152 protein-coding genes, 2 tRNA genes and 1 pseudogene are annotated in these 168,356 nt (G+C 52.6%); 78 read left to right on the forward strand and 77 right to left on the reverse strand.

What is annotated here, in order from left to right:
* A partial coding sequence (locus FHS90_RS14055; RefSeq protein ID WP_182513509.1) for a hypothetical protein occupies positions 1–224 on the reverse strand: 224 nt, incomplete at its 3' end.
* 803 nt (positions 225–1,027) lie between these two features.
* Here FHS90_RS14055 and FHS90_RS14060 point away from each other — a divergent pair.
* Both FHS90_RS14060 and FHS90_RS14065 read left to right on the forward strand, forming a co-directional pair.
* Positions 1,028–3,868, forward strand: a complete 2,841-nt coding sequence (locus FHS90_RS14060; RefSeq protein WP_182513510.1) for a TonB-dependent receptor — start codon at positions 1,028–1,030, stop codon at positions 3,866–3,868.
* A 215-nt stretch (positions 3,869–4,083) separates the two neighbouring features.
* Positions 4,084–6,222 (forward strand): PAS domain-containing sensor histidine kinase, encoded by a 2,139-nt coding sequence (locus FHS90_RS14065; protein ID WP_246387052.1) that lies wholly within the window; start codon positions 4,084–4,086, stop codon positions 6,220–6,222.
* Between the two features lie 52 nt (positions 6,223–6,274).
* On the opposite strand, the pseudogene FHS90_RS14070 reads toward FHS90_RS14065, so the two are convergent.
* The 5 genes and pseudogenes from FHS90_RS14070 to FHS90_RS14090 form a co-directional block, all read right to left on the reverse strand.
* Positions 6,275–7,006, reverse strand: a pseudogene (locus tag FHS90_RS14070) (YqjF family protein).
* 15 nt (positions 7,007–7,021) lie between these two features.
* Entirely contained in the window at positions 7,022–7,789 is a 768-nt protein-coding gene (locus FHS90_RS14075; protein ID WP_182513511.1) for a class I SAM-dependent methyltransferase, read from the reverse strand.
* Positions 7,774–8,757, reverse strand: coding sequence for a hypothetical protein (locus tag FHS90_RS14080; RefSeq protein ID WP_182513512.1), 984 nt, complete (start codon positions 8,755–8,757; stop codon positions 7,774–7,776). Before FHS90_RS14080 ends, FHS90_RS14075 begins: the two co-directional genes overlap by 16 nt.
* A gap of 12 nt (positions 8,758–8,769) precedes the next feature.
* Positions 8,770–9,783, reverse strand: a complete 1,014-nt coding sequence (locus tag FHS90_RS14085; RefSeq protein WP_182513513.1) for a TIGR01777 family oxidoreductase — start codon at positions 9,781–9,783, stop codon at positions 8,770–8,772.
* A 74-nt stretch (positions 9,784–9,857) separates the two neighbouring features.
* Positions 9,858–10,364 (reverse strand): GbsR/MarR family transcriptional regulator, encoded by a 507-nt coding sequence (locus FHS90_RS14090; protein WP_066829229.1) that lies wholly within the window; start codon positions 10,362–10,364, stop codon positions 9,858–9,860.
* Between the two features lie 489 nt (positions 10,365–10,853).
* Between FHS90_RS14090 and FHS90_RS14095 the strand changes: the two genes are divergently transcribed.
* Positions 10,854–11,654, forward strand: a complete 801-nt coding sequence (locus FHS90_RS14095; protein WP_182513514.1) for an SDR family NAD(P)-dependent oxidoreductase — start codon at positions 10,854–10,856, stop codon at positions 11,652–11,654.
* Positions 11,655–12,414: 760 nt separating this feature from the next.
* Here the strand turns inward: FHS90_RS14095 and FHS90_RS14100 are convergent.
* Complete coding sequence (locus FHS90_RS14100; RefSeq protein ID WP_066829233.1) at positions 12,415–12,951, reverse strand: dihydrofolate reductase family protein; 537 nt, start codon at positions 12,949–12,951, stop codon at positions 12,415–12,417.
* A 225-nt stretch (positions 12,952–13,176) separates the two neighbouring features.
* On the opposite strand from FHS90_RS14100, the gene FHS90_RS14105 reads away from it, so the two are divergent.
* The 3 genes from FHS90_RS14105 (at position 13,177) to FHS90_RS14115 (ending at position 15,643) form a co-directional block, all read left to right on the forward strand.
* Positions 13,177–14,097, forward strand: a complete 921-nt coding sequence (locus tag FHS90_RS14105) for a M90 family metallopeptidase (protein WP_182513515.1) — start codon at positions 13,177–13,179, stop codon at positions 14,095–14,097.
* A 370-nt stretch (positions 14,098–14,467) separates the two neighbouring features.
* Complete coding sequence (locus FHS90_RS14110; protein WP_182513516.1) at positions 14,468–14,755, forward strand: hypothetical protein; 288 nt, start codon at positions 14,468–14,470, stop codon at positions 14,753–14,755.
* 78 nt (positions 14,756–14,833) lie between these two features.
* Complete coding sequence (locus FHS90_RS14115) at positions 14,834–15,643, forward strand: T9SS type A sorting domain-containing protein (protein ID WP_182513517.1); 810 nt, start codon at positions 14,834–14,836, stop codon at positions 15,641–15,643.
* Positions 15,644–15,784: 141 nt separating this feature from the next.
* Here FHS90_RS14115 and FHS90_RS14120 read toward each other — a convergent pair whose 3' ends face one another.
* From FHS90_RS14120 to FHS90_RS14130, 3 genes are all read right to left on the reverse strand, one after another.
* Positions 15,785–17,179, reverse strand: a complete 1,395-nt coding sequence (locus FHS90_RS14120; RefSeq protein ID WP_182513518.1) for an MATE family efflux transporter — start codon at positions 17,177–17,179, stop codon at positions 15,785–15,787.
* 425 nt (positions 17,180–17,604) lie between these two features.
* On the reverse strand, positions 17,605–18,096 hold the full coding sequence (locus FHS90_RS14125; RefSeq protein ID WP_182513519.1) for a VOC family protein: 492 nt from the start codon (positions 18,094–18,096) through the stop codon (positions 17,605–17,607).
* 153 nt (positions 18,097–18,249) lie between these two features.
* Positions 18,250–18,654, reverse strand: a complete 405-nt coding sequence (locus FHS90_RS14130) for a DUF1801 domain-containing protein (protein ID WP_182513520.1) — start codon at positions 18,652–18,654, stop codon at positions 18,250–18,252.
* A gap of 77 nt (positions 18,655–18,731) precedes the next feature.
* Between FHS90_RS14130 and FHS90_RS14135 the strand changes: the two genes are divergently transcribed.
* From FHS90_RS14135 to FHS90_RS14145, 3 genes are all read left to right on the forward strand, one after another.
* Positions 18,732–18,962, forward strand: a complete 231-nt coding sequence (locus tag FHS90_RS14135) for a hypothetical protein (RefSeq protein ID WP_182513521.1) — start codon at positions 18,732–18,734, stop codon at positions 18,960–18,962.
* A 202-nt stretch (positions 18,963–19,164) separates the two neighbouring features.
* Positions 19,165–20,988: a glycoside hydrolase family 15 protein gene (locus FHS90_RS14140; RefSeq protein WP_182513522.1), complete on the forward strand. Its 1,824-nt coding sequence runs from the start codon at positions 19,165–19,167 to the stop codon at positions 20,986–20,988.
* 24 nt (positions 20,989–21,012) lie between these two features.
* Positions 21,013–21,816 carry an SDR family oxidoreductase gene (locus FHS90_RS14145; RefSeq protein WP_182513523.1) on the forward strand — a complete coding sequence of 268 codons (804 nt, stop codon included), beginning with the start codon at positions 21,013–21,015 and terminating at the stop codon, positions 21,814–21,816.
* Positions 21,817–21,985: 169 nt separating this feature from the next.
* Here FHS90_RS14145 and FHS90_RS22785 read toward each other — a convergent pair whose 3' ends face one another.
* The 22 genes from FHS90_RS22785 to FHS90_RS14255 form a co-directional block, all read right to left on the reverse strand.
* On the reverse strand, positions 21,986–22,222 hold the full coding sequence (locus FHS90_RS22785; protein WP_066829264.1) for a TM2 domain-containing protein: 237 nt from the start codon (positions 22,220–22,222) through the stop codon (positions 21,986–21,988).
* Positions 22,223–22,535: 313 nt separating this feature from the next.
* Complete coding sequence (locus FHS90_RS14155) at positions 22,536–23,111, reverse strand: YdeI/OmpD-associated family protein (protein WP_182513524.1); 576 nt, start codon at positions 23,109–23,111, stop codon at positions 22,536–22,538.
* Entirely contained in the window at positions 23,112–23,504 is a 393-nt protein-coding gene (locus FHS90_RS14160; protein WP_182513525.1) for a RidA family protein, read from the reverse strand.
* Between the two features lie 77 nt (positions 23,505–23,581).
* Positions 23,582–24,274 carry a helix-turn-helix transcriptional regulator gene (locus FHS90_RS14165; RefSeq protein WP_182513526.1) on the reverse strand — a complete coding sequence of 231 codons (693 nt, stop codon included), beginning with the start codon at positions 24,272–24,274 and terminating at the stop codon, positions 23,582–23,584.
* 133 nt (positions 24,275–24,407) lie between these two features.
* Positions 24,408–27,632, reverse strand: a complete 3,225-nt coding sequence (locus FHS90_RS14170) for a type I restriction endonuclease subunit R (protein ID WP_182513527.1) — start codon at positions 27,630–27,632, stop codon at positions 24,408–24,410.
* A 15-nt stretch (positions 27,633–27,647) separates the two neighbouring features.
* Positions 27,648–28,094 carry a hypothetical protein gene (locus FHS90_RS14175; RefSeq protein WP_182513528.1) on the reverse strand — a complete coding sequence of 149 codons (447 nt, stop codon included), beginning with the start codon at positions 28,092–28,094 and terminating at the stop codon, positions 27,648–27,650.
* Positions 28,066–28,506, reverse strand: coding sequence for a helix-turn-helix domain-containing protein (locus FHS90_RS14180; protein ID WP_182513529.1), 441 nt, complete (start codon positions 28,504–28,506; stop codon positions 28,066–28,068). Before FHS90_RS14180 ends, FHS90_RS14175 begins: the two co-directional genes overlap by 29 nt.
* Positions 28,507–28,520: 14 nt before the next feature.
* Positions 28,521–29,042 carry a hypothetical protein gene (locus tag FHS90_RS14185; RefSeq protein ID WP_182513530.1) on the reverse strand — a complete coding sequence of 174 codons (522 nt, stop codon included), beginning with the start codon at positions 29,040–29,042 and terminating at the stop codon, positions 28,521–28,523.
* Positions 29,043–29,241: 199 nt separating this feature from the next.
* A complete protein-coding gene (locus FHS90_RS14190; protein WP_182513531.1) occupies positions 29,242–29,994 on the reverse strand; it encodes a hypothetical protein in 753 nt (250 codons plus the stop codon).
* A gap of 269 nt (positions 29,995–30,263) precedes the next feature.
* Positions 30,264–31,385, reverse strand: coding sequence for a restriction endonuclease subunit S (locus FHS90_RS14195; RefSeq protein WP_182513532.1), 1,122 nt, complete (start codon positions 31,383–31,385; stop codon positions 30,264–30,266).
* Positions 31,382–33,478: a type I restriction-modification system subunit M gene (locus FHS90_RS14200; protein WP_182513533.1), complete on the reverse strand. Its 2,097-nt coding sequence runs from the start codon at positions 33,476–33,478 to the stop codon at positions 31,382–31,384. The genes FHS90_RS14195 and FHS90_RS14200 overlap by 4 nt, the downstream gene beginning before the upstream one ends.
* 327 nt (positions 33,479–33,805) lie before the next feature.
* Complete coding sequence (locus FHS90_RS14205) at positions 33,806–34,663, reverse strand: oxidoreductase (RefSeq protein WP_182513534.1); 858 nt, start codon at positions 34,661–34,663, stop codon at positions 33,806–33,808.
* Positions 34,664–34,911: 248 nt separating this feature from the next.
* Positions 34,912–35,805 carry a helix-turn-helix domain-containing protein gene (locus FHS90_RS14210; RefSeq protein WP_182513535.1) on the reverse strand — a complete coding sequence of 298 codons (894 nt, stop codon included), beginning with the start codon at positions 35,803–35,805 and terminating at the stop codon, positions 34,912–34,914.
* Positions 35,806–36,478: 673 nt separating this feature from the next.
* Positions 36,479–36,727, reverse strand: a complete 249-nt coding sequence (locus FHS90_RS14215) for an Atu4866 domain-containing protein (RefSeq protein WP_182513536.1) — start codon at positions 36,725–36,727, stop codon at positions 36,479–36,481.
* Positions 36,728–36,998: 271 nt separating this feature from the next.
* Positions 36,999–37,451, reverse strand: a complete 453-nt coding sequence (locus FHS90_RS14220; protein ID WP_182513537.1) for a NanQ anomerase/TabA/YiaL family protein — start codon at positions 37,449–37,451, stop codon at positions 36,999–37,001.
* A gap of 175 nt (positions 37,452–37,626) precedes the next feature.
* On the reverse strand, positions 37,627–38,589 hold the full coding sequence (locus tag FHS90_RS14225; RefSeq protein ID WP_182513538.1) for a hypothetical protein: 963 nt from the start codon (positions 38,587–38,589) through the stop codon (positions 37,627–37,629).
* A gap of 150 nt (positions 38,590–38,739) precedes the next feature.
* Positions 38,740–39,375, reverse strand: a complete 636-nt coding sequence (locus FHS90_RS14230) for a helix-turn-helix domain-containing protein (protein WP_182513539.1) — start codon at positions 39,373–39,375, stop codon at positions 38,740–38,742.
* 238 nt (positions 39,376–39,613) lie between these two features.
* Positions 39,614–40,606, reverse strand: a complete 993-nt coding sequence (locus FHS90_RS14235) for a PDDEXK nuclease domain-containing protein (RefSeq protein WP_066829558.1) — start codon at positions 40,604–40,606, stop codon at positions 39,614–39,616.
* Between the two features lie 308 nt (positions 40,607–40,914).
* Complete coding sequence (locus FHS90_RS14240; protein WP_182513540.1) at positions 40,915–43,590, reverse strand: FG-GAP-like repeat-containing protein; 2,676 nt, start codon at positions 43,588–43,590, stop codon at positions 40,915–40,917.
* 306 nt (positions 43,591–43,896) lie between these two features.
* Positions 43,897–45,300, reverse strand: coding sequence for an NAD(P)(+) transhydrogenase (Re/Si-specific) subunit beta (locus tag FHS90_RS14245; protein WP_182513541.1), 1,404 nt, complete (start codon positions 45,298–45,300; stop codon positions 43,897–43,899).
* Between the two features lie 12 nt (positions 45,301–45,312).
* A complete protein-coding gene (locus tag FHS90_RS14250; RefSeq protein ID WP_066829305.1) occupies positions 45,313–45,600 on the reverse strand; it encodes an NAD(P) transhydrogenase subunit alpha part 2 in 288 nt (95 codons plus the stop codon).
* A gap of 265 nt (positions 45,601–45,865) precedes the next feature.
* Positions 45,866–46,999: a Re/Si-specific NAD(P)(+) transhydrogenase subunit alpha gene (locus FHS90_RS14255; protein WP_182513542.1), complete on the reverse strand. Its 1,134-nt coding sequence runs from the start codon at positions 46,997–46,999 to the stop codon at positions 45,866–45,868.
* Between the two features lie 460 nt (positions 47,000–47,459).
* Here FHS90_RS14255 and FHS90_RS14260 point away from each other — a divergent pair, with 460 nt between their 5' ends.
* Complete coding sequence (locus FHS90_RS14260) at positions 47,460–50,093, forward strand: glycoside hydrolase family 3 C-terminal domain-containing protein (RefSeq protein WP_182513543.1); 2,634 nt, start codon at positions 47,460–47,462, stop codon at positions 50,091–50,093.
* 1,273 nt (positions 50,094–51,366) lie between these two features.
* On the opposite strand, the gene FHS90_RS14265 is transcribed toward FHS90_RS14260, so the two are convergent.
* The gene (locus tag FHS90_RS14265; RefSeq protein ID WP_182513544.1) at positions 51,367–52,008 is read right to left on the reverse strand and encodes a porin family protein; all 642 of its coding nucleotides are present in this window, start codon (positions 52,006–52,008) and stop codon (positions 51,367–51,369) included.
* Between the two features lie 168 nt (positions 52,009–52,176).
* On the opposite strand from FHS90_RS14265, the gene FHS90_RS14270 reads away from it, so the two are divergent.
* A complete protein-coding gene (locus tag FHS90_RS14270; RefSeq protein ID WP_182513545.1) occupies positions 52,177–53,079 on the forward strand; it encodes a histone deacetylase family protein in 903 nt (300 codons plus the stop codon).
* Positions 53,080–53,310: 231 nt separating this feature from the next.
* Here FHS90_RS14270 and FHS90_RS14275 read toward each other — a convergent pair whose 3' ends face one another.
* The 4 genes from FHS90_RS14275 to FHS90_RS14290 form a co-directional block, all read right to left on the reverse strand.
* A complete protein-coding gene (locus FHS90_RS14275; protein ID WP_066839791.1) occupies positions 53,311–53,529 on the reverse strand; it encodes a hypothetical protein in 219 nt (72 codons plus the stop codon).
* 156 nt (positions 53,530–53,685) lie between these two features.
* On the reverse strand, positions 53,686–54,417 hold the full coding sequence (locus tag FHS90_RS14280; protein ID WP_246387056.1) for a methyltransferase domain-containing protein: 732 nt from the start codon (positions 54,415–54,417) through the stop codon (positions 53,686–53,688).
* Positions 54,410–55,519, reverse strand: coding sequence for a type III polyketide synthase (locus tag FHS90_RS14285; RefSeq protein ID WP_182513546.1), 1,110 nt, complete (start codon positions 55,517–55,519; stop codon positions 54,410–54,412). The genes FHS90_RS14280 and FHS90_RS14285 overlap by 8 nt, the downstream gene beginning before the upstream one ends.
* A gap of 534 nt (positions 55,520–56,053) precedes the next feature.
* On the reverse strand, positions 56,054–57,172 hold the full coding sequence (locus FHS90_RS14290; RefSeq protein WP_182513547.1) for an NAD(P)/FAD-dependent oxidoreductase: 1,119 nt from the start codon (positions 57,170–57,172) through the stop codon (positions 56,054–56,056).
* Positions 57,173–57,337: 165 nt separating this feature from the next.
* On the opposite strand from FHS90_RS14290, the gene FHS90_RS14295 reads away from it, so the two are divergent.
* Positions 57,338–57,706, forward strand: coding sequence for a T9SS type A sorting domain-containing protein (locus FHS90_RS14295; RefSeq protein ID WP_066839852.1), 369 nt, complete (start codon positions 57,338–57,340; stop codon positions 57,704–57,706).
* An 893-nt stretch (positions 57,707–58,599) separates the two neighbouring features.
* On the opposite strand, the gene FHS90_RS14300 is transcribed toward FHS90_RS14295, so the two are convergent.
* The 4 genes from FHS90_RS14300 to FHS90_RS14315 form a co-directional block, all read right to left on the reverse strand.
* On the reverse strand, positions 58,600–58,857 hold the full coding sequence (locus FHS90_RS14300; protein ID WP_182513548.1) for a hypothetical protein: 258 nt from the start codon (positions 58,855–58,857) through the stop codon (positions 58,600–58,602).
* Between the two features lie 330 nt (positions 58,858–59,187).
* Complete coding sequence (locus FHS90_RS14305; protein ID WP_182513549.1) at positions 59,188–59,799, reverse strand: hypothetical protein; 612 nt, start codon at positions 59,797–59,799, stop codon at positions 59,188–59,190.
* Positions 59,800–59,933: 134 nt separating this feature from the next.
* Entirely contained in the window at positions 59,934–60,392 is a 459-nt protein-coding gene (locus FHS90_RS14310) for a TerB family tellurite resistance protein (RefSeq protein ID WP_182513550.1), read from the reverse strand.
* Positions 60,393–60,466: 74 nt separating this feature from the next.
* Positions 60,467–61,204 (reverse strand): XRE family transcriptional regulator, encoded by a 738-nt coding sequence (locus tag FHS90_RS14315; protein WP_182513551.1) that lies wholly within the window; start codon positions 61,202–61,204, stop codon positions 60,467–60,469.
* A gap of 106 nt (positions 61,205–61,310) precedes the next feature.
* Between FHS90_RS14315 and FHS90_RS14320 the strand changes: the two genes are divergently transcribed.
* The 38 genes from FHS90_RS14320 (at position 61,311) to FHS90_RS14505 (ending at position 89,468) form a co-directional block, all read left to right on the forward strand.
* Entirely contained in the window at positions 61,311–61,577 is a 267-nt protein-coding gene (locus tag FHS90_RS14320; protein WP_182513552.1) for a hypothetical protein, read from the forward strand.
* A 92-nt stretch (positions 61,578–61,669) separates the two neighbouring features.
* Positions 61,670–62,068 (forward strand): hypothetical protein, encoded by a 399-nt coding sequence (locus FHS90_RS14325; RefSeq protein ID WP_182513553.1) that lies wholly within the window; start codon positions 61,670–61,672, stop codon positions 62,066–62,068.
* Between the two features lie 31 nt (positions 62,069–62,099).
* A complete protein-coding gene (locus tag FHS90_RS14330) occupies positions 62,100–62,477 on the forward strand; it encodes a hypothetical protein (RefSeq protein WP_182513554.1) in 378 nt (125 codons plus the stop codon).
* Between the two features lie 2 nt (positions 62,478–62,479).
* On the forward strand, positions 62,480–62,767 hold the full coding sequence (locus FHS90_RS14335) for a hypothetical protein (protein ID WP_182513555.1): 288 nt from the start codon (positions 62,480–62,482) through the stop codon (positions 62,765–62,767).
* Positions 62,768–62,769: 2 nt separating this feature from the next.
* On the forward strand, positions 62,770–63,417 hold the full coding sequence (locus FHS90_RS14340) for an acyl-ACP--UDP-N- acetylglucosamine O-acyltransferase (protein WP_182513556.1): 648 nt from the start codon (positions 62,770–62,772) through the stop codon (positions 63,415–63,417).
* Between the two features lie 121 nt (positions 63,418–63,538).
* Positions 63,539–64,414, forward strand: coding sequence for a PD-(D/E)XK nuclease-like domain-containing protein (locus tag FHS90_RS14345; RefSeq protein WP_182513557.1), 876 nt, complete (start codon positions 63,539–63,541; stop codon positions 64,412–64,414).
* A 12-nt stretch (positions 64,415–64,426) separates the two neighbouring features.
* Positions 64,427–65,245 (forward strand): phage-derived integrase/recombinase RecT, encoded by an 819-nt coding sequence (locus tag FHS90_RS14350; RefSeq protein ID WP_182513558.1) that lies wholly within the window; start codon positions 64,427–64,429, stop codon positions 65,243–65,245.
* A gap of 51 nt (positions 65,246–65,296) precedes the next feature.
* Entirely contained in the window at positions 65,297–66,160 is an 864-nt protein-coding gene (locus FHS90_RS14355) for a hypothetical protein (RefSeq protein ID WP_182513559.1), read from the forward strand.
* Complete coding sequence (locus FHS90_RS14360) at positions 66,157–66,534, forward strand: hypothetical protein (RefSeq protein WP_182513560.1); 378 nt, start codon at positions 66,157–66,159, stop codon at positions 66,532–66,534. Before FHS90_RS14355 ends, FHS90_RS14360 begins: the two co-directional genes overlap by 4 nt.
* The gene (locus FHS90_RS14365) at positions 66,531–67,574 is read left to right on the forward strand and encodes a DnaB-like helicase C-terminal domain-containing protein (RefSeq protein WP_182513561.1); all 1,044 of its coding nucleotides are present in this window, start codon (positions 66,531–66,533) and stop codon (positions 67,572–67,574) included. Before FHS90_RS14360 ends, FHS90_RS14365 begins: the two co-directional genes overlap by 4 nt.
* A gap of 3 nt (positions 67,575–67,577) precedes the next feature.
* Positions 67,578–67,772, forward strand: coding sequence for a hypothetical protein (locus FHS90_RS14370; protein WP_182513562.1), 195 nt, complete (start codon positions 67,578–67,580; stop codon positions 67,770–67,772).
* The gene (locus FHS90_RS14375; RefSeq protein ID WP_220483075.1) at positions 67,769–70,303 is read left to right on the forward strand and encodes a DNA methyltransferase; all 2,535 of its coding nucleotides are present in this window, start codon (positions 67,769–67,771) and stop codon (positions 70,301–70,303) included. The genes FHS90_RS14370 and FHS90_RS14375 overlap by 4 nt, the downstream gene beginning before the upstream one ends.
* Positions 70,304–70,387: 84 nt before the next feature.
* On the forward strand, positions 70,388–70,612 hold the full coding sequence (locus FHS90_RS14380; protein ID WP_182513563.1) for a hypothetical protein: 225 nt from the start codon (positions 70,388–70,390) through the stop codon (positions 70,610–70,612).
* 34 nt (positions 70,613–70,646) lie between these two features.
* Positions 70,647–70,892, forward strand: coding sequence for a hypothetical protein (locus FHS90_RS14385; RefSeq protein ID WP_182513564.1), 246 nt, complete (start codon positions 70,647–70,649; stop codon positions 70,890–70,892).
* On the forward strand, positions 70,889–71,086 hold the full coding sequence (locus tag FHS90_RS14390; RefSeq protein ID WP_182513565.1) for a hypothetical protein: 198 nt from the start codon (positions 70,889–70,891) through the stop codon (positions 71,084–71,086). The genes FHS90_RS14385 and FHS90_RS14390 overlap by 4 nt, the downstream gene beginning before the upstream one ends.
* Before the next feature lie 11 nt (positions 71,087–71,097).
* Positions 71,098–71,430 (forward strand): hypothetical protein, encoded by a 333-nt coding sequence (locus tag FHS90_RS14395; RefSeq protein WP_182513566.1) that lies wholly within the window; start codon positions 71,098–71,100, stop codon positions 71,428–71,430.
* An 11-nt stretch (positions 71,431–71,441) separates the two neighbouring features.
* Entirely contained in the window at positions 71,442–71,687 is a 246-nt protein-coding gene (locus FHS90_RS14400) for a hypothetical protein (protein WP_182513567.1), read from the forward strand.
* A gap of 11 nt (positions 71,688–71,698) precedes the next feature.
* Positions 71,699–72,349 carry a YopX family protein gene (locus FHS90_RS14405; RefSeq protein WP_182513568.1) on the forward strand — a complete coding sequence of 217 codons (651 nt, stop codon included), beginning with the start codon at positions 71,699–71,701 and terminating at the stop codon, positions 72,347–72,349.
* Between the two features lie 891 nt (positions 72,350–73,240).
* Positions 73,241–73,312, forward strand: a tRNA-Met gene (locus tag FHS90_RS14410).
* Positions 73,313–73,701: 389 nt separating this feature from the next.
* Positions 73,702–74,250, forward strand: coding sequence for an HAD domain-containing protein (locus tag FHS90_RS14415; RefSeq protein WP_182513569.1), 549 nt, complete (start codon positions 73,702–73,704; stop codon positions 74,248–74,250).
* 23 nt (positions 74,251–74,273) lie between these two features.
* Positions 74,274–74,579 carry a hypothetical protein gene (locus FHS90_RS14420; RefSeq protein WP_182513570.1) on the forward strand — a complete coding sequence of 102 codons (306 nt, stop codon included), beginning with the start codon at positions 74,274–74,276 and terminating at the stop codon, positions 74,577–74,579.
* 31 nt (positions 74,580–74,610) lie between these two features.
* On the forward strand, positions 74,611–75,363 hold the full coding sequence (locus FHS90_RS14425) for a terminase small subunit (protein ID WP_182513571.1): 753 nt from the start codon (positions 74,611–74,613) through the stop codon (positions 75,361–75,363).
* Complete coding sequence (locus FHS90_RS14430; protein ID WP_182513572.1) at positions 75,363–76,535, forward strand: PBSX family phage terminase large subunit; 1,173 nt, start codon at positions 75,363–75,365, stop codon at positions 76,533–76,535. The genes FHS90_RS14425 and FHS90_RS14430 overlap by 1 nt, the downstream gene beginning before the upstream one ends.
* Before the next feature lie 96 nt (positions 76,536–76,631).
* Positions 76,632–77,240 carry a hypothetical protein gene (locus FHS90_RS14435; protein ID WP_182513573.1) on the forward strand — a complete coding sequence of 203 codons (609 nt, stop codon included), beginning with the start codon at positions 76,632–76,634 and terminating at the stop codon, positions 77,238–77,240.
* Positions 77,240–77,446, forward strand: a complete 207-nt coding sequence (locus FHS90_RS14440) for a hypothetical protein (RefSeq protein ID WP_182513574.1) — start codon at positions 77,240–77,242, stop codon at positions 77,444–77,446. The genes FHS90_RS14435 and FHS90_RS14440 overlap by 1 nt, the downstream gene beginning before the upstream one ends.
* The gene (locus FHS90_RS14445; RefSeq protein WP_182513575.1) at positions 77,391–79,202 is read left to right on the forward strand and encodes a hypothetical protein; all 1,812 of its coding nucleotides are present in this window, start codon (positions 77,391–77,393) and stop codon (positions 79,200–79,202) included. The genes FHS90_RS14440 and FHS90_RS14445 overlap by 56 nt, the downstream gene beginning before the upstream one ends.
* A 7-nt stretch (positions 79,203–79,209) precedes the next feature.
* Positions 79,210–79,359 (forward strand): hypothetical protein, encoded by a 150-nt coding sequence (locus tag FHS90_RS14450; RefSeq protein WP_182513576.1) that lies wholly within the window; start codon positions 79,210–79,212, stop codon positions 79,357–79,359.
* 34 nt (positions 79,360–79,393) lie between these two features.
* Positions 79,394–80,275 (forward strand): hypothetical protein, encoded by an 882-nt coding sequence (locus FHS90_RS14455; protein WP_182513577.1) that lies wholly within the window; start codon positions 79,394–79,396, stop codon positions 80,273–80,275.
* A 227-nt stretch (positions 80,276–80,502) separates the two neighbouring features.
* Positions 80,503–81,426, forward strand: a complete 924-nt coding sequence (locus FHS90_RS14460) for a phage major capsid protein (protein WP_182513578.1) — start codon at positions 80,503–80,505, stop codon at positions 81,424–81,426.
* Positions 81,427–81,505: 79 nt separating this feature from the next.
* Positions 81,506–82,657, forward strand: coding sequence for a hypothetical protein (locus FHS90_RS14465; protein ID WP_182513579.1), 1,152 nt, complete (start codon positions 81,506–81,508; stop codon positions 82,655–82,657).
* A gap of 53 nt (positions 82,658–82,710) precedes the next feature.
* The gene (locus FHS90_RS14470; RefSeq protein WP_182513580.1) at positions 82,711–83,088 is read left to right on the forward strand and encodes a hypothetical protein; all 378 of its coding nucleotides are present in this window, start codon (positions 82,711–82,713) and stop codon (positions 83,086–83,088) included.
* A 53-nt stretch (positions 83,089–83,141) separates the two neighbouring features.
* Positions 83,142–83,285 carry a hypothetical protein gene (locus tag FHS90_RS14475; protein ID WP_182513581.1) on the forward strand — a complete coding sequence of 48 codons (144 nt, stop codon included), beginning with the start codon at positions 83,142–83,144 and terminating at the stop codon, positions 83,283–83,285.
* Complete coding sequence (locus tag FHS90_RS14480; RefSeq protein ID WP_182513582.1) at positions 83,282–83,848, forward strand: hypothetical protein; 567 nt, start codon at positions 83,282–83,284, stop codon at positions 83,846–83,848. Before FHS90_RS14475 ends, FHS90_RS14480 begins: the two co-directional genes overlap by 4 nt.
* Positions 83,842–84,117, forward strand: coding sequence for a hypothetical protein (locus FHS90_RS14485; protein ID WP_182513583.1), 276 nt, complete (start codon positions 83,842–83,844; stop codon positions 84,115–84,117). The genes FHS90_RS14480 and FHS90_RS14485 overlap by 7 nt, the downstream gene beginning before the upstream one ends.
* Positions 84,114–84,893, forward strand: coding sequence for a hypothetical protein (locus FHS90_RS14490; protein ID WP_182513584.1), 780 nt, complete (start codon positions 84,114–84,116; stop codon positions 84,891–84,893). The genes FHS90_RS14485 and FHS90_RS14490 overlap by 4 nt, the downstream gene beginning before the upstream one ends.
* Positions 84,890–88,819 carry a phage tail tape measure protein gene (locus FHS90_RS14495; protein WP_182513585.1) on the forward strand — a complete coding sequence of 1,310 codons (3,930 nt, stop codon included), beginning with the start codon at positions 84,890–84,892 and terminating at the stop codon, positions 88,817–88,819. The genes FHS90_RS14490 and FHS90_RS14495 overlap by 4 nt, the downstream gene beginning before the upstream one ends.
* 53 nt (positions 88,820–88,872) lie before the next feature.
* Positions 88,873–89,169: a hypothetical protein gene (locus tag FHS90_RS14500; RefSeq protein ID WP_182513586.1), complete on the forward strand. Its 297-nt coding sequence runs from the start codon at positions 88,873–88,875 to the stop codon at positions 89,167–89,169.
* A gap of 89 nt (positions 89,170–89,258) precedes the next feature.
* Positions 89,259–89,468: a hypothetical protein gene (locus FHS90_RS14505; protein WP_182513587.1), complete on the forward strand. Its 210-nt coding sequence runs from the start codon at positions 89,259–89,261 to the stop codon at positions 89,466–89,468.
* 46 nt (positions 89,469–89,514) lie between these two features.
* Here the strand turns inward: FHS90_RS14505 and FHS90_RS14510 are convergent, their stop codons facing one another.
* From FHS90_RS14510 to FHS90_RS14550, 10 genes are all read right to left on the reverse strand, one after another.
* Positions 89,515–90,111 (reverse strand): immunoglobulin domain-containing protein, encoded by a 597-nt coding sequence (locus FHS90_RS14510; protein WP_182513588.1) that lies wholly within the window; start codon positions 90,109–90,111, stop codon positions 89,515–89,517.
* 3 nt (positions 90,112–90,114) lie between these two features.
* Positions 90,115–90,285 (reverse strand): hypothetical protein, encoded by a 171-nt coding sequence (locus FHS90_RS14515; RefSeq protein ID WP_182513589.1) that lies wholly within the window; start codon positions 90,283–90,285, stop codon positions 90,115–90,117.
* A 462-nt stretch (positions 90,286–90,747) separates the two neighbouring features.
* Positions 90,748–91,479 carry a hypothetical protein gene (locus FHS90_RS14520; protein WP_182513590.1) on the reverse strand — a complete coding sequence of 244 codons (732 nt, stop codon included), beginning with the start codon at positions 91,477–91,479 and terminating at the stop codon, positions 90,748–90,750.
* A complete protein-coding gene (locus tag FHS90_RS14525) occupies positions 91,476–92,264 on the reverse strand; it encodes a GIY-YIG nuclease family protein (RefSeq protein ID WP_182513591.1) in 789 nt (262 codons plus the stop codon). The genes FHS90_RS14520 and FHS90_RS14525 overlap by 4 nt, the downstream gene beginning before the upstream one ends.
* 174 nt (positions 92,265–92,438) lie before the next feature.
* The gene (locus tag FHS90_RS14530) at positions 92,439–92,735 is read right to left on the reverse strand and encodes a hypothetical protein (RefSeq protein ID WP_182513592.1); all 297 of its coding nucleotides are present in this window, start codon (positions 92,733–92,735) and stop codon (positions 92,439–92,441) included.
* A 20-nt stretch (positions 92,736–92,755) separates the two neighbouring features.
* Positions 92,756–92,890, reverse strand: coding sequence for a hypothetical protein (locus tag FHS90_RS22630; RefSeq protein WP_281367912.1), 135 nt, complete (start codon positions 92,888–92,890; stop codon positions 92,756–92,758).
* A gap of 24 nt (positions 92,891–92,914) precedes the next feature.
* Positions 92,915–93,262, reverse strand: coding sequence for a hypothetical protein (locus tag FHS90_RS14535; RefSeq protein WP_182513593.1), 348 nt, complete (start codon positions 93,260–93,262; stop codon positions 92,915–92,917).
* Between the two features lie 624 nt (positions 93,263–93,886).
* Positions 93,887–94,243, reverse strand: coding sequence for a hypothetical protein (locus FHS90_RS14540; RefSeq protein WP_182513594.1), 357 nt, complete (start codon positions 94,241–94,243; stop codon positions 93,887–93,889).
* Positions 94,240–94,461 (reverse strand): hypothetical protein, encoded by a 222-nt coding sequence (locus FHS90_RS14545; RefSeq protein WP_182513595.1) that lies wholly within the window; start codon positions 94,459–94,461, stop codon positions 94,240–94,242. Before FHS90_RS14545 ends, FHS90_RS14540 begins: the two co-directional genes overlap by 4 nt.
* Positions 94,462–94,473: 12 nt before the next feature.
* On the reverse strand, positions 94,474–94,845 hold the full coding sequence (locus FHS90_RS14550; protein ID WP_182513596.1) for a hypothetical protein: 372 nt from the start codon (positions 94,843–94,845) through the stop codon (positions 94,474–94,476).
* A 327-nt stretch (positions 94,846–95,172) separates the two neighbouring features.
* On the opposite strand from FHS90_RS14550, the gene FHS90_RS14555 reads away from it, so the two are divergent.
* The 8 genes from FHS90_RS14555 (at position 95,173) to FHS90_RS14590 (ending at position 103,253) form a co-directional block, all read left to right on the forward strand.
* Positions 95,173–97,335 (forward strand): hypothetical protein, encoded by a 2,163-nt coding sequence (locus FHS90_RS14555; protein WP_182513597.1) that lies wholly within the window; start codon positions 95,173–95,175, stop codon positions 97,333–97,335.
* A 2-nt stretch (positions 97,336–97,337) separates the two neighbouring features.
* Entirely contained in the window at positions 97,338–98,927 is a 1,590-nt protein-coding gene (locus FHS90_RS14560) for a hypothetical protein (protein WP_182513598.1), read from the forward strand.
* A 3-nt stretch (positions 98,928–98,930) separates the two neighbouring features.
* Complete coding sequence (locus FHS90_RS14565) at positions 98,931–100,247, forward strand: hypothetical protein (protein WP_182513599.1); 1,317 nt, start codon at positions 98,931–98,933, stop codon at positions 100,245–100,247.
* A gap of 73 nt (positions 100,248–100,320) precedes the next feature.
* On the forward strand, positions 100,321–101,139 hold the full coding sequence (locus FHS90_RS14570; protein ID WP_182513600.1) for a hypothetical protein: 819 nt from the start codon (positions 100,321–100,323) through the stop codon (positions 101,137–101,139).
* An 81-nt stretch (positions 101,140–101,220) separates the two neighbouring features.
* Positions 101,221–101,697, forward strand: a complete 477-nt coding sequence (locus FHS90_RS14575; RefSeq protein WP_182513601.1) for a hypothetical protein — start codon at positions 101,221–101,223, stop codon at positions 101,695–101,697.
* Positions 101,690–102,013 carry a hypothetical protein gene (locus FHS90_RS14580; RefSeq protein ID WP_182513602.1) on the forward strand — a complete coding sequence of 108 codons (324 nt, stop codon included), beginning with the start codon at positions 101,690–101,692 and terminating at the stop codon, positions 102,011–102,013. Before FHS90_RS14575 ends, FHS90_RS14580 begins: the two co-directional genes overlap by 8 nt.
* A 2-nt stretch (positions 102,014–102,015) precedes the next feature.
* Positions 102,016–102,603, forward strand: coding sequence for an N-acetylmuramidase family protein (locus FHS90_RS14585; protein WP_182513603.1), 588 nt, complete (start codon positions 102,016–102,018; stop codon positions 102,601–102,603).
* Positions 102,604–102,605: 2 nt separating this feature from the next.
* Positions 102,606–103,253, forward strand: a complete 648-nt coding sequence (locus FHS90_RS14590) for a hypothetical protein (RefSeq protein WP_182513604.1) — start codon at positions 102,606–102,608, stop codon at positions 103,251–103,253.
* Positions 103,254–103,257: 4 nt separating this feature from the next.
* Here the strand turns inward: FHS90_RS14590 and FHS90_RS14595 are convergent, their stop codons facing one another.
* Together FHS90_RS14595 and FHS90_RS14600 are read right to left on the reverse strand one after the other, a co-directional pair.
* The gene (locus FHS90_RS14595; protein ID WP_182513605.1) at positions 103,258–104,547 is read right to left on the reverse strand and encodes a phage integrase SAM-like domain-containing protein; all 1,290 of its coding nucleotides are present in this window, start codon (positions 104,545–104,547) and stop codon (positions 103,258–103,260) included.
* A 161-nt stretch (positions 104,548–104,708) separates the two neighbouring features.
* Positions 104,709–104,780, reverse strand: a tRNA-Arg gene (locus tag FHS90_RS14600).
* Between the two features lie 360 nt (positions 104,781–105,140).
* Between FHS90_RS14600 and FHS90_RS14605 the strand changes: the two genes are divergently transcribed.
* Both FHS90_RS14605 and FHS90_RS14610 read left to right on the forward strand, forming a co-directional pair.
* Complete coding sequence (locus tag FHS90_RS14605) at positions 105,141–105,341, forward strand: hypothetical protein (RefSeq protein WP_066834894.1); 201 nt, start codon at positions 105,141–105,143, stop codon at positions 105,339–105,341.
* 408 nt (positions 105,342–105,749) lie between these two features.
* On the forward strand, positions 105,750–106,892 hold the full coding sequence (locus FHS90_RS14610; RefSeq protein ID WP_182513606.1) for a DUF2652 domain-containing protein: 1,143 nt from the start codon (positions 105,750–105,752) through the stop codon (positions 106,890–106,892).
* Between the two features lie 77 nt (positions 106,893–106,969).
* On the opposite strand, the gene FHS90_RS14615 is transcribed toward FHS90_RS14610, so the two are convergent.
* A complete protein-coding gene (locus FHS90_RS14615; protein WP_066834890.1) occupies positions 106,970–108,157 on the reverse strand; it encodes a Pycsar system effector family protein in 1,188 nt (395 codons plus the stop codon).
* Positions 108,158–108,616: 459 nt separating this feature from the next.
* On the opposite strand from FHS90_RS14615, the gene FHS90_RS14620 reads away from it, so the two are divergent.
* Positions 108,617–112,366, forward strand: coding sequence for a metallophosphoesterase (locus tag FHS90_RS14620; protein WP_182513607.1), 3,750 nt, complete (start codon positions 108,617–108,619; stop codon positions 112,364–112,366).
* Between the two features lie 36 nt (positions 112,367–112,402).
* Entirely contained in the window at positions 112,403–113,449 is a 1,047-nt protein-coding gene (locus tag FHS90_RS14625; protein WP_182513608.1) for a DUF6268 family outer membrane beta-barrel protein, read from the forward strand.
* A 203-nt stretch (positions 113,450–113,652) separates the two neighbouring features.
* On the opposite strand, the gene ppk1 is transcribed toward FHS90_RS14625, so the two are convergent.
* The 4 genes from ppk1 to FHS90_RS14645 all read right to left on the reverse strand — a co-directional run bounded on the left by ppk1 (position 113,653) and on the right by FHS90_RS14645 (position 118,822).
* The gene (ppk1, locus tag FHS90_RS14630; protein ID WP_182513609.1) at positions 113,653–115,791 is read right to left on the reverse strand and encodes a polyphosphate kinase 1; all 2,139 of its coding nucleotides are present in this window, start codon (positions 115,789–115,791) and stop codon (positions 113,653–113,655) included.
* A 39-nt stretch (positions 115,792–115,830) separates the two neighbouring features.
* Complete coding sequence (locus FHS90_RS14635; protein WP_066834886.1) at positions 115,831–116,328, reverse strand: SixA phosphatase family protein; 498 nt, start codon at positions 116,326–116,328, stop codon at positions 115,831–115,833.
* A gap of 572 nt (positions 116,329–116,900) precedes the next feature.
* On the reverse strand, positions 116,901–118,103 hold the full coding sequence (gene hflX / locus FHS90_RS14640; RefSeq protein ID WP_182513610.1) for a GTPase HflX: 1,203 nt from the start codon (positions 118,101–118,103) through the stop codon (positions 116,901–116,903).
* Positions 118,104–118,111: 8 nt separating this feature from the next.
* Positions 118,112–118,822 (reverse strand): SirB2 family protein, encoded by a 711-nt coding sequence (locus tag FHS90_RS14645; RefSeq protein WP_182513611.1) that lies wholly within the window; start codon positions 118,820–118,822, stop codon positions 118,112–118,114.
* Positions 118,823–118,961: 139 nt separating this feature from the next.
* On the opposite strand from FHS90_RS14645, the gene FHS90_RS14650 reads away from it, so the two are divergent.
* Both FHS90_RS14650 and rfbC read left to right on the forward strand, forming a co-directional pair.
* Positions 118,962–120,086, forward strand: coding sequence for a glycosyltransferase family 4 protein (locus tag FHS90_RS14650; RefSeq protein ID WP_182513612.1), 1,125 nt, complete (start codon positions 118,962–118,964; stop codon positions 120,084–120,086).
* A 66-nt stretch (positions 120,087–120,152) separates the two neighbouring features.
* The gene (gene rfbC / locus FHS90_RS14655) at positions 120,153–120,695 is read left to right on the forward strand and encodes a dTDP-4-dehydrorhamnose 3,5-epimerase (RefSeq protein WP_066834877.1); all 543 of its coding nucleotides are present in this window, start codon (positions 120,153–120,155) and stop codon (positions 120,693–120,695) included.
* A gap of 314 nt (positions 120,696–121,009) precedes the next feature.
* Here rfbC and FHS90_RS14660 read toward each other — a convergent pair whose 3' ends face one another.
* The gene (locus tag FHS90_RS14660) at positions 121,010–122,296 is read right to left on the reverse strand and encodes a UDP-N-acetylmuramoyl-tripeptide--D-alanyl-D-alanine ligase (RefSeq protein WP_343049723.1); all 1,287 of its coding nucleotides are present in this window, start codon (positions 122,294–122,296) and stop codon (positions 121,010–121,012) included.
* A 35-nt stretch (positions 122,297–122,331) separates the two neighbouring features.
* On the opposite strand from FHS90_RS14660, the gene FHS90_RS14665 reads away from it, so the two are divergent.
* On the forward strand, positions 122,332–124,566 hold the full coding sequence (locus tag FHS90_RS14665) for a T9SS type A sorting domain-containing protein (protein WP_182513613.1): 2,235 nt from the start codon (positions 122,332–122,334) through the stop codon (positions 124,564–124,566).
* Positions 124,567–124,632: 66 nt separating this feature from the next.
* On the opposite strand, the gene FHS90_RS14670 is transcribed toward FHS90_RS14665, so the two are convergent.
* Positions 124,633–125,406, reverse strand: a complete 774-nt coding sequence (locus FHS90_RS14670) for an amidohydrolase (protein ID WP_182513614.1) — start codon at positions 125,404–125,406, stop codon at positions 124,633–124,635.
* 121 nt (positions 125,407–125,527) lie between these two features.
* Between FHS90_RS14670 and FHS90_RS14675 the strand changes: the two genes are divergently transcribed.
* The gene (locus tag FHS90_RS14675) at positions 125,528–126,067 is read left to right on the forward strand and encodes a 5' nucleotidase, NT5C type (protein ID WP_066834871.1); all 540 of its coding nucleotides are present in this window, start codon (positions 125,528–125,530) and stop codon (positions 126,065–126,067) included.
* Between the two features lie 299 nt (positions 126,068–126,366).
* Here FHS90_RS14675 and FHS90_RS14680 read toward each other — a convergent pair whose 3' ends face one another.
* The 5 genes from FHS90_RS14680 to mfd form a co-directional block, all read right to left on the reverse strand.
* A complete protein-coding gene (locus FHS90_RS14680; RefSeq protein ID WP_182513615.1) occupies positions 126,367–127,515 on the reverse strand; it encodes a pyridoxal phosphate-dependent aminotransferase in 1,149 nt (382 codons plus the stop codon).
* 54 nt (positions 127,516–127,569) lie between these two features.
* Positions 127,570–128,148, reverse strand: coding sequence for a uracil-DNA glycosylase family protein (locus FHS90_RS14685; RefSeq protein WP_182513616.1), 579 nt, complete (start codon positions 128,146–128,148; stop codon positions 127,570–127,572).
* Between the two features lie 481 nt (positions 128,149–128,629).
* Positions 128,630–129,646 carry a hypothetical protein gene (locus FHS90_RS14690; protein ID WP_182513617.1) on the reverse strand — a complete coding sequence of 339 codons (1,017 nt, stop codon included), beginning with the start codon at positions 129,644–129,646 and terminating at the stop codon, positions 128,630–128,632.
* A 709-nt stretch (positions 129,647–130,355) separates the two neighbouring features.
* Positions 130,356–133,472, reverse strand: coding sequence for a PAS domain-containing sensor histidine kinase (locus FHS90_RS14695; RefSeq protein WP_182513618.1), 3,117 nt, complete (start codon positions 133,470–133,472; stop codon positions 130,356–130,358).
* Between the two features lie 118 nt (positions 133,473–133,590).
* Positions 133,591–136,947, reverse strand: coding sequence for a transcription-repair coupling factor (gene mfd, locus FHS90_RS14700; RefSeq protein ID WP_182513619.1), 3,357 nt, complete (start codon positions 136,945–136,947; stop codon positions 133,591–133,593).
* 410 nt (positions 136,948–137,357) lie between these two features.
* On the opposite strand from mfd, the gene FHS90_RS14705 reads away from it, so the two are divergent.
* Entirely contained in the window at positions 137,358–138,614 is a 1,257-nt protein-coding gene (locus FHS90_RS14705) for a PAS domain-containing protein (RefSeq protein ID WP_182513620.1), read from the forward strand.
* A 54-nt stretch (positions 138,615–138,668) separates the two neighbouring features.
* A complete protein-coding gene (locus FHS90_RS14710; RefSeq protein WP_066836807.1) occupies positions 138,669–139,019 on the forward strand; it encodes a histidine kinase in 351 nt (116 codons plus the stop codon).
* Positions 139,020–139,308: 289 nt separating this feature from the next.
* On the opposite strand, the gene msrA is transcribed toward FHS90_RS14710, so the two are convergent.
* Entirely contained in the window at positions 139,309–139,968 is a 660-nt protein-coding gene (gene msrA / locus FHS90_RS14715; protein WP_066836877.1) for a peptide-methionine (S)-S-oxide reductase MsrA, read from the reverse strand.
* 126 nt (positions 139,969–140,094) lie between these two features.
* On the opposite strand from msrA, the gene FHS90_RS14720 reads away from it, so the two are divergent.
* The 3 genes from FHS90_RS14720 (at position 140,095) to FHS90_RS14730 (ending at position 141,695) form a co-directional block, all read left to right on the forward strand.
* Positions 140,095–140,361, forward strand: coding sequence for a hypothetical protein (locus FHS90_RS14720; RefSeq protein ID WP_066836810.1), 267 nt, complete (start codon positions 140,095–140,097; stop codon positions 140,359–140,361).
* 205 nt (positions 140,362–140,566) lie between these two features.
* Complete coding sequence (locus FHS90_RS14725) at positions 140,567–140,920, forward strand: hypothetical protein (protein ID WP_066836813.1); 354 nt, start codon at positions 140,567–140,569, stop codon at positions 140,918–140,920.
* A 241-nt stretch (positions 140,921–141,161) separates the two neighbouring features.
* Complete coding sequence (locus FHS90_RS14730) at positions 141,162–141,695, forward strand: ferritin (RefSeq protein WP_066836815.1); 534 nt, start codon at positions 141,162–141,164, stop codon at positions 141,693–141,695.
* A gap of 69 nt (positions 141,696–141,764) precedes the next feature.
* On the opposite strand, the gene FHS90_RS14735 is transcribed toward FHS90_RS14730, so the two are convergent.
* The 5 genes from FHS90_RS14735 to FHS90_RS14755 all read right to left on the reverse strand — a co-directional run bounded on the left by FHS90_RS14735 (position 141,765) and on the right by FHS90_RS14755 (position 148,281).
* Positions 141,765–142,037, reverse strand: coding sequence for a (2Fe-2S) ferredoxin domain-containing protein (locus FHS90_RS14735; RefSeq protein ID WP_066836818.1), 273 nt, complete (start codon positions 142,035–142,037; stop codon positions 141,765–141,767).
* Positions 142,038–142,218: 181 nt separating this feature from the next.
* Positions 142,219–142,779 (reverse strand): hypothetical protein, encoded by a 561-nt coding sequence (locus FHS90_RS14740; protein WP_182513621.1) that lies wholly within the window; start codon positions 142,777–142,779, stop codon positions 142,219–142,221.
* Positions 142,780–143,427: 648 nt separating this feature from the next.
* Positions 143,428–144,009: a hypothetical protein gene (locus tag FHS90_RS14745; RefSeq protein WP_066836824.1), complete on the reverse strand. Its 582-nt coding sequence runs from the start codon at positions 144,007–144,009 to the stop codon at positions 143,428–143,430.
* Between the two features lie 78 nt (positions 144,010–144,087).
* The gene (locus FHS90_RS14750) at positions 144,088–147,612 is read right to left on the reverse strand and encodes a DUF7948 domain-containing protein (RefSeq protein WP_182513622.1); all 3,525 of its coding nucleotides are present in this window, start codon (positions 147,610–147,612) and stop codon (positions 144,088–144,090) included.
* 123 nt (positions 147,613–147,735) lie between these two features.
* Positions 147,736–148,281, reverse strand: coding sequence for a YfiT family bacillithiol transferase (locus tag FHS90_RS14755; RefSeq protein ID WP_066836830.1), 546 nt, complete (start codon positions 148,279–148,281; stop codon positions 147,736–147,738).
* A 538-nt stretch (positions 148,282–148,819) separates the two neighbouring features.
* Here FHS90_RS14755 and mutM point away from each other — a divergent pair.
* On the forward strand, positions 148,820–149,635 hold the full coding sequence (mutM, locus tag FHS90_RS14760; protein WP_066836880.1) for a DNA-formamidopyrimidine glycosylase: 816 nt from the start codon (positions 148,820–148,822) through the stop codon (positions 149,633–149,635).
* 76 nt (positions 149,636–149,711) lie between these two features.
* Here the strand turns inward: mutM and tamL are convergent, their stop codons facing one another.
* From tamL to FHS90_RS14785, 5 genes are all read right to left on the reverse strand, one after another.
* Entirely contained in the window at positions 149,712–152,066 is a 2,355-nt protein-coding gene (gene tamL, locus FHS90_RS14765) for a translocation and assembly module lipoprotein TamL (RefSeq protein WP_182513623.1), read from the reverse strand.
* On the reverse strand, positions 152,066–157,069 hold the full coding sequence (locus FHS90_RS14770) for a translocation/assembly module TamB domain-containing protein (protein WP_182513624.1): 5,004 nt from the start codon (positions 157,067–157,069) through the stop codon (positions 152,066–152,068). The genes tamL and FHS90_RS14770 overlap by 1 nt, the downstream gene beginning before the upstream one ends.
* A 1,168-nt stretch (positions 157,070–158,237) precedes the next feature.
* The gene (locus tag FHS90_RS14775; RefSeq protein ID WP_182513625.1) at positions 158,238–159,608 is read right to left on the reverse strand and encodes a GH1 family beta-glucosidase; all 1,371 of its coding nucleotides are present in this window, start codon (positions 159,606–159,608) and stop codon (positions 158,238–158,240) included.
* A gap of 72 nt (positions 159,609–159,680) precedes the next feature.
* Complete coding sequence (locus tag FHS90_RS14780) at positions 159,681–160,688, reverse strand: glycosyltransferase family protein (RefSeq protein ID WP_182513626.1); 1,008 nt, start codon at positions 160,686–160,688, stop codon at positions 159,681–159,683.
* Positions 160,685–161,554, reverse strand: a complete 870-nt coding sequence (locus tag FHS90_RS14785) for a UDP-2,3-diacylglucosamine diphosphatase (RefSeq protein ID WP_182513627.1) — start codon at positions 161,552–161,554, stop codon at positions 160,685–160,687. Before FHS90_RS14785 ends, FHS90_RS14780 begins: the two co-directional genes overlap by 4 nt.
* A gap of 787 nt (positions 161,555–162,341) precedes the next feature.
* Here FHS90_RS14785 and FHS90_RS14790 point away from each other — a divergent pair.
* Complete coding sequence (locus FHS90_RS14790; RefSeq protein ID WP_182513628.1) at positions 162,342–163,214, forward strand: ion transporter; 873 nt, start codon at positions 162,342–162,344, stop codon at positions 163,212–163,214.
* An 81-nt stretch (positions 163,215–163,295) separates the two neighbouring features.
* On the opposite strand, the gene FHS90_RS14795 is transcribed toward FHS90_RS14790, so the two are convergent.
* A complete protein-coding gene (locus FHS90_RS14795; protein ID WP_066836856.1) occupies positions 163,296–163,730 on the reverse strand; it encodes a GNAT family N-acetyltransferase in 435 nt (144 codons plus the stop codon).
* Between the two features lie 109 nt (positions 163,731–163,839).
* Between FHS90_RS14795 and FHS90_RS14800 the strand changes: the two genes are divergently transcribed.
* The 5 genes from FHS90_RS14800 to FHS90_RS14820 all read left to right on the forward strand — a co-directional run bounded on the left by FHS90_RS14800 (position 163,840) and on the right by FHS90_RS14820 (position 168,268).
* Positions 163,840–164,331 carry a YajQ family cyclic di-GMP-binding protein gene (locus tag FHS90_RS14800; protein WP_066836859.1) on the forward strand — a complete coding sequence of 164 codons (492 nt, stop codon included), beginning with the start codon at positions 163,840–163,842 and terminating at the stop codon, positions 164,329–164,331.
* A 124-nt stretch (positions 164,332–164,455) separates the two neighbouring features.
* The gene (locus FHS90_RS14805; protein WP_182513629.1) at positions 164,456–165,250 is read left to right on the forward strand and encodes a TerC family protein; all 795 of its coding nucleotides are present in this window, start codon (positions 164,456–164,458) and stop codon (positions 165,248–165,250) included.
* 130 nt (positions 165,251–165,380) lie between these two features.
* Entirely contained in the window at positions 165,381–166,226 is an 846-nt protein-coding gene (locus tag FHS90_RS14810) for a hypothetical protein (protein ID WP_182513630.1), read from the forward strand.
* Between the two features lie 100 nt (positions 166,227–166,326).
* Positions 166,327–167,568 carry a GmrSD restriction endonuclease domain-containing protein gene (locus FHS90_RS14815; protein WP_182513631.1) on the forward strand — a complete coding sequence of 414 codons (1,242 nt, stop codon included), beginning with the start codon at positions 166,327–166,329 and terminating at the stop codon, positions 167,566–167,568.
* 85 nt (positions 167,569–167,653) lie between these two features.
* Complete coding sequence (locus FHS90_RS14820) at positions 167,654–168,268, forward strand: toxin-antitoxin system YwqK family antitoxin (protein ID WP_182513632.1); 615 nt, start codon at positions 167,654–167,656, stop codon at positions 168,266–168,268.
* Positions 168,269–168,356: the final 88 nt, after the last annotated feature.

Below are 168,356 nucleotides of genomic sequence, written 5' to 3' on the forward strand. Positions count from 1 at the left end.
TGCACGATCACCGTCAGGCCGTTGGGCAGCACGTACTTCTCGTAGGGGATCACCAGCTCGCCGCCCTTCCTGGTGACCTTCTCCACCAGCCGGGGCCCCTGCTGGGACTTGGCTGCGGCGGTGGTCTTCTTCACGGGCGTGGCCGCCTTCTTGGCAGTCTGCGCCTGGGCCTGCGTCAGCAGCGCCGCCGCCAGCAGTACCGCCAGTGTACTCTTCTTTGACATATCTTTTTTGGTTTAGTTAGAGGGTGTGTAGGAGTAAAGTAAGTTAGTTACTTCTTGCTTCATTTTATTACATTTTTTTATAAAAATTTTTCATCCCTTATGGAAACCCGGGCTTAGAGGCATCTAAGCAGAAAATCTGCTTAAGCCGCTGAGGCTTACCCCCCAACCCCTACCCGCAGGAAAAAGTAGTCAGTAGTATATATAGTGATAATTATATTAATTGTTGAAGAATGGTGATAAAAGCCAGAAAAGGGCCCGGCGAAGAAGTATGCCCGCCTGCTGCTGGGCTGGCGTAAGGTAGGCCTATCAGATTGTGTTTCTGAAAGAAGTTGGGCAGGCCAGAATTAACGAAAGAGGGGCGGTAGAGGGATTCCAAAAAGCATTCCTGTTTTGGGGCTGTTTCCTGAAAAACAGCCCCAAAACAGGAATTACAAAACTGAAGGGTCAGGTTCTTCCTTCCGCCGGAGCCCAAGCCGTGCACGTGCCACTTTCCTGGGAGCTAAGAGCGTGTATGCATTTGCCTAATGCGCTGCAAACGGACCTCCAAAGGACCTGATCTTGCGGTTGCCTCGCGCCAGAGTGCCGCTATGGTGCTCTAAAATTGGGATAGAAGTGCTTTTCGCTCCCCGTTTTCGCCTGCAAAACCAAAAGTTAAACAAGCTCTGGTGCCACCTACTGCTGGTGTGTTGGCGGGCAGGCAAACGTTAAACATATGTTAATGGCGCTTCCTTGCCTTTGGTGCAACTGCCTTATACTAGATATTAGATCCTGAAAATAAACCCCCTAAAGAAAATCTCCCCTTTATGAAGCACGTGTTACGCTTTGTCTTTTTAACTTCCTGCTCTTTTCTGCTTACGGTTGTTCTGGCTCAGGCGCAGAAGGGAGAGGTGAAGGGAAAACTCTGGGATACCGCCCACAAAGAGGTAGTGTCATATGCCACGGTGGCCATCTACACCGCCCAGGACACTACGCTGGCCACGTTCAGGGTGAGTGATGAGAAAGGGAATTTCAGAGTGCCTAACCTGGCGCTAGATACCCGGCTGCGAATTGTCATTACCATGACGGGATTAAAAACCTACCGGAAGGAATTTACCCTCAGTGCGGGCCAGCCCGAGCTTGATCTGGGGCAGATTAACCTGGAGCAGGCTGACCATATGCTGGGGGAGGTGGTCATTGCCGCCGAGGCGCCTCCCATTATTGTGCGCAAAGACACGCTGGAATTCAATGCCAACTCCTTCAAAACCCTGCCCATGGCCCTGGTGGAAGACCTGTTGCGCAAGCTGCCGGGTGTGCAGGTAGATGCTGAGGGAAACATCTCTGTGAACGGGCGCTCTGTGCAGAAGATATTGGTAGACGGGAAAGAGTTCTTCGGGAATGATCCCAAGGTGGCTACCCGTAACCTGCCGGCAGACATGATCTCAAAGGTGCAGGTGGTAAATGACCCAGATGCGCTGAGGCGGGACCCAGACATGCCGGTCAGTGAGATTCCGCAGGTGATCAACCTCAAGCTGAAGAAAGGGATTAAACAAGGGGCCTTTGGCAAACTGTACGCCGGCAAGGGAACCAAGCACCTGTTTGAAGGCGGCGGTATTGTGAACCTGTTCCGGGATACTACCCAGCTGAGTGTACTGGGGTATGCCAACAACCTCAACCGGCCGGGGTTTGGGTTTGAGGAGATCAACCGTATTGGGGGCTTTAACCGCAGTGGCTGGAACTCCATGTCTATGTGGAGCGACGGCGGCTTTGCCCTGAACGGGATCTCGTTTGGCGCCACGGGGCAGGGAATCCAGCGTTCCGCCGGGGCGGGCGGCAATTTCAACACCCTGCTCAAGAACGGGATCAAGCTCAACCTGCAGTATTTCTACGGCGGCATTAACGCAGACCTGAACCAGGTGGTGAATTCGCAGCAGTTTCTGAAAGACCGGGTGCAGCAGCCCAGTGACACCCTGAACACCCGCCGCCTCCGGGAACAGGACAGCCGGGACCAGAGCCACCGCATTGGCGGAAAGATTGACTGGAAGATAGACTCACTCACCAGTTTCAGCATTACACCCAGCGTCACGTTTTCTACCAGTACGGCTAACCAATATTCACTGGCCAACACCACCTTTAATTTTCAGGAGCTGGCCAATGACAGCCAGGACACCCTTCGCCGGGAGGGCAGCCGTACGGCCTTTACCACCGCGGTTTCATTTGAGCGCCTGTTCAAGAAGAAAGGCAGAATCTTCACCCTGTTTGGGGACTATAACTACAACCTATCTGACCAGGACCAGGTTAACCGCTCCATCAATCAGTTTTACCGTGAGAACCCGTACACCGTTTTCTTAGACCAGCTGCGGGTCAATGACCGCGAAGGGCTCACCACCTACAGCAACTTTTCTTTTACAGAGCCCCTCAGGAAAGACCTGAGCGCGGTGCTGCGGTTCAACACAGAGTACTTCCAGGATGAGAATGACATCAACACCTACCGGTACAATGAAGACCGGGGGCAGTATGATATCTTAGAGGAAAGCCTCTCTGACCGCGTGAACCGCGACGGCTGGCGCAACTACCTCACCCTGGGTCTGCGCTGGAAAATCAAAGACGTGTCTCTGCAGCCGGGCGTGCGGGCTACCCGCCTTGATATTTATAACCGCTTTGAGCGGGACGCACCCATTGATCAGCATTATTTCTATGTGTACCCGTCTTTGAACATAACCTGGAAACAGCTCAACTTCAGCTACAATGTCAATGTGCGGGAACCCAACGCCGCTGACCTGCAGCCGGTGCCAGACAACACCAACCAGTTGTATGTGCAGTATGGCAACCCCGGTCTTACCCCCACCATCTCCCACAGCCTGAACCTGCACTACCGGTACAATAACACCAACCGCTCCCTGAACTACAGCACCTACCTGTACGGGACCATCAGTGAAGATGCGGTGACCCGGGCAAGAACCGTAGACCTGGAAGACGGGAAGCAGACCTCTACGCCCCTGAACACCGGCGGGAACTGGAACATCAGCAGCAACACCAATGTGATGAAAGACTACAAGTTTGACGGCAACCGCCAGTTCTCAGTAGGAGGCGGCCTCAACATCTGGTACAGCCGCACCCTGATCCTGCTGGACCAGTACCGCAGAGGGGTGCTGGAGAACCAGTTGAGAGGCTTTGGCCACAGTATTAACGTTTCTCCCAGGCTGGAAGGGCGCATGAACCTCAATGACAAGCTGGAGATTATCCAGACCTATTCTGTGAACCGGCAGTGGGGGCGCTATGAGAAAAACCTGGCCAACAACATTGCCATCACCAACCAGACCGCCAAGTCTGAGGTCATTGTGCGGCTGCCTAAAAAGCTGGTGTGGGAGGTGTCTTATGACTATTGGTACAACTCAAACGCGGCCCCAGGGCTGCAGAGAAGCTATGGCCGCCTCAACGCCGGCATCACGTATCTGTTCATGAAGAATGACCGCGGCCAGCTCAAACTCTCTGTCTTTGACGCCCTGGACCAGAACCTGAGCGCCTACCGCAGTGTGCGGGAGAACATGGTAGAAGATTACCAGACGGCCGTACTCAACCGCTACGGGCTTCTCACGTTCACCTACAACATCCGGAATTTTGGGGGCAAAGTGGGCGGCTCCAGCAATTCCTTCTTCCGCTTTTAGCAGAGTAGGGGGAGACGTGTCAGGTACTGCCGGGCGCGGGCTCATTCCTGTTTATGACCTGTTTTTGCCAAAATAGCCCTCAAACACCTGGGGCTATTTTTTTTCTACTGCTTGCTCTTTCCTGATCAGCGTGGGGCAAAGGATAATAAAACCTTATGTCATGGGAAGTTCGTACTTTGGAAGTCTGTACGGCAAGTACAGTATCATTCCCCTATATGCCACAAGAACCTACTCCTCATAAGACCTCTGCCCAGACGCTCACCATCTTTCAGGGGGGCGGTGAAATGGGGGCTTTGATGCGGGATTACCCCTGGGAAAACCATCCGCTGGGGCATCCTGCGCAATGGCCCCAGAGCCTGAAAACCAACATCAGGCTGCTGCTGAATTCTGAGTTCCCCATGTTTATCTGGTGGTCAAAAGACCTGTATGCCTTCCACAATGACGCCTACCTGCCCGCCCTGGGGAAAAAGCACCCCAAAGCCCTGGGCATGGCTGCCCGGGAGCTGTGGGCCGAAATCTGGAGCAATGTGGGCGGAATTGCAGAGGGGATTCTGGCCGGGGGCAAGCCTTACTACGCAGAGGGGCTGCTGCTCTACCTGGAGCGGAAAGGCTTCTCAGAAGAAACGTACTGGACCTTCTCCTACAGCCCCGCCTTTGATGATGACGGGCGCGAGGCCGGGGTTTTCTGCGCCTGCACAGAAGTGACCAGTACAATAGTGGGCCAGCGCCGCCTGAAAAGCCTGAAAGACATCTCTGATGCCATGTCTCAGATCCAGACGCTGGAGCAAGCCTGCCAGATGGCCAGTGAGGTGCTGGCGCAGAACCCCCAGGACGTGCCCTTCAGCCAGATTTACCTGTTGAACGCAGACCATACCAAGGCCACGCTCTTCGGCCATTCGGGCCAGGTTGCCCGGCCGCTGGCGCAGGAAATTGAACTGCAGGGGCAAACGCCAACCCCTGAATGGCCGCTCTGGCAGGTGCTGCAGTCTAAAAGCATGCTCCTCACCGGTGACCAGCCGGGGGAGCCGCAGCGTGTACCAGAAACAGTGGCCGGTTCGCAGCAGCAGCAGCAGCAGCAGGCGGTGATTTTGCCCATCTTCCACCCGGGGCAGGAGCAGCTGTTGGGCTTTTTTGTTTCGGGCGTGAGCCCGAAGCTGGAATATGACCGGGATTACCAGAATTTTCATGAACTGGTAACTGGCCAGATTGCCACCTCTATTGCCAGCGTGCGGGCCCGGCAGGAAGCCCGGCGGCAGCAGGAGGAGCTGGAGAACCTCTTTGAGCAGGCCCCCGTGGCCATCTGCATTCTGCAGGGGCCGGAGCATGTGGTGGAGCTGGCAAACCCTGGTATCTGTGCCCTGTGGGGGAAAAAGCAGGAAGATGTGCTGGGGAAGCCCCTGCTGGCGGCTCTCCCTGAGGTAAAAGACCAGGGCATCAAAGAACTGCTGGACAGGGTGTTTCTCACGGGCGTACCGTATGTGAACAGTGAGATGGAAGTCCTGCTGGAGCACAACGGCAAGCTGGAACCTATTTTCTTCAGTTTTGTGTACCAGCCCATGCGTGACGCAAAAGGCACCATCACGGGGGTGATTGCCGTGGCCATCAGTGTCAACGCGCAGGTAGAGGCCCGGCAGGAGATTGAGGCCATGAACAGTGAGCTCCGGGCCATCAATGTGGATCTGGATAACTTTGTCTACTCCGCTTCGCATGACCTGAAAGCCCCCATCTCTAACATTGAAGGGCTGGTGGATACCCTGGTGGAACAGCTGCCCCCTGAAACGCGGCAACAGGAGGTGATACAGCGGGTGCTCAGCATGATTCAAACGTCTATCACCCGTTTCAAGCGGGCCGTGGCCGACCTGACGGAGGTGACCAAGATTCAGCGGGAGAACAATGAAGATGTGGCCGCCATTGATTTGAAAGACGTGGTGGCAGATGTGCAGCTAGACCTGGAGAACATGATTCAAAGCGTGGGGGCCAAGGTGGTCACCGCGTTTACCCCGGCGTCAACGGTGAAATTCTCGGCCAAGAACGTGCGCAGCATTGTCTATAACCTGTTCAGCAACGCGCTCAAGTACCGCTCGCCAGAGCGGGCTCCGGTGGTCACCATCCAGACCCAGGCCGTGCCCGGGTTCCTGGTCTTCTCTGTGACAGACAACGGGCTGGGCATTGAGCCAGAGGCGCGGGGCAAGATCTTTACCATGTTCAAGCGGCTGCATGACCACGTAGAGGGTACCGGCATTGGGCTCTACATTGTAAAACGCATAGTAGAAAACGCCGGCGGACGTATTGTGGTGGAAAGCGAAGCCGGCAAAGGCTCTACCTTCAAAGTCTACTTTAAACAGGAGGGGTAAAGAGGCACCAGGTACAGCCGGGCGTTTTGGAGCTGTTTTTCTGAAACCAGGCCTAAAACGCCTTGCTGCGCCAGGCAAGCGGAACGCCCTCCCTGACTTGCACAGGAGAGCCTTCGGCCAGAAAGACGGAGTCCGGCGGCCTCTGGGTTAAAAAAGAGAAGGGTGCGCCGTAGACTTCCCCAAAATCAACCTGAACCTCAGCTTCCTGCACCGGATACACTTTCCACTGGGGGTGAACTACCTCATATGAGTTTGTTTTAGCGGCTGTAACCCGGGTGTAGCCCCAGTAATGTTCAGTGATAAACTCTTCTTCGCTGCCGGGGGCAATGGGCACCGGAGTATTGGCGGCAGTGGCTTGCAGGTGGTGCCAGATGTTCTTTTTCCAGCTGTACCGCACGGTGAGAGCATCTTTAGAGGTGTGCCAGGAGTGCCGCATGGGCAGCGCCTCATACGCTTATTTATACACGGCATTGGCCACCAGCGCCAGGGCGGGCTTGGGAACAATTTCCTTAAGGAACACCACCCCGCGTTTACATTGGCCCTGCTCCAGGTACGTCACATAAAACCGCAGGTTGACTTCCTCAAAATTCCGGTGGAACGGCACCGGGATGCCTTTGAGTCTGGTATTCATAAACATGAAGCCCACCAGGCTTACATAGCAGGTGCCGTTCCAGAGGTCAAGCTCCGTACCCGCCGGGAGGTAAGGGAGGAGGAGGTCCGGGGAAACGTCATAGTTGGCAATGAGAAGCTTGCGCCATTCAGCAGTGAGAAAAGTCTTTTTCATAAACGGGGTTGTGGCTTATGGTTTTGTGCCGTAGAAGCCCGTTGCGCAGCCTTTGAACAGTTGCTGGTACGTAACGGCAAGACCCTCAGCCTTAAAGATCTCAGCGGCTTCTTCAGCGTTCCTGAAGGCGTGTGTATAGTAACTCAGCATCTGGTAGTGGTGGTAGTCTTGGGCGAAACAGTAGCCTATGAGGGGAATAAGGTGTTTTAGGTAAAACAGGTACAAAGCCTGTAGCCACCCTGGCGCCGGTTCTGAGATTTCAACAAACGCAAAATGGCCCCCGGGCTTCAGCAGCCGCTTGGTTTCTCTGGCCAGGCAGAGGAGCTGCTCCCTGGAGAGGGTTTTCAATCCGAACGCGCAGGTGACCACATCATAAGACATAGAGGGCAGGGGAGACCGCAAGGCATCTGCCTTGATCAGCTGGACCCGGTTGGCAAACGTGCGCCTGTTCTTCCGGGCCGCGCACTGCAGCATGCCCTCAGAGAAATCCAGCGCCTCTACCTGGGCACGCGGCCACTTGGCAAAAAGGTGGGGCCACATCTCCCCCATGCCGGTCATGAGGTCTGCCACTTTCACGGCACCTTGCAACGGTGGCAGAGGCTGTAGGAACTGCCTGCGCCAGACGTACGAAAAGCCAAACGAGGTGAGGTAGTTCATGCCCTCATACGAGCTCGCCATTCCGTTGAAGAGGCTGACCAAGTATGGCTGCTGGTAATAGCGGGCCTGTTGCTTGTCTGCTGGCCGGGGCAAAGGGACGGCGGGAAACGCTAACCTGCTGCACATAGGCGGCGAGATGAGAGGTGGGGGGCTTTTTCGCTTCGGGCTTTGATTATTTCTAAGATCATCTCGTGCAGGTCATCCATCAGAAAATCTGCCCACCAGATACAGTAGAAATTGAAGGTGGTGGTGACCCGGTAGGTAGAGGTGAGGGTGAGCAGGCTTTTGGCCGGGGACAGGGCTTTGATGCGGTAGCTGCCGCTCACCACGTCAAAAAACGCGCCGCCCACCATCACGTGCTCATCTAAGGTGTTGGGCGGAATAGAATGCCCGTCCAGGTTGACCCGGTAGGTGAAGCCTTCCCCTTCATGCCACTCCTGAATATCAAACCTGAACTGGATGCCTTTGTCCCAGGAGATGGAGCGGGTAGCGTCTGCGCCTTCTTTATCTAAATAGCCGTGCAGGGGTTTGGGCACGTGAATGAGGTGGATAAAATGTGTCTGAATCTCTTCTGGCCGCACGTCTTTCACATGTTTCACGTGCTGCCAGACAGTTGCCTGCGGGGCGTTGACCTCAAGTGTGGTGGTAACGGTATGGAAGGCGTCTGCGGGCGTCATGTTCTGCTCCGCCACCATTATGATCAGGGGAAGCAGCAGGGAGGAATACAGCGGGGTTTTGGGCCCTTTGTAGTGCTGCCGAACCAACTGTACCACAAAGGCGGCCAGCGTGCCCAGCAGGATAAAGGGCGCCACAATAATCACCAGGCAGATGATCCCCTCCAGCTTCAGGGCGAAAGCCAGCAGCACAAACAAAAAAATACTGCCCCACGGAATTAAAATGAGGGACTTGAAGGAGAGCATTTGCTCCCGGGTGCTGAACAGGACCGGAATAGTGCCAATGAGGAGCGGCAGAATGAACACATAGGAAATAGAGACCAGCGTGTGGTGCTCAGAGATGATGCAGAGCGTGACAATGCCATACAGCGCGGCAAGCACAACGGCATAGGTTTTCCGGAGGTTGGGTTTGCTTTCCATGGGGCGGGTGGGCTACGCTTGCTGTTGAAACCGTTGGCCCAGGCCGTGAAAAGAACCAGACTGGGCGTTTCTGGCCTGTTTTTCAGAAAACGGCTCCAAAACAGGCGCGGCTTTGGGCGGAAGGCACAAGGCTACCGCCTCTTCAATGGTGTTCACCTGGAACCGGTAGCCCGCCTGCAACAGCCGGGCGGGGGCCACCCACCGGCTTTTCAGGAGCAGTTCCGTCTCGGTTCGCAGGAGCCAGGCCCCCACCTCCAGCATCCATTTTCTGGCCCGCAACCCAAAGCCCCGCCCCAAAGCGTTCCGGACGGTCTGCATGAAGAGGTGGTTGGGCACCGGCCGCGGGGCGGCGAGGTTGAAATCGCCTTCCAGCTCTTCGTGCTGAATCAGGAACTCCAGGCTGTTGATCAGGTCCTGGGCGTGAATCCAGCTGAAGCACTGCAGGCCGTTGCCCTGCCTTCCGCCTAAACCAAAACGGGCCAGGTTCAGGTAGTACGGCATCACGCCGCCGCCTTGGGCCAGCACTATGGCCAGGCGCAGCCCAATCTTGCGGGTGCCGGGGGTATGCTGGGAGTAGAACGCGTTTTCCCATTTGGTGCAGACCTCCACAGAGAAACCGGTGCCCACTTCCCCGGTCAGTTCGTCTTGCGGACCGTCTAGGGCATGGCGGTAAATGGTGGCAGAGGCTGCGTTGACCCAGAGCGGGGGCGGGCTTTGCAGTTGCCGAACGGCCTCGCCCAGCACCTGCGTGGCATTTACCCGGGAAGAGATGATGGCGCGCCTGTTCTTCTGGGTATAGCGGCAGTTCACGCTCTTGCCGGTGAGGTTGATCAGGACATCTGCCTTCTCCAGATGCTGCACCCAGGGGCCCAGGTGGGTGGCATCCCACTGCACGTGCCGCGCCGGGGTCTGCCGGGCAGAAGGTTTTCTGGTGAGAAGGATGACCTCATCTCCTTTGCCGGTGAAATGCTGGGAGAGCAACTGACCTATAAAGCCGCTGCCGCCCGCTATTATGATCTTGGCCATACGGGTATGAATTAAGTGTTGTAATGTTTTGAACTTTCAGAAAATAATGAAACATAAAAGGCAAAAAAATAGCGCTACTTGAACAGCTTGAAAATAGACCCGAAGAACCAGTTCTCCTCGGCTTTCAGCATGGTCTCCAGGGTTTTGTCCACGTTGGTGGCTAGTTTGTTAATATCGGTCACAGAGGTTTTAAAGGTTTTGTATTCTGGGTCCTGCTCGTCACCCTCTACCGCCTGCAGCTGGTTCAGGAGCTTGAGCACCGGTTCCAGTTCGCGGCGCTTGCGCTCTTTGGCCACCTGGCGGGCAATGTACCACACGTCTTTCTCGGCGTAGAAATATTCCTTGCGCTCGCCGCTGCGGTGCTGCTTCTCCACCAGGCCCCAGTTTATCAGATCACGCAGGGTCATGTTGGCGTTGCCGCGCGAAATCTGCAGCTGCTCCATGACCTGCTCAGTGGTCAAGGCCTCCGGCGAAATCAGGAGCAGGGCGTGCACCTGGGCCATGGTGCGGTTAATACCCCACTCAGACCCCAGCTTGCCCCAGGCTTCAATGAATTTCTGTTTGGCCTCTGCTAATTCCATGCCCCAAAGGTATAGAAGTTTTTAAACTTTCAAAATTTATTGAAATATACTTTTGCAGTAAGTGAAAGGTTGCGGCTGCGCCGAATTTTTCCGGAACTATTTTATAAGCCGTTCCTGGCCTCATGCTTGTGAACGGGCGTTTCTAGGCTGTTTTCCGGAAAACAGCCTAGAAACGCAAAAGCGGTGTTCCTTCTCCCTAGGGAGAAGGGTAGGATGAGGGGGAGAGGCGGTTCAAGTAGTAAGGGTACGGCTACTGGCGCAGACCCTGGCAGGTCTGGGAGACGCTGCGAGGTCTTGTGAGCGCTAGACAGCAGAGGCAAAAGCAACGGGGGCTACCTTCCCCGGAGGGGGATCTCTGTTTTCGGCCTGTTTTTCTGAAAACAGGCAAAAAACGGCGCTAGGCGGTGAAAGCCGGTTTTTTAGAGGGAAAACAGAAAACCGCGCCCACCTCTTTCCGTTAGAAAGAACTCACCGTTAATAATTTACACAATGGCAGCTACTTCAAATTACGCGCTCATTACGGGCGGAACCGTGGGCATTGGCTATGAGTTGGCCAACCTCTTCGCCCAGAACGGGTACCACCTCATCTTGGTGGCCCGCGACCAGACCGAACTGGACCAGCGCGCGGCAGAGTTCCGGCAGAAGCACGGCGTGGAGGTGGTCACCCTGGCCAAGGACCTGTTCCAGCGGCAGGCGCCCTTTGAGGTCTATGACGAGGTAAAGGCGAAAGGTCTGCCGGTAGAGGTGCTGGTGAACAACGCCGGGCAAGGCCAGTACGGCGAGTTTGTAGACACCGACATCAACCGCGAGCTGGACATTGTGCAGCTGAACATTGGTGCCTACATCACCCTCACCAAACTCTACCTCAAAGAAATGGTGGCCCGCAACAGCGGAAAAATCCTGATGGTGTCTTCTATTGGCGGCGAACTGCCGGGGCCGTTGCAGGCGGTGTACCACGCCACCAAAGCCTTTGTCTCTACTTTCACAGAAGCCCTGCAGAACGAAGTGAAAGATACCAACATCACCATCACCAAGCTGCTGCCCGGCCCTACTGAGACAGATTTCTTCCGCAAGGCAGACATGGAGAACGCCAAGATGATCAAAGAAGGCGACCTGGCAGATGCCGCCAAAGTAGCCCAAGATGGCTATGACGCCCTCATGGCGGGTAAGCTGGAAATCATCTCAGGGTTCAAGAACAAAGCCATGGTGGCCGCCAGCAAAGTCATGCCAGACAGCCTGGTAGCCGAAGCCATGCACCAGCAGGCCAAACCCAGCGACGAAGGCAAGTAAGCCTCTTTAGTAACTTAGAAATACCAATCCGTTTTCGGCCTGTTTTCAGAAAAACAGGCCGAAAACGGATTTTCTATTTTCTAAAGTTTCCGGCCAAAAGCTTCCCTGTGTTTTCACCAATGGTGCGGTGCTATGAATTGCAAACGTCACCTCCTTTTCAGTGCCTGCGGGAGCGGGCAACGAAGCAGCCGGAAGGCACGAAGGCGCTTAGCGGGAGCACGGACAGGCGGTTCAAACCTGGAATGGCTACAGATACTATGGAACAGACAGCTTTAGCCTGGAGCGAATTTAATGAAGGGAAGTCTGTTTGAGCGGCAGCGAGTTCTTCCCTTCTTGTTTCTTTTGGTTAGGTTGAGCAGCAAGGAGAAAAGTGACAAACAGGGGCAGATTAAAAATGCAGCCAGAAAGTTGGTTGAAGCAGAGGTAGGAGCAAAAGCTATTATCTCTGATAGGCGTTGATGACCGGCAATGCGTAAGAGACAAGGCGGTGCCTGGTCTCTACAAATGGGAATATCTGAAAACCGAAGATCAGGAATGCGTGACCGGCAGGTGAACATTCCACTTGAGGAGCTGTACTCACTTCCTTAAACCTTGTTTGGCTAATCCTGAAGGGGAAAACTCCCCTCCGCCCCCTTCAAATGGGGAGTATCAAAGAATATAAAAAAAAACACCAGCGAAACCAGCTGGTGTTTTCAATCTGTTTTCTTGAATACAGCTCTAAAACAGAAAGGGGAGCGGCTGTAAACGTCTGGGAAAAAGGCTACCGCACCCGGTCATACCACAGCTGCACCAGGCTGGAGGAGGGGAACGTCAACGTCTTTTTCAGGGAGAGATGCTGCTCCGGCCTGCCGTCCCGGAACAGCCGGATGCCGCTGCCCAGCAAATGCGGAATGATGGAGACAATGAGCCGGTCAATGAGGTCTTCCTGCAAGAGGGCCGCCACAATCTCGCCGCCGCCGTCACAGTAAATGTCTTTGCCGGGCTGCTGTTTGAGAGTAGCTATCAATTCTTTCAGGTTGCCGCCGTAGAACTGCACGTGGCCCTCCCGGCCGGTTTTGCTGCGCGAGAGCACGTACACGTTCTTGTCTTTGTGCAGGTACTGGGTGTCGCCAAAGGTTAACACTTTTTCATAGGTTCTGCGGCCCCAGATCAGGGTGTCAACGGTGTGCTGGAAATCGGCGTAGCCGAAGTCTTCGCCGGGGCGTTCTACCAAAGAAAGGAAATCCAGGTTGTCGTCTTCTTTGGCAATGTAGCCGTCAAGGCTCATGGCAATGTAGAGTACTACTTTTCTGCTCATTGGTTTGGGGATTATGTGTAGGGGACAGATACCGGGCAAAGGTAAAAAGTTGCACCACCTAGCCAAAAAGACAGAACCGCCCTGGCTACCAGGTACCCGTTAGATAGCTGTTTTGGCGGTATTTTCTGAAAAACAGGCCAAAAACGCAGCGGTTGGTGATTGCGCAGTATCTTTACCCATACAGCCGGCACATCTTTTGGCCGGCGCACACGTTAAGGAAGCCCCATGGGAGTTGCAGCGTTTCTTGTATTTGTGGCAGTCATTGCCTTTTCTTTCTACCGCTGGGCCACCCGCAAGGGCAGGCGGCGCAAACAGGTGCTGGCGCAGGAGTTTCCCGCCGCCTGGCGGAAAATATTAGAGGACCGGGTAGGCTTTTACCACACGCTGCAAACGCCATCTGAGAAACAGCGCTTTGAGAAAATGCTGCAGCTGTTCCTGTCAGAGAAACGCATCACGGGCATTGAGGTGGAAATTGACGACACCGTGAAAGTGCTGGTGGCGGCCAGCGCCATTATCCCCATCTTCGGCTTCGCCGACTGGGAGTACCCGCACCTGGGCGAGGTGCTGGTGTTCCCCGGCAGCCTGGAGCGGTTCCAGCATGAAGACTCTGAAGCCGTGTCTGAGGTGCTGGGCCGCGTGAATCCGTTCCAGAACGACCACTACGTGACCCTCTCCAAACCGGCCCTGGAGCGCGGCTTCAACAACATGGCCGACCGCCAGAACGTGGGCATACACGAGTTCGCGCACCTACTGGACCAGGCCGACGGTGAGATTGACGGCAAGCCGCACGCGTATCTGCCCCAGGAATTGTACCAACCCTGGGAAGAGCTCATGTACCGCAAAATAAAGCAGATCAGGCGCGGCGAAAGTGACATCAACCCCTACGGCGCCACCAATGAGGCTGAGTTCTTCGCGGTAGCTACTGAATATTTCTTTGAGAAGCCCGGCCAGTTGGCCGAAAAGCACCCCGGGCTGTACCAGATGCTCACCCAGATTTTCAAGCAGAACCCCAAACGCCGCTTCGGGCTTAATTTTCAGGAACTGCTCAACCCGTTTGGCAAGCGCCTGGGCCGCAACGAGCCCTGCCCCTGCGGGAGCGGCCAAAAGTACAAGCACTGCTGCCTCCCCAAGAAAACCGCCGCCTGATCTGCCCCGCCAGAAACGGCACGGCCTCCTGTTTTGGGCCTGTTTTCCCAAAAACAGGCCCAAAACAGAAAAGATATCACCTGCTTCGCCGGGGGCTACTTGATTAGGTGCCAGATTTTCATGTACTTGAAACCAATAGTGAAGAAGTACCAGGGCAGAAATCCCTTCACCAGTTTTGTCATCCTGGCAAGGTCTTGTGGCCAAACCGGTACAGCGCCTGTTTTCCCGCTCCTGCCGTTCGCAACCAGGGCCCTTCAGGGTGACAATACCAAAGCAGAGCAAAATAATTCTGCCCCCATATTTAGCTGTATACTGATTACATCATCCTCACAAGGAATACCAGATTCTATTATACCAAACCCGCCTTCGCATGAAAGCCACCCTTCTTTTTTGTCTGTGTCTGTTGGTGGCCGTTGCCCCCAAGGTGCAGGCGCAGCCCGGTTCTCCGCAGAAAACGAACGCAGTCCACCGGCTGGCCCAGCTGGTAGACTCTTTTGATAAAATACAGTACCGGCACCTCTTTACCTATGACCGCCAGGGCCGGCCAGCGACCCACCAACTGGACTATTCTAAAGACGGGAAATTAGTCTCTACCGGAATCCTGAACTATGCCTATGACCCTGCCACAGGGAAACTACTCTCCAAAACCAGTGATTAAACCAAATATCTCTGTTTCTACAACAGCCAGGGGGCGTTAGAGAAAATTACGCAGGAAGTCCTGTTCAAAGACAAGTGGGTGCTGTGTGAAGAAACGCTCCTGCAGGAGAAGGCGCACCCCTCTGGTAACGGGAAAATGGTGCTGTTCACGCTGCTCAAAAGCACCCCCTTGCCCGGGAACAGCGGCAAGATGAGTGCCCTTGAACTCTACCTGCAGAAGGAGTATGTGCTTGACAAAAGCAACAATATTCAGCGGGCCAAGACGCTGGTGACCAATTACAAAACTCTGGAGCAACCTTACTGGACTGAGTTCTACCATGATGCTAAACCCAACCCGTTCCAGAACATGTTTGTGGAGCGGTGGTACCAGTTTGATCTGGAAAACGGCGGTCTTACCAACGTAAACCGGAAACGGGTCAATGGCCAGATCATAGAAGACCGGGTCTATGACTACAATGAGCTGGGGTATCCGGTAAAGTGCACCATCAATGACAAGCGCACCAAAGTCTACTCGTATGAACTGGTAGAGGTGCCCGTGACAGAAAAGCCGGCAGAGGTGCTGGCCGCCGAAGAGAAAGCCTCTGCCGCAGTGGCGGGTAAAACCTCTGGGAGCATTGCCAAAACAGAGGGGCCAGACAAGCCTTTTGTGCTGCTGTACCCTAACCCGGCAACGGTCAACTTTACGGTAAAAGCCAACCAGTTAGGCAAAGGAGATGCTGTGCTGCGGGTGTATGACTACTTTAGCATGCGGGTGGTCTATGAAGTGAATTACCAGGTAGACGGTCAGATGGAGGCGCTTATCACCACAGATGCTATGCCGCCCAGTCTGTATATTGTGGAACTGGCTTCCCCCGCGGGCAAGAACAGGCAACGGCTACTGGTGAAGTAAGCAGGCGCTTTCTGGGATACGGCAAACCGCAGAGGCAATGCCGCCGCCTGTCTTAGGGTCTGGCTGGTGATGTTCCCAACAGCTGTTTTGGGGCTGTTTTCCCAAAAACAGGCCCAAAACAGAAAAACCCAGAAGAAGGCCTTACACCTGCAACGTTTTCCATCTCCCTTTCCTGAACAGCCACCAGCTGATGAGGGCGTGCAGGGAGTGGCTGCAGGCAATGGTGGCAAAGATGCCCGTGATGCCATAACCCAGGTGCAGCGCCAACAGGTACGCCAGCGGGATTTCAATGATCCAGAGCACCAGAATGTTGATCAGGGTAGGGGTTCTGGTGTCACCGGCCCCGTTAAAAGCCTGTACCATCACCATGCCCAGGCCAAAGAACACATAGCCCAGGGTTATGATCTTCAGCCCTTCAGAGGCAATGGCAACCACCTGTTGCTCCTGGGAGAAAAAGGCGGCCAGATGCTTGCCAAACAGAAAGAAGGCCACGGTGACCACACCCAGGAAAATCATGTTGTAACGCGCGGTGATCAAGACAGAGAGTTCAGCGCGGCGCGGTTTGCCCGCCCCCAGATTCTGCCCCACCAGGGTGGCTGCCGCCGAAGACAAGCCCCATGCCGGCAGGAGGGTGAACATGATCACCCGGAAGGCAATGGTGTAACCGGCCAGGGCACTGCTTCCAGACTCTGCCACAATCCGGGTCAGGAAGATCCAGCTGGCAGACTCAATCATGAACTGGCCCATGCCGCCCGCAGAAACCTTCAGAATCTTTGCCACCGTCTTGAGGCGTAACACCAGGTTTTCCTGCGTGATTTTGAGCAGGTGCCTGCCGTTGAACAAGTGGTAGAGCTGGTAGAGAACGCCAATGCTTCTGCCGGTGGTGGTGGCCCAGGCGGCCCCCTCCAGCCCCAGGCCGGTAAAATTCCCCACCCCGAAGATCAGGAGCGGGTCCAGTACTAAATTGGCCGCGTTGGAGATCCAGAGCGCCCGCATGGCCAGGTGCGGCTGACCGGCCCCCCTAAAGGCGCCGTTGATCAGGAACAGCAGAATAATCACCAGGTTGCCCGCAAAGATGATGCGCGCGTACCCAACCCCTGTCTGGATAATCTCTGGCGTGGCCCCCATGAGGCGCAGGATTTCCTCTGCAAACAGGAACGTCACCAGCCCCATGAGCAGGGCCAGAACCGTGCCTGTGGCCAGCAGCTGAAAGGTGGTGCTCCCGGCCTGTTTAAACTTCTTTTCGCCCACCCGCCGCGCCACCATGGCGGTACCGGCCATGCTAATGCCCATGCCCACTGAGTACACAATCATGAGCACAGATTCAGTCAAACCCACGGTAGCCAGCGCCGCCGGGCCCAGCCTGCCCACAAAGAAAATGTCTACCACCGCAAAGAGCGACTCCATGAGCATCTCCAGAATCATAGGCGTGGCCAGCAGCACAATAGATCCCTTCAGGCTCAGGCGGGTATAGTCCTGCTCCTGTCCTTTCACAGCAGCCCAGATCAGGCGGAGCAGTTCACGTTGCGAACGCATGGTTTTAAAGGTAAAAGCTGGTGGTTGATGAGGCAAAATATTGAAAAAAACGCAGTAGGTGGTAGCTGTTTTCGCATTAATCTCCTTTGGAGGCCTGCATTTTGAACCGGGGGCGGGGCCAAAGAGACACCCGGCAGGGGCTGCTGTCCCCTTGTTGGGTCAAGGGGCGAGGCCGGGGAGCCAAGGTGGCAAGGGGCCAAACCTGTGAGAGCACAGCGGCAGTTTGCAACCGTAATCTGTTCTGCTTGGCTTGCGGTCCTTCCCCGTTCTGGTGCAGATGCTTTGTTCCTCAGCGGGAAATGCCGGAAGGAGAGACGTTTCATCCCTCCGCAAGAGCAATGTCTGGTTTCGGCCTGTTTTTAGAAAAACAGGTCAAAAACGGCAGGCGCTGAAAATCTTTTGGTGCTACTCCAGTGCAACCGGGGCTATCCCGCATGCGCCCGCTCCAGGGTGGCAATGTCAATCTTTGTCATCTGGAGCATGGCCTGCAGCACGCGGCCTGCTTTATCTGGGTCTGGGGTGTGCAGGAGCTGGGCCAGCTGTCTGGGAATAATCTGCCAGGAAAGGCCATACCGGTCCTGCAACCAGCCGCACCGGTCTTCGCGGCCGCCGGCCGAAAGTTTATCCCACAGCTCATCTACCTCGGCCTGGTCTTCACAGTGCACAAAAAAGGAGACGGCTGGCGTGAAAGAAGGGGCGGGGCTACCGTTCAGGGCCATAAATTTCTGCCCTTCCAGCTCAAAGGTGCAGGACAGGACGGTTCCCGCGGGCATAGTGCCGTTGGCGGGGTAGCGCTGCACGCTGCCTATGCGGGAGTGCTTAAAGATGGATGTGTAGAAGAGCATGGCCTCTTCGGCGGTGCCATTGAACCAGAGAAAGGGCGTGATTTTGGGCTGGGCGTTTGGCGTGATTTCCATAGGTTGAAACTGAACATTGACGTGCCCAAAGGTACCGGAGCCAGCGCAAACCCAGGCGGTGCCGCTCCGACAATAACGGGGGGATTTGCGACGGTGCCTCTCTCCCGTTGCGGCGCGGGCAACTTTTAATGGCCAGCCTGTCTGCTTGAACTGTTACGGAGCGGGCTGGGTGACCGCCAGCCACTGTTGCACCAGTGCCGTAAGCACGGCTTCCCTGGCCCGTACATCTGCCATCTCCCCAAACGTGGCTACTGCCCTGTCATTGGCCGGCCAGGAAAGCCAACCGCTGGGGTCATGCAGTAGAGGTGCCTGCGGAGGGATTGGATTGCCTTTGGCGCCGCAATGGAAGATGAGCCGGAAGCCTTTTTTCCCTGCCAGCTGGAAGGTGATCCGGTCCTGGTGGTGTTGGCAAAAACTGGGGGCGTTCCATTTGATGTGCTCAGTGAGAGAAGGTGCCGCCTGCAGAACCAGGCGGCGTACTTCTTCTATCTCAGGCTTGAACGGGTGGTTCAGTTGCCGTAAGAAATCTTCAACTTGTTGGGTACCGGTAGGTTTCATCTTGGAGAGGGTACAGTGGGTAGAACTGATCCAGCAAAGCAGGAGAACTGCTATAAATGTAAACAACCCTCAGCAGAATGACGGTAAAATTTTCAGTGAAAGGTTTCCACGGGGCCGTAGTGGGGGGGGGAGAAGTTTTACACAAGAAGAAGCTTATTTTTCCTGCTGTTCCGGGTTTATCAGTGGTACATCACTCTGTACAGACTTTTTACGGGCCAGCAGCAGGGGCGGCAAAAGCGGCAGACGTCATCACCTGCCTCTGTTTTTGGGCTGTTTTCAGAAAAACAGGCCGAAAACAGCTTTTGTAGAAGGTCTCCTCTGCCCCGGAGTAAAGCCGGAGCTTACAGGCTGGCGCAGGGGGCTTATCACGAGGGCGGCAGAACACTTCCTGCGGTTTGGCAGTACTATTGAACAGGAAAAGACGGCGCGGGGAACAGGAGAGGATAGCAACGGCTGCCCGTTCAGCTGCCCGCCGCCTGCTTTTCTGAGGTGACTTCTAAACGAGCAGGCATGCGGTATCAGCCCATTGAGAATTACGGAATTGTTGGAGATTTAAACACCGTGGCCTTGATTGGCTTAGACGGGGGCATTGATTTTATGTGTTTCCCCAACTTTGACTCGCCCAGCATCTTTGCGGCCCTGCTGGATAAGGAAAAAGGCGGCAGTTTTCAGCTAAGCCCGGTGTTTGAGGAGCAGAAAACAAAGCAGCTGTACTTGCCAGACACCAATGTGCTGCTCACGCGGTTCCTTTCGCCGGAAGGCGTGGGCGAGATCACTGATTTCATGCCCGTAGAGGAGCTGTACAGCGGCAAAGAGCTGATCAGGCGGGTCACCACCATCAGGGGCGAGGTGCAGTACCAGATGCGGTGCAGCCCCCGCTTCAACTATGGCCAAAGCGCGCACGTGGTGCAGCGGGTGTCAGAGAACGAGGTGCTTTTTGCCTGCAGTGACGCCGCCAGAACGGTGTTGCGCTTTGTGAGTTCAGTGCCGCTGCACATAGAGGGGCCAGATGTGGTGGCAGCCTTCAGCCTGGGGCCCACCCAAACCGCAGATTTCCTGCTGGAGCACGTAGAGAAGGAGCATGACCGGGACCGGGATTTTGCCGCCTTTGTGACGCAGAGCCTGTTTGAAACCGTTAATTACTGGAAGAACTGGATAGGCCAGTCTACCTACACCGGCCGCTGGCTGGACATGGTGAACCGCTCAGCGTTGGTGCTGAAACTGCTCACCTCGCACCAATACGGCTCTATTATTGCCGCCCCCACGTTCAGCCTGCCTGAGAGCATTGGTGCCGGCCGCAATTTTGACTACCGCTTCACCTGGATCAGAGACGCCTCGTTCTCTATGTACGCGTTGATCAGGCTGGGGTATACCAAAGAGGCGGGCGCGTTCATGCACTGGGTGGAACGGCTGTGCCACGGCATTAAAAACGAAGACCGGCTGGGGATCATGTACTCCATCAACGGGCACCGGCAGCTGGAGGAGAAGGTGCTGCCGCATTTTGAAGGCTATAAAGAATCTTCTCCGGTCCGGATTGGGAATGACGCCTACGGGCAGCTGCAGCTGGACATCTACGGCGAGCTGCTGGACTCTGTGTACCTCTATGACAAGTACGGCGAGCCCATCTCGTATGACTTCTGGAAAGACCTGGAGAACCACATAGACTGGCTCGCCGACCACTGGAACCAGCCGGACGAAGGCATCTGGGAGGTGCGCGGCGGCCGGAAGGATTTCCTCTATTCGCGGCTGCTGTGCTGGGTGGCGTTTGACCGTGCCATCAAAATCAGTGAGACCCGTTCTTTCCCATTGAACAACCGCTGGCGCGAAGAGCGGGACAAGATCTTCAACAGCATCTTCACTGATTACTGGGATGCCGAAAAGCAGGCGTTCATGCAGTACCCCGGCGCCCAGACAGTAGACGCCAGTACGCTGCTCATGCCGCTGGTGCGGTTTATCAGCCCCAAAGACCCACGGTGGCTGTCTACCCTCAGCAGAATTGAAGAGGAACTGGTCTCAGACTCGCTGGTGTACCGCTACCGCCAGGACCTGGCCGCCCCAGATGGGTTTGTGAGCCATGAAGGCACCTTCTCTATGTGCTCTTTCTGGTACGTAGAGTGCCTGTCACGGGCGGGGCAGCTGGAGAAGGCGCGGTTTTACTTTGAGAAAATGCTGGGGTACGCCAACCACCTGGGCCTGTATGCCGAGCAGCTGGGGTTTCAGGGCGAGCATCTGGGCAATTTTCCGCAGGCGTTCACGCACCTGGGCCTGATCAGCGCCGCGTATAACCTGAACAAGCAGCTCAATGACAGCCGCAACAAAGACGTCAACCACTAACAAGAACCAACTAACCATACAAATATGTCAACACAGACAGCAAATCAAACGGTACTGGTCACCGGGGCCAGCTCTGGCATTGGGCAGGGCATTGCCATTGCGTTTGGCCAGCAGGGCGCCAACGTCATCATCAACTACCACAGTGATGAAGAGGGTGCCCGGCATACGTTAAGCGAAGTAGAAAAGGGCGGGGGCAAAGGTTTTGTCTGCCAGGCAGATGTAGGGAAAGAGGAAGACGTGACCCGCCTGTTTCAGGCAGCCGTAGACACCTACGGCACCATAGATGTGGTGGTGAGCAACGCCGGCATCCAGAAAGACAGCGCCTTCTCAGACATGACCCTTGACCAATGGAACAAGGTGATGACCACCAACCTCACCGGCTATTTTCTCTGCGCCCGCGAAGCCATCAAAATCTTCAGCCAGAAAGGCGAAGCGGGGCCCGGGGACAAAGCCAAGGGCAACATCATCTTCATGAGCTCGGTGCATGATATTATTCCGTGGGCGGGGCACGTGAATTATGCCTCGTCTAAAGGGGGTATTCTCATGCTCATGAAATCTTTGGCGCTGGAGGTGGCCCCTAAGAAAATAAGGGTGAATGCGATTTCACCGGGCGCCATTGCCACTGATATTAATGACGATGTCTGGAAGGACGAGGAGAAGATGAAGGAGCTGCTGAAGCTGATCCCGTACCAGCGCATAGGGCAGCCCGAGGACGTGGCCAAGGTGGCTACCTGGCTGGCCTCTGAAGACAGCGACTACGTGACCGGCACCACCATCTACGTAGACGGCGGCATGACCCTATACCCCGGCTTCGTAGATAATGGGTGAGAAGGCAGTTAGCCTATCCTGAGAAGCGGGAAAAGAAAAGCGCTCTCTCGGTTTGGCCGGTGGGGCGCTCTTCTTCTTAATTTTTGCTACGAATATGATTCCTGTTTTCGGCCTATTTTCCTGAAAACAGGCCGAAAACAGGAATTGATGTAAAGCCGGGCGCTTGCTGTTACCGCCGGGGCTGGTGACCGCGCACCTCACGGCGCAGGTCCTGTATCTCCACCTTGTTGTTGTAGTTATCTACCATGCTGCTGGTCAGGAACAGATCTACCAGCCAGCCAATGCCCAGCAACTGCCCCGTGAGCAGGTACAGGATGCCAGACCCTATTTTGCCCAGGTAAAACCGGTGCATAGACAACCAGCCCAAAAAGAACCACAAGAGATACGCTGCCAGTTTTGATTTCATACAGAATGGGTTTAATAGTTAAATATAGGTTGTACGGGAAAGCTGCCACAGTGCGTTTTTCTCTTATTGCTGCTTAGACATGGCAGAGTGTGTGCTACCCACCCATATTCCTGAACGGGGAGCGTGCGTTAGGTAAAGTTGAGCGCCTTTCTTAGAGCCTGTTTACCTTTTGATTTTGCAAGCGAAAATGCCAGAGTAGGGTTCTGCAGAAGCGGTTTTTTGAGATGCGTAGTGGAGCTACGGGACAAAAAAGCGTGACCGCAGGTTCTGGCAAGGGTGTTTGGCAGCGCAAAAGATAAATGTAAAGAAGCGCTTAAGGCCGAGGCTTCTGTTTCTGGTCAGCGAGGGCCAATAGTTCCGTAATCCGTTTTTGCCGGGTCTCGGGGCGTTTGGCCAGTACCAGCCCCTGCAACAGTACTTTTCTGGCGGATTTGCTCAGGCGCAGGAAAAAATCTTTCGCCGTGGGGTGGGTGGCAAAGGCCGCCTCCAGATCATCCGGAATGATCAATTCTTCCACGCTATCTAAAATAGTCCAGGAGCCATTTTGTTTCGCAATTTCAATGCTTTGGTAGCCAGCGGCGGTCATGAGGCCTTCTGCTATAAGGCGTTGCACATGCGTTTTGTTGATTTTAGACCAGGTGCTGTAGGGTTTCCGTTTGCTGAAGAACTGGTGCGCTTTTTCTTCGTCTATCTTAACTTTCTTGCTGTCTATCCAGCCAAAGCAGAGTGCTTCCGCCACGGCTTCGGCCCAGGTGAGGGTGCTTTTGCCTGATTTCTTGGTATAGAAAACAAGCCACACCGCCTGGCGGGAAAGATGGTTGGTTTCTAACCACTTCCGCCAGGCGGCACGGGTTGCCGGGTAAAAGATTTCTACTTCCTTTTGCTGCATTTATTTCACTACGGTGGCTTCCAGTTCTACGGTCAAGGCAGCGAAAAGTCCTTTCACCTCCAGCAGGGTAGTGGCCTGCTGAATACTGTGCTTCTGCAGGAACGGCACGTACACATCTAGGCAGGTCATGAAAAATTCCTGGGTAGAGGTGGTGTACACGTTCAGCCGGACTATGTTCTTACAGTCATAACCCGATTCGCTGATGAGGTGCTCCAGGTTGGCAATGGTCTGCAGGAGCTGCGACCGCATGTCGGCCTCGCTCGGGATGCCGTTGGCGTCCAGGGCTACCTGCCCCGAACAGTACAGCGTACCGGTTACGTTTTTTACTTCCACCGCTTGTACCGAGTTGGTGTTCTTGCCCCAGGCCCAGGGGTCTACTGTGTGCTTTTCCATTTCTTTGTGGTTTTAGGTTTACCCTGCAAAGGTGGAGTGGCCTGGTGACAGCGGTATGTCAGGGGTACAACAAGCGCTTAATGATATTGATCGAAATATTCCTGCAGGGTCATGTGGTGGGGATTGAACTTCTCCGGCAGCACCTTCAGTTGCGTGATTCTGTCTAACCGGAAATACCTGAACTGGGTGCGTAACCGGCACCAGGCAATGAGCAGCCAATTCTCAGTGGTGCTTACCAACGCGAAGGGCTCAATGGTGCGGCTGGTGGCGGTGCCTTGCTCGTTCGTGTACTCCAGGTGGGCCAGGTAAAAGTTAGTAAGGGCGTTCTGCAGCTGCGAGAGATGGTGGCTGTTGCGGTCTCGGGTCAGGTTCTGCTCAAAGCGGGTCCGGTCGGACAGCAGGTTGGCTTTGTCTTTTTCGGCGGGCCGGAGCACGGCTTTTATTTTGTCAATGGCCTCAGTGTAATCTTTAATGAAAGAGGTGTCTTTGTTCTTCAGCACCAGTTGCTCGGCCAGAATCAAGGCATTGGCCTGGCTCTCAGAAAACATGACCGGCGGAATCCGGTACCCTTCCAGCAAGGTATAGCCTTTGCCGTCTTCGGTGACAATTGGCACACCTGCCTGCTCCAAGGCCCGCATGTCGCGGTATATAGTCCGGACGCTTACCCTGAACTTCTCTGCCAGATCAGGCGCCGTGGTGAGCCGCTTGGTTTGTAGCTGCGTCAGAATGGCTGTCAGGCGGGAGAGCCGGGTGGTGTCGTTGTTGGTCATTTGTTTGGCTGGCAGTTTGGTATAGCTCTCAATTCTGTACGGCCAGATGCATCCTATGCTTCTCGTATGCTAGATGAGCAGGGTTTTGGTGTAATGAGTGATGTAGGTGAGTAAGATGGAGTGCATGGGTTAATTAATATGAGCCATACATACTTACACCACCTCCAAAATATTGCTGACGCAAATGGGAATAGAGGAGTTGTGTTCTGACTTCTACTTCTTCCTGTTGGTAGGTGGGATAAGGAAGTTCTCTAAACAATGTCTTGTTTACAGCATTGAACACGGCTGCTGCTGTAGATGCTTTGTCTGCCCAATATTCAACCTTTAGCTTTTCAGTTTTGAGGTCTTCTAACAGGTCTATTGCAATCTGTTTTATCTTTTTCTTGTCAGGCTCAGACAAGGTAGGCTTCCGTAATATATCAAAGACAGCTTTTTGCTCCTCTGTAAGTCCTTCCCGTTTAGTCTCCGCTTCTTCCGCTGATAGGGAGTTCACAAATTCAATAAGCTGCTTAAACGTATCTTCTATTGTAATGGCGTCTTTCCCTAAATTATAGGTATCAATGATTTCTTGGTAGCGCTTGTAAAAATCAACCCGTAATGGGTTTTTCTCTACCATGTACTTTAGCTGCTTCTCTATTTTATCTTTCAAAGACTGAACAGCTGCGTTCTTGTTTTTTGTCTTAAGAAAATGCTGTTCCAGCAATTCAAAGTTTAGCCCGCTGAGGTCAATTATTTTACCATGATCATAAGTGGGCTCTGCCACCATGTTTTCAATGGATGCGTCTACCACTGCCTGAATCTTTTTCATAATGTCTGCCACATCAGCGCTTTCTACATTGTCTGCAATGGCAGTATAAATAACATCTATGGCATTCTTTCTTGGAGTGAATTGGTTTAAGACTTTGTCTGGTTGGAGAGCTTTATATTTCTTGAACACCTCACGGGCCAAAACTTGAAATTTTCTTTTAGTCTCATCATTGGTGTACACGGCATTAATGCCTTTTTCCATGGCAGCCAATTTCTCTAAACCATGTGATTTGATGAGTTCTTGTAGGTCAAAGTTGACCTCGTCCTGCAAAAATGCTTCGGTACTAGTCAATGCCTCTTCCAGCAAGATGATAAGTTCAGCTTTGCGCTTTACTGGCGGCTCAGGTTTTTCATCATTCTCTCCAGGTTTCTTGGTACCGGTGCCAAAGACAGCCAAAGCGTCTAACAACGAGGTATAGGTTTCAATGTAATCTACAATAAGACCATTGTTTTTACCTTCACTTATCCGGTTAGCTCGGGCAATTGCCTGCATTAAAGTATGTGCTTTTAAGGGCTTGTCTAAGTACATAGTAGACAAGGTGGGCACGTCAAATCCTGTAATCCACATAGCACAGACAATCACCAGCCTAAACGGGTCGTCTTCATCTTTAAATCTGGTTTCCAGGTCTTGGGTATTCATTTTCTCCCGGTGGGGTTCAATATCTAAATCCCAATTCCTGAATTTCTGTATCTCATTTTGTTCAGAGCTTACCACTACGCAAATTTCGGTTTCCTTAATCCAATGCAACTCACGGCTTTTCTCCAGAAGCTCCTGGTCTCCGTATTTCCCTTTAGCTATGTCTTTTTCTAATTGGGACATGTACAGTTTCCAGTGGTGTTGAATGAGATTATACATGCGTACGGCCGTTACCTTATCTAAAGCAATGAACATGCCTTTGCCTTTGTAGCCCCGGTTGCAGAAATGCCATACTAAGTCTTTGGCAATGGCTTCTAGTCTTGGCTGGGCAGTGAGAATAGGGTATTCGCGCGCAAACAACTGTTCAATACGGCTGCGTTGGTCACTATCTAAATCCTCGGTTTCTGTGTCTAATAGATTTCTTATCTGCTCATTGATTGCTGGATTCTTCAGTCCTAGGTATTCGCCCCTGTTCTCATAATAGAGTGGTACCGTAGCACCGTCATCTACGCTGCGCTTAAAATCATAACGAGACACGTAGTCCCCAAAAATGCGTTTAGTGAGCTCGTCATCTTTAAAGAGGGGTGTACCTGTAAAGCCAATAAAAGAGGCGTTGGGAAGGGCATTTCGCAGGTTCATGGCCAATTGCCCACCTTGAGTGCGGTGGGCCTCGTCTGAAATGACAATTATATTGTCTCGCTGAGTTACTTCTTCAGTAAAATTGAATTTATGGATAAGGGTGAACAGGTAACGGTTCTCTAAGCCCAAAAGCTTTTTAAGGTGAGCGCCATCGCTGGCTTTGAGGGAGTTTTTGGTTCCAGCTTTAATTTGGGGTACTGCTCCAATGCCGCTAAAGGTGCCATAAATTTGCGTCTCTAACTCCTTACGGTCTGTTACTACTAAAAACGTGTAGCTTCCGGTGAAGGTACGGTGAATCTTTTGGCAGAAGAAAACCATGGAATAAGATTTGCCGCTGCCTTGGGTGTGCCAAAATACTCCTAGCTTCTGCTTTTGCTCTAAACTTATCTTACCTAGTTTGTAGAGTTGGTCTTGGAGTTGGACATTGGCTATGGCTTTATTTACGCCAATGAACTGGTGATTGCGGGCAATGAGTTTTATGGTTTTACCAAGGGAGTTATCAAAAAGTATGAAGTTTTCAAACAAGTCTAAAAACCGGCTTTTCTCGCAAACGCCTATTATTATCCTGTCTAGGGCTACTACGCCTTCATCTTCTTCAGTAATGCGTTTCCACTCATGGAAATGTTGGTATTTGCCAGTTATACTGCCAATGCGGCTCTCAATTCCATTACTTAAAAGTACAAAGGCATTGTAGTGGAAAAGCTTAGGAATTACATCTTTGTAGTCAGTAAAATTGTCATTGTAAGCGTTTTCTAGTTTGCGGTGGGCGGCTTTTAGTTCTATAAATAGTAATGGAATACCGTTGACAAACCCAATGATGTCTGGGCGGCGTTCACGGTTGCTTTTGCCTTGCACCCACAATTGACGTACGGCCAGGAAATGATTGCTTTCTGGGAACTCAAAATCAAATACTTTGAGTGTCTTGTTTTTTACCAGTTGACCTTTTTCATTGGTGTAGTCAACTTGTATACCATCACGCAGTAACTGATATTTTTCAAGATTAATGTCAGACAAAGACTTTGAACTACTTTCAACAACCAGTTTTTCATAGGCCTCGTCATAAGCTTTCTGGGGAAGGCCTGGATTGAACTGCCGTAATTTCTCAAAGAAGTTCTTCTTAAGCACTACTTCCTTTTTATTAAGCCTCCCCAGGGTGCTTTCTTCACCAAAACTTTCTTTGTTGAAAGCCAGCAAAGTATCCCAGCCTAACTTGTGGAAGAACAGGTCTATGGCCGTTTGCTCAATGAGGTTGTCTTCTGAATATTCCCAGGTCATTCCAGCTGGTTTCTACTAATGTAAAAGCTTATTTGGGTTAATGACTGGTAAAATAAAGCTTTGGAAAGCGGTGCCTTGCAACCGGGTGAGCAAAATTCCCCTGGAGGTGGAATAGGCAATAGATGCCAAGGCATTTCCTAGAGACGCATCTAATTCAATTACTCCGTTTTCGTCTGGTTTGGCTAGTTCATCTAAGTTAGAGTTCTGGAAGAAATAAACTAACTGAAAATTAGCAGTTGCCTCTGATTTGTTTGCTTTCTTGCTTTGGGTAGTAATCTGCACAGAGTAATCTACTCTAATGAGTTTTTCTTCTAAATTAAAGCCTATTTGCAGGGTGTTGTCAATTTTAAAACTTAGGCTTTTTTCAATTTCAAAATCTTCTGGGGTTTCAATTTGCCCTTTTACAAGTTTGAAATCTATCAAAGAAAGCTTCTCAGGCGAGAACTGGGCTTTGGTTGGCATTTTTTATCTTTTTTTGACTTGTCTCATACGTCCACACAAAATCATTCTGTACTAGCTTTTCTCTCTCACTTTTATGAGGGAGCTTTTCCTGCAAAGTTGTTTGGTGAAAAATACGTAACGAGGTGTTAAACTGCTCTGCCGCTGTTTTTCTGGAAGGCACTTGCAACAAAACTTCTCCTAATTCAGCCTGAAGTTTAGCAACAGAGCGTAGGGTGAAATTGTGCTCTCCGTTTAACCATTTGTTTATTTCTGAAGGTCGTTTTTCTAATTTCTCTGCCAGCGTTTTTTGCGTATAGCCCTTCTCTTCTAATATAGTATTAATGAGAACAACTAAATCGGCGTAAAGACGCGTGAAGATTCTTACATCTTCTGGGGTTTTGGCTAGTATTCTTTCTGCTACCTTGCTTCTCATATCCTTAAAATACTTTATAGTGCTAAATCATTTCCGCCCGTACCATCTGTGAGTTTTCGGTTTCTTTCATCTACCAAAATCTCTTTAGATACAAGCGCCTCCATAATCCTTTTGGCAAATTGGCAGGCTTCTATCCATTTTATATAAAGGCTGCTTTGCTGATTAGTAGGGCCGTCTTTTACCCCGCCGTTAAATAAAACCACTAGTTCATCAGTAATTTTTAAGGCATATAACCTGAGCGGGAAGTTTGGGAAATGCAACATTACTTCACCTATTCTTACTTTGCCCTGGGCTGGTAAGCCTTTTACTTCGTTTTCATTTCTGTTAAACAGAGCGTCTAAAGCACCATGGTCATTGCCTATGCTATCCAGAACAAAGGAGAGTAATATGCCTATTTGTTCTTCAAGGCCTTCTGCTTCTTCATACTTGGCAAAGAATTTATCAGTTTCATTTTCTGGGTCATCTTGCTGCTGTACAGTATAAAAGGTACAACGCGCCCCCTCATCATCCCAGACTTTCAGCTCAAATATATTCACTTATAACTGACTTTTTAAAATTTTGATTCACTTAAAAGTGAATTTATGTTCTTTAATCTTAAACGTTATACTTATTATGAGATTAATTCTACTGTTAGAAGTCGCATAGTACTTCCTTCCAATGTACAAGTTAATGAATTTTGGGAAGGTAGATGCTCAATTAAAGATTTAGCCAAATAAGTGTCGCTTACGCTGCCTGTTATAGCAGATGTTGGTATTTCTTTTGTAGCCTATTTCTTTCTATGTCAACAGCTTTAGAACCTGCAGCCTTTTGATAGCTTGGGAATTCATTGGCAATGTATTCGCTCATGCCCATGGCTAAGGCGTGAAAGAAGTCATGGTTGTGCCCCTTCAGAATTGCCCTTTCATATTCTGCAGCTTCTGCATAGCAGCCTAACTCTGAATATTGGTCTAAAGCCATAAGGTCTGCGTAGCGGTTAGCGAAGAGGTCTGTTTTACCTTGGCTAATTTGCTCTTTATAAAGTTGGGAGTAAACGGCAGCCTGGGCAATAACGGTAGGTTCTGGATTGGCAAAGTCTGTTTTTACCAGAAAATCAAAATGCCGTTGAAAGTGGGCATCTTTACCGTGTAGCTGGCAGTACAGCGTTAAGTCTGCGGTAGCTTGTGCCCGGTGGGTAGCCAAGCTTGCTTCATAGGCGTAGACAACCGCGTTTTTGTGGTTTTCAACTAAAGTGTTCTCAGCATAGGCTCGGGCCCAATTTGCGCTGTACCCTAGTTGCCGCTGGCCCTCAAACAATTGCATGTGTTTCTCTACAAAAGCGAGTACGTTGCTGACTACATCTTCTTCTTCATAAGTGTATTGTTGCTCTTCTTCAACCGTGAGCGCCAGAAACCGAGTAAACTCCTGTAAAGCTTTCTGGTCATATTGTTTCTCTGTTGCAAGTTCTATTATTTTTTCACTGGTGAAGTAGCTAAGTTCTGAGGTAGGCATGGCGTTTCTTTATGAAGATATAAATGATAGATAAATGTTCTGATAATGCGTTTTTAGCCTGTTTTTGCGAAAAGAGGCTAGAAACGTATGGTAAATATAATAGAAAGCTAAAGGGGTTAAAGTTTTAGCGCAGGTATGATGGCTTTGGGTAATTAAAGGTATTTAAGCATACGTTAAGATAGCTTCTGTTTTGGGCTATTTTTGAAAAATAGCTCCAAAACAGAAGCTAAAGGGTAGTAATTGTTTGCCTGTACCAGCAACGGGTTGATTTATACTTCAATTTCTCCGTTCATTAACTGAGGCAGAAGTATGTCTCGAGCCTCTTGAAGCTTAAAGTTTTGGTGAGACAGGTTGATTTTTAAATGTCTCATTTGATTTAGCTCAACTAACATATCACTAGTTGAGTAGTCAGGTATATGTAAATAAATTTGTTCTAAATGTTTTTTTCCCAAATGTGCAACTGTAGCTCCTGAAATGGTAGATTCATAAAATTTGATTGGCTTTATTAATGCTTGCCAAAGAAAACTTTGATAGAATGGGTCTTTAGAGCGTAACCTGCATACTCGCTGTACTAGATAACCTTTTTGGCCTAGCCATTCGTTGATGTGAAATTCTCCATCCATACCAATCAGTAAGTCGCCCTTTTCTATAATGTATTTGGATTCTACTTCTTGTGTGGTAAAAGACTTAGTACTTTGATTAGGAATGTCTCTAATACGTATAATTGGGTTTCCTTCACCAGACTCATTGAATTCTTCTGCTTTGAAAGCATATCCCATTTGTATATCTGCAATTTCATATAGGCTTACTTTTCTGGTTTCTTTGAGATTAACAAGTATTGAATTATACATTAAAGCGGCTTTCTCCTCCAATAGCTTTATCCGCTTCAGGTTATTCTCTATTAAATCATCATAAGCAGATAAAATGGAGGCAATTTTAATTTGAGTAGGAAGGGCAGGGAGCTGTTCAAGTTCCAGATTCCTAATATCCTTCATGTTTAAATGAGCGACTGTTGACCCACCAGAGCCTGAAAGCATTTTATGCTGCATTTTAGGACTAAGCAAATAATAGCATAAAAATGAAGGACTCACTTTCCTTTTATCTGGCCTTGCTAAAACTGTTCTCTGGCCAAGACACAACTGTATGTCTGGAACTAAAGCCACATTCCCAACTGGCGCTTCTCTGGCAATTATCAAATCATCCTTTCTTGGAATCGCTCGTTTTGTCCATTGTACAAAGGTTGGTTCATCAACATATTTAATGTCCTTGTCTAATATCAATCGGCCTTTACCAACATTTGGAGTTCTAATACTCGGAATACCAACTTCAACATTAGGGGCTGTTTTATGCTCAGTATCAATTATCAGTTCACAGACATCATTAAGAATCATACCGCTAACTCCTTGTAATTTTCAGAAATAGTCTTGGCCAAGGCATAAGCCTCTTCGTTCAGGCTTTCCAACTCTAAGTGAATTTCGTTTAGGCGGTCTTCTATGTCAAAGTCTTCGGTGGGCGTGGAATCTACGCCTACGTAGCGGCCGGGGCTCAAGCTCCAGTCTTTGGCTTCAATGTCTGCCTGTGAGACTACTTTGCACAAGCCTTCTACGTTTTGGTACTCGCCCAGCGGGAAGCGGCTTTGCAGCCACTGGGCTTGTTTCCAGAAATATTCGGTGTCATGCAAAAGGCCGGGCTCTTCTTCTGTTGGGTTGCCGCTCAGCTTCAGTTGCAGGGCTTTTAGTTGTTCCAGGGTTTCTTTCAGGTTCAGGGCCTTCCAGTCTTTGTTCTTAGTGAGCTGCAGCTCTTTGGTAGCCGTGGCAATAGCGTCTATGAGTTGTTTTATCAGTTTGTCCTGAGGCTTGCGCAGCTGGTGGCACTGGCGAGCTATGGCCTCTAATACAACGCTGTCTGCAGTGGCTATCTGGGCAGCGGCTATCAGGGTGTCCTGCTGGGCATGTACTTCTTTAGCCTCTTCCAACTGAAGCGCTTGCTCAAAAGTGGTAAACTGTTGCTGACGGGCAAAGGTGAGTGCGGTCTGCTGTACCTCTTTGAATACTTTTTGCAGGTTAGCTAGGGTTTGGGCTGTTTCTCTTGCCAAATTGCTTGCCGTCTCCAGGTAGTGTTGCACGGTATGGGCAAACTTTTGGGTATTGCCTCTGTACAGGTTTACTACGCAGATAAGGTTCTGCATTTGCTCCGGGCTGAAGTCATTGACCTTAGAGGTGACTTTGCGGTAAATCTTGCGGGCATCTAACATAAGCACCTGGTCTTGGCGCACAGGGTCATGCTCTTTGGCGCGGTCATAGAACCACAGCGTACAGGGCAGGGAGCGGGTGTAGAAGAAGTTGTTCCCCACAGCCATCATTACGTCAACGGCGCCAGTTTTCACGAGCTTTTCGCGTATGCCTTTTTCGCTGTGTCCGGCATCGCTCGCCGAGGAGGCCATCACAAAGCCTGCCCGGCCAGTGGGTTTCAGGTAATTGTAGAAGTACTGAATCCAGAGGTAGTTGGCATTGTCGTTTTTGGGTAGGTTCACTTTGCCATCCAGCATCAGGCGTGGGTCCTTCTTCACCGCGTCTTTCCCTTTGTCAACCCCATCTACATTAAAGGGCGGGTTGGCCATTACAAAGTCGGCGGCCCCAACCAAATCATGCTTATCTTCATAGAAAGTATTGCCTTCCTGTATGTTCCCTTCCAACCCATGCACAGCCAGGTTCATTTTGGCCAATTTGGTGTTCAATTCAGCCTTTTCCTGCCCAAAGAAAGTTACCTTCTCGGTTGGGTTAAGGCCTTCGCTTTCAATAAAATACCCTGTCTGTACAAACATACCCGCCGAGCCGCAGGCCGGATCAAAGACAATGCCATGGTCGGGTTCAATCACGTTCACAATGGTTTGTACTAAGCTCATAGGGGTAAAGAACTCTCCACCCTCCTGAGCCCCGCTCATAGCAAATTTGTTCAGGAAGAACTCGTAAATCTTGCCAAACAAATCGCCCTCGGCTTTTTGCAATACCTCTTTGTTGAAAATCCGGAGCAATTCAAACAGCAGGCTTTTCTCAAACGCCGCATAATTCTTGGGCAGTACCCCGTGCAGGGTATCATGTTCAGCCTCAATGCTTTTCATGGCCAGGTCAATAGCCTCGCCAATTTGCAGGTGCTCCGGATGGCCTTCTAAGTTTACCACAGTTTTTCCACCTTCCGGGAAATTTACCAGATAATCAAAGCGAGCGTTCTCTGGCAAAAACAAGGCATTGTGCTCTAGAAAATCATTCTTAGTCAGAGGCTGCTTGCCGCGCTGGGGGTGGGTGGGCAGGTCTTTTTCTAACTCAACTTTTACTTTATCAAAGCGGTTAAAGGCGTGCCGTAAGAATATAAGGCCCAGCACCGGCATAGAGTATTCAGAAGCGGTAAGTTTGCTGTTGGCTCTCAGTTGGTCGGCAGCCCGCCAAAGTTCGGCTTCTAGCTTACGGAGTTGTTTCCCTTGCATTTAGAGGTAAGTAGTCAATCTTGTAAATGCCAAAGATACTACCAATCATATGCCTTGAAAAGGAAAATTTGGCGGCGGAAGCACTAATATTGTGTTGATATTCATTCTTAAACTGCACCGTGAACACTTGCTGCGCGCTAAGACCTTATGCTGAAAAGAAGAAGGAAGAAAACATTTGCGTGAACCTTCTGTTAGCATACCACACCGACAGTTAAAGGAACTGCCTACGTATATGGTCTAAAGACAGAAAAGGTGCTTACCCGCCTCTTCAGACAGATAAACACCTTTCCCAATCCTACCCAAACAGTCAACGCAAACGATCTCCCGCTACACCTCTACCTCAAACCCCACCGACTGACTCACCTCCGCCCACTGCGCAAACTCCTGCCCTAAGTTGTCCAGTTTAGCGGTGGCCATGTCATAGGCATCAGAACCTAAGAGCAAGTGTACGGGTGGGTTTTCAGCTGCGGCGGTTTGGAGGAGGGCGGCGGCTACTTTCTCGGGGTCGCCGGGTTGGTTGCCGTTGATCTGCTCCTGGTGCAGGGTCTGCATTTCGCGGGCGTTGGCGTACTCGGCCATAGGGGCTTGCGGCGTGACCAGGGAGCTGTCGGTTAAGAAGTTGGTGCGTATGTAGCCGGGCATCACCAGCGTCACCTTAATCCCGAAAGGTGCTACCTCCGTGGCCAGGGCCTCGGTGAAACCGTTCACAGCGAACTTGGTGGCGCAGTACACCCCGAAGCCCGGGAAGCTCCCGCTCAGGCCAGCAATAGACGAGATGTTGAAAATATGCCCACTGCCTTGTTGGCGAAGATACGGCAGCGCTTTCCTGATCACGTTCAAAGACCCGAACACGTTCACCTCAAAGTTCTGCCGTGCCTCCTGGTCAGAGAGTTCTTCCAGGCTGCCAATGAGGCCGTACCCGGCATTGTTCACCACCACGTCTACCCGCCCGAAGGTGGCTATGGTTTTGGCCAGGGCCTGCGCCACACTTTCCTCATGGGTCAAGTTCATGGGCAGGGCCAGGAACTGTTCTGAAGAAACCCCCACGGCTTCCTGCAACTGGGCTACGTTTCTGGAGGTGGCCGCTACCGCATGCCCCTGCTGCAACAGCTGGCGGGTGAGAGTAAGGCCAATGCCTTTAGAGGCTCCGGTGATGAACCATACTTTTTTGGTTTGATTTTTCATGGTTTCCAAGGTTTTAAGTTTCGAGCATGTTTGCATTTGTCTTTTGCGCTGCAAAACGGCATATAAAGAACCTGCCTTCGTGCTTTTTTCTCACCATAGCGCTGCTATGCTGCTCAAAAACCACATCGGCAGAACCTTTCTCTGCCATTTTTCGCTAGCAAAATCAAAATGTAAACAAGCTCTTAAAACAAAGGTAGGGCAGGGGCGGGCGGCGGGGTTAGCGCCGTTCAAACCATCACTTGCGAAAATCAAACATGCCGGAACTGCGAGGGCGGCAAGGAGGTGTGTTTTTTGAAGAAGTTGTTGAAATGCGCGGGTTCTTCAAAGCCCAGGCTGTAGCCAATCTCTGAGATGTTCCAGTTCGTGTGCTTGAGCAGGGCCATGGCCTCGCTCACCAGTCGGGAGGAAATAAGTTCGGTGGTGGTTTTTCCGGTGGTTTTCTTGATGGCGCGGTTCAGGTGGTTCACGTGCACGGCCAGCTGCTCGGCAAAATCCTTCGCTGACCGCAGCTGGCACCGCTGGCTGGGTGATTCAATGGGGAACTGGCGCTCCAGCAGCTCACTGAACACGGCGGTGATACGGGCATTGGCGTCTGGGTGCTCGTACAGTGCCTCGGCGGGCTGGGTTTTCAGCGCGAAGTGCGTCATCTCGGTCACGTAGTTGCGCAGCAGGTCGTACTTGTAGAGGTAGTCTGAGGTGATCTCAGCCAGCATTTTCTCAAAAATGGCGCTCACCTGCTGCTCCTGCGCTGGGGTCAAGGCGTAAAACGGCTTTCCGCCCGTGGCGAACATAGGCAGATCCTGTAGGCCGCCCCTGATCTTCTCAGTAAAAAAAGCCTCTTTGAAAATGCAGAAGTACCCGCTGGGTTCGCCTGTGACCGCCTCCCAGGTGTAGGGCACCTTGGGGTTGAAAAACATGAGCGTGGTGCCCGTGACCTCCACGCTTCTGTCAGCGTAATGGTAGCGCAGATGGCCCCTGATCAGGGAGATTTTGTAGAAGTCGCGGCGGCTGTTGTTGGCGGGGGTGAGGGCGCAGTCTTCCAGCCGGAACACGTTGAAGTGGCCAACGTCTTTTTTCAGGTTCTCAGGAAGCCCGTTGAATTTGTGCTGGTAAAACTCTTCTAAGGTCTCAGTGGGTGCCATAATGGAAGATAGGTGATTTCCGGGGGAATTTCATGTTGCGTTTTCGGGCTGTTTTCTGAAAAACAGCCCGAAAACAGGAAGTTCTGTTTTATAACTGCGCGTATCACTGAGATATTTTACGCATTCCGTCCCCCTTTGAAGGGGGAGGGGGATGATGACTCGTGCAGATTAGGTATTCCTAAGAATCGTTTTCTTACTCTTTTAGTGTTTGTTATTGGTTCTACTGCTGCCTTTGTCATTCCCCTACCCCCTTCAAAGGAGGACGATCAGATAACGTGTTTTCCTGTTGCGCAGAAGTTACTTCCGTGGTTTCTCTTCTGTTGATCATAAGCTGCGCTCTTCCGGATTTGCAATCCGGAAGCAGGTAACCCGGGGATTTGTAATCCCCGTTGCGGCCCGCTAGGGTTCTCTCTGGCGCGAGAAAGGTACGTCTGTGACTCACCGTTTTAAGATAAGCCAGTCATGGGCGTAATTTACGCGCCCTAGAGAGCCGCCCTTTTGATCTGAAAGTGCCGCGGCAGATTGCAAATCCGGGGGGTATTCTAGCCCGGGATTACAAATCCCGTACAGCCGGTGAACTGCAAATCCTGAACAGCCGGGATACGAACTGCCGAACAAACGGCTCGTGTTTCCGTTTTGGGCCTGTTTTCTGAAAACAGCCCTAAAACAGAAACTACCGCTCTTGTTGGTACAACACCATACCGGCGTGGTAGAGAATGCCGTCTCTGAAGTCGCCGTCGGCGGTGAAGCCGGTGTCGTCTTGGTAGTCTATATGGTCGCCGATGAGGGTGTAGGAGCCTTGGTAGGCGCTCTGGCGGGAGCCGCGGGCCTCGTCATAGCGGCCGTTGGGCAGGAGTTCGTGCCTGATGTAGCCATCGGCGGTGACCCAAAGGCCCACGTAAGGGTTTGTTTTTGCCTGCATCTGTGCTGTCTGTGATGGGCGAAGTTTGTCTGGTCTTCGCCGTTTTCCTTGGTTAGAATGAACAGGGCAAATGTAGGGGCAGGGGAGGCGGTGCCGTTTGCGTCTTCCAAACCATTGCTTGCAAAATTCAAACAATACGGGGCGTATCAGCAACTGGGGCCAGGCCAGAGGGCGAGCTGGGGGAAATTGTGTTTCTGGCCTGTTTTTCAGAAAACAGGCCAGAAACGCAGCCAAGAGTAAACGTTCAGGAAAAGGTTGGCTGCCGTGGCTGCTACGGTTGCACCGCAATCTTCAAGACCACCTTGCGCACCACCTCCTGCGTGGCCAGGGGGGCGTGCACGTCATTGGGGAAGAAGACGGTGAAGAAGCCGGCGGGCACGTCAAACCAGCTGGTGGGCTTCACGGCAAAGAAAGACACATCGCGCTCCACGGAATAAGGGTCAATAGAAGCTCCGCAGGCCGAAAGGTCCTGCCAGCCCATGTGGTCTACGCCCGAGACAATGTACTGAATGTCAATGTAGCGCTGGTGCGCCTCCATTTTGGCATCGGCCTTGGCCACGCCCGGGCCTTCTGAGAGAATGGCAAACAGGTCTTCCCCCGCCAACTCGTGTTTACCCGTGGGCAGGTTCTGAACGTCTGCCTCCTGCAGAAACTGGAAAGCCTGCTTAAACAACGGGTGCAAAGAATAGTAGCGTTCCGCGTGCTGGAGGGAGTCTAGGATCATGTTTTTCTGGTTGAAGGGATACTTTCAAGGTGACTAACTGAATCTCCCGGTTGAACATCTTCCTTGGGTACGGCTTGTAAGTTGCAAGAATTTATGCCAAGTGTCAACTTAGAAAAGCTGTTTTGGGGCTGTTTTTACAAAAGCAGCCCCAAAACAGGAGTAGCATGAAGTACAGCTACTTCAGTACCGCAAACTTCTGTTGTTTCATGTCTAGCAGCAAGGTGTGGCCCAGGAACAGTTTATTGCCCGTCATGCCGCCCAAGCCTGAGAAACGCATGAGCATGCTGTTCATGAAACCCATTCCTTCCATGTAGGTGGCTGTTTTGAGCGGCAGCTGAACCGCCCCAAAGCGGGCCGTAGCCTTTGTGGTGGTGGTGTAGGCCGTTAAGGTTTTGCCCCAAGAATTTACCCTTGCGGTGTCAATGGTCTGGCCCGGCTGCGCAAACTCTTCCCAGGTGCTTTTGTTTGTGAGCAGTTCATAGGTGCTGGAACCCGTGTCAAACAGCAGGTCGGTTTCTTTCCCGTTTATGCGCGAGGGCAACAGAATGCGGCGGCTGTCAAAGGTAAAGTCCTGAAAAGCGGTGGCGGGAATACTAGCCGGCAACAGGTCAGAGACGGTGAGCCCCATGCGCTGATAATCTAGCGTGATGATTCTGCCTTCCAGGAAATCAGTACCCAGTGAACCGATAATATGAACAGATGAAGCGTCATTCCAGCTGATGACAGAATCACCGTAGGCCAGCACTTTTACCTCTGGCGCAGTCACGGGCAGCCCCCCTACTTGAAAGGCTGTGTTTACCAGATTCATCTGGTTGCCGGCTTGCTTCAATGTGAGGGCATAGCCTTTCTGCTGAATCGCCTCCAGCTTGCCTTTATAGAATACCGTAGAGGGGGTGCCCGTGTCAAACTGGAGGTAGAACGTTTTGGGGCAGCCAGCCAAAGTCACCGGAAGGAGAAGGCCAGCGTACGGGTCATTGCCAGATGTAAACCACGTAAACGGAATGGTAACTGGTTGCGCTGCTACTTTTAACTGGTTGGCGGCAGGTTTAAATTTTGCTTTAAAATAGAAGCCGCCGCCCACAGAGCTAAGCACCAAAAGGAACAAAAAAGAGAGGCCAATGCGTTTTGCTGATTTCATTGCGGTGTTTGTTAAATGACACTGCAAGATTAGGCACCAAACCGGCTGCGGCTTACGCCATTTGCCCGCCAAAAGGCCGCCAATTGCCTGCCAAGGCAGTTGTGACGTAAGAATGGCGGGTTTTTACCGCTGCTAGGAAAGGGGGGCGCGCTAAGAAATAAACAGATTTCCCCACTTGGCAAAGACCTGCCGGTGGCCGCTGCGCAACTGAATAGCCGCCCTTAGAATTGCCGCAATATTGAGGAAATATAGGAAGAAGAAGGTGCCCACAAGGAGGAAAGAAGGCCTGGCCTTAAAGTAATAGGCGCTCACCATCTGCACCAGAAATGCCAGGAGCAACGCCAGGTGCATGCCAATGCACCACATGATCTGGAAGTTGATGATACGGGCGCCCGCCGCGTGGCCGGGTAACCCTTTCTGCTGTTTCCAGAGCCACAGCGGCAGCAGAAACCCCAGGTACGGCAGCAGCAGAAATGCAAAGGCCGCCAAATTGATTTGCTGCAGGTTGGCGGCAGGAACGGCTTCTGGGGCGGTGGGGGGAGGCACGGGCACTACGGCGGCGGGCGGTTCTGCCTGCGCCACATCTGGAGCTGTGCTCGGCGTAAGTTCTTCCAGCGGAATGGCTAACGCCTGAGCCAAAGCTTTCAAGGTATAGCCCCGGGGGAGGCTCTCTTCCCGCTCAATGCGCTGAATAGTCCGGAGGCTGATCTGGGAGAGGTCTGCGAGTTCTTCCTGTGACAAGCCTTTGCGCTTCCGTTCCCCAACAATCTTCTGGGCTAAGGTCATGTTCTGTGGTGCTGGCTTTTTTTCCTCATGGGTCCCGGCCGAAAGAAGGGGCCGTAAACACGAAGGTACTGGTTTTGCCGGAATAGCCGCGTCTTAATGGGGTGCTACCTGCATAGAAAACGGGTGTCAGTGTCTGGGTGTGCAATGCCTGCAGCTCAACCGGGCGCGGGCGGTACAGGAGAGGCACCGTCTGCCGTAGTTGCCGCTGCCAGTTATTTTTCTTTCACCCGCTCATAGCTTACAGCAGTTTTTCCAGTTCAGCAGAAAGTGCCGCCTTGTCTGGGAGGTAGAGCTGGTATTTACTCACGAAAAGCTGGTTGCTGATGTTTTCAGTGGCGTACTCCACCAGAACCTGGTCTTTGTACGCACCCAGCACAATGCCAATGGGCGGATTGTCGCCTTCCACGTTTTCTTCTTTGGCGAAGTAGTTCAGGTACAGGTTCATCTGGCCAATGTCCTGGTGTTCAATTTCGCCGCGCTTCAGGTCTATCAACACAAAGCACTTCAGAATGCGGTGGTAGAAAACCAGGTCCACAAAGAAGTGCCTATTGGCCAGGCTGATTTTATATTGCCGGCCAATAAACGCGAAGCCCTTGCCCAGTTCCAGCAGAAACTGCTCTAAGTTCTGGATCAGTTTTTCTTCCAGTTCGCCTTCTTTGTAGTGGTATTGCTGCGGAATACCTAAAAATTCAAACACGTACGGGTCTTTGAGAATATCAGCGGGCTTTTGAACATCCGCCCCTTGTTCGGCTATCTGCAAAATGCCGGCCTTGTCTTTGCTCAGCGCTAACCGCTGGAACAACAGACTTTTCATCTGGCGCTTCAGCTCCCGAACACTCCAGTCTTCCTTTTCGCACTGTCTGGTGTAGAAGCTGACTTCTAAGTCAGTATCAGCTTTTAGTATTTCATTGTAATGGCTCCAGCTTAATTGTCCAGACTGTGTCTGGATTTTTGGAAACCGGGTGTAGAATTGTCTTATTTGGAACAAGTTAGATCGGCTAAATCCCTTCCCGTAGGCCAAGGTAAGTTCTTTTGAAAGGCGGTCAAGCAAATTAGCGCCATATTCGGCTTTTGCGTTTCCGCCTTGCTCAAATTCTACTATGTGCCGGCCTATCTGCCAGTAGGTTTGCACCAGAATGGTATTGATGGCGCGCCCCGCCTGCGCCCGCCCGGCGTCCAGCAGGGAGCCAATTTGCTGCACCAGCCCATTGTATGGTGGTACTTCTTTCATGCAGTTCCTTTCCCAAGTATTAGAAGCCAGGCTTGGCTTTCTTTCACAAGATACCGAAACTACCTCACCGCCCCAAAACAAAAGGAGCCCTGAAATTTCCATTTCCGGGCTCCTTTTTCAAAAACAGGTCAAAAACGCCAATGCCTCACAGTGCTTTGTCATTCTTAATTCCTAATTGGAGCATAGCTACCCTAACGCCATCTCCTTATCAAAGGAAACAGGGAGAGGTAAGTGTTCTTGGGCTGAGCAATTATTCAAAAAGAATTCAAGGAGCTGGTGCGCCTCAACTCCTTAAAACGGAGCAGATGTTACTCACCGCTCTTTATTAGCTTGAAGGTACTAGTGCCGCTCTCGGTTTCTATTTTCAGCAGGAACAGCTGGTTGGCCTGTTTACCTAAGTCAAAGGTAAAGGTCAGGGTGCCTGCTTTCCGGAAGGTCTTTTTCTGCACTACTTTGCCGCTAGTGGTAACTACGGTGGCGGTAAGTTTGCCCGTGTATGGCCCGTCTACCTGCACCTGCACTTTGCCAGAGGTAGGGTTAGGGAATACCCGCGTGTGTTTTACAATAACCTCATCTTGCGCCGCCGTAAGGGTAAAGGCAAAAGCAGCCGAAGTGGCTTTGCAACCAGCCGCGTTGCTGACTTCTACTTTGTACTGGCCAGAAGCAGTTGGGGTGATAGACCGAGTGGTTTCGGTTAAGGGTACATCATTTCTAAACCACTTGTAAGAAGCCCCTTCTGTAGAAATAAGTTGGTTTCCGTTCTGGGTAATACTGGCTTGTGGAAGGGGGGCTACCACTACATTGGCCACTAAGCTGGTATCGGCGGGGTACTCACCGTTCTTCACTACAACGCGGTATCTGCCAGGAATGGTGACCGTGTAACTGGGGTTTGTGGCATTGCTAATTGCCTCTCCGTCTTTAAGCCAGAGGTAGGTGTTATTGGGCTTAGCAGGGGTGTTCAACTGCAGCCCGTTGGCAGCGTCTTGGCAAAGGGCCTGCTCCCCAATAAGGTTAAGCGGAGCGGTGGAATACGCCAGAAGCTGTACGTTTTCTCCCACGTAAGCGACATTCCCTTTCACAGACACAATGTCCTGGTCACCGTCGCCGTCCACATCGGCGGCGCGCATGGGGCCATCTGAGGGTGGCAAACTCACTGGCGCCTGCTTGAACCGGGCATTGCCCACCCCAATGAAAAGATTGTTGTTGACTGCGCCGTTGCTGCTCAAAAGCAGGTCAAGAATTCCGTCTTTGTTGAAATCTACAGTGTCTACCCACTTAATCCAGCCCTCTGAGGAAAACTCTTGGGTGATGCGGCTAGAGGCGTCTGTGAAGCTAGCGTTACCGTTGTTCAGCAAGAGTTGCAGGAACGCTCCTTTGTAAAACGGCTGCCCTGGGGTGTTGGAGGAGATAACATCCAAGTCGCCGTCTTTATCGAAATCAGCGACGGCAAAAGCCACGGTAATCCAGTTATTGCCCGGCACTTTCCGGTCAATGGCGTTTTCCTTGATGGTGAACACGCCGCTGCCGTTGTTCAGCAGCACCAGGTTACCAGCAGTGTTTTCGTCGCCGCCCAGGAATAGGTCTTGGTCACCGTCGCCGTCAAAATCTGCGAAAGCGCTGGAGGTAAACGCCCCCAGGTGCCTTGCCGCCACAGCCACCGGCAAATTGTTAGTGCCCACAGAGAACACGCCGCTGCCGTTGTTCAGGTAAATGAGCGGTCCATTAGTGCCCCCGCCAATGTTGGCCATGTACAGGTCTACATCGTTGTCGCCGTCAATGTCGGCGGCAGATACGTGGTGGGTAAAGTCAATAGACTGCGGAAAGTGCGTGGAGGTGACGTTGCGGAGCGTGCCATCGGCCTGGCCAAACAAGAGCTGGCTCTGCTCACCCGGAAATGGATGGGTATCGGTACCGTGGCCAATCATCACCAAATCTTTAAAACCGTCTTTGTTGAAGTCGGCTACGGCAATGTGGCGGGGGTGCACCATTTCCAACCCAGCCGGAATGAAAGTGGCGGTTTGATTGGTAACCGTCAGGTTCTGGTGCGTGGCCAATACCTGAATAGGTCTGAACGTGCCCGGAAACGGGGTAGGCGGCCAGGCTATGGAAACACCCAGAAACTCCAGGCGGCCGTCTTGGTTAATATCCATTGGGTAGATGTCTTCCAGGCCATGCGGCAACGCCGGCGAGATGGTGGTGGCCCTTGAGGCAAAAAAAGGTTCTTTCTCAGTATAAAACGTGCTGTGCCAGATAGGATCCTGTGGATCAGCAGTTGCGGTCATGCCCAGCGTGGCATGTAGGTTGTTTCCTGATCTGTCTTGCGCCATTTGGCCAGAACCCTCGTCCAGCATCCAGAAAGCCACCAAGCCATTGGCATTAGCGGCGGGAACGGCTTGCGCCACCGCCTGCACCTCTGCCGCTGAGAGCGCTCTGCTCCACACCCCCACCTGCTTAATGTAGGCATTGGAGCCGCAGCAGTAATTGCCTTTGTTAATGCCGCCGCCAATGCCGAAGGGCACGTTGTTGCTCTGGGGAAGGCCGGGGCTTTGGATAGAACCTGCCAGCTGCCCGTTGATGTACAGCTGCATGGTGCCACCAGACAAGGTAGCGGCCATGTGGGTCCAAGTGTTTAGCGGTATGTCATTTGGTGAGGCAATGCTTCTGTAAGTACCCGCCGCCCCGGTGGTTTGGACAAACTCCACCCGGTTGCCGGTGTTGTTCCAGCCCAGCACGTACGTCATCCAGGGATCGGTGTCACGGTCGGTAGCTGGTTTGCCCACTATAAGGCTGTGGGGGGTGCGGGCGGTGGGGTTTACCCAAGCCGAAAAAGTAAACTCGCCTCCCAATTTAAGACGGTCATCTACTGGCGCAAAGACACCGCTGTTGTTGAATTTAAGTATGTTGCTCTGGCCAGGGGCAGTGATCTGAGCGCTTCCTATTAAAGAAACACAGCACAAGAGGAAGGTGAGTATAGATTTCTGCATATATAACTTTAAATAAAAATACGGTGGTGCTTAACTTAATCAAAGTTAATGGATTACATGTATGGTAGATGCTGAAAGTAAGAAGATTTTTATTAGGAAACAGAGCCAGAAGAGCCTTGGGTTGCACAAGTAAATGAAGTAGACGCTTAAGGCTGCTACTTCATTTACTTGGTTATTTAAACCTAAACCAAAAGGAGCCCGGAAATTTCTATTTCCGGGCTCCTTTTCCAAAAACAGGTCAAAAACAGCTTTGGTCTGCCACGCCTTGTGTTGCACGGCAAGACCCATTCCTACTTCCCCATGAACTCACGCGGTGGCCATCTCCTTCAGTTCGCTCACCACCTTGGTCATTGAGGCTTTGGCATCGCCAAACAGCATGAGGCAGTTGGGGTACCCGAAAAGTTCGTTCTCAATGCCGGCGTACCCGGCGGCCATGCCGCGCTTGCAGACAATGACCGTGCGGGCCTTGTCGGCGTTGAGCACGGGCATGCCGTAGATGGGGCTGCCGGGGTTGGTGCGGGCGGCAGGGTTCACCACATCATTCGCGCCAATGATGAGGCAGATGTCAGTGTTGGCGAACTCGTCGTTGATGTGGTCCATCTCAATGAGCTTGTCATAGGGAATATTGGCCTCGGCCAGGAGCACGTTCATGTGGCCCGGCATACGGCCCGCCACCGGGTGAATGGCAAATTTCACGCTGGTGCCGCGTTTCTCCAGCAGGTCAGTAAGCTCACGCACTACGTGCTGGGCCTGCGCCACCGCCATGCCGTACCCCGGCACAATGATCACGCTGCTAGCCGAGTCAAAGAGCATGGCGCTTTCTTCCACGCCCACCTCTTTCACCACAATTTCTTCGCCGCCCCCGCTAGCTGCCGCGCCGCCCGTCTGCCCGAAGCCGCCCAGCAGCACGTTCACCAGCGACCGGTTCATGGCCTTGCACATAATCTGCGTGAGAATAATGCCTGAGGCGCCCACCAGCGCGCCCGTGATAATGAGTACCTGGTTGTTCAGCACAAAGCCCGTGGCACAGGCAGCAATGCCAGAATACGAGTTCAGGAGCGAAATCACCACCGGCATATCGGCGCCGCCAATAGGAATCACCGTGAGTACGCCCAGCAGCAGCGAAATGGCCAGCACGGCAATCATCCAGAGCTCAAAGTTAGGGTCCAGCACCACCAGCACGCTGAACGCCAGTACCGCCAGAAACAGCAACGCATTCAGCGCGTGCTGCCCCGTGAACGTAATGGCGCGGCCGTTGATGAGGCCCTTCAGCTTCCCAAACGCCACCAACGAGCCCGTGAACGTGACCGCCCCAATAAGGATACTGATCACCACTGTCACCGCTACCACCACCGGCATGGTCAGGCTGGCCTCGTGCGCCTGCCGCCAGTATTCAGAAGCCGCCACCAAAACGCTTGACGCCCCCCCGAACCCGTTGAAAATAGCCACCATCTCGGGCATATTGGTCATCTCCACGCGCTGCGCCGCAAACCAGCCCACCGCCGAGGCGATCAGAATCGTCACAAAAATCTCTGTGAAGCTCAATACCTGGCTGTTCAGCAGCGTAGCCACCACCGCAATAAACATGGCTACCGCCGAAAGTGTGTTCCCTTTTCGGGCCGAACTGGTTTTGCCCAGCATCTTTATGCCCATGATAAACAGCACCGACGCCACCAGATAGGCGATTTGAATCAATAAGTCAGTAGTCATGTCTGCGCCGCGTTATTTCTTCTTCTTAAACATTTTAAGCATGCGGTCAGTGACCACGTAGCCGCCCACCACGTTGAGCGTGGCCAGGAACAAGGCCGCCACCCCCAGCCATTTGCTCACACTGTGGTCCAGCGGACCCGCCGCCACAATGGCCCCCACAATGGTAATCCCAGAGATAGCGTTAGACCCAGACATGAGGGGGGTGTGCAGCGTGGGCGGCACCTTAGAAATCAGCTCAAACCCCACAAAGCTGGCCAACACCAGCACGTAGAGGAGCACAATTAAAGCTTCTGCGTTCATATTTTTAATTGTTGATCGTTCAATAGTTGATTGTTTTTGATACTCCCCCCTTTGCAGGGGGGAGGGGGATGTTTACACCTGCCGGTCCACGCATTTCTGCTGAGGTAGAGACCAGGCACCGCCTTGTCTCTCTGCTCTGCGATGGCCGTTACAGTAAATACCTGCTGACAAACAGTCTTCCGCTATACCTCCCTCCAAAGAGGGGAATAACCAGCAGTGCGGGGGAGACAAGGCGGTGCCTGGTTTCTACATGGTCAAATCCCCCTTACACCGTCTTTGCCAGAATATCTTTGGTGAATTGGTGCACCAGCGCACCTTGGTGCGTGATCAGCGACCCCTTGGTGACTTCCTCGTCCAGCTCCCATTTAAAACCGTCTTTGGTGGCCAGGTGCAACAGCAGCGTGCTGATGTTCTTGGCGTAGAGTTCGCTGGCGTTGATAGAAACCATGGCGGGCAAATTGGCTTCCCCAATAATGGTGACACCGTGCCGTACCACCGTCTGGTTAAATTCGCTGAGGGCGCAGTTCCCGCCTGACTCCACGGCCATGTCTACAATCACCGAGCCCGGTTTCATGCTCTGCACCATCTCCTCCGTGACCAGCAGGGGCGCTTTCTTGCCAATGACCAGGGCGGTCGTGATCACAATATCGGCCTCGGCAATATGTTTGGAGATAAGTTCTTTCTGCTTCTGCAGGTACTCGGCAGAAACTTCTTTGGCGTAACCGCCTTCGGTTTGTACGCCCTCGGCCTGCACTTCCAGGAACCGGCCGCCCAGAGACTCTACCTGTTCTTTGGTTTCTGGCCTCACATCTGTGACCTCTACCACGGCGCCCAGGCGTTTGGCGGTGGCAATGGCCTGCAAACCGGCCACGCCCGCGCCAAAAATGAGCACGCGCGCCGGGGTGATGGTGCCCGCCGCCGTCATCATGAGCGGGAAAATCTTGCCCAGCGCGTTGGCACCCAGCAGCACTGATTTATACCCCGCCAGGTTGGCCTGCGAGCTCAGCGCGTCCATCTTCTGCGCCCGGGAGATACGGGGCACGGCGTCCATGGCGAACGCGGAGATGCGTTTCTGCACCAGCGCCTCTACTATGTCTGGAATGGTGTAGGCGTACAGGAAAGAGAGCACGGCGCTGCCTTCGCGCAGCAGGTGCACCTCTTCAACGGTAGGCGCGTTGACTTTCAGGAGCACATCAGCGTCAGCCAGCAGGGCGGTCCTGTCTGGGAAAATGAGGCCCCCGGCCTGCTCATAGGCGCTGTCATAGAAGCCGGTGGCTTCGCCCGCGCCACTCTCTATGCCACAGCTGAAGCCCGCTTTGGTCAGCGACTTCACCACGTCTGGACTTAGCGCCACCCGCCGTTCAGGTACTTTGGTTTCTTTGAGTACTGCTACTTTCAAGGTTCTTGGGTTAACGTGAGATAGCAAAGTAAGGGGCAGAATTACCCCATAAATGCCACAAAGTCAAGGAAGTTCTTAAATATTAGTATAAGCTAATGTTTGGTAGGGAAAGGCGGCAAGGCAGGTAGTAAGGAGAGTGGGAAAGCTGTTTTGGGGCTGTTTTTCTGAAAACAGCCCCAAAACAGCTCTTGGGGTCAGGGGCTTTAACCAGCCGAAAGCCCGGGAGGGCCAGGTTCCTGTTTTTGGCCTATTTTCCTGAAAACAAGCCGAAAACGGGAAAGCGGCGAAGCTGCCTGATGCCAGGGTTTCTCTGCTCAGGCGCCGGGTTTACCCGCGCGGTCAACGGCTTGCCCGGGGTTCAGGCAGAACCCGCAGAGAGCTGGGTTTATATTTTTGCAACCGATTTCATAAATCCGGAAACATTCCCCAACTTAGGAAGCGCAACCGTTCAGCAGAGCCTATGAAAAGAGTCTTAACGTTTCTCCTGTTAGCTGTGGCGCTGGGGGCCGTCTCATTTACCCCTGCCCAGGAAAATGCCTTCAAGTATCCGTTTCAGAACCCCAACCTGACTATTGAAGCGCGGGTGAATGATCTGGTGTCGCGCCTGACCTTAGAAGAGAAGGTGGCCCAGATGCTGAACGCGGCCCCCGCCATTGACCGTTTGGGCATTCCCAGCTATGATTGGTGGAACGAGGTGCTGCACGGCGTGGCCCGTACGCCGTATAAAGTAACTGTTTATCCGCAGGCCATAGGCATGGCGGCTACGTTTGATACCACCTCGCTTCAGGTCATGGCAGATTATTCGGCGTTAGAAGGGAGGGCAATTTATAACAAGGCTATCGCCGAAGGCAAATCTGGCCAGCGCTACGTGGGCTTAACCTACTGGACACCCAACATCAACATCTTCCGGGACCCGCGCTGGGGACGGGGGCAGGAAACCTACGGCGAAGACCCGTTCCTCACCGCCATGCTGGGCCGGGCGTTTGTGCGCGGCCTGCAGGGCGATGACCCCAAATACCTGAAAGCCGCGGCCTGCGCCAAACACTACGCCGTGCACAGCGGGCCTGAGCCTGAGCGCCACGTGTTCAACGCCCAAGCCACCAACTATGACCTTTGGGATACGTATCTGCCCGCCTTTGAGGAGCTGGTGGTGAACGCCAAGGTGGCGGGCGTGATGTGCGCCTACAACGCGTTCAGGGGCCAGCCCTGCTGCGGCTCAGACGTACTCATGAATGACATTCTGCGCAACCAGTGGCAGTTCACGGGCTATGTGACCTCAGACTGCTGGGCCATTGACGACTTCTTCAAAAACCATAAAACCCACCCAGATGCGGCTTCGGCCTCAGCCGATGCCGTGATGCACGGCACTGATATAGACTGCGGTACTGATGCCTACAAAGCGCTGGTGCAGGCCGTGAAAGACGGTAAAATCACCGAGCGCATGATTGATGTGTCTGTGAAGCGGTTGTTCACCATCCGGTTCCGGTTGGGTATGTTTGATCCCGTGGCGCTGGTGAAATATGCCCAGACCTCGCCTGAGGTTTTAGAAAGTGCGCCGCACAAAGCTCACTCGCTCAAGATGGCGCAGCAGTCTATGGTGCTGTTGAAGAATGACAAAAACACGCTCCCACTCAAGAAAAACCTGAAGAAAATTGCCGTGATTGGCCCTAACGCCAACAACCCCATTGCGGTGCTGGGCAACTACAACGGTACGCCGTCTACCATTGTCACGGCGTTGCAGGGCATCAAAAACAAAGTGGGGTCGGGCACCGAAGTGGTCTACGAGCAGGCCACTACCTTCACCAAAGACACGCTGCTGGTGTACACCAACATCAGCTCCCAGCTGAGCTTTGACGGCAAAGCAGGTGTGCGCGCCGAATATTTTAACAACAGAGACCTGAAAGGCGAGCCCGTGGCCACCCGTCAGGAGCCTGCCATCAACAATGCGTGGCAGGAGGGCGAAACCGTGGTGGGCAGCATGAAAGCTTACAACTTCTCGGCCCGCTATACCACAGACTACACCGCCAGCGCCACCGGCTCCATCACCCTGGAAGTGGAAGGCGACGACGGCTACCGTTTACTGGTAGACGGCAAGGAAATGCTCAACGCCTGGGAGCGCAACCGCTGGGGGGCCAAGAATTTTAAACTGCCTACCAAGCAAGGCCAGAAGTACCGTCTGGTGCTGGAGTATGTGCAGCGCGAAGGCAAGGCGTCTGTGCAGCTGCGCGCGGGCAACTTCGCCAAAACCGGCTTCAAAGCCCTGGCCAACCGGGTGAAAGATGCAGACGTCCTCATCTACGTAGGCGGTATCTCCCCGCAACTGGAGGGCGAGGAAATGCAGGTGAACGAACCCGGCTTCAATGGCGGCGACCGTACCTCTATTCTGCTGCCCCGTGTGCAGACCGAGGTGATGAAGGCGCTCAAAGCCACGGGCAAGCCGGTAGTGTTTGTGATGATGACGGGCACGCCCATTGCCATTCCGTGGGAGGCCCAGAACCTTCCCGCCATTGTGAACGCGTGGTACGCGGGGCAGTCAGCGGGTACGGCTATCGCCGATGTGCTGTTTGGCGACTACAACCCCGCGGGCCGCCTGCCCGTGACCTTCTACAAGAGCGATAGCGACCTTCCGCCGTTTGGCGACTACACCATGGACAACCGCACGTACCGCTATTTCAAAGGGCAACCGCTGTACGGCTTCGGGCACGGTCTGAGCTACACCACCTTTCAATATGACCAGCTGGAGGTGCCAAAGAGCAGCCGCGTGAATTCGCCTGTCCCTGTGCGGGTGCGGGTCACCAACTCGGGCAAACTAGACGGCGAGGAAGTGGTGCAGCTGTACGTGAGCAAGCAGGTGCCCGGCTATAAAACGCCTATCAGGGCCTTGAAAGGTTTCAAACGTATTTCCCTGAAACGCGGCGAGAGCCAGGTAGTCACCTTTGAACTGCGTCCGCAGGATTTGGCGGTTATTTCCCAAGACGGCTCTGCCGAATATGAGGCGGGCACGGTGCAGATCAGCGTGGGCGGCAGTCAGCCAGATGCGCAGAGCAAGAAGAGTAGGAAGACTGTTGAGGGACGTATGGCGTTGGTGAAGTAGGATTGTTAGCATTTTAGGAAACCTGTTTTTGGCTTGTTTTTCAGAAAACAGGTCAGAAATGGGTTTTTATTTTGGGTGCCTCATGGTCATGCTGCTGCAGGGGCCATGCGTAGTTTGCTGTTCCCTTGGCTCTCCCGTTTGCTCCAGTGCCTCACTCACTGAGTTGTTTCATCTTTTCTGGTAAGCGCTCACGGCCGCGGGGCCCCGTCCTGGGGGTGAGCGCCTCTGTTAAAACTAGGCCCTCCGGCCTTGCCGCTGGAGCGGCACCGTATTAACAGAGGCGCTCACCGCCAGGACTGGTTTGGGTTCCCCTCCTGATCAGCTTCTCTGGTTGTTAATTGGTTTGCAGGTAACTATTGCTGATCCGCTAGCCTGAGGCGAGCCCGTGCTGCGCACATCAGCCAGGGGCAGAAGTGTTGATTAACCCAGGTGCCACTAGCAGAAGTGTTGATTGTTTATTGTTGTTTGTTTACTTATTGCTGCTTGCCTGCCGATTTCTCTGGTTCAAGTTTCCAACTTGGACCTGTGGTGGCGGAAGCTTTCAGCTTCCATGGGGCGGCAGCCTCACATTACTTCTGCTTCTTCTGCCCCCTATGGCGCGGAAGTTACTTCCGTGCCTTCTAACTCCGGCTGATACTCACGCGCTGGCACGGGTCCCCAGACGCGTGCCTACTGATGACGGGCCGTCTCTGCCTGCCCTCGCGGCGCGGCGGCGAAACCAGGCATTGCTGCTTCATCCATGCTGAATTGCCTAAGATGAAAAGAAAGGACTCAAAACTCAGGACTCACTTAGATACTCCCCCTTTGAAGGGGGCGAAGGGGGATGTTTACACGTGCAGATCCACGCATGGCAGAGGTACGGCCACCCGTCATTTGCCCTACGCCTTGCAGATACTCCCTCCCGGGAGGGGGAGGGGTGGGTTCTACGCATGGCAAACACCTTACAGACCCTGGCTAATCTGGAGACTCGCCCCATCCCATAGCAAGAGACAAGAGCCTCGTGCGCGTTCTATAAACTAACACAAACAACTAACAGACAATCAGCAAATCATCAGACCCCGTAGCGGCTGCAGGAACTGCGAGCGTTTCTGTGCCAACTGCCTAAATAGACCACATCCTGTGAATCATGCCAATCCTGCATAGCCTGCTTCCGGCATATGCAGGGTGCGCTGCCTTACCACTTCTGCCGCTGCTAATGCGGGCACTTGCCGGTATAAAAAAAGGATGCCCCTAAGAGGAGCATCCTTTTCCCTAAACCCTTTATCTAAATCTTTTAAAAGCCTACGCCAACGTAGATCTGAAAGTTGCCAGCTTTGATATCGTTGAGGGCGCGATTGCCCGCTGCGGCGGTGTTGTCAAACTCTCCAATGTCTGCCAGGCTCAGGTAATAGCGGGCGCCCAGTCTAAGAAAGCTTAATCTGGCCTCCAGGCCGGCTGCGGCACCATAATCAAAGCTGTTGAAGCTGGACTTGTCAATTTCCTTGTCATCTTGTTTGACGGCCATGAGTACGCCTACCTGAGGGCCTACATGAAAACTCACGTTGTCTGTGAAATTCAAGACCGCCAACACGGGCACTTCAATGTAATCAAAGCGCATGCTGCCGCCGTCCGTCTTAGTTTCTTTGCGGGAGTACAGGGCCTCTGGCTGAATGGAAAAGAAACTGCCCAGGCTGAACTGGGAGTAGAAACCGGCGTGCCAGTTGGTGGCAGACTTGAGGCCGGGCAAGTCATCGGTGCCGTCGCCCCGCAGGTTGGTAAACAGGACCCCGCCTTTCACCCCGAAGCCGCTGTTGGTACGGGTAGGGGCAAATTCGCCTTCGCTGTGGTTGATCACGCCGCGGTTTAAAACGCGCTCCTGCGCCTGTGCTGCGTTGAACAGAAGGGCGCATATAGAAAGTAAAAACAGTTTTTTCATAGCAAGTGGTATTTTTGGTAATCAAAAGGCCCGGTTTCCGGTTATGGAATCAGGTTTCTCATTATACTTTCTCTTAGGCAGAATGTTGCGGCGGCATCTGGTTTGTAAACGTGGGCGTAGGCTGGCGGCAAGACCTGGGCGGTAACTTCTCTTATTCTAACCATACCCATGCTAAAAATTGCCTGGTCAGCAGAATACGCCCACCCGTTGCCCCAAGGGCACCGCTTCCCAATGCTCAAATATGAACTGCTGCCGGAGCAGCTGCTGTATGAAGGCACTGTTTCACAGGAGAACTTCTTCCAGCCGCAGCCCCTCCCAGAGGAGCGCATTCTGCGGGTGCATGACGCACGGTACTGGCAACGGCTGAGGCATCTGGAGTTAACCCTATCTGAAATCAGGAAAACCGGGTTTCCGCTGTCAGCGGAACTGGTGGACCGGGAAGTGCGCATCATGGGCGGTACCGTAGAGGCGGCGGTTTTTGCCCTGGAATTCGGCGTAGCCATGAACATAGCGGGCGGCACCCACCACGCCTTCACAGACCGGGGCGAAGGGTTCTGCCTGCTCAATGATATTGGCCTGGCGGCGCAGTATCTGCTGGATGAACAGAAGGCGCAGCAGGTGCTGGTGGTTGACTTAGACGTGCACCAGGGCAACGGCACGGCGCAGATGTTTGAGCACGAGCCGCGGGTGTTCACCTTCAGCATGCACGGGGGCAACAACTACCCGCTGCACAAAGAAACCTCTGACCTGGATGTGCCCTTGCCTGACGGGATTGAGGATGCGGGTTACCTGCAGCTGCTCCGGTACCACCTGCCTAGGCTGTTGGAGCAGGTAGAGCCAGACTTTGTGTTTTTCCAGAGCGGGGTAGATGTGCTGGCAACAGATAAGCTGGGCAAGCTGGGCCTCACCCACGCCGGTTGCAAAGAGCGTGACCGGCTGGTGCTGGAGCTGTGCCACCAGAACAGGGTTCCGGTCTGCGCCAGCATGGGCGGCGGTTACTCCACCCGCATTGCTGATATTGTAGAGGCCCACGCCAACACGTTCAGGCTGGCGCAGCAGATATTCTTTTAGGGTATCTTTCAGTTATTGGGTACCATGAGGGAGTTCCTGCTGCCGTAAAGCTGGTTAGAGCTTCCTGTTTGATACATGGAGCAGGCGTGAGCGTGTGCGGGAAGGGGAGCTAGCTCCCTGTTTTAGGGCTGTTTTCAGAAAAATAGCCCTAAAACGGCGGCACAGGCAGACGCTTTCATCCTGTACACCCTTCTTTCAGGAGTAACGCAAGACTCAAAACAGGTGACAATGCTAATCTCTGGTCTTGAGTTTGGTGCGGGGGCTCTGGAAGTTGCTGAAGGTGCGCTTGAGGGTAAGGTACACTACGGGCACCAGCAGGAGCACCAGCAGCAGGTAGATCATTACTTTCACAATCTTCAGGAACAGACTGATGACCATGGCGGAGAGAAGGATGGAGGCTATCAAGAGAAGCCAGAACTGGAGGGAGCTTTTGGAGGAACTTCGGCCCATGTTGGTAAAATTGGTGGAACATCTTTTCACCCTGCCTCTCTGGAACGGAGAAGAGGTGCGGTAGAAGCAATTGCTTCACAAAGAGAACGTTGGAGGGGCAGGATAAATTCTGCTGCGCCATCTTCTCCTTGATGAAGATACGAAAGTTTTTCTGTTTTAGCCCTGTTTTTCTGAAATGGGGCCCAAAACAAGCTGCCACCTGAACGCCCATCTCCAGCGCAGCCGGTACTGCTGAATGCCCGCCTGGGCCAGAATGCGCTGCCAGTCTGCCTTGGTAAACGCCCGCCGCACAGAGAGCGGCGCATCATTCTTCACCAGATAGGAGCGGGAAAAAAGTTGGGTGAGCGCTTTGATGGAGTAATACGCCAGCGGGTGGCGGTGAAGGTCATTGATGAGCACGGCCACCCGTACCTGCCGGCGCAGCTGCGCCAGCAGCGTGGCCAGCGCGGCATCTGTGAAGTGGTGCAGGAACAGGCTGCAGATGATTACGTCAAACTGTTCCCGCGCGAAGCCCTCTGAGAAAACATCGGCTTGCCGGTAACTAATCTCCCCATACTCCTGGCTGAGGTGGGCGCTGTAGCTGAGCATGAAAGGGTTGGCGTCTATGCCCACCAGCTCCACCGGCTGTCTGCGCTGGCGGGCCCAGCGCGCCACCATTCTGAGGGTGTCACCGCCGCCGCTGCCCAGGTCAGCTACTTTCAGGCTGTTTTCAGGAAAAGAGGCCAGAAACGGGTGCGCCAGAATCTCATCTAAGCCGTTGCGCACCACCTCATGCCCGCCCAGCCACTGGTTGATGATCTCCAGCTCCCTGAGGTTCTGGCGCAGGTCATCACTGGCCAGCGTGAGGTCATCCATGAGTTCTGGCTGGGTAGAACGCTCCCTAAACATGGTGCACGGTGAGTAACATAGATTCTAAGGTAAGGCCGGGGCCGAAGGCAAAACTGAGAATGGGCTCGTTCTGCTGCTGGGGCTGCAGCTCCAGCCAGAGGCTCTTGAGCACAAACAGCACCGTGGCCGAAGACATGTTGCCGAACTGGCGGAGTACGGCATAGGCGTGGCGGTTGTCTTCTCTGGTCAGGTGGAGCGCGTGCTCTATCACTTCCAGAATCTTCCTTCCGCCGGGGTGAATGGCAAAATGGGGCACCTCCTCCAGGCTGAGGTTGAGTTTCTGCAGCAGCTTTTGCGTGAGCTGCCCAATGCCCTGTTTGATCAGGGCGGGCACATACGAAGAGAGCGTCATCTCAAACCCGAAATCATTGATATGCCATGCCATCTCTTTCTGGCCAGAGGGGGCCAGGTCACAGTGAAACGCCTCTACCCGGAGCGTGAGGTCAGACAGCGGCTGCGCGCTCACCAGCACGGCGGCAGAGCCATCAGCAAACAGGGCGTTGGAGACCAGATGGTCACTTTCAGGGTGTTTCTGAAAGTGCAGGGTGCAGAGTTCAGTGCAGACAATGAGCACGCGGGCGTGGGCATCTGCGCGGCAAATGGCATCGGCGGCTTTTAGGGCGTTGAAGGCGGCGTAGCAGCCCATGAAATAGACGCACGTGCGCTGTACCTGCGCAGACAGCCCCAGCGCCTGCACCAGTTCAATGTCCAGCCCCGGGGCGTACATGCCGGTGCAGCTTACGGTGATCAAATGGGTGATACTGTCAACAGGGACCTGGGGCAGTTGGCGCAGGCAGTCCTGCGCCGCGGCCACTGAGAGCGGAAGCGCCGTCTCCTGAAACACCTGCATGCGCTGCCCCACCGTGGGGAAAGGCTCCAGCCCCGGGGTATTGGGGTAGAAGTCATAGTTGCCGTTCTCTCTGCCGTAGTCTGGCAGCACGGTGTGGCGCTGTTCAATGCCAGAGACGCGGTAAAGGGCTTTCAGTTTTCTGGTCTCCTGCTCCTCCAGCTGGAGCGCCTGCGCCATGAAATCAGCAATCTGTAGCTGAGGGTAAGCATGCGGGGGGTTGGCCGTGCCAATGGCGCAGAGGTAACTCTTCATATTCTAAGTATAAGCAAAAAGCGGCCAAGATGTTTAGGCTGTTGTGAGAAAGCTGTTGCAAGGGCATACTTAGAACCGCCGGTGCAGGTTGTGTCTGGGTTGATTTTGTCTTTAGGTGAGGGTGGAAGGGGTTGTGGTGCAATATGGTTGATGCCAAAGGAGATGTACTGGGTGAGGCGTGTAGTCCTACATGTATGCTTTTTCTATTGAAGCCCCACATCTAGTTGCGCGGGTTTTGTTTCCCCGTTTGAGTGGCAGGGCCATGATGATGCCAGCTTTGATGGGTTTGCAATCCTCAATTCTGGCACCTGCAGATCTGGAAACCGCCGCCCTGCCGCCAGAGTTGCAGAGCCCTAGGGTTGCCAATCCCCCCTTTCATATTTGCTCCGGAATTGCCAATCTGGAAGTGCGCCCTTTTTAATAGAACTTCAAAGGATGACGGGCACGGGTAAGCGGCATGGTCTGAGCGAAGGCTACTCTTACTGCTAGAGAAAAGACAGACGCCGTTTTAGGCCTGTTTTTCTGAAAACAGGCCTAAAACGGCTGGCCGTGCGTGCGTTGCATGATGGCTTTTACCGCAGCGGGTGCATGTTTCAGGCCGGCCACCGCCACCTCAGACAGGAACGGGTGCCCAAACAGCCGCTGCACCAGCCTTCCCGTCTTCAGCCTAAGGCCAAACTGCTGCTGCCACAGGCGGGTGTAATTGCCTTCCAGCTGGGCGCGGGTCTGGGTGCCGTGCAGGAAAAGGAGCACCTGCTCAGAGAGGATCTTGGCCGAGTGAATGGCCATGGCCATGCCGTTTCCGCAGAGCGGCGTGATCAGGCCGGCGGCGTCTCCGCTCATGAGCACGTGGTTCTCCACACAGGCTTTGGGGGCGAACGAGATTTCATTGATCACCTCGGGCTGGGCGTACAGGAACTGGCTGTTGGTGAAAATCTCCCGCAGGTGCGGATTCTTGCTTAACTCCTGTGCCTCCAGCTCTGCAAGGGTGCCGTAGTGCCTGAGGTTCTGCCGGGTGGTGAGGTAGCAGAAGCAGTACTTGTCTTCCTCAATGGCTGAGATTCCGGCGTAGCCGTCTTTGAAATTATGCAAAGAGATGACGTGTTTGGGCAGCTGGGTGCGCACGTGGTATTTCACCCCCAGGTACGGCGACCGCTCCTCAAAGAACTTCCGCTGCAGGCGGCGGTCCAGGGTGCTGCGTTTCCCGTAGGCGCCAAGCACCACCGGTGCCTGCAGCTGCTCTCCCGTTGACAAGGTTACCGTGAAGGCCTCTTCCTGAAAGGTGATGTTGGTAACGCTGGTTTTCAGCCTGAACTCTACCCCGCGGGCTTTGGCCAATTCATATAAATAGTGGTCCAGCGTAAACCGGCTCACCCCAAAACCGCCCAGATCCAGGGTGGTCTGCAGGGTGTTCCCTTTAGGGGACGACAGCTGAAACCGGGTCAGCTCAGCGGGTTGCAGCGCTGCCAGGTCAACCCCCAGCTGCTCTAAGAAAGGGCGCACCTCATTAGAGATGTATTCGCCGCAGACTTTATGAAACGGGTAGGTTTTCTTCTCCACCACCGTGACCTCTGCGCCCTGGCCTGATAGTTGCAGCGCACTTACCAGGCCAGCCAGGCCTCCGCCTACAATTACAGCTTTGCGGTGCTTCATGCGGTTGCTATGATGTTGTTGTTATAGTTCAATTTACAGGGTGTTTTTTTGCTTTTATTGCCTGTTTAATGTTTAAAAATGCAAAACTAAACAGATGAAAAATGCGTTATTGCTATGTACAGGCGCTGCCGCTCCTGTGATCATCTAAAGATTAACAAAAGACTTATGAAACAAACTATACTACTTTTTTTTGTTTGTCTCACCTTTTATCAGCTTCCGGCGCAGGTTAAAACCAGGCCGCTCCCCGCTGAACAGAAGGTAGAGGCAAAAGCAGAGGACGACGAGCGTTCTCTGTCTGTTTTCCCCAACCCCTCCAACGGTATCATCACGGTTTCGTTGGAAGGCTTTGAAAACAAGAAGACCGAGCTCCGCATTATGAATGTGATTGGCAATGTGGTGTACCAGGAGGTGGTGCAAGACCCTTCTGAGCGCTACACCAGAACCATTGATTTAAACAAATTAGCCAAAGGATTGTATTACGTAAAACTGGAAACGCCCACGTACAGCGAGGTCAGGAAAGTAGTTATTCGTTAGCTCTAAGCACACCATATATCTTAAGGCAAAACCCGCTGTGGTTTTGCCTTTTTCTTTTTATACCTACTGTGACCTGACCGCCTTGTTGGGGGAGGTAGGTTTCAGTTCGTGCTTTCTGTTCTTGGCCTGTTTTCTGAAAAACAGGCCAAGAACAGAAAGCAGGCTAGGGACCAAAGATATAACCGGGAGGCGAAATGGAGGTGCTTTTGAGAAAGCTTCTAATTAGCCCTGGTGTGGCAGGCGGGAGGGCTGGCTTGGTGTACCGGTACTGCTATGACGAACAAAAAAATTGGCTGGGGAGAAACAGCTTTTTGCTTACCCTGCTTTTGAATTTACAGGCTAGTAGGCCTTCACTGGTGAAGCAGTAGACCGGTCATGGCCGCTTCAAAAGGCGAGAAGCACCGGAGATCTTGTGCTAGTAGCTAAGAGCATGTTTAAATTTGTCTTTTGCGCTGCAAACGGGTATCAAAAGAACCTGACTTCGCGGTTGACTCGCACCATAGCGGGGCGTATGCTGCTCAAAAAACGCTTCGCCAGAACCTTTCGCTCCCCGGTTTCGCTTGCAAAATCAAAATAAAACAAGCTCTAAGAAGGTGTCAGGAGATGACTGGGAATGTAAACCTAAATAAATCGCTGCCGGTGGGTTGGAAAGGGCAGGGAGTACACGGTTGGCGTACTCCCTGTCCGTTTTGTGGCCCCGACGGGGGCTGAAACAGCATTGATTTACAGTTACTTGTAAAACGCATGTAAAAAGGGGAAGGATGGGGGAGCGCTTTTAAACGGAAAACCCCAGCCGCTGGGGCCGGGGTTTATGTTCCTTCCGAGAACATGCGCCGCCGGAACATGGCCGGGGCACATGACAAATATACGCATAAATACTGAAAAGGGAAAAGCTAGTTCAGGCTGCAGGTAATCGGGTGCGGGTGCAGCAGCGCATGCAGGTGCCAATAGGTGCTGATGCCTTCCTCGGCGCTGGCGAACCGGGAGGTGATCAGGTCAATGGCTTTGGGCGTGTTGACCCAGACCCGGAGCAGGATCTCCCGCCCGCCCTTCTCTGGCCCGTTGAAGAAATCCACCTTGTAGATGTTGTCGATGTTCAAAAGTATGGGCAAGGCGCTGCCCTGCTGCGGGAGCTGAATGAATTTTGGCATGGCTTGGAAATTAGGGGTTATGTGATTGACCTTTAACTTTTTATTTCGTACTTTGTGGTATGTTATTGAAGCGGTTAAACTTACTATTTACCGGTTTCTCCTTAATAGGCAGCCTAATGTCAATGGTTTGGGGAGGCGTTATGATTGTTCTGGGTGTTTCACTCAGTTACGGCTATGAATTAAACCTAAGCGTGCCGCCTGTTTTTTCAAGAATAGCGCTGCCAGTATTAGAGGTTAATTCCTTTTGGCTTCCCACAGCTGCGATAGTGGCAGGTTTATATACTATTTTATACAGCATTCGCTCCCTTCATGCACTATATGTGAAACACATCAAGGCTTCCCGTTCTCCTTTCTTTTACTAAGCTGTATCGCTGGCCTCAAGTTGATCTCTCCTTTCGCAGTAGGATTGGTGATATAATAGTTGTTGATAATATTGGTCGTGTTGCCCGCGGGCTCCTTTGAAGACATTTGACCAAGCGCCTGAAGTATTAAGCCTATTATGGTCAGAATCAGCGTGCTTCTTTCAAAAGAAGACATACTGCTGAATGCCTTCTTAATATCCGATTGCAGCTTGGGGTTTTCGAGAACCTTCTTTATTTCCGGGCTAATCTTGCCAGCTTCTTTAATAAAGTTTTCGCTGCTCATTGCTAGGTTAAGGCTCCAGAGTTCTTGCAATTTTGAAACAACCCTTATTTCAGACAAAGCCTCATATGTTGATTGAGGCCCACTCCTTAATACTACAAGGTTGTCTTCTACAAAATCATATGTGCCTTCCAGCACCCTCACCGCTGCCCCACAATCAACACAGGGATTGTCAAGGAAATAGTTGTAAAGTTCCTGGTCAGGCAAAGGGCCGCTGCTCAATTCAAAATTCACCCCAGTAACCGTATTGCAGGTTGGGTTTATGCACATTGCCCAAAGCTTTTCTCTTAGCTCATTCATGTTAAAATATAATATTGTTTAGATATACCCTCGGCAAAACACCCGGAAACGTTGCACTATTCTAACTCTGTTAAATTGCACGGAGTTGTTGTTTCCGGCCTGTTTTCAGAAAAGCAGGCCGGAAACACTGGTAACTAAAATTGAATAGCGTTGCCTTTATTTTTGATTAGAATAACCTCAACAATTTTCATTGCTGTTTCTGGAGCTAGTTCAAGGGCGGGAGACAAATAATCAATAATTTCTTTTTCCTTGTCTTCTAATATCCCGTCTGCTAAAAGCAACTCTAGTGTTAGGGCGAATAGGGTCGGTCTATTTTCAGCTGGCACTTTAGAAACGCAGCTATCAATCAATTCTTTGCTGCCTGCCTTTTTATGAAACAAGGCAACATTTCTATAATAGTCTACGATTTTATGACCCTTAAACATAGACTTGTAAACAACCGTCCTAGAAAGGGTTTCAATCTCAGATTCAGAAACATCTCCATCAACGGCAATGCAGCCATACATAACACCCACCCAAGCCTCTTGCTCATTCTTAGGTGAAAAATTTACTTTTTCCTGTACTGTGCTGAATAGTTTGTCAAATAGACCCATGATTAAATAGTTTAAGTGAATAATAATTAAGACATACTTTAATTTTTAACTCATGCTGTTTATCCTGATGCTGGCTAAACTAGCCTTACAATAGCTTTTACTGCTGCCATTGCCCGAACCTTTGACAAATGAACGTGGGTGTCTGGGTGGTGCTTTTCATTATAGCTTACCAGGTTGATATATTCTTCGCCTTTCTCAGACTTCTTTACATATTTCACCACCACCCGCTCCCGGTAAGGGGTGCTCATGTCTACCACATAGATTTCCCCGAAGTCAATTTCATCTGGAATATCCATTAGAGGCTGGAACGCCACCATGTCGCCCTGTTTTATTAAAGGGTACATGCTATCTCCTTTAACATATATGGCGCCCTGGCATCGTGGCATGTTGGGAATGTGGATGTAGCCTAAGATGTTATTGGTGCTATTGTACAGGGCGTTCAGTCCTGCGGCGGCGGTAATATCATAAAGAGGAATGTCTTGTTCATCAAGCCTCTTTGATCCGTTACTCACAAATTCTTCATGCACTTCAGCATTAACATAATCGCTTGACCTTTCCATTGGTTCTTCACCTTTAATAAGCCAGTCTAAATTATCCACACCTCTAATCAAGTAATCCAAGCTCATACCATAGGATTCAGATATTTTTAACAAATGGTTAACATCTGGATTGTTTTTGCCTCTTAAAAGTTTCCCTACTCCAGGTACAGACATTCCTAAAAGATCAGCTAGAGCTGTTTGAGAAATATTTTTTTCCTCAATGTAATTTATAACGCGCTGGTTTATTGGGTTTTCTGACCGAAGTTTAGCCATCAGTTAAAATTTCCTTAATTTTTTTGTAACCAATAGTTTGTTTTTTAACTATAGGTTAATACCTTTACATCATCAACATCAACAAATAGCAAAATAGCAGAAAGAAATGGAGAAGACAACAACCAGCAGACCGATTCGGGATTTGATGCCTGAGGGGTTCACGGCCACCATCTCTGAGAAGCACGGGGTAGACCCGTCTTACGTGAGCAGGGTGGTAACACAGGAGCAGAGAAGCTCCTATATCTGGCCGTCCATCGAAGACCTCGCGGTCTTGACTGATAAGAAGGCATACGCTGAGAGAATCAAATTTCTGGAGAAGCGGGACAAAGCCAAGCAGGCGTTGAAACAGGCCCAGAGAAGAGCGGCCGCTTAAAGAAAACAGTAGGGAGTAGCGGCGGAGAAACCCGACAGATACCCAGATAACGCAGAGCAGATCACAAGGTTTCACCTCACAGCAAAAAAGTTATGAACGCGCAGATAATCCAGAAGCCCGGCCCCACATGGACCCTCAATGCCGAGATTCCCGCCTTCACAGAGAAGGAGCTGGACACTTTTGTAAAGCAGGGGCTGGCGGCTGCCACCTCCAAGCTTGTGGAGCAGCTCATAACCGATGCAGTTCGCGCCGCAGCCTGCGTGAAGGTGAGCAAAGCGGCCCGTCTCCTGGACATCCAGACAGTGGAAACGGTCCGCGGTTACGGCAAGCTCCCGCCGAAGCACCCCAAGTACCTGCCCATTATCCCCGGAGAGAGCGCGGTGATGGACAAGGTGAGGCTCACCGACCTGATTGCCTGGTGCGAGCGGAACAGCCAGCCGGGCGCAAAGGACAAGATCACCGCCTTCGAGGCCAAGACAGCAAAACATTAACCCATTTATAACCCCCTAACCTTCCGAGAATATGTTTACCAACCCCACCTCCCATTTTGAATTCTCCACCAGTTACGAGCAGGAGCCGGAGACTACCATGCAGCCTACGCGGGTTTCGTTTGATGCAGAGCAGCGCATCGACCACTACACCGCCCAGCTTAACAAGGAGCTAAAGAGGCTCCACAATTCCGCCACCCGGCCGTCTATCTCGTGTGCCGAGGAGCTGGAGGACTTCCTGCTGAAGGAGTCGCTGGACCCTATCAAGAAGATGGCCAAGGAGGAGGCCCACGGCGCCAACTCTGAGGTAGCCGACGCGGCCCGCAGATACGGCTATGCCTACTGCATCATACTGGCCACTAACCCCACACTGCCCATCAAAAAACGCAAACCATCATTTAACGTCGCCTGACCATGGATCAGAATTACACCAGCCAAGAGCTTGCGAAGCGTCTGCACGACTTAACTCACCGCCTGCCCGGCTTTAAGTACTGCAATGCGGAAACACAAACCACCGTGGTGGCAGACGGGCAGGAGTGGCATTGGGTCAAACTCTCCTTCTGGGCGATTAAGGGGCTTAGATCCGTCGGCCATGTGCCTTTCAAGACCCAGCAGGAGGCTATTGACAATGCTTTCCTGGAGCTGGAAGCAGTGATGAAAAGAGCAAGCAGAATCCCACACTTTAAAGCGCAAGCAGCATAGCCATGAGAACCATCTTTTTACGTGACGAGAATTACAGCTGGCAGCAGTTCCAGTTTGAGAATAGCATCACCGAATTGGCAGAGGAATTAGCCAAGCGGAATATAAGCATCGGGTACGGTGCCAGCATCGGGGACGATGCCAGCATCGGGTACGGTGCCAGCATCGGGGACGATGCCAGCATCGGGTACGGTGCCAGCATCGGGAACGGTGCCAGCATCGGGGACCGTGCCAGCATCGGGTACGGTGCCAGCATCGGGTACGGTGCCAGCATCGGGAACGGTGCCAGCATCGGGAACCGTGCCAGCATCGGGGACGATGCCAGCATCGGGTACGGTGCCAGCATCGGGAACGGTGCCAGCATCGGGAACCGTGCCAGCATCGGGGTAAGAAGTAAAGTTGACGCTGAAACTAAGCTTATCACAGGCTTCTACATAAACGGCTCCAAACATGCTGTCACTTATGTTGGCAACGGCAAAATCTCATGCGGCTGTCATACGCACACTATTGATGAGTGGGAGAAAAACTACACTTCTATCGCCCTCCTGGAGGGATATTCCGAAGAGGTTGTGCAGGAATACCTTGTGTATTTCTCCCTTATCAAACAGTTCCATGAGGCGTTTTGTAAAATTGAAGCAACTGAGCCCGCCTAGCCATGAGAACGCGCCAAATACTCCGCAACCCCATGGCCTTCACCGGCAAGCTGAAAGACCTGCCCGGCTTCCTGGCCAAGATGAAAACAGTAATACCCATCACCTTTAGCAATATCTAACCATGCAAATCATAGACAGAGTTATTGAAGAGCGCGCACTGGTGCAGAGAGACACCAATGCCGAGTACCACGCCAAGCGTGACTACATCAACGCCTCCGGCCTGAAGACCATCATTCAGAAATCCCCTTTCCACCTGGCGAACGCGGAGGAGAAAGAACCAACGCCCGCCATGTTGTTCGGAACCGCTTACCACACCTACGTGCTGGAGCCGCTTGACTTCCTGGATCAATACTGGAGCCTGGACCTTAGCAAGAAACCCGAGCCGCTGCAGGACTTCCGAAACACCAAAAACAAGGAATGGAAAGCCTCCCAGGAAGCGAAGAACACAGGCAAAACGCTAATCTCCAATGAAGACATTCTGCGGTTGGTAGCCATGAAAGACGTGCTCTTTGCAAACCCCACCATCGCGGGTTTTCTGATTGACGGTGACTATGAGCTATCACATTACCATGAGGACTTCTACGGCGCCAGGGTTCGCGTGCGGCCTGACTACCTGAAGCCAAAGGTGATTGTGGACCTTAAGACATGCGAGGACGCGTCGCCGGAAGGCTTCGCCCGGCAATGCCACAACTTCGGCTACCACATCCAGGCCGCCTTATACACCGATGTGCTGGAAAGCATTTATGGCGTGTCCCGCAAGTTCGTCTTCATCTGTCAGGAGAAAACCTATCCCTATGCCGCGCAGGCTTATGCCGCCTCAGACAGCATGATTGAGCAGGGGCGCTACGAGTACAGCCTGGCCCTTGAAACCTATAAGAAGTGCCTTGCAACTGGCGAATGGCCGGGGTATGAGATGTACGCCCAGCCAGAAATGCGAGGCCTCATTGAACTGGACCTGCCTACTTGGGCATACCGTGAATCAAAACTTTCAGCTTAGATAATTACTATTATGAGCAATCAATTAGAACTGGCTAGAACGCAGGTAGTAGCCGCGCAAAAAAGCTTTAAAAGCGTCCCGAATAACAAACTTGATTTTGAAAGGGAGGCGGGATTTGCCATGCAAATGATTCAGGCCAACTCCTTTCTGGCTACCATGGAGCCGCAGAGTATCCGCAACTGCATCATCAACGTGGCACTCACCGGCCTAACCCTAAACCCGGTGCTAAAACTGGCCTATCTGGTTCCCAGAAACAAAAAGCTGATCCTTGACCCTTCCTACATGGGCCTGATCAATGTGCTGGTAACCTCCGGCGCGGCCAGGAAAGTGGAGGCAGAGGTGGTGTATGAGAACGATGTGTTCGATTACGAGAAAGGCACCAAGCCTTTTATCCACCACAAGCCCGCCCTGAAAAACCGCGGGGAGATTATTGCCGCCTATGCAGTGGCCTACCTGCCTAACGGGGAAATACAATTCGAGGTGATGAACCGCGATGAGCTGGACAAGGTGAAAAGGACCTCTGAGGCCGTGAAGAAAGGCGGGCACACGCCCTACAAGGAATGGGAAGGTGAGATGATGCGCAAAGCCCCTATCCGCCGCCTGTTCAAGTTCCTGCCCAAGCACAACATCCCGGAGCAGGTGGTGCACACCATGGCCCTGGATGAGCAGAACAACGGCGCCGACTTCAGTGCCCAGAAACAGGAAGCCGTCAAAAGCAAAGCCTCAGCCTTCTTTGACGATGCGCCTGAGGCGGAGATTGACAACACCCCCGATGGCATGACCCATGAGGAGGCAGACCGCGAACTGGCAGAGCAAGAGGCGGCGGCGTAACAGCCCCGCCTACAACAACCGATTCAAACAAGCAGCATAGGAGAGAGACACGTGAACTACATCAAGCAGATAAACGCCTTTTGGGAAAAAGAAAGGGACTTTGAAGGATTGGACGCATTGGTGCAGTCTTACTACTTCGCTTGCCTGTTTTTCGCCAACAAGTACGGGTGGGATTTCGAGGTCTACAGGGATGATATCATCGAGAAAGCTAAGGTCTCGAAATCCACCTACTACAAGGCTCGGGAAGTCGCTATGAAGCTTGGTTTAGTTCAATTTGAGGAAGGTAGCAACAAGCGCAGCAAGTGTAAGTTCAAGGTGATTCCACTGTACCAAATTAAGGACACTACGTGGGACACTACAAAGGACACTACACCGCCTCCAGTGTCCCAAAATCAGGACACAACGTGGGACACTACAAAGGACACTACACCGCCTCCAGTGTCCCAAAATCAGGACACAACGTGGGACCATACAAACAAACTAGAAAACTTAGAAACTACTACTGCTACTACTCCTTTGTCTGATAGCATTCAAGCCAAACCTGAACCGCAGCCGGTGGTGTATTCGCCAAGCGGGAATGAAGTCAAGCTTCCCTACCCGTCAGAAAAATTCAAAAAAGCATGGAAGGTGTGGCTGCTGCACCTATCAGAGAAAGACGCTAAACCTTACACCAGGCAGCAGGAGCGGGTGGTGCTGGATGAAATAAGCAAATATGCTTCAGTCAATGAAGACCTTGCCCTTAAAATCATCAAATACAGCATCAAAGGCGGGTGGGGTAAGATTTGCTACCCGAAAGACGCAGAGGAAATGGGCAGGATTGACCCTAAACCACCTAAACAACAAACTGAACCCGTGAAGTTGTCGCGACGCGACGTGGATATGATGTTCGGAACCCCAAAAGAAGTTGCAGCATGAACCCCATTACAGACAAAGCCCAAAACAGCATGAGTGTGGAATTGGCCAAGGAAGGCTTGAAAATGAGCGAGCAGCCACTGAAGAAACTACTGCAGCAGAGAGCCGCCATTGCAAAGGCTATCTACGCCAAAGAAGAAGTTTCCGATGCCTCTTTCAACAGGGCTAAGGCGGAGGAAGAAATGATAAAGGCGGTGGCTGGCTACAATGTGTCTGTTGAGGCGTTGCTGGAGGCCATGACACTGGAAAACCAGGCCCTCAGAAGGAAGCTTGCAGCCTGCCTGGAAGATGTAAATGACCTGAAGCAAGCCTATGCCATCAAGATGGCCGGGGAAGATACGCTTCTTCAGGTGCTTATGGAAAGGGTGGCAGCATGAGTTTCGGAGCAGAATTCCTGCAGGAAGAAGAAGTCCTTGAGCAGCGGCAACTACCGAAAGAATCACCGAGGCTTGACTTCAAGAAAGGGATTTACAGGGTTTCAGACGTGAGCAAGGAGATGGACCACACCTTCCACAATGGGAAGCCAAGGGGTATTACCACCCATATTCCCGATTTGGATGCGCACTTCACATGGAAGTCAGGGGAGCTGACCTGCGTAACGGGTTACCCGCAGCACGGGAAAACGGAGTTCACGCTTTTCCTGATGCTTCTGAAGGCTGTGTACGAGGGTTGGCGTTGGGTGATATTCAGCCCCGAGAACTACCCCGCCCCGGAACTATTCGACACCCTGATACACACTTACATCGGCATGTCTGTTGACCCTTATTACGGAAACCGGATGAGCCATAACCAATACCAGCGGGGCAAGGAGTTCATAGACGCCCACTTTGTGTACGTCTACCCGCAGGAGGCCCACACGCCCGAAGTGATAAGGGAATACGTGGAGTACCTGACTTCCGGGGAAACGTTTTCGGGAACTCTGAAAGACCCTTGGAACAAGATGGTCCACAGTTACACCGGGCGGGATGACTTGTACCTGGCCTCGCAGTTGCCGCTTGAGCAGAAGGTGGCAAGGGAAAAGAACCTTTGCAGCATCATAACGGCACACCCTAGGGCGCCGGGTAACCTGAAAAACGGCGACGACTTCCCGCACCCGACTCAATACAACCTGAGCGGCGGGGCAATGTGGGACAACATGTGCGACAACATACTGTGCCTTCATAGGCCTGACTTCCTGATGGACAAGACGAGCACTAGAACTCAATTCCATTCCCTTAAAATCAAGAAACAGAAACTGGTAGGGATTCCGGGTATGGTGGAGTTTATGTTTGAGCGAAGGAGTAACCGCTACCTCTACAACGGGGCAAGCCCTTTAGTAAGACCGGGGGTGCAGCCGGAGATTGAGATGACGCATCACGTGAGCAAGATTCCGGGGACACCGGGACGAGACTTTATAGAACCCAAATTCCCATTCTAAGCCATGCAGCACATAAGAACCATTGCCAGCGACTACTCCCATGAGATGGAGGTGAAGCTGAAACAGTCCCTGCCACGCTATTCAGACAAGGAGTTGGAGGTGCTGCTGGAATACTACCAGAACAAGCGGCCGGACCTGGCCAAGGGCTTGGAGCTTGTCCAGCAGGAGATCAACGCCAGAAAATCAGAACAGGCATGAGCAAGATAGAACCAACTACAGATATGAACTATACTCAATTCCTAGAGAGTAAAATACTCACCGTTGAGAATGTGGGCTTTGACGCCAAAGACATTAACCCGTCCCTTTTTCCACACCAAAGAGACATTGTACAGTGGAGCCTGAAAGGCGGCAGACGCGCCATCTTCTGCTCCTTCGGCCTGGGTAAGTCCGCCATGCAGTTGGAGATCGCCCGCCAGTGCGTCGCCTACACCGGTAAATCCTTCCTTATAGGCCTGCCATTAGGGGTTCTGGGGGAGTTCAAAGATGATGCCCGCGACCTAATAGGGGTACAGGTGCACTACGTGACCGGCATGGAAGAGGTAGCCACCAACGCGGGCCCCGCTATTTACTTGAGCAACTACGAGCGCATCAGAGACGGGAACTTTGACCCTGACTTCTTTGGCGGCGTGTCCTTTGACGAAGGCGACGCCATCAGGAACCTGGACACCAAGACCTCGGATTACATTATCCATGAGATGTCCAAGATCCCGCTGCGCTTCATCGCCACCGCCACCCCGGCGCCCAACGAATACACCGAGATCTTGAATTACGCGCAGTTCCTGGGCATCTGTGATCGGGGCCAGGCCCTTACCCGCTTCTTCCAGCGGGACAGCACGAAGGCCGGAAACCTAACCCTCTACCCGCACAAGGAAAAGGAGTTCTGGATATGGGTGCGCAGCTGGGCCATCTTCGTGGAGCATCCCTCAGACCTGGGCTACTCTGACGAAGGCTACGACCTGCCAAAGCTCAACATCCATTACCATGAGGTGAAGCTAGGGGACCGGGGGGTAATCATGGACCGCGACAACAACATCAAGATGTTCGCCGACGCCAGCCGGGGCCTAACGGAAAGCGCCCGCGAGAAGCGCGACAGCCTGAGCCTGCGGGTGGAGAAGGCGGTGGAGATAGTGCAGGCCGAACCGGAAAAGCATTGGATCCTGTGGCATGACCTGGAAGACGAACGCAAGCACATAGAGAAGATATTGCCGGAGGTGAAGTCTGTTTTCGGCTCGCAGAAGAACGAGGTAAAGGAGCAGATTCTAAACGAGTTCAAGCATGGCCATATCCAACACCTGGCCACCAAGCCCACCATCGCCGGGGCAGGGGTGAACTTCCAGTACCATTGCCACAGCGCGGTGTTCGTGGGCATAGGCTACAAGTTCAAAGACTTCCTACAGGCTATCCACCGGGTGCTGAGGTTCCGGCAGACCAAGGAGGTGAACATCCATCTGGTCTATACCGATGCCGAGACGGAGGTGCTGAAAATCTTGGAGGCCAAATGGAGCCGCCATAAGGAAATGATAGCAGAAATGACCAGGCTAATGAAACAATACGGTCTCTCACAGGCAGACGCCATCACTGAACTAAAAAGAAGCATGAAGATTGAACGCAAGGAAGCCAAGGGCCAGAACTTTACCTGCATCCACAACGACGCGGTAGAGGAGGTAAAGACCATGCCAGACAACAGCGTGAAGATGATCCTCACCAGCATCCCCTTCTCTGACCAGTACGAGTACTGCGAGAGCTACCGGGATTTCGGCCACAACAATGGCAACGAGGGTTTTTTTAAGCAGATGGATTTCCTGACGCCGGAGCTGCTTAGAATCACGGAACCAGGTCGCATCGCCTGCATCCACGTTAAGGACCGTATCCAGTTCAGTTACCAGAACGGGGTGGGATTTACCTCCCTGATAGATTTCTCCGGGCAGACTGTGGCACATTTCCTAAAACACGGATGGTGGTTATTGGGCAAACACATTATCACCACGGACGTGGTACGGGAGAATAACCAGACTTACCGGTTAGGTTGGACAGAGAACAGCAAGGATGGTTCCAAGATGGGCGCAGGTTCCCCGGAGTACCTGCTTGTATTCAGGAAGGCCCCGACCGATACTTCCAACGCCTATGCAGATGACAAGGTGGTAAAGTCAAAGGAACAGTATTCACGTGGGCGGTGGCAGTTAGATGCGCACGCCCATTGGAACAGCGCCGGCAACCGGCTCCTTTCACCTGAGGAGCTTCGGAAGATGGACCTTGGTAAAATCTATAAGTGGTGGGAATCCTACAGCAAATCCACTGCTTACAAGTTTGAAGACCATGTGGCCATCTGTGAAACTTTGGATAGCATGGGTAAGCTGCCAAGCACCTTCATGGCCATACCTCCTAAGTCAAAGTCGGATGTGGTTTGGGATGACATTAACCGCATGAATACGCTTAACACCAGACAAAGCCAGAAGAAGCAGGAAAAGCATGTGTGCCCCTTACAGTTTGACATTGTGGACAGGGCAATAGAGAGGTACTCTAACCCTGGGGACTTGGTGTATGACCCTTTCGGCGGAGTGATGACAGTTCCCTACCGATGCATTAAGCTGGGCCGCAAAGGCATGGCCACTGAACTTAACGAAGGGTATTGGAGAGACGGTGTAGAATATTGCAGAGAGGCTGAATACAAAGCCACTATCCCAACACTCTTTGACTTCCTGGAAGAACCCATAAGCCAAGCATCATGACCGGCTTCCCCTTAGAATACGGCTACGCCCACGGGCAGTGCCACCATTACCTGCAGGAGCAGGAGCCGATAACACAGGAAGAAAATGATGGAGATAGCGACGCAGCAGGAGCGGCTGGCCTTCATAGCGGCCAACCCGCAGATAGGCACCTTGGCCTTGGCAAAGCGGTTCCAGGTGTCCAGGAAGACGATACAGAACGACAAGCGCAAACTCAGCGGCAACCCCAGGAAGCAGAAAAAGCGCAAACCGGAAACCCAGGCCAAGCAGTCGGGCATACTCCGGGACAGATTCATCTACAACAGTTTTTAACCAACCACTAAAGCAGCATAGAAAAATGGGAAACATGAAAGAAATCTCTCGCGCGGTATATATCGGTGAGAAAACCACAGAACATATCATGCTTGGCTGCCTTCAGCGGGTAGCAGATGCACAGGAGGCCATGGCAAAGCCTTATGTAAAACTAATCGCAGATTTAGAATGGTACAGGAGCCAGTGGAAAGAGGCTGTAGCCCAACGTGATTCCCTAGCCAGAACCAACAATACACTCAAAGGGCATATCACCCGCCTTAAAAACAAGCTCCAGCCATGACCACGCAACTGACCCTCTCCGTGTGCCTCTCCAAGGAAGAGCAGCGGGACGCGACCCTGATCGCCCTGGGCTACCCCGGCTATGAGCCCAAGACCGACCACGGGCGGCAGATGAAAGCCCAGTACACCGCCACCAAGCAGCCCACCCTCGCCCGGCCACTGAAACCCGCCAACGCATCCATCAACAACGATTAATTGACAAGTTTATGGAGTTTGATAATAGAGTTCCGCTAAAGCAAAACACCTACAGCAATGGAGGAAGATTTATAGGGCTTAGTTTATCTGAGCCATTTCATCATCAGGGTTTAAAAAGAGAATGTGTTGAGGCACACTCATACTACCCCCTTCTGATTGATGAATGTACTGGAGTACCTGGGTTGCCTGTAGAAGAAGTTGGGGGATATAAGGTGAGCCAGACGCTGTTCATTGCTAAAAAAGTAGACGAACTAATTATTCACCTACAAGATGTTAAGGCAAAGCTACTCCAGTCCATTGGACAGGAGAATAAACACGGGAAACAAACCTCACTTTTTAATTAACCCCACCCGCCATGCAAACAGCAATCCACCCCGAAACCGAAAAGCCCCGAGTGTTCGAGGCGCTACTCCTCAACGCCCACTGGGTGCCCGTCATGGTGGTCGTGTTCCAGTTCACCCTGCTGGGCTACACTATCGGATTTAAGGAACGCCGGTTCCGCTCCCCCTACACCAACCGCGTGCACAAGCTGCACAAGGCGCTGCGGAAAGAGCGAAAGGCAGAGTTAGAATGTCAACAGCACCTAGGAATAGGTGCGTAAATCAGAAGAAGATGAATAGAGAGATAAAGTTTAGAGCTTGGGATAAAAGCGGTAAGAAATGGATTGGTGAAGACGGTTATTCTATTCTTGCCATTACGTTTGACGGATCCGCTGTAAGGTGCAACACGGATTCATGCGAAAGCCCAGTCTCGTATTTTGATTCAGTAGAAATCATGCAGTTCACCGGCCTTTGGTGGGTTTGGCTTGAACTCATCAAAAGATACAAGCCGCAAATCATCATTGGGGAAAACGTCACAGCAATCAGAAGCAAAGGGCTTGACAGAATCCTTCACAGCCTTGCCGAAATCGGGTACGATGCGGAATGGTGTGATCTGTCAGCCTCTGAATTTGGTGCGCCACACCCCCGTGCGCGTACGTGGGTTGTGGCTTACCCCCACGGCTTCGGACGGGGAGAAGAGAGCATCATTTTCAGCCAAATCGTTGGCAGGCCGATTCCACAAGCACCCGAATGGGAACCTAGCAGAGCAATATGCAGCACTTACCGGAAAAAGACTTTGCCCGAGACTTACGGAATACATGATGGGTTACCCAGAAAACTGGACAAAGGTGGCCTAGACCCTGAGATTAAGGCATATGGCAATGCAATTGCGCCTCCTGTTGCAAGAGCCATATTTAGAGCTATAAAGGAGGTGTTACTATAAAATCTAATGATTAAAACTGCACACCCTTCCCGTTCCTTTCCAGCAGCAGGTGCACGAGCCACCTCTGCCGGGCAAGGCGGAAGCTTCGGAACAGGGCGCGGGAGCTGGCGAAATCCATGCGAAAATACCCTTGTGATACTTGTATAATTCAGTGAAATTTACGTATTTAGAGTTTCTTGGTTAAAGTAACTGTTTGATAGATTTTTCACCTAATCTTACCATTATGAAAAAGCAATAACAACAACCTCCGCCTGCCTCTGATGCAAGCGTAAAGGGGCGGGGTTTAGTAAAGGCACTGGAAAGGTCAACGGCTTGCCGAATACTGCCCCACCGTTGGTAGAAAGGAAGTAGGCGCAGTGCCAGGTCAAAGGTGATTCGCTTCGCCTTTGGCCACTAACAGCAAGGGAGAAGCCTTTGCTAAGAAATGGAGAGGTGGCGGAATTAACGCATCGCGAGGAAGTGTAAATAGCTAAGGAGCCGCGATTAACCCGTATTCAAAAACAGCTTTTTCGGTTGAAGCACGTGTGAGAGTCCGTGTCAGCTACGGCTAAGTAGCCCCACTAATTTTGGTTGCTAAGATGTATGGGCAAGCAACTAGAAACGAAACCGAGCAGGTAACCAATCCTGCCCTCTCTTGATTACATGGAACTGATTGGTGAAAAGGAAGGCGTAAAAGGGCGCGAAATGTAAAGCAGCTGAGTAGCGAGCCTGTAAGTCGTGCCGGGGTACTGCTGCTAATTGTCTGGAACTACCTCGTACAGCCGCAAGGTAAAAGCCCGGCCTGTTTCGCAAGTTCGAATCTTGCCAGTTCCACGAGGGGAGAGCCTCCCTTATGAAGGCTACTCAAAAGCGATGGTTGAGGCTTTGACAGTCGGGGAAAGACCCGAACACAGTGCGGTAGAGCAGTGGTAGCTCGCAAGGCTCATAACCTTGAGGTCGGGAGTTCGAATCTCCCCCGCGCAACTACCGGAAGGCAGAAGGCCGACCGAATATTAACACCCTTACCTGCTTCCCGAATGGTTTAAACTTAGCGGGGGTTGCAAGCTTGCCCATTCGGGGAACAGGTGAAGGGGGGAAAGGAAAAGAACTTTATGAGATATTTTTTAATCGCTTATTCAGAGACATTCCCAAACGGGATTAAAAACGTTAGCTCAACTGCTGTAGAAAGAAGCGCTTTCCCGTCTCTGGCAGAATGTATTATACACGCTCAGCGCGGGCTAGAGAGCAGACAAATCAATTCGATACTTAGTGTATGTGAGTTTTCTAAGGAGGACTGGGAGGTATTTAAATCAAGATTGGAGCCTAACAAATAACCACTCCCAACCTCGGTTGGGTAAAGGGAAAGAGAGAGTATGAAAGTTGTATTCCTAGATATTGATGGCGTTTTGAATACAGAAGTGTATATGAGACACCTGTTTTATATACATGAAAACGTAGGCGTTAAAGAATATAAAGCAATCAAAGCCTCGCATCTATACCGTGACGAATTTGGGCATTGGTTTGACCCTATGGCAGTTGATATGCTGAAATGGGTAATAGAAGCCACAGGAGCAAAGATTGTTATTAGCTCTACTTGGCGTATGTCTGGCACAGAAGTAATGAAGGAACTTTGGAAGAAACGGGAATTGCCTGGGGAAATAATTGGTATCACACCCAACCACAGACGAAGAACGGGTTCATCTTTGCAGAGAGGCAAAGAGATTCAAGAATGGCTTGACTTACACCCAGAGGTAACAGATTATGTAATAATCGATGATGATGCAGACATGGAGCCGAACCAAAAAGACAGTTTCGTGCAGACAGACTACCAATATGGGTTGACATATCAGAAGGCTTTTGAGTGTGTTTCAATTTTGAATAGTGAAGTGTTAGTAGAAAAGAACCCACCCATTTTAACCTAACAGCCCTTTGGGGAGAAAGAGATATGGCAAAATTCAGAAAAAAACCAGTAGTGATTGAAGCTGTTCAACTATTAAACACACCTATGTCAATCTTAGAGGTTGAAAGATTTATCGCCCAAAAAGAGGATATAGGACACACATCATGCCGTAGAGCAGAAGATGCTTGGGACGATTATGAAAAGATACTTGAAAGACAGGGAGGTAGAGTTATTAAAACCTTAGAAGGAGATATGATGGCTTCTTTTGGCGACTGGATTATAAAAGGCGTTAACGGTGAATTTTACCCTTGCAAGCCTGATATTTTTGAAAAGACATATGAACCAGCCTAACCCCCTACCCACAGACCCGAAAGGAGAATAGATGGCAGCAGTGAAACTGACCGATAAGCAGCAGAGATTTTGTGAGGAGTACCTGGTGGACCTGAACGCCACCCAGGCTGCTATTCGTGCGGGGTATAGTGAGAAGACTGCTTATTCAATGGGGTGGGAAAACCTGAGAAAACCTGAAATTCGGGCGGCTATTGATGCCAGACTGGAAGAGATTGCTCTTGGAGCCAAGGAGACAGTTAAACTCATTTCAGACATTGCCAAAGCCTCGTTGAATGACTACTTCGAAATTAAGGAAGTGGTGCGCAGGCCAAAGGTGGAAAAACATCTGTCCCAAGTGATTGAAGACCTGAAGCAGGAGATAGCTATTCACGATGAGTATGCGGATGCCTTGGGTTATTCAGATAAAGAGCTGGATGATCATTATGCGCAGCAGGGGGCAAGGAGAAGGGAGATCGTCAAGCTCCAAATTCAATTGAAGCATAACCCAAACGCCACTGTCGTGGTGGATGGCCCTGCTCAGTTGGTAAAGGTGGCCGACTTAGATCTGGTCAAGTTAGTCCTAGACAAACAGGCTGGGCGCATCAAATCCGTTAAGCCATCTGAGTTCGGCACCACAGTTGAAATGTATCCAGCAGATGCCGCACTAACCAACCTTGCCCGTATGCACGGTCTTTTTGAGAAAGACAACGAGCAAGGCAAGGCTATGCCAATCATCCAAGCTGAAGTCAGGATTATCCCCTCAGATGCAAAGATTGCTTCCAGCGAGAAAGACGTACTCCTGTAATGTTTGAAACCTCCGTACTCTACGAAGCCAACTACAATGCCACCGCCCAGGTGGTAGTTGATCAGGGAGGGACCAGCTCCGGAAAGACCTACAACATCCTGCAGGTGCTCTTTACAAAACTTTCCGAAAGGCCACGTAAGGTCTGTACCGTAGTTGGTCAGGATATTCCCAACCTGAAAGCGGGCGCTTTGCGTGATGCGCTGGAAATCTTCGACAACACGCCTACACTCCGGAGGCTCATCAAATCCTACAACAAGTCAGACCGGATCTTCACCTACCACAACGGCTCTATCATGGAGTTTAAGTCTTATGATGGGCCGCAGGATGCCAAGTCAGGTAAACGAGACTACCTGTTCGTTAACGAGGCCAACGGGGTGGAGTACCTGATATGGAAAGAACTGTTCCTGCGTACCCGCATCCAGTCCTACATTGACTACAACCCCAACGCCGAGTTCTGGGTGCATGAGCACCTGATAGGCAAACCGTTTGTCCAAACCTTCATTTCTGATCACCGCCACAACCCCTTCCTCTCTGACATGCAGCGGGCCACCATCGAGGCCCTACGTGATGAGGATGAGGAGTTGTGGCGCGTGTATGCTCGTGGCCTCACCGGCAAGATAGAAGGTTTGGTGCTGCGGAACTGGTCGCTCTGTGACGAGATCCCGGCCGATGCCAAGCACGTTGGCACGGGCATGGACTTCGGCTTTACCAATGACCCCACCGGCGTAGTGGACGTGTACATGCAGAACGGGGAGCTGTGGCTGGATGAGCTCATGTACGACTACGGGTTGACCAATCCGGCCATCTGCAAACGCCTGGATGAAGCGGGTTTTAACCGCCGCCATGACATCATTGCCGATTCTGCCGAGCCCAAGTCCATCCGGGAGATCAAAGACCAGGGCTTCCGCATAGAAGGTGCGGTTAAAGGTCCTGATAGCATCTTGAACGGCATAGACATCCTTAAACGCTACCACCTGAACGTGACCAAGCGCAGCACCAACCTCCGGAAAGAGCTCAACAACTACAAGTGGAAAGTGGATAAAACCACGGGCAAGGCCACCAATGAACCGGTGGACGTGTTCAACCACTTGATAGACCCGCTCAGGTATGTGGCGCTGAACAAGATAGGCAAACAGCAAGCCCGGCCGGCTTACCTGCGCCGCCTTAATTAGCAAAGCTAAAATAATTGGTTTTTTATTTGCCAAAACCATTGGTATTTACGTACTTTACACAGGTTATATAAAGTATTACTTTAACTGTGTAAAACAATGCCTGAAACCTGCACACTCCCGTCTTCGCTTACCGCTATCACACTCTCTGACTGCGAACTGAAATTAGATCAGATTGTAACCTTCCTGGTGCAGCGCGGGCAGCCAAGCAACCCAGCCACCCCGATTTTTGGCACAGAGGCGGCATTTAAGGCCTTGGCCACTTGGACACCTTTGCTTGCTGCTACTGATGACACCAAGGTGGTGAAAACGCCTGAGTTCTCAGGGTTGGTGATCCCTTCCTCAGAAGGGCAGTTTGAAGGGGGCGGTGACAACTCCACCATTGACGGCATCGCCATTTATAAAGGCGAGGGTCCGGTGGATGTGACAGGCGGCATGTTCCGCAACCTGACCTCTACTACACGGCAGGATCTGCTGAAGCTGGTGAATGAGCCGAATCTGACCGTGTACATGGTCAACCGCCACGGCAACATCTTCGCAAAGTCTGATTACAACGGTATTCCCATCAAGAACTTCCGCTTGGGCAGCACCGGTTCCGAAGGCTACAACGAGGACAACAAGACCCCGTTCAGCTTCTCGCTGCAGGAAGGGTGGGATAACGACCTGATCATGGTGAAAGCCGATTTCAACCCAAGATATGACCTGTAATGGCGAAAAAGAATGAGGTGACGCTCAAAAACACGGAATCGGGGGAGGAAAAGGTTTTCGGCATCGACCACGCCGAGAACCTCCTCCGGTACCAGGAGCAGAAGAAGTACAACCATTGGCAACTAACCGACAAGCGTTTCATATTCGAGAATGGCGACCTTATCAGACCAAGAGGTAATAGACCGCCTAAAGGCACCAAAGAATAAGGCGCTTATAAGCCAATGCATTGCCCATGAGCAGCGCCTGAGGATGCACGTGGAACCGGTGCTGGAAAAGGAAAGCCTGAAGAACAACCCTGCTTTCCAGAAGTTTCTGGCTGCGAAAAGGGAGCAGCTGCCCGCTGATAAGTACAAGGCGTTTGAGCAGAAGGTGACGGCGCCGCTGGTTTCAAATGATGTATGTGACACTATCTCCAGCAGCCTCTCCCGTGTCTTCGAGGCACAGAACAGCTTCCGGAAGGTGGAGTTCAGGTCTGCAGAACTGGAGGCGCAATTCAATGAGCTGCTGGAGGCCAACGGGGTTGACAGCTTCTGGAAGACCAGAGGCTTTGAGGCGCTGAAGGTGGCGCCTAACTCAATTCTGGTGGTGGATGCCCCAAGGGAGCAGACCACCCCAAGGCCGCAGGTCTACCAGTACCTGGTCAACATCTCCGATGTGGTGGATGTGGACGTGAAAGGTGACGGTGCCTGCGAATACGTTCTTTTCAAGATTGGCAAAGACGAGACGGGGAAGCTTGATTTGTTCGCCGCTTTGGACGATGCGAGTTACCGTGTTTTCTCCAAAGACGAGAACGGCAAATACAACAAGGAGGGCGAAGATGCCCCGCATGCACTGGGTTACTGCCCGGCTCACCCTTTCTGGCGGGAGTTGCTTTCCAGCCGTGACAGCTTGCAACGGGTTTCCCCGTTCACCAAGGCGTTGGGGAGGCTGGACGAGTATGTTGATTTGCATGCCAGTATAGAGTTCTACCATTCATTCGGCATGTGGCCAGTGATCTGGAACTATGTGGGTTCTTGCGACTACAAAGACGAGCATTCCAACCCTTGCGAGGGCGGATATGTGAACTACACAAACTTGCAAGGGGAGCCATGCCAGAAGAAATGCCCTAAGTGCGAACAGAATTCACTGATTGGGCCAGGCTCCCGTTTCGGCGTTAGTACTCCGGACACTAAGGATTCATTCGACCAGATGGATAACGGACCCATGGGAATGCTGAAGGTGGACATTGAGGCCCTGAAGTTCTCTCAGGACAAGTTAAAGGCGCTGGAGCAGACCATTGTTACACGTTGCGCCGGAAGAGAGGCTTCTTCCCGTTCTGAGGCAAAGAACGAAACGCAGGTACAGGGTGAGTTTGAAAACAAGGAAGATGTACTTACCAACATTGCCTGGGGTTTTGAGGTGATCCAGGAGTGGGCGTTCAGCACCATGGCAAGACTTTGGGGCGGGGATGACTTTGTAAGGGTCACAGTGTCGCTCGGGGATGACTTCTACCTGCAGACGGTAGAAGAGCACCTGCAGGCCTATGAGCTGAACAAGAAGGCCGGAATGCCCATGCACGTACTGGCTGCCAACCGTGAGATGATCGGCAGTACCCAGTACAAGAACGACCCGGAGCAGCTGGAGCGCAGCCGCATACTAGCCAATCTGGAGCCATTCGCAGACCTGACCATCACCGAGCTGCGGGACTTCAAAAAGGACTTCCCGTACCTCGTGTCTGACGAGGCCATGCTTCTGAAGGTGAACTTCGATTACTACGTGAAACGCTTTGAGCGGGAGCAGCTGCCGGTACACATGGTAGCCTCCGAGGGTGTTTCGTTCAACAGGAAAATTGAGCTTATCCAAAATAAACTGTACGATTATGTCAGAGAACAAAATGCTAAAAGGGAGCAAAGACAGCAATTACCAATTCCCGGAGACGGAGAAAGATCTGATGCACTTGAAGCTAACGCAGAAGTTGCATAACCCTGCCTTGAAAAATTACACCGACCATGAGCGCGTGGTGCAGTTCTCAGTCCGCGACTTTGAGAACATGGATAAAGAAGGGGCCTTCAAGGGGTATGACGGCGTAGACATTTTGCATGACCCGCGAGAGCAGGCGAAGAAATCAGGTAAAGAGTAAATCAATCAACCCATTCTTAAAAGGGACTTAAGAAATGACAAAAGAAGAAGCAGACGCTCTACTGAGTGACAAACCGGAGGTACAGAATGTCTTTATCGAAGCGCTGAAAGGCAAGGGGTTCAATATTCTTACTTCAGAAGACCAGAATAAATTTGTGGAAAGTGAGCGGGCGCGTATCGCGGCTGAGAAAACCTCTGAGATTTATTCTGCCCTGGACAAAGACATTGCCGAATCCTCCGGGCTGACAAAGGAGCCTAACGAAAAGACCTACGATTTCGCCAAGCGCGTGATCGCCAGTTTCAAAGAGCAATACGGCACCTCTGACAAAACCATCAAGGAGTTGCAGGAGAAGTTGAAAGCGAATGCCAGTGATGAAACGCTGAAGGCCCAAGTGGAGGCTTACCAGAAAAAAGAGCAGGAGTGGCAGGAACTTCTTTCTCAAAAAGACCAGGTTCTTTTTGAGAAAGAAGTAAGCATTGACCTGAACAAAGCCCTTGTGGGGTTCAAACCTAAGCCAGGCCTGCCGGAGAGCCTCGTTAACCTTGCGATAGCGAATGCCAAGGCAGAGTTGGTGAAGTCTGCCAAGAAAAACGAAGACGGAAGCATTGTGTACCTAGATGCGGAAGGGAAACCTATCCTGGGGGCCAATATGCAACCAGCCACCGGAGAGGCCCTGCTTTCGGAGAAACTGAAGGAATACCAGGACAACGGCCACAAACAAACTGGTGCCGGAGCAGGCGGCAGTTCATCTGGTTCTGACAATACCGGAACCGTTATGATACCTGAAGGGCTTAAAACCAAACAGGAGGTAACCCAATTCCTTATCAAAGCCGGTGTTTTGTCCGGAACGGAGCAGCACCAGGCACTTTACACAGAGTACATCAAGAAGCACCCCAACCTTCCGTTGGCTGCTTAAAGTTAAATTCCTAGTGGCTAAGGGGTAGCCGCTGAAACATGCCCAAAAGGAAAGTGGGCAACAGAAATGATTGTTCAATTTTAAACCAAAACAAAATGTTTGATTTAGCGGCTACCCTGATCACGGACTACACAGCGGATTCCGAGGGACTCAGCAAAAACGTTCAGCGCTCTACCAGCACGGGCGCACTGGCATTGGCCAGAAAACAAACCAACGACCCACTGAGCGTGGTCACCCCAAGCGTGCGTCAGCAGTTTGACAAAGCCTTCGGCGGCACGCTGAAAGTTAGGGCAACCAACTATCAGGACCCGGCAATCACCAACGTACGGACCTGTGCCGTGCAGACAGGCGACCTGAGCAACACGGTTATTCCCGTTACTGTTGTAACGCTTGCTTTCGGGTTTGCCATTTCCCGAGACCTGTTCCATAACAATCTGATGGAATATCAGGAGGCCTTCAACTCCATGCTGCGTGCACGTGAGATTAAGTCTCTGAAGATTCTGGACACTGCGGTGCGGAATTATATTGAAACGAACCGCAACACCTATGCCGGTGATTTGGCTTCTTATTACCCTTTTACGGGTAGTGCCCTTCGTGTGCCGTATGATGAGCGTATCGGCATGTTCAACAGCCTGACCGCCATTATGCAGACAATGGACTTCGGCGACCAGAACCCGGATATCCTGACCAACCCGATGGGCGGCGCTCAACTGAACCCGTTGATTGCCAACGGCCCGCAGAACGCCAACAACACCGCCTACCAGTTTGCCGGTTATGACGCGCCGTACGTGTCCAACCGTGTGACCAACGGCGCAGGCGTTCTGGCTACCTATTATGCGGTGAACCCCGGGACTTTGGGCTTCCTTACCAGAATAGACCCGACCTGTAAGCGCGGTGCCGACCACGGCAACAAGAAATGGACCACGTACCAGTCTAACATCTTGGGAGAGACTATGGGTCTATTCTGGAGAGCGGATTGTGCCGACCTGACGGAAGAAACATGGGCTACCGTTGGCAACGACGGTTTGACCCGTGCTGAGATGGAATCCTTTGAGTGGTCCATGGACTATGCCATTTTCGGTGCATGGAACCCACGCCCTCTCGCTGACTACAGCCCAATCCAGAAGATTGAACTGTTAGCGTCTGTCTAACCGGTATTTCTCTAAAAGGTGATAAAGGCCCGCTCTGTGATAGGGCGGGCCTTTTGCATAACGGGCAAATCTAAAGAATATGTACAACACCAAGACCTTACAGGGCTGCACGGCGGGGCTGATCGGCTTTGAGCAGAGCTACACACCGGGCGTACCCCAACTGGCAGCCGAGCTGCTGGAGAGCCGCAGCGGCCTTTATTACCGCTCCTTTCACCCGTTGCTGACCGTGGATAACCTGCTGAACCTGCTGGAGACCTCCATGGTGCAGGCAAACAACGCGGGTGCATTACTCAGCGACTACCTAAAGCGCATGGTGGGGGCCAGTACCAACAAGCTGCTCATGGCCATCTTCCAGCAGAAGAAACTCGGCCAGCAGGTAAAGAGCTTGTTTGAGGACACGAGGCTTTTCCACGGCGCCGCCAGTTACACGGACAAGATTATCCGGCAGGGCCGCTTTGTAGGGCTGGAACTGCATCTTTCCGGAAGCGATGACATGGCCACGGTGATCAACCAGGTGGGGGTTCAGTTTGACACGGCGCAGACGGGCATGAAGCTATACCTGTACCAGGAAGGTACGGAGGAGCCGGTATGGGTGCAGGAGGTGAGCATCACCAAGCCTATCCAGTTCTCATGGTTCAGCCTGGACGCCGCCAACCCAAACACGCTGCCCGCTGGCGTGTACTGCCTCGGCTACTATGAGGATGATCTGCAGGGGCAGGCCATCAACCGGCAGTCGGACATGAGCAAACCGCCGTGCATGACCTGCAACGGCTATGACACTGCCTATTACCGCACATGGAGCCCATACGTGAAGGTGCGGGCGTTCTCCGTGCCGATGGCCTCTATCACGCCGGAGCGGGTGCAGTGGGAGTCTATCGCCATGGACTACGGCAAGAGCGACACCAACTGGGGGCTGAACCTTGCCTTCTCCATGAAGTGCGACCTAACGGCTTTCATCTGCCGGCACTCTGACCTTTTGACAAACGCGCTCGGGCTGCAGGTGGCCGTGGACCTGATTACAGAGATGGCCTATTCCACGCGCGACAACGAGAAGAAGCAGAAGCTGGGGCCGTTGGCCTTCGCCGCCTTGGAAAACAGCGCCACGGGCACGCCTGGGCTTACAGTAAGGCTTTCCGCCGCCATCAAGGCGCTGGAGTTTGACCTGAGCGACTTTGACGGCCGCTGCCTGCCCTGTGCGCCTAGCAACAGCCTTAGGAGGGTGGCAATCTGATGGAACGCCTGAACCGCCTCATATCGCAGCTCCAGACACTTGACGTGGGCGCCATGGCAGAAGTTGTTCTGGAGGAAAACAGAACAACCATTGAGAACTGGAACGCCGACCAGATGGAGGCGGGGCTGCGGGCAGACGGAACACGAATAGAGCCGGACTATACCGAGAATACCAAGCGCATTAAGCAAGTGAAGGGGCAGCCCTTTGACCGGGTGACCCTGAAAGACACCGGTGCTTTCCACAACAGCATCCGGATGATCGCCCAGGACAACGAATTCCTGCTAAAGGGTGATGATCCCAAGACCGTTGCGCTGAAAATGAAATACGGTGACGCCATTCTGGGACTTACCGAGGAAAACACCGAAGACCTGAAGCAGGCTTATCTCAAGGAAGGGCTACGGGAGAGAATCAAAGACCATCTGAAAGTATGATGATTATTGAGAACAAATTCGACATAGGGCAGACCGTTTATCTTAAAACCGACGTGAGTCAATCCCCATACATTGTCACCCGCCTAAATATTACGGCCAATGGCCTTTCCTACGGACTTAACAGCGGGCCGATGGAAAGCTGGCATTTTGACTTTGAGATATCTGAGGAGAAAAACACCGAACTCATACTGCAATGAACTACTTCAACCCAGACATACCGCTGCTGGAGAACCCCAAGGGGCTGGACGCGGCCATCCAGCAGATCCAGCAGGAACTGAAAGCCCGTCTGCCGTGGCTGCAGAAGTCCTTTGCCCGCGCCAGGCTCATGCCGGACCAACAGTTGGGCGGGGCAGTGCCCAAGGTCTACGCGGCCAAGGGGGAATACTACTGTGTACTGCCCAACGACAACCTCAGATCCTACAGCTTCTTCCAGGTGCTTGGGCCGGAACGCGTGCAGGAATACGATCACACCGCCACCAACCGCTTCGGGGTACGGGTGGCAATTGTCTTCTATCTGAACCTGAAGAAGGTGAACCCCGCAAAGGACTACGTCTACACCGGTGAACTCAAGAACGAGGTGATGCAGGTGCTGAAACGCTGCTCTGACTTTGAATTGGAGTCAATTCAGGATGAGAAGGTGCGCGACATCTTCGAGGGCTACACGGTGCCCAAGGAGAAGGAACCGCTATTGATGTACCCTTTCGCCGCCATGCGGTTCGTGGGGAACCTGAACTACACGGAGGATCTTCAGCCATGCTAAAGGGATTAGTGCACGAGATAGCCATGCTTGCCATTGTGGTTAGCACGGTAGCCGCTACTCTTATTTTGTGCATGGAAAAGTGGGGCTGGCTGGAATGGTGGGACGTGCACCACTCGCACCGCTTCGGCCGCGCCTGCCACTTCTGCCTCGGCTTCTGGCTGTGCCTGGCCATGTGCCTTGCTTTTATCACCTACACCGGTGCCACCTGGTGGCTGCTGATCAGCGCGTTCATGGGGGCAAGTATCACCAGACAGTTAATCAGGGTATGAAAAGAATAGACCTAAAAGACGGGCACCACCTCATGCTGCACTTTTCGGCGGATGAGCTGCCTATGAACCAAAACAGCCTCTTCCAGCGGTACCTCATGCTGGATGCGGGGATTGGTCGCACCATGCAGGACGTGGAGGCGCATGACCAGCGGTTCTACCAGCTCCTTAAGGCCGGCCGCATGAACGAGGCCATGACAGAGCTTGCCAACAGGCACTACAACTTCTTCCATATTCTGGAAGGCACCAACTGGCCGGGGCTTGCCTTCTGCTGCCTGGTCCATTCGGTGGACGGGGAACCGGTGACGGATTACTCAGAGCAGGGTCTTGCAGCCCTGAAAGACCGGTTGAGCGGCTACGGCCTGACGCAGGGCAGCGTGGAGGGGCTGCTGGAAGAGGTAAAAAAGAGGAAGGCGCAGGAGATGCGCCTGGCGTTCCCGGAGTACTTCTCTGAGGATGCCCAGGCCGAGCTCCTGCAGAAGGTGAAGGTAAAGGCGCTGGCCAGGCTGGAGATGCTGGGCAGCGAGGAGCCGAGGCCTGATCTGGAGCGGGTGGTCACCGATGCGGAGGCCTACCTGCTGGCAGAGATCATGCCCAGGAACTTTGACCTGTCCAACCCGGCCAACGCCGTGAGCCAGCATGAGAAGGCCTTCGGTGACCTGTGCGCCAGCCTGGAGGCTGCCGGGGTGCAGGCCCCCGAGAAACTGACAGAGAAGCAATTCTACCAACGGCTGCGGTTCCATGAGAACCGGGCCAAACAACAGAGCAGACGCAAATGAGCAACCCCATTAAGATTGTTGGGCCTGACGGGCTCATTGACGCCGTAGGCAAGGAGGAGATAGCCGAGCTGGTAAAATCCCTGCGCTCCCTCCGGAGCGAGTCAAAGAAGCTGGAGCAGGTGGTGAGCGGGTTCACCGCCTACACCGACAACATGAAAAAGCTCCTGGAGGTCGGGGCCAAGCTGAAGGAGCAGGGCAACCCGCTCTCGCCGCTCACGGACGGGGCCAAGATCACGGCCCTGGAGAGGCAGGTGGATAAGCTCACCAAAGCGTTCAATGAGAACAAGGAGGCCGCAGAGGGGCAGAAAAAGCTTCTGGACCTCACCAAGGCCTCGGTGAACGAGCTGGAGGCGGAGTCCAGGAGCCTTATCAGGCAGTACAAGGCGCTGGACCCGTCCATTGAGGCCAACAGGACACAGATGGCCGGGCTGGTGGCCGACCTGAACAAGACACGGACCGCGACGGACGCGCTTCTGGCCCCGCTGAAAAAGACGCGCCATGAGGTGGAGGTCGTGGAAAGAAGCTACAATGCGCTGACTGCGCAGAACAAAAAGCTGTGGGCCGAGATCCGGAAGATGCCGGATGCCTTTGACCTGCAGACCGGCGCGCTGAACCGGAACAACAAAGAGGCGGTGGAGTATGCGGAGACCATCGCCCGCAATACGGAGGCCCTTAAGAATTTCGATAAAGCCCTGGGGTCCAACTTCCGCAATGTGGGCAACTACCCTACTTTGATGGACAGGGTTTCCGCCGCGCTGAACGGGACCTCCGGCGCGTTTGACGGGCTGGGGCAGAACGCAACCAGCAGCCTCAAAGGCTTCGCCGTGCAGACGGCCGCCGCGTATCTGGGGCTGCAGGCCCTGGCCGATGCCGCCGTGCAGGCAGGTAAGTTCATTTTTGACGCCAACGTTCAGATTAGCGACTCACAAGCCGATGTGCGCAAAACGACCGGGTTGGCGGCTGATGAGGTAGAGCGTTTGGCCGACAGGCTGTCACGCCGGGATTCCAGGACGTCTTTAGTGGAGCAGCTGGAGATTGCCAAGATAGGGGGGCAGCTAGGCATAGCAAAGGAACAGATCTATGACTTCACCGATGCCATTGACGTGGCGGTGGTGGCCTTAGGTGATGATTTCCAAGGCGGCGCGGAACAGGTGGCCACAGAGTTGGGTAAGATTGAGGGCGTTTTCAGGGTAGCCGAAAAAACAGGAACAGACTTTTCCACATCCCTTATCAACATCGGTTCCGTGCTGAATGAGGTGGGGGCGCAGGGCAAGGCCACCGCGCCGTTCCTTACGGATGTGGCGCTGCGGGTGGGTGCGGTGACCTCCAATGCGGGAATCGGCCTGCCGGACGTGATCGCCTATGCCGCCACGCTGGAGGGGCTTGGCTATTCGGCGGAGGTTAGCGGCACGGCACTCAATAACCTCATCGGGAAGATGGCCGCCAACTCAAAGTCTTTCTACAAGATAGCCAGTTTCGCGGACACCAACCTTGAGCTGCAGGAGTTCGTGGACCTTATCAACAACGACGCAAACGCCGCCCTGCAGTTGTTCCTCAAAGGACTTAACGCAGGCGGTGACACCACCACTGAATTCAGTTCCCTTTTGGCGGATTTGAAAATTGAGGGAGCTAATGCTAGGGCAGTAATTACATCGTTGGCCAAGAATACGGACGAATTCAACAGGTATCAGGAGATAGCCAATAAACAACTGGCAACAGGTACCAGCCTGGCGGCCGAGTTCGCGGTGAAGAACAACAACCTGGCCGGGAGCTGGGAGAAGCTGAAGAACAACATCTTCAACTCGGCTACCGGGGCCGGTATCAAAGAGTTCTTCAAGGGGGGCATAGACGGCGTGAACGCCTTGATCGCCGCATTCAGAGGGGTTGACAAATCGCAGGAGCAGGCCGCCAAAAGCACGTTCTTGTCTGCGCGCGCCAATCAGGAGCTGGCCTCTTCCTCCCAAAAGCTCTTGGACGAGTACGAGGCCCTGGCAAGGGACGGGGTGGAGCCGTCAAAGGAGGAAAAGAAAAAGCTGGATATCATTGTCCTTAAGCTGCGGGACAGTTTTGGGGAAAGCGTAGTGTCTATCAACAAGGAGACCGGCGCGCTGGCCCTCAACAAGGAGGCGGTAAAGGAGGCCATCAAGCAGAAGCTGCTACTTGCGAACCAGACCGCAAGCACGTTGGCCCTGGAGCTGAACGCAACGGATGACCAGATCAAACAGGCGAAGGTACGCAAGAAGGCGCTGGAAGACGAGGCTGTCACCCGTGCCGACATTGCAGAAGAGGCCCGCAAGCAGGTGGGGCTGGGCCGCGAGTATAGCAGGCAGCGAGATGAGGAATTCCGCGAAATGGCTAACCAGACCAGCAAAACCCAGTTTAAAGCACGCCAAGAGCAGGAGAAGATAAACGCGCTGGAGGAGAAGAGGGCGGTTACCCTGGCCCGGCTGAATGAACTGGGTTTCAAAGCGTCCGATATTCAGAAGCTGTTTGCCGGGGAAAGCAAAAAGGCGGCAGACGTAGCGGAGAACGCAGCACGAAAGGTTGGTGGTCTGACAGAGGAGGAGATTGCCGCTCTGGAGGCCGCCAATAAGGCACGGTATGAGTTGGAGCGCAGCAGACTGGAGAGGCAAGCCTCTATCTTCGAGGAGCTGTCGAAGGACGAGGAGCTGTCTGAGAACGAGCGCAACCAAAACCTGCGGCGCGCGGCCGAGGTGCGGCTGCGCATTGTGGGGCTGGAGAAGGCCTACCTGCTTTCCAATACCAAGCTGCTGAATGACGAGCGCGTCCGCATCACAGAGGAAGGCACTGATAAGGTTAGGCAGATCGAGCGCAAGCTGTACCAGGACCTGCGGATGCAGGAGCTCAACACTATTACGCCCCAAGTGGATTTAGATACGTTGCAAAAAGGTTTGCAAACAACAGTTGACCTACAGAAGCAAGCTGATGCCGCTATTGTAGACAGCATGAATAAAACGTATCAGGCTAATAAACAAAACCTTGAAAAACAAGGAACTGATTACCAAGAATATGTTGATAGGATACAGAAAGAAGAAGAGCGGCGCAGAGAGCTGATCAGAATGGGCTTTGAGTTTGGGCAAACGCTTGGTGACGCTTATTTCCAGATTGAAACAGACAGATTGGCATCTGAAACAGAGAGTTACCAAAACCAAAAGCAACGGGAGCTTGATTTAGTAGGTGACAATGCAGAGGCTAGAGCTGCCATTGAGGAGAAATACCAAAACATTGAGCGGCAGCAACGGATTAAGTCTGCTAAGTTAGAGCGGGAGATGGCATTGTTTAACATTGGGATCCGAGCCGCAGAAGGTGTTTTATCTGTTCTTAGCACAGGTGGTGGAACATACTATGCAGACTTGGGGATATCTGCTGGCTTACTCACTTCATTCATTCTTGCGACTGCTGGAATACAGGCGGCGGCAGTTTTAGCCCAGCCCCTTCCTCAGTTCTTCAAAGGCGTTGAGAACTTCCGCGGAGGCTGGGCAGAGGTGGCAGAGCGTGGTCCTGAATTGGTGCAGGAGGGTGACCGGTACCGGATAGTGCCAAAGAGGTCAATTCAGTTTCTGCAGCCCGGGGCAAACGTCTATACTGCCACTGAGACCAAGCAGATGCTGGGGGAAAGCTACATTGACAAAGTGGGCCATTTGCGCATGAATGAGGAGGCAATGGGCAGCGCCCAGACAAGGCTTGACCAGGCAGAGCGGGCAAAGGTGCAGTATGAGACCCATATCATAAGGCAGGAAAACGCAGAGATCCTATTTGCACTTTCTAAAATTAGACGCGCCATTGAAAAGCAACCAATGCGTGTAGAGCATTTATCTGCTGGGGAACTCAAGGAGTATATTATAAGGGAAGGCCGAAAAATGGAAATAAATAACGCAATGAGAAGGCCAAACGGAATTCTTTAAAGGTAATTCAAAGAAACATTTAACTATTACCCTATATTTAAAATAAAAAAATAATGGAAAACGAAAACCTTGAAAACCAGGAAAACGAAATAGAGTTGCCTACATCTCTTACCCTTGGGAATATTCTCATGCACTTATCTAAGGTACGGGGAAGCCTAGATGCGATTCTTACGAATCAGGCGTATATAATGGCACGGCTAGAACAGAGACCTGAAGAAGAGGTGCTTCAGGAAGTAGAAAATCTTGAAGAGGAGTTCCAAGACCAATGGGCTGTTGCATTCAATGAGATGCACTTTCAAGGCAAGTTGAAGCTTCCAATCAAGGATCAGCAAGCGGGAGAAGCACAATAAGCTGCGGCATCCCAACGGGATATTGTAGAAAAGGGAAACCCCGCTGGTGGGCGGGGCTTTTCTATTTTTAAAAAGTAGTATATTAGATTATGGAAACAGCCAAATGGATTTTAATCGAAGATGATGAGCCTAATTATAACGGGGCTCATTACTTAGTAATAGTGTTTCAATTAGGTGTATATTCTTACGCGTTAAGATATTTCAACAACGAAGGGGAATGGGAAAAGGAGTTTGAGGAAGAGCAGATTGTTGCATTCACAGAAACTGACCCTAAAAAAATAATTGATGCCCTTAAGTAAAACAGCATCTTTTGCTATAAAAAACCTGTCTAACCGCGGGGCTTTCTTAATCAGTAATAGCGCCCAAATTATAAAGCATATATCTTGTTGTAAGTTCGTCCGGATCGTTCATAGCCACCTTTTCATCTTCTTCAGACTCATAAAGAAACTCAAACCCATTGTCTAGGTAAAACTTAATGATGCCAGGATCATTAATAGCATCAATAATTATATACCTGCAACAGTAAATTCCGCTGTCATTTAGTACAATACTTTTGATAGCCTTGATCATATCTCTGCCAAAGCCTTTCTCTACAAAAGCGGTATTTTTTGCAAGCATACCTAATTTTACGGCAGGGTATGTATGCAGAAGCCTTTTCTCATGGGGCATGCCCAGTCTTTTTGTTTTAACCCTGCGCTCAGTTTTCCCCATGCTTATATCTATCTGGATTGAATCCGCAGACAAAGTAAAATACCCCGCGACAAATGATGGATTGTCTAACGGGGTAAAAACATGGGTAACGCAAAGCCGTTGCTTCCAATAAGCCTTTGCTTTCTTCTGCAGGAATGAAGTCATGAAATTTCGACCACAATCGAAATTCTCTAACTCATGAAAATCATCAAGTTGATGCGGAAGTCCGCAATCGGCTACACTATAAGGCAAGGCTTATCTGTTTGATTTACTCTTCAGCAGTTCATAAAATTCATCAAGTTCTTTTCTCTCCTTGATTGCCTCTGCTGTTTTTGATCTCTTTTCTGACTCCACCGCCATTTTCATGAAACGGCTTGCGGAGGCGCCCGTGAGTACCGGACTGGGTTTCGGCTTATAGATTGCCATACGATCTTGGTGCCCTAAATAAAAGCACCTTTACAGTTGTGTAAAACAAAAAAGCGGTGATGGGTTGGTACCCGTTGTGGCCTTTGTGTCTGCAATTAACGACAAAAATTTTGTTTTGATTCAAAATTCCAAAAGAAATTTTTTAAACAACTCCTTGTAAATCAACATTTTGCAATATTAAAGTTGTTGATGATGTTGTTGTTGTTATTGCGCTGTAAATGAATGGCTTATGAATGTTGAAAAGTTACTAAAATGTGAAGTGTCTAATGGGGTTTAACAAGGGTAAAACGGCAGGTTTTAAATCCTGGGCTTTCGCCTACCGGAACGGCTGGCGGGGCGGAGTACGGCAAAGATAGGGAATTGCCCTGGATTTCAACCGCTCCGACCCACCGGCCCGGCCCGAGGGGTTACCAGTCCTCCTTTTTGGAAGGGGAGGCTTTGCTCATGTATCATTAAGTTTTTTTATTTTTCCCAATAGGTCCATTTATGATACCTATTGTAACCGTCTTTCAAATCTACTCTGTTAAAGCCCTGTTCATGCCAACCATCGAAAAGACCTTCTTTTTCAAACCTTCTAAACCAGACATCATTGAAAAGAACATAGGTTAAAATTAATCTATCATTCTCTTTACCAGTAACTTTCACCTTTATATCAAGACCTTGGTCAAGAAATGCATTTCTCAATTCTCCTTCTAGACTTTTTCTTTTAACCTTTCCTTCGGCTCTGAGTGTATTAATTCTTTCAGCTTCTGCTTTAGCTTCTGCTATTTCCTCATCTTTTTTCTTATTCTGAATATTTGCCCATTGCGCCTTATCTTTATAAAGGGCTCCAATAAATGCCATATTTAAAAGACTGTCATTTAAATATTTTTTTACAAAAAAACCTTTCTTTAACGAATCATATTGTTCACGTGTCATGTTATAGAAAGCATCTTTCTTGAAGTCAACCGACTGGTAATTTTCTAAATCCTCCAAAAAGGGAGTGGCTCTGTTTTTATCTTTTATTAAGTGTTCATATTTCGACTGAGCTCTTTTTGCCATTATTGTTGCAGAATCAAGATTCCCTTCCGCAAAATATTTTCTAGCAGAATCCAACAAGCTCTCCGATTCCTTATTAAGTTCTTCTGGATTTGGCTGGCAACTTTCAAGGGCAAAGCATGCCATTGATAAAAACAATAGTAGTAGCTTTTTCATGATTCAACTGTTCTGTTTCTTTTTTGATAATTCCTTGCTGTTTCTATTTCAATCTCTTTCCGGTAGTCCCATCTGATAAACCTTTCCATTTTCTCAAGCTCCTCTTTGGGGAGAAGTGTCAAGTTATGGAGCCTCTCTGAGTATTCCTTTGCCCACTGGGAGCCGTATGCGTAACCTCGGTTGTTTAATATACAGTGCAAGATCAGGTTTGGCCTCATTCCTGTTCCAGAAGTAAGGTAGGTCTCGTTATGGACGTCCATATATTCACCGTTCAACTGGTACTGGTAAAGAGCCCTCTCCTTTGGGATCTCGGCGACCCACCAAGGCATGAGCTTTGATTTAGTCGCTATGTGTGGGTACTGATCTAGGACAGGAAGAAGCTCCGGGTATTTTTCACTCACATGCGCCAGTGTGGTCTTTTCAGATTCTTCCAACAGCACTTTCCCATAGGGCCAATTCCCGCCAGGTTCAAGGTTCAGGAGGTTGCCATTCTTTAGCAGGACCCTTCCTAATCTTTCCACCAGGATCTCCTCCAGGATATAGGCGGACTCTTCACTTAGCTCTGAAGCTATGATCTTGTACTCTATTTCGTGACCTGAAGTGATTATCTCCTGAAGCCGCTTAACCTTGTTTTCATTGATACCTTTCTTCCTGGATGTATAGTCTTTGCTTAATTCAGGAATCTCTTTAACGTGCTGCAGGTGGCGTCTACCTTTCCCCTTGCCTATATAAAATACTTGCTTGTTTCTGGGGTCTATAAGTGCATATACAAAATATTCATTCATTCTATTTTAGGGCTATTTTGCGAAAATCAGGCCGGAAACGCGCCTAAGGTAAGAAAAAGATGGGAGAATGGGAGGGGGTGGGCGGGATTGCCCGGTAGGTTCCCCTTATACGCGGTATTATGGGTTGGCGTTGTTTGCTGCAGGCAACAAAAAAAGCCCCGCGGTTAGGCGGGGTTATTGCTTCTTTCTGTTGCGTTGGTTTTCCCGGTGCTGTTCTGCCAGCCACTCCTCCATCTCCCTGCCGGACACTGCCTTCACCAGCTCGTACTTCCGGGGAAGGTCACGCTCCACGGTGATCACCGCCACATTGACGCGCTGCCCGGTATGCCATGTGTAGAAGTTGGTCACCCTGCATGCGTTGAACGTAGACACCACCCCCCAATGCAGCGGCGCAGGGCACAGCTCCAGCCAAGTTTCCCATTCTTCCTCCGTAAGTTCCGTGTGCCGGAACAGCCCGCCGTCCTTTCCCATGGGGCAAAGGTACTAAGCAATCACCACCACCCCAACGCCTGGCCTGCCTTGTAGATGGCGAGGCCCAGCAGCATTGCCGCGGCAAAGTACAGCTTCGGCTTGTTGTTATGCCAGTACCAGTCGTCCCGGTCCCAGTCGCGTCTGTCTTTCCTCATAGCCCTTATACGCAGCGGGGAGGGTTAGACGGCTTTGGTGGTTGCCAGTTCAGTGATTGGCAAACCGGTAAAGGAATCAACGTCTTTGTCTTGCAACCCTATAAAGTCATATGGCTGCTTCTTTAGGTAGGTGTTCCAACGGCTTCCGGTTTCCTGAGTGTCAATTTCCATGATATTCTCCTTCCCAATAATATCCATGTGCCACTGTAGCACTTCCTCTAAATCCCTTTCTTCCTCTTTGCTGCCTTTTACATACAACCCAGGGTAAATCCGCACATCTAAATATGGCGTTCCCTTATCGGTCTTGCGCAATGTAACATTAGCCCCGCTTGGCAAGGCTTCTCTGATTCTAGTTAAGTCAATGGTTTTCATTGGTTTTTTTTGATTTAAGTGTATTGTTCAATTATTTCAAAGTGAGAAATATTCTCACAATTAGGGCATTCTAATTGGGGCGTATCTTGATGCCATACTGCAATCCATTGGTGGGTGCACAAGTCGCATTCAACCGTGCCGCTAACCCACCCTGTCTCCGGTTCTTTCATATCATCTTCTCTCAACAGCTACCCGCTGCCGGGGGTTGGTTACTTGACTGGAATCCGGCTGTTTTCAGAAAAACACCCCTAAAACGCCGTATTCGCCTTGTTCTTACGTGATGGCTATGCGGCAAACGGCAACACCATCTGCGCGCCTGGTTCTATTTTCGGCTGGTCGCAGAGGGCCGCCATCTCGCCGTAGACACGGACCCGGCGCAGTGCCTCCGGGTGCGTGGGGTTGGCGCTGTTCCGGTACTTGTCAATGCCGGCCAGCAGATCCCGCTTTAGTGACTCGCGGTCGCCGTAGTGCCAGCTTAGTAGTTTAGGGAAGTCTGCAATGGTTATCAGAATGCCTCAGTCTTTAAATTCCAGTTCCTGGCCGGTGAGGGCATGATTCCAAATTCTGCCCGTTGAAATCAAAGTAATATTTGACCGGGACACCTCAAATATCTTAGCTATCTGGCTATGCTTTAAATATTAATTCCTCTCCAACCAAACAATAGTAAAGGTTTTGGAGCTGGTGAACATACTTGACACCTACTATAAATCCGTCATTGCCGTCAGTCCAATGATATCCGTTCCATTCAAGCTGCATACATGATTTCTCATATACTACGCTTGTATATTCCCAATTTCTTTCAAACCCCGCCCGCAGCAGCCATTCCTCTGTAAGCGGAATAGGGTTCAGGTCTTCAAACTTCACGCCCGTAGCGCCTTCCTTGAAGAAAACAGTCTTGCTCCTGATTTCTTCAACCTCGCAAACCATGCCTTTGAATGCCAGCACCTTTGCACCGACAAACAACTCCCTAGCCTCAATCATGGCGCGCTCCTTTCTGGTTCCTTTGGAGAGACGTAACCTAACTTGAAAGCATCTTCCACCGCCCAGGCTGCTTCATTCAGTGCTTCTGCGATTTCCCTGTGTTTGATTTCGTCAAGTTTCATATTGTGCTGTTGACAAAATTGGGCTTTATCAAAGTGCTTACGTTCTAGCTGCCTAATCTTTCTGGCGGCCTCTGTGCCAGTCTTTTCTTTATTCATTTCCCTTTCTCCTTATTTAAGCGTTTGCGGTTTTAGTGATTTGACCCGGAAGGAGGCTATTGTTTTAGGCGATCCAACAGATGTGAAACGGGAGTCGTTGCAAAGCCAGAATGAATGGCCAAAGACAACAAACCAGCAGTACCTGCACCCTCCGTTTGAGTAGAACTGCTGTTGTATCAACCCGCTCACGGCTGGCCTCCTTTCTCTTCCAGGTTGAATGTCAATACCCAGCAAATTGGCCAGGCCAACTAAATACCAGATGGCGCCAGCGTAAAACTGCTGCTCTTCAATGGTGCCTTCTTTAGCGGTGGTCTTCTCAGAATGGGCGCTACGGAGCTGCGCAAGCAACGCCGCCTTTACTTCTTCTTTGGTCAATTCTGCCATGTTATGCTGCCTGGTTTTGGTGCTGGGCTTCCCTCCATTCCTGATACTTCTTATCCATGCCTTCCCGTTGCCATTTCTCCTGAACAGCTGTGCAAACGAACTTAGCAAAGTTCTTCCCCAAGAAAGGGATTGCCTTCTGGAAAATCCAGAGATCGAAGCGGATGCTTTTGTTTGGTTTTGACATATACACATCAATAATATACTGTTAAATATAGTAATTTAAAGTAATACTTGCAATACAATAGGTTAATTATTTGATAATTACGTGTGTTATCTTTTGCTAAAAAGCTTGGATTTTACGTATTTCACATATCCAACACCTTTAGCATGTATCAGTTTCAACTCAGCAACGCGCACTTAGGCACCAGAATTCTGGTGAATGACCCTGTAGGCTGGGATTCGCTTAAGACGGAGCTGGTGCGTGATGCGACCTACAAGGGAATCAGCATCACCGCCTCCTCGGATCTGGAGTTTGTGAAGGACGGGCGCAATTACCTTCTGGCCGCGGAGCAGAACGAGGGCATAGAGGCCAATGTGGCCTGCACGCTGAAAGAGTATAACCCTAACACCTTCGGGTATGAGGAGAAGCTCACCGGCCGCATAGGCTTTGACAAGTTTAAGGATGACGGGATACGGGTTTCCGCAGACATCACGCAGGACACCACTGCGCAGCTGCTGCTGAACCAGGACGATGTGGAGGTAAACCTGCTTTCAGACAGGGCAATTAACGGCAATCCCCTCCCCAGCAGCGTAAACTACCTGCAGGAGGTGGAGCTGCACTCGAAGGTCATCCTGCAGAAGTACCGGGGCAGATCCAAAGGGCAGGCCAATGCATCCTACCCCACCTTCGTCACCGAGGGCTGGGCGCGCTCGCCGTACATCCTGTTCGGGTTCAACGAGGTGGAGTTGAACGAGCTGAACCTCACCAATACCATGTCCGGCTTCCTGACCTATGATGGCCCGGTGGAAATACCTGAGGTGTACAAGTCTGACGCCATGGGGAGGTTTGACATAAGCCTGAACATTGACGCCACTATTACAATCGGGCTGGTGGACGGTGACTTTGACAAGGCGACGATCTGGTACTACTTCCGTGTAAACAACGGCCCGGAACAGCAGTTTGCCTATTTCTCCACCAGTACAGCTGGCGGCACCCTTAAGGAGCGGCTGACCGGTGTCTTTTCCGCAAGCCTCAACCTGAACAAAGGTGATAAGGTGTATGTGTATGGGAGGGTTCTGGTGGAGGACGTGTCTGGCAGCTACCGACTGAATTACGTTATCCAGATGGCAGACGCCTCTTTTCTTTATATTGATTTCCAGGGCAGCACCTCGCCAACCCCGTGCAAGGGGATGCTGGTGCATGAGGCTTTCAGCCGTGTGTGCGAGTCCCTTCTTGGCCGCTCCCCGGCTTTCTACTCTGAGTTCTTCGGGCGCACTGACAGCCAGGCCATAGCCTATGCCCAGGACGGCAAGGGTTCGCTGCTGTTCTACACGGGCGGCTTTCAGATCAGCAATTTCCCACTCCAGTATGAGTCTGGAACCGGCGGCGTGTCTGCCAGGCCGCTAACAGCCAATTTCAAGGACTTGTTTGAGGGGTTGGACGCGCTTTACTGCCTCGGCTGCGGCATTGAGAAGATTAATGGCGTGGAGATGGTGCGCGTGGAGCCTTTGAGCTACTTTTTCCGCAAGGAAGTAGTGGCAGAACTGGGGGAGGTAACAAAGCTTACCCGCTCCGTGGCTATGGAATACCACTACAGCGCCGCGGAGTTCGGTTTCCAGAAATGGAAGACGGGGCAGGAGAACAGCCTGGACGAGTTCAACGCCAAGCAGACCAGCCTCACCCCGCTCACCCAGACCAAGAACAAGTACAGCAAGCTCTCAAAACTGATTGGGGGCGGGTTCCTGATCGAGGAGGCGCGCCGGAAGCAGTATGAGCCGGAGGAGGACCAGCAGAGCGATTCAGCTGACGATGACAGCAAATTTATTGTTTGCCTGCTTCGGGACAACGATAACGTGTTTGTGACAGAGCGCAACCAGGTAATTGAGCTGGGGAACGTGTACAGTCCCGAGACGGTGTATAACGCCCGGCTTTCACCGAAGCGCAGGCTTACAGAAACGGACCACGGCCGGGTCTTGAAAGGCGCCTTGCTTAAACAGATGCAGAAACAGGTGGCCTTCAGCCCTAAGAGCGAGGGCAATTTCAGGGCAGGCACCAAATATCCGGGGGAAGCGGAATTCCTTTACGAGGACTCCAGTATTGCCGTGGCAGACCTGCCGGAGGCTATGTGGGTGCCTGAGTATTTTGAGTTTGAAGCGCCACTAAGTGAGGGGCAGGTCAGTGCAATAATGTCCAACCCTTACGGTATGGTGGGATTTGTGAACACCCTTAAGCCCGGCAGCCCGAAAGGCTACGGATTCATCCTGTCTATGGAGCAGGAGAAAGACACATCATTAGCGAAGTTTAAACTGTTGGGGGCCTACGGGGAATAGGGATGGCATTGATAAAACTCAGGGAGGTTTATGAATATCAAGGTAACCAGCAGTACGAGCAGTACACGGACTACTTCTACAACCTGAGGAAGTGGGAATTTGACACATCGGCCAAAACGGTTTCTGTAACAGATATCCCGTTTACCACCAATGAGCCCGGTTCACTTGAGGATTATAGCAGGCCCCCTGGTGAGATATTCTTCACCGAATGCCTCCCGGGCACCACTACCAGACGGGACTACTACCACAATGGCAGCGGTGGCTTCACCGTTCAGGACACCCCTAAATCTGCCTTCTGCGGATATGCCGCGCTGGTCCTTGCTGCTACTGTTGTCAAACACCCGGACACAAAGATATCCCGGGATGGGGCTGTAAGCCTTTCAGCGACCGGTGGAACAAAACCTTACCAGTTCAGGAGGCTGCCAGACGGTCTATGGGTGAGCACCAGCAGTTGGGGGGAGCTGAAGGAAGGGGTGTATAATTTCGGGGTAAGAGATGCAGATGGGTTGACAGACACCGCAGAGGTGACGCTGACTGGCATCAGCCAAGAACCTGTGCCAGGCTGTAAAGACCCACGTGCCACTAATTACGAACCGGATGCTGACATTGCAGACAATACGCTGTGCGAGTACCAGCCCGCCGCGTTCTTCATCCCCATGATGAACAGCCTACGGTTCGTGGTGCCGACCTTACCAGGTGAGTTACCCAACTTCGACAACCAGCTTTTCTGCCAAAGCGCGCCGGCCGGGTTCCGCCCCCTGCGCTACTTCCAAAAGGTGGTGAAGGGCGATCAGATAACCATCCAGTTTATCAGCAACTTCCAGCAAGTGGCGGTGAGGGTGTTTAACAGCGTGACCAATTCACAGGTGGCAGCGCTGGCAACAGAGGAGGCGGATGCAGGGCAAAATGTCAAAGAATTTGTATGGGATACATCCGCGCTACCTGAGGGTGTGTACCATCTTGCTATTGAGGCAACAGATGAGATCTACGGCAGCAGGTCTGCGGTGAGTGAACCTGTGGACCTGAGGGCAGAGCACCCGGGCACGGCCCTGATTGAATACTACAACATTGACAACGCCTATGACCTTGCCTATTCCACCGGGATAAAGAACAGGGTAAGGGTGGAGGCGAGGTTCTACCAGCGAAGACCGGCCGATGAGCGGAGTACTTACCGTGACAGTAAAGGCAAGCTGATAAACCTGTCTGCGGATAACTACCGGAAGGTCCAGTTTGACACGCTTCAATTGCCGGAATGGCTGCATGAGAAGCTGGCCGTGGCCTTTAGCCATGACCGGGTGATGGTAAACAGTGTGGCTTATCAGGCAGAGGAGGGGTATGAGCATGAGCCGATTGCGCGCTATCTGCTTTCAAACGGGTCCATACTACTGGAGCAGGTAGGCTGGTTCGGGAAGCACAACCGCCATGACACAGGCAGTGAGGGGGGCTCCGGTGACCCGGTGACCATTTTAAATGCGGACGGTACACTCTATGGGGTTTTTCAGCCGGGCAGCACCGTTACCCTTCCTCCTGTTTTAGTATTGGACGGCATACGCTTGTTGGAAAATGGGGAGTACAGAAAATCTGAAGGTTAAGATATGGCTAATAAAAAGATAAGCGAGCTTCAAGAGATTGTAAGCATCCCAAATGGAACAGTAGGGGATGACTTACAGATAGAGATACTGGATGCCTCTGAAGTCTTGGCAGAGAACAGGAACAAGCGGACACGGTTAAGTGCGATTTTTGCTTGGGCAAGAAGCAAGATTTTGAATGGCACAAACATATTCACTGGCAACAACAACTTTGCAGGTGATGTTTCCTTTAACCAATATGCCCAATATAAGGGATCTGAGATAGCCACTGTTGAAGAACTGGAGGCAACAGCTTATACCGACACCCAGGCCATTGCCGCGGCCAAGACCAACATAGGCACCGGGGCGGAGAACTTCGCGGCGGGCAACCTGCTAGCTACGGCGCAACAGCAGATAACAGATCTGGCTTCTACGGTTAATGCAATTAATGCCATTATTGGCCCTGAGGCGGGTGACGGTGACGCCGTTGTGAACACGGTGCGGGAGATGCTTTCCGTGCTCCAGAACTATACTGAGGGAGTTGATCTGGCCGCACAACTGGCGGGCAAGGAGCCAGCCTTGCCGCCATTAGGGGCCGCTGGGACAGCCCTGATGTCTAACGGGAGCGCAAAGGCTTGGCTGCCCGTGACCGCTACCGCTGGCGGTACTCTGGAGGGCGCTGTACAGGTTCGCAAAGCTGACGGGACTGTCACAGGGAATGACAATCTCCGGATGTTTATTGCCGACAAATTGCTTACCCTGGGGGTTGGCTGGAAATTTAAAATTGACAGCACCGTGAGCCGCATCACGGCCTCGCCCAACAAAACCATGGAGTTTATCTTCTCCGATGGTTTGCCTGTGGCGGCGACCTTTAAAAGCACAACGGGCAAGACGTTCCTTTTCTTCAGGACTTCCGGGGACCAGGCCGTGATTGTGGGCGAGGCCTTTGACCACAATGCCAATATCGGCATGACCTCCAAAAAGCGGATGGGGGCAGTTGCCACCGCCTCTGCCACGAAAGCCTATTTTAAGATACCGGACGGGAGCGCAGACATTCAGATGAACATTGCCAACAACGGCAACAACATCACGGGCCGCATGGTGTTTATCGGCCGCAGCGAAACGCAGTACATAAAGGTGATCATGGAGGTTTCCGCCTTTAAGACGGGCGGGGTGATCACCGTGGACAACCAGGTGGCCCGCACTACCTCGCTGGGTTCCTCCATTACTGCCACCTGCGGGATTGAAGCCACCGGGGACAACATGGGCATAAAGGTGTTTGTGACGCCGGGTGTGGCCTCTGCCCTGGACTGGACATTGTACAACGACTACTTAGATATTTAAAGATGGAACAGGCTGTAATTCATGGGGAGGCGTTTGGCTGCGACCCCAAGTTAGGAACGGTTAAAAGGTAGCCATGGCATTTTTAGAAGGACTTGAACTGGAGGGCTGTGAGTTGGGAGGTGTCTCCGTGGAGGAGATGCCGGGGGCTGTTTTCTACCTGAACACCAACGAGGGGCTGGAGCGCAGCGTGGGGAACTACGTCAACAGGTGGACAGACCGGATTTCTGGCATGGTGCTGGACCGCGTGGGCACCAAAGTGGAGGCGACTCCCACCAGCGTGCCCATGGTGAAGATGCCAAACGGCAACTATCTGCGAAGCGGCAGCGCCTCCAGCAACTTCAAGTTGGCGTGGGTGGCCACAGGCGTACCCTTCACGTTCTGGGTGTTCCTTAGGGACGCCACCGTCACAGCGGGGACCAACAACCCGGTGTTGCAACTTGCCATCACGGCCAGCACCGGGGGGAACAGCAGCTTCTATGTGAACAAGAACGACCTGAGCGGGGCAAACATAATCACCGCCGGCATGGCGAACATTATTCAGGTGGCGGGGGCCAACGGCTCTTTCCCTTCTGTCCCGTCCATCCTGAAGTTTAGATACAAAAGGGTAGGCAGCCAGAACCAAGCCTTTCTGTACCGGCACTACGTGACCGAGGCCGGTGGGGTGAAGACGCTGCACCGGGATTTGCTTATAGGGTCCAACTCCACCGCCTCTGCTATAAAAAACCCGGCCAACTTTACAGCGGAGCAGTTCCAGCTAGGGGGTGCGCCCACTGCCGCCACATTCGGGGATATGGTCTTCATGCGGGAGGACACCGGGCTGGCCCAGGCCGAGATAGACAAGAACATCCTGGAGATAGACAACCTGCTGATAGCCCGCTTTCTGGGTATGTAGTGAAAGTGCCAAAGAAAGCATGCTTTCATAGGTTATTAAATACAAAATTAAAGGATAATGGAAATATGGAAATACTGGGGTATGGTAGCATCGGTCGTCGGGGCCCTGGTAGCCGTTGCCCTTTATTTTATAAAACAGTGGCGCGACGTGGAGGCCTTAAAAGTGGACTCCACCAACCTGCAGAAGAAAACCAGCGAGATTGAGAACAACCTGAACACAATCACAGACCGACTAATCCAGGCTATTGACAAGAACAACAAGGAGACGGAGCTGAAGATTGAGAAGGTGCGCTCTGAGTACACCGAAAAGCTGGCCAGTACCGAAAAGGAGCACTCACAGGTTACGCGGGAACTTATGGGCAAACTGGAGAAAATCAACCTGGCTATAGTGGAGATGCGCGCAGAGACAAACGGCAATATTGAGAAGATGGTGCAGAAGGTGGCCACCCATGAAGACGCCATTAAGGAGTATCAGAAAGGAAGAATTGAGTTTTACCAGAAGTTCGGCGGGGTGCTGGAGCTTCTACCCAAACTGATAGACAGCAAAAGAAATGTTTAAGGAAATTAAGAAAATCTGGTGCGACACCATGCTGAACCCGGGCACTGGGCGCTACAGCATCAAGCGATTTACCACCGCCAGCTGCATGCTGCTGTTCTGGTATCTGGTCTTTGCCTCTACCATTGAGCTGCACATCTGGCCGGAACAGGAGTTCTCCATTGTTAGGCCTGAAATAGAACTGGTACTGGTTTGCCTTGCCGGTGCGTTGGGTTCTACTTATCTCACTATTATGGGGCACCTCAACAGCCGTAAGACAAGAGACGCTAACGGGCAGCCTTTGGAGCCTGCCTATCCTGAAACCAACAAAGAAGAATAGCCATGAAAGCATTGTCACTGATAGATTACAGGCTAGTGTCTGAACAGGAGGGGATAGGCGTTGCTGAACTGAGAACCATTAAACAAGTGGAGAGCAACGGTAACGGGCACCTTGCAGACGGCCGGCCGAAGATCCTTTTTGAGGGGCATAAGTTCTACCTGCACCTTTCCAAACTGCCCGAGGTGAGGAAGAAAGCGGCTAAAGAGCGGCCCGACCTCTGCTTTCCGAAATGGAGCCGGGCGCACTACAAAGGGGGTGTGGCCGAATGGGACCGGCTGGACGCGGCCATTAAGTACAACCGGGAGGCGGCGCTTAAATCAGCTTCTTGGGGTGCTTTCCAGATCATGGGCGAGCATTACGCCGTGTGCGGCTTCAGTACTGTGCAAGAATTCGTAAACTCCATGTTCAAGGAGGAGCGCTACCACCTGGAGGCCGTGTGCAACTTCATTAAGGCAAACCCGAAGATGTACCGGGCGCTATTGGCACATGATTGGGCAACCTTCGCCCGCCTCTACAACGGAGCTGGCTACAAGGCAAACAAGTATGATGAGAAACTGGCGGCTGCTTTCGCCAAATTCAGCAAGGAATAGCCATGAACATCTTAAAAAGTAACTTTTTCTGGGCAATGGCCGCACTGGTGACACTGGTGCTGGCCGTGTACCTGCTGTTCTTCCGCAATCCGGAAAGCAGCCCGGCGCCTGTGCCCACGCCGGCCGAGGCCTACGCCGATAAGCTGGAGGCCGTGGCAGTCGCTGCCGCGGTGGAAGATTCCCTTTTCGGCCTGTTTTCCAGAAAACAGGCCATAAAAGACAGCCTGCACCGCCTGGAGATCGCCGGGCGCGACCGCACGGTAAAGTACTGGAAAGACCTGGCCAGCCAAAAGGCCGCTGACTACCGGGCCAACCCAACCCCGGACAACTGCGCGGCGGTGATTGCGGCCAAGGACAGCACCATCTACGGGCTGGAGCTGCTGAACGAGACCAAGGGCGGGCTTATCACCCATCTGGACAGCACCGTGCTGGTGCAGGGCCAGTACATTGCCCGGCAGGATTCGCTGTTTGGCGTGTCTCAGGCCACCGCCACAGCGGCCGTGCTGAGATTAAGGATAACAGAGCAGGCCCTGAAGAGGGAGAGGGGCAAACGCTTCAGTGTTATTTTCGGGGCCGGTGTCATGGCAGGAGGCAAAGGCCTGACCTATGGTGCGCTGACAGGGGTCGGCTACACCTTCGGCAGGTTTTAGCGGTTCAGCCCGGGATTTGGGTATCCCCTAATATTTCTTTCCACGCCTCCAGTATGGCGGGCAGCACCTTTGCGGCCTTCTTTTTGGCATACACCCCGGTAACCCCTGCTATGCCGTGGTTTGTGTGGCCCAGCAGCCATCCGCTTAAAGATTCATCCCCGGTTACCTCCAGCATCAGAGAGGCGGCTGTGTGGCGGGTGGTGTAAGTGGAGACTAAAAACCACAGAGGCTTCACCTCTTCCTCAAACCCCTTTAGTTTGTGTTTTATCTGCACTATGGGACGTGTCAACCCTGCCTGCAGGCATATCTTTTTTATGTAGGCGTTACGCCTCTGCTGGCTAACGAAAGGTAGCACACCGCCGTACTTGTTCCATATATCGAGGGCCAAGGGAGGTAGCGGGATGACAACAGGTGTTTCCGTTTTCAGCTGTGTGGTCTGGATAACCGGTATTTCCTCCTGGCCCTGAATGGTCACGTACTGCAGGTGGTGCGGTTTCAGTTTGCGGAAGTGGCTTTCCCGAAGAGGCACAAACATCTGGAAAACAAAAACATCCCGCTCTATCTCCAGGTGTAGTTTGTCCAGTGGTGTGGTGATCACCGCCCGCAGCTCCTCCATGGTCAGGTCCGGCCGTATAGAATGCTGCACCTTTACAGACAGCACCTTTACCTTCCCCCCCAGGCCGGCCGCCTCTCTGGCCAGCTTAAGAAATTCAGCATGCTTTTTAATAGTGCCCTTGGCCAACCCTTTCCCGGACAGGTACTTCATGTATTTCTTAATAAACGACTCGTCCAATTCCGGGCCGGTTATGCCGGGGGAGAACTTCTCTAGGCTGGCTACCACCTGGTTGTGTTTTCGCAGGGTGTGCTCTGAGACAAATCCGCTGTTTTCTTTTTTCCACCTAAGGTTAATGGCCTCCATGGTCATGTCTACCGAAACGGGCGCCACCTCTTTCTTTTTCCGCTCCCTTTTTGGGGGGCGGGTACGGGCCGCGAACTCCAGGGCAATCTCCTCCACGGTGGCGTAGCCGTTGGCGGTGCGTATCTGCTGCTCTATCTCTTCCGCAATCCGTCGTTTCTGCTCGATGGTGTCGTTTACCGCCTCATGGCCGGGGTGTTTTTTGGTCACCTTCTGCTTGGCCGCGTCCCAGTACTGGGGGAAGATACTAAGGCCAATGCCCAGCTTGGCGGGGCCGCGGTGGTGAATAACCATCTGAAGCGACACCTTGCCCTGGGCGTTGACCTTTATGGTGCCGTCTTTGTTTTTCTCCGTCTTGGGGTAGAAATTTATCTCCATGGTGTGAAGATAAAAAGGGGAAGGATTCGGGGTGCGGAAAAGGGGAAGAATATTTTTGGTCCTTATCGGCATTAATCCGGCAAGATGATTTTTAAAACCTTTGTTTATCGGCTGAGATCGCTGATTTTATCAGGATTACAGCCGATGAATTCAGGTGTTTGTGGCCCCGACGGGAATCGAACCCATATCTAAAGTTTAGGAAACTTCTATTCTATCCGTTGAACTACAGGGCCTTCTTTCTCTAATGAGAGCAATACTGAATCGCAAAAGTAAGGCAAAAACAGGAGCAATGGAATCAAAACCGAGATAAATTCTTAAGAAAGAAACTGTGTTGGCGAGAAGCCGCAGCCTATACAAATGATTGGCTGCCACTGGTTTTTCGTTGCTTTCTTCTTTTCTGTGAAAAAAGAATCATTAATTGACATAATTAAAAATGTTAAAGATTTATTTATAAAATTTAATTGAAATTGAAAATAATGACGTATATCCTCCTTAAATGGGAGAAATATATTTTAGTGAATACTAGTTTATTCACCCTTGTTTCTATATTTGTGTCATTATTTAATTAACTTGTTTAGACCAACCCTAATACTATGAGAGAGCAACTCAAAAGCAAATTAGACAAGATGCAGATGGAGGTTATCCGGGACTGCCAAAATGTAGAAGATGTTCAATTGATGCTGGGTATTTTCAGCCAGATGAATGAGGCATTGAATCAAATTCCTGATTCCATGAACAAGCCTAAAGGCGCAAAAAGAGGCCGTAAGCCAAAAAACGCTGAAGCGAATTCCTAAGCAGCCATTGCCTGGTTATTACTGTAGGGTGGAAGCAACTCTTTTTAAGGTTGTTTTCACCCTATATTTTTGGGTTTTTTTAATCTTTTCAAGAGCAGAATTAAATAAAATGGCACTAATAGCCAATGGAGTAAAGGACTGGGAGCGGGTATGTGAAAAGTTGGTCCAGGCCTTGCATTTTAAGAATTGACGGGGAAATAGGCGTTGGTAATACCCGGTAAATAAGCTGCCAGTCAGAGACAGATTGTATGGCTTGCCTGGCTGGGAGGGGAGAGCCAAACGGGAAAACAGTTTATTTTCAAAAAAGTTATAAACAAGTAACCCCTTTTAGTAAAGGAATGTGTGGCATCTCCGTATAAGTGGCGATGTGCTTCGCTAAAGCAGGGCATTCTTATCTAAAATTGATTCATGGAGTCAGCGGTCACCAATCTTTCATTTTTATCCCAAGAGGCAGATGATTCACAGCCGGCGCTGTTGTTTATCCCGGATATTAGTGGCTTCACGCGCTTCATGCATGAAAATGGGGTGCGGTACAGCCGTAACCTCATTGCTGACCTGTTAGAGATCATCATAGAGGGCAACATCATTAACATGGAGTTGTGCGAGATACAGGGTGATGCCATTCTGTTCTACAAGCTGGGAGACCCACCCTCTATTGAGGCCATTGTGAGCCAGTGCAAGCAGATTTTCCTGGACTTCCAGAACTACCTGAAAATCATGCAGCGTGACCGGGCCTTGCCCAGCCCGCAGCTGTCTGAGAATAAGCTCACACTCAAGATAGTGGTGCATTATGGCCGCATTAGCATCACCCAGATTAGAGACTATACCAAACTCATGGGCACAGACGTGATTGTAGCCCACCGTCTTCTTAAGAACAATATTGAGGGGGCTGAGTATGTGCTGCTCACAGAGGGATACCTCAACACGCAGAAACAGGAAGAGGTAGAGAAGTGCTTTGGTTGGACTCAGTTGAAAGAGGGGGCCAACCAATATGAGCACCTGGGGGAGGTGAAATACAAGTACGCTTTCCTGACCCCGTTGCGTCTGCTGGTCACTGACCCGGAAGCAGAGCATACCACTGCCAAATATCCTAACACGTTTTCCTTGAAGGCAAAAATTGGGGCACCCCTGGAGCTGGTGCTAAGGGTGTTACAGAACTACCGCCTAAAACCCAAATGGTTGTACAAGGTGAAGCGCGCGGTGTATGACACCAAAAAAATAAACCGGATTGGCACCAATTACCTCTGTGAAATGGAGAAGGGCGGTATGATAGAAATGCAGACCCTGCAATGCCGGGAAACCCCTACCCGCATTGAGTTTATAGAGAAAATCGCCAACTTTAAAATGTTCCCTAACGCGTTGCTGTTCTTTTACCTGCAGCCCGCCGGTGAAGAAACACTGCTCACGCTGGAGTTTCATTACAGCCGGGTTTCAGTAGGGGATTATTTCTATGATATATTTGGCCGGAAACAGATTAAGGGCTTTATGAAGACGTCTTTGCTGCAGCTCAAGAAACTCTGTGAAAAGCTGTATCAGACCAGGAAAAAGTAACTTGGCTTTCATTGCTAAAACAGGAAAGGCTGCGATCATTTCGCAGCCTTTCCTGTTTTAGCAATGAAATCCTTCTGCTATTGGGCAATGGCTATCACAAAAGATAGAACCGTTAAAATGATTCCAATCATAAAGATGGTGTAAGAGATGCGCAACAGGCGGTATTTTTTGCTGAGAACGTCTCCTAAATAGTAAATGTCAGTAATCATGTTGTTGTAAAGGGCGTTCTTGTTACGCATAATATCATGCATGCCAGACTGGAAATCCTCCAGCGGAATTTTGGTGAAATTCCCGAAAAACAACAGGTTGATTCTGCGGCTGGTCAGCTTGTTGGGCCGCAGCCTGAAACTGGTTACCTCAGGCTGTGCTGAGATAATGGCAGAGATCACAGAAGCCAAAGAGGTGGCCAGGAGAATCCCTACCGGGATCATCAGAATGGGGTTCCGGGTAAATTCGGCACCAATGATAGAAGACTTGGTGCCCAGATACGTGATGATGATAGACATGATGATAGAGTTGAGGCTGATCATCATGTTGGCCTTGTTATCAGCAATGGCACTGAGGCTGATGTGGTTGTCATAGGTGCTCTTGAACATGGTTTCTATACCACGTTTAGGCTGGGCAAGTGTCTCCCGGTCTTGCTTCTCCTTCTTTTTCTTTTTCTTGGTGAGGTCCAGCAGGTGGTTGCGCTGCGCCTGAATATTCTTGCTCAGCTGTTTTGAATACTTAGCCTGGGCCGTCTGTGTTCTAAAGCTCACAGAAAGCAGAAAATCCAGTTGGAACTGTGCCCACTCAAGGTCTGAGAAAGTGCGGTTCATGAAAATCTCCCACTCCACCCGGAGCAGCTCTGCGGTGGCGAAAAAAGTTTCTTTGCCTATGTTGGCAATGTCAGCATCTACCAGTATGTCTTCCAGAATGTGGTGGGTGAGCTGCCCATGCTTGGTGGCCATAATACAGCGGGCCACCTGGGTGATACTCTCCTCAGCGTAACCTTCTTCGCGCAGAAAAGTGGTGGCCACCTCTACGCTCTCATCTTCATGCCCTTCATAGGTAGACACGTAGCCCGTATCATGGAACCATGCCGCCAACAGCAGGATTTCTAACTCTTCTTCAGACAAGTGGTAGCCCTCAGAGAGTTGCCGCGCCTCCTTGACCACCTCAAAGGTGTGCTTGTAGTTGTGGTAAACCAGTTTCTTAGACAACTTCTCCTTGAAAAGCGCAAACACGTAATTGCCTGCTTTCCTGATGAGATCTTCTTTTTCCATAAATTAATTGGAGCGGCACAGTGGTAGCAAACGCTTTGCGTAGTGGAGCATGGCTACTTTCTGTGAAGTGTGAATCCAAAGGTCTACAACGCGAAATCAGCCGTGAAGGTTAGCACGAATCAGGCAGCAGGCAATGCCCTGGAAAGTGGGCGCAGGTGTAGGGCCAAAGGCAACGCTTTCTGTTTTGGGGCTGTTTTTCAGAAAACACCCCCAAAACAGAAGTGGGAAACGGGCACGCTGAGAGGCGGGCGGGGAGGTGCCCATCAAGGTAGAGCCCAGGTCCGGAAGAACCTATGGGCTTTATTATGGAATAAATATATTCTACTGCTGCTATTTTATAGAAGGATAGACTATCCCTGAAGGGCTGGCTTCGTATAAGTACCAATTTCACTACAGCTGACTACACAACCACGCTCACGGGTACAGAACCGGTACCATTGAGTTTTGCAGGTTTTCTACATGAAAAACTATTACAGCCTTTTAATTGCCCCGCTCGTTTTGTTTTGCCTTTTGCAGGCATGTACAACGTCAAAGCCCTATTACGCCCGCACTGCCCAAGACTGGCAGCAGCAAGTACCTAAAGACACCTCTGAAATTGCATATAGTGTGTTTCTGATTGGAGATGCGGGTGCTCCTCTCACAGACAAGCCTGACCCCACTTTGATGCACCTGAAATCACAGATAGACCAGGCGGGGGTGAACAGTGCGGTAGTGTACCTGGGGGATAACATCTACCACAACGGGCTGCCTGAACCGGGGGCCTATGACCGCAAGACCGCAGAAGAGCGCATGAAGGCGCAGTTAGACATTTTAAAAGGTTATCCGGGGGAGAAATACATGATTCCCGGTAACCATGACTGGGGCGGGGGCAGCGGCTCCCCAGACGGCTGGAACGCGGTACGGCGCGAGGAGCGCTTTGTTGAGGAGTACCTGGCAGACAGTAACATTGTGGTGGGAACAGATTTCTTTGTACCCGGTAACGGTTGCCCCGGCCCGTTTGAGGTACTCATTGAAGATGATATTGTGCTCATTGCCCTGGACTCGCACTGGTGGCTGCACCCCTATGAGAAGCCCTACGGGGATGACAATATTTGCGGAGTAGCCAGTGAGGTAGACATGCTGGTGCAGCTGGAGGACATCATTGACAAAAACAAAGACAAGAACATTCTGGTGGTAGCCCACCACCCCTTGTTCAGTAACGGTATTCACGGCGGGTACTTTACCTTAATGGACCACCTCTTCCCGCTCACTATTATCAGGAACTGGTGGGCCCTTCCCCTGCCTGTCATTGGGTCCATTTATCCGCTGTCTCGCAAGTACGGTGGGGTGGCGCAGGATATTCCGCACCCAAGCTACCAGGCCTTTATCAACGGGTTGCTTGGCATCTTTGAGAAGTATGACAACATTGTATATGCCGCCGGCCATGAGCACAACCTGCAGTACTTCAAGCAGGGCAAGCTGCCGCACATTGTGAGCGGGGCGGGTTGTAAAACCCAGCACGTAAAAAACGGGGGTGAAGCCTTGTACGCCCACAAGTCACAGGGCTATGCCCGGGTCAACTACTATAAGAACGGCGAGGCCTGGGTGGAGTTCTGGGCCAAGAATGATGATGATGAGCCGGCCTACCTGGCCTACCGAACCCCCATGTATGCCAAAACAGTGGTAAAGGAGCAAGAGATTGCCATGCCCAAAGAAGATTACGCAGACAGCACCATAACCATTGCCGCCAACCCCATGTACGCTGCGGGCGGGGTGAAAAGAGGTCTGCTGGGGGAACATTACCGGCAGGAGTGGCGCACCAAGGTCTCTATGCCGCTGCTAGACCTGGGTACGGCCAAAGGTGGTTTGACTCCTTATAAGAAAGGGGGCGGCAAGCAAACCTCTTCTCTGAAACTGCGCAACGAAGAAGGGCGGGAATATTCGCTGCGGTCAGTGAACAAAGACCCTACCAACGTGCTGCCCGTGGCGCTGCAAGAGACTTTTGCCCGCGACCTGCTGCAAGACCAGATTTCTGCGCAGCACCCCTATGGTGCCCTGGTGGCGGCTAAGCTGGCAGGTGCCGCCGGGGTGTACCACACCAACCCGGAGTTGGTGTACATCCCCAATGACCCGCGGCTGCGCCAGTACCTGGATGAATTCAGCAACACGGTGGCTTTCTTAGAGGAAGACGCAGATGAAGACCACGCAGATGTGGCCAGCCTGGGCAACGCCACCAACATAGTAGGAACCGAGAAGGTGCTGGAGCGGCTTCGCAATGACCATGACAACCGCGTGGAGCAAAAAGAATATGCCCGGGCCCGTTTGTTAGACATGCTTATTGGCGACTGGGACCGGCATGAGGGGCAGTGGCGCTGGGTAGAAACCCGCTCAGGCGAAGACAACCGCTCCTTCCGGCCGGTGCCCGAGGACCGGGACGTGGCTTTCTTCAAAGCAGACGGCCTTATTCCGTGGCTGGTGAGCCGCCGGTGGGCCGTGCGCAATTTCCAGAACTTTGGGTATGATTATGCAGACTACAAAGGCCTGAACCTGACCGCCCTCACCGTTGACCGTACCTTTTTGTCTGGCGTGACCAGAGAGGAATGGATCAGTCTGGCCCAGGAGATGAAGAGCTCCATCTCAGATGCTGAGATAGAGGAGGCGGTAAAGCAGATGCCGGCAGAGGTGTTCCCCATCTCCGGCCCGGAGATGATTGCCAAGCTCAAATCACGGCGGGAGCTGTTGCCGCAGGTAGCTGAGAAGTACTATCTGGAGCTGGCAGAGAATGTAGACATTGCCGGCAGTGACAAACGCGAGAAGTTTGAGGTGCGCCGCCTCAGCAATGACCAGACCGAGGTGGTGATGCGCAAGATCAACAAAGAGGGAGAGGTGAGCAAGGTACTTTACCGGCGCCTGTTCCAGAACAGGGAAACCGAGGAGATCAGGCTGTATGCCCTGGGAGGGGATGATGTGATTGAGGTGACGGGAAACGTAGGCCGGAGCCCAATGATCAGAATTATTGGCGGTGACGGCGAAGACATCATCAGAGACAGCTCGTATGTGGGCGGCTGGGTGCGCAAAACCAAGATCTATGACTTCACTGGGGAGAAAAACACCATTTCCCTCGGCCGCGAGGCCGAAGATAAAACCGAAGATTTTCCCGAGGTGAACCTGTATGACAGGGACAACTACAAGCTGCCGTACTTTGGGCCGCGCCTGTCTCTGGAGTACAACGTAGATGACGGCCTGTTCCTGGGGGGCGGGGCTGTGTACCGCAACCACAAATTCAGGAAAACACCGTATGCCTCTGAGCATTACCTGCGGGCCAACTATGCCTTCGCCACCGGCGCCTATAACATACGCTATGACGGCGAATTCAAGCAGGTGCTCAATGACAACCTGGACTTAGGCATCAAGGCTGCTGTTTTTGGGCCGCAGTACCAGATCAACTTCTTTGGGCTGGGCAATGAGTCAGAGCAGGACCTAAACAAGAGCATAGAATTCTACAGGGTGCGCATTGCCCGGCTCATGGTCAACCCGTCACTCAACACCAGCTTTACCCGCTACGTGCGCATGGGCATAGGGCCGTTCTATGACCAGTTCCAGGTGCAGCACTCCCAGGACCGGTACATTGATGAGGTGCTGCCAGAAGAAGGGTTTGGCACAGCCCGTTTCACCGGGGTGCGGGCCTTTATAGACCTGCAGGCGGTGAGCACGCCCATCAACCCCCGTATTGGGTTAAAGTGGCTGAATGAATTTACCTACAACCACCAGCTGAATGGGCAGAGACACAAATTTGGACGGCTGGGGTCTGAGTTTATCTTCTACATAGGGCCGCGGCTCCCGTTCCAGCTCACGCTGGCCGCCCGGGTTGGCGGTGCCCATAACATTGGTGACTTCCCCTTCTACCAGGCCAACATGCTGGGTGGCCTTACCAACCTGCGCGGCTACCGCCGCACCCGCTTTGCCGGCCGAAGCATGCTCTACCAGAATACAGAGGTGCGGTTAGAGGTCTTCAAGTTCAACGTGTACCTGTTCCCCGGCAAGTTTGGCATCATGGGCTTGGTAGACCACGGCCGGGTGTGGAATGACGGCGAAAACTCCAGCAAAATACACCGCGGCGTAGGCGGCGGGATCTGGGTTGACGTACTCAAGCAGGCGGTGGTGAACGCCACGTATTCCATAGGCGAAGAAGAAAAATTGTTCAACCTCAATTTCGGGTTTCTCTTTTAAGAAGGAGGGGCGGTTATCCTGACACATAAAACTCTTATGAAAAAGTTATTGACAGTATTGGCAGTTCTGGGGTGTTGGGGGCTAGAGGTGCAGGGGCAGGGTTTTTTCACTGACTCAGTGAGGGCGGCCCGGGCGCAGTATGACCCGCAGGAGCTGGCCAACCCCTCTGTGCTGGGGCAGGCGAAGAGCCGGGGGGTGATTGTGCGCTATGAAACCCTGCCCCGGTTTGGCCTGCGCTCTGAAGGCAAGCAGGGCGATATTGGCAACTCAGAAGCCAAGGTGCTCAGAAGTAATAAGTTTGAATTCAAGGCCTATGCCCCCGTCTGGAACCGGCCGCATCTGAAAGTAGTGGTGGGCGGCGGCTATCAACTGGAGGAGTTCAACTTCAAAGAACCCGCCAACATTGACTACCCCCTGTACAATACCCTGGAAGACAAAGATCTGCGTTCCTTAGACGGGCAGCTCATTGTACTGCGGCCCATTAACCAGAAGAATTGGTTGCTGTTCAGGGTGAAAGGCGAGCTGAACGGTGATTACGGGAAGTACAGCCAGATCAGCTTTAGCCGGTACCTGAGAACCTCTATGGAGGTGATTTATGGCTGGAAAAAGAGCCCCTACCTGTCTTATGGCGTGGGCGCGCAACTGGGGTATGCGTTTGGGCGGCAGACCATTTACCCGGCGTTCATGTACAACCGCACGTTCAATGACCGCTGGGGGGTTGAGGCCATCTTCCCGGCAAATGTCACCTTCAGGCGCAACTTCTCTGAGAAGTCTTTCTTCTACCTGGGCTACAAAATTGAAGGGGCCAGCTACAACATCAACATCAACAATGACCAGTTCAGCCAGTATGAAACCGTGGAGCTGCGAAAGTCTGAGATCAGGGGCCGCTTTAGATGGGACCGGGAGATTTATGATTTCCTGTGGTTCGGGTTAGAGACGGGCTACCGGTACAACCACAAGTTTGGCGTGTATGACGGCGAGAACAAGAAGGCCAACCCACTAATTGAGAACCACATCAAAGATGCCATCTTCTTCAATGTAGAGCTCTTCCTGGTGCCGCCCCGCCGGTTCTTGAAGCAATAGCTGGTAGGTCTGTTTTGGAGCCGTTTTCCTGAAAACAAAGCAAAAACGGCAGGCGCTCAGGAGCCTGCCGTTTTTTTTTTTATTGCTTTTGGGTGGGCACGGTTTCTGTTTTAGGGCTGTTTTTTGAAAAACAGCCCTAAAACAGAAACCGTGCCGGTCACTCTGCTCTGGTTGAAAAAAGAAATCCGCAGGGCGGAAAGGGACTATTTGCGGGTATCTGCCGCCGGGGGGACCTCAAAGCCGGCGGCGGCGGTTTGCTGCCGCAGAAAGTCATAGATGGCGTACTGCGCCCGCACGGTGGTGGTGGGGTCTTCAGAGATCCAGTAAGTGTTGTCTGCGTTGCGGGCCTTCTGGTTGTCTTGCCGCTGAAGGTCCAGCAGATGCCTGATCTCCTGCCGCAGGGCAGGGTTGTAAAGCGGGAACCCCACTTCTACCCGGCGGCTCAGGTTGCGGTTCATCCAGTCAGCAGAGGCAATGTAGACTATCTCCTCGCCGCCGTTGCCAAACACATAGATGCGGCCGTGCTCCAGATAGCGGTCTACAATGCTGCGCACCGTGATGTTGTCGCTCACGCCGGGTATGCCCGGTAAGAGGCTGCAGATGCCGCGCACCAGCAACTCAATTTTTACGCCTGCCTGGCTGGCCGCATACAGCTGCTGAATCATGCGGGTGTCTTGCAGGGCGTTGATCTTGACGAGCATATAGGCAGGTTTGCCTTCCTGCGCCAGCTGCATCTCCCGCTGAATAAGCTCCTCAAACCGTGTTCTTAGCGTAAGGGGGGCTACCAGCAGGTGTTCATAGGTGTAGTCTTGCAGGCCGTCTACCAGAAAGTTGAAAACCTGGGCCACCTCCTGCGTAAGGCGCTCATCTGAGGTGAAGAGGGCGTGGTCTGTGTAGAGTTTTGCGGTTTTCTCATTAAAGTTGCCGGTGCTCAGGTAGGCGTAGAGTTTGGCATGGCCGTCTTCCTGCCGTGACACCAGGCCAATCTTGCTGTGCACTTTGAGGTCAGGCACACCGTAAATCACATTGGCGCCCGCTTTCTCCAGTTTGTTGCCCCAGAAGATGTTTGACTCCTCGTCAAAGCGGGCTTTCAGCTCTACAATCACCGTGACCAGTTTGCCGTGTTCGGCGGCCTTGATCAGGGCCTTGGCTACCTTTGACTTGTCTGCCACCCGGTACAGGGTAGCGCTAATGCTGGTGACTTTGGGGTCTGAGGCGGCTTCGTCAAAAAAACGCAGGGCGTAGTCAAACTTCTGGTACGGGTAATGCACCAGAAACTCCTGGGTCTGCAGGGCGTCTAAGAGGCTGGGGGCGTTCTCCAGGCCCGGGTGGGGCAGGGGGGGCTGCGGTTGGTAATACAGGTCTTCCCGCTCAAACGCAGGAAACCCGAAGAAGTCCCTGAAGTTATGGTAGCGGCTGCCGGTCACCAGTTCATCCTGGGTCAGGCCAATGCGCTCCAGCAGGGCCTGCAACATGCTTTCTGGCGTTTCTGGGTCATAGAGCAGCCGGCTGGGGTGGCCTTTCTCCCGCTTCTTCAGGCTCTTTTTGATCTTGGCCATCAGGTTGCCTGAGACTTCCTCCTCAATGTCCAGCTCGGCGTCCCGTGAAAGTTTGAGGGCGAAGGCTTCTACTTGCGCAAAACCGGGGAACAGGTCTGGCAAGCCAATCCTGATCACGTCATCCAGCATCATGACATACTGTTCGCCCTGCTCTGCCGGGAGTTCTACAAACCGCCCGCCGTGCTTTTGGGTGGGCAGTTCCAGAATGGCGTACTGCTCTGGCTGCCCCTGCTGCGGCACCAGCCTGATCATGAGGTAGACCGTCTGGTCTTTCAGGAACAGGGGGCTGGGGTTGGAGCTGAAAATAATTGGCACCAGCAGGGGCTTGACAGTTCTCTGAAAATAGGCGAGCGCCGTTTCCCGTTGCCGGTCATGGCACTCCTGCTCATTGATCAGGTGAATGTGCTCCTTCTTGAGCTCCGGGATCAGCTCATTTCTGAACACCTGCCCAAACTCCTTCTGCTGCCGGCTTACTTCGGCCAGAATCTTGTCCAGTTCCTGGGCCGGGTCTTCCCTGAGTTTCTCGCGGGTCTTCTTTTTCAGCTTTACCAGGCGGCGCATGGTGGCCACCCGCACTTTAAAGTACTCATCCAGGTTAGAGGAGAAGATGGCCATGAACTTGAGGCGCTCCAGCAAAGGAACGCGCGGGTCTTTGGCTTCTTGCAGCACCCGGTAGTTAAATGAAAGCCAGCTCAGCTCCCGGCTGATGAGCGGTGTCTCTGGCTTGTCCGGGTCTGCCGAAGAGGAGGTGTCAAGGGAATGTAGTTTATCTGTTTCTGCCATTGGTGTCTGGTATGGTGGGCGCGGCGCCTAAAGCGGACTCTATCTGTAGTTTTTAGGGAAGTCCAGGAAAAGAAGTTTTGCGTTGTCCGGGCCAGCCTGCCCCCAGTAGTTCACGTCAAAGCTGAACGCGGCCACCCCGGCGGTAGGCAGGTTGGCAATGGTTTTCTCTGGCGAAAGCTGATTGGTGATTTCTGTGAACGTGGGGTTGTGGCCCACCAGCATTACCCGGTTGTACTCATCTGGCAGGGACTGAATGAAGAGCAGGAGAGACTCTGCGTCAATGCGGTAGAGTTCTTCCTGCACCCCAATCTTCTCCGGCTCAAATTCCAGCTCTTTGGCCAGGAGCGTAGCAGTAGAAAGTGCCCGTACCGCTGAACTGGAAATGATCAGGTCCAGCTCCACCTTCCGGTCAGCCAGCTCCTGCCCAATCAGGGGCGCGTCTGAGCGGCCGCGTTTGTTCAGGGGGCGGTCATGGTCACTCAGATCCTCAAATTCCCAGCTTGATTTTGCGTGCCGTACTAGATATAACGTCTTCATGTAAAACTTCGTCAAAAAGTATAAGCGGCCACTGCGTTTTAGGGCTTGTTTACATTTTGATTTTGCAAGCGAAAACGGGGAGCGAAAGGTTCTGGCGAAGCGTTTTTTGAGCAGCATAGCAGCGCTATGGTGCGAGAAAAAAGCAAAGTCAGGTTCTTTTGATACCCGTTTGCAGCGCAAAAGGCAAATTTAAACATGCTCTTAGGGCTGTTTTCTCAAAAACAGGCTAAAAACGGCAACACGGCTTCCCCCTCTTTACTGGATTCAGAGGCAAATAGTTTTGCGGGGAAACAGGGGGTGTGGGGGAGGGAATCAAGGCCGGCAGGCCGCCTGCAAAAGGTGAATCTGCTTCTGTCTGTGATGCGCCCGCGGGCGGGAAAAAGATTGCTGCCCCGGTGCCGGGCGCGGGTGACCCGGTAGACACCCTGGCTGGCAGCGCTAAAGAACCTGCAACCTGCGCAAAGGAAGGAGCGCGAGGTGGTGCGGGGAGTGGGGCAGGTTTCTGTTTTCGGGCTGTTTTGGCAAAAACAGCCCGAAAACAGAAAAGTAAAGCCCCTCAGACTCTCAGCAGACTACCACTCCTGTGGCGCCTGGTTGTTGGGGTAGCGCTCAAGGTGAATTTTAGAGACATGCTGCAGCAGCACCTCGCGCAACTCATCAATGTTGGTACGGTTGGCCGCTGAGATGAACACGGCCGGCGTATGTTCCTTGGCCATGTAAGAAGACTTCAGGTCAGAAATGTCTGGCCTGGCCTCGGGGCTGTGCTCCTGCAGCTCCTGCTCCCGCTCCTGCAGGTACAGGTCGGTCTTGTTGAACACCAGAATCACTGGTTTTTCAGCAGACTGGATATCTTTCAGGGTTTCATTCACCACGCCAATGTGCTCCTCAAAAGACGGGTGCGAGACATCTACCACGTGCAGCAGCAGGTCAGACTCCCTGATCTCGTCTAAGGTAGACTTGAAGCTTTCAATAAGCTTGGTGGGGAGTTTCCTGATGAACCCTACCGTGTCTGAGAGCAGGAACGGGATGTTGTCAATCACCACCTTGCGCACCGTGGCGTCAACGGTGGCAAATAGCTTGTTCTCTGCAAACACATCTGATTTAGAGATGAGGTTCATGAGCGTTGACTTGCCCACGTTGGTGTACCCTACCAGTGACACGCGCACAATGCCGCTGCGGGACTTGCGCTGCTCAAAGTTCTGCTTCTCAAACTTCTCCAGTTTCTCTTTGAGCAACGAGATCTTCTCGCGCACAATACGTCTGTCTGTCTCAATCTCGGTTTCACCGGGACCACGCATGGCCACGCCCCCGCCCCGCTGGCGCGACAAGTGGGTCCAGAGGTTGGTCAGGCGGGGCAGCAGGTACTGGTACTGGGCCATTTCTACCTGCGCCCGGGCGGTGGCGGTCTGGGCGCGCAGCGCGAAGATGTCCAGAATGAGCAGGCTCCGGTCTATGATTTTCACCTGCAGCTCACGCTCCAGGTTGCGCACCTGGGAGGGCGAAAGCTCATCGTCAAAAATGACCATGTCTACCTTGTGCTCCTTCACATACGCCACAATCTCTTCCAGCTTGCCCTTGCCCACGTAGGTGCGCAGGTCTGGCTTGTCTAGCTTCTGGATAAACCGCTTCAGGGTTTTGGCCCCCACGGTCTCGGTCAGGAAAGCCAGCTCATCTAGGTACTCCTTTGTCTTTTCATCGGTCTGGCGCCATTGCGGCACGGCCACCAATACAGCGGTCTCCTGTTCTTTAGCCGTTACGTGGAGTTGGTTTCTCATGTGGTAAATTACTTTTTAAGTAGGGTGGTGTACAAGGCCAGTGCTTCTATTTCCTGTTCTGTCAAGGTAGCGCTGAAGCCCGGCATCAGGCCCCGCCCGTTGGCAATCACCGCCTTCCTGTCTGCCTGGCTCAGAGAGCTCTGCTGCAGGCCAACGGCCCCGCTGGCTCCTTTTTGGCCGTCTTCGCCGTGGCAGGTGGCGCACAGCTGAGTGTAGATGGCTTTGGTGTTTTCCAGCTGGGTGCCCTGCATCTGTGACAGAATAGGGTGTTTGGCTTGCGGCTGGGCAATAGCGGCTGTCTGTGCTTGCCTATCTGGCAGAGCGGTGGCCTCCTCTTCTGTATCAGGACGCATTTTCAGGCTTTTAGTTTCGGCTACGCCGTAGACATACAGAAAGAGCAGGAGCCCCAGTGCGGTCAGCACCTTGCTGTGCCGCTTGAGCCCCACTATCCCCACCGGGATGGCCGCCAGCACCAGCACCACCTTGGCCAGAAGCCAGGTGGGCAGAGTGCCACTGCCGTAAAAGGCCCTATAGCCAATTAAATACGCCCCCGTCACCAGAATCAAGACGCCAAACACCAGGTCCAGCATCAGGGTAGAAGCTCTGATTTTATTCAGCCGGTCATGCTTGTTCAGGAAGAGCAGGATGGCCTTCAACACAAACAAAACCAGAAACAGAATCACCACCAGTACGTGGGTGTTAAGAAAGTAAGCGGTCATAGGCCAACTATAAGCTACAGGCTTGTACGGCTGCAAAGTACGCAAAAGGGTGAAACTAGCCCAGATGCCCGCACAGTTTCTGCGTATAGGTGCGGGTTAACCCACTGGCTGTACTATCTTTGTCTTTTAAACTACGCCCATGCGCATTGCCATTGTCATCAACAAGTCCTGGAACATCTTCAATTTCCGTCTGAGTCTGGTCAAAGCCTTGCTGAAGGCGGGGCATGAGGTGGTGGCCATTGCCCCCGAAGACGCGTACTCAGCCAAGTTGGTGGCCGAGGGCTGCCGGTTTGTGCATTTGCCCATGGAAAGCAAAGGCACCAACCCGCTCAAAGACATGCTGCTGATTCAGAACTTCTACAAGGCGTATAAGCAGGTGAAGCCAGACGTGATCTTGCAGTACACCATCAAACCCAATATTTACGGCAGTATTGCCTCCAAACTGGCGGGCATCCCCACCATCAACAACGTGTCTGGTTTGGGCACGGTGTTCATTGTAGAGAACCTGGTCTCCAAAATTGCCATGGCGCTGTATAAATTCTCGTTCCAGTTTCCGGCCAAGGTCTTCTTTCAGAACAATGATGACAAAGAACTTTTTCTGGGCCGAAAACTGGTGCGCGAGTCGGTGACAGAGGTGATTCCCGGCTCCGGTATTGATACCACGCGTTTTCAGCCTGCGGCCCAATTCAAGCGCCAGGACCCGTTTGTGTTCCTGATGGTGTCACGGGCGCTGTATGAGAAAGGGCTGGTAGAGTATGTAGAGGCGAGCAAGATCCTGAAAGCCAAATACCCCGCCGTGCGGGTGCAGCTGCTGGGGGGCATTGACGAGGAAGGCAATATTGGGATCAAGCGCACCGTGGTAGAGCAATGGGCGCAGGAAGGCTGGCTGGAGTACCTGGGCACCTCAGACAACGTGGCCGGCGTCATGCACCAGGCAGACTGTGTGGTGCTCCCGTCTTACCGTGAAGGTACGCCGCGTACGTTGCTGGAAGCCGCCGCCCTGGCCAAGCCCATTGTCACCACCAACGTGCCTGGCTGCAAAGAAACCGTGGTAGACGGCTACAACGGCTACCTCTGCGAAGTAAGGAACGGAGCAGACCTGGCCGCCAACATGGAGAAGGTGCTCAACCTGTCTGAGCAGGAGCTGCAAACCCTGGGCCAGCACAGCCGCCGCTTAGCCCTTGAGAAGTTTGACGAGAAATATGTGATAGACCGGTACTTTGCCGCCATTGAGGCCGCTACCGGCAAACCGGCCAGAAAATAAATCCAGGCGGTAGCGCCTCTGTTGACCATAGGCCACCGCTTACCACCAAAACATTAACTGAGAAACATGCAAGTGACTACCTACCCCATAGCCGGCGTTATAGAGATCACCCCGCGGGTGTTTGCAGATGACCGCGGCGCCTTTCTGGAAACCTTCAGTGCGAAACAATTTGCAGAGGCGGGAATCACAGACACTTTTGTGCAGGACAACCGCTCCATTTCCAAGAAAGGCGTGTTGCGCGGGCTGCACTTGCAGAAGCCACCCTATGCCCAGGCCAAACTGGTAAGCGTGGTGGTTGGGAAGGCGCTGGACGTGGCGGTAGACCTGAGAAAAGGCTCACCCACCTACGGGCAGCACGCCACCTGCCTTCTGGAAGCCGACAAGCACAATATGTTCTTTGTGCCCATTGGGTTTGCGCACGGTTTTGTGGCGCTGGAGGAAGGCACCGTTTTCCAGTACAAGTGCAGCAATTACTACAACAAAGAATCTGAGGGCGGTCTGCTCTGGAATGACCCGGCGCTAGGCATTGACTGGGGAATTGAAAACCCGCTGGTATCTGAGAAGGACGAAGTGCTCCCTACCTTGGCTCAATTTGAGTCGCCGTTTTAAGTGACACTGCCAATGGCAGTTTAAACCTCACCGTTCTACCAGAACGGTGAGGTTTTCTGTTTTAGGGCTGTTTTCCCAAAAACAGGCGGAAAACAGGATCAATAGAAATCATTCTGAAATAAACGGCTGGCAAGCTGGAAAGGCAATGTAAGATAGGGGCTGACCCTGGCCGCCAGGAACCTTCCGGGAGGCAACAAGGAAATGGAAGGGAAGCCTGCCAAAGATTTTGGTGAAACCTCACAGGTCTTTAAATGCGGTGAGGTGTTTGCGTTTTGGGGCTGTTTTTGAGAAAACAGCCCCAAAACGTAAAATAGTTACAGCAGCGCCACCAGCGTCTCCAGGCCAATGCCGCGGGAGCCTTTGATCAACAGGTGGCTGTTGCGTACCGGGTGGTCTGTCAGCCACTGCTCCAGCGCACTTTTCTCTGCAAAATACCTGAAGCCAGGGTTTACCTCTGCGGCGTAGCGCATTTCCTTTCCGCAGAGAAAGACCTGGGCAAACGGCAGTTGATCTAGCTGCTTGCCCAGAAGCCGGTGTTCAGCCTCGCTTTCCTGGCCCAGTTCCAGCATATCGCCCAGAATCACTACTTTGGGCTCACCCGCCATCTGCGCGAAGTTGGCCACTGACAGAGCCATAGAGCTAGGGTTGGCGTTGTAGGCGTCCAGCAGAATGGTGTTGGTGTCTTTCTGTACAACCTGCGAACGGTTGTTGGTGGGTACATAACCGGCAATGGCAGAGTTGATGTCTGAATGCGGAACCCCAAAGTACTGGCCAATGCAGGCGGCGGCCATCATGTTCTCAAAATTATAGGAACCCATGAGGTGCGTGTGCACTTCTTTGCCATCTGCGGCGCGGTACATCACCTGCGGGGCAGCCTGGAGCAGTTCACCGGTATAATCATTGCCGGGCTGGTAGTAGGTGACTTTCTTTTCTAGGCGGCGTACCATCCTCATCAAGTGTTCGTTAGAGGTATTGACGAACACTGTGCCGTTGGCTTTGTCCAGGTGCAGGTAGAGCTCACTTTTGGTGCGGGCCACGCCTTCCAGATTACCAAATCCTTCCAGATGGGCTTTGCCAATGTTGGTGATGAGGCCGTGGGTGGGAAGGGCGTAAGCGCAGAGTTCGGCAATGTCGCCGGGGTGGTTGGCCCCCATCTCAATGATAGCCAGCTCATGCTCCGGCTGTATGCCCAACAAGGTGAGCGGCACCCCAATATGGTTGTTCAGGTTGCCTTTGGTGCAGAGCACGTTGAACTTTTTGCTGAGCACGGCATTGATGAGCTCTTTGGTGGTGGTTTTCCCGTTAGAGCCCGTAATGCCCAAAACAGGTATGCGCAGCAACAGCCGGTGGTGGAGGGCCAGGGCCTGCAGGGTGTTCAGCGTGTTTTCTACCTGAATGATGTTTGGGCCGGTAATAGTAGGGTCTTGCACCACCGCGTAACGGGCGCCCTTGTCCAACGCGGCCTGGGCAAACTGGCTGCCTTTGAAATTGGGGCCGTCTAAGGCAAAAAAGAGGGTATTGTCTTGTTCGGCCCTGGAATCTGTGCTTACTTTCCGGCACTCCAGGTATTTTTGATAAAGGGACGCCACGTGCTCCATCATATGTTTTGTAACTTTAGTCAAACCAATAGATACGAATGATTCGTGCATTAAAGGTACTAGCCTTTTTCATAAGTTACATAGCCCTGGCTCCCTCTATTGCCTGGGCCCAAGCCTCCGTGCGGCTGCAGGAAGTAACAGGCCCCGCCGTGCAGAAGCAGGGGAGCTCCCTGCCGCTGCCCTGGGCGGGTGGTATGAACAGCCCCCAGTTCTCCCACATAGACCTGAATCTGGACGGGCAGCCAGACCTGTTTGTGTTTGACCGGAGCAGCCAGCGCGTCTCCACGTTTCTGGCCGTGCAGGCGGGCGGGCAGTGGCGGTACCAGTTCGCGCCGCAGTATGCCGCCGCCTTTCCCCGCGATCTGATCTATTTTGCCCTGCTGCGGGACTTCAACTGTGACGGCGCCCCAGACCTGTTCACGGCCACCAACGCGGGTATCAAACTCTACACCAACACGTCTGCGCAGCACGGCAAACTGACCTTCTCACTCACGCACCCGCTGCTGCTGTACAACAGAGACGGCAACATTGTGGTAGGCGCGGAAGACATGCCCGCCATTGTGGACATGGACGGGGACGGGGACCTGGATATTCTTACCTGGGAGTGGTCTGGCGGCAGAACCCTGGAGTATTACCAGAACCAGCGGGTGGAGCAAAACCTGGGCTGCGCCGAAATCACCTTCACCAAGGTGACCAACCGCTGGGGCAACCTCACCCGCTGCGCCGGCTCCTGCAACAGCTACCGGTTTGGCGGCGAAAGCTGTCCTTCGTCCCACCACGTGGGCGGTTCCAGCGTGCTGCCGCTAGACGTAGACGGCAATGGCGTGCTGGACCTGCTGGCGGGGCATGATGACTGCGCTGATCTGGTCACGCTCCTGAACACCGGTACAAACCTGCTCCCCAAACTCTCCAGCGCTGACTATAACCTTCCGCCAGACATCACCGGGAACCAGTTCAGCGTTTTCCCGGCGGCCTATTACCTGGATGTCACCTTTGACGGCGTGCCAGATCTGGTGGTGGCCCCCAATGCGACCAGCAACTCCCACCAGAATGTAGACCTGAAGAACTCGGTTTGGGTATACGCCAACACCGGGACCGCCCAGGCACCCAGATTTCAGGCCCCCAAGCAGCCGTTCCTGCAAAACCAGATGATAGACGTAGGGGAAGGCGCGGCCCCGGCCCTGGCAGATCTCACCGGAGACGGGGTCTTGGATCTGCTCATTGGCAATACCGCCGTGCTGGAGAATGGCCGCTATGCCGCTACCCTCACTTTTTACAAGAACAAAGGCACCAGACAACAACCGGTTTTTGAGGAGGAGGCCATAGATTACCTGTCTTTCTCTGTGCTTGGTCAGCAGGCCCTCAAACCCCAACTGCTGGATCTGAACAAAGACGGTGCCGTTGACCTGGTGTGGAGCATTTACAACAACACCACCTCCCGGGTAGAGCTGAAGTACCTCCTGAACCAGGCCGCCGCGGGGCAGCCCGCTCAATTCTCCCGGCAGCAGGAGGGCACCATCACCGGAGTCCTGTTCTTCAGGGGAGACAGCCCCTACCTCACAGATGTCAACCAGGACGGGACAGTGGATTTATTGATAGGAAGAGCGTCTGGGGCACTGCATTACTACCGGAACACGGGCAGCAACACCGCCCCCGCCTGGTCATTGGTGACAGAGGCCTTGGGTGGGCTGGACGGCAGCAGCGTGTATGGCCGGCTACAGGTGCAGGTGGCTGACCTGAACAAAGACGGCAAGGCTGATCTGCTAACCTCAGATGACAGCGGGGAGGTTAAGGTGTACCCAGACTTTGCCGCACACCTGGCCGGTGCATTCCCGGTAGAGGCCAACGTTCTTTGGCAGCCAGCCCTGCAACAGTACCAGCCGGCTATTTTTGGGGCAGGCGCCGCCGTGGCCGTGGGAGATCTGGATCAGAACAGTGATCAGTTGCCAGAGGTGCTCATTGGTACCCGGGCGGGTGGTCTCCGGTTTCTGAAAGTAATCAAAGAGCCGCTGGGCCTGGGAGAGGAGCCCCCAGCCCTTGCCGGCCTGAAACTGTTCCCTAACCCTGCCCGGGGCTTCACCCAATTGCTGACCCCCCAGGCGGCCACCTATGTGCTCTACAACGTGGCGGGGCAAAATATTCTGGCGGGGAAAACCAGCGCTGACCAGCTGCACCAGATTTCAACCGCCGCCACGCCAGCGGGCCTGTACCTGTTAAAGGTGGTGCTGGCTGACGGCAAAACCATCACCCATAAACTCTTGGTGCAGCCGTAGCGTTGGTTCCTGTTTTGGAGCTGTTTTTAAGAAAACGGCTCCAAAACAGGAATTCTGGAAACGTTGCTACAAAAGCGTAAACGCATCTGCGTCTATATGCCAGGGCAGTTTTTGGCGGGTTTCCTCCAGGTGCGCGCGGGAGAGGGTGACGGTGGTGGTGGCCTCCTCGTGCTCATGGTGCGCCAGTTCCTCCCCCAGAAGGTTGTACGCGGCAGAATCACCGGCATACGTGTGGCCGTTGCCATCCTGACCAACGCGGTTCACGCCAATACAGAACGCCAGGTTCTCAATGGCGCGGGCTTTCAGGAGCGTCTGCCACGCCAGCCGCCGCCGGCTGGGCCAGCTGGCAATGTAGATAAGCACATCATAGGCAATGGGCGTGTTGCGGGAGAAAACCGGGAACCGCAGGTCATAGCACACCAACGGGCAGATGCGCCAGCCGTTCAGTTCTACAAGCAGGCGGTCTTTGCCGGGGGTGTACGCCTCGCATTCGCCGGCCATTCTGAACAGGTGGCGCTTGTCATACTGGGCGTGGGTGCCGTCTGGCCGCATCCAGATCAGGCGGTTGTAGTAGTGCCCGTGCTCGGCAATGATCAGGCTGCCCATGATCACCGCGTTTTTCTGCCTGGCCATGAGGCGCATCCAGTTCACAGACTCCCCGCCCATGGGTTCGGCCAAGGCCGGTGCCTCCATGCTGAAGCCCGTGGTAAACATCTCTGGCAAAACAATCAGGTCACTGCCAGGCACCTCCTCTATTTTCTGCTGGAGCTTTGCCCGGTTGGCGGCGGCATCATGCCAGTGCAGGTCGCTTTGGATAAGGGTAACGCGCAGGTCAGCCATTTTAATTAATTGAGAATTAGGAATTGGGAATTATGATTTACTGGTTTTGAGTAGAAAAGGTAACTTACTGACTTCAATCCCGATAAAGGTAGGGACTTTCTCAAAACCGAAATACAGCCGCATGGAGTACCAGAAGAAAAAAATTGCCATTGACATGGATGAGGTCATGGCTGACCCTATTGATAAATTCATTGAGCTCTACAACCGCGACTGCGCCCTGGAACTCACCCTGGAGGCACTGCATGGCAAGGAGGTCTACGAGGCTGTGCCAGAGGAGCACAAAGACAAGGTGTGGGAGTACATCAACGCCGAAGGTTTCTTCAGGGACCTGAAGGTGATCCCAGACAGCCAGGAAGTCATCAAAGCCCTCACGGAGAAATATGAGGTGTTCATAGTAAGCGCCGGCATGGAGTTCAGAAATTCACTCATTGACAAGTTTGACTGGCTGCATGACCACTTCCCGTTCATTAGCTGGAAGAACATGGTGCTCTGCGGTGACAAAAGCATTATTGGCGCTGACATCATGATTGACGACCGGGCCAAAAACCTGATCACCTTCTCAGGGGAAAGGAAACTGCTCTTCACCTCTACCCACAACGTGAACATTCTGGAGTTTGAGCGCGTGAACTCCTGGCGGGAGGTGGCTGAGAAACTGTTGTAGAAGGTTTCTGTTTTGGGGCTGTTTTCAGAAAAACAGCCCCAAAACAGAAATTGAGGCCAGCAGGGGCAGGCCCTTGGGGTTGTTCTAACGGTGAAAAACCTACAAGGGCAACCACAAGCGCCTGCCCCCTGCGGTATTTATTCTGTGCAGAGTGGTAGCCAAGGGTTTCCACTGGGCATAGTAGGGGCTTAAGGTTCTACAAGGCCAGTGGAATCTGCCTGTTTTCAGCCTGATTTCCCAAAAACAGGCCGAAAACAGACTAAGGGCGCTGAACTCAAGACTCAGAACTCAGAACTCTCTTACAACCGGCACAGCCGCTCTGCCGCCGCGCGCAGTGTCTCCTCCTTCTTGGCAAAGCAGAACCTGATTACGCGGTGGTCTTGGCCGTCATGGTGGAACACGGAGACCGGGATCACGGCCACGCCCGCTTCTCTGGTGAGCCACTGGGAGAAATCTACGTCTGGCAGATCAGAGAGCTGGTCATAGCGCGCCAACTGAAAGTACGTGCCGGCGCAGGGGAGCAGGTCAAATTTGGAGGGCCGCAGCAGCTCCCTGAACAAGTCCCGCTTCTGCTGGTAGAACTGCGGCAGCGCCAGATAGTGCTCCTGCTGCTCCAGAAAAGCGGCAATGGCGTGCTGAAAGGGCGTGGCGGTGCTGAAGGTGAGGTACTGGTGTACTTTTCTGAACTCAACCGTCAAGGCCGCGGGCGCAAGGCAGTAGCCCACCTTCCAACCGGTGGTGTGGTAGGTTTTCCCGAAGGACGAGACCACAAACGCCCGCTCAGCCAACGCCGGAACCGTGAGCAGGCTCTGGTGCGGCTGCCCGTCAAACACCATGTGCTCATACACCTCATCGCTCAGAATCAGGAACGGGTACTGGTCTGCCAGTTTTGCCAACGCCTCCAGGTCTGCTCTTTGCCATACCGCCCCGCTGGGGTTGTGCGGCGAGTTGATGATCAGCAGGCGGGTCTTGGCAGATAGTTTCTCCTCTACCAGCTGCCAGTCAACAGAATAGTCAGGAAAGGTGAGGGGCACAAAAACGGGCACCCCGCCGCTCAGCTCAATAGCCGGCACATACGAGTCATAACAAGGCTCCTGCACCAGCACCTCGTCTCCCGGGTGTACCACGGCGGCAATAGCGGCAAACAGCGCCTCTGTGGCCCCGGAGGTGACGGTAACCTCTGTGTCTGGGTTGGCACGGTGGCCATACAGCCACTCAGTCTTGCGGCTTATCTGCTGCCTCAGCAGGGCTATGCCGTGGCTGGGCGCATACTGGTTGTGCCCCTGGCGCATGGCCTCAGAAACCAGCTCCACCAATGCTGGCGGGCAGTGGAAGTCTGGGAAACCCTGTGACAGGTTGATGGCACCGTGCTGCTGCGCCAGCTGGCTCATGGTAGAGAAAATGGTGGTGCCCACGTGAGGCAGTTTGCTCTGAAAGGAGAGGGACATCTGTTTTTGACCTGTTTTCGTGAAAATAGGCAAAAAACGGCAAGCGGCCATCTACTACTGGGGCAAGACCGCCTGCACCATCTCCTGCAGGGCAGGCACCACTTCGCGCTCAAACATGGGGTGCCGCTTGAACCAGGCCATGTTTCTGGGCGAGGGGTGGGGCAGCGGAAGGTACGTTGGCAGGTACTCCTGCCAGGCGGCCACCGTCTCTGTGAGGTTGGCCTTGGCCCTGGTGCCTAAAAACGCCTGCTGCGCATAAGCGCCTATGAGCAGCGTGAGCCGGATGTTGGGCAGCAAGGGCAGTAGCTGCGGGTGCCAATGCCGGAAACACTCAGGGCGGGGCGGTAAGTCTCCGTTCTTACCGGTGCCCGGAAAACAGAAGCCGGTGGGCACAATGGCAATTTTGCGCTCGTCATAGAATTCCTGGGGCGTGAGCCCCAGCCACTGCCTGAGGCGTTTGCCGCTCTGGTCGTTCCAGGGAATGCCGGTGGCGTGTACTTTGGTGCCCGGCGCCTGCCCCACAATCATGAGCGTAGCCGTCTCAGACGCCCTGAGCACCGGCCGGGGCGCATGGGGCAGTTGGGCGGCGCAGATCTGGCAGGCGCGTATCTGGGTGAGCAGGTCAGGGAGCATGGGGTATTCTCTGTGCAATAAGTTTCTAAAATAGACCAGGCACGTTAGGTGAAGTTTGTTTCGGCCGCAGGCCGAAAGAACACCCGCACCCGTTCTGTTTTTGGCCTGTTTTCCTGAAAACAGGCCAAAAACAAAAAACGGCCAAGCCTGGGCGCAGATGACAAACAGAACCCTTTCTACAGAACCGTGCCTTCCTGCTTTGCTGAAAGGAAGGTTGGGCAATCTGACAAGCCCTTCATTCCTGCCACAGCGGTTGGGGGCTGCCCCGTTTCAAAAGGGGAATGTCTCTGTTCTTAACAAAAGAAGCCGGAGCTAAAAAGTTCCGGCTTCTCAAGAAGGTGTTTTATGGGGCAAGTAGCGGCTCATGGCCAGGCTCCTCTGGCGGGGGTAGAAGCCTGAGGAGCAAGATGGCGCCGGCCAGGCCGGTCAGGAGCATTGCAATCATAATGGTTTTCATCTTGTTGTCGCTTTGGCCGTGCTACTAGTAGTAGCGCGGGTTGCGGTTGCCACTGTAAAAGAAGGAGTCATCTCCTGAGTCTGTTTCATCTGACCAGCGCGGGCCGCTTTCATTGCCGCGGTCACGGCGGTCACGGTACTCATAGTCATGGCGGTTGCCACTGCGGCGGTCAGCTGACTGGTCATTGTCATGGCGGTTGCCGGTAGACCGGTTCCAGAGGTTCTGGGCGCCCTGCTTCATGTCTTGCCAGGCCTCTCTTACGCCTTCGCCCATTTCGCCTAAGATGGCGCCTTTGTCCCGGTCACGGCTGCGGCCGTCATTGGCGGTATAGCGGCGCTCCTCATACCAGGTGTGGTTGCCGGAGCCGTAGCGGTAGTCATCATCTTTAAAGCGGCTGCGTGACCCTGGGTACTCATTGTACGGGTTGCTGTCTGGGTTGGGCAGCTCCTGGCGCACGCCCCGGGAGTCCATGTACCCGCCGCGGTAGTAGTTTTCATTGGAGTCATCAAGGCGGCGCTGCCGCGAAAGCTGGTCTTCTGAGTGGACACGGTCATTGCCCCGGCCCTGGCCGTAGGAGTCCTGGCGCGCAGAGTAGTTGCCGCGGCCGTCTCCGTAGGGGGAGAAGTGCGTGTGCTGGTTGTTGCTGCTATACTGGTTGCCGCTGTAGTTCTGCTGGCTGCGGTTGCCCGGCTGCTGGTTGTTCTCAAGCCCCGAGCGGGAGCTGTGGCCGCGGCCGTCCCCGTAGTTCAGGTTGTTGGGGTTGCGGTAAGTGCTGTACTCCCGGTCACCGTAGTGTTTGTCACGGCTTCCGCCCCAGTCTGCGTTGGTGGTGCGCTGGTGCGTGTCTTCCGGAAAGTGGCTGCGGCTCTGGTTGCTGTAGCCGGTATGGAAATTATTGCCGTTGTTCCAGTCGTTGCCCTGGGCGCGTTGGTTTGGTTGGCGGTGCTGCTGGTCACGGTTGTACAGCTCACGGCCTATCTGGTGGTTCTCCGTCTCTTTGCCTAGGTCAGGAGAGGTGTGATTGCTCTTATTATTCTGCATGTCAGTATGGGTTAAGGTTTTCTCTGTGCCCGCTCCGCACTGGAACCGGCGTAGTAGAATGTACGATAGCCTAGGCAGAGGGTTAAGCAAGGGAGGCGGGGAGGTGCGTTTTGTACGTATTTTTTTGAAAACAGCTTAAAAACAGGAGTTGCCGCCAAACCTTTCTTAACCAAACCAGTATGAGGGAGAAATAACCTGATTTTCCTGTTTTTATGAAAAGATATCTACCTCTGCTGGGCATATTCCTGCTGTTTTTTCTGGTAGTCTCTGGTTTTGCGCACGCAGCAGTAAGATCTGCCGCACCTGTTTCGGTGCAAGGGCAAACCTGGGCCCCGCAGCAGGAGGTACCCGTTGCCCCGGCTGCCTGAGCAGCCCCTGGTTCTGCCTGAAAGGCTGGAGTGTATCTTGGTATTCCCCAGTCTCAGAGAAAAGTAGCTGCCTGTAAAGGTTCCTGCTTCTGTTAAAGGAAATAGTGCCCCGGCGGGCATGCCGCAAAAGGCCGTTGGTGGTGCACCAGCGGCCTTTTGTTTTAGAGCTTGTTCAACTTTTGCCTTTGCAGGCCAAAACGGGGAGCCAAAGGTTCTTCTCCAGTGTTTTTAGGGCAGCAAAGCGGCGCTATGGGGCGAGGCAACCGCCAGGTCAGGTTCTTTTGCGGCCCGTTTGCCGCGCAGAAGACACATGTACACCTGCTCTCTACAGAGCGAGGCGTTTATTCTTCCCCCAAGGGTTCAGACGCTTCTTTCATGTAGATCTGGAAGGTAGTCCCTTTGCCCACCTCGCTCTGCAACTCAATGTAGCCGCCGTTTTTCTGTACAATGCGGTTAATGATGTAGAGGCCAAGGCCTGAACCCGCCACGTGGTTATGGAACCGTTTGAACATCTGGAACACTTTGCTGCCGTACTTCTCCAGATCAATGCCCAGCCCGTTGTCCTGAACGGTGAGCCTGATGAAATCACCTTGTCTGTCTGTTTTAAGGTGCACAACAGGGGGGCGCTCCGGTGAGCGGTATTTAATGGCGTTGCTGATCAGGTTGTATAAGATGCTTTTCAGGTTTACCCGGGAAAAGATGACCTGGGGAACCTCTTTAAAATCTACGTAAATCTGCGCCTGTGACTCTTTCACCATGTCTTTGATGCTGAGGGTGACTTCGTCTAGCAGGTCATGCAGCTCAATTTCATCACGGTGGGCGTTGATGTTCTTCTGCACCTTTACAATCTCAGCCAGGTCAGAGATGGTGGCGTTGATCTGGTTCAGGGCCTTGTCAAACATGCCAATCAGCAGCTCTGCATCCGGGTCATGGAATGTGGCGCTTTTGGTGAGCTCTTTAAAGATGCCCGCCATGTTGATGATAGGCAGCTTGAGGTCATGCGAAGCCGTGTACACAAAGCTGTCCAGGTCTTCATTGATGCTACGCAGCTCCCGGTTGGTCTGGGCCATGAGCTCCTCATCCCGCTTCTGCTCCTCAATGTCTGTACAGGTGCCAAACCACCGGAGAATGTTGCCCTCTGCATCACGCATAGGAAGGGCCCGGCCTAAGAACCAGCGCCATTCCCCGTCTGAGGCCCGTCTGAACCTGTATTCTACCTGGTAGGGTTCTCCGGTTTCCAGAGAATACCGCCACCGGGCAAACGCCCGCTCCTGATCTTCAGGGTGCAGCAGGTTGTTCCACATTTGGGTGCCTTTGCTGGCTTCAACATCATAGCCGGTATAGTCTACCCAGCGCTGGTTGAAGTAGTCATGGAACCCGTGCGGGTCTGTGGTCCAGACCAGCTGAGGCATACTGTCTGCCAGGAACCGGAAATGCTCAGTGCTTTCCTGCAGCGCCAGCAGCATCTGTTTCTGGTCATGTATGTCTGTGTTGGAACCTACCCACATGGTAATGTGGCCTTCTTCATCCCGTACGGGCACCGCCCTCACCAGATACCACCGGTAGCCGCCTTCTTCTACAGAGAACCACCTGTTTTCTATGGCAAAATCATGGCCGGTTGCCAGTGAGCGCCGCCAGCTGGCAATGGTGGCTTCCCAATCTTCTGGGTGCACGTAATCTTCCCAGCGCCAGCCAATAAGCTCTTTTTGGGAGCCCCCCAAAAAACTGTACCACCGTTGGCTGTAGTAGTCAATGTACCCGTCTGGGCGGGCGGTAAAGGTCATGTGCGGCAGTGCGTCCAGAATTTTCTTGATACGGTCATAGGAAGACTGGAGGGCGTCAGTGAGTTTTTCAGTCTCCTGCTTGGCCAGTACCCGCTCCGTGACCTCCACCACCAGAATCATAACGCCTTCTACCTGGCTGTCTGGGCTGAAAAGAGGCTGGTAGATGTAGTCAAAGTACCCCAGTTCCAGGGTGCCGCTGCCGTTGCGGTCCAGATAGATGGGTTGCTCGTTGCCGCGGTACAGCCTGCCTGTGGAGTAGACCTGCTGCATAATGTCAAAGATTCCCTGCTCCTGTAGTTCTGGAAGCGCTTCTTTGTACGGTTTGCCCACAATATCACGGCCGCCCACCAACAGCTTAAAATTAGGGGTGGCAAAGTCAACGGTCCATTGTTCTCCCTTGATCACCGCAAACTGCACAGGCGCCTGCGCCAGCATGCGCTGCACGTATTCATCCCGCTCCCGTAGGTTCTGCTGTATGTCTTTCTGCTCCTGTATGTCTGTGTCTACGCCTATCCAGGCCTGTATATTGCCAGCGGCATCCTGTAGCGGGGTAGCCAACATGGTGAACCAGCGGTACTGCCCGTCCTGGGCCCGCCTTAGCCGGGCCTCATTGACATAGTTCTCCCCGGTTGCCAGCGCATGCGCCCACCTGGACACGGTGGCATCTAAATCATCTGGGTGTAGAATGTGGCCCCAGCCTTGATCTGGGCTCTGGTTGCCCGTGTACTGGTACCAGGCTTTGTTGTAATAATAAATATACCCGTCAGCTTGTGCCACCCATGCAATTTCAGGAATACCCTCTAAGATGGCTTTTACCTGCTGTTCACTGGCTTTTAAATCAGCGGCATACCGGTTCTTCTCAGTGATGTCCAGCATGGCGCCAATCATCCGGACAGGCTTACCGGTTTCATCTCTTGCCACTATGCCGCGGTCAAAAATATCAGCATACGTGCCGTCTGCCCGCCTAAAGCTGTACTCATCCTGCCAGTGGGTGCCGCCGTGGTCAATAACTGCGTGAATGCTTTGGACCACCCGCTCGGCGTCATCTGGGTGAATGCGGCCGTACCAGGAGTTGATGTCCTTCTCAATGTCTTCTTCCTTATAGCCGAAGGTGGTTTTAAAGCCGTCATTCCACCAGATGGTGTCATTTAGCAGGTTCCAGTCCCAGATCACATCATTGGTGGCCTTGGCAATTAACTCAAACCGCTCCAGGTTTTCCTGCGCAATCTGTTCCTGGGCGTTCAGAAGTTTGTGTTTCTGGGTTACGTCTTCTACCTGGTGAATCAGGTACAGAACCTCTTCGCCGGCGGCATCTAGTACGGGGGTGTTAAGCGGTTGCCAGTATTTTTCCTCAAAACCGCCGCCCTGTTCTGCCGGTCTGGTCACATCATACCGCTGTACTTCCATGCGGTGGGGCATTTTGTGGGTGCGGGCATACTCCAGAGACTGGCGCAGGTTCAGGCTGCCGTTGGTCTCTGGTGCGTCTGGGTTATCTGGATAGACCTCAAACAGATACCGGCCAATAATGGAGCGGTCTTTCAAGGTGGCGGCAAGATAGGCATCTGTGGCCTCCAGAATGGTAAACTCAGGGGAGAGAAACAGGTACAATCCAGGCAATGCCCGCATGACAGGCAGTAAATCTAATGCAGTGGCAGCGGCTGGTACAGAAGTCATATTTAAAAGCAGGGGCTCAAATCTGGAGGCGTTTCCTGAAATTACAAATCAAACAGCACTTTTCCTCTATGGTTTCTGTTTTCGGGCTGTTTTTTGAAAAACAGCCCGAAAACAGAAATCAGGATTGAAGTTCTTCAAAAATAGCCTTGGCTGCCTCCAAGGTACGTATGTCTTCAATAATGACAATCAGTTTATCCTTGGCTTCTTTCAGTCTGGAACGGCGGGAGTGCTGCTGCACGTACTGCAAAATTCGGCTAAAGGTTTCAGACTGGAAGTACGCTTCATTGTGCTGGCTTGGTATGTAGCCTTTGATGGTTTCTTTCTTAATGGTCAGCTTCTCAAAGCCCAGGCGGCAAGCCTCCCAACGCATTTTTACAATGGCCACCAGCTGCTGCACCTCTGGGGGCAGCGGCCCGAACCGGTCTACCATGCCTTCCACCAGTTTGTCAAGGCTCTCCAGGTCTTTCACGCTGTCCAGCTTGCTGTACATCTGCAGACGCTCAGAGATGTTGCTGATGTACGAGTCTGGGATGAGAATCTCCAGGTCGGTTTCAATAGAGCATTCACGCACGGGCTCTACCAGATTCTCCAGGTCCAGCTCTTTGAAGAACAGGTCCCGGAACTCGGTTTCCTTGAGCTCCTGCACGGCCTCGTCCAGAATCTGGTGGTAGGCCTCAAAACCCAGGTCATTGATGAACCCGCTCTGCTCGCCGCCCAGCATGTTGCCCGCTCCCCGTATGTCCAGGTCCCGCATGGCAATCTTGAAGCCTTCGCCCAGGTCAGAGAACTCCTCCAGGGTGCTCAGGCGCTTGCGGGCATCTGACGGCAGGCCAGAGACAGGGGGCGTCAATAAATAACAGTACGCTTTCTTGTTGGAACGGCCCACACGCCCGCGCATCTGGTGCAAATCACTTAGCCCGAACATGTGCGCCCGGTTGATGATAATGGTATTGGCATTGGGAATATCCAGCCCGCTTTCAATGATGTTGGTGCTGACCAGCACGTCATACTCGGCCTCTACGAAGCGCATCATGCGCTTCTCCAGCTCCTCTGGGTCCATCTGGCCGTGGGCGTAGGTGACTTTGGCATCTGGCACCAGCTTGAGAATAAGGTTGGCCATTTCTTCAATGTCTGAGATGCGGTTGTGCACAAAGAAGACCTGCCCTTTGCGTTTCAGTTCATACGCCACGGCGTCTCTGATGAGTGCATCATCAAATACGTGCAGCTCAGTTTGCACCGGCTGGCGGTTGGGTGGCGGCGTGGCGATCACAGACAAGTCACGGGCGCCCATGAGCGAGAAGTGCAGCGTGCGCGGAATAGGCGTAGCCGTCAACGTCAACGTGTCTACGTTTACTTTTATCTCTTTGAGCCTGTCTTTGGTTTTTACCCCAAATTTCTGCTCCTCATCAATGATTAACAGACCAAGGTTCTTGAATTTGACGTCTTTGCTGGCCAGGCGGTGGGTGCCAATCAAGATGTCGGTTTTGCCTTCGGCCACGCGGGCTAAGGTTTCTTTGATTTGTTTGGTGGTCTTGAAGCGGTTGATGTACTCCACGTTCACGGGGAACGCCTCCAGACGGTCTCTGAACGTTTTGTAGTGCTGCATGGCCAGAATGGTAGTAGGCACCAGCACCGCTACCTGCTTGCCGTCACAGGCGGCTTTGAAGGCGGCCCGTATGGCCACCTCAGTCTTGCCAAAACCTACGTCCCCGCAGACCAGCCGGTCCATGGGGTGCGGCTGTTCCATGTCAGCTTTCACGTCTTCAGTAGCCTTGCCTTGGTCTGGGGTGTCTTCATAGATGAACGAAGATTCCAGCTCGGCCTGCAGGAAGCCGTCACGGGAGAAGGCGTAGCCGGGGGCTTTCTTGCGTTTGGCGTACAGGCTGATGAGTTCGGCGGCAATGTCTTTGACTTTGCTTTTGACGCGCTTCTTCTTGTTTTCCCATTCAGGGGAGCCCAGTTTGCTCATGGTGGGCGGCGTGCCTTCTTTGCCGGTGTACTTGCTGATTTTGTGCAGCGAGTGAATGCTCACGTACAGCAAATCATCATCCCGGTAAATTAACCGTATGGCCTCCTGCAGCCGTCCGCCCACTTCTACTTTCTCCAGCCCCGCAAACCGGCCAATGCCGTAGTCCATGTGCGTGACATAGTCGCCGGGTTTGAGGGTACGCAGTTCTTTTAGGGTCAGTGCCTTTGATTTGGAGTAGCCTTCTTTGGTCTTATGCTTGTAGAAACGCTCAAACAGCTGGTGGTCTGTGTAGCACACCAGTTTTACCAGGTCATCTACAAAGCCTTCGCGCAGCGCCAGCATGAGGTGGTGGAACCGCACGTCATGGTCCAGCTCGTCAAAGATGGTGGTAAGGCGGTCTGCCTGGCGCGGCGACTCAGCGGCAATGACGTTCACGTAGCTGTTGCTCTGGTTCTCGTGCAGGTTCTGGACCAGCCGTTTAAAGTCTTTGTTGAACGACGGCTGCGGGTGCGCCTGAAACTGCACCACCTCTGCGTTCTTGAAGTTGAACCGCTTGCCAAATTCCACCAGGGTAAAGGCCTCCAGCCGTTTTTTGAAGGCTTTGCCGCTTTCAAACAGGTCTTCTGGGTTAGAGACAATCTGCACCCCCGCGCTGCTTTCCAGCATCTCCTGAAACGCCTGCTCGGCTTTTTCATACGACTCAGAGACTACATCCAGGGTGTGGCGGTAATCTTTGACCCAGATCTTGCTGTCTTCGGGAATGAAGTCTAAAAACGATTCCCGTGTCTCCTGCAGCAGTTTGGTCTGTACGTTGGGAATAATGGAGATGTGTTTCTTTTGCTCTACACTCAGCTGTGTGCTGGGGTCAAACGTTCTGATGCTTTCAATCTCATCACCAAACAGCTCTATCCGGAACGGCAACTCATTGGCGTAAGAAAACACGTCTACAATGCCCCCGCGCACGGCAAACTGACCGGCCTCATAGACAAAGTCAGTACGCTCAAAGTCATAGCTGGTGAGCATCTCAGAGAGAAAGTTTACGTCCAGCTTTTCGCCCACTTTGGCACCCAGCGTGTTGGCCACCAATGATTTTTTGTTGATAACCTTCTCAGTGAGCGCCTCTGGGTAGGTGACAATCAGAGCCCCGGCCCCGGCGCGGTCATTGAGGCGGTTGAGCACCTCTGCGCGCAGCAGAATGTTGGCGTTCTCTGTGTGGTCAAACTGATAGGCGCGCTTGTACGAACTGGGGAACAGCAGTACCTCCTGGCCGTCTTCCAGCAGGTTGGAGAGGTCACTGTAGAAGTAGGCGGCCTCTTCGCGGTCATGCAGAATGAACAGGTGCGTGTCTGGGTGCATGGTCTGCAGGGCAGAAGCCACCACGGCGTCCAGGCTGCCTACCAGGCCTTTCAGTTGTATATGTTGGGGTTCAGGAGTCTGCAGGCGCTGGGCCACGGTTTGCACCACGGGATCCTGCCGGTACAGCTCCAAAAATTGGGTTGCTTTCAAGGGTAACTCTTTTCTGAAAAATCAAAGGCAAAGCTAGCCATTCTTAGAGCATGTTTAAAATTTGTCTTTTGTGCTCAAATGGCCAAAGCAAGCGCCTGGCATTGTGCGTTGAGCAAACAAAGCCAAGGGCTTGAACAGCGCTTGCTGTCTCCCTGGAAACGCAAGGGGAGAAGGCTTGGTTCTGTACCGGCGGGAGAATCTGATCACTGCGTTTTTGGCCTGTTTTCAGAAAAACAGGTCAAAAACAGGAAACTAACCTGAAAATATTTGATGTGTGGCAAAACCTTTTGGCAGAAGACACGCTTTTTGTAGCAGGAACGGCAGGGCCAGGGCAGTAGGAAAACGCCTTGAATAAGTTACTTTTGCCCATGTCCCGGCTTCCCTCCCAAGCCTAACCAAAGCACCCTCCTATGGACTTCTTCGATTACTTTATCAACGTTCCTGAGAACATAGTGGTGGTTTCGCCTGAGCTGAAGATTTTGGCAGCCACCAACACATACCTGAAAACCACCATGAAAACCCGCGAGGAAATCCTGGGAAAGGTTTTCCTCAAAGAGGTGTACCAGAACCCGGCGGTTTCTTTTGAGGAGAACCCGGTGGTTCTGTCTATCAAAAGGGCCATGCAAACCAAACAGGTTGACTATCTGGACGTGCTGCGGTATGACCTGGAGAAATCTGCCGCTGATGGCGGCGGGTACGAGACCCGCTACTGGGAGGCATCGCACACGCCGGTGCTGGATGAGGCGGGGCAGGTGCGCTTTGTGATTCAGAACACCCATGATGTGACCGAGCGGGAACTGGCCAGGCAGGCTAGTAAAATCAACGAGGAGAAATTCAGGTTCCTGACAGACGCGGTTCCGCAGTTAATCCATACCAATGACCCGGAGGGAGGCTGCACCTACGTAAACCGGCGCTGGCTGGACTATACCGGCCTTCCGGCCGAAGAACTGCTGGGCGACAAATGGCAGCAGACCATTCACCCTGAAGACCTGGGGCAGGTGGCCCAGCGGCGCCAAAACGCCATGACGGAGCATGTGGAATACCAGATAGAGCTCAGGATTAAGAGCAAAGACGGGCAGTACCGGTGGCACCTGCTCAGAAGTGTTCCCATGAAAGATGCAGACGGTTCTGTGATCATGCGCGTGGGCAGCGCCCATGACATTCACAGCACCAAAATCATGGTGCAGGAAATGCTGGACACCAATGAGCAGCTGTCTGCCCTCTCAGACCAGGTGCAGCAGGCGTACCAGCAGGCCGAGGACCAGCGGGCCACCATGGAGCAGCTCATCATGCAGGCGCCAGCCGTCTTTGCCATTCTGCGCGGGCCCCAGCACCGGTTTTCATTGGTGAACCCGCGGTACCAGCAACTCTTCCCCAAGCGGGAGCTGCTTGGCAAAACCGTGGCAGAGGCGTTGCCTGAGGTGGTGGGCCAAGGCTTTATTCAGATCCTGGACAGCGTATTTGAAACCGGCCAGCCTTTTGTAGCCGAAGAGATTGGCATTACCCTTGACTGGCACAACACCGGCCAGCAAGAAGAAGCGTTTTTTACCACCACTTATCAACCTTTGGTAGAAAATGGGCAGGTGGCGGGAATTATTGCCTTCGGGTATGATGTTACCCCTGCAGTTAAGCTGAGACAAGAATTGGAGAGCCTTAAAAATGGTTGAGAAGTCTTGCTTTGAGAAGTTGCCTGTTCAACACATAAGGAAAGCGTGCTCCAGATGAACCAAGCCCAGATAGATTTTCAACAGTTGCGCATTAAACATATCCTGTTTAAGTCAAAGGTGCGCTCTGTGTTGTACGGGGGCAAGGTAGATGAGGAGTTCTTTTCCCGCACCGGTCCCATTCACAGCTGGCTCACCTCTGTTGGCTCCTCCCGTTACCATTCTGCGGCTGAGATGCTGGAACTCAAACAGGTGCAGCAGAACCTTGATGCGGCTGCCCAAAGCCTTTTCAGCCTCTACCGGAGCGGTCAAATTGAGCAGGCCCAAAACGGCCTTGCCGAAATAGAAGCCCTTTCTGACCGTTTTCTGGAACTGCTTTCTGCGTTAGAGGGTAAAATGTTCGTTTAGAGCATTTCTGTCTCTTCAGAACAAATAAGTAGCAAGGGAAATTACAACACTGATTTTTTGCCTTCCTGCAAAGATCTTGGCCGCAAGCAAAATACACGCCTATGGGCCGCTACTGCCGTTCGCCCCTTAGATCTGCTTAGGGTGACAGGGAGAACCGAGGAGTAAGGTCATTTCTACCCCGTCACTTAACGGCCCACCTGTCCTTCTGAATACAGGTGCAACAAAAAAGCCACTCTTTGGCAGAGTGGCTTCCATTTCAACGGTTTGGCGCAGCAGGGCCGCCACAGGCTTATTCGTTGTCTTTGAGTTTGCCTTCCATCTTCTTTTTAAACTTCTCCAGCTTGGGTTTGGAGACGGCGCGCATGTACGGGTTGTCCTGGTTGTATTTGTAAAAGTCCTGGTGCTCCTGTTCTGCTGGCCAGAATTCAGTAAAGGCTACCACTTGCGTAACAATGGGGGCCTGAAACGCACGGGCTGCGTTCAGCTGCTGGATATAGGCGTCAATCTGCTTTTTCTCTTCAGGGGTGCGGTAGAAGATGGCTGAGCGGTACTGCGTTCCCACATCAGGGCCCTGGCGGTTAAGGGTGGTGGGGTCATGGGCCGCAAAGAAGGCCTCCAGTAGCGTCTGGTAAGAAATCACCTTGGGGTCATACGTAATCTGTACGGCTTCGGCATGGCCAGACTGGCCGGTGCTTACTTCTTCATAGGTGGGGTTTTTAGTGGTGCCGCCGGTGTAGCCAGAGACCACGCTGGTCACGCCTTTGAGTTTCTCGGCAGCTTCCTCGGTGCACCAGAAGCAGCCGCCGGCAAAGGTGGCCACGGCCAGCCCGTTGGGGGTGGTGGGTTGGGGAGTGGCTGCCTTCGGCGCAGCCGTCTGGTTGTTTTTCTGGCGCTGAGCGCAGGCAGACAGGCCCAGGAGCAGTATGAAAGAAAAAAGGAGGTGTCTCATAGCGGTTAAAGGGCGTTGGGCCGTTTTAAAGTAAAACCGGAAAGGGTGGGCAATAGTTTCTGCGGGCCAGGGTAACATTTTGCAGCTTGCCCCGTGAAAATAGGCAGGACCTAACCAAATAGAACTATGTCAGCATCTGCGAAAACCACCACAGACCACAGTACCATAAAAAAATGGGCCGAAGCCCGTGACGGCAAACCCGCCACCGTAAAAGGCACCGGCCACGGTGACGAGGCCGGGCTGCTGCGCATTAATTTCCCCGGCGGGGCCGAAGATAGCCTGGAAGACATCTCCTGGGACGAGTTCTTCCAGAAGTTTGAGGAGAAGAAGCTGGCGTTCCTGTACCAGGATGAGAAAGACAGCACCTTCAACAAACTGGTAAACCGCGACTAGCCAGTTTCTCTGTGCCTATTCCATAAAAAGGCGTTTTGGGGCTGTTTTCTGAAAAACAGCCCCAAAACGCTTTTTTATGGGGAAATCCAGGAGTTGAGCCCCGTCAGGAATTTAAATGAGGAAAATCACCAGATATTATTTGGACTAATTCTAAACTGAAACTATTTTTGTGCTGTTGCTTCAGTAATCAAAGTATAGAGTCCCCATGCCTACGCCTCCCTGCCTGCACGAAATCTTTAAAACCGCTTATGGTGCCGTTTACCAGTGTAACCGGTACAACTGCTATTTTGTAGAGTTTGCGGGAGGTATTTCGCCGTTCAAGGTGGCTGATTTCAAGGCCCTGAAGCGCCAGGTAGATGCCATTGATGTCTCTGAGATGGCCCAGGATACCAGCCGCGCCTCAGACGTGTACGTGCTCATGCCTGCCCGCTCAGAGCGTTGCTTTGTGCTGGGCCTGGCAGATGTGGTGCGGTTTCAGGAGCTCCTGCATGGGGCCAAAGCCATGATCACCCTGAACAGCCTGTTGCATGAATGCCTGCACGCCCCGGTGCTGGCCTAACCCGCTTGCCCTGGCCTTGGCGGGGTACCCTGCTCTTCCTGTTTCTGGGCTGGTTTTCCCAAAATAGCCCAAAAACGCGCCCTCTTCTTCTGGGCATTCTGGCGTGAATTCTTGTATTTAGACTGAATATGTATTGCGCAGATTCAGCGGTAAAGGAGAACCAATCAATCGTTTTGCGGGTATATTTGAGTTCAGACGCTACACTGGCTAGCCGCCTGCCCAACTTGATATACTGCAAACCATGAAAGATTTATTGAGACTGCGTACCTCGCTTTCAGAAGAAGTGGAGACGCTCTTAAACGAACAGATAAAAGTAGAAGCCCATTCCTCTGCCACCTATTTAGCCATGTCTAGCTGGTGCAACCGCCAGGGCTTTGACTACAGCGCAGATTATTTTATGAAACAGTCACATGAGGAGCGGGAGCACATGCTCAAGCTGTTCAACTTTGTGAGTGACTTGGGCGGCCACGCCATCTCCCCAGAGGTGGTAAACATTCCGCAGGAGTTTGACTCGTTCAGAGATGTGTTTGAGAAAGCCCTGCAGCAGGAGATCTTTGTGACCCAGCAGTTCAACCGCCTGGCAGACCAGTGCATGAAGTCTAAGGATTTCATGACGTTCCAGTTCCTGCAGTGGTTCCTGAATGAGCAGGTAGAGGAAGAGTATGTTGCCCGCCGCGCCCTGGAACTGTTTGACGTGATTGGCGAAGAAGGCACCGGCCGCTATGAGATTGACAAGGCGGTGCGTAAAATCAGCTATGACGGTGGCGAAGAATAAGTCAAGCCGCACTCTACCCTAAACGGTATAAAAGAAAATCCCTCAGGTAAACGGGCCTGAGGGATTTTCTTATTTTTGGAGTACCTGTTCTCTGAGGATCTGCAGGATCTGGTGCTCTGTCATGTCATGCAGCCAGAGGTTCTGCGGCTGCAGGCAAAAAATAGGGCCGTGTTTGCAACGATCTGTGCACTCGGTTTTGATGATCTCCACCTCATCTTTGAGCCCGGCCATCTTGAGCTGGTCTCTTATCTCTTTTCTGATTTCCTTGCCCCCGCGCTTCTGGCATTTGCTGCCGGCGCAGGCGTAGATAACTTGCTTGGGGGTGGTTGGGTATTTGCTCATGGGCTGTTCTTCTTCTTGGGCGGCTCTCTTCCTTTTCTCCTACGGAAAAAAGCGGCTTTGCTGTGTTTGCCAGCCGCAGCCTGCATGGGGAATGATCACTGCAGCGGCGTGGTTTTGTTATTGGTGGTTGTTTTCTGTTTTTGGCCTGTTTTCTGAAAAACAGGCTAAAAACAGCTCTCTGCTAGTCTAGCACTTCCTCCCGGGTGCGCTGCATTTGCATGATCTTGTAAATGTAGAGCAGGATACCGGCCGCCAGAAGGCCATACATTAAATATGTCAACCAGTTATAGCGGTTTTTCTTGATGGTTTCCTCAGGCAGTAAAAAAGACTGGTTCTTAGAAGGTACTGCTAACCCAAAGAGCTTGCGTTCGCCATCTGTGTCTAAAGGGTTAATGCTGCCATCATACTCTACCCGCACCCGGTCGCCGGGTTTCACCTGCGCCTTGAAAGCAGCGGTGTCAAAGGCGGCGGCATCACGTTTGGTCAAAGCAAACCGTTCTGAGAATTCTTTGAGCCAGACCCCGTAGTCCCGCTCGCCCTCAGGGGTTTTCCTGAAGGAATAATTGATCAGCGTGCCTTCCTTTACGGTCAGGTCAGTCACGGTACGCACGCCGCCGCCAATGCTCTGGTAGATCATCAGGGCCAAGCCGGCTACAAGGAGCAGGGTGGCCGGCAGAAACTTGCCGGAGATGGGCATGGGAAACGTGGGAGTGCCTAAGGTTCTTCTGGGGCGTTGCGCCATATGGGTAAAATGAATTCAGGTCTAAAAGTATAAAATAAAAACCCTTCCCAGGTGATAAGAGTTCGATTTTACACGTGAAGCCCTTTCTCCCAGAGCCCGTTTTGGGCGGCAATGTTTCTGTGCTGCGTGTGCCTGCCCGTGATCATCTGGCCTGTTATCTTGAGCGGTGGAAAAAGACAGAGCTGGTGGAGGTGCGGCGTGCGTTAAGACAGAACCACCGCTTGGTTCCTGAACGGGAAGAGAACCCATGTGCAGAGAGCCAAGTTGACAGTACTTTTAGCTAATTGCAGGAAGGGCAGAGGGGAAAAAACTGAAGCCGCTTAAAAAGGAGTAGCGGCCGGTTAAAATTTATCATTGCCGCGGCTACCCTATGCGTGCATAATCAAAAGTTACCCTTGCCCTACGGCGTACGCGGGGGCATGGCTGGTGGCTTTAGGAGTAGCCGTCTCCTGCATGCCTGATGAAGGGGTGGGGTTCTGCCCTGGTAGGAGTTGCCTCTGTTTTTGGCCTGTTTTCAGGAAAACAGGCCAAAAACAGAACAGAATTTTTAGACATTCTAGTTGCGAGCCAGCTTCTAACGGCCCATGCTGTAGTCAGAACAGCTACAGATCTTCTATAAGACCCCAAAAAACTCTGCTGTATTCCCTGCTAGAAGGCAGCGTCTTTGAGACGGCCTTCTGTGATGCGGTACCCTTTGCCGGCAATTGCATCAAATACCTCCAGCTCAAAGTTGGCCGAGAAGCGCCTTTTCTCTGCATTGAATTCGGTCACGGTAAAGGTGCCCACGTGTTGTGCATCTGTGGTGAACACGCCGTGGGAGATGATGTAGGGTCTGCGGTCCAGAAATTTAAGGGCTCCATTATTGCCGGCACCGCTGCCGTACGTCTGGTCCAGCTTCTGGTACACCGGTGATTCGTCATTGAGGGTGAACGTGCCCGTGGTCCTTACATTCTTGACCGTGAGGTGAATGCTTCTGGTTGAGTCATTGCAAGCGTCTGTGCCAATGATTGATAAATTGCCAGATGCGGCATCATAGGTCACGGCTAGTTTATCTTTGGGGAGGGTAATGTCAGGGCTCTTCCCGCTCCCGCTCAGTATGGAGCAGGCGGTGAATTCACGGCCGTTGATTTTGGCCGTCATCACAGGGTCTGCCATCAATTCATCAGCAACGCTGCAGCTGGTAAACACGGTAGCTGTACAAAGCAGCAGGAGGGCAAGAAATGGGCGCATAAGGATATCTGGAATAGAGAATTCTTATCACCTGACCATTAAAGTTCTCTATTCCCCTATGCCAGGTTTTTTTTATTTCTACCGAACTATCTCCACCCAGCCTTTGGCGGTATTGCCCGCTTCGTCTTTCAGCAGGTAAAAGTAGGTGCCGTCTGATAGCTTGCCCCCGTTCCAGCTTTGCTGGTAGACCTTTTCATAGTGTACTTGCTTGCCCCAGCGGTTAAAGATGGTAATCTCTGTAGGCAGGCAGCTGAACTTCTGGAAGAAGGTCTCGTTGAGGTTGTCTCCGTTAGGCGTGATGATGTTGGGCAGGAAGTTAGGTTCTACCACCACCTGGGCTATGGTTCTGGTTTCCTCACAACCGTTTCCGTAGAAGGTGGTGAGGGTTACCTTGTACGTGCCGGCTCGCTCATACACATGCTGCGGCTCCTGCTCTGTTGACTGGCTGCCGTCACCAAAGTCCCAGGCAAAACGGGTGGCATTGGTGGTTTGGTTGGCAAAAACTGCTTTAAACGGGGTATAGCCGGTAATCTGCGGGTTGCTAAAGCAGAGACCATTGGTGAGGTTGGCCCGGAAAACAGGGGTGGGGGCCACAGAGATGGCCACGTTTTTAAAGACGGTGCAGAGGCCGGCAACGGTGTAGGTGGCCTGGGTAGAGCCGGTGAAGCCCTGCGGAGGCGTAAATAGTCCGGTGGCTGAGACGTGGGCGCCGGTCCAGATCCCACCAGCCGGGGTGGCGCGCAATTGGAAAGGCGTCATACTGCCTGGGCAGATAACCGTGTCTGGGCCCGTCTGAATAGCAGGGGCGGCCAGAACCTCTACCTCTTTGGTAACAGTACCGCAGATCCCGTTACTGCCGTTGCTGGAGTAGGTAACCGTGTGCTGCCCTGGGCCAAGCAAACCGGGCGAAAAGGTTGAGGTCACCGTCCCGTTTACCTTGAAGGTGCCCCCGGCGGGTGTCCCTTGCAATTGAACAGGCGCACTACTGGCGCAAATGGGGCCTTGAAGGGCAATAGTATGCAAGCTGGTCTGGTTAACGGTAATTACCATGTTGTTGGCGCGGGTACATTGTCCGGTTCCGGGAATGGTATAGGTAAGGGTATTGTTCCCGAGAACGGCTTGGCTTGGGGTAAAAACATACTGGCTATTGACCAGACTGACCCCGTTCCCGCTCCAGATTCCCCCAGCAGGCGTGCCACCCAAAATAATGGGCGCGTCTCCTGTACAAACCCGCCTGTTGGCCCCAGCCACGGGTGTGACTACCTGGAAATCAAATTTAAAGGCGGCGTTGTTGCAGTTGGAGCTTTCGTTGTCTTTCCTGAAATAGTGTGCTCCGGGAGGGATGGGGAAATTTGTTCTCCCCTGGCACCCGCCGCATACGGCCTGATAAATGAAGCCCCTCCGGTCAAACCTGCTGGTGCCGCCGTCTACGTGTTCAGTTGCAGAGGTGTTGCTGGCTTGAAGGCCCCCGTAGAAAGTAGCATATTCCAGAGAGGCGGCATTGGGTGAGAGCTGCATCAGGTAAAAGTCTCCGCCGTCTGTGGTTTTCTGTACCGCGTTAGAAGTGAACTGCAGGCCATTGGTAGTGCCGTTGCCGTAATTGACATTGGCGCCGCCGCCCCACCCGCAGACATAGATGCGCTCACAGTCATCTACCAGAAAGGCTGTTGGGGAAATGTCCAGGTTAGGTCTGCCAGATCCAAAGACGGTGGAGAAAAGGGTTGTTTTCAGGTCAGGGGTGAGCTTATGGATAAACTGCTTGCCGTTGGTGTTAGAATACGTGTCTGCGGTTACCGGGTACCCCCCCAGGCTCTGCCCGTACACATACACGTTGGCCTCTACATCAAGCTGCAAAAAATAAGCCTGGTCATAAGAGCTGGTACCCAGGTAGGAGGCCCCCAATACCTTGTCTCCGTTTTTGTCAATTTTTACTACAAAGCCGTCTACATCTCCTCTGGCGGTAGGGTGAAGCCCACCGGTGGTGTTAGGCAAGGTGGTGCTGGTGGTGCCACCGGCTATGTACACATTGCGGGCGGTGTCAAGCTGGATAGAGTATGCGGCATCCTCCCCTTCCCCCCCGTAGTAACTGCTCCAGATGATCTGATTCAAGGCTGGGGTGAGTTTGCAGACAATGGCATCAGAGCCGCTATAGGCTTGGTTCCTAAAGCCGTTAGGCGCGGGGAAATCATTTGAGGCCGTGCTGGAGGCCACATACACAAAACCGTCTGGGTCTGTAATAATGTCACCTCTGAACTGGTCACCGTAATTTCTGGTTAAGGGACTTGTGATTTCTAATAACCCGTCATTCTTGCTGCCGCCCAGAAAGGTAGAGGCAATAAGGGCTCTGCCGTCTTCACTCAATGTAGTAATGGCCAGGTCAGAGCCCTGGGAGTAATTAGGGTCGCTGTTATTCCCCAGCGGGGAAATAGCGGTGCCTTGCCCAAAGAAACGGTCAAAGGCGTTGAGACTGGTAGGGAAATTTGATGAGCCCACGCTAGACAGGATGAGGAGCTGGTTTTGGGCATTCACCACCATGCTGTGGGGGCATTCTGCATTGCTCCCTCCCAAATAGGTGGCGTATAGCCGGGCCGCATCTCCTGTCACATTTGTCCTGAACTTGAGAATGCCAATGTCTACTGAACCGCTAAACGTGGTCTTGAAGGCCCCGGTAGAAGCCGGAAAACCTGTGTTGAACACAATGCCCCCAGAATACATATTGCCTTGGCTGTCATACGTGGCGGTAAAGCCCCAATTGTCTGCGCTAGAGCCGGAAAAGGTTGAAAACACCACCACCGGGTCAATCACCAGCGGTAGCTTCAGGTTATAGCCTTTAGGGAACTGAAACCCCAGTACGTTTCCGGTTAAGGTGTAGTGGCAGGGCACCTCCACCCGCTGGCCGTTGACCATTTGAAAAGCCACCGGCCGCTGCTCTGTGATAGTGCCTACAGAGGTTTGTATCTGCAGGTGGCCATTGGTCAGTTTCAGGCCCGTAACCCCGTCATAGCGCAGCTTGATATGGTCTGTGGCGGTACCGGCGGTGAGGTGCAGGTCATATTTAAGTTTGCCGCCGTACTCATAGAGCGCCAGGTCTACCCCGGGGTACAGGGCCTGGTAAGTTACTTTTCTGAAGCCTCTGGCCCCGCTCCCCCAGCGGGCAGGATTGTCACCCAGGTAATAGTTCCTGAGCCCTGCAGTGGGTTCTAAGGCGGTGAGCGGGGTGGTGGGGGTGGCGCCTTCAAAAGTGACAGAATAGGCATGGCCCCTCAGTTCATCATGGGGTTGGGCGGCAAGGGTGGTCTTTGGCTGGGGCTGCCCGTGGGAGTTGAATTTCTCTAAGGCGGCGGGGTCATGGAAGACATACGTAAAGCAGGTGGGCTGCAGGAACAGTTTACCGGTAGGGATGTCTGCCGCATACTTCACCTGGTGGGGCCACTGCCCTTTGTTCTCTACAAACTCAAGCGTTCTGGTATCTGCTGAAAACCGTGCCGTTTGCTGGCCGGAAACTACTGCGGGGGCTGGCGCCTGCGGGGCGGGCAGACCCAAAAGCAGGCCCAGTAACAACTGGTAAGCAGAGAGAATGAAAAGGGAAATAGAGAAACGCATAGCCAGAATGAAACTTCTGACTAAATTAAACTAAATTTTGTAATATTCTTGAAACTGAATTGCCGTTTTTGGCCTGTTTTTCAGAAAACAGGCCAAAAACGGCAACCTGTGGTAAACAATTGCCTACCAGCCCCTTCTTTCCTTCAACGCGGTGATGTGCGCCAGGTGGTGCCGGCTGTGCCAGGCATACAGCGCCACCACCTGAAACAGGAACAGCTCGCCGCCTTCAGGATGCACAAATGTGCGGTGCCACTGCGGGAAATCCATGGCGCGCAGCAGGTGTGCCCAGCGCTGGTGCAGTGCGGTTAGCAGTTGAACCGAAACCGCCGGATCCCCCTCACGGGCGTCTGGCAGCTGCGCCCAGCCCGCCTCGTCATACGGTTTAATCACGGGCCTCTCTTCGGTCAGCGCCAGCCGGAACCTAATGTAGCTGTTCATGTGGCTGTCCGGCAGGTGGTGCACCACCTGCCGGATGGTCCAGCCGCCGGGGCGGTAAGGGGTGTCCAGCTGTTCCTCAGAAAGACCGGCAATGGCCTGCTGCAGCTGCTCCGGCAGCGCCTCCAGGGTGGCAATGGCCTCCTGGATACGCACTGATTGAAACACAGAAGGGGCTTCAAACCGGCCCACCGGAAAGCGCAGTTGTTCTATAGACAGGGTAGGGGTTTCCATAAGCGTGCATTACATCTCGTTCAAAGCAAATCTAACAAAACCGTACCACCTGCCCCGCGTTTTTGACCTATTTTTCTGAAAACAGACCCAAAACAGCACCAGTTGAAAAGTTCGGGCAAGGCCAATGGGGACTAGGCCGCATAGATGCCGGGCGGGTAGGGAGCTGCCCCGGTTACAGCCTACCCGCAAAGCAAGAGAGGCGGCGGCGAAGGTTTCTGCGGCGGCCCCTCTTTCTGCCCGTGCGGCCCCCCCTGCACAGGTGGTGGTCTGGCTTTGCGGGTGCGCCATGATTCTTCAAGAGCGGTATTCTCAACGTGCGTGGCCGCGCCTGTCTGCCGCGCCACCCGTTGCGGCACTGCCGAAAAATAAGACGGAACGGCTATGCGGGGAACCGGGGGCAGAAACTCAGGATGGGGGAGGGGCTGCGGTGCACGTAACAACACTTTTTGCGTAACATTCAGCAGATTTGCCTGTTCAACCAGAAGCTGTTTTCGGCCTGTTTTCTGAAAAACAGGCCAAAAACGTAATTCCTGCCGCCATGCCTGAACTACCCGAAGTAGAAACCTACCGCCGTTTTATTGATGAAACCTGCCTCTGCCAACCCATTGCCGAAGTGGAGGTGCAAGACCCCAACCGCCAGCTGCAGGTAGATTTGGACGAATTTAGGCGGGCTTTGATTGGCAACCAGTTCACCGGCACCCACCGCATTGGCAAGCAGCTGTTTCTGGAGACAGAGAAAGGCGTGCTCGTGACCATGCACTTCGGGATGACGGGTGATGTGGCCTATTACCGTGATGCCGCCGAGACGCCCCGTTTTGCCCGGGCCGTTTTCCTTTTCCAGAACGGGTTCAGGTTTGCCTTTGTAGACTCCCGCAAGTTTGGCCGGCTGGGTCTCACGCAGAGCGTAGACGAGTTCAGAAAGCAGAAGAAACTGGGGCCAGACGCGCTCACCCTCACCGCTGAAGAATTGGCCAAAGGCTTGGCCAACAAGAAAGCGCCCATCAAACCCCTGCTGCTGGACCAGCGCATTGCCCCCGGCGTGGGCAACTGGATTGCCGATGAAGTTCTGTTCCAGGCCCGCCTGCACCCCGAGCGCCCCGCCAACCGCCTGAGCGCAGAGGAAATTGATCGCCTGGCCGCCGCTATCAGGGAAGTGCTGGAAACCGCCGTACAGGCAGAGGCTATCTACCGCGATTTTCCCGCCCACTACCTCATTCACGCCCGCGAATGGGACACCGCACCCGCCTCACCGGTAGCAGAAGCCCACCTGCACTGCCCGCACTGCCAGAGCCGCATTGAGAAAGAGTATGTGGGCGGCCGCGCCACGTACTTCTGCCCTGTCTGCCAGGTATGAGGTAAAGTCTGTTTTGGGGCTGTTTTCTGAAAAACAGCCCCAAAACAGACTTGTGTCTTAACGCAAAGCAGCAGGTCTAGAAAGGATAGCCAATGGCCAGGTTTAGCACACCGCTGCCAAAGAGGCCGCTTTTGGGGCGGTCGTTGTTGGGGTAGTTGGGGTCCCGGAGCGGGAAGGCCAGATCAAACCGAAGCACAAAAAACTGCACGTCAACCCGCACCCCGGCGCCGGCGCCCACGGCCAGCTGACTCATGAAGTTGCCGGAGAACTTGGCGCCTGGGCGGTCTGGATCTTCATTGATCAACCAGACGTTACCGGCGTCTACAAAAACAGCCCCTTTCAGGTACGGGTCCAGGAGCGGGAACCGGAATTCGGCGTTGCCTTCAATACGTATGTCACCGGTCTGGTCAAAGAACGAGAAGCTCTGCGCCACGGGATCATCTGTGTTCAGGTTGCGGGTGGGCTCATACACCCCGGGGCCAATGCCGCGGGCGGGGAACGCCCTGATACTGTTGGGGCCCCCAATACCATATTGCTTGATGTACGGCAGCACGGTAGAGTTTCCGTAGGGAATACCCACGCCGCCAATCAGGCGGGTGGCCAGCACCAGTTTGTCTGTAATGTTGAAATAATAGCGGGTCTCCAGGTCTGTCTTCACGTACTGCGAAATGGCTTGGCCGGCCAATGTGTTAGGGTCTTCCGGATCTGCCGGTCGGCCATTCTTGGCCCTGAAAAACAAACCCCACAAGCCGCCGGAGAGGTCAATGCCGGGGCTGATGTAGAACTGGTGCTTGCGCCCCTGTATGCCCTGGGTGTTATAGGTGAACCGGTAGTTACCGCCAATGATGAACTGCTGGTCAAAGCTGCGGGCCAGGAACGGGCGGTCACGCAAGATTCTGCTGAATGCCTCAGTAGAGTCAACCAGACGGGCAAACATGACCTGCACCGGGTTGATCTGGATCTCTGTGGTGGCGCGCTGTTTCCAGGAGTAGCCGTACTCAAAGTTAAACGAGTTCTGCTGGAAGTATTCGCGGCGGTCAATGAACCGGAAACCGGCCATGAACCGCGTACGCGGCTGGTACATGCTGTTGGAGATCCTGATGTCAAACGGTGAGATGATGCGCGGGATCTGCATTTCGGCGTCTGCCCCAAACTCATAGGAGGTGAGGCCGGCGGGGCGTTCGGCGGTGCCGCTGGTCTGGTTCTCAAACGAGGCCACCAGGTTGAGCATGAGCAGTTCTGCGCCGCGCAGGGCGTTCCGGTTCCTAAAGTTGATGTTGATGCCCGGCCCGGCGTAGCCGTTTGACTTGGTCACCATCTGCACCTCGGCCCTAACAGATTTCTTCTTGGCTTGGGTCAGGAGAATGTCTGCGTTGAGCAGGCCGTTGGTGCCCACAGAATCCAGAGGCTCAAACCGCACCTCGGCAAACTTAAACGTGCCCAGGTCCATGAGACGGTTAATGGTCTGCAGGTGCCTTCTGCGGGAGTAGTAATCGTCATTCTTGATAAACACCGCGTTAAGAATGGCCTTGGCTTTGAACGTCTTCTCATCTGGGTAATACAGATAGTCTTCAAACTGCACCGGGGGTAACGAAGCGGAGCCCAGGCTGTCACCAATAGAGTAATCTGAAAAGACAGAGACTTGGTTGTATTTGTAGGGAATCAACGCCTTGTCTGGGGCGTCTTCTTTGATACGCACATAAATGTTCACCTTGTTCTGCTGGGTGCTGTCTACGTGAAAGATGAGGTAGCCTTCGTCAAAGAAGAAGTAGCCCTGTTCCTTGAGCGCGGCATCAATGCGTATGCGTTCGGCAATGAGCGTCTCCAGGTTGTACGGGTTGTTGACCTTGAGCAGGCTCTGCGGCTCGGTAGCCCTGATCCTGATGGCCAGGCTGTCCTGCCCCTGCGGGTACTGGATCTGCTGAATGGTATATTGTTTGCCCACCGTGGCGGTATAGTGCACCTGCGCCATCTTGCGCTTGCTGGTGCTGTCAACGGTGTGGGCCAGCTCTGGCTGGAAATAACCAATGTTGTACAGCCGGTTGATCATTTGGCTGCGCACGCGGGCCGGATACGCCTCACTCAACAGTACCGGCGGCTCCCCCAGACGGGTTTTGATCCAGTTCTTGATGCCTTTGGTTTCCTTGTTGCCGCCCATGGCGCTGTAGATGGCCAGCTTGGGACGCATACCTAAAAAAGAGGTGTTCGGCTTGGGCCTGATGGCGTCTGCCAATTCTGCCTCTGCCGCTTTGGTGTCTGTTTCCGGGTAAGGCGAGGTGACTTTGATATCACCGCCAGTGTAGAGATAATCGCCCTGCGGAACACTTTTAATGCCGCTACAGCCCGCCAGCAGCAGGAGCGCCAGAAAAAGGGCACCGGTGCAAGAGGCGGCGGCAGCGCGGGAACGATTATGGAAGAAGGTCAGGGTCATTATTTTGCTTTGCCTGTGTTTTTGAAAAGTTCAGCTAGGTTGTCATAGTCTTTGACGAAGATGAGGGAGAGGCCCGTGCGCTGCAACTGCCCGTCTAAGAAGCCCTCATATGAATTCTGACGGAACGCCCGCAGCCGCAGCCTGCCGTCTGGCAGCACCGAGTACTCCACCAGCACGTCACCGGCAAAGCCGCTGGCACCAGAGGCTGAACTCTGGCCGCTGCCCTCCAGGTTGATGTCTGTCCCGAAGCGCACGGTGAGCCGGTCATTGAGCAGCAGCTGCTGCAGCGCCACGTTCAGATCAGTGCGGCTTTGCCCTTCGCCGGTAGAATAGTCATCATAGGTGTTCAGCCCCAGATCTAGTCCAAGTCCGCCCAGGTATTTCCCGGTGAGGTTGTTCAGCTGGTCTGAGAGTACCTTGCTGGCGCTGCCGCGCAGGGCGCTGTTGATGCCACCGCCGCCCGACGAGGCCAGCGGGTCTGGTGCCATGAACCTACCCAGTACCAGCAATGAGAATACCTGCTTGGTACGCTCAGACTCCTGCGTGGGCTGGTTCAACTGTTCCAGACGGGCCTCTATCTCGGCATCGCCGCGGGCGTTTTCTTCCATCGCAATGCTGAAGGAAATGGCAGGGTTCATCAGTTCACCAGACATGTTCAGGTGTACCTCAAACGGCATCTTCTGCCGGAACTGCGGTGCCGGATTAGGATCTTGGTTGGCAATGAGCTCATACGGCGCGGCATCTACCTTGTAGATTGCCGTGACGTTGACATCTGGGGTGTACGGGTCTCCCGTCCAGACCACGTAACTTTCTGGCGAGAATTCAAAACGTCGTTCCACCAGCTCATACAGGCTCATCTCATACGAGCCCTCGGTTACGTCAAAGCGGCCGGTGAGCGTGATGTTCTCTGTCACGTCATAGCCCAGATTCAAAGTAGTGTTGCCCCTGATGGTGAGTTGGTCACCGGCGTTGGGGTCTACAATCACGTTGATAGGTGTTTCATCTGTGAGCTCCAGGGTCATGGCCATCTCAATCCCTGACACCTCGGCATCTAGCGTGTCTAGTTCTTTCTGCCTTCTCAGGCGGCGGTTACGGGTACTGTCAACGTCTACAAAGACCACAATGCCTTCGCGGTTCACGCTGGTGGGCTCATCTGGCATCACGTAGGTGAAGGTGGAGTTAGGCGCCACTTTCACGTTGGTGTTGATCACGGGCACGTTCAGGTCGCCGGTAATGCGGGTGTCACTGTCCAGGAACACGGTGCCGTAGTACAGCGGGTTGTCGGCCGCGGTGCTGTTCATGGCCAGGAAGTTATCTGTGGTGGCCCGCAGGTTAAAGCGGTAGTCAATGAAATTGGTGGTGAGAATGGCCCCGTTGATCACCGCCTCATTGCCCAAAGAGTCAACCAGGGAGAACTGGTTAAACTGAATGCCTTCATTGTTCACCACCAGCCGCTCATCTGGAATGCGGTAGGTGGAGTTGAGCATGGCTACGTTGAAAGAGGCGTTCTGGAACTGCAGATCCCCCTGAATATTTGGGCTGCTGGCGCTGCCCCTCACTGCCACCGTACCGCCTAAACCGCCGCTCATGTCTTTGAGCATGCCTTGGGTGAACGGTTGCACGCTGGCCAGATTCAACTGGTCTAAGGTTACATCAAAAGACATAGGCTGACCTTCAGTGGCCAGATAATAACCCGTCACCGCTACATTGTTGCCGTTGCCGGTAAGGCGGGCGTTCACGTCATAGCGGTTAGCGGTGGTGTTACGCGCTTCAACAGCAATATCACCCACGGGGTTGTTCTGGTAGCGGAGCCCCGTCAGGTCCATGTCAGCGGTGAAACTCATGGTGCCGGCCAGGTCATTGATAGTGGCTTGCCCGTTCAGTTGCCCGGCCAGCAGACTGTCATCTTGTGTGACGGCGCGGGCTAAGTACCCAAGGTCCAGGTTCTGGATATTCACGTTGAGCGGCGAATTCTGGTTGTTGGGGTTCTGGCTTTGCAGCGCAATGGACTGCGGCCCGTTAGACAGCTGCAGATTATTGGCCACCACCGCGCCTGAGGCGGTATAATAGCGCACAAAATTGTTTGGTGATACTGCCCACTTATCCCGGTTGATCACCAGGTCTGGCGAGATGTTCACCTCAAGGGCGTTGGCCAACTGCTTTAACTGCACGCCAATGGCGGTTTCTTCTTCGCCCCCGGCGCTCATGTTAGCCGCCCTGGCCGCCACTATGTTGTCTTGCACGTTGCCGGCCAGCACAAGGTTGTTCACCCTGAAGGTGGTATCCTGCCGCACCCGTTCTGCCCTTACCGCATAATTCAATTGGTCAGGGTTGGAGTCTACATTCAGGGTGAGCGAGTCTAACCGGTAGCCGCTGTACCTGATGCGCGGCAACAGGCCGTGCACCTCTAAGTTGGCGGTTCGGCTGTCATAAGAACCGTAGAGCGTGTCCAGCTGAATTCTCCTGAGCCCCGGTACAAAGGCGGCAATGACTCTGGGCTTGTGCAGCGCCATGCCAAACGTAAACTGCTGCGGCGTAGCCGATGCCCGGTAGGGGCCGTTGCCCATGTCATAGTACCGGCTGATGTGGTTGATAAGCTCCGGCGCCAGATTGCCCAGGGCAATGTTGCCGTCAAGGTTGGCGGTTAAGATGTCAGATAACAGACGTACCTGTGTCTGCCCCGGCCGCTGCACCAGCGCCAGGTTCAACGTGTCAATGGGAATGAGTTGGTTGTTTGTGGTCACGGCCGCGTCATAGGCCACCACGGTTCCGTTGAGGCTGTTGGCATCTGCCCCCGTCATGTTGGCCTCAATTCTTCCGCGCAAGCGTAAATCCTCACCATATAGCTTGATGGCTTGAAAATCAATGTGGCTGATGTTAGCGGCCACCTGAAAATCAGGCTGCTCCCCGCGCAGGTTCACTACCCCGTTCAGGCTGAAGGCAATGTTCTCATCACGGCTGCTGAGGGCTTTGATGTCATAGCGGTTGCGGTTTACATCTACATCCAGGTCAATGTTGCGGTAGGCGTAGCCGTTGTACTCCAGGCTCTGCACGGCCCCGTCTATGCGGGCCACCATGTTCTCAGGGGCCAGACCGGTGCCGTTGATGTTGGCTACCAACGTAGCTCGGCCCAAGGCCGGATTTTGAATCAGTTTGCCTACGTCAAAGCGCAGAAGGCGCACGTTGCCCTGAATACGTTCCTGGCCCGGCGCCCGGCCCGGTTCCATGTCAATGTTGGCCACGGCATTCCCGAAGCTGGTGCGCAAGGTGGCATTCACATCAAATGCGGTGGTGCTGCCGCTGAAGGTACCCTCCAGGTCTATGGACGGCGGCAGCGTAATGTTGGCGGGCAACGTACCGGCCGGCAATAATGATTTGATGTCTGCGGCGGTGGTGTGGAACCGGTTGATCTTTACGTTGGCCAGCAGGTTCTCCATGTTGGGCAAGCCTCGTATTCTTCCGCTGGCGGCCAGTTCTGTATTGCGCCAACCGCTCACCCGCAGGTTATTTACCAAGAGGTTGTCCATACGGCCGTCTACCTGCCCGCTCAGGCGCACGCTCTGGTTCAGGTTGCCCGCCAACGGCGGCTGTTTGGCCAAGGCGGGTTGCAGCAGGGCAATGTCTTCAAAGCCAATGTAGGTGTTCTGAAAATCTGCGCTCAGGGTGAGTTTGCTCAGGTCATCTGCGGCAGTTTCCAGTGACGGGTAGCCTACTTTGAGGCGGCGGGCAATGCGGCTGTTGCCGGTTTGCAGAACTAAATCAGTGAGTTCGGTCTGTACCGAGTCAAACAGAATGCCGGCGGTGAACTGCTGCACCTGAAACCCGCTCTTCTCCTGAAAACTCAGGTTCTCCAGCTGGGCGGTGGTGCGGTTGTTGCTGAAGAACAGATCATTGAGCTGTACGTTCAGGTTGCGGGCCTGCAGGTGGTTATAGTCCATGCCCCGGGCCTGGCGGGGCTGGTCATAGTTGTCAAAAACCGCATCTACACCTGTGATGTTCAGGTTGTCCAGCGTAACCACCCAGTTGGCCGGCTGGCCGGTTTTCTCCACGGCTTCTTCCAGCGCCTCAATGGCTTCTTTGGGGTTGACCACGCGGTACTCAGCGGGCATGTCGGCGTTTTGGGCGTAGGCCAGGGTGCTGTTGTGCAGCTCCAGGCTGGCCAGGTCAATGCGGGTTTTCTGCAGGTCAATGTTATCGGCGTCTAGCCGCGCCTTGCCCAGGTTCACGTCTATGAATTGCCGGGCCACGCCGTTGCGGTACTTGAGTTTCACGCGGTCCAGGGCCACCGTGTTCAGCCCGAACTGCATGGTAAGCGGTTCCTGTTCGCCCTCTGGCGGAACCTTGGTCTGCACCATGTCTACCCACGTGTCACGCAGCGCGATGTTCTCAATACGGTAGATTTCCTTGGTAAGGTCCAGCTCGTCCATTTTCACGTTCAATGCCCCCACGCGGGTGGCCACGTTCTGGCCGTTCACCTGGTCACGGTAGGTGAGGTAGATGTTCTGCAGGTCAATGGTGCCAATGTCATAGGTAAAGCCGGCACTGGTGGTGTCTGTGACGGTGGTGTCTGGCGGGGTGGTGGCGAAGGCGGCCAGAATGTAGTCAAAGTTGAAGGTGCTGTCTGGCAGGGTGCGCTGCACATGCAGCGTGGCGTTGTGCAGCTCCAGGGAGTGGAGCGCCACATTTGATTTAATGAGCCCGAAGAGGTCCAGGTTGGCTGCCAGATGTTCTGAGTACCAGAGGGTGTCGCCTTTCTGGTCTTCCAGGTACACGTCTTCCAGCAGGATGTCTTTGCGGAAGTCGCTCCGGAACTTGCCAATGCGCACCTCGGTGCCAATTTTGCCTTGCAGATAGTTTTCGGCTTTGCGGGCGGCAAAGTCCTGTACTGTGGGAAACTGCAGTGCCACCAACAGCAGGAGCACCAAGGCCAGAATAATGCCAATGATCCAGAGGAGCACTTTGAGGGTGCCCAAGGTATATTTCTTAAATGCGTGCGTAGACAAGGTGAATAGGCTGGTAAAATCCTGTGATGCTACTTGTACTCAACTCATATAGCCGTGGTTACATATATGTAGGGTAACTACAATAAGAAGTGCGTTTTTGGGCTGTTTTTTGAAAAACAGGCTGAAAACAGGAAGATAGAATGGGGCTTTGGCTGATATTTGCCTTTGAAGTTGATGAAAGTGGCTATTTGCACAGGAGTGTACACATTGATGATTATTCTCCGCCTCGGAGGGGTAGGGGTGGGTTAATACGCATTGCTGATCCTTCTTTTGTAATTTGAGTTTACAGAGATTCCAATGCCATTCAGCTCAAAAGCAGTTGCTCCCACTCCCGTTCCAACCAAGCCTCAAACTGCTGTTTCTCTCTGCTTAGGTTTGTCACGTTGATTCTTGATATTCAACCTAACCAAAAGAATCAAGAAGCCCCTGACTCGCTGCCGCTCAGACAGGAGGGGCTTCATTTGTTTTCCCACCTGTCCCGGGGCTGTCTGTTCCATTGCCACCGCGGGCACTGCTAACTTCAGCCGTCTGTCCGTGCTCCCGCTAAGCTCCTCGGCGCCTGCGGCTTCTGCGTCGCCCGCTCCCGCAGGCACTGATGAGGAGGTTTGCGTTTTGGGGCTGTTTTCCGGAAAACAGCCCCAAAACGCAAAATGAAACATTTACTTTACTTCTATGGCGCGGAAGTTACTTCCGTGACTTACAACTCTAGTAGATACTCCCCCTTTGAAGGGGGCGCAGGGGGATGTTTACACCTGCCGGTCCACGCGTGCCTAATGTTTATCTGGTCATTTATAGGAGACAACTGTAATGTATTCTGGAGGTAACTTCTCAAGGCAAGCAAAATACAGCCTGTGGATTCCTGTAGGGTAAGTATAGGAAAGGTGGATAGGTGCAGGAAGCGCCTATAGTAATTGAAAGTTTAAGGGGTACTCCTTGTAAACACAAACGGCAGCTAGAGAGCTGCCGACTGTGTCCTAATCATTTTCTACAAACAAACAGTGCAAAGCTAAGCTCCTGCCACCGGCTGGAACAAGCCAAAACAAAGCTTAACAGAAAGTTGATGTAGCCGGTTGATTTAACGCGAAAGATGAAGAAAAGTATTGTCTGGCTTCATCTTCCGGTAACCCTTCGGTAACACTTGTGAGCGAACGGGGATATTTTTCAGGAATCAGGGTTGCAGAAACTGGCTGTACCATTGGCCGGACGCTTTGACAATGCGTTGCTGGGTCTCAAAGTCAACGTACACCAACCCGAAGCGCGGGTGATAACCCTCTGCCCACTCAAAATTGTCTGTGAACGACCAGACAAAGTATCCTTGCACGTTCACGCCTTCCTGCTTGGCTCTGTGTACCTGCTGCAGGTGGTCCTGCAGGTACTGTTTCCGCTGGAGGTCATGCACCTTTCCGTACACCACGGTGTCTGGGAACGCTGCCCCATTCTCGGTGATGATGATTTTCTTCACACCGGTGTACGCGCTGTATTTTTTAAGAACCTGATAGATGGCCTCCGGATGAATCTCCCACTTCATGACCGTGTGCGGAACTTTACGCTTGGGCGCGGGTACCAGTTTGGCTTGCAGGAAGGGAGTGAAGAAGGAGTATCTGACCAGCTCGCGGGTGTAGTTCTGCAGGCCAATGAAATCAAAGTCAAAAGCCAGACGCGCTTCATCGCCAGGGGCGAAATACTTTTCTATGCGGCGCAGGTAAGGTACATCAGCCACGGGATACCCTAACCCCAGCGAAGGCTCAATGAACAGGCGGTTCAGGAGGGCATCTACCCGGCGGGTGGCGTTGCGGTCACGCTCCAGCGGGCGGTAAGGCTCCAGATGGGAGCAGGAGAAGGTGGTGCCTATTTGGGCGTGCGGCAGGAGTTGCTTTAAAATTCTGCCGCCCTCGGCCTGGCAGAGGCTGGCGTGGTGGGTGGCGGCCAGAAAGGCCCCAAGTTCACGGCGGCCGGGGGCGTGCACGCCTAAGAAGTAGCCCGCTCCTACAAAGGCCATGGGCTCGTTGAGCACCATCCAGTGCTTGACCCTGTCGCCAAACTTCTGGGCGCACAAAGCAGCGTACTCCTGAAACCAGCCCACAATGTCACGGTTAGCCCAGCCGCCGCGTTTCTCCAGAGCCGCCGGTAAGTCCCAGTGGTAAAGGGTGACCCACGGTTCAATGTTCCGTTGCAGGCAGTTGTCCAGCAGGCGGTCATAGTAGTCTAATCCCTTTGTGTTCACGGCACCGGTGCCTTCAGGAATAATTCTGGGCCACGAGAAGGAAAACCGGAAGCAGGGAATATGCAGGGCCTGCAGGAGGTCTAAGTCCTGCGGGTAGCGGTTATAGAAGTCACAGGTGTGGTTAGCGTGGTGCCCCCGCTGGATTTTGCCTTTCCGCTGGGTGAACTCGTCCCAGATGGAGGCGCCTTTGCCATCGGCGGTGTGGGCTCCCTCTATCTGGTAGGCTGCCGTTGAGACGCCCCATTTAAATTCTTGCCCGAAATCTTCTTTCTGTAAGGGGGAATCTTCTTGATTTGCTGCTGCTTCGTTGTCCATGCCGGAGTGGCCCGTGGGTCTGTAGGTAAAGGGTAAATTGTGGTAAAAGCCGAAAGAATCTACCTGCGGCTTTTATGGGTGTACTACGGCCGGAACGGCGTGGGTTTCTAACACCAGGTCAATGATCTGCTCCGTCTCATTGGGGTAGTGTACGGGAATTACCTGGCCGTGTGCCAGCCATTCGGCAATGGTGGGGAGATGTTTTGACTTGAGGCTCTTGATCACCGGCACGCCCATGGCGGCCAGCGCGCCGGCATTGCAATGCTGCTCATACTGGCGTTTCATGGGCACCACCAGCAGCTTTTTCTGTAGATACAGTGCCTCGGCGGGTGTTTCAAAGCCCGCCCCGCACAGGACGCCCGCACTGCTGGCCATGCTCTGCACAAACTGCTCATTGTTAATGGGCTTAATGTGAATGTTGCCTTGCCGGATAGGAGACTGGTTGTGCTTGGAGAAAACCTCCCACTTTACATCCTGAAAAGAAGAAAGTTTTTTGAGGAGTACCTCATCTTCATAGGCCGGTAGGTAAACGGTATAGTGGCCTTGGTTAGTGGGCTCCAGCTCCCGCACCTGCGAGCGGATGACCGGCGTAAAGGTATTTTTAGAAAATCGCTCAAAATGGAAACCGTAATGGGCCGTGGCGGGCGCGTAGTTTTTCAGGATAAACCTGCCCAGATAATCGTCTTTCTTGGGCTGGGGTGCCTTAGGGTCCAATACTGCACTTTGGTGGCTCAGGGCCACGCACGGCTTCTTCTTAAAATAGCAGGCCCACGCCGAGATGGGTTCAAAGTCAGAGATGACCAGATCATAGTCCTCTACGGGAAGGTCCCGCACCTGCTCATAAAATACCTTGGTCTGGAGCTGGGCAAAAGTCTTGACAAAGTTCACGCCCCCTTTCTTCCCGAAGATGAAGCTCAGGCCATGGCATCTATATTTCACCTCAAAGGGCAAGACCAGATCTGCCTGGCAGCCGCTCACCAGAATGTCTAGCTGGCACCGTTTCTGGAGCAGGGGGACAATGTCTAGGGCGCGGCTCAGGTGGCCGTTGCCCGTGCCTTGTATGGCATATAAAATTCTCAAGCCCGTTTTAGGTTAAATTCTGAGATCAGGTTCAGGAACAGCTGATTGGTGTCTAAAGACTCTGCGGTAACATCTTCCAGGTGGTGAAGGTCCTGGGGCGCGGCGGCGTCTTCCTGGTGCCGGTAGAGGTGCCACTTGCCATCATAATACTCCAGGGCGGTGAGGTTCTCCACCCAGTCACCGGAGTTGAGGTAGGTGACAGCGCCTTTGCCGTTGGTGATTTCCCTGATCTCCGGTTGGTGAATATGGCCGCAGACCACATACTGGAACTGGTTTTCTATGGCAATCTCGGCGCAGACCTGTTCAAAGTCATTGATGAATTTTACCGCGCTCTTTACCCGGTTTTTGATGCTCCTGGAGAAAGAGACTTTGTTTCGGTTCAGTTTATGGCATATGAAATTGACCAGGCTGTTGAGCAGGATGAGCAGGTCATAGCCGTGGGCCCCCAGCCGGGCCAGCCATTTGGAGTGCTTCATGGTCACGTCAAAGACATCACCGTGGAAGATCCAGGCCTTTTGCCCGTCCAACTCCAGCACCTCTTTGTTCTGAATACTGAAGGAACCCAGCTTGAAGCCCACAAACTTGCGCAGCATCTCATCATGGTTGCCCGTGATGTAGGTGACCTGCACGCCTTTGGCAATTAAGCCGGTAAGGTACTTGACCACCTGCATGTGGGAGGTGGGCCAGTAGTTTTTGCTGAACTGCCAGATGTCAATGATATCCCCGTTGAGGATGATCTTTTTGGGTTTAATGCTTTTGAGGTAGGCCAGCAGTTCTTTGGCGTGGCAGCCGTACGTGCCCAAGTGTACATCAGAGATCACCACCACGTCTACCTTCCGCTTTCTGTGAAGCTTCACTTTCTTCATACCCATAGGCGTTGGTGCTTAGTGCAATTTAAAAGGAGAGTAGAAAGAATGCAGCCGGTACACCAGTACCTGGAAGGCTACTTTTTGCAGGAAAGATTTGATCGTTTTCATGGAGCGTATAGTATACATAGAGGTGGCAGAAGCGTTTGTGTGCCATGTTCCCGGGTAGCCTGTAAGGCCTCAGAAGTTCTGCTCATTTATACGTTAAAGCTACTCCAGCACTATTGCCCCATGATTATTGTTTGGTTACCGTTTTGTTAAGCTTGCGGTCGGTAAATTGCTGATATGAAATGGTTTGTGATTGTTTTGTTTTACTGGGCTGGCACCTGCCAACAACATGTGTAAGAAGAGAAACGTCTGCTTTTAGGTGGCGGTAGAACGGCTCAAATTCCTTTAAACTATAAATACGCTTTGGTGGGATTGGAATACTGGATGCAGGTGATTCGCAACCGCTTTTTCTGTGGTTTGATCTGCAAGCGCCCCGTATTATAAATCCGGAGGTACTGGGGTTGGGGATGGCAAATCCTGAACAGCAAAAGAAGCCAATGGGATGCTCCTGCCTCTCTAACCAGGGGCATTACCTAAATGGGAGAAAACTCCGTTCCTTAGAGGGGTAGGTTTATCTGTATGGTTGTGCAAAAGCAGGAATCAAGGTGGAAAGCTGTTTTCGGCCTGTTTTCCAGAAAACAGGCCGAAAACAGAAATGCTTTGTTGGTATTCGGCGGAGCCGCTAAGTGCATACCTGCTCCGGTGGCCTGCGTATGCTAGGGAAACACCTGCCTATTGTATGCCTGAGAAAGAAACCCCGCCCCCTGTAGAGTCAGCCCTGAACCGAGAGCGGCGGCAACTGCTGCGCCGTATTCAGCACGCCATGGAAGGACCTATGATTGTGCTGGGGTTTGTGTGGCTGGTGCTGCTGGTGGTAGAGTTTATACGGGGGTTGGGGCCGGTGCTGGAGCTGGTGAACTACTGCATCTGGGGTGTCTTTATTCTGGACTTTCTGCTGCGGTTTGTGCTGGCGCCCGAGAAGCTCCCGTTCCTGAAAACCAACTGGCTGACCTTGATCTCTCTGGCGGTGCCGGCCTTGCGGGTATTCAGGCTGGCGCGGTTTGTACGGGTGTTCAGGACGGTACGGGCGGTGCGGGGTATCAGGCTGGTGCGGGTGCTCAGCTCGCTGAACCGGGGCATGAAAAGCCTGAGGGCCACTATGGGGCGGCGCGGCTTTGGCTACATGCTGGCGCTCACGCTGGCCGTGCTGCTGGCGGGCGCTGCGGGTATGTACGTGTTTGAGCGGGAGGCAGAGAACGGGTTAAATGCCTTCGGCGAAGCCCTGTGGTGGACGGCCATGATCCTGATCTCCCTGGGCAGCGAATATTGGCCCCAAACCCCGGAGGGGCGGGCGTTATGCTTTCTGCTGGCCCTGTACGGGTTTGCCGTGTTCGGGTATTTTACGGCGCTGCTGGCCAGTTTCTTTCTGGACCGTGACGCGGCGAATCAGGATACGGAGATTGCCGGTGCCGCCCAGATAAACCAGCTGCACCAGGAGGTGCGGGCGTTGAGGGCTGAGCTGCAGGCGGTGCTGGCCCAGCAGCAGCAGAAAGGAACGGCTGTCCCTGGCAACCGTGATGCCGCAGGGGAGAAGGACGGGAGGGAACGCTAGGAGGGAGGTGCCAGAGAAACCGAGGAACCTGTTTTTAGGCTGTTTTCTGAAAAATAGCCCAAAAACAGGTGAGGCAAGTTCCTACAGCGGTTTGCGCATCTGGTAGTGCTGCACCTCGCCAAACAGCAGGTGGGTGGGGTGTTCTTCTATGAAACCGTTGCGCTTGTAGAAGTTTCTGGCGTACTCCCGGGCCTGCACAATCAGTTCTTTGGCACCCAGTTGGCGGGCCTCTTCTTCTACTCTCTGCAGGAGCTGGCGGCCTACCTGTTTGTTCTGGTACTTGGGCCCCACGGCCAAAAACCGGAGCTGCGCCACCGTGTCTGTCTCCAGGTGTACGCGGCAGCCGCCCATGATTTCGCCGGAGTCATCGTTCACAGCCATCAGGTGCACGGCCTGGTCATCGTCTTCGGCGCGCTCGCTGCCTACCGGCTGGTGCCAGGGTTTGCGTAACATTTCATACCGTAAGCGGTAATATTGCTCAAACTCGTCAAACGAAGAGGGCTTGATAATTTGCATGACTGCGTTTTTGTCTTTGTCCGTAAAATCGCCTAAATCTACTAAGTTTGTACGGCTTTAAGCAAGACATGCCGGTGATTCGGTCATTATTTAACCTAATCTTTTTGTTATGCCATCATTTGATATTGTGAGCAAAGTTGATCCGCAAACCCTGGACAACGCCATTAATACTGTAAAGAAAGAAATCCAGTCCCGCTTTGACTTTAGAGACACCAAGGGCGGCGTGGAGCTGGACAAGAAGAGCAACGTGGTGCACATCACCACTGAAAATGACATGCGCCTGCGCCAGATTGAAGACATCATTCTGAGCAAGATTGTGAAGCAGCAGATAGACGCCACCGCCCTTGATTTCAGCAATGAAGCCTTCCCCAGCGGCCCCATGATCAAGAAAGACGTGAAGGTGCGCGCCGGCATTGACAAGGAAGACGGCAAGAAGATTGTGAAACTGATCAAAGACAGCAAGCTGAAGGTAACGCCCGCCATCATGGATGACCAGGTGCGCGTAACCGCGAAGAAGATTGACGACCTGCAGGAGGTGATTGCCATGCTGCGCCGCGCCGAGCTGGGGATTCCGCTGCAGTTTGTGAACATGAAATCGTAAGCGGGCATCAGTAGTTGTACTATAAATCTTTCTACACCCATGGCTGGGCTTAACCCGTATCTGCCAGCTGCGTTAAAGTTGGCAGGCGTACACGCCGTTATGCACTTCCGCTACTTCTAAAACTATGTTTGACATTTTCTCCAGCCCAGATGTGTGGCTCAGTCTGCTCACGCTTACCTTCATGGAGGTGGTGCTGGGCATTGACAACATTGTGTTCATCTCTATTGTGGTGTCACGCCTGCCGCGCGAGCAGCAGGGCCGGGGCCGCACCATTGGCTTGCTGCTGGCGCTGGTCTTCCGGATCATCCTGTTGATGTTCATCAGTTACATTGTGCACGCCAACCAGCCGCTCTTCACCTGGGACCTGCCGTGGCTGGACGAGCCCTTTGACGTCTCCTGGCGCGACATCATCCTGTTTGGCGGGGGCTTGTTCCTGCTGGCCAAGAGTACCACTGAGATTCACAACAAACTGGAGGGTGAGGAAGAAGGTACGCATGGCGCCAAGGGCGGCAACGCCACCATGGGCAAAATCATCATTCAGATTATTCTGGTAGACATTGTGTTCTCCTTTGACTCTATCTTGACGGCCGTGGGTCTGGTAGACCACGTGAGCGTGATGATTGTGGCGGTGATCATCTCCATGCTGATTATGCTGGCCTTTGCCAAGTACGTGAGCGATTTTGTGAACAACCACCCAACGGTGAAAATGCTGGCCCTGTCGTTCCTGATTCTCATTGGCGTGATGCTGGTGGTAGAGGCCCTGCACGCGCATATCCCGAAAGGCTACATCTACTTCGCCATGTTCTTCTCACTGGCCGTAGAGATGCTCAACCTGAAACTGCGCAAGAAAACCAAGCCGGTGCAGCTGCGCCAGAGCGATATCGTAGATACTGACGGCAACCCGGAGACGTTGATGTAAGTGGTTTTCTGGAGATTATATTTTTTGAAGAGCGGAGGCGGTGAAAACTGCCTCCGCTTTTTTGTTTATACAAGCTTGCGTTTTTGAGCTGTTTTTAGGAAAAGAGGCCGAAAACGGGAAGTGCTTTATTATGAGAGATCTATATCCTATATTCGGCAGTGCAATTACGTTTATCCGCCGGAAACGGGATGTAAACCGTATGTTTAGGTACGGCTATAGGTGTGATAAACGTAATTGTGACGGTTATACGGTAGTTGGCAAAAATAAAAAAATGATGGTAACTGATGTGAATTTAAAGCCAAGTGAGAGGCTACTTTTAGCTTTAGAAAACAGCTTTTCCAATGAGGGATTCGTTTTAAATAAATCTAAAAACGAATTCGTAAGGAGCTTTGAATTTGGCCAGGAAAGGGTAAAAGTCAAATTCCACAATACGATGTTCCTTACAGGAGCTTACCTTAGTTTTACCAAGACTTTTCTTTTACTTGAGAAGATATATTCAATAGTTTTCGGTACAGGAAAGAAATATAAGAGTGAATGGACTTTGTTCTCTGACCTGATTAATATTTATCTACAGACGGAGCTAGTAGGTAAGCATAATATCGAGGAACTATACGTTGACGGTGCGGAGGATTTCGAGAGCCTTTATACGGGTGAAAGCATAAGTAGAGCCGCCGAAAAACTATTTTCCGCATACAAGGAAACAATTGAGCCAATATTCCTCAAGACAGGAACACTAGCCGATTTAGATTTTATTTTTAATAATCAGCCAAATGAACTTTGTAAGCTCATGGGATGGTATGAAAAAAGACCACACTTAGGGTTACTTGTCAAATGGATAATCAATAAAAGTGAAGTTAAGGAACTAAAAAAGACGTACCTAAACGCATATTCAGAGATTAGACCAGAATTGAAGGACGAACTAGACAAATTAGAAAGTTTCTTGGTAGAGACTGACCTAAATAAAATTAAATACTGAAAAATTACTTTTGCCAACATTGTATAAACACCAAGCCTCGGCCGACGGCCTCGCTCGTCGTTTATACGAGCCGTTGGCAGTCATTAAAACAATAAAAATCATGACAATTCAAGACTTTATTAATAATAGAAACAAGTATAAAATTGACTACACATATCAAAGGCCAAATAATGCTTGGTCTAATGAAGACAAACAATGCTTAGTGGATACCATCTTAAGAAGTGAACCATTGCCTGTTTTTTTTCTCAATTATAAATCAGATGAAAAGGTCTATTATATCGTTGACGGACAGCAACGCCTGAATTGTATTTCTTTATTTTATGATAACAAAATAAAGCTTAACCAAAAATTCTCTGGACAGCAGTTAGATGGGAAAACTTTTAATGGTGCCAATCCTCTTGACGATGATGATAAATATAACTTCTTAAATTACAACTTGAACTTCCATGTCATGGAAGATTATGATGATGAAAGAGTTAGATTGATTTTCTCTAGGCTTCAGCGGGGAAAACCTTTGTCCTTAGGAGAAAGGCTTAATGCCAAACCTGGTACAATTGTAGAATGCATGAGAGATTTAGCAGCTCATCCATTCATGGCTAAGTCTATTGGGGTTTCAAAGGAACGATATGGTGTATTCCCAGATACTGCAAGAATTTTATTTTATGAGAAATTCGGAGCAAAGCAAAGCGGCTCTGAAGAACTCTACAATTTCTTTGACAATTATAAAGGACTGAATAAGAAATCCAAAGAATTCAAGAATGCCATTACTATTCTAAACTATTTAGAAAAATGTTTTCCTGCAGAGCCGGGGAACTACAGGCATCTCGAAAAACATGCTTGGGTATTAGCGGTCTACACTATGCTACGAGAATTGCGACTTAGTTATTCTTTAGTAGGACAAGAAGAAAAATTCAAGAAATTCATTATTGACTTTCATAGCAAAGTTTATAATGAGGACTTTAGAAAGTCTAAACCTAATTATCAAAGATTTTACGACAACGTCAGAGGCGGTTGGTCAGAGAAAATTATCGCACTCCGCAGAGATATTTTAATTAAAGAGTTTTTGGCAAAGTTCCCTTTGTCGGAACTTGACGACAAAAGGCAAATAAGTGATGAAGATAAAATCGCAGTATTCGCTGTGAAAAAGACATGTAAATTATGTGGTTGTGGCTTTAAGGATTACAAAGAAGCGGAATATCATCACAGAGAAAGGTATATCGACGGAGGGAAAAGTTCTATTGAAAACATAATGATATTATGTACGACCTGCCATGATAGAATTCATGGAAAGGTAGAAATAACAATTCCAACAGAAGAAGAGCTTGCTGAAAATGAAGAATAACGTCTGCCAACATTGTGCATAAGCCATGCTACGGCCGACGGCCTAGCACGCCTCATGCACGAGACCGTTAGCTTGTATTAATAATATGAAAAAAAGGCAGAACAGCATCTACTTGTATCTAACATTAGGAGTTGTTCTATGCGTAACGGTCTCCTTTTACTTTTTGACAGATTCCTTTGGCAGCCAAAAGGAAAAATCTTTGAAAGAAACAACAAGAATCGGCAAAACTACATTCCGGCTCTTGGACAAAGGGCAATGCTCCAGCAGATGTACAGACGTATCTCCCTGCGATAATTATTACCTGTTTTCAGCAAAGACTACCGACATTAATACTCTATACCAATTCATGAAGGAGTTTAATAATCCAAACGGCTGCCCAACTTGGATACTTTTCCAAACGGACACATCTATAAGCGCCAACTGGAAAGAAATCGTTAGCGGCAGACCAGACAAAGTCACTTACCCAAAGACTGGATTTGCACTTGGTTTTCATTGGCAGAACAGCTTCACCTTGACAGACCTGCAAAACGGAAAAGCGAACGGGAAGTACAGGAAATACGATTCCAATGGAAAACTATTCATTGAGCAGGAAATTGAGAGCAACAGCTATGAAGGCAAGCGTATTGTCTACTATCCAAAATATAAAGTTGAGCAGCTTTACAAGAACAACACGCTCATATCAGAAGACACAATAAAATAACTTGCCCTAACATGAACTCTGTTAAAAGTCAATAAAATCAGGCGGAGAATCTTTTAAAATCCGGCTGATAAGGTACACCTGAATGCAC

Origin of the sequence: Rufibacter ruber (assembly GCF_014138425.1) — a bacterium.
Lineage (GTDB): Bacteria > Bacteroidota > Bacteroidia > Cytophagales > Hymenobacteraceae > Nibribacter > Nibribacter ruber_C.

Excerpts from the sequence above, each read along its gene's own strand:
- FHS90_RS14060 (WP_182513510.1), top strand. The coding sequence starts at position 1,028 with ATGAAGCACGTGTTACGCTTTGTCTTTTTAACTTCCTGCTCTTTTCTG.
- FHS90_RS14065 (WP_246387052.1), top strand. The coding sequence starts at position 4,084 with ATGCCACAAGAACCTACTCCTCATAAGACCTCTGCCCAGACGCTCACC.
- FHS90_RS14075 (WP_182513511.1), bottom strand. The coding sequence starts at position 7,789 with ATGTGCAGCAGGTTAGCGTTTCCCGCCGTCCCTTTGCCCCGGCCAGCA.
- FHS90_RS14080 (WP_182513512.1), bottom strand. The coding sequence starts at position 8,757 with ATGGAAAGCAAACCCAACCTCCGGAAAACCTATGCCGTTGTGCTTGCC.
- FHS90_RS14085 (WP_182513513.1), bottom strand. The coding sequence starts at position 9,783 with ATGGCCAAGATCATAATAGCGGGCGGCAGCGGCTTTATAGGTCAGTTG.
- FHS90_RS14090 (WP_066829229.1), bottom strand. The coding sequence starts at position 10,364 with ATGGAATTAGCAGAGGCCAAACAGAAATTCATTGAAGCCTGGGGCAAG.
- FHS90_RS14095 (WP_182513514.1), top strand. The coding sequence starts at position 10,854 with ATGGCAGCTACTTCAAATTACGCGCTCATTACGGGCGGAACCGTGGGC.
- FHS90_RS14100 (WP_066829233.1), bottom strand. The coding sequence starts at position 12,951 with ATGAGCAGAAAAGTAGTACTCTACATTGCCATGAGCCTTGACGGCTAC.
- FHS90_RS14105 (WP_182513515.1), top strand. The coding sequence starts at position 13,177 with ATGGGAGTTGCAGCGTTTCTTGTATTTGTGGCAGTCATTGCCTTTTCT.
- FHS90_RS14110 (WP_182513516.1), top strand. The coding sequence starts at position 14,468 with ATGAAAGCCACCCTTCTTTTTTGTCTGTGTCTGTTGGTGGCCGTTGCC.
- FHS90_RS14120 (WP_182513518.1), bottom strand. The coding sequence starts at position 17,179 with ATGCGTTCGCAACGTGAACTGCTCCGCCTGATCTGGGCTGCTGTGAAA.
- FHS90_RS14125 (WP_182513519.1), bottom strand. The coding sequence starts at position 18,096 with ATGGAAATCACGCCAAACGCCCAGCCCAAAATCACGCCCTTTCTCTGG.
- FHS90_RS14130 (WP_182513520.1), bottom strand. The coding sequence starts at position 18,654 with ATGAAACCTACCGGTACCCAACAAGTTGAAGATTTCTTACGGCAACTG.
- FHS90_RS14135 (WP_182513521.1), top strand. The coding sequence starts at position 18,732 with ATGACGGTAAAATTTTCAGTGAAAGGTTTCCACGGGGCCGTAGTGGGG.
- FHS90_RS14140 (WP_182513522.1), top strand. The coding sequence starts at position 19,165 with ATGCGGTATCAGCCCATTGAGAATTACGGAATTGTTGGAGATTTAAAC.
- FHS90_RS14145 (WP_182513523.1), top strand. The coding sequence starts at position 21,013 with ATGTCAACACAGACAGCAAATCAAACGGTACTGGTCACCGGGGCCAGC.
- FHS90_RS22785 (WP_066829264.1), bottom strand. The coding sequence starts at position 22,222 with ATGAAATCAAAACTGGCAGCGTATCTCTTGTGGTTCTTTTTGGGCTGG.
- FHS90_RS14155 (WP_182513524.1), bottom strand. The coding sequence starts at position 23,111 with ATGCAGCAAAAGGAAGTAGAAATCTTTTACCCGGCAACCCGTGCCGCC.
- FHS90_RS14160 (WP_182513525.1), bottom strand. The coding sequence starts at position 23,504 with ATGGAAAAGCACACAGTAGACCCCTGGGCCTGGGGCAAGAACACCAAC.
- FHS90_RS14165 (WP_182513526.1), bottom strand. The coding sequence starts at position 24,274 with ATGACCAACAACGACACCACCCGGCTCTCCCGCCTGACAGCCATTCTG.
- FHS90_RS14170 (WP_182513527.1), bottom strand. The coding sequence starts at position 27,632 with ATGACCTGGGAATATTCAGAAGACAACCTCATTGAGCAAACGGCCATA.
- FHS90_RS14175 (WP_182513528.1), bottom strand. The coding sequence starts at position 28,094 with ATGCCAACCAAAGCCCAGTTCTCGCCTGAGAAGCTTTCTTTGATAGAT.
- FHS90_RS14180 (WP_182513529.1), bottom strand. The coding sequence starts at position 28,506 with ATGAGAAGCAAGGTAGCAGAAAGAATACTAGCCAAAACCCCAGAAGAT.
- FHS90_RS14190 (WP_182513531.1), bottom strand. The coding sequence starts at position 29,994 with ATGCCTACCTCAGAACTTAGCTACTTCACCAGTGAAAAAATAATAGAA.
- FHS90_RS14195 (WP_182513532.1), bottom strand. The coding sequence starts at position 31,385 with ATGATTCTTAATGATGTCTGTGAACTGATAATTGATACTGAGCATAAA.
- FHS90_RS14200 (WP_182513533.1), bottom strand. The coding sequence starts at position 33,478 with ATGCAAGGGAAACAACTCCGTAAGCTAGAAGCCGAACTTTGGCGGGCT.
- FHS90_RS14205 (WP_182513534.1), bottom strand. The coding sequence starts at position 34,663 with ATGAAAAATCAAACCAAAAAAGTATGGTTCATCACCGGAGCCTCTAAA.
- FHS90_RS14210 (WP_182513535.1), bottom strand. The coding sequence starts at position 35,805 with ATGGCACCCACTGAGACCTTAGAAGAGTTTTACCAGCACAAATTCAAC.
- FHS90_RS14215 (WP_182513536.1), bottom strand. The coding sequence starts at position 36,727 with ATGCAGGCAAAAACAAACCCTTACGTGGGCCTTTGGGTCACCGCCGAT.
- FHS90_RS14220 (WP_182513537.1), bottom strand. The coding sequence starts at position 37,451 with ATGATCCTAGACTCCCTCCAGCACGCGGAACGCTACTATTCTTTGCAC.
- FHS90_RS14225 (WP_182513538.1), bottom strand. The coding sequence starts at position 38,589 with ATGAAATCAGCAAAACGCATTGGCCTCTCTTTTTTGTTCCTTTTGGTG.
- FHS90_RS14230 (WP_182513539.1), bottom strand. The coding sequence starts at position 39,375 with ATGACCTTAGCCCAGAAGATTGTTGGGGAACGGAAGCGCAAAGGCTTG.
- FHS90_RS14235 (WP_066829558.1), bottom strand. The coding sequence starts at position 40,606 with ATGAAAGAAGTACCACCATACAATGGGCTGGTGCAGCAAATTGGCTCC.
- FHS90_RS14240 (WP_182513540.1), bottom strand. The coding sequence starts at position 43,590 with ATGCAGAAATCTATACTCACCTTCCTCTTGTGCTGTGTTTCTTTAATA.
- FHS90_RS14245 (WP_182513541.1), bottom strand. The coding sequence starts at position 45,300 with ATGACTACTGACTTATTGATTCAAATCGCCTATCTGGTGGCGTCGGTG.
- FHS90_RS14250 (WP_066829305.1), bottom strand. The coding sequence starts at position 45,600 with ATGAACGCAGAAGCTTTAATTGTGCTCCTCTACGTGCTGGTGTTGGCC.
- FHS90_RS14260 (WP_182513543.1), top strand. The coding sequence starts at position 47,460 with ATGAAAAGAGTCTTAACGTTTCTCCTGTTAGCTGTGGCGCTGGGGGCC.
- FHS90_RS14265 (WP_182513544.1), bottom strand. The coding sequence starts at position 52,008 with ATGAAAAAACTGTTTTTACTTTCTATATGCGCCCTTCTGTTCAACGCA.
- FHS90_RS14270 (WP_182513545.1), top strand. The coding sequence starts at position 52,177 with ATGCTAAAAATTGCCTGGTCAGCAGAATACGCCCACCCGTTGCCCCAA.
- FHS90_RS14275 (WP_066839791.1), bottom strand. The coding sequence starts at position 53,529 with ATGGGCCGAAGTTCCTCCAAAAGCTCCCTCCAGTTCTGGCTTCTCTTG.
- FHS90_RS14280 (WP_246387056.1), bottom strand. The coding sequence starts at position 54,417 with ATGTTTAGGGAGCGTTCTACCCAGCCAGAACTCATGGATGACCTCACG.
- FHS90_RS14285 (WP_182513546.1), bottom strand. The coding sequence starts at position 55,519 with ATGAAGAGTTACCTCTGCGCCATTGGCACGGCCAACCCCCCGCATGCT.
- FHS90_RS14290 (WP_182513547.1), bottom strand. The coding sequence starts at position 57,172 with ATGAAGCACCGCAAAGCTGTAATTGTAGGCGGAGGCCTGGCTGGCCTG.
- FHS90_RS14295 (WP_066839852.1), top strand. The coding sequence starts at position 57,338 with ATGAAACAAACTATACTACTTTTTTTTGTTTGTCTCACCTTTTATCAG.
- FHS90_RS14300 (WP_182513548.1), bottom strand. The coding sequence starts at position 58,857 with ATGCCAAAATTCATTCAGCTCCCGCAGCAGGGCAGCGCCTTGCCCATA.
- FHS90_RS14305 (WP_182513549.1), bottom strand. The coding sequence starts at position 59,799 with ATGAATGAGCTAAGAGAAAAGCTTTGGGCAATGTGCATAAACCCAACC.
- FHS90_RS14310 (WP_182513550.1), bottom strand. The coding sequence starts at position 60,392 with ATGGGTCTATTTGACAAACTATTCAGCACAGTACAGGAAAAAGTAAAT.
- FHS90_RS14315 (WP_182513551.1), bottom strand. The coding sequence starts at position 61,204 with ATGGCTAAACTTCGGTCAGAAAACCCAATAAACCAGCGCGTTATAAAT.
- FHS90_RS14320 (WP_182513552.1), top strand. The coding sequence starts at position 61,311 with ATGGAGAAGACAACAACCAGCAGACCGATTCGGGATTTGATGCCTGAG.
- FHS90_RS14325 (WP_182513553.1), top strand. The coding sequence starts at position 61,670 with ATGAACGCGCAGATAATCCAGAAGCCCGGCCCCACATGGACCCTCAAT.
- FHS90_RS14330 (WP_182513554.1), top strand. The coding sequence starts at position 62,100 with ATGTTTACCAACCCCACCTCCCATTTTGAATTCTCCACCAGTTACGAG.
- FHS90_RS14335 (WP_182513555.1), top strand. The coding sequence starts at position 62,480 with ATGGATCAGAATTACACCAGCCAAGAGCTTGCGAAGCGTCTGCACGAC.
- FHS90_RS14340 (WP_182513556.1), top strand. The coding sequence starts at position 62,770 with ATGAGAACCATCTTTTTACGTGACGAGAATTACAGCTGGCAGCAGTTC.
- FHS90_RS14345 (WP_182513557.1), top strand. The coding sequence starts at position 63,539 with ATGCAAATCATAGACAGAGTTATTGAAGAGCGCGCACTGGTGCAGAGA.
- FHS90_RS14350 (WP_182513558.1), top strand. The coding sequence starts at position 64,427 with ATGAGCAATCAATTAGAACTGGCTAGAACGCAGGTAGTAGCCGCGCAA.
- FHS90_RS14360 (WP_182513560.1), top strand. The coding sequence starts at position 66,157 with ATGAACCCCATTACAGACAAAGCCCAAAACAGCATGAGTGTGGAATTG.
- FHS90_RS14365 (WP_182513561.1), top strand. The coding sequence starts at position 66,531 with ATGAGTTTCGGAGCAGAATTCCTGCAGGAAGAAGAAGTCCTTGAGCAG.
- FHS90_RS14370 (WP_182513562.1), top strand. The coding sequence starts at position 67,578 with ATGCAGCACATAAGAACCATTGCCAGCGACTACTCCCATGAGATGGAG.
- FHS90_RS14375 (WP_220483075.1), top strand. The coding sequence starts at position 67,769 with ATGAGCAAGATAGAACCAACTACAGATATGAACTATACTCAATTCCTA.
- FHS90_RS14380 (WP_182513563.1), top strand. The coding sequence starts at position 70,388 with ATGATGGAGATAGCGACGCAGCAGGAGCGGCTGGCCTTCATAGCGGCC.
- FHS90_RS14385 (WP_182513564.1), top strand. The coding sequence starts at position 70,647 with ATGAAAGAAATCTCTCGCGCGGTATATATCGGTGAGAAAACCACAGAA.
- FHS90_RS14390 (WP_182513565.1), top strand. The coding sequence starts at position 70,889 with ATGACCACGCAACTGACCCTCTCCGTGTGCCTCTCCAAGGAAGAGCAG.
- FHS90_RS14395 (WP_182513566.1), top strand. The coding sequence starts at position 71,098 with ATGGAGTTTGATAATAGAGTTCCGCTAAAGCAAAACACCTACAGCAAT.
- FHS90_RS14400 (WP_182513567.1), top strand. The coding sequence starts at position 71,442 with ATGCAAACAGCAATCCACCCCGAAACCGAAAAGCCCCGAGTGTTCGAG.
- FHS90_RS14405 (WP_182513568.1), top strand. The coding sequence starts at position 71,699 with ATGAATAGAGAGATAAAGTTTAGAGCTTGGGATAAAAGCGGTAAGAAA.
- FHS90_RS14415 (WP_182513569.1), top strand. The coding sequence starts at position 73,702 with ATGAAAGTTGTATTCCTAGATATTGATGGCGTTTTGAATACAGAAGTG.
- FHS90_RS14420 (WP_182513570.1), top strand. The coding sequence starts at position 74,274 with ATGGCAAAATTCAGAAAAAAACCAGTAGTGATTGAAGCTGTTCAACTA.
- FHS90_RS14425 (WP_182513571.1), top strand. The coding sequence starts at position 74,611 with ATGGCAGCAGTGAAACTGACCGATAAGCAGCAGAGATTTTGTGAGGAG.
- FHS90_RS14430 (WP_182513572.1), top strand. The coding sequence starts at position 75,363 with ATGTTTGAAACCTCCGTACTCTACGAAGCCAACTACAATGCCACCGCC.
- FHS90_RS14435 (WP_182513573.1), top strand. The coding sequence starts at position 76,632 with ATGCCTGAAACCTGCACACTCCCGTCTTCGCTTACCGCTATCACACTC.
- FHS90_RS14440 (WP_182513574.1), top strand. The coding sequence starts at position 77,240 with ATGGCGAAAAAGAATGAGGTGACGCTCAAAAACACGGAATCGGGGGAG.
- FHS90_RS14445 (WP_182513575.1), top strand. The coding sequence starts at position 77,391 with ATGGCGACCTTATCAGACCAAGAGGTAATAGACCGCCTAAAGGCACCA.
- FHS90_RS14455 (WP_182513577.1), top strand. The coding sequence starts at position 79,394 with ATGACAAAAGAAGAAGCAGACGCTCTACTGAGTGACAAACCGGAGGTA.
- FHS90_RS14465 (WP_182513579.1), top strand. The coding sequence starts at position 81,506 with ATGTACAACACCAAGACCTTACAGGGCTGCACGGCGGGGCTGATCGGC.
- FHS90_RS14470 (WP_182513580.1), top strand. The coding sequence starts at position 82,711 with ATGGCAGAAGTTGTTCTGGAGGAAAACAGAACAACCATTGAGAACTGG.
- FHS90_RS14480 (WP_182513582.1), top strand. The coding sequence starts at position 83,282 with ATGAACTACTTCAACCCAGACATACCGCTGCTGGAGAACCCCAAGGGG.
- FHS90_RS14485 (WP_182513583.1), top strand. The coding sequence starts at position 83,842 with ATGCTAAAGGGATTAGTGCACGAGATAGCCATGCTTGCCATTGTGGTT.
- FHS90_RS14490 (WP_182513584.1), top strand. The coding sequence starts at position 84,114 with ATGAAAAGAATAGACCTAAAAGACGGGCACCACCTCATGCTGCACTTT.
- FHS90_RS14495 (WP_182513585.1), top strand. The coding sequence starts at position 84,890 with ATGAGCAACCCCATTAAGATTGTTGGGCCTGACGGGCTCATTGACGCC.
- FHS90_RS14500 (WP_182513586.1), top strand. The coding sequence starts at position 88,873 with ATGGAAAACGAAAACCTTGAAAACCAGGAAAACGAAATAGAGTTGCCT.
- FHS90_RS14505 (WP_182513587.1), top strand. The coding sequence starts at position 89,259 with ATGGAAACAGCCAAATGGATTTTAATCGAAGATGATGAGCCTAATTAT.
- FHS90_RS14515 (WP_182513589.1), bottom strand. The coding sequence starts at position 90,285 with ATGGCAATCTATAAGCCGAAACCCAGTCCGGTACTCACGGGCGCCTCC.
- FHS90_RS14520 (WP_182513590.1), bottom strand. The coding sequence starts at position 91,479 with ATGAAAAAGCTACTACTATTGTTTTTATCAATGGCATGCTTTGCCCTT.
- FHS90_RS14525 (WP_182513591.1), bottom strand. The coding sequence starts at position 92,264 with ATGAATGAATATTTTGTATATGCACTTATAGACCCCAGAAACAAGCAA.
- FHS90_RS14530 (WP_182513592.1), bottom strand. The coding sequence starts at position 92,735 with ATGGGAAAGGACGGCGGGCTGTTCCGGCACACGGAACTTACGGAGGAA.
- FHS90_RS22630 (WP_281367912.1), bottom strand. The coding sequence starts at position 92,890 with ATGAGGAAAGACAGACGCGACTGGGACCGGGACGACTGGTACTGGCAT.
- FHS90_RS14535 (WP_182513593.1), bottom strand. The coding sequence starts at position 93,262 with ATGAAAACCATTGACTTAACTAGAATCAGAGAAGCCTTGCCAAGCGGG.
- FHS90_RS14540 (WP_182513594.1), bottom strand. The coding sequence starts at position 94,243 with ATGATTGAGGCTAGGGAGTTGTTTGTCGGTGCAAAGGTGCTGGCATTC.
- FHS90_RS14545 (WP_182513595.1), bottom strand. The coding sequence starts at position 94,461 with ATGAATAAAGAAAAGACTGGCACAGAGGCCGCCAGAAAGATTAGGCAG.
- FHS90_RS14550 (WP_182513596.1), bottom strand. The coding sequence starts at position 94,845 with ATGGCAGAATTGACCAAAGAAGAAGTAAAGGCGGCGTTGCTTGCGCAG.
- FHS90_RS14555 (WP_182513597.1), top strand. The coding sequence starts at position 95,173 with ATGTATCAGTTTCAACTCAGCAACGCGCACTTAGGCACCAGAATTCTG.
- FHS90_RS14560 (WP_182513598.1), top strand. The coding sequence starts at position 97,338 with ATGGCATTGATAAAACTCAGGGAGGTTTATGAATATCAAGGTAACCAG.
- FHS90_RS14565 (WP_182513599.1), top strand. The coding sequence starts at position 98,931 with ATGGCTAATAAAAAGATAAGCGAGCTTCAAGAGATTGTAAGCATCCCA.
- FHS90_RS14570 (WP_182513600.1), top strand. The coding sequence starts at position 100,321 with ATGGCATTTTTAGAAGGACTTGAACTGGAGGGCTGTGAGTTGGGAGGT.
- FHS90_RS14575 (WP_182513601.1), top strand. The coding sequence starts at position 101,221 with ATGGTAGCATCGGTCGTCGGGGCCCTGGTAGCCGTTGCCCTTTATTTT.
- FHS90_RS14580 (WP_182513602.1), top strand. The coding sequence starts at position 101,690 with ATGTTTAAGGAAATTAAGAAAATCTGGTGCGACACCATGCTGAACCCG.
- FHS90_RS14585 (WP_182513603.1), top strand. The coding sequence starts at position 102,016 with ATGAAAGCATTGTCACTGATAGATTACAGGCTAGTGTCTGAACAGGAG.
- FHS90_RS14590 (WP_182513604.1), top strand. The coding sequence starts at position 102,606 with ATGAACATCTTAAAAAGTAACTTTTTCTGGGCAATGGCCGCACTGGTG.
- FHS90_RS14595 (WP_182513605.1), bottom strand. The coding sequence starts at position 104,547 with ATGGAGATAAATTTCTACCCCAAGACGGAGAAAAACAAAGACGGCACC.
- FHS90_RS14605 (WP_066834894.1), top strand. The coding sequence starts at position 105,141 with ATGAGAGAGCAACTCAAAAGCAAATTAGACAAGATGCAGATGGAGGTT.
- FHS90_RS14610 (WP_182513606.1), top strand. The coding sequence starts at position 105,750 with ATGGAGTCAGCGGTCACCAATCTTTCATTTTTATCCCAAGAGGCAGAT.
- FHS90_RS14615 (WP_066834890.1), bottom strand. The coding sequence starts at position 108,157 with ATGGAAAAAGAAGATCTCATCAGGAAAGCAGGCAATTACGTGTTTGCG.
- FHS90_RS14620 (WP_182513607.1), top strand. The coding sequence starts at position 108,617 with ATGAAAAACTATTACAGCCTTTTAATTGCCCCGCTCGTTTTGTTTTGC.
- FHS90_RS14625 (WP_182513608.1), top strand. The coding sequence starts at position 112,403 with ATGAAAAAGTTATTGACAGTATTGGCAGTTCTGGGGTGTTGGGGGCTA.
- ppk1 (WP_182513609.1), bottom strand. The coding sequence starts at position 115,791 with ATGGCAGAAACAGATAAACTACATTCCCTTGACACCTCCTCTTCGGCA.
- FHS90_RS14635 (WP_066834886.1), bottom strand. The coding sequence starts at position 116,328 with ATGAAGACGTTATATCTAGTACGGCACGCAAAATCAAGCTGGGAATTT.
- hflX (WP_182513610.1), bottom strand. The coding sequence starts at position 118,103 with ATGAGAAACCAACTCCACGTAACGGCTAAAGAACAGGAGACCGCTGTA.
- FHS90_RS14645 (WP_182513611.1), bottom strand. The coding sequence starts at position 118,822 with ATGACCGCTTACTTTCTTAACACCCACGTACTGGTGGTGATTCTGTTT.
- FHS90_RS14650 (WP_182513612.1), top strand. The coding sequence starts at position 118,962 with ATGCGCATTGCCATTGTCATCAACAAGTCCTGGAACATCTTCAATTTC.
- rfbC (WP_066834877.1), top strand. The coding sequence starts at position 120,153 with ATGCAAGTGACTACCTACCCCATAGCCGGCGTTATAGAGATCACCCCG.
- FHS90_RS14660 (WP_343049723.1), bottom strand. The coding sequence starts at position 122,296 with ATGATGGAGCACGTGGCGTCCCTTTATCAAAAATACCTGGAGTGCCGG.
- FHS90_RS14665 (WP_182513613.1), top strand. The coding sequence starts at position 122,332 with ATGATTCGTGCATTAAAGGTACTAGCCTTTTTCATAAGTTACATAGCC.
- FHS90_RS14670 (WP_182513614.1), bottom strand. The coding sequence starts at position 125,406 with ATGGCTGACCTGCGCGTTACCCTTATCCAAAGCGACCTGCACTGGCAT.
- FHS90_RS14675 (WP_066834871.1), top strand. The coding sequence starts at position 125,528 with ATGGAGTACCAGAAGAAAAAAATTGCCATTGACATGGATGAGGTCATG.
- FHS90_RS14680 (WP_182513615.1), bottom strand. The coding sequence starts at position 127,515 with ATGTCCCTCTCCTTTCAGAGCAAACTGCCTCACGTGGGCACCACCATT.
- FHS90_RS14685 (WP_182513616.1), bottom strand. The coding sequence starts at position 128,148 with ATGCTCCCTGACCTGCTCACCCAGATACGCGCCTGCCAGATCTGCGCC.
- FHS90_RS14690 (WP_182513617.1), bottom strand. The coding sequence starts at position 129,646 with ATGCAGAATAATAAGAGCAATCACACCTCTCCTGACCTAGGCAAAGAG.
- FHS90_RS14695 (WP_182513618.1), bottom strand. The coding sequence starts at position 133,472 with ATGACTTCTGTACCAGCCGCTGCCACTGCATTAGATTTACTGCCTGTC.
- FHS90_RS14705 (WP_182513620.1), top strand. The coding sequence starts at position 137,358 with ATGGACTTCTTCGATTACTTTATCAACGTTCCTGAGAACATAGTGGTG.
- FHS90_RS14710 (WP_066836807.1), top strand. The coding sequence starts at position 138,669 with ATGAACCAAGCCCAGATAGATTTTCAACAGTTGCGCATTAAACATATC.
- msrA (WP_066836877.1), bottom strand. The coding sequence starts at position 139,968 with ATGAGACACCTCCTTTTTTCTTTCATACTGCTCCTGGGCCTGTCTGCC.
- FHS90_RS14720 (WP_066836810.1), top strand. The coding sequence starts at position 140,095 with ATGTCAGCATCTGCGAAAACCACCACAGACCACAGTACCATAAAAAAA.
- FHS90_RS14725 (WP_066836813.1), top strand. The coding sequence starts at position 140,567 with ATGCCTACGCCTCCCTGCCTGCACGAAATCTTTAAAACCGCTTATGGT.
- FHS90_RS14730 (WP_066836815.1), top strand. The coding sequence starts at position 141,162 with ATGAAAGATTTATTGAGACTGCGTACCTCGCTTTCAGAAGAAGTGGAG.
- FHS90_RS14735 (WP_066836818.1), bottom strand. The coding sequence starts at position 142,037 with ATGAGCAAATACCCAACCACCCCCAAGCAAGTTATCTACGCCTGCGCC.
- FHS90_RS14740 (WP_182513621.1), bottom strand. The coding sequence starts at position 142,779 with ATGGCGCAACGCCCCAGAAGAACCTTAGGCACTCCCACGTTTCCCATG.
- FHS90_RS14745 (WP_066836824.1), bottom strand. The coding sequence starts at position 144,009 with ATGCGCCCATTTCTTGCCCTCCTGCTGCTTTGTACAGCTACCGTGTTT.
- FHS90_RS14750 (WP_182513622.1), bottom strand. The coding sequence starts at position 147,612 with ATGCGTTTCTCTATTTCCCTTTTCATTCTCTCTGCTTACCAGTTGTTA.
- FHS90_RS14755 (WP_066836830.1), bottom strand. The coding sequence starts at position 148,281 with ATGGAAACCCCTACCCTGTCTATAGAACAACTGCGCTTTCCGGTGGGC.
- mutM (WP_066836880.1), top strand. The coding sequence starts at position 148,820 with ATGCCTGAACTACCCGAAGTAGAAACCTACCGCCGTTTTATTGATGAA.
- tamL (WP_182513623.1), bottom strand. The coding sequence starts at position 152,066 with ATGACCCTGACCTTCTTCCATAATCGTTCCCGCGCTGCCGCCGCCTCT.
- FHS90_RS14775 (WP_182513625.1), bottom strand. The coding sequence starts at position 159,608 with ATGGACAACGAAGCAGCAGCAAATCAAGAAGATTCCCCCTTACAGAAA.
- FHS90_RS14785 (WP_182513627.1), bottom strand. The coding sequence starts at position 161,554 with ATGAAGAAAGTGAAGCTTCACAGAAAGCGGAAGGTAGACGTGGTGGTG.
- FHS90_RS14790 (WP_182513628.1), top strand. The coding sequence starts at position 162,342 with ATGCCTGAGAAAGAAACCCCGCCCCCTGTAGAGTCAGCCCTGAACCGA.
- FHS90_RS14795 (WP_066836856.1), bottom strand. The coding sequence starts at position 163,730 with ATGCAAATTATCAAGCCCTCTTCGTTTGACGAGTTTGAGCAATATTAC.
- FHS90_RS14800 (WP_066836859.1), top strand. The coding sequence starts at position 163,840 with ATGCCATCATTTGATATTGTGAGCAAAGTTGATCCGCAAACCCTGGAC.
- FHS90_RS14805 (WP_182513629.1), top strand. The coding sequence starts at position 164,456 with ATGTTTGACATTTTCTCCAGCCCAGATGTGTGGCTCAGTCTGCTCACG.
- FHS90_RS14810 (WP_182513630.1), top strand. The coding sequence starts at position 165,381 with ATGAGAGATCTATATCCTATATTCGGCAGTGCAATTACGTTTATCCGC.
- FHS90_RS14815 (WP_182513631.1), top strand. The coding sequence starts at position 166,327 with ATGACAATTCAAGACTTTATTAATAATAGAAACAAGTATAAAATTGAC.
- FHS90_RS14820 (WP_182513632.1), top strand. The coding sequence starts at position 167,654 with ATGAAAAAAAGGCAGAACAGCATCTACTTGTATCTAACATTAGGAGTT.